This window comes from Streptomyces sp. SL06 (assembly GCF_058244745.1).
The window spans coordinates 5138997-5365682 of record NZ_JBSYOT010000002.1; the positions used below are offsets into that span (position 1 = coordinate 5138997).

Genomic DNA, 226686 nt, shown 5'->3' on the forward strand with positions numbered 1-226686 from the left:
CCTGGGCGTGGCCCTGGTTGAGTTGCAGGCCGGTCGCTGGAGAACGGCACGGCAACTGCTGCGGGCCACGGCCACGCATTGGGCACTGCGAACGTCACGCACCCAGCTGCTGGCGGTGGCAGCCGCCCGGTCGGATGTGGTGGGCGTGTGGCTCGACGAAGATCGCGTCCCTTGAAGTGGTGTAGCCGGGCGTGGTCCCGGAACGCGCGGGTGTCTGCCCGGGGCGTACATCCGCTGGCGGTGCGTGCTCCCTGAGCAAGGGCAGGTCATCGCGCAAGTCTCCTTGGTGAACGGGCAGTTCGACCGAAGGAGCACGCGATGGCCTTGTCCCAGTCTGAGCTGATGCGGCTGCTGGAGTCACTACGTCGGGCCGATGGAGTTGAAGCAGTCAGGGTGGTGTGCCGGCGCATCCTGCAAGAACTGCAAGAACTGCAAGAACTGATCGAGGCCGAGGCCACCGAGGTGATCGGTGCCGCACCGCGCGAGCACTCCGAGACGCGCACCACCTGGCGCAACGGCCACCGCGAACGCCTGCTGACCACGCAGGCCGGCGACCTGGACCTGAAGATCCCGAAGGTGCGCAGCGGATCATTCTTCCCGTCGCTGCCGGAACGCCGGCGACGGATCGACCGGGCGCTGTTCGCCGTGGTGATGGAGGCATACGTGCACGGTGTCTCGACCCGCTCGGTCGACGACCTGGTCAAAGCACTCGGCGCGGACAGCGGCATCTCCGAGTCCGAGGTCTCCCGCATCTGCGGCGAACTGGACGAGGAACTGACTGCGTTCAAGGAACGGCCGCTGGACCACACCGTCTTCCCCTGCGTCTTCCTCGGCGCGGCCTGGCAAAGGTGCCGGGTTCACTTCGTCCGGGACGTGTTCTCGGTGACCGAGAGGGGATCCGGGGAGATGGTCGCCGCCACCATCCGCACCATCTTCGCGCAGACCACCGGCGAGCAGGTGCGCACCCAGCCGAACGTGGTCGCCGACATGCTCGGACGACAGTTCCCAAAGGTCAAGACGATGCTGCTGGACGCGGCAACAGACATCACCGCGTTCGCCGACTTCCCGACCGCGCACTGGAAGAAGATCTGGTCGGCCAACCCGCTGGAACGGCTGAACCGGGAGATCAAACGGCGGGCCAACGTCGTCCAGGTCTTTCCCAACTCCGCCGCCCTGGACCGGCTCGCCGCCGCGGTCCTGGCTGAACTCCACGACGAGTGGCAGGTCTTCGACCGCCGCTACCTCTCCGAAGCCTCCATGGCCGAACTCTTCACCACCAAGCCAACCGAACCCGAACCGCAGATCACCCCACAACCGGAATCGAAACAGCTGCCGTGACTACACCACCCCGCGGGACATGACCTGGGTATCTCGGTGAACACCCTCTACGTCTGGCGCCACCGTCGGCAAGGGCCGCCCAGCTTCAGGACGGGGCCTGGCGGAAGGGCCATGTACCGCCGGGATCTGCTCGATGCGTGGCTCAGTGAACAGCAGCAGGCGGACTCGCGTTCGAACCCGGCCCTCAACCCGCTGAACAAGGCCCCGCGGCAGCGTGAGCGTCGCCGGGCTGCCTGACCTGGGAAAACGGGTCTGAGGAGTTCAGTAGCACTCGGAATTTCATGCACGCGGAGATCGTCTGTGTGTCTGATCGCGACGCAGATCGCGCCGAGAAAAGCAAGGCGAGGCCGAGAGTAAGACGATTATGGCGGGTTACATCGAGGACCGGTGGCTCAAGAAGCGACCGAACAAGGAGACGGGCAAGCGCGAACGCACAGCGCTGTGGGGCAAGTGCACGCGCTACCGCGTGAAGAATATACCGGGCGTCCGTGACCGTTCATTCGACACGGTCGCGGACGCCAAGGCGTGGCTGGCCGAGGCACAGACCGGCACACGTCGAGGGGATTTCGTCGACGCGCGAGACGGTGCGATCAGCCTTCGTGAATATGTCGAGAAGCACTGGTGGCCGTCCAAGGTGCATCCGGCTCAGACGCTGGAAAGCATGAGGCACCGGATCTGGGGGCAGGTGCTGCCGCAGCTCGGAGATCTGGTGCTCAGGGACATCGGCGTCGCGGAGCTGCGAAAGTGGTCGGCCGACGTGCAGAGGGCGCTGGCGTCGAGCACGGCCTATGTCGCCTGGGTTGTACCTCAAGGCGATCATGCAGGCCGCGGTCGAGGACAAGCGGTTGTACCGCAACCCGTGCAAGGGCAACAGCTCGATCAAGCCGCCGAAGAAGCCGGAGCGTAAGGCTCGCGCCTGGGAGCAGGATCGTGTCGACGCTGTACGGGAGGCACTGGCCGACCGCTATCGGATCATGCTCGACCTCGGCGTCGGGTGCGGACTTCGACAGGGTGAGGTGTTCGGCTTCAGCCCGGGTGATATCCATGGGGACTTCGTGCGCATAGAGCGGCAGATCCTCACGTACAAGTCGCAGCTGTACTTCGGCCCGCCCAAAGGCGGCAAAGAGCGGGACGTGCCTCTGCCGAAAGTGCTCGCGAAGCGGCTCCTCACCCACCAGGAACGCTTCGAACCGATCGAACGTCACCCTCCCGTGGCTGGATCCCGAGGAGCCCGACCTCGCCCGAGAGGACAGGCGTAAGGTGACTGCCCCGCTGCTCGTGTATACCGGGTGGCGCGGCGCGATCAACCGCACCACCTGGAACACCAAGGCATGGAAGCCCGCGCTCGCCGAAGCGGGCGTCATCCCGCCGCTGCCCGAGCGTCAGCCGGGCGGGAAGCCGTCGCGCGTGTGGGAGCCGAGCCGCGAGCACGGCTTCCACGTCTTGCGCCACACGTACGCTTCAGTGATGCTCGAAGCCGGTGAGTCGATCGTCTCGCTCGCCAAGTGGCCGGGGCACTCCGACCCGGCGTTCACGCTCCGGACGTACACGCACTTCATGCCGCAGGCCGGCGCGCGGGGACTGTCCGCCATCGAGGCGTGGTTCACGGGCTCGGCCGAAAGTCCCTGAGAAGTCCCAGAGGGCGAAACCAGCCGCCGGATGCCCGTAAATGTGCAGGTCAGGGCGCGATCGCTCCCTGAGCGGGACAGAACCCGGCGTACAGCCCGACTCGTCTGCCGCTCTTCGTTTCGGATCAGAACAGCTTGCGCAGGATGATCTCCAAGGAGAACTCCGTGTGTTCGCGGGCCGCCGTCCACGCGCGTTCCGCGTCACCCTCGTACACGGCGGTGATGAGGTCGCCGTGCTGTCGCGAGGAGAGGGCCAGTTCCTCGGGGCTGTAGAGGGACGCGATGCGTTTGTTGAAGTGGAAGAGGCGGTTGGCGCGGATCATCTCCAGCAGGCGGGGGTTGCCCGACGCGGAGGTGATGGCGTCGTGGAAGGCGTCGTTGGTGGAGACCCGGTCGCACAGGGCGTCCGGGGTCAGGGACGTCATCCGCGGGCGCCACTGTGCGAGCGCCTCGCGTTCCTCGGCCGAGGCGCGCAGGGCGGCCAGCCGCGCCGCCTGCGCCTCCAGACCGGCCCGCACCTCGTAGAGCTGGGCCACTTCCTCCTGTGTGTACTCGTGCACCACCCACCGGCGACGCTGCGAGCGGATCAGCCCGTCTGCCATCAGCCGCTGCATGCTCTCGCGGACCGGGGTGCGCGAGACGCCGAGGCGGGTGGCTATCTCGTCCTCCACCAGCGGGGCGTTGGGCCGCAGGACACCGTCGACGATCTCCTTGCGGAGCGTCCAGTAGACCTCTTCCGACCGGCGCCGGGCCGACGTTCCGGCCGCCCGCCGGGGGCGGGATCGCCACGTCGGGAGGGGTCTGCGGCGGCTGTTCCGTCACTCGTGTCCCATCCTGTCCCTCGGCCCGGTCCGGCTCAGTACACGGGGCGGGTGGCGTCTCCGGTGAGACCGCGGTCCCACGCGGGCACCGGCGGCGTGTAGTCGATCATGTGAGGCACCTCGACGTCCAGATACAGCGGCCGCGGGTTGTCGCGGAAGTCGGCGACGCGTTCGGCCAGTTCGGCGATCGAGGCGACCGCGTACGCCTCCACTCCGCACGCCCTCGCGACCGCGACCGCGTCGATCGTACCCGGGTCGACCCCGAAGTAGCGGCGGTCGGTGTACAGGTGCTGGAGCATCTTGATCCAGCCCAGGCTGTGGTTGGTGAACTGGACGAACAGCGCGGGCAGTCCGAGCCGGGCGACGGTCTCCAGCTCACCGCAGGCCATGGCGAAGCTGCCGTCGGCGGTGAAGGACACCAGCGGGACCCCGGGCCGGGCCAGCGCCACACCGACCGCGGCGGGGATGGCGTACCCCATGGGGCCGTGGCCCCGCGGCACCAGCACCGTGCGCCCGGCCCGGCCCTGGCGCCAGTGCACGGAGACGTTGGGCGTCGGCGTTCCCGGATCGGCGATCACGGGGGTGTTGTCGGGCAGCGCGGCGCACACGGTGCGCACGACCTCGTCCGGCAGCAGCCGGCCGGCGCCGTCCCCTTCGCGTGGGCGCGGAACGGCGGGCGGCGGCGTGCCGAGCACGGTGCGCACGCTCTCCAGGCGGCGGGCACGTTCCGCCGTGTCCACGGGGGACACTGCGGCCAGCAGCTGGCGCAGGACGGTGTCCGCGTCGCCGGGCAGCGCGACGGCGCCGGGGTAGTTGCGCCCCGCGCGGGCGGGGTCGATGTCGATCTGCGCCACCGGGACGCCCTCGCGGGCGGGGCCGGTCCAGCTGTTGGTGTCGGTGGCGTTGGCCCGGGTGCCGACCAGGAGCACCGCGTCCGCCTCCCGCAGCACCGCGTTGGCGCCGGGCAGCGCGCCGTTGTTCCCGACCACGCCCACCGACCAGACGCAGTCGTCGTCGACCGCGCCCTTGCCGTGGATGGAGGTGGCCACCGCAGCGCCCACCGCGTCCGCCAGCCGCCCCAGGCTCTCCCACGCCCCGGACAGGTGCACGCCCGACCCCGCGAGTACGGCCGGCCGCCGCGCCCGGGACAGCAGCGCCGCGGCCTGCTCCACGGCCTCGGCGGGCGCCGCCGGCCGCGCCGCGGGCAGCGCGGGAGCGGTCGTACCCGGCTCGGGCCGGGCCTGCGTCGGCTCGTCAAGGACGTTCTCCGGCACGATCAGCGCGACCGGCGCCGGGCGCCCCGACACCGCCTCCCGCAACGCCTGCGCCACCAGACCCGGCAAATCCTCGGCGCGCTCGGCCACCCGCGTCCACTTGGTCACCGCCGAGAACAGCGCCACCTGGTCGATCTCGGTCAGCGCACCCGTGCCCCGGCTGCCCGTGTGGATGTCGGACGTGATCAGCAGGACGGGCACCCCCGCCGCGTACGCCTCCCCGAGACCGCCCACCACATACGTGGTGCCACCCCCGCTGGACACCTCCACCACGCCCACCCGGTTGGCGCTGCGCGCATAGGCGTCGGCCATGGCCGCCGCGTGCCGTTCGTCGCGGGCCAGGACGTGCCGGATGTCCTCGGTGCGGTCGTAGAGGGCGTCGTACAGGGCCACGCCGGTGTCGCCTGGCACGCCGAAGAGCGTGCTGACACCGCCGGCGACGAGCGCCTCGACGAGGGCGTCGCAGCCCCGGCGCGGCCGGGCGGAGGCGAGGGGGGCGGACTTGGGCTGGACGTTGTACACGGCAACTCCTGGAAGAGGGGTGGGCGGACCGGCGGGTCAGGACGAGGGGCCGATGTGCTGCCGGGCGAGGGAGGCCAGCAGCAGGGCCGCGTCGGGCAGTACCGACTCCTCGAAAACGGCGGTGGGGGAGTGATTGCCCGAGGGGCGGTCCGGGCCGGGCGGCGCGGCGCCCAGATAGCCGTAGGCACCCGGTACCCGCTCCAGGACACGGGAGAAGTCCTCGGAGCCGACGCGCGGGCGGGCCAGCTCTTCGTAGCGTGCGGCGCCGAAGAGTTCGGTCGCGGTGCGGGCGAACACCTCCGCGTGGAAGGGGTCGTTGACCGTCGTGGGCAGCACGGTGGTGAACGACGCGTCCGCGTCCAGGCCGTGCGCACGGGCGATGTCCCGTACGAGCGGCGGCAGTTCGGCGGCCAGCCGCGCGGTGGCCTCGGCCGAGAAGGACCGCACCCCGGCCCGGAAGCGGGCGTTGGCCGGGATGACGTTGGGCGCCGTCCCGGCGTGGAACTCGCCGACGGTGACCACCACGGGATCGAACGCGTCGAACCGGCGCCCGGCGTAGGTCTGCACGGCGGTCGCGGCCTCCATGGCGACGGGCACCGGATCCAGCGCCTCGTGCGGCCGGCCGCCGTGCCCGCCGCGGCCCCGCACGGTGGCGTCGAGGATGCCGTACGAGGCCATCACAGGACCGGGGCGCGTGTAGCAGCGGCCGGCCGGCAGATCGGCCACGACATGCAGCGCGTACGCGGCCGACACGGGCCGGCCGGCGGCGTCGAGGACGCCCTCGGCGAGCATGGCGCCCGCGCCGTCGTAGCCCTCCTCGCCGGGCTGGAACATGAAGACGACACTGCCGGCCAACCGGGCGCGCTCCTCGGCGAGCAGGCGTGCCGCGCCCACCAGGGCGGCGGTGTGCAGGTCGTGGCCGCACGCGTGCATGCGGTCCGCGTCGGCCGCGAAGGGCAGCCCGGTGGCCTCCCGCAGCGGCAGGGCGTCCATGTCGCCGCGCAGCAGTACGACCGGCCCCGGCCGGTCACCGTGCAGCACGGCCACGACCGAGTCGACGCTCGTGCCCTCGGTCAGCGTCAGGGCGGGGTGCGCTCCGGTGGCGAGCGGCGCCAGCGCCTCCAGCACCGTCGCACGGGTCCGGGGCAGCTTCAGGCCCAGCTCAGGTACGGCGTGCAACCGGCGGCGCAGGGCGACGAGTTCGTCGCCGATCTCCCGGGCCCGAGCCCGCAGCACCTCCGCGTCCCCGCTCACGGCCGCTCTCCCGCCCGGAGCCGGGGCAGTACGTCGGCCACGACCTCCTCGAAGACGCCCTCGCGGTGCGGTCCCTGGAGCGGGAAGGGGAACATGAACTCGGTGATGCCGATCTCGGTGAAGCGGCCGACGAAGTCCAGGAAGTGCTCCTTGGACTGCCACGGGGCGTCCTCGGTGAACCCCGCCATGAACGACTTGCGGATCGCCGCCGGGTCGCGGCCGGCCCGTTCGGCGTGGGCGTCCAGGAGGGCGCCGCGCTCCCGGGTCAGCCGCAGGCTCTCCTTCTCGTCCAGCTTGACGCCGCGCCGGAGTTGGGAGAAGAGACTGCCGTAGCTGCTCCAGAACGTCGGCGTGCCGGGCGGCCACCGCAAGGGTCTGCTCGACGTGCGCGGCGACCAGGAGCGGCGGCCGGTGCGCGCCGACGGGTCCGGGGGCCCGTACCGCGCCCTCCACCGCGTAGTGGGTGCCCGCGTGGTCGAAGCGGTCCTGCTCCAGGAGGCCGCGGACCACGCTCAGATACTCCTCCAGGAGCACCCCGCGCTCCGCCTGCGGCCAGGGCTCGACGCCCGCGTACGCCAGGTCCTTGGGGTTGCCGCCGGCCCCGACCCCGGTCACCGCCCGGCCGCCGGAGATGTGCTCCAGCGTCATGGCCTGCTTGGCGAGCATCGCCGGGTTTCGCAGCGGGGCCGCGCTGACCAGGGTGCCGACGCTCACCCGGGAGGTGGCCGCGGCGATCCCGCCGGCCAGCAGCCAGGCGTCGAACCGGCCGCGCACCGGCCGCCCCTCGGCGTCCAGGGCGCTCCACAGGTGGTCGCCCGCCCACAGGCTGTCCCAGCCCTGCTCCTCGAACCGGCGCCAGCGCTCGGTGAGTTCGGGCCACGGCGCGGCCTCGTACGTCATCAGGCCGAACCTGAGCGGTGTACCGGTCATCGCGGACTTGCTCCTGTCGTGTGCTCGCGGGTGGGTTCCGGCGCGGTCCGCCGGGAGGCGCGGCGGACGGCCTCGCGTGCGGCGGCCGGGGTGACCGGGCCGTCGCCGGCCTGTCGGTCCGCCGCCAGGTAGGCGCCGCGGTAGGCGGCGGGCCGCTCGGCGGGCGGCAGCGCCTCCACGGCGTCCACCAGGTCCCGCTGCGCCTCCTGCGGCCAGCGCCGCTCGTAGGCATCCCGGGCCGTGCCCAGCGTGAACGGGGCCTCGATCCGCGGCAGCCGGGAGCGGGCCGCGGCCGTGGCCGTCTCGTCGGCCGTGCCGTCCGGCCGCAGAACGACGCCGTAGGCGTCCCGTGCCCGGCCGGCGCCGAGCAGCCCGCGGGCCACGTCCTCGGCCACCGCCGCGGCCGGCCGGTCCCCGGGATGGCCGAGACCGCCGCCGCCGGCGGTCTCCACCAGCAGTACGTCACCGGCGGCCAGCGTGACGACGTTGACCCGCCCCAGGTCCTTTTCGGCGGCCGTGCCCGGGTTGAGCAGGGCCCGGCCCGCGGCGCCGGTACCGCCTCCGTGCACGCCCCACGGCTCGAAGCCGAGCCGTTCCATGCCGCGCACGGCGAGCGTCACGCCGTCGGCCAGGGCCCGCAGCCGCAGCACGATGCCGGTGCCGCCCGGACGCCGGCCCGCGCCGCCGGAGTCGGTCCGGTAGCGGTACTCCTCCACCAGTACCGGGGCGTCCTGCTCCAGCAGTTCGTTGGGCACGTTGCGCAGCCAGCCGCCGGTGAAGCTGGTGCCGTGCAGCCCGTCCCGGCCGGGACGGCCGCCCGAACCGCCGGTCAGCGGCTGGCCCACGGCGACGCGGCGCCGGCCGGTGAGCGGATCGGTGTGCGCAACCGTCGCGATCGCGATGGCACCGGAGCCGGTGGCCAGGGCGTCGGCGGGCGCGGCCTGCGCGAGGCAGCCGAGGACGCAGTCCATGACGCGGATGAACACCGCCGCCCGTACTCCGCAGGTGGCGCCGGGCGCGGGGTTCAGGACGGAGCCGGGCGGCAGGTTCGCCGTCACGGCCCGCACCAGACCGGAGTTGTAGGGGATGGTGGGGTCCTTGGAGACCAGGTAGTTCACCAGGACGAAGACCAGCATGTAGTGGCCCGGGTCGCCGCCGGTGGGCAGGTTGATCGCCTCGGCGACCTGCGGCGAGGTGCCCCCGAAGTCCAGGTGCGGGCGCCCCTTGGACAGCGTCAGTTCCAGTTCGAGCCGGGTGGGCGGCACGGTGACCGTCTCCCGGCCGTCCGCGCCGCGCTCGGTGAGCCCCTCCACGTAGTCGACGAACCGGTAGGTGCCGTCGCCCAGTTCGGCCAGCATGCCGGTGGCGCGCGCGGCGGCCTCGTCCAGCAGGTCCTCGACGGCGTCCACGAGCGCCTGGGCGCCGTGCGTGGCGACGATCTCGTCGAACCGGCGCTGTGCGGCCACCAGACCGGTGATCTGCGCGTCGATGTCGCCCCGGTTCTCCTCCGGCACCCGGGTGTTGGACAGCACCGTGGTCAGCAGCGCCGTGTTCTCCCGGCCCTCCTCGCGCAGCTTGGCCGGCGGGATGAGGACGCCCTCCTGGAAGCGGTCGGTGTGCGCCCAGGAGATCGACCCGGGCGCCGCGCCGCCGATGTCGGAGGTGTGCACGAAGCTGAACGCGTACGCCACGACGCGGCCCTCGGCGAACAGCGGCGCCCACAGCCAGAACGTCCGGCAGATGCGTCGCCAGGCCGCCGGTGCCCTCCGGGTCGTTGCTGATGCCGATGTCGCCGGGCCGGTAGGGCGCCAGGGACTCGATCGCCGTCCGCGCCGGGGAACCGATCATCATGTTGCCGGAGATCGACCGGGGCGCGGCGAACACCTCGCCCTCCGGGGTCACCAGACAGGTGCCGAAGTCGGCGGTCTGCTTGACGAAGACGCTGAAGCTGGTGCGCCGGATGGTCTCCGCCATCTCCTCCACCACGGCGGTCAGCCGGCGCGAGAGGATCTCCAGTGTCACCGGTGAGCTGCGCATCAGGCGGCCTTCCCCCGGGCGTCCCCGGTGTCGATCAGCAGGTTCCCCGCCCGGTCGACGCGCACGGCGGCGTCGGTGGGGACGTACACGGTGGTGTCGGGCGCGGAGATGACCAGCGGGCCCTCCAGGCGGGTGCCCGCGGGCAGTTCCGCCCGGCCTATCCGGCCCGCCGCCACCGGCCGGCCGTTCTCCAGGACCGTGTGCGGCCTGGGCCGGGGCACGGTCGCGGCGCCGGCCCGCGGCAGCACCTGGTCGGCCTCCGCGGTGAGCGTGACGCGCAGATTGCGCACGTCCAGCTCGCGGCCGGCGGCGTCCACGCCGTAGGCGGCGCGGTAGTGGTCGGTGAACGCCCGCCGCAGCGCCGCGACCGTGGGGCGCTCGTCGGCGGGCAGGGTCACGGGCAGGGTGAAGGACTGCCCGGCCATCTGGACGTCGGCCCAGCGGATCAGCCGCACGCGCCGGTGGTGCGCCGCGTTCTGCCGCTCGTACCAGGCGTGCGCCCGCTCCTGGAGGTCCTTCCACGCCGTCTCCAGCCGGGCGTCGTCCAAGGTGGCCGTGGTCGCGCCGACCGGGGCGACCAAATCGTGGCGCAGGTCGGTGACGAGCGCGCCGAACGCGCACAGGGTGCCCGGGGACCAGGGCACGAGCAGGCGCCGGATGCCCAGGTCACGGGCGAGCGCGACCGCCTGCACCGGGCCCGCGCCGCCGTAGGGCACCAGGTGCGCGCGGGCGGGGTCGACGCCCCGGCGGGCCAGCAGCGGCACCAACTGGGCGTGCATCATGGCGGTCGCCACGTCGACGGCGGCCGCCGCGGCGTGCTCGAACGTCCGTGCCGAGCGCCTCGGCCAGGGGCTCGAACGCGGCGCGCGCGGCGGCGGGGTCGAGCGCGACCGCGCCGCCGGCGAAGTCGTCCGGGTCGAGGTAGCCGCACACCACATAGGCGTCGGTCAGGGTCGGCTGCGTGCCGCCGCGCCCGTAGCAGGCCGGGCCCGGCTGGGCGCCCGCGCTGCGCGGCCCGACCTTCAGCACCCCGGAGGGGTCGAGCCACGCCACCGAGCCGCCGCCCGCGCCGATCGAGGAGACCTCCACGGACGGGGTGATGAGCGGGAAGTCACCCAGTTCGGCGTCGGTGGAGTAGGGGATCTCCCCGCCCTCCACGATGGCGCTGTCCACGCTGGTGCCGCCCATGTCCATGGTGACCAGGTCCGCCACCCCGGCCGCGGACGCCAGCCGCACCGCCCCCGCGACCCCCGCGGCCGGGCCCGACAGCAGTGTCTCCACGGCGGCCCGCAGCAGCGCGGACTCGTGCCCGGCGGCGGTCTCGCTCCCCGGGCGGGGCAGGACGCTCTCCACGGACATCACCCCGCCGTTGGACTTGGTGATGTGCAGGGGGCAGCGCAGTCCCGCCGCCCGCAGCCGCCGCGACAGGTCGCTCAGATAGCCGCGCAGCATCCCGGCGACGTGCGAGGCCAGCACCGCGACGGTGGCCCGCTCGTACTCCTTCTCCTCCGGCCACAGCTCCGCCGAGCCCGCCACCACCAGGCCCGGGTGGGCGCGGCGCAGCAGTTCCACGGCGCGCGCCTCGTGCCCGGGGTGGGCGTGCGCGTGCAGGAAGACGACGGCCAGCGCCTCGACGCCGTCCGCGACCAGGGACGCGGCGGCGGTCAGCAGGGCGGGCTCGTCCAGCGGCCGGTCCACGGTGCCGTCGGCGCGTATCCGCTCGGGCACCTCGCGCACGTCACGGCGTTCGACCAGGGGGCGGCGCGGGTCGGCGAAGAAGTCGATCGGGTCGCGCAGCCGCAGCCGGCCGATCTCCAGCAGGTCGGGGAACCCGGCCGTCACCAGCAGCCCGGTCCGCGACCCCGACCGCTGGAGCACCGTGTTGAGCGCGAAGGTCTGACCGTGCGCGAAGTACTCCACCTCCCGCGGGTCGACCCCGTGCCGGGTGAGGACCCCGGTGACGGCGCGGACCACGGCGGCGGCCGGGTGCCGGGCGTCGGAGGGCACCTTGGCGGTGTGCAGAAAGGTGCCGTCGGCGGCGGCGAGCACCACGTCGGTGAAGGTGCCGCCGACATCCACCCCGATGCGGTAACGGCCGGCGGAGACGGTGGGGGAGTCGTCGGTCACGGTGCGGTGTCTCCTTGCGGTGCGGGGCCGGTCACCAGGGCGCCGGCCACCCGGCGCGCGGCCAGCGCGGCGACGGCGGCCAGCGCGAGGGAACCGGCGATCAGCAGAGTGGACATGGCCGTCACGGTGGGGTCCTGCTGCTGTTCGAGGCGCAGGAACATGGCCACCGGCAGCGTGGTGGTGTCGGCGGGCATCAGGAACACCGACGTGTCCACCTCGTCGAAGGACGTCAGGAACGCGAACACCCCGGCGGCCAGCCAGCGCCGCCCGGATCTGCGGCAGGGTCACCCGGGCGAACGCGGCGGCCGGCGAGGCGCCCAGGTCACGGGCGGCCTCCTCAAGCGCCGGGTCCAGACCGGCCAGCGCCGCACCGACCACGGCGACGACGAACGGGAGCAGCAGCAGGCAGTGCGCGAAGGCGATCCCGCCGACCGTTCCGTAGGCGGCCGGGAAGAGCGACGCGTACAGCACGAACAGGCAGAATCCGGCCACCACCCGGGGCAGGCTCAGCGGCATCACGAACAGCGACCGCAGCAGCTCCCGGCCCGGGAAGCGCAGGCGCGCGATGGCGTAGGCGGCCATGGTGCCCACCACCAGCGAGACCGCGGTGGCCAGTACGGCGACCTCGGCGGAGTACAGCAGGCCCACGGTGAACGGCTCGTACGCCAGGGCCTCGGAGAACCAGTGCAGGCTGAAGGAGTCCGGCCAGCCGTGCGGCACCGCCTCGGCGCTGAAGGAGTTCAGCACCACCACGGCAAGCGGCAGCAGGACGAAGGCGACCGTCGCGGTCAGGAACAGCGCGCGGACGGCGGACAGCACACGAAGGGAGCGGGTCACGAGGCCATCTCCTCACCACCGGCCGCCGGGGTGCGGTGGCGCACGTCCACCAGCCGGCCGAGCCGGTTGAACAGCACCAGCACCACCAGGGCCACGGCGAGCAGGATCAACGCCTGCGCGGCGGCCATCGGCCACTGCAACTGCTGGATGTTCTGGTAGACCGACTGCGCCAGCACCGACACCCGCCCGCCGCCCAGCAGCGAGGGAGTCGCGAAGGCGCTGACGGTCAGCGCGAAGACCAGCTGGAGGGAGGCGACGATGCCCGGCGCGGTCAGCGGCAGCAGCACCGACCGCAGCCGCCGCCAGGGGGAGGCGCCCAGGTCGGCCGCGGCCTCCAGCACCCCGGTGGGCAGGGAGCGCAGCGAGCCCAGCAACGGGACGATCGCGAAGGGCAGTTCCACGTGGACGAGGGCGAGGACGACGCCCGGCTCGTGGTAGAGCCAGTCGCCCAGGAGGCCGTGCAGCAGCCCGCCCGGGGACAGCAGCAGCATCCAGCCGTAGGAGCGCACCACGACGCTGACGAGGATGGGCGAGAACACCACGAACATCAGCAGGCCCGACACCCACCAGCGGCGTACGCGCAGCAGGCACCAGGCGATCGGATAGGCGACCAGCACGGTGAGCACGGCCACCGTCGCACCCACCCGCAGCGTCGTCCACAGCACGTCCCGGGTGTAGGCGTCGCCGAGGATCCGGCTCCAGGTGCCCAGGTCGAACGGGGCGAAGAGGGTGCTGGTGCGTTCGGTGCGGAAGCTGTACGACACCAGCAGCAGGATCACCGAGCAGAAGACCAGCAGCAGGTAGGCGGCGCCGGGGGCGACGAGCGCGTAGCCCAGCCGCCGGCCGCTCGCGGGCCGGGTGCGGGGCGCGCTCATGCCGCCGCCCCGCCGGCGGTGCCGCTGTCGGTGTTGTCGGCGTTGTCAGTGTTATCGGTGTTATCGGTGTTGTCGGCGTCGGGCGGCAGGACGACCACGTCCGAGGCGTCCACCGCCAGCCCCACGTGCTCGCCCACGGCCGCCGACGCCGCCGAGGTGGGGGAGTCCACCAGGACCTCGCGTCCGGTGGCCGTCTCCAGCACCACCCGCACCCGCGCCCCGAGGAATCCGGCCGAGCGGACCACCGCCCGCCCGGCGGCGGCCTTGTCGTCGGGCGCCGTCAGCCGGAACGACTCCGGGCGTACGGCGAGCAGGGCGCCGGCGGGCGTGGCAGGGCCGGGCGGCAGCGGCAGGTCCAGGCCGTCCGCGCCGGCCCGCCCCGCACCCGCGGCGGCGCCGCCGGCGACCCGGAACAGGTTGTTCTCGCCGATGAACTCCGCGACGAAACGGCCGGCCGGACGGTGGTACAACTCCTCGGCCGTACCCACCTGTTCGATCCGGCCGTGCGACATCACCGCGATGCGGTCGGACATCTCCATCGCCTCGGCCTGGTTGTGCGTCACGCACACGAAGGTGGTGCCGGTACGCTGCTGGAGCGCGCGCAGCTCGCGCCGCATGCGCAGTTGCAGACCGAGGTCCAGGGCGCTCAGCGGCTCGTCGAGGAGCAGTACGTCCGGCCGCTTGACCAGGGCGCGGGCGATGGCCACCCGCTGCCGCTGACCGCCGGAGAGGGTGCTCGGGGCCCGGTCGGCGAAGTCCGCCATGCCGACCACGCCGAGTGCCTCGGACACCCGGCGGGCCGTCTCCACGCGGCCCGTCCGCTCGCTGCGCAGCCCGAAGCCGACGTTGGCCGCCACGCTCATGTGCGGGAAGAGGGCGCCCTGCTGGAACACCAGGTTGGTGGGGCGCCGGTGGGCGTGGGTGCGGGTGACGTCCGTGCCGCCGATGAGTATCCGGCCCTCGTCGGCGTGGTCCAGGCCGGCGACGATGCGCAGCGCGGTGGTCTTCCCGCAGCCGGACGGGCCGAGCAGGGAGAAGAACTCGCCCTTGCGCACGCGCAGGTCGACGCCGTCCAGGACGCGTCGGGAGCCGAAGCTGCGGGTGAGGCCCGCGGCGTGTACGGCGAGGTCGGCGGCGGCGCCGCTCACAGGTGTGCCTTCACGTCGCTGTTCCAGGCGTCCGTGGCCTTGTCCAGGCCGGACACCAGCGCGGACCAGTCCAGCTTGACGGCGTTCTGCACGGTGTCGAGCTGGTAGCTCTCCAGGTGCGCGTACTTCGCGGGCAGTTCGGCGCCCTCGACCAGGGGGATGGTGGCGGTGGCCGAGCAGTAGTCGCTGACCGCCGCCGGGTCGAAGATGGCGTTCATCAGTTCGGCGGCGGCGTCGAGCTGGTCGTCGCTGGAGCCCTTGACGAGCTGGAAGCCCTCGGGGAAGGCCATCACGCCCTGGCTGGGGACGGCGAACCCGATCGGGTCGCCCTCGTCGATCCAGGGCTGCGCCACTCCCTGGAAGCCCGGGGCGATGACCACCTGGCCGCTGTTGAGCTGCTGCCGCAACTGGTCGATGGAGCTGATCAGCCCCCGGAACTGGCCCTTCTCGGCGGCCTTGGCGAACACCTCGATGCCCTTGGAGAGGTCGCCTTCCTCGCCGCCCTGGATCTGGTTGATCACGGGGACCGCGTTGACGCTGAACGACGGGGCGTCCCACGTGGTGACCCTGCCGCGGTAGGCGGTGTCGAAGAGGTCCATCCAGGAGGTGGGCGGGGTGCGTATGACGTCGGTGTTGTAGAGGATGCCCATCGCGTCCATCACCATGTAGGCGCCCAGGCCGTCCGAGGTGCGGTAGCCCGAGAGCACCTTGCCGGTGTTGGGCACCGACTTCGTGCTCACCGGCGCCCACAGACCGGCCTGCGCGCCCTGCGCGAAGCTCTGCGCGTTGAAGAAGCCCAGGTTCAGCAGCGGCTTGTTCCGGTTGACCTGCACGGAGGAGACCAGCTTCGGGAACGTGTCCGCGTTGGTGCCCTCGATGTAGCGCATCGTCACGTCGTGCTCCGCGCCGAACTTCTTCGCCACCCGGCGCGGCACCGTGCCCTGGGCGCCGGCCCAGTGGAACAGCGTCAGGGACGTCCCGCCGCCGGAGGACGAGCTGCCGGGAGTACCGCAGGCGGACAGCAGGCCACCGCCCAGCAGTGCCGCTCCCGCCACACCGGCGGAGCGCAAGAGATCGCGACGGTTGAGATGTGTCATGGCGAGTCCTTGGAGGCTGAGGTCCTAACGGCCGGGCGGTCTGCGGGGCCGTGCTCCTGAACCGGCCACACCGCCGACGGAGCGAATACGCATGCAGCTTCGCATGCGAAGCTGCATGCCAGAAGAGGGGGCCGCATGTGTTCATGGAGATGAAACAAAAGGAACCGGACGGACGCGGTTCCGGCCCGCCGGTGCCGTGATCGGGTGAAGGACGTTCACGGTCAAGCACCGGCAAAGAGACCTGGTCCACGCGGCGACGGGCTTGTACCGTGAGCCTTCGTCCAGCCGTCGCGCCGTACCGAAAGGTGTCCCCCGATGCACAGATCCCGTGTCCTGACCCTGCCCCTCGTCGCCCTGGCCGCCGCCGCGTTGACCCTGACCGGCTGCTCGTCGGACGGCGACTCCGGGAAGGACACGGCGTCCGACGGCGCGGGGACGGACGCGGGCGGGTCCGTCGCGAGCGTCCCGGCCGACGCGGAGCCCGCGGGTTCCGGCAAGGGCTCGGCGCATCTGACGTACAGCGGCGGTGAAAGCGGGGAGTTCACCATCGAGAGCGTGGGATGCGCCGTGATCAAGGGGAAGCTCGTCGCAGTCAACGCGCCGGACAGCACCGACGGCGACGCCGGCGACGGGCCGCCCGCCTTCAACGCCTCCATGAGCGACGGCAACGCGACGGCCACACTCACCACGAAGGACGACAACAACTACCTCCAGACCGTCATCGGGTCCGGCATCACCAGCAGCAAGGACGGCGACACCTGGACCCTCACCGTGACCGGGGTGAAGCTGGTGGCGGCCAACGTGACGGATGAACCGGTCGTCCTCGACGCCACCGTCACCTGCGGGAACGTGGCCGAGATCTAGTACTCCGGTCCGCCTTCGCGCTCAGTCCGCCTTCGCCGTCAGCTCCCGTGCCCGGCGTACGAACGCCCCGTGCAGGTCGTTCGCCGCCTGTGGCACGGAGTCGGCCCGGCGGCGCTGGAGCATGAGGAGGACCCTCGTCGTGTCTCCGGTGATCGGCCGGTGGGTGATCGTGCCCAGCCGTTCCAGCGGGTCGCCGACGACGCTGAAGTCCGGCAGGACCGTCGCCCCCAGGCCCTCGGCGACCATCAGCTTGCCCATCTCGGCGCCGTCGGTGGAGTAGGAGAAGGACGGGCGGCGCCCGCCCAGGAGCCGGTGGACGTAGCGGTGCATGACATACCCGGTGCGCATCGCGATCAGCGGCTGGGCGAGCAGATCGGCCGCCGAGACCGCCGGCAGGGCCGCGAGCGGGCTGTCGGGGCGTACGCACACCACCGGGCGGCCCCGCAGCAGTTCGGTGGAGTCCAGGCCCGCCGGCACGTCGTCGCCCTCCAGGTGATTCACCAGGCCGAGGTCGAAACCGCCCTCGGACAGGGCCCGGTGGATGTCGCTCTGCTGCGCCCCGACCACCTCGACCTGGGTCAGGGGATGCGTGGCCCGGAACTCGCGCACCACCGGGACGAGCAGCGGTACGGTCGCGGCGTTGACCGTACCCACCCGCACCATCCGGCTGACGCGGTGCTGTTCCCCGGCCGCGGTGCGCAACCGGTCCACCGCCTCCAGCACATTGACGATGTGCGGCAGCAGTTCCCGGCCCTCCGCGCTCATCGTGGCCCCGGACCGTTTGCGCTCCAGGAGATCGACCCCCAGCTCCCGTTCCAGGTTCCGGACCGTCTCGCTCAACGCGGGCTGGGAAAGGCGCAGTTCCTCGGCGGCCCGCCGCAGGGAGCCGAGGCGGGTGACCGCCGCGATGTACTCCAGCTGTTCCGTACGCACCGCCCCAGAATTCTGCCGGGCCACCCCTTGTTCAAGGGTTTGCCTGTCACACCTTCGTTAAATTCAATGGTCCGCGATGCGAGACCTATCGGGTTTACCTTGACTGCCGCGAACGAACGCTGCCACGATCGGAACATGCAGATGCGACTGGAACTCACGCGGCGACGCCATGTCGACCTCGCACGCGTCGCCAGCGCCTCCTGTTGCTCCGCGGCCTGATCCCTCTTCGATCCGCCGCCCCGCACCACCGCGCCGCGCTCCCGCGGCACACGCATCCGTCACCCCCTTCCGTCGTCGGAGGGGTGTCGCACGGCCGTGTGCCGTCGTGACCGTGTGTGCCGTCGCATGTCGCGGGGTGCGCCGTGTTCCGCCCCGGTCGAATTCCGTGAATCCGCACGCCTCCTGAATTCGGCCGTCCGCAAGGACACCAGCAAGGACATTCCCAAGGACATCACCGCAACAGGAGTTCCGTATGTCCGCAGCGCCCGCGAAATTCGCCTACTGGGTCCCCAATGTCAGCGGTGGCCTGGTCACCAGCAAGATCGAGCAGCGCACCGACTGGCAGTACGAGTACAACCGCGAACTCGCCGTCCTCGCCGAGAACAACGGCTTCGAATACGCCCTCAGCCAGGTCCGCTACATGGCCAGCTACGGCGCCGAGTTCCAGCACGAGTCGACCTCCTTCAGCCTCGCCCTGCTGCTCGCCACCCAGCGCCTCAAGGTCATCGCCGCGGTCCACCCCGGTCTGTGGCATCCCGGTGTCCTCGCCAAGTTCGGCGCCACCGCCGACCACATCTCGGGCGGACGCTTCGCCGTCAACGTCGTGTCCGGCTGGTTCAAGGGCGAGTTCACCGCCCTCGGAGAGCCCTGGCTTGAGCACGACGAGCGCTACCGCCGCTCCGAGGAGTTCATCCGCGCCCTGCGCCAGATCTGGACCGAGGACCACACCGAACTCGCCGGTGACTTCTACCGGCTGCGGGACTTCTCCCTCAAGCCCAAGCCGCTGAACACCCCCGAACGCCCGCACCCGGAGATCTTCCAGGGCGGCAACTCCACCGCCGCGCGCGCCATGGCCGGCCGCGTCTCCGACTGGTACTTCTCCAACGGCAAGGACTACGCCGGAGTCGTCGAGCAACTCGCCGACGTCCGCGCCTCGGCCGCCCAGGCGGGCCGCCCCGCACCGAAGTTCGGCCTCAACGGCTTCCTGATCGCCCGCGACACCGAGGCCGAGGCCCGCGAGACCCTCCGCGAGATCGTCGCGAAGGCCGACACCGAGGCCGTCGAGGGCTTCGGCGCCGCCGTCAAGCAGGCCGGCCGGTCCACCGCCGACCAGAAGGGCATGTGGCAGGACTCCACGTTCGAGGACCTGGTCCAGTACAACGACGGTTTCCGCACCGGCCTCATCGGCACCCCCGAGCAGATCGCCGAACGCGTCGTCGCCTACCGGCGGCTCGGCGTCGACCTCTTCCTGCTCGGCTTCCTGCACTACCACGAGGAGGTCGAGTACTTCGGCCGGCGCGTACTGCCCCTCGTACGCGAACTGGAGGCCCAACTCCCCGACCTCGAAACGCAGGCTCACTCCCTCGCCCTCCAGGACTGAACCCCCACGCAGCGAAAGAGGCCATCGAGCATGAGCACCGCCACGCCCATCGACTGGACCACCCGCCCCGCCCCCGGCACCGCGCGGGACTGGATCGCCCGCGCCGCCGAGGTCGCCGCCGTCCTCGCCACCGACGCCGTCGAACGCGACCGCGCCGGAGCCACCCCGCACGTCGAGGTGCGACTCCTCAAGGACGCCGGCCTCGTCACCCTCCTCGGCCCCACGGAACACGGCGGCGCGGGCCAGGACTGGCCCACCGCCTACCGCGTCGTGCGCGAGGTCGCCAGGGCCGACGGCTCCATCGGCCAGCTCCTCGGCTACCACTACCTCTGGTTCTGGGCCGCCCGGCTGGTCGGCACCCGCGAGCAGTGGCAGCACGTGGAGGCCGAGGCGAGCCGCAACCGCTGGTTCTTCGGCGGCGCAGTCAACCCCCGGGACAAGGACGTCGTCGTCACCGAGGACGGCGACGCCCTCGTCTTCACCGGCCGGAAGACCTTCTCCACCGGCAGCAAGGTCTCCGACGTGACCGTACTCGAAGGCATCCTGGACGGCACCGACCGGCACGTCTTCGCGATCGTGCCCTCCGACAGCGAGGGACTGACCTTCCACGACGACTGGGACAACATCGGCCAACGGCTCACCGAGAGCGGCAGCGTGACCATCGACGGGGTGCGCACCCCGTGGTCCTCGGCGGCCGGCTACGTCGACAAGGTCTTCCGGCCGCGCGTCTACAACACCCTCAACGTCCCCACCATCCAACTGGTCTTCGTCAACTTCTACCTGGGCATCGCGGGCGGCGCCCTGGAGACGGCGGCCACCTACACCCGTACGAAGACGCGGCCCTGGCTCCACGGGGGACACGAGCGGGCGACCGACGAGCCCTACGTCATCGACGTCTACGGGGATCTGACCGCCAAGCTCTGGGCGGTCGAGGCACTCGCCGACGCCGTCGCCGCCGAGGGGCAGCGGCTGCACGACGACCCCGACGCGGTCACCCCCGAGACGCGCGGCGCCTTCGAGGTCCGCGTCGCGGCGCTCAAGGCCCGCGCCACCGAGGTGGCCCTGGAGACCGCCACCCGCATCTTCGAAGTGACCGGCGCGCGCTCCACCGCCACCGCCGAGGGCCTCGACCGGTTCTGGCGCAACATCCGCACCCACACCCTGCACGACCCCGTCGCCTACAAGCGACGCGAGGTCGGACGCTGGGTCCTCGACGGCGAACTGCCCGAACCCACCTGGTACTCCTGACCGCCCCGGGGCGCCCGTCACGAGCGGGCGCCCCGCGCCTCCTCCGCCCCGAGTCCGCCGCCTCTCCGAAGGGGAGTCCCAATGGCCAGCATCCTTTCCCTCTCCGGCAGTCCCTCCGCCTCCTCCCGCACCAACCGCCTGCTGCGCCACCTCGACCGGCGGCTGACAGCGCAGGGCCATCAGGTGACCCCCCTCGACGTGCGCACCATCCCCGCCGAGGCGCTGCTCGGCGCCGACTTCAGGCACCCCGCGATCGTCGAGGTCACCGAGCTGGTCGCGCGGGCCGACGGCGTCGTCGTCGCCACCCCCGTCTACAAGGCCTCCTACTCCGGAGTCCTCAAGGCCCTGCTCGACCTGCTGCCCCAGTACGCGCTGACCGGCAAGACCGTGCTGCCGCTCGCCACCGGCGGCTCCGTCGCCCACGTCCTGGCCATCGACTACGCGCTGCGCCCGGTGCTCACCTCGATGGGCGCGGCCCACGTCGTACCGGGCTGGTTCACGCTCGACAAGGACATCACCGCGCACGAGGACGGCTCCCTGACCGTGGCCCCGGGTGCCACCGAGGCGCTGGCCCAGGTGGTCGACCAGTTCTCCACGGCCCTGGGCCGCACCCCGGTCCTGAGCGCGGCGAGCTGATCACCGTGCCCGCACACGTCATCGCCGACGACGCGGAGGCCCTGGCCGTCGCCGCCGCCCTGGCCGCGGAGTTCCGCGCGGGCGCCTCCGCACGCGACGCCGAACGCAGGCTTCCGCGCGAGGAGTTGGACCGGCTCTCGGCCTCGGGTCTGCTCGCCGTCACCGTCCCCGCCGAACACGGGGGAGCGGACGTCACCGCGCTCACCCTCGCCGAGGTCTTCCGGCTGCTCGCCACGGCCGACGCCAGCCTCGCCCAGATACCGCAGAGCCACTTCGCCTACGTCAACGTGATCCGCCGCCAAGGCACTCCGGAACAGCGGAAGTTCTTCTTCGCCGAACTGCTCGCCGGGCGCAGGCTCGGCAACGCCCAGTCGGAGGCCGGCACCAAGCACGTCCAGGACATCCGCACCCGCCTGGAACGCCGGCCGGACGGCTCGTACACCCTCGACGGCGTCAAGCACTACTCCACCGGCGCGCTGTTCGCCGACTGGATCCCGGTGCTCGCCCGCGCCGAGGACGACAATCTGCACGTCGCCTATGTGCCGCGGGACGCCCCCGGGCTCACCGTGATCGACGACTGGGAGGGCCTGGGGCAGCGCACGACGGCCAGCGGGACCGTCCGCCTGGAATCCGTCGCCGTACCCGCCGACCGGGTCCTGCCGCACCACCTCACTTTCCGGGGACCCCAACTGCACGGTGCCGTGGCGCAGTTGCTGCACGCCGCGATCGATGCCGGCATCGCCGCGGGGGCGCTGGCGGAGGCGGCCGAGTTTGTGCGGACGAAGAGCCGGCCGTGGTTCGAGGCCGATGTCGACACGGCCGTGGAGGACCCCCTGCTCGTCCAGCGCTTCGGTGAACTCGCCCTCCAGGTACGGGCTTCCGACGCCCTTCTGCGCGAGGCCGCCCGCACGGTGGACGCGGCCCGCGCCGACCTCACCGACGACTCGGCCGCCGAGGCGTCGATCGCGGTGGCCGCCGCCAAGGTGCAGGCGGCCCAGAGCGCGGTCGAGGTGACGAGCGCCCTGTTCGAGGTCTCCGGCACCCGCGCCGCCCGCGACTCCCTCAACCTGCACCGCTACTGGCGCGACGCCCGCACCCACACCCTGCACGACCCGCCCCGCTGGAAGATCCAGCACATCGGAAGACACGTGCTCACCGGCACCCGGCCGCCCCGCCACGGCCTGCTCTGAAGGACGCCAACGATGGCCAGTCCGCCCACCCCCGTCCGATCGGAGACCCCCGTGTCGCCCCTGACCTTCCACTGGTTCCTCCCCACCAACGGCGACAGCCGGCACGTCGTCGGCGGCGGCCACGGCACCCCGGCCACGGCCTTCGGCAGAAACCGGCCGCCGACGGTGGCGTATCTGAGCCAGATCGCACGCGCCGCCGAGGAGTTGGGCTTCGTGGGCGCGCTCACCCCCACCGGTGCCTGGTGCGAGGACGCGTGGCTGACCACGGCCATGGTCAGCCAGAACACCGAGCGCCTGAAGTTCCTGGTCGCCTTCCGCCCCGGCTTCGTCTCACCCACCCTCGCCGCCCAGATGGCGTCCACCTTCCAGCGGCAGAGCGGCGGACGGCTCCTGCTCAATGTCGTCACCGGCGGCGAGAGCCACGAGCAGCGGGCCTACGGCGACTTCCTCGACAAGGCGGCCCGCTACCGCCGTACCGGCGAATTCCTGCAAATCGTGCGGGAGTTGTGGCAGGGCAAGACCGTCGACCTGGACGGCGAACACCTGCGGGTCGAGGACGCCAGGCTGGCGCGCGTGCCCGACCCGGTGCCCGAGGTGTACTTCGGCGGTTCCTCGCCGATCGCCGGAGAGGTCGCGGCCAGGCATGTCGACGTGTACCTCACCTGGGGCGAGCCGCCCGCGCAGGTCGCCGAGAAGATCGCCTGGATCCGCTCGCTGGCCGCCCGGGAGGGCCGCACACTGCGGTTCGGCATCCGGCTGCACGTCATCACCCGCGACACCGCCGAGCAGGCGTGGGCGGAGGCCGGCCGGCTCCTGGAGGGGTTCGACCCGCAGACCGTGGCATCGATCCAGGCCGGGCTGGCCCGCAGCGAGTCCGAGGGGCAGCAGCGCATGCTCGCGCTGCACGGCGGCGGCAACCGGGACGGACTGGAGATCCACCCCAACCTGTGGGCCGGCATCGGCCTGGTGCGCGGCGGCGCGGGCACCGCCCTGGTCGGCGGCCACGACGAGGTCGCCGACCGGATCGCCGAGTACCACGCCCTGGGCATCGACGAGTTCGTGCTCTCCGGCTATCCGCACCTGGAGGAGGCGTACTGGTTCGGCGAGGGCGTGCTGCCGCGCCTGGCCGCCCGGGGACTGTGGCGCCACCCCGACGGAGACCGGGAAGTGCCCTCGGCGCAGGTGCCGTTCGCGGGCTGACGCCCGCCCCGCGTGGTGACCCACCGGGGCGGGCGGATCGCTGTCCGTTCCAACTCCCTTGTCTCGTCGAATGATTGGGACTCGGGCGCGGAAAGTGTCGGTATTGTTGCCACCGTCTTTTCTTTCGGCCCGGATGCGTACCGGGTCTGCCTGTCTGCGCCGCGGTGGGGGCCGCGATGGTTGCGGGTGCCGGGCGTGGTAGCGAGAGGGATGTGAGAGACCGGTGCTGACCGGCGTTCCTGATCAGCGGGCGGACGGGGGCTCGGGGCGCCTCATCGCCGGCCGCTATCTGCTGTCCGAGGTACTCGGCAGAGGCGGCATGGGCGTCGTCTGGCGGGCCCACGATCAACTCCTGGACCGGCAGGTCGCCGCCAAGGAACTGCACATCGCCACCGAGGGCGACGAGGAGCACCGGGTACGGATGCGCCGGGCCGTCCGTGAGGCGCGGGCGGTCGCCCGGGTGCCGCATCCCCACGTGGTCGGGGTGCACGACCTGGTCGAGTACGAGGGCCGGCTCTGGATCGTCATGGAGCTGGTGCCGGGACCCTCGCTCGCCGGGCACGTGAGCCGGTCGGGCCCGCTCACCCCGGTGCACGCCGCCCACCTCGGCCTCCAACTCCTCGACGCCCTCAAGGCCGTACACCTCGCGGGCACCCTGCACCGCGACGTCAAACCGGCCAACGTGCTGCTGCGTCCCGACGGCAGCGCCGTGCTCACCGACTTCGGCATCGCGGCCCTCGACGACGGCGAGTTGCTCACCTCGACCGGTCAACTCGTGGGCTCCATCGAGTACATGGCGCCCGAGCGGGCCATGGCGCAGGAGTCGGGACCGGCGTCCGACCTGTGGTCGCTCGGCGCGACCCTGGTCACCGTCTGCGGAGGGGACTCGCCCTTCCGCCGGCCCGCGTACGCCGCGACGCTGCACGCCGTCGTGTACGAGGAGCCGACGCTCCCGGACCGGCTCGGACCGCTCCGCCCCGTCGTCGAGGCCCTGTTGCGCAAGGTGCCGGGCCGGCGCCCCGCCGCCGAGGACGTGGCGGCGGCGCTGCGGGCAGTCGCGGCGGGGGAGACGGACATCGCCCCGCTTCCGGCGGCCGACCCCCACGCCCCGGGACCCACGGCCACCATGCCCGCGATCGCGCCCGCGGACGACCGGGTGCACCAGGCGGACACCGTGACCAGTGTCCAACTGCCGTCCGCACGGGGCGGTGACACCCTGTTCGCACCGGTGCCCGAAGCCGGGACCGGGCCCGGGTCCGGGGGTACGGCGGTGCACACGGCCGTGCTGCCGCCCGGACCTCCGGCCTCGCGCCGCCGGGGCGGCGACCGGAGGCGGGCCGGCTGGTGGATCGCCGGTGCCGCCGTGCTCGTCGCGGCGGCGGGCGGCGGTCTGTTCCTCGCGAACGCGTTCGGGGGCGAGGAGAAGGAGCGGTCGGCCCCGGACCGGTCGGGCGCCCCCGAGCGGTCGGTGGCCCCCGAGCGGCCAGGGACGACCGCACCCGTCACCCCGAGTGCCACGGCCGAGCCAACTCCGGTGGTGACAACCGTCGTGCGGACCGTCAGCTCCCAGGAGCGCTGGCAGACGGTGCAGGACGCGGTGGTCCGCGCGGGCGACACCGTCACGCTGCGGTCCGAGGGGGGCGCGTGGTCGGTCGACCGGCAGAGCATGCCCGCGACCGGCCCCGCGGGCTACGACGAGGTCACCGACCGGCGGCTGGACTTCGCGACCAGCTGCAAGGTCGCCCCCGACGAACCGTTCGGCACACTGCTGGCCCGCCTCTCGGAGGCGGACGACGCCCCGGTCCTCACCGTCGGCGAGGCTCTGAGCTTCGAGGCGGCGCAGGACGGCGTCGTCCAACTCCGCATCAACGACAGCTGCCTTGACGACAACGTGGGCGAGGTGCGCGTCTCCGCGGAGATCACCCACCAGCCCTGACCGGGCCGGGTCCGCAGGTCAGACGCGCCGCGCGGAGGAGGCCAGGGCGAGGAGTCCGGTCCATGCGTGGTGGGACAGGGTGACGACGGGTCCGGCGGTGGCCTTGGAGTCGCGGATGTGGACGGTGGCCTGACCGGTGGCGACCTCTACGCAGTCGCCGCCCTCTGTTCCGCTGTGGCTGCTCTTGATCCAGGCGAGGCCGGAGGCGACGATCGAGAACTCAGCGTTGTTCATGGCGATCCCAACAACCCTTCGATGAGTTCCGGTGACTCTCCTGGCGTGAGAGCCTGCGATCGGAGACCGGCCCGGCCCGTTGGTCAGACGCGCTGTTCCGAGGAGGCCAGCTCGAGAAGTCCCGTCCACGCGTCAAGCGACATGGTGACGACGGGTCCGGCGGTGGCCTTGGAGTCCCGGACGTGGACAGTGGCCTGACCGGTGGCGACCTCTACGCACTGGCCGCCCTCGGCTCCGCTGTAGCTGCTCTTGAACCAGGTGAGGCCGGAGGCGACGGTCGAGAACTCAGCGTTGTTCATGGCGATCCCAACAACCCTTCGATGAACTCCAACGACTCTCGCGGACTGAGAGCCTGTGATCGAATGATCCCATAGCGCGCGGCAGCGAGAACTGTCTCTTCGGGCTCGGTTTGCAGAGCGCTGGTTCCCTGAGCCTCACTGTACACAAACCTCTTCGCGTCCTTGCGCGTGATCACTGTGAACGCCCCGTCCACGCCTGCGTTGTCCTCGTGGTTGAGCGGCATGACCTGAATCCCGACGTTCCGTCTCTCGCTGGTCAGCATCAGGTGTTCCAACTGACCGCGGTTGACCGTCTTCCCTCCCCACGGGTGCCGCAGCGTCGCCTCTTCGAGTACGAAGCTCAGGAGTGGGAGCGGCCTGCGGCTGAAGATGTCCTGCCTGGCCAGACGTGCCGCCACACGTTGCTCGATGGTTTCCTGATCCAGGGGCGGGCATCGCATGGCGAGCACAGCCCTCATGCAATCCTCGGTCTGGAGCAGCCCGTTGATTACATGTGTGTCGTAGGCGAGCAGCTCAACGGCCTCCTTCTCCAAGGACGCCATCCCCTGGAAGAACGCCGGGTACTGGGCCCGCTCCACCTCCTCCTTCCACAGACACAGCAGGCCGCCCGCGCCCAGTACCTCGTCCGCCTGGTCGATCGTCCTCGGCGACGGGATCCTCCGCCCCTGCTCGAACGAGGCGACCGTCGCCGCCGAGTAGCCGATCCGGCTGCCGAACTCCGCCCGGTCCAGCCCTTCCCGAAGCCGCAGCGTCTTCATGGTCTGCCCGAACGCGGCGACCACGCCCTTCCCGGGGCAGTCCTCCGGCCGCCGCCCGCCACCGTCTCCGCCGCCCACCAGGGCGTCCGCCCCCGTACGCTCAGTCATCGAACACCGCCTCCTCGGCCCAACGCCCTCGCGAGGGACGCCGTCACGCCGCGCGCTTCGTACCCGTGGAGACACCGCGCGTACAGCCGGTCCGCGTCGGTGCGTCACCACTGGTCACGCTACGCCACCAACGGCATCGTGTTCGGCATGACGAACAATCCCGCCGATCTCACTCACGCCATCGAACGCGGCTCTCCCGCACCGTACTTGGCCCCCACCTCGCCGGACAGGCCATCGGCGGACCACACGTTCGAGATGCGCTTCACCTCCACGCCTCGCGGAGCCCGCCTCGCCCGCCGTCTCGTGGCCCACCGCCTCGACACCTGGGGCATCCCCTACGCCACCGGCGCCCACGACGTGATCGTGCTGATCGCCGCCGAACTGTCCGCGAACGCGGTGCTGCACGGCCATGTACCCGGTCGGGACTTCCACCTCCGCCTCCAGGTGAGGGCCGATTCCCGTACCACGACCGCACGTGTCGAGGTCACCGACACTCGCGCGGAGCGCGTCCCGCTGCGGCCGAAAGCGGCCGACCGGGTAGCCGACATCACCGAGTCGGGCCGGGGCCTGCTCCTGGTCGAGGGACTCGCCACCCGCTGGGACTGGCGCCCACGGGACGAGGGGCCGGGCAAGACGGTCTGGGCGGAGTACGAGTTCCCGGCGCTGACCGTACGTGGACGCTGAGCCGACTTGTGCAGCCGCCTGGTTCCCTGACGCGTCAACAGGCCGGAGCGCACCGGACGGGGTACGTACTCGTACTCGGTCGGCTCGGAACGACGAGGCGTCGCGTCCGGCAAGGGCGACGTACTTGACCCTGACTCACCCGAAAGTTTCGTACGTAGGTATCTCCCTTTCCCTTGCTAGTGGCGAGCACCCCTTGCTTGGTATTTGCTGATCTCGGCAACATAACCCCTGAGCTGCAACGACCTTCCCCACGCCAAACCTCCGGCGGAACCGAAGCTTTCGAAATATCTACCGAAAGTATTGACGCTCGACGCGTGCAGGCCAACACTCCGTGTCGAACCTCCCAGGTACTTCAGGGACCCCAGGAGAGGAAGCACCCGCATGAACGCACTCGTGCATCCCGGGAGCCGCAGACGCGGACTCGTCACGCTGCTCGTCAGGAGCGCGTGGGCCGTCGCGCTCGCCGCGCTGGCCGCGCTGATGCTGCCGGGCACCGCGCAGGCCGACACGGTCGTCACGACCAACCAGGAGGGCACCGACAACGGCTACTACTACTCGTTCTGGACCGACAGCCAGGGCACCGTCTCCATGAGCATGGGCTCCGGCGGCCAGTACAGCACCTCGTGGAGCAACACCGGCAACTTCGTGGCAGGCAAGGGCTGGAGCAACGGCGGGCGTCGGAGCGTGACGTACTCAGGCACCTTCAACCCGTCCGGCAACGCGTACCTGGCCCTCTACGGGTGGACGTTCGAACCCGCTCGTCGAGTACTACATCGTCGACAACTGGGGCACCTACCGGCCCACCGGCGACTTCAAGGGCACGGTGACCAGCGACGGCGGCACCTACGACATCTACAAGACGACCCGGTACAACGCCCCCTCCGTCGAGGGCACCCGCACCTTCGACCAGTACTGGAGCGTCCGGCAGTCGAAGCGGACCGGCGGCACCATCACCACCGGCAACCACTTCGACGCGTGGAGCCGCGCCGGAATGCCGCTGGGCAACTTCAGCTACTACATGATCCTGGCCACCGAGGGCTACCAGAGCAGCGGCAACTCCAACATCAACGTCGGCGGCACGGGCGGCGGCGACAGCGGCGGGGGAGGCGGTGGCGGCGGTTCCTGTGCCGCGACGCTGTCCGCCGGGCAGAGGTGGGACGACCGGTACAACCTCAACGTCTCGGTGAGCGGTTCGAGCAGTTGGACCGTGACGATGAACGTGCCGTCCCCGGCGAAGGTCCTTTCCACCTGGAACGTCAGCGCGAGTTATCCCAACGCGCAGACACTGACCGCCAAGCCGAACGGCAGCGGCAACAACTGGGGCGCCACCATCCAGGCCAACGGCAACTGGAACTGGCCCTCCGTCTCCTGCAGCGCGAGCTGACCCGGAACACCCCTGTGGCACGGCGGGTTCGGTCGCCGTGCCACAGGGGCAGGCGGCACGGCGCACAGCAACCCGGAGCGGGCTCTCTCAGGTGCTCAACGACCTCTCCGCCACCCGCGCCAGATGCCGCCCGAACACCTCCCGCGCCTCGGGCGTCAGCGTCCGCAGGGCGATCAGGGCCGTGATCACGACATCGCACAGTTCCGCCTCGACGTCGTCCCATGTGTGGCTGACGCCCTTGCGCGGGTTCTGGCCGGTCGCGCCGATCACCGCCTCGGCGACCTCGCCGACCTCCTCGGACAGCTTCAGCACGCGCAGCAGGAGGCCCTCCCTGCCGCCGAACGGCTGGTCCGCCTCCAGCCACTTCCACAGGTCGTCGATCGTGTTCCAGAGGCCGGCGGGTACGCCGTCGCGGTTGTCGCTCATGCCGAGCAGCGTGCCATGCCGGGCGAAGACGAGGTCAGTCGAACAGGGGTTCCTGGCGGTCCTCCGTCGCCCTCCGTACCCGCTTGTTGCGCGCGCCGACGATCACCGTCGTGGCCGCGGCCGTCACCGCGAGGGCGGCCGGGACCATCCAGGTCCGGTTGACCGCGTGGCCCAGCGCGTGGTCCAGGGAGAGGCGGCCGGGGCCCGAGACCGCGAGGCCGGCGGCCGTCAGACCGAGGGCCGCCGCGTACTCGTAGCCGCCGGACTGGGCGAAGAAGCCGTTCGGGGTGTGCACCGCCGCGGCGCCCGCCATCGCGCCGGCCGCTGCCGCCCCCGCGGCCGGGGTGGCCAGGCCCACGGCCAGCAGCACACCGCCGCCGGCCTCCGCGAGACCCGCCGCCGCGGCGCTGGTCCTGCCCGGCACATAGCCCATGGACTCCATGGCCTGGCCGGTCCCCTCGATCCCGCCGCCGCCGAACCAGCCGAGCAGTTTCTGCGCGCCGTGCGCGGCCAGCACGCCGCCGGTACCCAGTCGGAGCAGCAGCAGTCCCAGGTCACGCCGGTCATAACAGTTCACGTCGACTCCTCGCGGGCGGTGGCGGCTCATCTCCCCACCGTCGCCCTCCCGCGCCGCGCGGGCCCGTCACGGGCGCCGTTCGGGTGGCGGGAGCGCGGGGGCGGTGTGACGCTGGCCGGCATGACCATTCAGACCACGCGGCTGAGCGACCCGGCCGTCCGCAACTTCGTCGCCGCCGTCAACGCCCACGACCGCGAGGCCCTCCTCGCCCTGCTCGCGCCGGACGCCACCATGTCCGACGACGGCAACGACCGGGACCTCGCTCAGTGGATCGACCAGGAGATCTTCTCCTCCCACGGTCACATGGAGGTCGACAACGAGTCGAACGCCGGTCGCACCCTCATCGCCCGCTACCGCAACGACACCTGGGGCGAGATGCGCACCCGGTGGAGCTTCACCGTGGACGGGGAGGGGCGGATCGCGCGGTTCGAGACCGGGCAGGCCTAGCAGGCGGTACGGAGAGCGGACACACGGCAGCCGTCCAGCCCCACCGGCGTGCATCCCGCGATCCCACGCGGAATCCACCCCCTGCCGGCGCGGCGGAACGGCTGCCGCCTCCCCCCTCGGTGTGGCCCGCGGGTCGTTGCGGAAGACCAACGCCCCAAGTGTGAAGCTCTGGTGAAGGAGAGTTGAGCACATCTCCGCCGTCGGCCGCAACATCGTGGAACACCCGGGGGGAAACCGGCGGTGCCCGCGCGACCCCCTCAGCCGCGCCCCACGTACGGCATCGCCGTCGCCATGACCGTCACGAACTGCACGTTCGCCGCAAGCGGCAGCTCCGCCATGTGCCGCACCGTGCGCGCCACGTCGGCAACGTCCATCACCGGCTCGGGCGCCGTCTCCCCGTTGGCCTGGAGCGCGCCGGTCCTGATGCCCGCCGTCATGTCGGTCGCCGCGTTGCCGATGTCGATCTGGCCGACCGCGATGCCGTGGGGACGGCCGTCCAGCGACAGTGACTTGGTCAGGCCCGTCAGCGCGTGCTTGGTCGCCGTGTACGCCACCGAGTGCGGGCGCGGCGCGTGCGCCGCGATCGAGCCGTTGTTGATGATCCGGCCGCCCCGCGGGGCCTGTTCCTTCATCTGCCGGTACGCCGCCTGCGCGCACAGGAACGCCCCGTTGAGGTTGGTGTCCACCACGTGCCGCCAGGCGTCGTAGGGCAGTTCCTCCACCGGCACGCCGCCGGGGCCGAACGTCCCGGCGTTGTTGAACAGCAGGTCCAGCCGCCCGAAGTGCTCGCGCACGGCGGTGAACAGGGCTGCCACGTCCCCGGGTTGGGACACGTCGGCGCGGACGGGAAGCGCCGCGCCGTCCGCGCCGGCCAGTGCGGCCGTCTCCGCCAGGGGCTCGGGGCGCCGGCCGGCCAGGGCCACCGACCAGCCCGCGCCCAGCAGTTCCCGTGCGACCGCCCGACCGATGCCGGAACCGGCGCCCGTGACGAGGGCGATCCGCCGCGTGCCCTCCCCGCCGGTCCGTGCCGTGCCGGGCTGTTCCTCGTCGGCAGTTCTCTCGGTGTTCATGGGTCGGCAGCGTACGGGTCGCGGATCCTGCGGAACTCATCATTCCGACATGGTGTCGCCATGTCCGCGACAAGAGGCGGTCGTTCCCCGCCGGTCGAATGCCCCTTGCAGCCACCGCAAGGGGAGGAACGGATGACACCCGCGAACCACCAGGACCGGCCCCGGTCCCGGCCCGCGCACGCCCGCGAACTCCGCGCCGCCGCCCGGCATCCGGGCCGCCGTCGCTTCCTGACCGTCACCGGCGCCGCCGCCGCGCTCGCCTTCTCCGTGAACCTGCCGGCCGCCGGCACCGCGAGCGCCGCCGAACTGGACGCCGCTCAGCTCACCGAGGACCCCTTCACGCTCGGCATCGCCTCCGGCGACCCGCGGCCCGACTCCGTCCTGCTGTGGACGCGCCTGGCCCCCGCCCCGTACCAGGCCGACAGCGGACTGCCCGACCGGCGCGTCACCGTCGGCTGGGAACTGGCCCTCGACGAACGCTTCCGCCGCGTCGTCGGACGGGGCGAGGCCACCGCCCACCCCGAGTTCCACCACACCGTGCACGTCGAGGTCGGCCACCTCGAACCCGGCCGCGTCTACCACTACCGCTTCCGCGCCGGCCGCTGGATCAGCCCCGCAGGGCGCACCCGCACCGCGCCCGCCGAGCACAGCCAGGTCTCCGGCCTCACCTTCGGGCTGGTCTCCTGCCAGCGGTACGACCAGGGGTACTACACCGCGTACCGGCACCTGGCCCAGGAGGACGTGGACGTCGTCTTCCACCTCGGGGACTATCTGTACGAGTACGCCGTCAACAGCGTCGGCGGCGCCCGCGCCCACCCGGCGGGCACCCTGCCCGGCCTCTTCGACCACGAGACGGAGACCCTGGAGGACTACCGCCTGCGGTACGCCCTCTACAAGTCCGACCCCGACCTGCGGGCCGCGCACGCCGCGCACCCCTTCGTCGTCACCTGGGACGACCACGAGACCGAGAACAACTACGCCGACGACATCCCCGAGAACAACGTCCCGCCCGAGGAGTTCCTCATCCGCCGGGCCGCCGCCTACCGGGCCTACTGGGAGAACATGCCGCTGCGCAGGCCCCAGCTCCCCGACGGCCCGGATCTGCGCCTGTACCGGCGGCTGCACTGGGGGCGGCTGGCCCGGTTCGACGTGCTGGACACCCGCCAGTACCGCTCCGACCAGGCCTACGGCGACGGCTGGCAGTTCCCGGGACCGGAGTCCGAGGACCCCTCGCGCACGCTGACCGGGGACGCCCAGGAACGCTGGCTGATCAACGGCTGGCACCGCTCGGCCGCCCTGTGGAACGTGGTGCCCCAGCAGGTCACCTTCGCCCAGCGGTACAACTCCACCGACGTGCCGTCCCAGGTCTCCATGGACTCCTGGGACGGCTACCCGGCCTCCCGGGAACGCGTGCTGGCCGGCGCGCAGGCCGCCGGGGTCGAGAACCTGATGATCCTCACCGGCGACGTGCACGTGCACTACGGCTTCGACATCAAGCGCGACTTCTCCGACCCGGACTCCAGGACCCTGGGCACGGAGATCGTCACCAGCTCCATCAGCAGCGGCGGCAACGGTTCGGCGAAGCCGTCCAACTGGGACACCCTGATGGCCGCCAACCCGCACCTGCGGTTCTTCAACGGGCTGCGCGGCTACGTGACCGTCTCGCTCGGCCGCGAGCTGGCCCGCGCCGACTTCAAGACGGTGTCCCAGGTGACCACGCCGGGCGCGCCGCTCACGACCGCCGCGTCCTTCGTCACCGAGGTGGGGGAGCCGGGGCTCAAGCCGGTGTGACCACCGGCTCCCCGGGCCGGCCCGTGCCGCCGGTCCGGCCGGCTTCGCCGGTCTCGCCCGGGTAGCGGACGCCGACGCGGTCCCGGATCGCGTCGAGCGTCCGCATCACGGCGAGCGTGCCGTCGAGCGGGAGCAGCGGGGACTCGGTCTCCCCGGCGCGCAGCGCGCGCATCACCTCCCGGGCCTCGTGCTTGAGGCTGGCCCGGGGCCCGTCGGCCGGATCGGCCCGGAACTCCTCCGGGTCCCGGCCGTCCCGGTGCAGTACGAAGTGGTCCGGGAAGAAGAAGCCGTGCGGCACGTCGACGCGGCCCTCGGAGCCGGTGACGGAGGCGGAGTTGGGGGTGCCGCCGACGATGGAGCAGTGCACCGAAGCGAGAGCGCCGCTCTCGTAGGAGAGCAGTGCACCCGTCTGGAGATCGACGCCCTCGTCCGAGAGCACTGCTCGCGCCACGATGTCCGACGGCTCACCGAGCAGCAGTTGCGCGAACGACACCGGGTACACCCCCAGGTCGAGCAGGGCGCCGCCGCCCTGCGCCGGGTCCCGCAGCCGGTGCGCGGGCGGGAAGGGGCCCGCCAGCCCGAAGTCGGCCTGCACACTGCGCACCTCGCCGACCGCCCCGTCCGCCACCAGCGACTTCAGACGCCGCACCAGCGGATTGCAGTACATCCACATCGCTTCCATCAGGAAGCCGCCGCGCTCCCGGGCGAGCGCCACCAGCTCCGCCGCCTCGCGGGCGTTCAGCGTGAACGGCTTCTCGCACAGCACGTTCCGCCCCGCCTCCAGGCACAGTCCGGCGGCGGCCCGGTGCGCCGAGTGCGGGGTCGCGACGTACACCACGTCAACGTCCTCGTCCCGCGCCAGGCCCTCCCAGTCGCCGTACGCGCGGGGTATGCCGAACCGCTCCGCGAACGCCTTCGCCGACGCCTGCGTCCGCGAGGCCACCGCCACGACCTCCGCGTCCGGGAGATCGACCAGATCCGCCGTGAACGTGGCCGCCATCCCGCCGGTCGCCAGAATCCCCCAGCGCACCTTCCGTCCGGTCACCGCCGACACCCCGCCCCCACCCTCGCTCAGGTTCGTTCAAGTCCGTACGAGCTGAGAGCATAGGTGCCGGATCCGTCGAAGAGGGAGGGGCACATGCCCGAGCGCGGGCCGTCCATACCGCACGAGTCACCGGACATGAACACCGCACCGGACATCACACTGAAGACCTCGCAGTCGAAGGCATTGCAGTCGAAGGCCTCGCAGCCGGACATTCCCCGGCCGGACATCCCCCAGCCGAACATCCCGGAGTCGGACATCCCGCAGCCGAGAGCCCCGCGGCCGAGGGCCCCGCAACCGAAGACGCCGACGCCCGCGCGGGCGGCCGGACCGGAGACGGGAACGGCCGTCCGCGCGCCGCGCGCCACCCGCCGCACCGGCCTGCTCGTCACCCTCATCCTCGGCGGCCTGACCGCCACCCCGCCGCTGGCCATGGACATGTACCTCCCCTCGCTCCCGGAGGTCACCCGGTCCCTGAACGCGCCCGCCGCGACCGTCCAGCTCACCCTCACCGCGTGCCTCGCCGGCATGGCCCTCGGCCAGCTCGTGGTCGGACCGATGAGCGACAAGTGGGGCCGCCGCCGCCCGCTGCTGAGCGGCCTCGCCGTCTACGTCGTCGCCACCGCCCTGTGCGCGCTCGCCCCCAACGTCGAGACCCTCGTCGCCTTCCGGCTGGCCCAGGGACTCGCGGGCGCCGCCGCGATCGTCATCGCCCGTGCCGTCGTCCGCGACCTGTACGACGGTGTGGCCATGGCCCGCTTCTTCTCCACCCTCATGCTGATCTCCGGGGTCGCCCCGATCGTCGCGCCGCTCATCGGCGGGCAGGTCCTGCGCGTGACGGACTGGCGGGGCGTGTTCGTCGTACTCGCCGTGGTCGGGACGGTGCTGGGCGGCATCGTCTGGGCCAGGCTGCCCGAGACGCTGCCGGCCGCGGAACGGCACGCGGGGGGCGTCGGCGACACCCTGCGCGCCATGCGCGGCCTGCTCGCCGACCGCGCCTTCACCGGGTACATGCTCGCGGGCGGCTTCACCTTCGCCGCGCTGTTCGCCTACATCTCGGCGTCCCCGTTCGTCGTCCAGGAGATCTACGGCGCCTCCCCGCAGACGTTCAGCCTGCTGTTCGGCCTCAACTCGATCGGGCTGATCATCGTCGGGCAGGTCAACGGCAAGATCCTGGTCGGACGGGTCCGCCTTGACCGGGTGCTGGGGCTCGGCCTCCTCATCGTCATCGCCGCCGCGACCGCCCTGCTGCTGATGACCCTGGGCGTCTTCGGCGAGGTCGGACTGGTGCCGGTCGCCGCCGGGCTGTTCGTGCTGATGTCCGCGATGGGTATCAGCATGCCCAACACCCAGGCCCTCGCCCTGATGCGGGTCACCAAGTCCGCCGGCTCCGCCTCCGCGCTGCTCGGCACGTCCTCCTTCCTCATCGGCGCCGTCGCCTCCCCGCTGGTCGGGATCGCGGGGGAGGACACCGCCCTGCCGATGGCCGTCGTCCAACTGGTCGCGGCGCTGGTGGCGCTCGCCTGCCTCGTGGGGCTGTGCCGCCCGTCGGGCGGACCCACGGCACAGCGGGCCGCCGGGCCCGCGGCCGCGGAAGGAGAAGGGAACTGAGCACCCCGAGACTGCGCAGCGACACCCCGGAGCGCGCCGGACTCGACCCCGAGCAGCTCCGCCGTGTCGTCGCGGAGGTGCACGACCTCACCACCGGCGAGCGGCCCTGGGCGGCCGGCGCCGTCGTGGCCGTCGGGCGCGGACCCGTGCTCGCCGTCGAGGAGGCGGCGGGCTGGGCCGTGCGCTACTCCTCCTACGACCCGCGCGCCGACCGGGGCGTGGAACTGCCGCCGGGCTCCCGGGTGCCGATGACCGTGCAGACGCCCTTCGACCTGGCGTCCCTGACCAAGCTGTTCACGTCGGTCGCCGCCGTGCAGCAGATCGAGCGGGGCACGCTCGGCATCGACGCACAGGTCGGCGCCTACCTGCCGGACTTCCGGGCCGCCGCCGCGCATCGCGTCACCGTGCGGCAACTGCTCACCCACACCTCCGGGCTGCGGCCCGAACTCCCGCTGTACGACTGCGCCGACGACGAGGAACGGCTGCGGCGGCTGCGCGCGGAGCCGCCCGTGGGAGTGCCGGGCACCTACTGCTACTCCGACCTGAACATGCTGCTCCTCCAGCAGGTCCTTGAGCGCATCACCGGGCGCGGGCTCGATGTCCTCGTGCACGACGGGATCACCCGGCCGCTGGGCATGACCGCGACGCGCTTCGGGCCCTGCCCTGGCGCGGCGGCCACGGAGGACCAGCGGCGGCCCTGGGCCAGGGCGGACCGGGGGATGCTGCGGGGGGTCGTCCACGACGAGAACGCCTGGGCGCTGGGCGGGGTGGCCGGTCACGCGGGGCTGTTCTCCACGGCGCGGGACCTCGCGGTCTTCTGCCGCGCGCTGCTCGCGGGCGGCTCGTACGGGCCGGCCCGCATCCTCGGGCCCGACTTCGTGGAACTGCTGCTGGCCGAGCCGGGGCTCGGGTTCGCCCTCGACCAGCCCTGGTTCATGGGCGAGCTGGCGGGGCGGGGGGCGGCGGGGCACACGGGCTTCACCGGCACGATGCTCGTCCTCGACCGGGTGACGGACACGTTCGTGGTCCTCCTCGCCAACACGGTCCACCCGCGCCGCCGCGCCCCGACCAACGGGCCGCGGGCGGCGCTGGGGACGTGGGTGGCGCGGGCCGTACGGGGGGCCTCCGGCGGTTGAGGGGTTGGGCGCGGGGTGCCCGCGCGGCGCCGGGCCGGGGCGGTCCGCCCCGGACGGCGCCCCTACAATCGGTGGGTGAACGTCGCCGCCGACCCCCTGCGTGCCGCCCTTGCCGGGCTTGTGGACGGGCTGCCCGCGCGGCAGGCCGCGCAGGCCGTGGAGCGGCTGATCGCGAACTACCGGGGGGACACCCCGACCGCCGCCCCCATCCTCCGGGACCGCGCCGAACGTCGTGGCCTACGCCGCCTACCGCATGCCCGCGACCTTCGCGGCGGTGCGTTCGGCGCTGGCCGCGTTCGCGCAGGCCGTGCCGGGGTGGGTGCCCGGGAGCCATGTCGACGTGGGCGGCGGGACCGGCGCCGCGACCTGGGCCGTCAGCGACACCTGGGACGGCGGCCGTCCGGTGACCGTGCTCGACTGGGCCGAGCCCGCGCTCGCCCTCGGCCGGGAGATCGCCGCCTCGAATCCCGCCCTGCGCGATGTCCGCTGGCAGCGCTCTCGGATCGGAGCGGCGCTCACAGTGGAGAGCACTGATCTCGTGACCGTCTCCTACGTGCTCAACGAGCTGACCGGTTCCGACCGCGCCGCCCTCGTCGACACCGTGGCCGGCGCCGCGCGGGCCGTCGTGATCGTGGAGGCCGGCACCCCCGCCGGCCACGCCCGCGTCATCGAGGCCCGCGACCGGCTGACCGCCGCCGGGTTCCGGGTGGCCGCCCCCTGTCCGCACAGTGCCGCCTGCCCCATCGTCCCCGGCACGGACTGGTGCCACTTCGCGGCCCGGGTCAGCCGTTCCTCCCTGCACCGCCAGGTCAAGAGCGGGTCCCTCGCCTACGAGGACGAGAAGTTCAGCTACGTCGCCGCCACCCGGCTCCCGGTCTCCCCGGCCCCCTCCCGGGTCGTCAGGCGTCCGCAGATCCGCAAGGGCCAGGTCCTGCTCGACCTGTGCGAACCGGACGAACGGCTCGACCGCCGCACGGTCACCAAGCGCCACGGCGACCTGTACCGGACGGCCCGCGACACGGCCTGGGGCGACGCGTGGCCCCCGGGCGGCACCGCCTGACGGCCGGTCCGCCGGCCGAGTAGGGTCGTCGGCGGCCCGACAACCCCGAAAGTGGACCTCCCCCGTGGACCGTGAAGTACACCGCGACCTGCGGATCGTGATCGCCGAGGACGACCCGCTGCTGCGCGAGGGACTCGCCCTGCTGCTGCGCGCGGAGGGCCTGGAGGTGGTGGCCACCGCGGACTGCGCCGAAGGCGTGCTGCGGGCCGTCGAGGAGCACGAGCCCGACGTGGCCGTCCTGGACGTACGGATGCCGCCCACCCACACCGACGAGGGCGTCCGCGCGGCCGTCGAGGCCCGGCTGCGCCGCCCCGGCCTCGCCGTCCTGGTGCTGTCCGCGTATGTCGAGCAGTCCTTCGCCACCGACCTGCTGACCGGCGGGGTGAGCGGCCTCGGCTATCTGCTCAAGGAACGCGTCGGCCGGGTCGAGGAGTTCATGGACGCGCTGCGCCGGGTCGCGGCCGGGGGCACCGCCATCGACCCGGAGGTCGTGGCGCAGTTGTTCACCCGGACCCGGAAGGACACCCGCCTGGAACGCCTCAGCCCCCGCGAGCGCGAGGTGCTCGCCCTGATGGCCGAGGGCCTGGGCAACGGCGCCATCGCCGAACGGCTCGTCGTCACCGACGGCGCGGTCCACAAGCACATCCGCAGCATCTTCGCCAAGCTCGACCTGTCCCCGGCCGACCAGGCCGACCGGCGGGTGGCGGCCGTCCTGCGCTATCTGGAGAACGTGCGGGCGCGGCACCGCTGACCGGCGCCGTACGGCCCGCCGCCCTCCCGGCGAGACGTGGCGTCTTGTCAACCTGGTAGATTCGAGGCATGGCCGCTCAGAGATCCACCCCCGCCGCCGAGAGGCCGCAGCCCGACGCCAACCGTCGCAGCCAGCGGTCCCGCCAGGCCATCTACGACGCCGCACTCGCCCTGGTCGGCGAGGTCGGCTACCCCAGGACCACCATCGAGGGCATCGCCGCCCGCGCGGGCGTCGGCAAGCAGACGATCTACCGCTGGTGGTCCTCGAAGGCGGAGGTCCTGCTGGAGGCCTTCCTCGACCTCGGCGACCGGGCCACCCGCGCCCAGGGGCAGCGGGTGCCGTACGCCGTCCCGGACACCGGCGACCTCGCCGCCGACCTCAAGGCCGTACTGCGCGCCACCGTCGACCAGCTCTACGACCCGAGCTTCGAGGTGCCCTCCCGGGCCCTGGCCGCCGAGGGCCTCGTCAACGAGCAGCTCGGCCGCGAGGTCGTCGCCAGGCTCCTGGAGCCCTCGCTCCAGCTCCACGCCGACCGGCTGCGCGCCGCCCAGGAGGCCGGCCAGGTGCGGCCGGAGATCGACCCGCGCATCGCGCTGGAACTCTTCGTCTCGCCGCTCGCCCAGCGCTGGCTCCAGCACACGGGCCCGGTCTCCTACGCGTACACGGACACGCTCGTCGAATACGCGCTGTACGGCCTCGCTCCCCGATGACCAGGGGAGTTTGTCCCTTCGCGACCCCGAAGCGCGAAATGGTGCGACCATAGGGCATGCTGGTGCGCAGGACGGCGAGGCGAGGGGATAGATGAGCGCGGAGTTCGGCGGTCGCGGTGGACTGCAGGTCAAACTCTCCTCGTGGCTGCGCGGACGCCGCCCCAAAGAGGCCGCCGGTGACGGGGGCCGGGAGGATCTGCTGCTCGCCGCCGCCGGTGCCGGACTGCCCCTGGCGCCCGCCGCGCACCCGGCCGGATACCGCTGCTCCTGCGACCGCGTCGGCTGTCCCACCCCCGCCCGGCATCCGGTGTCCTTCGCCTGGCAGACGCAGTCCACCACCGACCGCGCGCAGATCGAGCGCTGGGCCCGGCACCAGCCCGAGGCCAACTTCATCACCGCGACCGGCATGGTGCACGACGTGCTCGACGTGCCCCTCCAGGCCGGTCGCGAGGCGCTTGAGCGGCTGCTCGGCGCCGGTGTCGAGGTCGGCCCGGTCGCCGAGAGCGACGACGGCCGCATGCTGCTGTTCACCCTCACCCGCGGCACCCCCGAGGACGAGGACGAGTGGTGGCCCTGCGAGCTGGACTGCCATCCCGAGACGATGGACGAGCACCCCGGCCTGCGCTGGCACTGCCGCGGCTCCTACGTCCTCGTACCCCCCGCCCGCCTGCCCGGCGAGCACCGGACGGTGTACTGGGTACGCGGCCCCGAGCATCCGCTGCCCGACCCGCTGACGCTGCTGGAGACCCTCACCGACGCCTGCGCCCGGCACACCGGCGAGGAGAGCGACCAGGAGGGCGCGGCCTGGCCCTCGCGCCGCTGAACGGACGTGGCGCCGAAGGCCGTTACTCGCCCTTGCCCGAGGTCAGACCCTGGACCCGCCCCAGGATCGACACCTGCCCGCTGCCCGGACCTTCCGCCGGGTCGAGCGCGATCTCGTTGGAGACGAACTCCATCGTCAGCGACTGCTTGATCTCGCCGTCCGTCAGCGCCAGCACGTCCCGGTTCGGCGTCGGCACGGAAGCGCCCCGCGCGGCGGTCTGCTTCTCGTAGTGCCGCGTGGTGAAGAACACCATCGCCCCGCCGTCCTTCGTGCGCAGCGCCAGCGGCGCGTAGTCGCCGTTCGTCAGCGGCTCGTCGACGTACTGGGTGACCAGACCCGGGCGGATCGCCCGCTTCTCGCGCGACTGGCGCCACGAGCTGGTGTGGACGCCGTCCGCGAAGGTCTTCCCGCCGCCGCGCAGATACGCCGTGTAGTCCTTGCTCAGATCGGCGGGCGGGACGGCCAGGCCGGCGGAGTTGGCGGGAACGGCCTCGGCCCAGCCGTCCGCGTCGGTCTTGAACTCGGGCACCTTGCCGGGCGCGACCAGCGTCAGATACGCCACCTGCCAGGTCTCATCGAGGCCGTCCCGGGTGAAGGCCAGCAACCAGCGTGCGTCGCCGCCCTTGTTGGCCCTGGTGTCCGCGACGAACCAGCGCGGCCAGCCGGCCTTCTTCGGGATGGTGAACTTCGCGTCCGTCAGCTCCAGCGGCGTGTGCGTCGGGTTGCCGTCCGGGTTGTTGGCCCGGCCCGCCTTCAGCCGCGCCGAGTCGATGGCGGCCAGGGCGCCGGTGGTGTGGTCGGCGTCCAGGGAGGGGTCGTACGCCTTGTCGGCCGCGTTGTAGGCGGAGGTGAAACGTTCGAGCGCCTTCGCGGCCTCGGCCCGGTCGGTCGCGGGGAGCACCTCGCGCTCGCCGTGCACCACCACGCATCCACCCGCCGTCAGCGACAAGGCGGTCGCCGAGGCCGCCAGCAGCGCGCTCCGGCCGAGCCCGCGGGGCCTTCGAGTGCCGCGATCCCTGCTCATCAGGTTCCTTCACCTTCCCCTTCCCGGAGGCGAACCCTACCGGGACGGGGCGCCGTTCGAACGCCTGGACCGGGTACAGCGGCCACACCGTGACCTCACCCGCCGCGGCCCGGCCGGCGGGGTGTCAGGGTTCGCGGTGCGGGACGACCAGTATCGCGCCCGTGCGCGGGTGCGGGAGCACCTCCACCGGCTGGTCGTAGACCTCGGACAGCAGCTCCTCCGAGAAGACCTCCGCCGGTGGTCCGTCGGCAGCGATCCGGCCGCCTCGCAGGATCGCGACCCGGTCCGCGTACGCCGCCGCCAGCGCCAGGTCGTGCAGGACGACGACCACCGCGTCCCCGGCCCGCGCCCGCTCCCGGCACAGCCGCAGCACCAGTTCCTGGTGCCGCAGGTCCAGCGCCGCGGTCGGCTCGTCGAGCAGCAGCAGCGGGACGCGCTGGGCGAGTACCCGGGCCAGCGCGACCCGGGCCCGCTCGCCGCCGCTGAGCGCGGAGAACGGCCGCCCGGTGAAACCCGTCACCTCCGTGCGCGCCATCGCGTCGGCCACGGCGGCGTCGTCCTCGTCCTCCAGGTCGCTGCCCGCCCACGGCGCCCGGCCCATCCGGACGACCTCCTCCACCGGGAACGGGAAGGACAGCGACGCCGACTGGGGCAGCACGGCCCGGCGCAGCGAGAGTTCGGGCGCGGACCACTCACCGACCGGGCGGCCGTGGACGCGTACCACCCCCTCCGCGGCCGGGACATCGGCCGCCAGGGCGCCCAACAGGGTGGACTTGCCCGCACCGTTGGGGCCGACCAGGGCGAGCACCTCGCCCGCGCGGACACTGACGCGGACGCCGTCGAGGACCGGCCGCGCGCCCAGGTGCACCCGCAGCCCGTCGGTCTCGGCGAGGACCTCACCGGGTGCGGGCGGGGGCGGCGGCACCGGACGGGGCGGCACCAGCCGCAGCAGCCCCAGCCCCCGGCCGGCCTTCGCGGCCGTCGTACTCCTCATGCCCAACCCCCTTGCCTGCGCCGGGTGCGGCGCAGCAGCCAGAAGAAGAACGGGCTGCCCAGCAGCGCCGTCAGCACCCCGAGCGGCAGCTCGGCGGGTTCCGCGACCGTGCGCGCCGCCAGGTCGGCGGCGAGCAGCACGAGCGCGCCGAGCAGCGCGCTGCCCGGGATCAGGAAGCGGTGCCCGGGACCCGCCAGCATCCGCAGCAGATGCGGGACGACGAGCCCCACGAAGCTGATGACACCGGCCACGCTCACGGCCGCCGCGGTCAGCAGCGCGATCACCAGCACCAGCACGACCCGCAGCCGCTCCACGTCCACGCCCAGATGCCGGGCCGGGCGTTCGCCGAGCGCGAGCAGGTCGAGACGGCGGGCGTACAGCGGGGCCACGCCCAGACCGATCGCCGCGCAGGGCAGCACCGCGAGCACCTTCGGCCAGGTCGCCTGGGCGAGCGAGCCCAACTGCCAGAAGGTGATCTGGTTGACCGCCGCCGTGTCCGCGAAGAACAGGAACAGCCCGATCAGCGCGCCCGCGAAGGCGTTCACCGCGATGCCCGTGAGGATCAGCGTGACGACCTCGGTCCGGCCGCCCGAGCGGGACATCGCGTACACCACCAGGACCGTGATCAGGCCGGAGACGAACGCGAAGACGGACACCGTCCAGTTGCCGAGGAAGTTCAGGCCGAAGGCGATGGCGGCGACCGCGCCGACCGCCGCGCCCGAGGAGACGCCGATGACGCCGGGCTCGGCGAGCGGGTTGCCGAACACACCCTGCATCAGCGCGCCCGCGCAGCCCAGCGAGGCGCCGACGAGCAGGGCGAGGACGATCCGCGGGAACCGCACGTTCCACAGCACCGAGTCGGCCACCCGGTCCAGCTCCGTGCCGCCGAGCCCCACCCGGTGCAGCAGCGAGCCGAGCACGTCGCCGACCGGGATCGGGTAGGCGCCGGTGCCGGCCGCGACCGGGATCAGCACCAGCAGGCCGGCGACGAGGGCGGCGGTCAGCAGCCAGGCGGTGCTGCGCCGCACACGCGGCGGCGCCGCCTCGGCCGGCTCCCGCCGCACGGGCTTGTCCAGTACGGTCACCGCGCGCCGTCCGAGCCGTACAGCTGCGCCACGACCGACTTGAGCACCTGGTCGGTGCGCGGGCCGTAGTTGAGGAGCACGCCGTCCTCGACGGAGACGATCCGGCGGTCCATGCCGGCCGGGGTCTGGGCGACGCCGGGGATCTTCACCAGCCCGTCGACGCCGCCGACGGACTCAAGTCCCTTGCTCATGACGAGGATCGCGTCGGGCGCCGCCTTGACGAGCGCCTCGCTGGTGATGGGCGTGAAGTCCTTGTTCAGCCCCGAGGCGGCCCCGGCGTCCACCGCCCCGGCCGCCTCGATCAGCGAACCGGCGCCCGAGTTCTTGCCGCCGATCAGATAGACGGAGGCGGAGCCGCGCAGGTAGAGGAAGGCCACCCGCGGCTTCTCGTCGTGCGGAACGTCCTTGCGGGCGGCGGCGATCCGCTCCTCGGAGCGCTTCGTGAGTTCCTTCCCGGCCGCCGGTACGCCGAGCGCGTCGGAGACCGCCCGGATGCGCGGGCCCACGTCGTCCAGGCCCGCCGCCGCCTTGACGAACAGCACCGGCACCCCGGCGGCGCGGATCTGGTCCATGGCCTCCTTCGGGCCTGTGGTCGTCTCGGCGATCACCAGGTCGGGCTTGAGCGACAGCACGCTCTCCGCGGAGACGTCGTGGCCCCGGGTGACGGTGGGGAGCTTCGCCGCCTGCTCGAAGGTGGCGGTGACGTCCCGGGCGACCACCCGGTCGCCGAGCCCGAGCGTGAAGACGATCTCGCTGAGGCTGCCGGACAACGGGACGATGCGCTCGGCCTGTTCGATCGTCACCCGCTTCCCGTCGGCGGAGGGGACGGTCACGGGAAGCCTGGGCTCGGGTCTCTTCGCGAGTGGTTCGACGCGGTTGTCGATCTGCTGTTCCGCGGTGGCCCCCGGGTCGGCTCCGGCGTCGGACGCGGCCTCGGAGGAGCCTCCGCATCCGGTGGCGGTCGCGGTGAGGGCGAGCACGGACAACAGTGCTCCCGCCAGTCGGTTTCGCAAGCGTTGCACGGTTGTGTCCGTTCCTTTCCGTCGACTGCCATTATCAGCCGACTAAAGCTTAGGTTAGCCTTACCTCCAATTGCTACCGGCCCCCGATCCGGAGGACTTCGCATGCCCGCCCGTCTTCGCACCCTGGTCACCGTGCTGTGCGCGGCGGTCCTCGGGGCCCTCCTCCCCGTGACCGCCGCCCATGCCGAGAGCCGGACCGTGCAGGGTGGTCGGCTCGACTGGGGCATCAAGTCGTCGTTCCAGAGCTATGTCACCGGCCCTATCGCGAACGGGAGTTACTCGCTTACCGGAGGAGCGGCCACCGTCGGCGGCAGCGCATTCCGCTTCCACTCGGCGACCGGCGCCTACGACGGCGACACGGGTGCCTTCCGGGCCGCCTTCTCGGGCGGCGTGCACTTCCTCGGCCACCGATCGAGCGCCGGCGCCTACCAGCTCGACCTCACCATCAGCCGTCCCACCGTGAGCATCTCCGGTTCCACCGGCACGCTCTTCGTGGACATCGTCAGCAAGGCGAAGGACAGCGGGGCGGTCACGACGTCCAGTCAGGTGCCCTTCGCCTCCCTCTCCCTCGGCGGGATCGACATGAGGGGCGCCGGCAACTCGGTGGCCCTCAACAACCTTCCCGCCACCCTCACCGCCCAGGGCGCCCAGTCCTTCGCCGGGTACTACACCGCCGGTACCGCGCTCGACCCGGTGAGCCTGTCCGCGGACATCCAGGCCGCGGCGCCCCCGCAGCAGAAGCAGCCGTCGAGCACGCCCACCACGGCCGACAAGTCGCCGAAGCCCGGGAAGACCTCGAACGGCGCGATCAAGGACGGCGCCGTCGACTGGGGCGTGCGCCGCACCTTCCGCGAGTACGTCACCGGCGACATCGCCAACGGCAAGTGGACCCTGACCGCCGGTGCCCAGGACGGCGGCGCCCTCTTCCGCTTCCCCGGCGGCGAGGGCACCTACGAGGGGGGCGACCTCACCGCCGCCTTCGAGGGCGCCGTACGCTTCACCGGCGCCCACGGTCTCGACCTGAGCCTCAGCGGGGTCCGGGCCACCGTCAAGGACGGCAGGGGCACGCTGTACGCCGATGTGACGAGCCCGGACCTCAAGGACAAGAGGGTGCCCCTGATCACCTTCACCGCCAAGAACCTGAAGCCGGCCGCCGGTCTGGTGAAGGTGACCGAGGCGCCCGCCAAGCTCACCGCGCGCGGCGCCAAGGCCTTCGGCGACATGTACCAGCCGGGCACCGAGATGGACCCGGTGTCGCTGGCCGTCGCCCTCACCGCCGACGCCAAGCTGCCCGCCCTGCCCGACCTGGGCAGCGAGCCCACGGCGAGCGCGAGCCCGCAGCCGACGCAGTCGGCGCGGGCGAAGGCCGAGACCTCGGCCGAACCCGTCGCGAGCAGCAGCGACGACGACTTCCCCGTCCTTCCCGTCTCTCTCGGAGCCGGCGCCCTGGTGCTGGCGGCGGCGGCCTTCACGGCCGTCGCCGTCCGCAGGCGCCGCTCCCGGCCCGCCACGTCCTCCTCGGACGAGGGCTGAACCCACGACAACGGGCCGCCCACGGCGGCCCATCACCCAAGGAGAACCGAGCCATGCCCGTCAGACGACGCCGCTCCACCGCCTTCGCCGCCGCCGTGGCCACGGCCGCCGCGCTCGGCGCGACCGCCCTCGCCACGGTCGGCGCCAGCACCGCCTCGGCGGCCGACATCCCGCTCAAGGACTACGAGCTGACGTGGGGCATCAAGCAGTCGTACCGCACCTACGTCGGCATGTTCGGCGGCTTCACCGCGTCGGACGGCGCCACGCAGGCCGCCGGCAACGGCGTCTTCACCTTCGGCAACGGCACCGGCACCTACGACAGCACGGGACACACCGTCGCCCTCGCCTTCCAGGGCCAACTGGTGAGCGCGTCCGCGGCGCACGGCTTCGAGATCACGTTCACCGACGTGCGGTTCGACAGCAAGGCCGGCGAGATCACCGCCGACGTGAAGAAGGTCGACACCTCCGGGGGCACCCCCAAGACCACGGAGGGCGACAACGTCACGCTCGCCACGGTCGACGTGACCCGTGAGATGACGGACATGCCGACCACCCTCACCGCGGAGGCGGGGGAGTACCTCGGCAGCGCCTCCTACGCGGGCGCCGCGGGCGACCCGCTGACGGTGGTGCAGAAGACGCCGCCGACCACCGAGCCCACCTCGGAGCCGACCTCCGAGCCGACGTCGGAGCCCACCTCCGAGCCGTCCACCGGCACGTCCACCGAGCCGGGTTCGCCGGAGCCGACCGGCACGCAGACCACTCCCGGCACGCCGGGCACCAAGGACCCGAGCCCCACCGCGAGCACGAGCGCCTCGCCGTCCGGCCCCGCCACCCCGGCCCCCGCCAAGGGCGAGATCGCCGACGGCACCCTCGGCTGGGGCGTGAAGGAGTCCTTCCGCTCGTACGTCGTCGGCCCGATAGCCAACGGCAAGATCAGTGTCTCGGGCGGGGCCACCCAGGCCGCCGCCAACGGCGCGTTCACCTTCAAGGGCGCCACCGGCACCTACGACACGGACGCCGACAAGCTCACCGCCTCCTTCCAGGGTGCCGTGAACTTCAAGGGCCACGAGGAGAACGGCGAGTACGGCCTCGACCTGACCCTGAGCAACTTCAAGGCGACCCTCGACGGCGGCGCGGGCAAGCTGACCGCGGACGTGGACAGCCTCGGCGAGCAGACCAAGGGCGTGGCCCTGGCCGACCTGAAGGCCAAGTCCGCCGACCTGACCGCCGAGAAGAACGTCATCACGGTCGACGGCGTCGCCGCCACGCTCACCGAGGCCGGCGCGAAGGCCTTCGGCGGCTTCTACCAGGCCGGCACGGCACTCGACACCGTCGACCTGGCGGTGGCGCTGAGCGACGACGCGCAGCTGCCCGGCGGCGGCACGGGCACGTCCGGCGGCACGGGCGGCACCGGCGGCTCGGGCACCACGGGCGGCACCGGCGGCATCTCCGGTTCGACGATCGGCGGCGCCGGTTCGACCACGGGCGGCGGGATCGGCGGCGGCAGCCTCGCCTCCACCGGTGCGGGCATCCCGGGCCCGGCCCTGGGCGCGGCGGCCGGTGTCGCCGTCGCGATCGGCGCGGGCGCGGTCTACGCGGCCCGCAAGCGGCGCACCCAGGCGTAGTCCGGCACGGGCCGGGGCGGCCCACCCCGACCGTCCGTGCGAACGGACGGTCGGGGTACGGGCATTCGGAGACCGCTCCCGGCTGCCCGTGGCCGCCCCGGCACAGGCGTGCACGGACGCGCGCGCCGCCCTCGCGGTGCTTGAATGCCCCGGTGACTGACTACGACGTACTGCGTGTCTTCTGCGCGCCGAACGGCGGATACGGCAACGAACTGGGCGTCGTCCGGGACGGTTCCGTACTGCCGGACCCCGCCCGGCGGCAGGAGTTCGCCGCGAAACTCGGCTTCAGCGAGACCGTGTTCGTCGACGACCCCGAGCGCGGCGTCGTCGACATCTACACACCCACCCTGCGGCTGCCCTTCGCCGGGCACCCCTGCGTCGGCACGGCCTGGCTGCTCGACGTGCCCGAACTCGTCGTCCCGGCCGGGGTGATGGGCGCCCGGCTGGACGGGGAGTTCAGCTGGATCGAGGCCCGCCCCGAGTGGGCCCCGCCGCGCACCCTGCGCCAGTACGCCTGCGTCGCCGAGGTCGACGACCTGGCGGTGCCGCCCAAGGGGGAGTGGATCTACGCGTGGGCGTGGGAGGACGAGGCCGCGGGGCGGGTGCGGGCGCGTGCCTTCCCCGGCCGCGACGACGGCATCGACGAGGACGAGGCGACGGGGGCCGCGGCGCTGCTGCTGACCGGGCTGCTGGGCCGCGCCCTCAACATCGCGCAGGGGACCGGCTCACAGATCCTCACGGCCCCGCAGCCCGAGGGCTGGATCGAGATCGGCGGGCGGGTACGCCTGGAGCGGTGACGGCGACCGCCACCGCTCCTCGGACCGACCCGCCGCGCGGGCCGGTTCAGGCCGACAGCGGGAACTCCTCGCCCAGGCCCCGGAAGATCGCCGTGTTCAGGGCGAAGGCACGCTTGCACTCGGCGACGATCCGCTGCTTCTCCAGGTCGTCCGCGCGGATGCCGTCCAGCAGTTCGCGGTACTCGCGCTTGAACGCGGCCGGGTTGGTGATCCCCTCGAAGACGTAGAAGCGGACGCCGTCGCCCTTCTTGGCGAAGCCCCACGTCCGCTCCGCCTTGTCGCGGATGATCTGACCGCCCGACAGGTCGCCGAGGTAGCGCGTGTAGTGGTGGGCGACATACCCGGCGGGCCACTCGTCGGCGCACTCGCGCACCCGGGCGGCGTACTCCTCGGTCGCGGGCAGGGCGGTCAGCCCGGTGCGCCAGCCGGGGCCGCGCAGATGCGCCAGGTCCCGCTCCAGCGAGGCCAGCCGGAGCAGTTCGGGCCGGATGAAGGGGCCGGCCACCGGATCCGACGCCAGGTGTTCGGTGCCGGCCTCCAGTGCCTCGTAGACGAACCACAGCTGCTCGGTGTAGCGCGCGTACGCGTCGACGCCGAGCCGGCCGCCGAGCAGGTCGCTCATGAAGGTGGAGGTCTCCGCCTCCACGTGCTGCTCGTGGGAGGCCGTGCGGATGAGGGTCGAGAAGGAGTCCATGGGGCCGATTTTCTATGGTTAGGCTTGCCTAAGTCAATGCTTTTCCCGACTGGTCGTCGGTAAAGTTTCCGACACTCTGTCGGCAAGACAATACCCCGGCCGGACCCCGGGCGCGCCCCCATGGCGCCGAGAGCGCACGCGAAAGCCCGCCCTCCGAGGAGAGCGGGCTCGGGGCGGGGGGCGGTCTCAGGGCAGCGTCAGGATCTCCGCCCCCGAGTCCGTCACCACCAGGGTGTGCTCGAACTGCGCGGTCCGCCTGCGGTCCTTCGTCACGACCGTCCAGCCGTCGTCCCACATGTCGTACTCGTGCGTGCCCAGCGTCAGCATCGGCTCGATCGTGAAGGTCATCCCGGGCTGGATGACGGTCGTCGCGTGCGGGCTGTCGTAGTGCGGGACGATGAGGCCCGAGTGGAACGACGAGTTGATCCCGTGGCCGGTGAAGTCCCGCACCACCCCGTACCCGAACCGCTTCGCGTACGACTCGATGACCCGGCCGATGATGTTGATCTGCCGGCCCGGCCTGACCGCCTTGATCGCGCGGGCCAGCGCCTCGCGGGTCCGCTCGACCAGCAGCCGGCTCTCCTCGTCCACGTCGCCGACCAGGTAGGTCGCGTTGTTGTCGCCGTGCACGCCGCCGATGTACGCCGTCACGTCGAGATTGACGATGTCGCCGTCGCGCAGCACGGTGGAGTCGGGAATGCCGTGGCAGATGACCTCGTTGACCGAGCTGCACAGGGACTTGGGGAAACCGCGGTAGCCGAGGGTGGAGGGGTAGGCGCCGTGGTCGCACATGTACGCGTGCGCCACCCGGTCCAGCTCGTCCGTGGTCACGCCGGGCGCGATGAGCTTCGCGGCCTCCTCCATCGCCCGCGCCGCGATCCGCCCGGCCACGCGCATCGCCTCGATCGTCTCGGGCGTCTGCACCTCCGGTCCGGTGTAGGGCGTCGGCGCGGGTTTGCCGACGTACTCGGGTCGGCGGATGTTTCCGGGCACGGAGCGGGTGGGAGACAGCTCCCCTGGTACGAGCAGCGACTGGCCAGACATGTCAGCGAGTCTAACCAGCGGGCATACGAGATCATGTCCCTGGCGAAAGGAGCCGGTCATGGCCCTGTTCAAGAAGCGCACGGTGGGAAAGCCGGGCGAGTGGTACTACTGCCTGGAGCACCAGAAGGTCGAGGAGGGGCCGGAGTGCCCGGCCAAGGACCGCTTCGGTCCGTACGCCACCCGCGCGGAGGCCGAGCACGCGATGCAGACCGCCCGCGAGCGCAACCTCCGGTGGGAGAACGACCCCAAGTGGCACGACGCCCCGGCGGACCGCCCCGACGAGGACTGAGGCCGGCCCCGGAGGCCGGCTCCGGGCGGGCGCCCGGTGTCCGGGTCACCAGCCCGACGGAGGCGGGGCCGTCAGGTGGTCGGCCAGGCGGGAGAGGCGGGCGCGCAGGCGGTGGCGGCCCCGGGGCGGCGGCACCGCGTTCTCCCCGGCCGCCGCGCCGACCAGGTGCTGCACCGTGTCCAGGTCCAGCTCCGCGCCGTCCGGCACGGTCAGCGTCTCGTGCGCCATCGCCGCCAACTCCCGCTCGCCCGGCGCCCGGTCGGTGCCCAGCGACAGCACCGTCGCACCGGCCCGGCGGGCGTCGTGCACCCGCTCAAGGAGCGGGGCGCCGGGGTCGTCCGGCGTCACCACGAGCAGCGTCTCGCCGCGCCGGGCCGCCGCCAGCCGACCGAGCCCCACCGCCAGATGCGCCGGGTCCGAGGGACGCGCGCCGTGCCGTACCAGCGTCGGGGCCAGCTCCGGCGTCCCCGACCAGGCCGCCTCGTCCACCAGGTGCGCCGCCAGATGCCAGGGCTCGTGCTCGGCGGTGCCCACCAGCAGCAGACCGCCCCCGTGCCCGACCACCGACCCCCGCAGCGCCCCCGCGAACCTCCGGGTGGCCCCCAGCCACTCGGTCCCGGCGAGCACTTCCCGCAGCAGCGCGACCCGTACGGCGTCCATACGACCGCATCCTGCCGCAATCCGGGCCCCGGGGTCCGGCGTTCGCGCCCGGTTCACCCGCCCCGGCGATGCCCCTCCCACCGGGTGGGACCCGTGCTGCCGCGGTGACCGGGGCGGACGTATGGTCTGCCCATGACCTCTACCGACAGTGCTGCGCAGAAGGCCCCCGCCAAGGACCCCTGGGACCTGCCCGACGTGTCCGGGCTCGTCGTCGGCGTGCTCGGCGGCACCGGCCCCCAGGGCAAGGGCCTCGCCTACCGCCTCGCCAGGGCCGGCCAGAAGGTGATCATCGGCTCGCGCGCCGCCGAGCGCGCCGGGGCCGCCGCCGAGGAGCTGGGCCACGGTGTCGAGGGCGCCGACAACGCCGAGACCGCCCGCCGCAGCGACGTCGTGATCGTCGCCGTACCGTGGGAGGGCCACGGCAAGACCCTGGAGTCGCTGCGCGAGGAACTGGCCGGCAAGCTCGTCGTCGACTGCGTCAACCCGCTCGGCTTCGACAAGAAGGGCGCCTACGCCCTCAAGCCCGAGGAGGGCAGCGCCGCCGAGCAGGCCGCCGCGCTGCTGCCGGACAGCCGGGTCGCCGCCGCCTTCCACCACCTCTCGGCGGTGCTGCTCCAGGACCCGGAGATCGACGAGATCGACACCGATGTGATGGTGCTGGGCGAGGAGCGCGCCGACGTGGAGATCGTGCAGGCCCTCGCCGGCCGCATCGCCGGCATGCGCGGCGTCTTCGCCGGACGGCTGCGCAACGCGCACCAGGTCGAGTCGCTGGTCGCCAACCTGATCTCCGTCAACCGCCGCTACAAGGCACACGCCGGGCTCCGCGTCACGGACGTATGAGGCGATGGGGGACACTGGTGCCCACCAGTGTCCCCCCGACAGGAGCCCGCATCATGCCCCGCCTCGCCCGCTACGCCCTGGCCGTCTGCCTCCTCGCCGTGGCCGCCGCCGTCGTCTCCTTCGTGCGGGGCAGCGTGCTGATCGGCGTCGTGTGGGTGCTGCTGGCGGGGCTGTCGTCCAACATGTGCTGGTACTACGTCAAGCGCGGCCGGGACGCCCGGCGGGAGTCCGTCGCGGGCTGAGCGGTCTAGCCGCCGACCGAGCACCAGTCGTCGGTCTGCCAGAAGCGGTACAGCTCGAAGCCGCAGTACGTCTCGGGCTCGCCGATCCCCAGCCCGCGCAGGATGGCGTGGATGGCGTCGAAGAACACGCCGTTGAGGGCCGGGATCCACAGCAGCGCGAACACGATCAGCAGGCCGAACGGCGCGAGCGGCTCCACCTGCCGGCGCACGTTGTACGACAGCCAGGGCTCGATCACCCCGTAGCCGTCCAGGCCCGGCACCGGCAGGAAGTTCAGGATCGCGGCCGTGACCTGGAGCAGCGCGAGGAAGGCCAGCGCGAGCCGGAAGTCGCGCGGCACGCCGTCCAGCGCGTCCAGCCAGAACGGCGCCGTGCACACGGCGGCGAACAGGACGTTGGTCAGCGGACCTGCGGCCGAGATCAGACTGTGCCGCCACCGCCCCCGGATCCGCCCGCGCTCGATGAAGACGGCACCGCCCGGCAGACCGATCCCGCCCATGATCACGAACAGCACCGGGAGCACGATGCTCAGCATCGCGTGCGTGTACTTCACCGGGTTCAGCGTGAGGTAGCCTTTCGCGCCCACCGAGATGTCGCCGCTGTGCAGCGCGGTACGGGCGTGCGCGTACTCGTGCAGGCACAGCGACACGACCCACGCGGCCGTCACGAACAGGAACAGCGCCAGGCCCGGCTGGTCGGCGAACCCGGTCCAGGTGGCCCAGCCCGTGACCGCGGCCACGGCGACGATCCCGAGGAACACGGGACTGATCCGCCGGTCACTGGGCCGGGCGGTGGCGGTGGTCATGGAACTCCCTGGCTGTCGGACACAAGGCCCCTGCGGACCTGCCCGACCGTACCGGGCCCACCCCGGAAACGTCCCACGGGCGTATCCCGGTTCCGGGGGCGGCCGGATCCCGGGGCTCCCGTGCGGGGGAGGAGGGCGCGGGGAGGCCGGGTGCGATGCCGCGCGCTGTCGGGGCGCCGCGCGGGCGGGCGCGGGGGCGCTCGGACCGGGGCTCTCGTGCAGGGGGGGCGGGGTCTTGTCGGGACGGGGGCTGCGCTGGGGTCGTGGGCTGTGCCGGGGAGCCGGGCCCTGCCGGGATCGAGGGCTGTGCCGGGAACCGAGGGGCCCTGGCCGGGATCAGGAGCCGTGCCAGGACCGGAGGCGAGGTCGGGCCCGGGTCCGTGCCGGGGCCCGGTGCGGGGCCGTGGGCGTCGGGCCTGCGGGGCTTTGCCGCAGCTTGTGGCGCCGCGCCGTCGAAACCGCGTGACCGGTCGCGAGCGCAGCGGGGACAATGGACCCCGTGCGCTATCGCATCCTCGGCACCACACAGGTACTCCGCCCCGACGGCACGCCCGTCCCGCTCGGCGGGGCGCGGCTGCGCGCGCTGCTGACCGTGCTCGCCCTCCGGCCCGGCCGCACCGTTCCCGCGGGGCTGCTGGTGGAGGAGGTGTGGGGCGACGACCCGCCCGCCGACGCGCCGGGCGCCCTGCAAGCACTGGTCGGACGGCTGCGCCGGACGGTCGGCGCCGACGAGATCGCCTCGGCCGGCGGCGGCTACCGGCTCACCGCGTCCCCGGACGACATCGACCTGCACCGCTTCGAGCGGCTGGCCGGCGAGGGCACCCGCGCCCTCGCCGACGGCGACCCCGCCAAGGCGGCCGTCGTGCTCGACGACGCCCTCGCCCTGTGGGCCGGCCCCGCCCTCGCCGACCTGCCCGACCGCACCGCCGAGGCGGCCCGCTGGCAGACCCGGCACCTGGACGTGCTGCGCGCCCGCCACAGCGCCGCCCTGGACCTCGGGGAGGCCGAGCGCTCCCTGCCCGAGCTGACCGCCCTGTGCGACGGCCACCCCCTGGACGAGCCCCTCCAGGCGCTTCGGCTGCGCGCCCTGCGCGACACCGGCCGCACCGCCGAGGCGCTGGCCGCCTACGAGACCGTACGACGGCTGCTCGCGGACCGGCTCGGCACCGATCCGGGCCCCGAACTGCGAGCCCTGCACCGGGAACTGCTCCAGCCCGCGACGGCGACGGCAACGCCCGTGGCACCCGCGGGGCCCGAGACCCCCGCGCCCTCCGGGGCGCCCCTCGCGGTGGCCTCCCGCCCCCGGGGCAACCTGCGGGCCCGGCTCACCTCCTTCGTCGGCCGGGACGCCGACATCGAGGCCCTGCGCGCCGACCTCGCCACCACACGCCTGGTCACCCTGCTCGGGCCCGGCGGCGCCGGCAAGACCCGGCTGTCGCAGGAGGTCGCCGAGGGCGCGGGGGACACGGCACGCGACGGGGTGTGGCTGGCCGAACTCGCCCCCGTCGACGACCCCGGCGCCGTACCCGAGGCCGTGCTGACCGCCGTCGGCGCCCGCGAGACCGTGCTGTACCGCGCGGGCGCCGAGGAGATGCGGGCCGCCACCGAGCGGCAGGCCACCGCCGTGGAGCGCCTCGTCGAGCACTGCGGGCGGCGCCGCCTGCTGATCGTCCTCGACAACTGCGAGCACGTCGTCGACGCCGCCGCCCGCCTCACCGAGGAACTCCTCGCCCGCTGCCCCCGCCTGACCGTCCTCGCCACCAGCCGCGAACCCCTCGGCGTACCGGGGGAGGTGCTGCGCCCGGTGGAGCCGCTGCCCGAGCCCGCCGCGCTCCGGCTGCTCGCCGACCGGGGAGCAGCCGCCCGCCCCGGCTTCCGCACCGACGCCGACGAGGAGACCGCCACCGCCTGCGCCGAGATCTGCCGCCGCCTGGACGGCCTGCCGCTCGCCATCGAACTGGCCGCCGCCCGGCTCCGCATGCTCACCCCCCGCCAGATCGCCGACCGCCTCGACGACCGCTTCCGCCTGCTCACCTCCGGCAGCCGCACCGTCCTGCCCCGCCAGCAGACGCTGCGCGCGGTCGTCGACTGGTCCTGGGACCTGCTGGACGAGGACGAACGGGACGTACTGGGACGGCTGTCCGTCTTCGCGGGCGGCTGCGACCTCGCCGCCGCCGAGGCCGTGTGCGGGCCCGCCGCCCTGGACGCCCTCGGCTCCCTCGTCGACAAGTCCCTCGTCGTGGCCGCGCCCGTCACCGACCGGCTGCTGGGCGGCGGCATGCGCTACCGGCTCCTGGAGACCGTCGCCGAGTACGCCGGCGAGCGCCTCGACGAGTCCGGCGGCCGCGCCGCCGCCGAGCGCGCCCATCTGACGTACTACCGCGAACTCGCCCGCACCACCGACCCGTTGCTGCGCGGCCCGCGGCAACTCGCCGCCATCGAGCGGCTGGAGCGCGAGTACGAGAACCTGCGCAGCGCCCTGCGGCAGGCCATCGCCGAACGCGACGAGCAGGAAGCGCTGAGCCTGTCCCTCTCGCTGGTCTGGTACTGGCAGATGCGCGACCTGCGGGTGGAGGCCCGGGGCTGGCTCGTCGAGGTCATGGCACTGGGCCCGGACCCCTTCGCCGAACCGGTCCGACCCGCCCGCCCGGTCTGGGAACGCTGCATCGACGCCCCGCCCCCGATGACCGGCGAGATCCTCGCCGAGGCCCGGCGCGGGGCCCACCTGGCCCACATGGCCTGCATGGACACGGAGTTGGACGCCTGGCAGACCCCGCGGGCCCAGCGCAAGCTGCGCGCCATAGCCGCGACCTACGAACCCGGGCTGCCGCAGACCTGCGCAAGTCCCGGCCTGTTCTGGTTCGTCGCCGTGATGCTCATCGGCGACGTACAGCGGATGCGGGAGATCATGGACGCCACCGTGGGCACCTGCCGGGAGACCCCGGGGTACGAGTGGGAGCTGGCCGGCGCCCTCCAGACGCGCGCCAACATGCTCGCCAACCGCGTCGACTGGGCGGGCGACGCGATCCGCGACGCCGACGAGTCGTTGGAGATCTACCGCCGCCTCGGCGACGCCTGGGGCACGGCGGAGGCCCTCTCCGGGCGCGCCGAGGCCCGGGAGCGCAAGGGCGAGTACCGGCTCGCGGCGGCCGACTACCGGGCCGCCGCGGAACACGCCGAACGGATCGGCGCGCACGCCCAGGTGGACATACTCGGTGCCCGACTCGGCAGCGTGCTGCTGGAGGCGGGCGACGCCGCGCAGGGCGAGCGCATCCTGCGCGAGGTGATCGACCGGACATCGGGGAAGGGGCACAACGGCGCGATGCCGGCGGCCCGGCTGTACCTCGCCGGCCGGCTCGGCATGACGGGGCGGACCGCCGAGGCCCACGAGCAACTGCGGCATCTGCGCGAGGACTTCGGCATCGCCCACTTCGTCGTCTTCGACGCCTTCATCATCGCCTCGGAGGCGTGGATCGCCACCCTGGAGGACCGGCACGAGGAGTGCCTGACCAAGATCCGGCGGTCGCTGGAACAGGCCGGCGACCCGCTGTCGGTGGCCATCGCCCCCCACATGAGTTCCTCCTACCTGACCGTCGCCGCGATGGCGCTGGCCCGGGTGGACGGCGGGCGGCGGGCCGCGGACGGCGCCCGGTGCCTGGGCGCCGCCGACGCGATGCTGCCCACCGGCCATGTGCCGACCGTCCTGGAGCGGGACACGCGCGAGCGGGCCGTCGAGCGGACCCGCGAGGCACTCGGCACCGAGGCGTACGAGGCCGCGTACGCCGAGGGCGCCGGCCTCTCCGCCGCGGAGGCCGCCGCCCTCGTGTGACCCGTACGCTGCTCAGCTCTTGGTACGGAACTTGTGGATGGCGACCGGCGCCATCACCGCCGTCAGGGCGGCCGACCAGGCGAGCGTCACCCACAGGTCGTGCGTGACCGGGCCGCCCACCATCAGCCCGCGCGCGGTGTCGGCGAGGGAGGAGAGCGGGTTGTAGGCGGTGAACGACCGCAGCCAGCCCGGCATCGACTCGGTCGGCGCGAAGATCGACGAGCCGAACTGGAGCGGCATCAGCACCAGGAAGCCCATCGCCTGCACGGACTGCGCGTTCTTCATGACCACGCCGAGGGTGAGGAACACCCACATCAGCGCCGACCCGAACACCACGGACAGTCCCACCGAGGCCAGCAGACCGGCCCAGTTGGTGATGTCGAAGCCCACGAGAAGGGCGACGATCATCAGGATCACGGTCGCGAACAGCATCCGCAGCAGCTCCACGGCGATCTTCGCGAACAGCACCGAACCGCGGCCGATCGGCAGCGACCGGAAGCGGTCCATGACACCGGAGTTGAAGTCCTGGTTGAAGCCGGTGCCGACCCCCTGGGCCATGTTCATGCCCATCATGGCCATCAGGCCGGGGATGACGTACTGCACGTACGCCTGCTGACCGCCGCCGAGCGACTGCCCGATGGAGCCGCCGAAGACGTACACGAACAGCAGGGTGAAGACGACCGGGAAGAGGATGGCGTCGAACATCGACTCCGGGTCCTGCCGGATCCACAGCAGGTTGCGGCGGACCAGCGCACCGGTGTGCCGCAGGTGTGCGCGCGGGGTGATGCGGGCGTCGGGAGCGGTCCGGGCCCCGGGGGTGAAAGTGGCGCTGCTCATACGGCGACCTCCTCGCGGGCCTCGGTGGGCGCGGGGTCCTGCGGGGCACTGGCGCGGTGGCCGGTGAGGGACAGGAAGACCTCGTCCAGGCTGGGCAGTTCGGTGGTGATGGAGGCGATCGTGATGCCGCGCGCGGTGATCGCGCCGACCACGGCCGTCAGTTGCTCGTCGCTGAGGATCGGCACCAGGACCGAGCCGCGCTGCGCGTCCACCGTGGAGTTGGCGAGCCCGGTGATGCCCATGTCGTCCAGGAAGGCGGTGAGCGGGCGCAGTTGCAGCGGGTCGACCGGGCGCACGCGCAGGGTGCGGCCGCCGACCTTGGCCTTCAGCTCCTCGATGCCGCCGCCCGCGATGACCTTGCCGCGGTCCACGACGGTCAGCTCGGAGGCGAGCTGCTCGGCCTCCTCCATGTACTGGGTGGTGAGCAGCACGGTGACGCCGTCGCCGACCATGCGCTTGACCTCGTCCCACACCTCGTTGCGGGTGCGCGGGTCCAGGCCGGTGGTGGGCTCGTCCAGGAAGAGGACCGCGGGGCGCCCGATCATGGACGCCGCCAGGTCCAGCCGCCGCCGCATGCCGCCCGAGTAGGTGGCCGCTGGCCGCTTGCCCGCCTCGGTGAGCGAGAACCGCTCCAGCAGCTCGCCGGCGCGGGTGCGCGCCTCCTTGCGGGGCAGGTCGAGCAGGCGGCCGATCAGATAGAGGTTCTCCCAGCCGGAGAGCTTCTCGTCCACGGACGCGTACTGCCCGGTGAGCCCGATCACCCGCCGCAGCTGCCGCGGCTGGCGCAGCACGTCGTAGCCGACGACGCGAGCCTGGCCGGAGTCGGGGACGACGAGGGTGGACAGAATGCGGACGAGGGTGGTCTTGCCGGCGCCGTTCGGTCCGAGCACACCCATCACGGTGCCCTCGCGCACATCCAGGTCGACACCGTCCAGCGCCTTGGTCTCGCCGTAGTGCTTGACCAGCCCCCGCACGGTGACCGCGCTGTCCGCGGTCGGGGGGATGTCGTCGATTCGCTTCATGCCGACGACGGTGCCAGCCCGCACCGACAAACCACCGACATCCCGCCGACAGCCGGCGCACCCCGCCGACATCGCGCCGACATCGTGCCGAAGGGGCACGGCGGCGGGGTGCCGGTTCGACTTCGGTCGAGGGCGTATCAGCCCTGGGTCCGACCCGTCGCCCGTGCGGCTTCGCGACAATGGGCCGGTGGACATCAACGTCGCACCACGACTCGGGTGGTGGCAGCAGACCTGGCGGCTGACCGCGGCCGCGGCGGCGGGCACGGTGGTCTGGCTCGCCACCGGCGTGGTCCTCTCGCGGGTGCACGCGGACGGACCCGGCTCCTGGTTCCTCGTCGGGGATCCGCTGGTGGCCCTCGGCTGTCTGACCGCACTGCCGTGGCGGCGCAGGTTCCCGCTCGCGGTGGCCACGGCGGTCGCGGTCGCCTCGGCCGTGTCGGCGCTCGCCAGCGGCGCCGCGCTGGTGGCACTGGGTTCGGTCGCCGCCCGGCGCCGCCCGGCGCCGCCCGGTGGAGATCGGCGTCGTCGTGTCGGCCTACGTGATCGCGGCGCAGTTCGGCGAAGGGCTCTACCCCGTGCAGAGCCCGCCCGGCTCGTTCTGGTTGAAGCTCGCCCCGTCCGCCCTGGCCGCGGGCGTCGCGGTGGCCGTGGGCACGGCCGTCGGCGCGCGGCGGGTCGAGGTGCGGTCCCTGCGGGAGAGGGCGGAAAGCGCGGAACGGGAGCAGAACGCGGCGCAGGCACGGGCCCTGGAACGCAACCGGATCGCCCGCGAGATGCACGACGTGCTCGCGCACCGGATCTCGCTCGTCGCCATGCAGGCCGGAGCGAAAGCCGCCGGCCCCGCCGACGGGGGAAGATCGGCGGGGCCGGGGGTCGTACCGCGATGGCTCAGTGGACGGAGTGCTCCTCCTGCGGGAACGTTCCTCCGACAACGTCCTCGGCATACGCCCTCGCCGCGTCGCCCATGACCTTGCGCAGGTCGGCGTACTGCTTGACGAACTTCGGCATCCGCCCCCCGGTCAGCCCGAGCATGTCGGTCCACACCAGCACCTGGGCGTCCGTCCCGGCGCCCGCGCCGATGCCGACGGTCGGGATGTGCAGCGTCCGCGTGACCTCCTCGGCCAGCTCGGCCGGCACCAGCTCCAGGACGACCGCGAAGGCGCCCGCGTCCTGCACTGCCTTGGCGTCGCGCAGCAACTGCTGGGCCGCCTCCTCGCCGCGGCCCTGCACCCGGTAGCCCATGGTGTTGACGGACTGCGGGGTGAGGCCGATGTGCGCCATCACGGGGATGCCGGACTCCACCAGCAGCTCGATCTGCCGGTGCGAGCGCTCCCCGCCCTCCAGCTTGACCGCCCCGACGCCGGCCTCCTTGACCAGCCGGGTCGCCGAGCGCAGCGCCTGCACCGGACCCTCCTGGTACCAGCCGAAGGGCAGGTCGGCGACGATCAGGGCGCGAGCGGTGCCCCGTACGACGGCGGCCGAGAGCATCGTCATCTCGTCCAGGGTGACCGGCACGGTGCTCTCGTAGCCGAGGTGGCAGTTGCCCGCGGAGTCGCCGACCAGCATGACCGGGATGCCGGCCTCGTCGAAGACGGACGCGGTCATCGCGTCGTACGCGGTGAGCATGGGCCACTTCTCGCCGCGCTCCTTGGCGGCGGTGATGTCCCGGACGGTGACACGGCGGTTGCTCTTGCCCCCGTACAGCGCCCTGCTCGCGTCCGCGGGCTTGCGCTGAGGCGTCTGGGCAGCCGAAAGCTGCGTCATGGCAACGGCTCCTTCTGTCATCTCGAGGCGCCCTGACGGCGTCCCCGGATCCCCTCCATGGTGGCACCTCGTGCGTCCCGGCGGCTAGGGGACCCTCGTCACGTGTCACCGCTGTGCACTCACGGGGCGAATGCGAAGGTTCTGTCACAGAGCGGTCCCTCCCGTGGGTGTCCGGAACTCCGCGCGCCGACTCGTACGTCCTCGTGCCAGTACGGCCGTCACGGGACGGCAGGATGGGAACGGATCATCGCCTATGGTGCTGAGTCACGGGGCGACGGTGGTGTGCACGGCAGTCAGTGAGGCGACGGTATGGCGCAGCAGGCGTACATGACGGAGACGGACGGCGGCGGCTCGGGTCCCGAGCGCCGGGAATCCCGGCTTCGGCGCCTGTTCCACCGGCTGGTCACCGGCTGGCGGGGCGACCGGCGGATCTGGCTGCGGGGCCTCGTCACCGCCGTGGTCGCGCTCCTGCTGGCCGCGGTCATGGCGGCCCACTCGCGCATCCCGAACGCCATCGGCAACCTCGGCAGCCTCACGGAGACCTTCCTGCCGTGGTTCGGCCTGCTGATCCCGGTCCTGCTGGTGATCGCCTTCGTGCGCAGGTCGGCCACCGCGCTGATCGCGCTGGTGGTGCCGGTGAGCGTGTGGCTCAACCTCTTCGGCGGGCTGCTCTTCGACAAGACCGGCTCCGGCGGCGACCTCACGGTGGCCACGCACAACGTCAACGCCGACAACGCCGATCCCGCCGGCACCGCCCGCGCCGTGGCCGCCTCCGGCGCGGACGTGCTCGCCCTGGAGGAGCTGAAGTCGGCGGCGGTCCCGACGTACGAGAAGGCGCTGGCGGCGAAGTACGGCCACCACCAGGTGGTCGGCACCGTCGGGCTGTGGAGCAGGTACGAGATCAGCGACGTGAAGGCCGTCGACATCAAGCTGGGCTGGAAGCGGGCGATGCGCGCCACCGTCACCACGCCCTCCGGGCCGGTCGCGGTGTTCGTCGCCCACCTGCCCTCCGTACGGGTGAAGCTGGAGGCCGGGTTCACGGCCCGGCAGCGGGACAAGAGCGCCGAGGCCCTGGGTGAGGCCATCGGCAAGGAGAAGCTGCCCCGCAAGATCCTGCTCGGCGACCTCAACGGCACCATGAACGACCGCGCGCTCACCGCGATCACCTCCCAGATGCGCTCCTCGCAGGGCGCCGTGGGCAGCGGCTTCGGCTTCAGCTGGCCGGCCTCGTTCCCGATGGCCCGCATCGACCAGATCCTGGTCACCGGCGTCGAACCGATGACCAGTTGGACCCTCCCGGCGACCGGGAGCGACCATCTGCCGATCGCCGCGCGTGTGAAGGTCGACACAACGGCTTCCTGAAAGTCCCTGCTCGGCCCCATATGGGCGCCTGCCCGAAACCCGTGTGTCACCTCGCGGAACACTCGCCCTGAGAGACTTTGTTCCGTACGGGAACATAGAAGTGGCCTCCCGTGCGCACCCCCGCTCTCGAAAGGCGAGATCCCTCATGCCCCTGGCCCTGCTCGCCCTTGCCGTGGGCGCCTTCGGCATCGGTACGACCGAGTTCGTGATGATGGGCCTGCTGCCCGAGGTCGCGGACGACCTGGACATCTCGATCCCCACCGCGGGACACCTCGTCTCGGCCTACGCGCTCGGCGTCGTCATCGGCGCCCCGCTGCTCGCGGCGGCGACCACGCGGATGTCCCGCCGGGCCGTCCTCGTCGCGTTGATGGCGCTCTTCGTGCTCGGCAACACCCTGTCCGCCCTCGCGCCCGGCGAGATCTCCCTGCTCGCCGCCCGCTTCGTCAGCGGCCTGCCGCACGGCGCCTTCTTCGGCGTCGGCGCGGTCGTCGCCACCGGCATGGTGGCACCGGAACGCAGGGCCCGCTCGGTCTCCCTGATGTTCCTGGGCCTCACCGTCGCCAACGTCGTGGGCGTGCCCGCGGCCACGGCCATGGGCCAGCAGCTCGGCTGGCGGGCCACCTTCCTCGGCGTGAGCGCGATCGGCGTCGCGGCGATAGCGGCCCTGATGGTGCTGATCCCGCGCGAGAGCGCCCCCGCGCCCGCCGCGGGCCTGCGCGGCGAGCTGGCCGCCCTGCGCTCGCTGCCCGTCTGGCTGGCGCTCGGCACGACGGTCGCGGGCTTCGGCGCGCTCTTCGCGGCGTACAGCTACATCACGCCGATGCTCACGGAGGCCGCCGGGTTCGCCGAGTCCGGCGTGACGCTGCTGCTCGCCCTGTTCGGCGTCGGCGCCACGGCGGGCAACCTGCTGGGCGGGCGGCTGGCCGACCGCTCGCTGCGCGGCACGCTCTTCGGCGGGCTGGCCTCCCTGGTCCTGGTCCTCGCCCTCTTCCCGCTCCTGATGCGCACGGAGGTCACGGCGGCCGTGTCGGTGGCCCTGCTCGGCATGGCCGCCTTCGCCACCGGCTCCCCCCTCCAGCTGATGGTCATGGAGAAGGCCTCCGCGGCCCCCTCCCTGGCCTCCTCGGCCAACCAGGCCGCCTTCAACCTCGCCAACGCCGGCGGCGCCTGGATCGGCGGCCTCGCCCTCGCGGCGGGCTTCGGCGCCACGTCCCCGGCGACGGCGGGCGCGGCCCTGGCGGTCCTCGGTCTCGCTGTCGCGGGCACGGCCTACGCGGTCGACCGCCGCCGCCTCGCCGCCGCTCCGGTCGCCGGACGCGAGCGGGTGGTCGCGGGCCATGTGCCGGAGGCGGCGGAGGCGGAGGCGGTTGCCCGGCGGTGACGGGTCCTTGCGGGGGCGTCCGTCCACCGTGGCGCCCGTCGCGATACGACGCGTACGGCGCAGGGTGCGGATGCCGGTGAACGGCGAGACGGACGACCCGGGTTGGGAAGTGGACCCCGACGACGAGCGGGGCGTGGCCGTCATCATCACGGCGGGCCGCCAACCGAAGCTCCGCCGCGAGACGGTGGGCATGCGCGCCGCCGGAGCTGCCGAGCATCAGCGCGCCCGCAACGCACCCGTGTTGACCGTGACCGGCCCCTGTGTCCGGCACGGTTGTGGCACGCGGCGGTCCAACTCCGCGGCTGTAGGCCGCCCCTCTGATCCGTCATGATCAGCCGCAGGATGCTTGGACTTGGCGAAGGAAGTGCGGCCACTGGCTGACGCCGCTGCTGTGCCGCACGCCTCGGAGGCTGACCTGAAGGGTCCGCTTCAGCGGGTGAGGCGACTGCATGATTGCCTCATTTCGTTGAGAGAGGCGGTGCAGTTCCGCGGAGGTGGGGAGTCGGTCACTCTTGGTGCCGTTGCATGGCCTGTGTGCCGGGGCGAGGTTCCAGATGGCATCCAGGTCCGGCCCCTGCCAGCCGGACAGACTGGCGAAACGTGTCATAAGGGAAAACGGGAAGACGTGGTCGACGGCAGTATCGTCGCCGGGGCCGATCGGCTGGGTGCAGATGAGGCAGCGGCCGTACTGGAAGCCGATCAAGGCTTCGGTGACACCGGTAACCGGGCGCCGGCGTCGCTTGTCCGTGATCTTCAGCGTCTCCAAGTCCACCGCCACTCCCTCTTCGACGAGGCTGCGGCCGATCCCTGCGGCGAAGGAGTTCTCGACGATGTTCCACCGTGCGTCCAACTCGCCACGCAGCCCGGATGCCTGCTCACTTTGGGCGATCCTGCGCAGGTCGGCGGTCAGGTGCACTGTGCGCTTGCCCGATCTGCCGGTCAGCTCGTAGAAGTGGTGCGCCGTCTGGGTGCCGCCTCCCAGATTGTGGAACTTCTGCATCACCATCGCCGGCATGGACTTCACCGCGGCGAGCAAGAGCCGCTCGGTGGGGTGGCCAAGCCCGGTGGATTCCTCGGCCTCCTGCTTGGCCACGGCCAGGAAGTCGGAGTCCCTCAGCGACTGGCCTGACGGTGCTTGAGGTGCCTCCGCCAGGTGCTCCAGCAAACGCTTTGCGTAGGACGCGGCGAGTTCCTCCAACGTCACCTCTGTTCTGTCCTGCGCCGCGTACTGCAGGAGCGCGGCCCCCAGGGCGAACTTGTAGGTACGGGAGTTGGCGCCCATCAGGACGGCCAGCCGCCAGGAAGTGCGGGCGTTCGGTTCCGTCCGGTAGAAATCCACGGTCATCGAGTCTCGCCAGAATTGGTGTGGTGCTGCGCGCGGAAGACCAGGGTGCTCCAGCTGACGCCCGCTCGGCCGGAGACATCCAGTTCCTCATCGTGGTGCACAGTGGATAGGCCGAACCGGTCGGCCAGCGCCATTGTCTCGGCGGCCGGTACCTCGAACATGCGCCGCCCGGTGGGGACGGGGCCATGGCGCAGTGACATGGCCACACAGCCTCCAGGCGACACCAGCTCAGCCAACCGCCGCATGCCATCCGTGCGTTCCTGCTCGTCCAGATGCATCCACACCGCGGAAAGCAGGATCAGATCGAAAGCCCCGTGCAGGCTGCCAAGAGACGGAAGAGCGTCGTCGACCCACCCGATCGCCATGTCTGCGTGCAGGCGCTGTGCGACTTCCCTCAGCTCCGGCGTGGGTTCGACGGCCACGACCTGGTGCCCGCGGGCCGACAGTGCGGCGGCATCCCGGCCGCTGCCGGCGCCAATGTCGACCACCCTGCTCGGAGCAGTCGGCAGCCAGGGCAGAAAGTCGTCGTGTACCACCTCGAAGGCCACAGCTTCGTAGCGGCGAGCCGTTTCCTCGGCGTCGTCCCCGTAGCCCACGGCACTGGCCGGTCGCGATCCCATGTCCGTCCTCCCTCTTGTCCCGTCCCAGTTGGTGCCAACGTGCTTTCGGCGTGGTCACTCGAGAGGCGACCGGTGACTCCCTCGCTCGCCGGAGTGCCTTGCCCCGGAGTTCCTTCAGGCGTGACTGGAAAGCGCTGTGCTGGTTCTGGCCGGGTCGAGTGGCACATCGGGCGGCGCTGCCAGCTCGGACTCCGCGGTCCGTGGCTGCGGGTGCTCCACCCGGCGCACCCGGGTGTGCTTTGCCGTCCACTGGCTGAGAGCGGCTTCCCCGGCCTTGCCGAAAGTCATCATGCGCTTCCCGCTGCCCACACCGGAACTCCGGCCCGAGCAGGCGGCCGAGCGTGAGCCGCAGCGTCGAGCCGGTCGCGTTGCCCCACCTGGAACCGGCGGGACAGGACCGGGACGTCCCCAAAACCTCGTTTGCGGACCACGGACGGTCCGGACTGGCAAGCACGGCAGTGTCCAAAGCAACCTCCCACAACCCGTCCAGCGCGGCGCACCGCACCCTACGGGCAAGCACTGACAGAGGAGGGGCGCCAGCATGGGCACCATGGCAGGCTCCGAGCTGACCTGCGACTGAGTGGCGTTGTCGCTTGGCGGTCGGTCGACCAGTTCCCCGGTGCTCCCCCTGGTTCCCGTTCCGGCGGGCGACCGTGACGACGGAAGACCAGAACTGTGATCTTCGTGGCAGACTTCGAGGGCTCGATGAGCAGGGGGAGATATGCAACCACCGTCCACGACGAGTCAGTTGCTGGCCCTCGTGGTGCTCGTTCTGCCTGGGCTGGCCTATCAGTTTCTGCGTGAGCGCTGGCGGGGTCCGGTCGCCGGCGAAGCGCAGCTCGGCGAGCGGATGCTTCGTGCCATCACCGCCAGCGTCGTGCTGAACGGCGTGTATGCGGTCATCGCCGGGCCGGCGCTGGTCCGGGCGTGGCGTCGGGCCGAGCGGTCCGGCTTGAGCGCGCTGGCCGCGCAGAGCCCACGGTCGGTCGGCGTGTGGGCTCTGGTGCTCTTCCTCGGCGTACCGGCTGCCGCCGCTGCGGCGGTCTCGTACCGGGAGCGGTGGCGGGCCCGTTCCGTGTACAGGTCAGTGCCGACAGCGTGGGACTACGTCTTCGGCGCGAGTGCCAACAGCGGGCCTCGCTTCGTCCGGGCGCGGCTGAAGGACGGCACCTGGGTGGGTGGTTGGTTCGGCACGGGATCGTACGCTTCGAGCCATTCCCAGGAGGCCGACCTGTATCTTCAGGCGTCGTACCGGATGGCCGCGGACGGCTCCTTCGTCTCCAGAGTGGAACATACCGGCGGGATCTATCTGCGCATGGCCGACGTTGACGTGGTGGAAATGGTGAAGGTCCCAGAACACCGTTCCGCGGGAGGGCGAGATGACAGCACCGGATGAGGAACTGACCCCGTGGGAACGGATGTTCCTGACTGATCCGGGTGAACCGCGCGGGTACCAGCCGCAGAAGGGTGCCGATGTCCCCGAGGAGCCGCCGGAGCCACCGCCGGGGCCCGCGGGTGCGTCGCCGTCCAGTTCTGCGGACCAGCTGCCGCGCACCGACAACGCCTAGGACGGGTGTCAGCGCGTGACCATGTCGAATTCGTACCCCGCCTTCTGAAGCTTGATCGCCGTTTCCTGGATGTCCTCGTGTCGGAACTCCCGCCATACCTCCAGGAGTTCCGCGACCGGTGCCAGTAGCTGCACGTTCTCGTAGCGGGCGGGGGTGCCCCAGCGCGGGATGACCGTGGGTACACCGTGCGGGCTGTTGCCGGAGACCTCGATGTCGAAGGGGTGCCAGTTCAGGGTGTGCTGATCGAGGCCGGCGTCGAGGACGACCACGCCGGTCGGGAAGGACTCTCCTGGTAGCTCCAACGCCGTACGCAGGTCGCAGTCCTCCCACGCGACGAGGAGCCGCGTCGCCATGAGGACCGAAGGGAAAAGCCCCAGGCCCGCGAGTGCGGACGCCGCGTCCGCGCCACGGTAGAAGAGTCGGCACGTGACGAAGCCGATGTAAGGCTGGTCCATGTCCTCGGCCAGGATGTGGACTTGAGGTCGAGAGCAGGCACCGTGCGCTCGAAGCACTGCCTCGCTGGACTCCAGAATGACTTGGGACAGGGTCTCGACCAGATCTGTCATGTGGTCACGTTACGTGCCGGGTCATATGGCTCACGCGAGAATGCGATGTTGAGGGGCGCGCACCGTGAAGTCAGGGGCGCGACCGTCGTTTGGGGGAGCACGTGCGGAAGCGGTGGACGGCGGCGGTTCGCCGCAGGCTCGATGGCGCGGCCGGTCCGTATGGCCTGCTCGACCACGCTGCCCTGACCGAGGCGGTGGAGCTATTCGCCTGTACGACGCGAACGCGGGACATCGTGGAGACCTGCCACCTCGTCGGGATGCTGCACTGGCAGCGAGGGCTGGCTCTCGCCGACGAACGCGCCCTGCCGGAGGTACGGACGGCCACAGCACTGCTCGTCGTCGTGAGCTTGTTGAAGCCCGATCTGCCCTTGCCCGAACCGCTGCCACGACCGCCCGAGGCACCCTTGAGACCGGACGGCGAGGCGACGTGGGAGGACCTGCTTCAGGTGCTGACCCGGCACCTCGACGATGGCGCCGATGCGCACACCGCGCGGCTGACCATCCATGCCGCGCGCAACGCTGTGGCCCACGCTGATGAGGATTCCGCCCTGCTCGTCGGTCGACTGAGGGTCTTGGGGATGGCTTGGCAGCGGCTGTACGAGCACACGGGGGAACTCGCCGACATCCAGCAGGCTGTCGCGGTCGCCCAGCGCGCGACGGAAGAGTCCGTCATCGGAGGCGCGGACCGGACGATGTCCTTGCACAACCTGGCTGAGTCCCTCCATGCGCTGTTCAATCGCACAGGTGAAGTCCGACACCTCCGGGAGGCGGCCGGCATCGGCCGTGCGGCGGTGCGCGAGGTGCCGCAGACGGACGACAAGCGGTATGTGCCCCTGGGCGGGTTGGCCGACTCCCTGCGGATGCTGTACGAGCGCACGGACGACGCCGCCGTGCTGGAGGAGGCTCTGCTGCTGAGCGCCTCCGCGCTGGAGGCCCTGCCGGAATCCGACAGGGCTCAGCCGGCGGCGCTCATGAACGCCGCCATCCTGCTGCGCCACCAGTTCGAGCGCACCGGGGACCAGTCCGTCCTGCACGAGGCCATCGCCATGTCGCGCAGCGCGGTCAGGACGGCGCCACGGGGTACGCCAACCCAGCAGACCTCACTCCACAACCTCGGCAACCTGCTTCACACACTCTCTGAACGCACTGGGGACATGGCGGCGCTTGACGAGGCCATTGAGTCCGCGAGCGCCGCGGTCGACGCCTTGCCCGCCGAGCACCCCGACGGCGCGCTCTATCGGTCGACCCTCGTGGCGATGCTGAACCACAGGTTCAACCAGGCGGGAGACGCTCACGACTTGAACCGCGCGATCACGCTGGGCAGTGAAGCGGTGGCGTCGACACCCGAGGGCCACCCGAATCGATGGATGTATCTGGCGAACCTCGCCGTCGTGCTGAAGGCCAAGGCCCACCGCGCCAAGGACCTTGACAGCCTGCGGCACGCCATCGCGTTCGAGCGCGAGATGACGGATCTCGCCTCCAGTGCGGGCGGCCGTCACCAAGCCGCCGCACAGACGAATCTCGGCAACTCCCTACGACTGTACTTCGAGCACTCCGGGGACATGTCCTCGTTGAGGGAGGCGATCTCGGTGGGCCGCGTCGCCGTTGTCGGGACCGCCGAGGACCATCCCTTCCGGGCACAGTGCGAAGTGAATCTGGCGCTGTCGCTGAGCATCCACGGTGTGACGGCGAAGGACGCACGGCACGTTCACGAGGCACTCGGCCTCCTGGAGACAGCGGCCTCCAGGGTCAGCGCGCCGACGACGGTCCGGCTGTCCGCCGCTCGGGAATGGGGCGAGCTCGCGATGGAGGTCGGCCGGCCCGAGCAGGCGGCGCGTGGATTCGCGCTCGGCGTGGAGCTGCTGCCCCGCCTGGCGGCACGTGGTCTCCTGCGGTCCGACGCGACGCGATGGATGGCCGAGTACTCGCGTCTGGCGAGCGACGCGGCAGCATGCGCGCTTGCCACCGGGCAGCCGGACCGCGCCGTCGAAGTACTCGAAATGGGAAGGGGCGTGCTCCTGGCGCAGGCCCTGGAGTCCCGCACGGATCTCACCGAGCTGCGGGAACGAGTGCCGGAACTGGCGGATCGGTTCGACCACCTGTGCGCTCGGCTGGACGACTCCACCACCGACGGTACCGACCTGGTCAGCGGCACCGAGGGCCCTGGCGGTGAGGAGGATCCGGATCTCCGCCGCAAGCTGGCGCAGGAGTTGGACGATCTGATCGTACGGATCCGGACACTGCCGGGGCTGGAGCGCTTCCTCTTGCCCCCACACGCCGACGGGCTGGCCTCCGAAGCGCACGACGGGCCCATAGTCATGCTCAATGTCAGCCGGTACCGGTGCGACGCCCTCGTTCTGACCACCGACGGCATCCAGGTGTGCGAACTGCCCGACGTCGACTACGACGATGTCCACGACCGCCTCAGTGACATGCGCTACCTCCTGGCGCGGAGCGGCGGCTCCCGTGAGGCACGCATCGAGGCCGAACGTGTCATGGCGCAGGACACGTTGCCCTGGCTCTGGGACGAGGTGACGGAGCCGGTCCTCGACCTGCTCGGCCTCACTCAGCCCTTGGGGGAATCCGACACGCGTCGCATGTGGTGGATTCCCTGCGGTCCACTGGCGCACTTCCCGCTGCATGCCGCCGGCCACCATTTTGAGGCGCCCTCCGAGGGCGAGACCCGTCGAACGGTCATGGACAGAGTCGTGTCCTCGTACATGCCCACCGTGCGAGCCCTGTCCTACACCCGGGTCCAGCACGCCCGGCGGAAGGCGCCGTCCGGGGAGTCCGGCCCACCCCGCGTGCTGGCGGTCGTCATGCCCCACACTCCGGGCGCACGAGACCTGCCGGGCGCGCGGGCCGAGTACCAGCAGCTGGCTCGGCTCTTTCCCGAGGTGGAGGGCTTGGTCGGGGAGGGGGCAACATGCCAGGCCGTGCTCTCCCGCCTCGCCACCCACCCCTGGGCGCATTTCGCCTGCCACACCGGTGCGGATCCCGACGACCCCTATCGGAGCCACTTGCTGGTCCACGACCATGCCGTCAACCCGCTCAACGTGCTGGAAATCTCGCGGTTGCGCCTGGAGAGAAGCGAGTTCGCCTATCTCTCCGCCTGCAGCACCGCCGTGACCCGGGGCGACCTGGCCGACGAGGCCCTCCACGTCGTCACCGCGTTCCAACTCGCCGGATTCTCGCAGGTTGTCGGGACGCTGTGGCAGATCAACGACACCATCGCCGTCGAGGTCGCTGAACGCGTCTACGCGCAGCTCGCCGCAGGCGGCTTCGATCCCGCCCTCACCGGCGCCTCCGTACACACCGCGATCCGACTGATCCGAGACCGCTGCCCAAGGTTTCCGACTCTCTGGGCCGCCCACGTCCACATGGGTCCGTGACCCGGGTGGACGAAGGCCGGCCCCGTGGCACGAACCCTGAAGCGACGGTCGGCGAACCGTGCGGTGGCCGACCGGCGACCCACCTCCCCGCGGAGCGCTACAGCACCGGCAGATTCTTCCGCAGTTCGAACGCCGTCACCTGGGACCGGTACTCCTCCCACTCCTGCCGCTTGTTCCGCAGGAAGAAGTCGAAGACGTGTTCGCCGAGGGTCTCGGCGACCAGGTCGCTGCGTTCCATCAGGGCGAGGGCCTCGCCGAGGTTCTGGGGGAGGGGCTCGATGCCCAGGGCGCGGCGTTCCGCGTCGGAGAGGGCCCAGACGTCGTCCTCGGCGCCCGGCGGGAGTTCGTAGCCCTCCTCGATGCCCTTGAGGCCGGCGGCCAGCAGGACGGCGTAGGTCAGGTACGGGTTGGCGCCGGAGTCGATGGAGCGGACCTCGACGCGGGCCGAGCCGGTCTTGCCGGGCTTGTACATCGGGACGCGGACCAGGGCCGAGCGGTTGTTGTGGCCCCAGCAGATGTAGGACGGGGCCTCGCCGCCCGCGCCGGCGGTGCGCTCGGAGCCGCCCCAGATGCGCTTGTAGGAGTTCACCCACTGGTTGGTGACGGCGCCGATCTCCGCCGCGTGCCGCAGCAGGCCCGCGATGAAGGAGCGGCCGACCTTGGAGAGCTGGTACTCGGCGCCGGACTCGTAGAAGGCGTTGCGGTCGCCCTCGAAGAGGGAGAGGTGCGAGTGCATGCCCGAGCCGGGGTACTCCGAGAACGGCTTCGGCATGAAGGTGGCCTGGAGGCCCTGCTCCAGCGCGACCTGCTTCATGACCAGGCGGAAGGTCATGATGTTGTCGGCGGTGGAGAGCGCGTCCGCGTAGCGCAGGTCGATCTCCTGCTGGCCGGGGGCGCCCTCGTGGTGGGAGAACTCCACCGAGATGCCCATCGACTCCAGCATGGTGATGGCCTGGCGGCGGAAGTCCATGCCGATGTTCTGCGGGGTGTGGTCGAAGTACCCGGAGTTGTCGGCGGGCGTCGGGACCGAGCCGTCGACCGGCTTGTCCTTCAGCAGGAAGAACTCGATCTCCGGGTGGGTGTAGAAGGTGAAGCCCAGGTCGGAGGTGCGGGCCAGGGCGCGCTTGAGGACATAGCGCGGATCGGCGAAGGACGGCGAGCCGTCCGGCATGAGGATGTCGCAGAACATACGGGCCGTGCCGGGGGCCTCCGCGCGCCACGGCAGGACCTGGAACGTCGACGGGTCCGGCTTGGCGATCATGTCGGACTCGTAGACCCGGGCGAACCCCTCGATGGCGGAGCCGTCGAAGCCGATGCCCTCGTCGAAGGCCTGCTCCAGCTCGGCCGGGGCCACGGCGACGGACTTGAGGAAGCCCAGTACGTCCGTGAACCACAGGCGTACGAACCGGATGTCGCGCTCCTCCAGCGTCCGGATCACGAACTCCTGCTGCTTGTCCATCTTCCGCTTCCCCATCCTTGCTGGTCAGGCCGCCTGTCTCCGGTACGGCGGGAGGCGGTCGGGCACCTGAGCATCACACCACAGGACCGTTTCGTACGCGTTGCGGACCCGGTCGGCCGGCCCACCCCGTGACCGCAGCGTAGAGGCCATCTGTTCGATCGGGCCATTCCGGGGATCCGGCGGGCGCGGATCCTGTGACCTCCCTACGAAGGACGGGCCCCGCGCGATTACGATCAGCGGGCCCCACCGCTCCCTTTTCCACCCGTCTCACCCGTCTCCCCAGAAGTCTTCCCAGAAGGGCAACACCCCATGGGTTCCGCCAAGAAGACCGGCAACACGGCGCGACAGGCACGCATAGCCGAGATGCGGCGCGTCGAGGAGGCCCGCGACCGCCGCAACCGGATCCTGACGATCGCGGTCGCCGCCGTGGTCGTCGCCGGTCTCGTGGCCGGCGGGGTCGTCCTCGTCCGCTCGCAGTCCGACGACTCCGCCGACACGGCGGCCGACGGCAAGACCTCCGGCGAATTCGTCACCGGTGAGGACGGGGTGCGCGCCTGGAAGGGGGACCTGGGCCGCGACCACGTCGCCGGGAAGGTGACGTACCCCGTCGAGCCCCCGGTCGGCGGCAACCACAACCAGGTCTGGATGAATTGCAACGGCGACGTCTACGCCAAGCCGCTGGACAACGAGAACGCCGTGCACTCGCTGGAGCACGGCGCGGTGTGGGTGACGTACACCGACGCCGCGCCGAAGGCCGACGTCGACAAGCTGGCCGCCAAGGTCAGGAAGACGCCGTACTCGCTGATGAGCCCGGACGCCGGACAGCAGGACCCGATCATGCTCACCGCCTGGGGCCACCAGCGCACGGTGACGGGCGCGGACGACCCGGACGTGGACAAGTTCTTCGAGAAGTTCGTCCAGGGCGAGCAGACCCCCGAGCCCGGGGCCGCGTGCACCAACGGGCTCTCCCAGTGACCCCGGTGGCCCCGGTGACAACGGCCACCCCGGTGGCCCCGAAACGCGCCGGCTGGATCGCCGCGGGCGCCGTCGCGGTGCTCGTCGCGGCCGGCGCGATCACCTGCGCGGTGGCCGGGGACGACGGCGGGGACCGCGCCCCCTCCGCCGGCTCCGCGGACGCCGGCTTCGCGCGGGACATGGCCGTGCACCACCAGCAGGCCGTGGAGATGTCGTACATCGTGCGCGACCGCACCGAGGACGAGGAGGTGCGGCGGCTCGCGTACGACATCGCGCAGACCCAGGCCAACCAGCGCGGCATGCTGATCGGCTGGCTGGACCTGTGGGGGCTGCCGAAGGTGTCGTCCGACCCGCCGATGGCCTGGATGGGCATGGGCGGCGCGCCCACCGCGGGCGAGGGCTCGCTGATGCCCGGGATGGCCACCGACGCCGAGCTTGCGGAGCTGGGCACGCTAGACGGCAGACGGGCCGAGGTCTCCTACCTCCGGCTGATGACCGAGCACCACAGGGGCGGTGTCCACATGGCCGAGGCGTGCGTCGAGAAGTGCTCGGTCGGCGTGGAGAAACGGCTGGCCCGGGGCATGGCCGAGTCGCAGGAGTCGGAGATCCGGCTGATGGCGGACCTGCTGGCCGAGCGGGGCGCGAAGCCGCGGACATGAGGCGGACACCCGCCCGTCGCCCGATTGCGTCGTTCTGACGATTACACTGGGCGTGTGCCTCAACTACGACTCGCCCTGAACCAGATCGACTCGTGCGTCGGCGACATCGCCGCGAACGCGGAGTCGGTCGTCCGCTGGACCCGGCACTCGGCCGAACGCGGAGCGCACCTGGTGGCGTTCCCCGAGATGGTGCTGACCGGGTATCCCGTCGAGGACCTCGCTCTCAGGTCGTCCTTCGTGGAAGCCTCCCGCGCGGCCCTGCGCTCCCTCGCGGCGCGCCTCGCCGACGAGGGCTTCGGCGAGCTGCCGGTGGTCGTCGGCTACCTCGACCGCTCGGCGAGCGCCCAGCCGAAGTACGGCCAGCCGGCCGGCGCCCCGCAGAACGCGGCGGCCGTGCTGTACGGCGGCGAGGTGGTGCTCCGCTTCGCCAAGCACCACCTGCCGAACTACGGCGTCTTCGACGAGTTCCGCTACTTCGTGCCCGGCCACACCATGCCGGTGGTGCGGGTGCGCGGCGTCGACGTGGCCCTCGCCATCTGCGAGGACCTGTGGCAGGACGGCGGCCGGGTGCCGGCCGCCCGCTCGGCACGGGCCGGGCTGCTGCTCTCCGTCAACGCCTCCCCCTACGAGCGCGACAAGGACGACACCCGGCTGGAGCTGGTGCGCAGACGCGCCCAGGAGGCCGGGTGCACCACCGCCTACCTCGCGACGACCGGCGGGCAGGACGAACTCGTCTTCGACGGCGACTCCATCGTGGTCGACCCGGACGGAAAGGTCCTGGCGCGGGCGCCGCAGTTCTCCGAGGGCTGCGTGGTGCTCGACCTCGACCTGCCGGCCGCGCGGGCGGACGCGCCGACGGGCGTGGTGGACGACGGGCTGCGCGTCGACCGGGTGGTCCTGTCCGAGGAGCCGGTGCCCGCCTACGCGCCGCAGGCGTCCGGCGGGCACGCGGAGCGGCTCGACGACGACGAGGAGGTCTACTCGGCGCTCGTCGTCGGCCTGCGCGCCTACGTCGCGAAGAACGGCTTCCGCTCGGTGCTGATCGGGCTGTCCGGCGGCATCGACTCCTCCCTGGTCGCGGCGATCGCCTGCGACGCGGTCGGCCCGGAGAACGTGTACGGCGTCTCCATGCCGTCCCGGTACTCCTCCGAGCACTCCAAGGACGACGCGGCGGAACTGGCCCGGCGCACCGGCCTGAACTACCGCACCGTGGCCATCGAGCCGATGTTCGACGCGTACATGGGCGCGCTGGGCCTGACCGGGCTCGCGGAGGAGAACCTCCAGTCCCGGCTGCGCGGCACGCTGCTGATGGCGATCTCCAACCAGGAGGGCCACCTCGTACTGGCGCCGGGCAACAAGTCGGAGCTTGCGGTGGGGTACTCGACGCTGTACGGCGACTCGGTGGGCGCCTACGGGCCCATCAAGGACGTGTACAAGACATCGGTCTTCCGCCTGGCCGAGTGGCGCAACCGCGCGGCCGGGGCCCGCGGCCAGACCCCGCCCATCCCCGAGAACTCGATCACCAAGCCGCCGAGCGCCGAGCTGCGCCCGGGGCAGGTCGACACCGACTCCCTGCCCGACTACCCGGTGCTGGACGCCATCCTGGAGCTGTACGTCGACCGGGACCGGGGCGCGGACGAGATCGTGGCCGCCGGGTACGACCGGGGGCTGGTGGTGAAGACGCTGCGCATGGTCGACACCGCGGAGTACAAGCGGCGCCAGTACCCGCCGGGCACCAAGATCTCGCCGAAGGGCTTCGGCAAGGACCGCCGCCTCCCGATCACCAACCGGTGGCGGGAGACGGGCTGACCGGGCGGCCCGCGGGCGGCGCGCCGCCGTTCAGTCCCGCGGGTCGAGTCCCGCCACCGCCAGCCGGAACAGCCGGCCGGCGGTGGCGGCAGGGTCCGGGTGGTGCTCCGTGGCCAGGACGATGCCGACGATCAGGGTGACCAGGTCGGTGACCGTGATGCCCCTGGCCACCAGCCCGTCCGCCACGGCGCGGCGCAGCAGCGGGTCCCCCGCCTCCGCGATCGCCGCCGAGCAGCTGTTCTCGTGGAGCGAGTCGGGCTCCGCCCCCTCGTAGGACAGCGCGGCCGCCAGCCCGCGGGCGGAGACCGAGTAGCTGAGGACGGCGTCGAGCCATTCCAGCAGCGCGCCGCGGCTGTCGCCGCCGTTGTCGTCGATCAGGCCCTGGGCGTGCGCGCTCAGGGCCTCGATCTGTCTGCCGCACACGGCTTCCAGCAGGGCGTAACGGGTGGGGAAGTGCCGGCGCACGGTCGCCGAGCCCACTCCCGCGGTGCGGGCGATCTGCTCCAGGGAGGCGGCCGAGCCGTGCGCGGCGACCTCCTCCTCGGCCACGGCGAGGATCCGGGCGTAGTTGCGCCGGGCGTCCGCGCGCTGGTGCTCGGGCATGGCGTTGTCCTCTCCGGCTTGCCCACGCTTGCTAAGTGGCGGGGTCCTCCGTATCGTAACCCGGACTAAACGGCGGGCCCCGCCGTTTATTGGGTGAGCACCCCGAGGAGCAGCATGTCCACTGATTCCGCACCCGTTCTGGTCACCGGCGCCACCGGCAGGCAGGGCGGGTCCACCGCCCGCGCCCTGCTCGCCGCCGGCGTGCCCGTCCGCGCCCTGGTGCGCGACCCGTCCACCGACGGCGCCAAGGCCGTCGAGGCGCTCGGCGCCGAACTGGTCACCGGCGACTTCGACGACCGCGACTCCCTGACCCGGGCCGCCGAGGGCGCCCGCGCCGTCTTCTCCGTGCAGATGCCGGCCGTCACCGCGGACGGCCTCGACTTCGCCGGGGAGCGGGCCCGGGGCATCAACGTCGTCGAGGGCGCGCGGGCCGCCGGGGTGGCGCACTTCGTGCAGACGACCGTCAGCGGCGCCGGACAGCACGTCGAGGCCCCCGGCTGGGCCGAGGGCCGCTGGGCCTCGATGGAGCCCTACTACGCCACCAAGTGCGCGATCCAGGACCGGGTCCGCGAGGCCGGCTTCCCGCACTGGACCATCATCAAGCCGGGCTTCTTCATGGAGAACTTCCTTCCCTCCATGAAGTTCCTCTTCCCCCGCGGCGTCGAGGGCGGCCTGGTGACCATCCTGCGGCCGGAGACCGGCCTGTCCCTCGTCGCGCTCAAGGACATCGGCGTGGCCGCCGCCGCGGCCGTCGCCGCGCCGGAGCGCTTCGACCGGGTCGAACTGGAGCTGGCGAGCGACTACCTCACGATGACCCGGATCGCCGAGACCCTCTCCCGCGCCACGGGCGTGGAACTGTCCGCGCCGCGCATGACCATGGAGGAGGCCGTGGCCGCCGGAATGCACCCGATGAGCGCCTCGCACAAGCTGCTCGACCTGATCGGCCAGCCGGCCCGCCCGCAGTACGCGAAGGACCTCGGCATCCCGCTCACCACCTTCGAGGAGTGGGCCCGGGAACACCTGCGCCCCACGGCGTGACTCGGGCGGCGGGCGCGGCACGGTTCGAGCGGTGCCGGGCGGGGCTGCCGCTTCGGGGTCCGTCAGTACTCGGCGCGGTGGCCCGGTCTCGCGGTGGGGGCCGGGAGCACCTGCGGCCCCCACCGCGTGCCCCCGGCCGACGGGTGCGGGCGGGACCCGGACCCGCGCGGGGTGCCGTGCGGGCGACCTGCGCGGGGCGCGGGGAGCCGGCGGGTGACGCCCACGCCGCGTCCCGGCGTCCCCGCGTGCCGGGTCCCGCGTTCGCGGCACGGTTCGAGCGCCGGCGACGGGTGCGGCGAGTGCCGGGGAGGCGGTGGGTGGTGACAGCGCCGCGTCCGCGCGTGCCGGGCCCGCGATCGCCGCGTGGTCCGGGCGGTGTCCGGTCAGCGTTGCCGCTTCAGGTCGGCCAGTACCTTGTGGAGCGGCTCGGTCTCGCGGCGGCGGTACTCCTGGATCGCCCAGCCGTTGCCGTCCGGGTCCGAGAAGTACAGGAACGTCGCGCCGTCGTCCGGCGCGTACCGCACCGGCTCGGAGACCTCGAGACCGCGCCCGACCAGCTCCGCGCGGGCCGCCTCGATGTCGGCGACGCACAGTTGCAGGGCCTGGTACGAGCCCGGCTCGGGCCTGGCCCGGCCCTGGGCCATGTCCCAGATGGCGTCGCCGAGGGCGATCGAACAGCCGGAGCCCGGGGGCGTCAGCTGGACGATCCGCAACCCCGGCATAACCTCCTGGTCGATGTCGACGTGGAAGCCGACCTTGTCCCGGTAGAAGTCCCGGGCCCGGTCGATGTCGGTCACGGGCAGCGGGATCACTTCGAGGGTGAAGTCCATGGCACGGCTCCTTCGGCAACCTTGTCGGCACTCGGCAGTGCCGGCGCCCAGGTATGGATACCGCGCCCGCACGCGATCGTCACGCCCGCTCCGCCGCCAGGGGGCGGGCCGTCGCGCAACGGTAACGGGTACGCCCCGGCGCCCGCGCGCCGTTCCCCGGTTACGCTCGGGCCGTACGACCTTGATCCGCAGGGTCCGCAGTCCGACAGGAGGCCGGGATGACGGCGCCGGGGCGCAGGAGCAGTACCTTCACGCGACTGCTGCGGCACGGCTTCACCGACCCCTCGGCCGCCGAGCGGCTGCTGGACGTCGTGGAACTGGCGGCGGTCCGCGACGACCCGGTCCTGCTGGAGGCGCTGGGCGCCACCGCCGACCCCGACCTCGCCCTGCACGGCCTGGTACGGCTGCTTGAGGCGCAGCCCGACCCCACCGCCCGCCGGGAACTGCTGGACACCCTGATAGCGGCCAAGCCGCTGCGCGACCGGCTGCTCGGCGTGCTCGGCGCCTCCGAGGCGCTCGCCGACCACCTCGCCCGGCACCCCGGCGACTGGCAGACCCTCGTCACCTACGAACCGCGCGACCTGCACCGCGGCGTCGAGGAGTTCGAGCGGGGCCTGGCCGAGGCCACCGACCCCGTCTCGCTGCGCGTCGCCTACCGGCGCTGCCTGCTGTCCATCGCCGCCCGCGACGTCTGCGGCACCATCAACGTCGCCGAGACCGCCGCCGAGCTGGCCGATCTCGCCACCGCCACGCTGCGCGCCGCGCTCGCCCTCGCCGAGGCCGCCGCGCCCGAGGACGCCGCGCTGGGCCGGCTGGCGGTGATCGCGATGGGCAAGTGCGGCGGACACGAGCTGAACTACGTCTCCGACGTAAACGTCATCTTCGTGGGCGAGCCCGCGCCGGGCGCCGAGGAGGCCGACGAGGCCAAGGTGCTGCGGGCCGCGACCTCGCTCGCCGCGCACATGATGCGGATCTGCTCCGAGACCACCGTCGAGGGCTCCATCTGGCCCGTCGACGCCAACCTGCGCCCCGAGGGCCGCAACGGCCCGCTGGTGCGCACCCTCAGCAGCCATCTCGCCTACTACCAGCGCTGGGCGAAGACCTGGGAGTTCCAGGCGCTGCTCAAGGCCCGCCCGGTGGCCGGCGACCTCGGCCTCGGCGCCGAGTACGTCGCCGCCCTCCAGCCCCTGGTCTGGCAGGCCGCCGAGCGCGAGAACTTCGTCGCCGAGGTGCAGAAGATGCGCCGCCGGGTGGTGGAGGCCATCCCCGTCGCCGAGGTCGACCGGCAGCTCAAGCTGGGTCCCGGGGGTCTCAGGGACGTCGAGTTCGCCGTGCAGCTGCTCCAGCTGGTGCACGGCCGGTCCGACACCTCCCTGCGCAGCGGCACGACACTGGACGCGCTGGAGGCCCTCGCCGCGGGCGGGTACGTCGGCCGGGCGGACGCCGCCCAGCTCGACGAGGCGTACCGCTTCCTGCGCTCCATGGAGCACCGCATCCAGCTGTACCGGCTGCGGCGCACCCACCTGGTGCCCGAGGACGAGGCCGACCTGCGCCGCATGGGCCGCTCCCTGGGCCTGCGCACCGACCCGGTCACCGGGCTGCTGCGCGTGTGGCGGCGGCACGCGGCCGTCGTACGCCGGCTGCACGAGAAGCTGTTCTACCGGCCGCTGCTCGACGCCGTCGCCCAGCTGGGCCCCGGCGAGGCCCGGCTGAGCCCCGAGGCCGCGCGGGAGCGCCTGGTCGCCCTCGGGTACGCCGACCCGGCCGCCGCGCTCAGACACCTGGAGGCGCTGGCGTCCGGCGTCACCCGCAAGGCGGCCATCCAGCGCACCCTGCTGCCGGTGCTGCTCGGCTGGTTCGCCGACTCGGCCGACCCGGACGCCGGCCTGCTCAACTTCCGCAAGGTCTCCGACGCGCTCGGCAGGACACCCTGGTACCTGCGGCTGCTGCGGGACGAGGGCGCCGCCGCCGAGAACCTGGCCCGTGTGCTGTCCGCCGGGCGGCTCGCCCCCGACCTGCTGATGCGGGCGCCCGAGGCCGTCGCCCTGCTCGGGGACGGCGCCGCCGGGGGACTGGCGCCGCGCGGGCGGGCCCAGCTGGAGCAGGAGACACTCGCCGCCGTCCGCCGCGCCGACGGCGCCGTCCCGGCGGTCACCGCGGCGCGCGGCGTCAGACGCCGGGAGCTGTTCCGTACGGCCGCCGCGGACATCATCCGCTCCTACGGCACCGAGGCGCAGCCCGTCGCGGCCGACCAGGGCGCGCTGGTGGACCTGGTCGGCGGCGCGGTGTCCGACCTGACGGCGGCGACCCTGGCGGGGACACTGCGGGCGGTCGTGCGGGACGGGTGGGGCGACACCCTGCCGACCCGGTTCGCGATCATCGGCATGGGCCGCTTCGGCGGACACGAGCTGGGCTACGGCTCGGACGCCGACGTGCTGTTCGTGCACGAGCCCCGCGACGGGGTGGACGAGCGGGAGGCGGGGGACGCCGCCAACAGGGTCGTCGCCGAGATGCGGCGCCTGCTCCAGGTGCCGAGCGCCGACCCGCCGCTGCTGATCGACGCCGGCCTGCGGCCCGAGGGCAAGTCCGGGCCGCTGGTGCGGTCGCTGAAGTCGTACGAGGTCTACTACCGGCGCTGGTCGCTGGTGTGGGAGCGGCACGCGCTGCTGCGGGCCGAGTTCGTGGCCGGCGACGAGGAGCTGGGGCGGCGGTTCACCGAGCTGGTCGATCCGCTGCGGTACCCGGCGGCCGGGCTCCCGGAGGACGCCGCACGGGAGATCCGGCGGCTCAAGGCCCGGATGGAGTCCGAGCGGCTGCCCCGGGGCACCGACCCCAAGCTGCACGCCAAACTGGGGCCGGGCGGCCTCACCGACGTGGAGTGGACCGTGCAGCTGTGCCAGTTGCGGCACGCGCACGAGATCGCCGGGCTGCGGACCACGAGGACGCGCGCCGCCCTGGCCGCCGCACGCGACGCGGGGCTCTTCTCGGCCGAGAACGCCACGACCCTCGACGAGGCGTGGGTCCTGGCGACGCGCGTGCGCAACGCGGTGATGCTGGTGCGCGGCCGGGCCGGCGACACCTTCCCGACCGACCCGCGCGAGCTGGCCGCGGTGGGCCGCTACCTGGGCCACGCCTCCGGCCACGCGGGCGACATGCTCGACGAGTACCGGCGCACCGCCCGAAGGGCCCGGACGGTGATGGAGGAGCACTTCTACGCGTAGGACACCCCGGCGTCACCCGGCGTCACCGGGCCGCGCTCACGCCCCGCCGGGCGACCACGCCCTCCGCCGCCGCCGGACCTCCGGCACCAGCCTGGGCAGCGTGTACGGCAGGCTGCCGTAGCAGACCGACACCACCGCGTACCCGAACGCCAGACACAGCACGCCCCCCACCGCGTCCAGCCAGAAGTGGTTGGCGGTGGCCATGATCACCACCAGGGTCAGCGCCGGATACACCAGCCCCAGCACCCGCACCCACGGCACCGAAGCCAGCGCGAAGATCGTCAGCCCGCACCACAGCGACCACCCGATGTGCATGGACGGCATCGCCGCGTACTGGTTGGACATGTGCTTCAGATCGCCGGACGCCATCGAACCCCACGTCTGGTGGACCATGACGGTGTCGATGAAGTTCCCGCCGTTCATCAGGCGGGGCGGGGCGAGCGGATACAGGTAGTAGCCGGCCAGGGCGACGACGGTGGTGGCGAAGAGGACCAGGCGGGTCGCCGCGTACCGCCCGGGATGACGACGGTACAGCCACACCAGGACACCCAGAGTCACCACGAAGTGCAGTGTGGCGTAGTAGTAGTTCATGCCGACGACGAGCCAAGTCACCGAGTTCACCGCGTGGTTGATCGACTCCTCGACGGCGACGCCGAGTTGCCGCTCGACGCCCCAGATCCAGTCGGCGTTGCGCAGCGCCTGGGTCCGCTGTTCCGGTACGGCGTTGCGGACGAGGGAGTACGTCCAGTAACTGAGCCCGATCAGCAGGATCTCGAACCACAGACGGGGCCGGCGGGGTGCGCGGAACCGGTGCAGGAGGCCCCGCCCCGTCCGCTCTGCGGCGGGGTGCGGAACGCCGTCCTCCGGGCGTTCCGGGGTCCTCACGGTCGCATCACCCATAGGTATGAAGTCTGCCAGAAAAGCCCTCTCCCACCGATCATCCCCCAGTCGTACCCGGCCCGCATCCGGCGCCCGACGGAAAGGCGTCAGGAGCGGTTGCGCCCGCCCGGTCCCGAGGCCGTCGAGCCGCGGACCACCAGCTCCGGCATGAACACGAACTCGCTGTGCGGCGCGGGAGTCCCGCCGATCTCCTCAAGCAGTGTGCGCACCGCCGCCTGGCCCATCGCGGGGACCGGCTTGCGCACGGTCGTCAGCGGCGGGTCGGTGAAGGCGATCAGCGGTGAGTCGTCGAAGCCGACGACCGAGACGTCCCTCGGCACGTCGAGACCGCGCTGCCGGGCCGCCCGGATCGCGCCCAGCGCCATCATGTCGCTGGCGCAGACCACCGCGGTGCAGTCGCGCCCGATGAGCGCGTCGGCCGCCGCCTGGCCGCCCTCCAGGGTGTAGAGCGAGTGCTGGACGAGTTCCCTCTCCACGGTCTCCGCGCCGAGGCCCAGTTGCTCCTGGACCGCGCGGACGAAACCCTCGATCTTGCGCTGCACCGGCACGAACCGCTTGGGACCGAGGGCCAGCCCGATCCGGGTGTGGCCGAGCGAGACGAGGTGGGTGACCGCGAGGCTCATCGCGGCGCGGTCGTCGGGGGAGATGAACGGCGCCTGCACCTTCGGGGAGAAGCCGTCGACGAGGACGAACGGCACCCCCCGGGCACGCAGCCGCTCGTAGCGCTGCGGGTCGGCGGTGGTGTCGGCGTGCAGTCCCGAGACGTAGATGATGCCGGCCACCCCGCGGTCGACCAGCATCTCGGTCAGCTCGTCCTCCGTGGAACCGCCCGGTGTCTGGGTGGCGAGGACCGGTGTGTAGCCCTGGCGGGTCAGCGCCTGGCCGATGACCTGGGCCAGCGCGGGGAATATCGGGTTCTCCAGCTCCGGGGTGATCAGACCCACCAGGCCCTCGCTGCGCTGGCGCAGCCGCACCGGGCGCTCGTAACCCAGCACGTCGAGGGCGGCGAGCACGGACTGACGGGTGGTGGCGGCGACGCCCGGCTTGCCGTTGAGGACGCGGCTGACGGTCGCCTCGCTCACCCCCGCCTGGGCGGCGATGTCGGCAAGCCGTGTGGTCACAGGGGTGGACTGTACCTGTCGGCCGCCGCCTTGCACACCGATCGGGCGCCGCGGGCGGCCTGGTGGACGGCCCGGCGCGGGCTGCTGCGTCATCGCGCTCCCTCAAGAATGTGGCGGCAAGAGCTTGCAGAGTCTTGCACAACCGGCCGGATACCGCTCGACCCCCGTAAACAAGCGTCTCATGGCGGTCGCCAAGAGGTCACGCGCGAATAACTTCAGCGATCCCTTGCACTTTTTTGCTGCAAGGCCTTTCCGTCGCGGTTGCCACGCTGTTACGTTCACGTCGCCCGGCGGCAGCGACGGCGCGGCCGGCGGTCGGCAGGAGCGGCGGACGGGCCCGCACCCTGCCCCACACGGGCTTTCACCTCAAGGAGAACTCATGCGGCGTGGCATAGTGGCCACCGCGCTGGCGGCGTCCCTCGCCCTGGCGGCGACGGCGTGCGGCGGGGACGGCGACAGCGACAGCGGGTCGGGCGGTCCGGTCACCATCACCTGGTGGGACACCTCCAACGCGACCAACGAGGCGCCGACGTACAAGGCCCTGGTCAAGGAGTTCGAGGCCGCCAACAAGGACGTCAAGGTCGACTACGTCAACGTCCCCTTCGACCAGGCGCAGAACAAGTTCGACACCGCCGCCGGCTCCAAGGGCGCCCCCGACGTGCTGCGCTCCGAGGTCGGCTGGACCCCCGCCTTCGCCAAGAAGGGCTTCTTCCTGCCGCTGGACGGCACCGAGGCCCTGGCCGACAAGGCCGAGTTCCAGCCCAACCTGATCGAGCAGGCCCAGTACGAGGGCAAGACCTACGGCGTGCCGCTGGTCACCGACACCCTCGCCTTCGTCTACAACAAGGAACTGTTCGAGAAGGCCGGCGTCGAGGCCCCCAAGAGCTGGGACGACCTGAAGAAGGCCGCCGCCGCCATCAAGGACAGGACCGGCGTCGACGGCTTCTGGGGCTCCACCGCCGGCTACTACGCCCAGCCGTTCCTCTACGGCGAGGGCACCGACACGGTCGACGCCGACGCCGAGAAGATCACCGTCAGGTCGCCCGCGGCCGAGAAGGCCTACGGCACCTGGCTGAGCCTGTTCACCGGCAAGGGCCTGCACAAGGCCGACACCACCGCCGACGCCTACGCCCACATCCAGGACGCGTTCGTGAACGGCAAGGTCGCCTCGACGATCCAGGGCCCGTGGGAGATCACCAACTTCTACCAGGGCCCGGCCTTCGAGGACCGGGACAACCTCGGCATCGCCACCGTCCCGGCCGGCGGCACCGGCAGGGCGGGCGCCCCGACCGGCGGCCACAACCTGTCGGTCTACGCCGGTTCGGACCGCGCGCACCAGGAGGCGGCGCTGAAGTTCGTGAACTTCATGACCTCGGCGAAGTCCCAGGAGAGCGTCGCCCTGAAGAACTCCACGCTGCCGACCCGCGACGACGCCTACACCGCCGAGGTCACGGCCGACCCGGGCATCGCCGGCTACCAGACGGTCCTGCCCGCGGCCCAGCCCCGCCCGGCCCTGCCGGAGTACAGCTCGCTGTGGGGCCCGCTCGACGACGAACTGCCCCAGATCGCCGGCGGCAAGAAGTCGCTGGACAAGGGGCTGAGCGACGCCGAGACCGCCATCGCCAAGCTGGTGCCGGACTTCGGCAAGTGAGCCCGCGCGACCGCCGGGTCCCCCGCACCCGGGGACCGGGCCCGGCGGTCACCGGCCGTGCGTCGCACCCCCGATCCGCCCGACGCTCCCGTCGGTCTTCCCGATGTCCAGAAGGTGTCGAACCATGACAGTCGCCATCGACCGCGCCACCGGAGAGCGCCGCGGTGACCGCACCCCGCGGCCCGGCCTCGGCCGGCGTCTGAAAGACGGATACCACAAGCACTGGTACGCCTACGCGATGATCGCGCCGGTGGCCGTCGTGCTCGGCGTCCTCGTGCTGTACCCGCTGGGTTACGGCCTCTACCTCACCCTCACCGACGCCAACAGCCTCAACACGGCACGCACCATCGGCGCCAACGAGATCGCGGCCACCTACAAGTTCGTCGGCCTGGACAACTACGCCGACATCCTGTGGGGCCCCACCGCGTACGACCGCTTCTGGTCGCACTTCATCTGGACCATCGTGTGGACGGCGCTCTGCGTCGCCCTGCACTACTTCATCGGGCTCGGCCTCGCCCTGCTGCTCAACCAGAAGCTGCGCGGCCGCACCCTCTACCGGCTGATCCTGGTGCTGCCGTGGGCCGTGCCCACCTTCGTCACCGTCTTCGGCTGGCGCTTCATGCTCGCCGACGGCGGCGTCGTCAACGCCGGCCTCGGCTGGCTGCACCTGCCGACGCCGCTGTGGCTGGAGGACGTCTTCTGGCAGCGGTTCGCCGCCGTCATGGTCAACACCTGGTGCGGTGTGCCGTTCATGATGGTCTCGCTCCTCGGCGGCCTGCAGTCCATCGACGCGACCCTGTACGAGGCCTCCGAGATGGACGGCGCGAACGCCTGGCAGCGCTTCCGCCACGTCACCCTGCCGGGGCTCAGGTCCGTCAGCTCCACCGTCGTCCTGCTCGGCATCATCTGGACCTTCAACCAGTTCGCCGTGATCTTCCTGCTGTTCGGCAACACCGCCCCCGAGGCGCAGATCCTCGTCACCTGGGCCTACCAGCTGGGCTTCGGACAGCAGCCGCGCGACTTCGCGCAGTCCGCGGCCTACGGCATCCTGCTGCTGGCCATCCTGATCGTCTTCACCTCCTTCTACCGCCGCTGGCTGAACCGCAATGACCAGCAGCTCGCGATCTGAGGCGGGAGCCCCCATGAGCACCACCACCGTGCCGACCGCCGCCGAGGCGGAACAGGTCACCGAGCCCGCGGCGAAGCGGCCCCGGATGCGCGGGCGCGGCGAACGCGGCCGCGCCGCCTCCCTCGCCTCCCACGGCATCCTGACCGTCGCGAGCCTCGTCGCGCTCTTCCCCATCGCCTGGCTGGTCTTCCTGTCGCTGGGCCCCGACAAGAACGACTACCTGCACCCCGGGGCCATCTGGTCGAAGATGACCCTCGACAACTACGTCTTCGTGCTCCGGGACACCAACTTCTTCGCGTGGCTGAAGAGTTCGCTGATCGTCTCGCTGGGCACCACCGTCATCGGCGTCATGGTCGCCGCCACCACCGGCTACGCGGTCTCGCGGATGCGCTTCCCGGGCTACCGCAAGCTCATGTGGGTGCTGCTGGTCACCCAGATGTTCCCCATCGCGGTGCTGATCGTGCCGATGTACCAGATCCTTTCCGAACTCCAGCTCATCGACAGCTACTTCGGCCTGATCCTCGTCTACTGCTCGACCGCCGTGCCGTACTGCGCCTGGCTGCTCAAGGGCTACTTCGACACCATCCCGTTCGAGATCGACGAGGCCGGGCGGGTGGACGGGCTGAGCCCGTTCGGCACCTTCTTCCGGCTGATCCTGCCGCTGGCCAGGCCGGGTCTCGCGGTCGCCGGCTTCTACAGCTTCATCACGGCCTTCGGCGAGGTCGCCTTCGCCTCGACCTTCCTGCTGAGCGACACGAAGTACACCTTCGCCGTCGGACTGCAGAGCTTCGTCAGCGAGCACGACGCGCAGCGCAACCTGATGGCGGCCACCGCCGTGCTCGTCGCGATACCCGTCTCCGGGTTCTTCTACCTCGTGCAGAAGAACCTGGTGACCGGCCTCACCGCCGGCGGCACGAAGGGCTGACGCCCGCCCCCCACTCCGTTACGCACCGAGCACCAAGGACGCCATGAGCCAGCAGCACTCCGCCGCACCGGCCCCCACCACCCCCACCTCCGCCGCCGTCGCGGGGCGCCGCCACTGGTGGCGGGACGCGGTCATCTACCAGGTGTACCCGCGCAGCTTCGCCGACAGCAACGGCGACGGCATGGGCGACCTGGAGGGTGTCCGCACCCGCCTGCCGTACCTGCGCGACCTGGGCGTGGACGCCGTGTGGCTCAGCCCCTTCTACGCCTCCCCGCAGGCCGACGCCGGCTACGACGTCGCCGACTACCGCGCCGTCGACCCCATGTTCGGCACCCTCCTGGACGCCGACGCGCTGATCCGCGACGCCCACGCGCTGGGCCTGCGCATCATCGTCGACCTGGTCCCCAACCACTCCTCCGACCAGTACGAGTGGTTCAGGCGCGCCCTCGCCGAGGGCCCCGGCTCCCCGTCCCGGGACCGCTACCACTTCCGTCCCGGCAAGGGCGAGAACGGCGAACTGCCCCCCAACGACTGGGAGTCCATCTTCGGCGGCCCCGCCTGGACCCGGGTCACCGAGCCCGACGGCACGCCGGGGGAGTGGTACCTGCACCTGTTCGCCCCCGAGCAGCCCGACTTCAACTGGGAACACCCGGCCGTCGGCGACGAGTTCCGCTCGATCCTGCGGTTCTGGCTGGACATGGGCGTCGACGGCTTCCGCATCAACGTCGCCCACGGCATGGTGAAGGCCCCCGGCCTGCCCGACCTGGGCGACCACGAGCAACTGAAGCTGCTGGGCAACGATGTCGTGCCGTTCTTCGACCAGGACGGCGTCCACGACATCTACCGGCAGTGGCGGACCGTCCTCGACGAGTACAGCGGCGAGCGGATCTTCGTCGCCGAGGCATGGACCCCGACCGTCGAACGCACCGCGAACTACGTCCGCCCCGACGAACTGCACCAGGCCTTCAACTTCCAGTACCTGAGCACCCACTGGGACGCCGAGGAACTGCGCACCGTCATCGACCGCACCCTGGACGCCATGCGCCCGGTCGGCGCCCCCGCCACCTGGGTGCTCTCCAACCACAACGTCACCCGGCACGCCACCCGCTTCGCCAACCCGGCCGGCCTCGGCACCCAGATCCGGCTGGCCGGCGACCGCGAACTGGGCCTGCGCCGGGCGCGCGCCGCGACCCTGCTGATGCTGGCACTGCCCGGTTCGGCCTACCTCTACCAGGGCGAGGAGCTGGGCCTGCCGGACGTCGTCGACCTGTCCGACGAGGTGCGCCAGGACCCGGCGTACTTCCGGGGCGCCGGCCAGGACGGCTTCCGCGACGGCTGCCGGGTGCCGATCCCCTGGACGCGCACCGGTTCGTCGTACGGCTTCGGCGGCGGCGGGAGCTGGCTGCCGCAGCCGGCGGGCTGGGGCGAGCTGAGCGTGCAGGCGCAGACCGGCGAGCCCGGATCGACGCTGGAGCTGTACCGGGCCGCCCTCGCGGCGCGCCGTGCGCAGGCCGACCTGGGTGCGGGCGACGCCGTCGAGTGGCTGCGCGCCCCCGAGGGCGTGCTCGCGTTCCGGCGCGGGGAGTTCGTGTGCGTGGCCAACACCGGCGGCGAGTCGGTGGCGGTGCCCGCGCGCGGGCGGGTGCTGCTGGCCAGCGGCGAGATCACCGAGGCGGACGGCGAGGCGAAGGTGCCCGCGGACACGACGGTGTGGTGGACCCGGGCCTGAAGGACCGGGACCCTCGCCCGAGCGGCCGGCATGCGGCCGGCACCTTCTAGGGTGAGCCCTGCTGGTCACGCAAACAGGAGGGCTCATGCCGCAGATCACCGTCGACTACTCCGCCGGCCTGGCGCACGACTTCGACCGGCCCGCCTTCGCGCGGGCGCTGCACACCGCCGTCGTCGAGATCGCGGCGGCCAGGCCGCAGGCGTGCAAGACGCAGTTCCGCAGGACCGAGGACACCGTGGTCGGCCCCGACACCGAGGGGCACGCCGTCGTGCACGTCACCCTCGGGCTGCTCGCCGGCCGCACCGACGCGACCAAGGCGCGGCTGACCGAGGCCGCCCTGGAACTGCTGCGCCGGCACACGGAACCGGCCGACGGCCGCACCCTGCACGTCTCCGCCGAGGTCCGCGACCTGGACCCGTCGTACCGGAAGTTCGAGAGCCCGGAGCCGGCCTAGGAGGCGAGCGCGACGAGCCGGCCGAGCAGGTCGCTGAAGGGGCCCTCGGCCGGCTCGTCCCGCATGGCGTGGCGCAGCAGCGCGCGCAGCTCCTCGTCGTGGGCGGCGCTCACCGCCGCCAGCGCGGCGAAGTCGTGCACGAGCTGCACCTCCAGCTCGGCCCGCGGGATGCGCCGCCCGTCCAGCCAGATCAGGGCAGTCGACTCGGCGAGCGAGATCCAGGAGCGGACGACCAGTTCCAGACGCGCGGGCGCGTCGGTGACGCCCAGGTGCGAAAGGATCTGGACATACGCGGCCTGCCGTACGGAGTCCACGAGCGCGTTCGTCGTGGAGGAGCCGACGGCCGGGCCGCCGCGCATCAGGGCCGAGAAACCGGGGCCGTGCTCGTCGACGAAGTCGAAGTAGCGGCGCATCACCCGCAGCAGCCGCGCGCCGAGCGGGCCCGTGCGGGGTTCCACGAACCGGGCCGCCAGATCGTCCGAGGCCCGCTTCAACGCGGCCTCGTACAGGCTGAGTTTGCCGGGGAAGTAGTGGTAGACCAGCGGGCGCGAGATGCCCGCGGCCGACGCTATCTCGTCGATGGAGACCTCGTCGGGCGAGCGGCGGCTGAACAGTTCGAGCGCGACGCCGATCAACTGCCGCCGCCGCTCCTCGACGCCCATCCTGCGGCGTACCCCGGTAGTCATACGAACACCTTACCGATCGAATCCGGCCTTGAACGGGCCGGACCGGGCATCGGTGTTCACAGGTCGAGCGGCGCGCGCGGCGTCAGCGCAGACCGCCGATCGTCCGCCCGCTCTTGAGCGTGCCCGTCAGCTCGGCCTGCGCGCCCTGCTCGGCCGCGGCCGTCAGCAGATTCCCGTCGGCGGAGCCGCTGATGCCGCCCGTCGCCCGGAGCGACCTCACGCCGCTGCTGCCCGCCGCGAGCAGATACCAGTGCCCGCCCTCCGACTTCCACAGCACCCCCGCCAGCACGTGCGGGTCGCGCTCGCCGCACGCCGGCACGTCCTGCGCCTTGGCCGCCACCGCGCCCTGCGCCCCGCCCGGCGTGCGGAACTGGGCCAGCACCCGGGCCCCGTCGCCGCGCCAGGTCTCGGCCCGGGTGCACACCCACGCGCCCGACCCCGTCGAGTCCGGAAGCGGCTGCGCCGCGAACTCCCAGGCGTTCACCGACCGCACGCCCTGCCCGCGCACCGAGCCCAGCGAGCAGGCGTACGGCGCCCAGGTGCGCAGCGCCTCGGCGCTCGACGCGTCCTTGACCGCGCCGGGGCGCCCCGTGGTCAGCCGGGCCGGCACCAGCTCGCCGAGGTCGGTCATCACGCGGGTGCCCGAACCGTCGGTCAGCTGGAGCACGTTCCAGGACGCGCAGGTGCCGGACTGCTGCGCGGGCGTGGCCAGGGGCGCGGTCACGCCGTCGGTGAGCGTCAGCTCCCTTGGGCCGGAGTCCGGGCTGCCGAGGTCCCGCCCGGCCGCGTCCGTCACCCAGGGCGCCGTCAGATAGCGGACATTGCCGTCGGCCCGGCCGAGGACCACCGCGTTCGCCTCGGCCCGTCCCGCGCCGTCGGTCCGCGCGAAGTCCAGGGCGGCGCCCGCCGTGCCGTCCTCCGGCTCGGCGTAGCGGACGATGCGCAGACCGTCGTGCAGGATCACCACCCGCGCGTTGTCGACGTCCCCCGCGTACAGCAGTTGCGGCGGGCCGGCCGGGCCACCGGTGGGGGTGCCCGGCGTCGCCGAGACCCCGACATCCTCACCCGGCCGGGCCCAGACGGCCAGGGCGCGGCGCAGCAGTTCCCGGTCGCCGGTGAGGTCGCCGCGGGCCGGCCACACCGAGAAGTCCGTGCGCGCGGAGGTCTGCCAGGCGGCGGGGGCGGCCTTCGTGAGCTTGCCGGGATCGAGCGCGGCCTCGGCCGCCGGATTCTGCGCGTACGGCGGGGCGGCGGCGCCGTCCGGACCCCAGCCGTCACCGGGCAGGCCGAGCAGCGCCCCGCACACCACCAGGGCCGCCCCGGCGACCAGCGCGGCCCTCGTGTGCTGCCGGCGCCGCATCAGGTCGGTCGGCCGGACCTGCAACGAGCAGGGGTCGAACTCGGGGGAGCCCAGCAGCGCGTACGGGCCGGGCACCGTGTCGGCCTCCCGCAGGGCGGCGTCCACGTCGGCGACCCCGGACGCCTTGAGCAACTGCCGTACGCCGTCGTCCGGGAGCCGTTCGAGGCCGCGCAGCACATATGCCGCCCGGCCCGGCCCGGTAAGCGCGGACAGCCGCTGCTCCAGGGCGAGTTCGTCGGCGCCGCCGGAGCGCGGGAAGAGCTTGAGCCCCCGCACCTGGGGCAGCAGCGGCGGAAACTGGGACAGCCTGGGCCACGCCCGCCGCCTGAGCGGGAGGCCCGCCTCCAGCGCCGTACGCAGGACCCGCAGCCGGACCAGGGCGTAGCCGGGGTCGATCCCGCGGCCGGTCGACTGGGCCGGGATCACCGGTGTCGCCGTCCGGTTCCTGGGCAGCGCGCGCTGGGTGAGGGCGTGCGCGGTCAGAAGGCGGCGGCTGCGGCCGAGACCCGGCGGCAGCACCAGATAGGCCAGCCGGGCCAGCCGCGGATAGTGCTCGACGAGCGCGGCCTCGGCCTGCTCGACGTCGACGACCGGGTCGGCCGAGGCGGAGGACGGTGCGGGGCGCGGGGCGACATCCTGTGGCTGCACGTTCAGCAGAACGAGCGAACGGGTGAATGGTCACCGTGGGACGCTCACCGGACGGCGGTCCCGGCTACTCCTCGGGTTCCACCAGCAGCCGCGCGTAGGCGGCCATCGACCGCTGGTAGCGCGGCAGATGGGGCGCCAGCGCGCCGAGCGCCAGCGCCAGCCCCTCGCGGTCGCGGCCCATGCCGGACAGGCAGAGCGCGAGCGTGGCGCGCACGGCGTCGTCCAGCTCGTCGGACGGCGCCACCAGCTCGGGCGACAGCAGCTTCACGCCCTCCTCCGGGTGCCCGGTGTTGCGCAGGGAACCGGCGAGCTGGATCTTGGCCCGGCGGCCCTTGTAGGCGCTGACCTCGCCGAGACCGCGCTCCAGCGCCTCGCGGTACAGGGGCACGGCCCGGTCGCTGTAACCCGTGGAGTCCCAGGCGCAGGCCCGCTCGAACAGGCCGAGGGGGCTGTCCGCGGGCAACTCGTCGGCGAGGGCGTCGATCACCGCGCGGAAGTCGGCGGCCTCGCCCTCGGCGTAGTCGTCGACCGCCGCCCACGCGGCGGCGACGTGGTCTTCCCAGTCCTGGTCCACGAGGCCACTCTCGCACGGGTGTCCTCGAAACGGCAGCGGGATTCCTGAGTACTTCGCCTCCCGCGCCCGTACCGATGACCAGAGCCCCTCGCCGGGGCTCCGTGCGGCATGTCGCCGGAACGGACCGGAGGAACACATGAGGCTGACCCGACCGATGCTCGCGCTGAGCGCCGCGGCGGCGGCGGTACTGGCGCTGACGGGCTGCGGATCCGACGACGACGGCGAGGCCGCCGTGCCACGGACGGCGACGGGCAGCCTCGAACACCTGGCCGCCGAGGCGAAGTGCGCGCCGAACATGCAGACCGACGCCGACACCATCCGGCAGGCCATCTGCAAGCAGGGCGACGAGAAGTACATCCTCGCCACCTTCTCCACCGACCGCGGCCAGCGCGAGTGGATCGACACGGCCAAGGACTACGGCGGTTACTACCTCGTCGGCCGCAAGTGGGTCGCCGTCGGCCACGAGGAGGTCGTGGCCGCCCTGCGCGGCCGGCTCGGCGGGACCCTGGAACAGGGCACGGTGCACGGCGGCGACGGGCACTCGGCCGGGCACGGCGGCCACGGCGGCTGACCGCCGCGGGACACGCGAAAGGGGCCGGTGGCGGAATCTCCGCCACCGGCCCCCCCTTTCCCGGGTTTCCGGGTTTCCGGGTAGGACCCCGGTGGGACTGCGGAACTACTGGCAGTCCTCACCGCGGTTGATGCAGTCGACCACCTCGTTCATCAGGTTCTCGTCCATGACGTTGATGAAGTCGTTGTGGTCGGTGATCGGCTTGTGCAGCTGCTCGGGGAAGCCGTCCACGGCGTACGGGTTCTGGACCTGGCCGTTCTCGATGACCGGGGCCGGCACGTCGTAGACCAGGCGGACCTGCAGCTGGGGGATGGCCCGGAAGCCGTTCGGGCAGCCGCCGTCCTCCTGCACGAAGGCCACGTGGTCGCGGTGGTTGGCGCTGTCGATGTTCTGGCCGTCCCAGCAGCTCTGGAAGTTGGAGGTGCGCACGACCTGACTGCCCTCGGGGCAGATCACGTACTTGTCGGTCACCTGCCTGTCCTCGAAGCCGGTGCAGCTGAACGAGCTGTTGGCGTTGTCGAGGCCGTTGGTGAAGGCCTTGGCGTCACCGGTGATGACGCGCAGGAACTTCGGCATCGCGACGACGTCGCCCTGCTTGTTGCCCGCGAACCTGATCTCCGCCTGGCTGGCCTTGAGGATCTTGCCGACGTTGCCCTCGGCGCCACCGCCCAGGTCGCCCGCGTCGAACTCCTCGGTGCCGTCCTGGAGACGGAGCACCGGCCAGTAGTAGGTGGACTTGTCACCCTGGTTCTGGCACGAGGTCTCGGCGCTCTCGAGATCGTCGTCGCTGGAGAAGGCGGTGTTGTTCTGGTTGCCGACGTAGTCGTGCGTGTGGTGCGCGCCGTTGTCGACACCCGGGGCCACGACCAGGTTGTCGCTGTTGAAGAGGTTGTTCTCGTTCACGCCGCAGACGGTGGTGAAGGAGCCCGTGGAGCCCCCGTCCCCGTTGGCGGCGAACCCGTTCTCCAGGTCCCGGGAGCCCGGCTGCACGTCGTTGATGTCGACGAAGTCGTCGGCGAACGGACCCGCGGCGCCATTGCCGTTGTCGCCCTGGCCGTTGTCGCCCTGACCGTCGCCGTTCTGGTCGTCCTGGCCGTTGTCGCCGTTGTTTCCGTCGTTCGGCCGGTCGGCCACCATCCCCTTGCACTTGGCGAAGCGGTCGAGCCCGCTCGGCGCGTCTCCGCCCACCCGCCGGATGTTGATCCCGATCCGGTCGAGGACGGCGCTGCGCTTGGACTGGAGCGGTCCGAGGATCGCGTTCTGGACGTAGCCCGCGTCACCGGACTGCGCCTGGCGGGTCGACGCGAGGCGCGCGTACGCCTCGGTGATCTGCTTGTCGAGGTTCGCCAACTCCTTGTCGACACCGGCGCGTGCCCCTCTGGGCACGTGCCGCAGTTTCTGGCCGACGTCCGGGCACTTGATCGTGGCGACCTGTGCGGCCGCGGACCTGGTCCGGTTGTGCGACGAGTCCGACTCGTGCGCCGAGGCGTAGAAGTTGGCCCACACCAGGCCGCCCCCGCCGACCGCCAGGGCCGCCGCCCCGGCTACGACCTTGGTGGCCAGCGGCGAACGTCGTTTTCTTGTGTTGCGTCCCATGGAACTCCTCTGACTTCCTTGCGGGGCATCGAGGGCGCCCGACAGGAGTGAAGCGGCTCCCATCCATACGGAGGCGGTCCCTGGGGTGTTCAGCCGCCGCGGAGATTCTTGGGTCCCGTGGGACGCGGGAGACCCCTCGACGGGTCAGTGGCCGTGGTCCAGATATGCCAGAACCGCCAGTACACGGCGGTTGTCGTCGTCCGAAACCTCAAGGCTCAACTTCGCGAAGATATTTGCCGTGTGTTTGGCGATCGCCCGCTCCGTGACGACGAGTCTGCCCGCGATGGCCGCGTTGGTGCGGCCCTGCGCCATCAGTTCCAGTACCTCCAGTTCGCGGGGGGTCAGCCGCTCCAGCGGACGGTCCTCCGCCGCCCGCCGGCTGAGCAGTTGCTGGATCACCTGGGGGTCCATCGCCGTACCGCCGGCCGCCACCCGCCGTACCGCGTCCACGAACTGCTCCGCGTCGAACACCCGGTCCTTGAGCAGATACCCCACCCCGCCGCTGCCGTCGGCCAGCAACTCGCGTGCGTACAACTGCTCCACGTGCTGGGACAGGACCAGGACCGGCAGTCCGGGCCGGTCGCGGCGGGCCGCCAGCGCGCACTGCAGGCCCTCGTCGGTGAGGGTGGGCGGCAGCCGTACGTCGACCACGGCGACGTTGGGCTCCAGTTCGGCCAGCGCCCGGGACAGCTCGGGACCGGTCTCGACGGCCGCGGCGATCTCGAAGTCGTGCGCTTCGAGGAGCCGGACCAGCCCGTCGCGCAGCAGGAACAGGTCTTCGGCTAGGACAACGCGCAAGGGATCTCCACGGTGACCACGGTGGGGCCGCCCGCGGGCGAGCCGACGGCCAGGACACCGTCGAATGTACCGAGCCGGCGTTCCACCCCGGCCAGGCCCGACCCCGCGCCGATCACCGCACCGCCCCTGCCGTCGTCGGTGACCCGCACGCGCAGTCTCCCGTCGTCGTGGTGCATGCCGACGCGGATCCGGTCGGCCCCGGAGTGCTTCACGGCGTTGGTGAGGATCTCGGCGACCGCGAAGTAGGCGGCCGACTCCACGGGCGCCTCGGCCCGGCCGGGCAGGTCCACGTCGACCTCGACGGGCACGGGCAGCCGCAGCGCCAGCGCCCGTACGGCGTCGCCCAGACCGCGTTCGGCGAGCACCGGCGGGTGGATGCCGCGCACCAGCTCGCGCAGCTCGGTCAGGGCCTCGGCGGAGGACCTGCGGGTCTGCGCGAGCAGTTCCCGGGCCTTGCGCGGGTCCTTCTCCAGCAGCGCCTCGATGGTGCCGAGGTCCATGCCCATGGCGACCAGCCGGGCCTGTGCCCCGTCGTGCAGGTCCCGCTCGATGCGGCGCAGCTCGGCGGCGGAGGTGTCGACGGCGTCCCGGCGGGTCTCGGTCAGGACGCGCACCCGCTCGGCGAGGACGCCCCGGTCGGAGCCGAGGACCGCGGCGGTGAGCCGGAAGTGGGCGCGCAGCAGCAGCGGGGAGAGCCAGAATGCGGCGAGCAGGAGCACGGCGCCCAGGCCGGCGGCGAAGAGGGCGGAGGTCTGGCCGGTGACCCTGACGAAGCCGTACCAGTACCCGTCGGGCAGCACCCGCCACAGTCCGGCCCCGATCGCGAAGCCCTCCAGCGGGTACAGCGGCAGGACGAAGGCCAGCAGCCCGGTGACGAAGCCCGCCGTCATGTCGACCGGCAGCCACAGGAAGTCCCGCCAGGTGGCCGGGTCGCCGAGCATGCCGAAGGCGCGCGCCCACGGACCGGCGCCCGGCGGCAGCGGCCGGTAGGTCCGCCGGACGCGCACCCCGCACCACTCGGCGGCCAGCAGCCGCCGCCAGTCCGCGAACGCCCGCACGCCCGTCAGCACCCACGGCGTGGTGACGATGCCGACCCCGACCGGGACGAGGGCGACCGAGACCAGGGTCAGGCAGAACCACAGGACCGAGCCGGGCAGGGAGATCAGGGCCAGCGCGATTCCCCGTAGGGCCGACAGCGCCACGCCTCGCGTCCGCGCGGTCCGGTCCTCGTTCTTCGCCCCGATGGTCATGCCGCCAGTCTCGCCGAGACCGGCGGCACCGGTCACGGGGCCGAGCCCCCGGCCGGGGGTGGTGTCGGATACACCCTCGCCCCGGCCCCGGGGCCCCGCCCCTGCGAGCGTCGGACGCTGCTCCGCCGGCGGCGGAGGTTCAGCGTCCCGTGGGCGGCGTGTACTTGTAGCCGACGCGCCGCACGGTCTGGATCGTCTGCCGGTGCTCCGCGCCGAGCTTGCGGCGCAGCCGGGCGACGTGCACGTCGACGGTGCGGCCGTCGCCCACATGGCCGTAGCCCCACACCGTGGTGACCAGCTGGTCGCGGGTGTGCACCCGGTGGGGGTGGGTGACGAGGTGGGCGAGCAGCTCGAACTCCAGGTAGGTCAGGTCGAGTTCGCGGCCGTCGACGGCGGCGGTGCGCCGCGCGGTGTCGATCCGGACGAGCGGGTTCTCGCCCTGGGCGCCGGCCGCGTCCCCGGCGTGCCGGGTGTCGTCGGCATCCTCGCGCGCCGGGTCGGGCACGCCCACCGGCGGGAACAGCGGCTGCTGGTCGGCCGGGACCAGCACCAGATAGCCGACCATCGGAGGCCGGCCGGGCAGCGCGGGCAGGGCGTGGGCGGGCGCGGGCAGCCAGGTGGCGCCCGGCGGCAGCAGGTCCGTGACATCCACCACCTCGTCCCGGTCGACGGCGCGCAGCCGGTGCCGGGGGCCGCCGGGTACGGGGAGGGCGGCGGGGGCGGGGGAGTCGAGGGGGACGGTGGACAGGGAACGGGTGGTCGCCATGAGACGTTAGCTCTTTCGCGCGAGAGGTTCGTCGGAAGGGGCGACGAGCGCGAGTTCGTGGTCGGGCGCGTCGCGGGACGTACGTCGTGCGCGCCGGCAGAAGGCCCGGGGTGGACGGCTTTCTAGCGGGCCGGCGCGGTCGTCGCGCGGCAACACACCCGGTCGAAGTCGTCGTGCTGACGGGAAGGCCAGAAGGGCTCAAGGTCACGGCGACCCGTCGCTGCGTACTTCCGGAAGCTGGCCATGGGCCCATTGAAGCAGACAGTCGCCCGGGACAGGAGACTCCTCTCACTGCGTGGACGCCGACTGGCGTGAAGTAGCCCTCGGCGGCGCCGCGGCGCGTGCCCCGCGGCGGCAGCGCGAAGGGGCGCCCACCGTCGTGGTGGGCGCCCCTTCGCGCGGGCCTCGGGCCGGAATCAGACCTGGCCGGCCTTCTCCAGCGCCGTGCAGCAGGTGTCGACGATCAGGCGGGTGACCACGTACGGGTCGACGTTGGCGTTCGGGCGGCGGTCCTCGATGTAGCCCTTGCCGTCCTTCTCGACCTGCCACGGGATGCGCACCGAGGCGCCGCGGTCGGAGACGCCGTAGGAGTACTCGTTCCACGGGGCGGTCTCGTGCAGGCCGGTGAGGCGGTCGTCGATGCCGGCGCCGTAGTTCTTGACGTGGTCGAGCGGCTTGGAGCCCTCGCCGAGCGACTCGGCCGCGGTGGTGATCGCGTCGTAGCCCTCGCGCATGGCCTTGGTGGAGAAGTTGGTGTGCGCGCCCGCGCCGTTCCAGTCGCCCTTGACCGGCTTGGGGTCGAGGGTGGCGGAGACCCCGAAGTCCTCGGCGGTGCGGTAGAGCAGCCAGCGGGCCACCCACAGCTGGTCGGAGACCTCCAGCGGCGACAGCGGGCCGACCTGGAACTCCCACTGGCCGGGCATGACCTCGGCGTTGATGCCGGAGATGCCCAGGCCCGCCGTCAGGCAGTTCTCCAGGTGCGCCTCGACGATCTCGCGGCCGAAGATCTCGTCCGAGCCGACCCCGCAGTAGTAGCCGCCCTGCGCGGCCGGGAAGCCGCCCTCGGGGAAGCCGAGCGGGCGGGTGCCCTTGAAGAAGGTGTACTCCTGCTCGATGCCGAAGAGCGGCTCCTGCGCGGCGAACCGCTCCACCAGGTCGGCCAGCGCGGCGCGCGTGTTGGAGGGGTGCGGGGCCATGTCCGTGTCCAGGACCTCGCACAGCACCAGGACGTCGTCGCCGCCGCGCAGCGGGTCGGGACAGGAGAAGACCGGCCTGAGCACGCAGTCCGAGGAGCTGCCCTCGGCCTGGTTGGTGGAGGAGCCGTCGAAGCCCCAGATCGGCAGGGCGTCCAGACCGGCGGGGGCAGCCGTGATGATCTTCGTCTTGGAACGGAGCTTGGCCGTCGGCTCGGTTCCGTCGATCCAGATGTACTCAGCCTTGAAGGTCACGGGGCCACATCCTTCGGGTGGGTCTGGGCGCACTTGCGGGTGCTGCGGCGTTGCGGCAGGGGAGTGCCGCGTCTACTGCCGTGCAGGGTGCCAACAGGCGATTTCCCGTCCATTGCCCATCTGTGAACCACGTGTTACCGGGACGCGGGTGACCCCCGTCCCCCCTTGGCGGGGACGGGGGTCACCTCGGCGACCTCCTCGACGGGTCGGGTGACTGAGCCTCACCCGACCTTCTCGATGACCGCCCGCCGGATCAGGAACTTGCCGGGCTCCCGGACCTGTTCGAACGCCTCGTTGTTGAGCAGGACACAGCTGCCCGAGACCGAGGTGACCTCGACCGTCGTGGACTGGTTGTTGTCGAGGTTGGTCACCTTGAGCCTGGTGCCCGCCGGGAACTGGTTGCTGGAGGCGGCGGGCGCTCCGGCCTCGCCGGAGAGGGTGACGGTGGAGCCGTTGCACACCTGCTCACCGGCCTGCGCGCCACCCCCGGCCTGGTCACCCGCCTGGTCACCGGCCTGCTGGCCGGCGTCCTGCCCCGCACCCTGGCCCGCTTCCCGACCGGCCTGCGCGCCGTCCTGCGGCGGCTGCGCGGCTGGAGAGTCCTGAGCCGACTCCCCGACCGTGCACCCGGACGCCTCCTGCTGGACCCCGATCTGCGCGATGACCGCCTCGCGGTTGGCGATCCTGGCCTCCGACTGAGCGTCGGGACTGGCCCGCTGCTCCTCGATGAACCGCTGGTTGTTGCCGAGCGCGGTGGCCAGCCCCTGGCAGACGGTCGAGTCCTGCGCGGACTTGGTCTGCGCGTTCTGGGTGCTCTGCGCGGCGTTCGAGGCGTTGGCCATCACGAAGGCCCCGCCGCCGGCCACCGTCGCGGCGGCGGCCAGCAGCGCGATCTTCTTCTTCGTGCCGAGCGTTCTCCTGCGCGACATGCGCGTCTCCTGAAGGGGTGGGGGGTACGTACGCCGCTCAGTACGGGAGGCCGAACGAAGTTGCTCAGCGGTCACGCCGATTCACGGAAGTAACCTGCGCCCCGGCACCCCCGGAACCTCTGTGGCCAGGGGCTTTTGTCAGTGGTGGGCGGTAAAATAGAAGCAGTGTTCGAGGGTGTCGCCGGGTGGTCCGGACGGCGCCCTGACCGCGACAGGAGGATGCCCGTGCCCGCTGCCGCACTGAAGCCGAAGCCCACCCAGTCCACCGCCGAGCGGCCCGTCCTGCTCGACCTGCCGTACGAACCCGTGGCGAAGACTGCGCTGCCCGCGGGCCGCCCCCGCGAGTGGTATGTCGCGCACAACCGCCGGCTCAAGGCGATGCGGCTGGCCATCGCCCTGCTCGACTCCGGCGTATACATGCCGAACCAGGCGCGCAACGAGAGGATCCGCGGCGCCGCCGAGACGATAGGCGTCCACCCGCCGTCGGACACGACGTGCCACATGGTGCGGGCGCTGATGCGGTACTCGCGCTGAGCGGTGACGCCGGGTGCCCGTGCTCCGCCTCGGGCACCCGGCGTCGCCCGCGCGGATCACAGCCCCGGCGCGCCCCACACCGGGAACCAGCGGCCCAGGTCGCTCTCGACCGGCAGCTCGTCGGCGAGTACCGCCCGCACCCGCAGTTCCAGCGCGTTGTCCCGCTGCTGCCGGTCGCCGGGCAGGGGTGCGAACGGGTAGAAGGTGCCGCGCTTGTAGAGATAGACCAGCGCGAGCCGCCGCCCCTCGTCGTCCTGGAAGCCGGCCAGGGAGCAGAGCAGCTGTGGGCCGAAGCCGCCCGCCTCCAGGGCGCTGTTCACCGCGTGCAGGTCGTTCACCAGGAGCGGCAGTTCGTCCGGGGCGCGGCGGGAGACCAGCCAGGAGTAGCCGTAGGAGTCGCGGCTCAGCTCCACCGGGGTCCGGTCGGCGTCCGCGTCCAGCAGGTCGCGGACCTCGCGGTGCGTCTGCTCGAAGGCGGCGCCCTCGACGGTCGCGAAGCACACCGCGCCCTGTCCGGTCGGCGTGAAGGAGGCCGCCGCCTCCAGGCCCACCGCCGCCGAGGGCAGCGCGAAGAGCCGGTCGAGATCGGGCGCCACGGGCTTGGAGCGGCCCAGCAGGATGTCCAGCAGACCCATGGGCTCAGGCCTTCCCCGGGGTCGGGGCCTCACCCAGTTCGGCGGAGATCCGGGCCAGCTGGTCGAGCCGCTGTTCCAGGCTGGGGTGGGTGGCGAAGAACCGGCTGAGACCGGGTTCGGCGCCGAGGGCGGGGGTGAAGTAGAAGGCGTTGAAGGCCTGGGCCGTGCGCAGGTCCTTGGTCGGGATCCGCGCGATGTCCCCGGTCACCTTGGTGAGCGCCGCCGCCAGCGCCGAGGGGCGCCCGGTGAGCAGCGCGGCGGCCCGGTCGGCCGCCAGCTCGCGGTACCGGGACAGCGCCCGGATCAGCAGGAAACTGATCGCGTACACGGCCGCGGAGACGCCCATCACGACCGCGAGGACCGCCACCGTGTTCTGGTCCCGCCGCCCGCCGAAGAGCTGCGAGTAGAAGGCGAACCGCACGATCAGCCCCGCGATCACGCCCAGGAACGACGCGATGGTGATCACCGCGACATCCTTGTGCGCCACGTGCGACATCTCGTGCGCGAGCACACCCTCCAGCTCGGCGGGCTCCAGCCGCCGCAGCAGCCCGGTGGTGACGCAGACCACGGCGTTGTCCGGATTGCGGCCGGTCGCGAACGCGTTCGGCATCTCCAGGTCCGACACCGCGACCACCGGCTTCGGCATGTCGGCCATCGCGGCCAGCCGGTCGACGACCCCGTGCAGCTCCGGGTACTCGTCGCGCTCCACGACCCGGCCGCGCATCGCGAACAGCGCGATCCGGTCGGAGAACCAGTACTGCGCACCGAGCACCAGCGCCACGATCACCACGACCAGCACCCAGGACTTCATCAGGGCGATCAGCGCGGCGATGAATCCCACGTACAGCAGGCCCAGCAGGAACAGCGTGATCCCCATGCGTACGGTCAACCGCCGGTCGCTCCGGAAGCGGCTCTGCATCTGCATCACCTCTCAGTCGGGGCACTCGCCCCGCTGTCCAGTGTGCACCCGGAGCCTGTGTGTCCGGGCGGGTCCGGGCGGTCTAGGCGGGTGCGCGGAAGTTGAGGTAACCGAGCAGGAGGATCACCGCGGCCATGCCGCCGAGCACCACGGCCGTGGACACCCACGACGACCTGCGGCGCCCGGAGCGCACGTGCTCGGGGTCGGGCCGGAAGGGAACCGGCCCGGGTGGGTTCTCCTTCCAGCGTGCGGCGAGCATGCGGGCGCGGGCGGAGGGTTCCTTGTGCTCGGCCCCGTCCGCCCACCGGATGTCGAACTCGCGCTCCTCGTCGTCACGCTCCGGCATCTTCGGCACTCTCCCTCCTGTCTCGGACACTCGAACAACCGTGTTTGTCCCCTTCCCTTTCCCTATGATCCCGGCCCGGATTCGTCCTGTGAAGTGTCCTCGGCCACACGACGGCGCCCCCGCCCCCTGACAGCGGGGACGGGGGCGCCGGACGGCTCGGGCGTCGATCACACGTCGAAGTACATCTCGAACTCGTGCGGGTGCGGACGCAGCTGGAGCGGCGCGATCTCGTTGGCGCGCTTGAAGTCGATCCACGTCTCGATCAGGTCCGGCGTGAAGACGTCGCCCTGGAGGAGGAACTCGTGGTCGGACTCCAGGCGGTCGAGGACGGCGCCGAGCGAGGTCGGGACCTGCGCCACGTTCGCGTGCTCCTCGGGAGCCAGCTCGTAGAGGTCCTTGTCGATCGGCTCGGCCGGCTCGATCTTGTTCTTGATGCCGTCCAGACCCGCGAGCAGCAGCGCGGAGAACGCCAGGTACGGGTTGCCGGAGGAGTCCGGGGCGCGGAACTCGACGCGCTTGGCCTTCGGGTTCGAGCCGGTGATCGGGATACGCATCGCGGCGGAGCGGTTGCGCTGCGAGTACACCAGGTTGATCGGCGCCTCGAAGCCCGGCACCAGGCGGTGGTAGGAGTTCACCGTCGGGTTGGTGAAGGCCAGCAGCGACGGGGCGTGCCGCAGCACGCCGCCGATGTAGTAGCGGGCGGTGTCCGACAGGCCCGCGTAGCCCTGCTCGTCGTAGAAGAGCGGCTCGCCGCCCGCCCACAGCGACTGGTGGACGTGCATGCCCGAGCCGTTGTCACCGAAGATCGGCTTCGGCATGAAGGTGGCCGTCTTGCCGTTCTTCCACGCCACGTTCTTCACGATGTACTTGAAGAGCTGGAGGTCGTCGGCGGCGGCGAGCAGCGTGTTGAACTTGTAGTTGATCTCCGCCTGGCCCGCGGTGCCCACCTCGTGGTGCTGGCGCTCGACCTTCAGGCCGGACCGCTCCAGTTCGAGGGAGATCTCGGCGCGCAGGTCGGCGAAGTGGTCGACCGGCGGGACCGGGAAGTAGCCGCCCTTGTAGCGGACCTTGTAGCCGCGGTTGTCCTCCAGGGCGCCGGTGTTCCAGGCGCCGGCCTCGGAGTCGATGTGGTAGAAGGACTCGTTCGCGCTGGTGGCGAAGCGGACGGAGTCGAAGACGTAGAACTCCGCCTCCGGACCGAAGTACGCGGTGTCGGCGACCCCGGTGGACGCCAGGTAGGCCTCGGCCTTCTTCGCCACGTTCCGCGGGTCGCGGGAGTACTGCTCGCCCGTGATCGGGTCGTGGATGAAGAAGTTGATGTTGACGGTCTTGTCCCGGCGGAACGGGTCGAGGCGCGCGGTGGACAGGTCGGGGCGCAGGGCCATGTCCGACTCGTGGATGGCCTGGAAGCCGCGGATCGAGGATCCGTCGAAGGCCTGCTCGTCGTCGGGGTCGAACGCCTCGGCGGGCAACGTGAAGTGCTGCATGACGCCCGGCAGGTCGCAGAACCGGACGTCGACGAACTTGACGTCCTCGTCCGCGATGAACTTCTTGGCCTCGTCGGCGTTCTGGAACATCAAGCTCCTCCTACTCCCGACCGTCGTGCCGGGGTGGTTATCGTTCGTGCGGCCAGTGCGGGTGGCACACGCTTCGTCGACCCTAGGGACGGGTGATTTCTCGGGCGTGACCCGTTTGTTTCACAGAAGTTAACCGGCTTCATTCCAGCCTAGGCCTCATCCGGGCCCGCCACACCCGGCCGTACGCCGCCGCGGCCACCCTCCGTCCGCCGGTCAGGTACGGGCGCAGTACCGTGGTCGGGTGGACAACAGGCAAGCAATCGGATCGTGGCTCTCCGGGCCGCGCGCGGCCATCGAGGAGGCCGGCGCCGATCTCGGACACCGGGGCGAGCAGCTCGGTCTGCCCGCCCGGGGACCGGGTTCGATCGCCCGTCCGGGCCGGCGGATCGCCGCCCTGGCCGTCGACTGGGCCCTGTGCCTCTTGATCGCATACGGCCTGCTCACGGACGGCTACGGCCAGGCGACCGGCAACTGGGCCCTGCTGATCTTCCTCGTGCTGAGCGTACTGACCGTCGGCACGGTCGGCTTCACCCCGGGCAAGCGCCTGCTCGGCCTGCGGGTGGTGGACCTGGCCACCGGCCGCCCCAGCCCGTCCCGCGCCCTGTTGCGCTCGGTCCTGCTGTGCCTCGCCCTCCCGGCGCTGATCTGGGACCGCGACGGCCGGGGCCTGCACGACCGGGTGGCGCGCACCGTCGAAGTACGGGTCTGACGCGGCGGCGCGCACGGCGCGGCGCACGGCGAAGAAAGTACGGCATACGGCGAACGGCGCCCGGAGTGATCCGGGCGCCCTTCGCCGTACCGCTGCCGGAGTCCGGTCAGCGCTGTCTGGGGTTGCCGCCCCTGGGCATCCGCATGCCCTTCGGCATCGGGCCCTTGGGCAGCGGCATGTTGCTCATCAGGTCGCCCAGGGCGCGCAGCCGGTCGTTGGTCACGGTGACCTGCGGGCCGCTCAGGACGCGGGGGAGCTTGAGCATGGTCGTGCGCAGCTTCTTCAGCTCGACCCGGCCCTCGCCGGTGCCCACGATCAGATCGTGGACGGGCACGTCGGCGACGATGCGGTTCATCTTCCGCTTCTCGGCCGCGAGCAGGGACTTCACCCGGTTCGGGTTGCCCTCCGCGACCAGCACGATGCCGGCCTTGCCGACCGCGCGGTGCACCACGTCCTGGCTGCGGTTCATCGCCACCGCCGGGGTCGTCGACCAGCCGCGGCCGATGTTGTCCAGCACGGCCGCCGCCGCGCCCGGCTGGCCCTCCATCTGCCCGAAGGCCGCCCGCTCGGCCCGGCGCCCGAAGACGATCGCCGTCGCGAGGAAGGCGAGCAGCAGGCCCAGGATGCCGAGATAGATGGGGTGACCGACCAAGAAACCGATCGCGAGGAGGACACCGAAGACGACGATGCCGACACCCGCGAGTACAAGACCGATCTTCTTGTCGGCCTTGCGGGTCATCTTGTAGGTCAGAGCGATCTGCTTCAGTCGCCCGGGATTCGCAGCGTCCGCTGCAGGTTCCTTCCTCGCCATGGCACGAAGTCTACGTGCCCCCGAAAGCGCCGACGACGGCAGTGTCCGGCGCGGGCGGGCGCGGGGGAGAACAGGGTGGGCGGGCGCGGGGGAGAACGGGGTGGGTCAGGGGCGGCCGGCGACGGACTGCCGCAGCACGCGCTCCGTCTCGATCCGGTCCCTGGCGCGGCGGCGGTCCTCCAGCACGGAGTTCCAGGCGTTGCGCCGGGCGGTGCGCTGGCCGCTGCTCATCAGCAGTGACTCGACGGCCCGCAGCGCGGTGGTGAACGAGGGAATGGCGGTGGCGCGGACGGGCGCTGCCTGCATCGTGGAGGTCCCCCCTCGGTACGGCTCCGGGTACGGAGACGGGTGTACGTGGCGTGATTCCAGGGTCACTGTTCGGTGTTACCAGGGCGTGACCCGCCGGTCAAACGGACATGAAGCCGCGATGCCGGCGCCCGGAACGGCGTCGCGACCCCGACCGGTGTCCTCATCTGCGAGGACGGTCGGGGCCGCGGCGCACCGGCCACTACTGGCCAGTAGGTTCTTGTGCGTGAATTCACACGGTGGTGGGAGCGGCCGGGGTGCGGCGCTGTTCCATCGCCATCCCGTAGAGCCGTCCGGCGCGGTAGGAGGACCGCACCAGCGGGCCCGACATCACACCGGAGAAGCCGATCCGCTCGGCCTCCTCCTTCAGCTCCACGAACTCCTGCGGCTTGACCCAGCGCTCCACGGGGTGGTGGCGCACGGAGGGGCGCAGGTACTGCGTGATGGTGATCAGCTCGCAGCCGGCCTCGTGCAGCTGCCGCAGCGCCTCGCTGATCTCCTCGCGGGTCTCGCCCATGCCGAGGATCAGGTTGGACTTGGTGACCAGGCCGTAGTCGCGGGCCTCGGTGATGACCTTGAGGGAACGGTCGTAGCGGAAGCCGGGGCGGATGCGCTTGAAGATCCGGGGGACGGTCTCGACATTGTGCGCGAAGACCTCGGGGCGGGAGGCGAAGACCTCCTGGAGGAGTTCGGGCACCGCGTTGAAGTCCGGGGCGAGCAGCTCGACCTTGGTGCGGCCGGCCTCGCGCTCCGCGGTCTGCTGGTGGATCTGGCGCACCGTCTCGGCGTACAGCCAGGCACCGCCGTCCGGCAGGTCGTCGCGGGCGACGCCGGTGATGGTGGCGTAGTTCAGGTCCATGGTGACCACGGACTCGCCGACGCGGCGCGGCTCGTCGCGGTCGAGCGCCTCGGGCCTGCCGGTGTCGATCTGGCAGAAGTCGCAGCGCCGGGTGCACTGGTCGCCGCCGATGAGGAAGGTCGCCTCGCGGTCCTCCCAGCATTCGTAGATGTTGGGGCAGCCGGCTTCCTGGCAGACCGTGTGCAGGCCCTCGCTCTTCACGAGGTTCTGCATCTTGGTGTATTCGGGGCCCATTTTCGCCCGGGTCTTGATCCACTCGGGCTTGCGCTCGATGGGGGTCTGGCTGTTGCGGACCTCCAGGCGCAGCATCTTGCGTCCGTCGGGTGCGACTGCGGACACGACCGGCTCCCTAGCGTTTGATTCTTCGGCGTTGTTCAGGGTACGCCCGTTGATTTGTCGGTCGGCGTCGGCGCTGGCCTTGCTGAGGGGCCCCAGGAGAACGGCCTCGGTGAACGGCCTCGTCCTCAGACGCCGGACGGGCTGAGGGGGGCCGGCGATTTCTCGATCGGCCTCGGCTTCGGCTCCGCGTTCTCCAGGACCTCGCGCAGATGGCGTTCCGCCACCGGGAGCACCTCCTCGATGCTCACGTCGCGGCCGAGTTCGTTCGCCAGGGAGGCGACGCCCGCGTCGCGGATGCCGCACGGGATGATCCTGTCGAACCACTTGTTGTCGGGGTTCACGTTCAGCGCGAAGCCGTGCATGGTGACGCCCTTGGCGACGCGGATGCCGATCGCGGCGATCTTGCGGTCCTCGCGGCGCTGGCCCGCGTTGGAGGGCGCGTACTCGGGGCCGTTCAGCCGGGGGTCGAACTCGGGGTCGGCCGACCGGGGGTCGAAGTCCAGGGAGAGGCCGCCGAGGTCCGGGGTGCGCGCCGCCCGCTGCCTGGGCTCACCGAGGACCCAGACGCCGCTGCGGCCCTCCACCCGGCTGGTGGCGAGGCCGAACTCCGCGCAGGTGCGGATCAGGGCCTCCTCCAGCCGCCGTACGTGCGCCACCACGTCCACGGGGCGCGGGAGCTTCTGGATCGGGTAGCCCACGAGCTGCCCCGGTCCGTGCCAGGTGATCTTGCCGCCGCGGTCCACGTCGACGACCGGCGTGCCGTCCAGCGGCCGCTCGCTGTCCTCGGTGCGCCGGCCGGCGGTGTAGACCGGCGGGTGTTCGAGGAGCAGCACGGTGTCGGGGACCTCGTCGGCGAACCGCGCGGCGTGCACCCGGCGCTGCTCGTCCCACGCCTCCTGGTACTCGACGCGTTCGGCACCGAACCCCATCCGGACGAACCGCAGCTCACTCACGGCAAGTGCCTCCCTGGAAGGTCGTCGGGCACGAACCGTGCCCCCGCCACTGTACGACCGCCCCCTCGCCGTCAGCCGGGCGGGCAATCCTCACACGATCGGATGAATGCCGGTCGAAGTGTGCGACCCGCCGTTTACTCTCCGCTACATTCGCGCCGTTCACGAGGCCATAAGGACTGCTCACAGGGCTCCGGGCACATTCGAACGGCCCGGAAGGCAGGAGACCGCACCGCACCATGACGGAACGACCCGCGCAGCGCACCCCCAACCGCCAGCTCGCCGCGCTCATCGCCGAAGCGGGGTTCTCCAACGCGGGTCTCGCTCGTCGCGTCGACCAGCTCGGACTCGAACACGGCCTGGACCTGAGATACGACAAGACCTCCGTCACCCGGTGGCTGCGCGGCCAGCAGCCCCGCGGCACCACCCCGGCCCTGATCGCCGAGGTCTTCACCCGGCGCCTGGGCCGCCGGCTCACCGCGCAGGACCTCGGCCTGGACGCCTGCGCGCCCGTCTACGCGGGGCTGGAGTTCGCCGCCAGCCCGGACGAGGCCGTCGACATCGTCGGCGGGCTGTGGCGCAAGGACTCCGGCAGCCACGCCGAACTGCGGAAGATCGCCTTCACCCCGGCGGGGCTCGTCGTCCCCAGCCGGGACTGGCTGATCGGCCGCGCCGACGAGCGGGTGGCCCGCGCCGAGGTGCCCGTCCGCATCCCCGCACAGGGACGCCCGGCCGGCCCGCGGGGCCCCGTCCCGCTCGACCCCTCGCGGCGCCGGGCCCCGGCCGAGCGCGCCCTCGGCCAGAAGGTGACCGGCGGCGACCTCGCCGCCCTGCGCTCGGTCGGCGAACTCTTCCGCGGCCTGGACGACCGCTACGGCGGCGGGCACGCGCGCCAGGCCCTCGTGCGCTACCTGGAGCACGAGCTGGAGCCGATGCTGCGCGGCACCTACGGCGAGCAGGCCGGCCGCCGGCTGTTCGGCGCCGCCGCCGACCTCACCCGGCTCGCGGGCTGGACCTCGTACGACATCGCCGCGCACGGCCTCGCCCAGCGCTACTTCGTCCAGGCGTTGCGCCTGTCGCAGGCGGCGGGGGACCGGACGTACGGCTCGTACGTGCTGGTCACCATGAGCCGCCAGGCCGTCTACCTGGGCCACGGACGCGAGGCCGTACAGCTCGCGCGGGTGGCCCAGCAGGGCGTGGGCACCTCGGCGCCGCCGGTCGTGCAGGCGCTGCTGCACGCGGCCGAGGCGCGGGCGCACGGCGTCCTCGGCGAGGTGCGGGCGTGCACCGCGGCGCTGGTACGGTCCGAACGCGCGCTGGAGACCGCCCGGCCGGGCGACGAGGTGCCGCACTGGGCGCGCTTCTTCGACGAGGCGCAGCTCGCCGACGAGTTCGGCCACTGCCACCGCGACCTCCAGCAGTTCCGCGCCGCCGCCCAGCACGCGGAACGCTCGCTGCAACTGCGCGCCCCCGTCTACGCCCGCAGCCGCCTCTTCTGCCGGGTGGTCCTCGCCACCGCCCGCCTCGGCCTCGGCGAACTCGACCAGGCCTGCCAACTGGCCGCCGAGGCGGCCGCCCAGGCGGCGGAGATGCGCTCGGTGCGCGCGGCGGAGTATGTCCGCGAATTCGAACGCCGCCTGGAGCCGTACAAGGACGCGGCTCCCGTACGGGGGTACCGGGACAAGGTGGCGGCGCTGGGGTAGCGGCCGGGTGCTAGGCCGCCCGAGCTGTCGCCACCGGCTCCGCCTCGTGCATCGGGCGTCCCGCCCCCAGGTCCCGCAGGATCGCCGCCGAGGCCCGGTGGCCCGAGTGCAGGGCGCCCTGGGCGGTGCTGGTGTCGCGGTGGTCGCCGCACACGTACAGGCCGGCCAGGAGGCGTACCGGGCGGCGCAGGTCGTGCGGGGGGCGCATGGCCGGGACCGCTTCGGGGGTGTGGTGCACGGCCAGGGTCTCCCAGCGGGTGGTCGGGGTGCCGTAGAGGCGGGTCAGATGGATGCGTACGGCGGTGTCGACATCGGGCGGGGGAGGGCCGAGGACCGTCGAGGAAACGAGGGCGCGGCCGGCCGGGGCGCGGGAGGGGTCCACGTGGCTGACCACCGCCGTGTGGGCGACCGGGCCGCCGCGGTCCGCGTCGAGCAGCAGGGCCGCGCCGGTCGTCGGCGGTTCGTCGGTCGTGTGGTGCACCACCGTCACCGGGTGGAACTCCGGCACCCTGAGCCCCGGCAGCAGCTCGGCCGCCGCGCGGGCGCCGGTCGCCACCAGGACCGCGCGGCAGCGGATGACACCGTGCTCCGCGGTGGTCACCGAGTTGGTGGCGACCGAGGTGACCCGGACCCCGGTGTGCACCGTGCCCGGCGGCAGCGCACGCGCCAGTCGCTCGGGCAGGGCCCCCGCACCGCCCTCCGGCAGCGCCAGCCGCCCCGCCGCGAACGCCCGCAGCGCGAGGTCCGCGCACCGGCTGGAGGTCGTGAGGTCCGGGTCGCACAGCAGGGCGGCGAGCAGCGGACGCAGGAAGCCGTCGATCGTGCGGGCCGGCAGCCCGCGGGCCGCGAGCGCCTGGGCGGCCGGCAACTCGGGCCGGGCCAGCCAGCCGTTCGGCCGAGGCGCCGGCGAGCCGGGTCAGCGCCGCGCCGAGCCTGGCCTGGTCCACGGCGGTGCCGAGCGGGGCCCCCGCGCGAGGGCGCGGCACGGCGCCGGGCCGCCCAAAGACGCCGGGGGCGCTCGTCGAGCGCCGGGGCACGGGCATCGAGCGGGGGGCGTTCGCGAGGGCGCGTACCGCATGGAGTGCGCCCCTCGCGCCCCGCATGCCCGCCGGGGTGCCCGCCCGGTGGTGACGGCCCTCGCTGTGCAGCAGTACCCCGGGTGCGAACGGCAGCAGCGCGAGGCCGTCGAGCCCGGGGGTGCGGCGCAGTTCGGGATACGCCGTGGACAGCAGCTGTCCGATCCTGTCGAGCCGGAAGCCGCCGGCCTTCTCCGTCGCCATCCTGCCGCCCACCGCGTGGGCGGCCTCCAGGACCGTGGTCGTCACTCCTGCGCCGGTCAGCCGGTGCGCCGCCGCGAGTCCGGCGATCCCGGCCCCCACGACGACGACATCCGCGTGGTACGCGGGCTCAAGCACGTGCCCCTCCTCGAGGTTGCGCGGCCGCTGGGGACGTCCTGCCCCCAACCCGCTTGAGGGATACCCGAGTTCGAGACGAGGCTAGGGTCCGCGGCGGTCGCTGGGAGTCGCGCGGAGACAGGGCACGGTCGCACGGCGGTCGCATACGGGAGCAGGGCGGTCGCCAGGCGGCAGGAGGGCGGCCGGGAAGCGCCGGAAAGAGCGTGAACCGATCAGCGGGCTCCCGCCGTCCGCCCCCGTCTCACAGCGCCGCCCGGATCGCCCCGTCGATCTCCGGGAACGCGAAGCGGAAACCCGACTCCAGCAGACGGGCCGGGAGGACGCGGGCGCTGCCCAGGACGTCACCGGCCATCTCGCCCAGCACGGCGCGCAGGACCGGCGCCGGCACCGCGAACGGCGTGGGGCGGTGCAGCACCCGGCCCATGGCCGTGGTGACCTCGCGGTTGGTCGCCGGGCGCGGGGCGGTCAGGTTGAACGGGCCGGACAGGTCCGCGCGGTCCAGGAGGTGCCGGATCGCCGCCACCTCGTCGTGCAGCGCCACGAAGGACCAGTACTGCGACCCGTCGCCCAGCCGTCCGCCGAGCCCCGCCCGGAAGAGCGGGAAGAGCCGGCCCCAGGCCCCGCCCCGGCGCGCCACGACCAGCCCGGTGCGCACGAACACCGTCCGTACGCCCGCCTCCCGCGCGGGGGCCGCGGCGGCCTCCCACTCCACGCACAGGGACGGCAGGAAGCCCTCTCCCGCGGGCGCGCTCTCGTCCACGGCCCGGTCGCCGGTCTCCCCGTAGAAGCCGATCGCGCTGCCGTTCACGAACACCCGCGGCGGCCGTTCCAGCGAGGCGGCGGCCCGTGCGAGCGCCGTCGTGCCGCGCACCCGGCTGTCGCGCACGCGCGCCTTGTACGCGTCGCTCCAGCGGCGGTCGCCCACCCCGGCGCCGGCCAGGTTGACCACGGCGTCGCACCCGGTGAGCCCGGCCGCGTCCACCCGCCCGTTCTCCGGATCCCAGCGGACCTCGTCCGCGCCCCCGGGCGCGTGCCGCACCAGGCGCACCACCTCGTGTCCGTCCGCGGTCAGGGACCGCACCAGTGCGCTGCCGATGACACCCGACGCGCCGGCCACCGCGATGCGGGAACGTTCCAAGTCCATGCGCCCATCCTGCCGGGTGGCCCCGGGAAAACCCCGGACCCGCCGGCGCGCCCGCGCCGTACAGTGATCGCCATGTCAGTTCCGCACATACGCCGCGCCAGGTCCGAGGACGAGGTACCGCTGCGCCGGATCGACCGGGACGCCTGGTCCCATCTGCACGCCGTCTCGCCCCCGCCGGGACCGGACGAGCCCTTCTTCCGCGAACACTCGGGCCCCGCCGACCACTTCGTCGCCGAACTCGACGGCGCCGTCGTCGGCTACGTCCGCCTCGGCTTCCCCACGGAACTGGCCTCCAACGCCCATGTGCGCCAGATCCGCGGCCTCGCCGTCGCCGAAGCGGCCCGCGGGCACGGAGCGGGCCGCGCCCTGGTCCGCGCCGCCGTCGCCGAGGCCCGCCGCCTGGGCGCCCGGCGCATCACCCTGCGGGTCCTCGGCCACAACACCGCGGCGCGCAAGCTCTACGAGGCCGAGGGCTTCGTCGTCGAGGGCGTGCAGCCGGAGGAGTTCCTGCTCGGCGACGAGTATGCCGACGACGTGCTGATGGGACTGCCGCTGACCGCGCCGGGGGCCCCCGCCGGGCCGGTCCTCACGCCGTGACCGGCCTGCCCGTGTCCACCGCCTGCGTCGCGTTCGCGGCGCGCCGCGCGTCGGGGGCCACCTCGGCCGCCGTCAGCACGTAGCCGGTCTCGGCGTCGGAGGTGGAACGGGCGAACACCACGCCGTACACCCGGCCGTCGGTGGTCAGCAGCGGTCCGCCCGAGTTGCCGGGGCGGACCGTGGAGCGGATCGAGTAGATCTCCCGGGTGACATTGGCGTCGCCGTAGATGTTCTGCCCGGTCGCCCGGACCCGGTCCGCAACCGTCGCCGCCCGCAGGTCCAGGTCGCCGTCCTGCGGATAGCCCGCGACCACCGCCGCGTCGCCGCGCCCGGCGTCCTCGTCGAACTCCAGGACCGGTGCGCGGAGGTCCGGGACGTACAGCACGGCCACGTCCTTGCCCGGGTCGAACAGCACCACCCGCGCCCGGTACGCCGGTCCCACCCCGCCGACCCGCACGCTTGGCTCGTCGATGCCGGCCACCACGTGGGCGTTGGTCATCACGTGCTCCCGCGCGTACACGAAGCCGCTGCCCTCGCGGCCCTGGGCGCCGGCGACGCCCTCCACCTTCACCGTGCTGAGCTTGGCCGCCCTGGTGGCCGCCGCCGTGACGCTGTCCCCGGCGGGCTCCGCGACCTTCGCCGTCGACTCGTTCTCGAACGGGTTGAAGACCTGCGGGAAGCCGGCCTCGGTCAGCGCGGAGGTGGCCCGCGAGAACCACGCCGGGGTGGTGTCCGGCATCGCCCGCTGCACCGCGCCCAGCACCGTCGAGTCCCGGATCGCCGTGGTGAGCAGCGTGGACGAGGACGCCGCCAGGACGCTCGCGGCGACCCACGCCACGATCAGCGCCGCCGCCGCGTTGGCCGCCGCACCGCCGGCCCCGTCGGCCACCCTGAGCGGTCCGGAGTCCAGCTCCCGGCGCAGCCGCAGCGCGGGCCGGCCCGCCAGCTCGTGGCCCACGACCGCGGGCAGCAGCACCGTGACCACCGCGGTCACCGTCGCCGTCGTCGAGCCCGGCGTCACCAGATCCATCACCCACGGCAGGACCCACACGCCGAGCGCCGCGCCGCCCACGAAACCGGCCAGCGAGACACAGCCGGCCACCAGCCCGCGCCGGTAGCCGGACGCCGCGTAGGCCAGGGCCACCAGCACCAGCAGGATGTCGAGCAGGTCCACGCGAGCCGCCTTCCCAGTACGTGCCGGACCGACCTGGTGATCGGTCCGGGGCGCGCGGCTGTCCGAAAAGCGGCCACCCGTGCGAGCGAGCGAGTGTGTGCGGTCATACCGGAAACGTCGTGGACCGGGGGGATGGTTCCACCGGCTGGCACAGCACACCTCGCGGACGGACCGGATCCACCGGACAGTGGAACCATGCGTGTCTTCCGAAGACCGCGCGGAGCCCGCAAACGGCACGCGATCTCCACCCCGGACACCCCCACCTCCCCGGCCACCGCCCGGGACCCTGATGACGCCGGGGATCCCGGTGACGCCGGGGAGCCTGGTGACGCCGGGGAGCCTGGTGACGCCGGGGATTCCGGTGCTGCTCGAAAGCCCGGGGACGCGCGCACATCCGGGGGCGCCCGGGAAGCTGGTGACGCGCGGGACCCTGGTGCTGCTCGGCAGCCCGGTGACGCGCGGGAAGCCGATGCTGCCCCGGAGCCCGGCGGCGTCCGGGACCGTGGTGCCGCCCGCCCACCCGGCACCGCCCGGGAGCCCGGTGCTGCCCAGGTACCTGGGGACGCCAGTGCATCCGGGAACGCGCAGGAGCCCCGTGACGCCCGGGGGCCCGATGATGCCCGTACGGCCGGTGGCTCCCAGGGGCCTGGTGATGCCCGTACGTCCGGTGGTGCCCGGGAAGCTGGTGACCCGCGGCGCGCGGCCCCGGAGGCGGACGACGCTCGTACGTCCGGTGGTGGTCGGGCATCTGGTGGCGTCCGGGAGTCTGGTGAGGCCCGCGCGCTTGGTGCTGCCGGGGAGGCCGGTGGTGCTCAGGCATCTGGTGGCGCCCGCACGTCCGGCGACTCCCCGGTAGCTGGTGGCGCCCGCGCATCCGGTGGCGCCCGGGACCCTGGTGGCGTCCGGGACCCTGGTGAGGCCCGCGCACCCGGTGCCGCCCGGGAGGCCGGTGGCGCCCAGGCCCCTGGTGGCGCCCGCACGGCCGGTGCCACCGGGGAACCCGGTGGTGCCCGCACGGCCGGATCCGGTGGCGGGCGGATGGTGGGGGCGGTGCGGGGTTTGCTCGGGGTGTTTCCCGGGCTGGCCGCCGTCGCCGCGCTCGTTCTGTGCGCGAACGGTGTCGAGCGGGCAGCGGCCTCGCACGCGGACCCGGTCGCCGCCGCCGACCGGCACGCCGCGCCGCGGCCGGCCATCGTGCCCCGGTCGGCCTGGCTGGGCGACGCCGCCCGCGCCCAGCCGTCCCCGCGCTACGACGACGAGGTCCGCGCGGTCTTCGTCCACCACACCGACACCCCGAACGGCTACGACTGCGCCGACGTGCCGGACATCCTGCGCGGCGTGTACTCCGGCCAGACCGGCGCCCGGGACTGGGACGACATCGGCTACAACTTCGTCGTCGACCGCTGCGGCACCATCTACGAGGGCCGGGCCGGCGGCATCGACCGCCCCGTCACCGGCGCCCACACCCAGGGCTTCAACCACCGCACCACCGGCATCGCCGCCCTCGGCACCTTCACCGAGGGAGTACCCGTGCCCGACGCGCTGACCGACGCGATCGCCGCGCTGGCCGCCTGGAAACTCGGCCCGACCGACACCGACCCGCGCGCGAAGGTCGGCCTGGTCTCCAGCAACGGCCTCAGCCGGTACGCGGCCGGCGCCACCGTGGCCCTGCCCGCCGTCGCGGGCCACAACGACGGCTACCAGACCAGTTGCCCGGGTGAGGCCCTCACCGCCCGCCTCGCGGACATCCGACAGACGGCGGCCCGACTCCAGGGCCGAACCGACTGACGCACGGAAACGGGCCGGACACGCCGGTCCCGGCTCGGCCCAGGCCGCTGCGAGATCGTGGTGCAGGCGGTGCAACCGCGGCGCCGACGGCCGCCATGGTGTCGCGCACGTTGCCCATCTTCCCGAAGGCCCTGGCCCGGGACGGGCCTACGCCGCCCCGCGCTGCTCCAGCAGCAGCTCGTCCCCGGCGCGGAAGCGGTCGGTGCCGCCCTCCTCCCAGGCGACGACCACGAACAGGCCGCCCATCGCGCCGATGTCGGTCTTCACCGCCCTCACGGTGCGCCACTGCCCCTCGTAGCCGACCCGGTCTCCCGGGCCGACGAGCGCGGCCACCCTGGTCGGCGTCACCGCGCTGTCTCCTCGGCCCGGGTGATGCGCTCCAGCGGTACGTCCCACTCGATGCCGCCGCCCGGCGGGCGCATGAACGCCCGACTCTCGACCAGCCTGTTCTTCTCCTTGGTGCGCTCCTCCAGGACCCACATCAGGCAACCCGTGCGCTCCGAGACCGTGTCCACCACCAGCGTTCCGGCGGGGTACGGGAGCTTGCCCACGCACAGCGTCGTCTCAACTCTTCCGCTCACTCCCGACCGCCTCTCCGCAACGCGTCGGCCAGCCGTACGGCCACGTCGGCGCGCACTCGTCCCAACTCCACGAGCTTCAACTCGGGGGACGCCGCATCGACCGTGAGCGGGTCGATTTTCTGCTGTTCCTTGGTCACCATGAACGGGACGCTAGAACTGGCCACTTGGAGTCCGGTACGTGCTTTTCTCGATTTTTCTCGCGTGCTGCCTTGCTTAGCTCGTTTTTTCGCATGCCGATGGTCGCAACCCGTGGTGCAACGACCTCCGGCGGGCAATGCTGGGGTGATCAGCCCTCGGCGGAAGGATCTGGCCATGACCCGACGACTGCGCTTCAACGGGACGGGCAGCGGTATCTGCTCGCGCACGCCGAGCGCGTCAACCTCCCGAACGAGGACTTCTGGATCTTCGACTCACACATCGTCGTCCTGTGCATCTTCGAAGACGACCAGTACAACCGGCTGCGGGACGTGGCCCAGCACCACGCCACCCCATTCCGGAAGTTCGCGGCGGAGCTGGCCGCGAAGGAGGAGTAAAAGGGGTGACGCCGATATCCGCCCAGGATTGCGCGCTAAGGGTCGCTGCATGGTCTGACCAGCAGTAAGAGGGCCTGTTCGCATCTCGGTTCGGTCACTCGTGGGAGGGATGGGGCGGCCGGGACTTAGCGTGTTGAATTGTGACTGCTGAGTACCTTTCAAGTAATCAGATCGCTCGCTACGGGCGATTCGCGCAGGAGCCCTCGCCGCAGGAGCTGGAGGCGTTTTTCCGGCTGGACGAGGCGGCGCTGGAAGCGGCGGGGACGAAACGGCGTCCGCACAACCGGCTCGGGTGGGCGGTGCAGTGGGGCACGGTGCGGATGCTCGGCACGTTCGTGTCCCAGCCGTCCAGGGTGCCGAAGGGGGTAGCTGCGTTCGTCGCGGATCAGTTGGGGATCGAGGACCCGTCGTTGCTGGAGGGGTATCCGGAGCGGCAGACGACCCAGTACGAGCACGCCAAGGAGATCCGGGCTCTGCTTGGGGTCCGGGATTTCGAAGACGGCGAGTTGGACTTGCGGCAGTACATCGCGGGCCGGGTGTGGGTGTCCAACGAGGGGCCGCGGGCGCTGTTCGACCGGGCGGTGACGTGGCTGCGGCGCAACCGGTGCCTGCTGCCGGGAATCACTCCGCTGGCCTACCTGGTGACCGAGGTCCGCACGGCCGAGCAGGTCCTGATCTACTCGGTGGTCGACGCCCCGGTCACCCCGGAGTTGCGGCGTGACCTGCTGGGATTGCTGGTGGTGCCGGAGGGGGACGCTGTGTCGGTGCTGGAGCGGTGGAGTACGGTGCCGCGCGAGGTCAGCGGACGGGGGCAGAAGGGCGCGTTGGAGCGGGCGCGGGATGTGCGGGGGCTGGGGGTCGGCGGGTTGACCTGTGGCGGGTGCCGCCGGTGAAGCTCGCGGAGCTGGCCCGTTTCGGCGTCGGCACCCACGCCCCTCGGCTGCGGCGGCCGGCCGCGCCGCACCGCCACCGGGCCGGTGTTCCGCCGTCCTGCGTGGAGCAGAGGGCGGTCAGACGGCGTGGGGCAGGTCGGCGAGCAGGCTCCGGACGCCGGGGTGGGTGCCGTGCTGCTGGCGGAGGGTGGCGGTCACGCATTCCAGGTGGTGGCGGACGCGGTGGGAGCCGACCTGCTCGGCCAGGGTCAGGGCCTGCCGGGCGGCGTTGACGGCTCCGGCGATGTCGCCGGTCTGGGCGCGGGCGTCGGCCAGTTCGCTGGCGAAGAGCATTCTGTCGCGGGGGTAGCCCTCGGCGTCGTCGACCGTGCGGCCGCCGAGGTAGGGCTCGGCGAGGTCGGGGTGGTGAGCTGCGAGCAGTGCCCGGCCGGTCTGGGCGTCCACGGCCGAGGAGCCGAGCCACAGGGTCCACCAGGGTTCTTCACTGTCGCGGGCGGAGGCCAGGTGAGTACGGGCCTGGCCGTCGGCGCGGTGCACCGCTTCGGTGTCGCCCATCTGGCCAGCCAGGGCGATGCGGCGCATCTGCAGCACCGCTCGCAGGCGCGGAGTCAGGGCCTGGGGCCTGCGGTTCTCCGCGACCTCCAGGAGGGTCGAGGCTTCGTGGTACTGGCCGAGCCAGGACTCCTGATAGGCGGCCGAGGCAAGGAGATTGACCGTGGCGTGGTGGACGCCGGGGGCGTCAGCGGCCTCGCGGGCGAGTCGCAGACCGGTCTGGTAAACGCGCTGGGCCTGCGGGTGGTGGCCGGCGTCGAACAGCATCCACCCGTAGGTCTCCGACATCTCGACGTACGCGGTGTGCAGGCGCACGCCTTCTGCCCCGCCGTAGCGGCACTCCGTGATCAGCTTGCCGAGGTTCTGCCAGATCCCGCCGGCCCACAGCAGAGTGGAGGCGCTGCCCTCGCTGTCGTCCAGCTCCCGGGCCTGCTGCACTGCACGCTCTACCGTTGCCGTCAGCTGCGGGGAGACCCGGTCGCCATTCTGGGCCGCGCGCAGTTCAGGTGCTCCCCCCATCAGCAGATCCAGTGCCGGCGCGGTCGAGACGGCCCCGGACAGCAGGATGAACGAGCGTCGCTGCATGGGGACATCTCCCTGGGTCTCGCGGAGCAGTTCGGTGGCGGTGGCGTCATAGGGCCGGTCCAGTGCGCGGTGGCGGCGGCGCGGCCGGTGGCGGTCCCAGCCCAGGCCGGTAGCCGTCAGCGGGCGCCCGGTGTAGTGCGAAAGCACGGCCAGCACGTCGACCGCCACCTCGGCCGACGGCCGGTCCCCGCGCATCCACGGGTAGCCCGTCTTGAGGTGCAGGGGCAGCGAGCCGCGCTGAGCGCGGTGCTGGTTCACCCGGGCGATCAGCTGTTCCGGACTCCACCCGAGCCCGGCCAGCTGTTCGCGAAGCGGACTCGGCTCTGGCTTACGGTCCACCGGCTTCCCCCTGCTACGGGACGGCACCTGATGGGACGTTAGCACTCGCCCGCGGCCCCATGACAGGGGTGATCACGCGCCTCAGGTGTAGTTACACCCAGCGGTGTGGACACGGTGAGCGCGTGTGCTGCACCAGGTCCACCGCGCCCACCGCCCGGTCCTCTGTCCAGGCGCCGACCGGGGCGCTGTCCTTGAGAGTGCCCCGGCCGTTCCTCCGCTCGTACAGGTGCACAGTGCCCATGCCGAAGCGGTCCGCCGTGGCTGTCCCCGCCATGACGCATTTTCCGGCCGCGCCTGCGCGGCCTCGACGAGAAGGGTCGACCGCCGTGAACACCATGGACCGCCTCGCGGAACTGTCCGGCGCCACTGTCACCGTGACCGGGGGGTTCGGGCTGGTCGGAAGCCGTATCGTGCACAGGCTCCGGGCTGTTGGAGCCAAGCCGCTGGCCGTGGGCCGGCTGGACGCCTACGGCTCAAAGGTCTACTCGACCGTGTTCGGAATCTCCCCAGCCGACCCGGACGTGGTCGCGGGCGACATCACCGACTCCGCGCTGATGGACGATCTCATCTCGCGCAGCGACTACGTCGTCCACGCCGCGGCGCTGGCCGACGTCGCCGAATGCACCCGCAACCCGATGGCCGCGGTCGAAGCGAACATCTCCGGCACCCAGACCGTGCTGGGCGCCGCGGCCCGGCACAGCGGCACGCTCAGGCGTCTGGTCTTCGTCTCGTCGGCCAGCGTCTACGGCCTGGGGTCCGGATCATCCAGCCAGACCGCGCGGTTCAGCGAGGACGACCCGCTGACCCCTGTTTCCGTCTACGCCAACACCAAGGTCTGGGGCGAGCACCAGACCGCCCTGGCACTGGCCGGTCAGAACGACTCGCACGCGATCGTGCGGTACTTCTCCGTGTACGGCGAACCGCAGGTGGTCAAGGAGAACAGCCACTCGTGGGTGGTCGCCTGGTACGGCATGCGGGCAGCGCTCGGCCTGCCTCTGCAGCTCAACGGCGGCGGCTCCCAGGTCCGCGACTTCGTGCACGTGGACGACATCGCCGACGCCTCGCTGCTGGCCGCGCTCGCCCCACGTGCCCACCGGGCGACGCTCAACGTCGGCACCGGGCGGGCCACCTCCATCCGGAAGATCGCCGACCTCGTGCGCCGTCACCGCCCCGACAGCCCGCTCGTCGAAACGCCGATGCCGCAGGGCGACCCGCTCGGCGCCTGCGCCACGACCACCCGTATGAAGGACGCCCTGGCCTGGGAACCCTCCGTCAGTATCGAGGACGGCGTCCAGCGGTACATGGAGTGGGTGGAGCGCACCCCCGAGGCGATCCCGGAATGGCTGCGGGCCGAGTGCGCCTGACCGCCCTCACAACACCGGGGGGCGTCCCAGGCGGGTCATGTTCCACACCGTGGACCACCGCATCGGCCGACGCGCCCCGCAGGGCGTGCGCCAGCCTTCCGCGAAGCCGCCGAACCATGCCCGCAGCCCGGCCGCGTCCCGGGTACGGGCCACGGTCAGCACCGTCCACACCCCCAGGTAGACCGGCACGAGCACGGCCGGCAGATGGCGCCGGGCCAGGTAGACCCGGTTGCGGGCGTTGGTCCGGTAGAAGACGGCGTGCCGGGCCGGTGACGTCCGGGGGTGCTGGAGAAGCAGGTGCGGCTCGTAGGCGATCTTCCATCCGGCGTCCAGCGCACGCCACGCCATGTCCGTCTCCTCATGCGAGAAGAAGAACGAAGCCGGCCAGTCCCCGACCTGCGCCAGCATCTTCCCCGACAGCACGTGCGCACCGCCCAGGAACGTCGTCACCGTTCCACCGCGCATCGGGTCACCGGCTCGCAGCCGGGGAACGTGGCGGCGCTGGGTGAACCCGGTCTCGTCCGCGATCCGGAAACCGACGATCCCCAGACCCGGGTCCGCCTCGTACATCTGCGTGATCCGCTCGAAGTCGGTGTCCGCGACCAGCAGCCCGTCGTCGTCCAGGTCCAGCACCAGATCCATGTCCCGCAGGCGCTCCAGGGCAACGTTCCGCCCGCCCGTCACGCCCAGATTCTCCGCGAGCTCCACCGCCTCCACCCACGACGGCAGGTCCAGATCCGCCAGCAAGCACCCGTTGCCGACCACCACAGTGCGCGTCGCCGGCGCCGTCTGCGACCTGACCGAGGCCAGCAGCGCGGACAGCTCCTTCGGCCGCGTCCCCATCGTGAGGATCGCGACACCCAGCGTCATGCCCACCCGAACCGTCCTTCCGAGGAACCAGAGATGAACTCCAGAAGGCCGAAGCCTAACGCCATCGCACTGCACGAACTCGCCACCAACGGGGCCCTGCCCGACCGACAGGCCATGGACCCGGACACGCTCGGCTGGATCACCCGCAACCGGCCACCGTTCACCAGCATCCCGCCCCGCCTGCCACGCCAGGTCACGATGCTGATCCCGGACCCCGCATGGTTCACGGACGCCCATCTGGCCGACTCCCTTCACGGCATCCGCCACAACGCCCGGGTCAGCCTGATCGCGTCGATACTCGCCGCCGGGCACGGTCTTGACCGGGACCACACCCTGGCCCTGTGCGCCGCCGCAGCCGTCCACGACTGCCGCAGGCGCAACGACCGGGACGACCCCGGCCACGGGCAGCGCGCCGCGACCTGGTTCACCACCAACGCGGGCATCGTCACCGCCGCACTGGGCCACCGCGTCCCGCCGACCCCACTCGCGCAGGCGACGCTGGCCGTCGGCCTGCACGACGTACCGTACGAGGCATTCACCGCGGCGCAGAACAACGCCTACCGGCAGGCCCCGCACCTTGTCGACCTGCTGAAGGCCGCGGACGCCATGGACCGCTACCGCCTGCCGCTCACCCGCTGGTGGCCAGATCCCTCCCGGCTGCGCATCGCTGTGCCCGACTGGCTCCACCCGCTCGCCTTCGACCTGGTCGTGCGAAGCGAAAAGGCCCGGCTCGACGGTGCCACCCAGGACCAAGCACTCGACCACGCCCGCCAGATCCTCACCCGCGGACAGTAGGGAGACCCGCCCGTGCACACAGACTGGGACGACGCCCACACCGACTACACCAGTCCTCCCACCCGCCCGATCGCCGCCGGACTCGCCGAGTGCGAAGCCGACTGGCGCAGGCGCCTGCAGCGGGAGACGCCCGGCGGCTGGCTGCTGACGGGAAACGCCATGACCCGCACCCTGACCAACGGCCACCCGATCCACCTGATGCACACCACGACCGCACTCGACGCCATCCGCGCCAGCGGCCAGCTCTACGCAAGCTCCGGCTGCCTGGTCGCCGCGCTCTACTGCGCGCCACTCACCCCGGAGCGAGCCGGCCTACGTCCGCACAATCTGGGCGCGTACCTGCTGGAGACCAAACCGCACACCCGGACCCTGGTCTTCGAGATCACCCCGCACACCCCCGCACCGGCCAAAGGCGTCGACTACCTTCGGCTGGGCCGGATCCACCTGCGAACCTACCTTGAGCACCAGAGCTTCCTCACCGGGGCCGAGGACGCCCGGCTCCGCCGGACCGCCCTGGGAAGGATCCGGGCCGCGGCCCCGTTCATGGACGTGCTTCTGGCCAACGCCACCGGGAAGCGGACGCCGTGCACCACGTTCACCGACCAGCTCTCCGCCGCAGTCCAGAACTTCCCCTTCCTGGGCTACCTCTACTTCGAGGTGCTGTCCGAGTACCTGATGCTCCACTCCACCACGGCGGAGACAAAGACGTACGCGCAGGCCGGCGAGCTGAACAACCGCCTGTACAAGCGTCTGGCGCACACGGCGGTGAAGGGTATGGAGCAGTTATTCGACCTCTCCCGATTCCACCCCGGACACGACCGCCTGGTGGAGCTGGTCGCAGGGATAGAGCCGGGGCTGGCGCCCGGGGCGGCCGAGTACACCAGGGACCGTCTGTCGCACCTGTTCGCCGCCGTGTCACTTGCCCCGTCCCAGGACGCGGACGCCTTCACTTTCCAGGGCGCGGACTTCGACGCACTCGCCGTTGCCGCGCCGTCCCTGCTGGGGGAGGCCGTCTTCCGCGAGATGCGGATCTTCGAGCGGTACCCCGAGCTCTACCTCGCCTTCGAGCAGGCGAAGGCCCTTGAAGCGTGGGGCTACTGGAACAGCGAGGGGATCCCGACGCCGTTCAACGGCTTCCTGCCGAAGGGGGAGATCGGCGTCAATCCGGCCTACCCCGGTTCCACATGCAGGGTGTGGGTGGCGGAGACCTGTGAGCGGGGACTGCTCCACCCGGTCGACGAGCTCAACGTGACCCCTGTCCCCCGCCTGGCCGAGCTGAGCATGACCGCCATGCGCAGGGACGAGACGGGGAGAGCAGCCGGGCACGTCCGCTCGGCGAGGTCCAGATCCCTTTCGCCGTGACACGCCACACCCCTCATGTACGGAAACGATCGTTCGCGAAACACGAAGATCGACATAACGTTCCAGCAGGTCGCGACTGTAACGATTCCCGTGTACGCACCTATGTTCCGCACACCCCCGTTTGCGATGCGATCGGGCATGAAAATCGGCGTGGCAAGGGTCAGCACTCGCGATCAACACCCCGAAGCCCAGCAGGACGCCCTGTACGCGGCCGGCTGCGAGAAGGCGTCCGGCAAGCTCGCCGGGCGCCCCGAACTCGACAAGGCCCTCCTTGTCGCCCGTGACGGTGACCAACTCGTCGTCACCAAGCTCGACCGACTCGGCCGGTCGTTGGAGAACCTCATCGAGCTTGCCAGGGAGCTACAGGAGCGCGGGGTGGGCCTCGTCGTCCTGGACCAGGGCATCGATACCTCCACCGCCGTCGGCAGGATGTTCTTCCAGATCCTCGGCGCGATCGCCGAGTTCGAGCACGCCCTGATGTCGGAACGGACGATGGACGGCCTGGAGGCCGCACACACTCGGGGCCGCACCGGCGGCCAGAAGCCCAAACTCGGCCCCCGCCAGGTCCAGCTGGCCCGGGAGATGTACGACTCCGGCGACTGTACTGTCCAGCAGATCGCCGACGAGTTCGGCGTCACCCGCCCCACCATCTACCGCCACCTCGGCAAGACCTCCACAGCATGATCAACCCTTAGCGCGCAATCCTGGACGGATATCGGCGTGACCCCTAGGGGGTGTCTGACAAATGGTCTTGGCGCGGTTCGCGGAGCCAGAGGATGAGTGCTGCGAGGTGGAGTCCGGCCCGGTAGCGGGCGGCGAGTTTGTCGAAGCGGGTCGCGATGGCCCGGAACTGCTTGAGCCGGTTGAAGCAGCGTTCGACGACGTTGCGAGCTTTGTAGAGACCACGGTCGAAGGCCGGTGGCCTGCCGCCGGCCCGGCCGCGCCGCATCCGGTTGGCCTTCTGGTCAGCCCTTTCCGGGATCACCGCCCGGATGCCCCGGCGACGCAGCGTCCGGCGGATCGCCCGTGACGAATACGCCTTGTCGGCGATGACCGCGTCGGGTCTGCGACGCGGCCGCCCGACGCCGGTCCGGGGCACTCTCACCGCGTCCAGGACCGCCTCGAAGGCTGTCGAGTCGTTGACGTTGCCGGGTGTGACGAGGACGGCCAGAGGCAGGCCCCGGCCGTCGCAGGCGAGGTGAACCTTGGTGGTCAGCCCACCGCGGGACCGACCGAGCGCCTGACGATCCGCCTCGCGTTCCGGATCTTCCAGTTCGTCCCCCGCCGACGCCCCTTTTTGCGGGCGCCGGCTGCATGCTGGTGGGCCCGACTGATCGTGGAGTCGACCGAGACCGTCCATTCCACGGCCCCGACCGAGTCGTCGCGGACCTGGACCTCTTCGAGCAGGCGCGCCCAGGTCCCGTCCGCCTCCCAGCGGGCGAACCGTTCATAGACCGTCTGCCACGGCCCGAAGCGCTCTGGCAGGTCACGCCACGGACCACCCGTCCGCAACCGCCACAACACCCCGTTGATCACCTGCCGATGATCCCGCCACGGACGCCCCCGCCCGTCAACACCCGGCAACAGCGGCGCTATCCGCTCCCACGCCACATCCGTCAGCTCACCACGACCCACCACAAGACCAATTATCAGACACGACCTAAAGCAGGCGTGAACCGGTGAGCACCGACTATCAGCAGGCCCGCGAAACGCTCGGGATCCGTCCCCGGGAGCTTCGGTTGTCCTGCCCTGACGGTCGGCTCACCGGTACCGCCCTGGCGCGCAAGCTCGGGTGGCCCAACTCAAAGGTCTCGAAGCTGGAGTTGGGCAAACAGACGGCCACACCCGAGGACCTGCGACAGTGGGCCGCCGCGTGTGGCCAGGTCGCGTCCTACGACGAGCTTCGGGCCAGGCTGGCGGGGTTCGAGTCGCACATCCGCTCGTGGCGGCGTCAACTCACCGCAGGGCACAAGTCCGTCCAGGATGCCGCCGCAAGGGAACACGAGCGGACGCAGGTCCTCACCATCTGGGAAAACTGCCTGATCCCCGGCATGTTGCAGATCCCGGACTACGCCCGGCACGTCTTCGTCCGGCACGCCGAACTGATGCGCTCGCCACGGGACACCGAGGACGCCGTACGCGCCCGAATTCAGCGGCAGGAGATGCTGTACCAGCGAGGGCGCAAGTACCGGATCATGATGTGGGAAGGCGGGTTGCGCACCTTGGTCTGCCCGCCCTCGGTCCTCGCGACGCAGCTTCACCACCTCGCCGGTGCCATCGGGCTGGACACCGTCGAACTGGGCATCATCCCGTTCGACGCCTCGCTGAAGATCTGGCCCGGCAACAGCTTTTGGATCTACGACGAACGCCTTGTGATCGTTGAGGACTGGCACGCCGAACTGTGGCTGGACGACTCGGACAGCGTGGCCACCTACCTCCGCACCTGGCGCACCCTTTGCGAGTCGGCCGTCTACGGAGCCGACGCCCACAACGTCATCAGCTCTGCCCGCCGTGCTCTGAACGCCCGTTAGGCAGACCTCCGACGGGACCTGCCATGTCCGCACGCGCATTCAGCCGTGACGTCACCCGGGTCGGTTCTTGGCCTCAGCCCCCTCCGAAGCGCTCCCACAGGCGGGGCAGGCGTTCGGCCAGGGCCTGGGGGTTCTCCAGGTCGATCACGGTGCCCAGGGGCTCCGCCGGTGCCGGGGCGATGCCGAGGGCGGGGGCGACGGTACCGGTGAGCTGTTCGTAGGCCTCGTCGGCCGCGTAGCCCAGCTCCTCGCCGTCGCCGTCCAGCTCCTCGTCGAAGTCGTCCAGCAGCTCGGCGAGCGAGTCGGGCTCGTGCACCGCCCCCTCGTACACCTCGCGGCCCTGGCCGATCAGCCAGCACCGGAAGAAGTCGAAGGCGTCGTCGCTCGCCCCGCCCAGCAGCACCCACGCGGCACCCCACAGATCCCAGGCGCAGGCGCGGTTGTAACGGGCCTCGAAATGGCGGGCGAAGTCGAGCACCCGGTCCGGGTCCATCCCGAGGAGCCGCTCCACGAGCAGGTCGGCCTGGTCCTCGGGATCACCGTCGGCGCCCCGCCGGGTGGCGTCGATCAGCTCCCAGAACTCCGTCTCGTCCATCACCGGTCCAGCATCGGCCCTGGAGGGGTGGGACGCACCCGGAGTACGGCGGATCGTTATGTGCGGGCCGGCCCCGCGCCGGCGTACAACCCCGCAAGCCGCCGCGCGTCCCGGGCGAACCGTTCTCGCAGACTCGCGGGCGCCAGCACCTCCACCTCCGGCCCCAGCCCCGTCAGCTGCGCGTGCGCGACCTCCTCGGACTCCACGGGCAGCGTCACCGTCACCCACCCCTCCGCGTCCGGCGCGTCCGCGGCCGCCAGCGCCTCCCGGGCGGCCGGAGGGTCGACGGCGTGCGGGAGCCCGCGTACGCCCGCCGCCGACAGCCGTACCACCACCCGCGCCCGCAGGATCGACCGCGCGAACTGCTCGGCCCGCTCCGCCCAGAACGCGGGCAGGTCGAAGCCGTCGTCCCGTGCGAAACGCTCCTCGCCCGCCTCCACCGCCGCGAACCGGTCGATCCGGTACACCCGGTACGGCCCGCCGTCCGCCGCCCCCGCGACCCGCGCGCACAGATACCAGACCCCCGCCTTCAGCACGAGCCCGTACGGCTCCAGCTCCCGTACCACCGCCTCCTCCCCGCGCCGGTAGCGCGCGGTGATCCGGCGGTCGTCCCAGACCGCGTCCGCCACCGCAGGCAGCAGCTCGGGCGTCCCGGGCTCCCGGAACCAGCTCGGCGCGTCCAGATGGAACCGCTGGGCGGCCGTGCGGGAGGCGTCCCGGAGAGAGGGGAGCAGCGCGGCCGACACCTTCAGCCGGGCCGCCGAGGCCGCGTCCTGCAGACCCATCTCGCGCAGCGCCCCCGGCACCCCGGACAGGAACAGCGCCTCGGCCTCACCCCGGGCCAGCCCGGTCAGCCGGGTCCGGTACCCGCCGACCAGCCGGTAGCCCCCGGCCCGGCCCCGCTCCGCGTACACCGGCACACCCGCCTCCGAGAGCGCCTGCGCGTCCCGCGTCACCGTCCGCTCCGACACCTCCAGCTCGCGGGCCAGCTCGGCGGCGGTCATCGTCGGCCGGGACTGCAGGAGCAGCACCATCTTGATGAGGCGGGCAGCACGCATGCCCCACATCATGCAGGAGGCCCCCGCCGAAGCGAGGGCCCCCGAACACCGGCCGGACCTTACAGGCCGTAGCGCTCGCGCGCCTCCTTCACGGCCGTCGCCCTGACCTCGCCGCGCCGGGCGAGCTGGGCCAGGGCCGCGACCACGATGGACTCGGCGTCCACACCGAAGTGGCGGCGGGCGGCGTCACGGGTGTCCGACAGACCGAAGCCGTCGGCGCCCAGCGAGGACCAGTCCTGCTCGACCCACTGCGCGATCTGGTCCGGGACCTGGCGCATGTAGTCGGAGACCGCCAGCACCGGGCCCTCGGCGCCCTGGAGCGCCCGGCGGACGTACGGCACCCGGTCCTCGCCGCGCAGCAGCGCCGCGTCGGCGTCCATCGCGTCCCGGCGCAGCTCCGTCCAGGAGGTCGCGGACCACACGTCGGCGGCCACGCCCCACTGCTCGGCCAGCAGCCTCTGCGCCTTGAGCGTCCAGTGGATCGCCGTACCGGAGCCCAGCAGCTGGATCCGCGGGGCGTTCGCGACCGGGGTCAGACCGGCCGACTCCGCCGTGTTGAAGCGGTACAGGCCCTTGACGATGCCCTCGTCCACGCCGGGCGCGGACGGCTTGGCCGGCTGCGGCACCGGCTCGTTGTAGACCGTCAGATAGTAGAAGACGTTCGGGTCCTCGCCCGGAGCCGTCGCGCCGTACATCCGGCGCAGACCGTCCTTGACGATGGTCGCGATCTCGTACGCGAACGCCGGGTCGTACGACAGCGCGGCCGGGTTGGTCGCCGCGATGGCCGGGGAGTGGCCGTCCGCGTGCTGGAGACCCTCGCCGGTCAGCGTGGTCCGGCCGGCCGTGGCGCCGACCAGGAAGCCGCGGCCGAGCTGGTCGCCGAGCTGCCACATCTGGTCGGCCGTGCGCTGCCAGCCGAACATCGAGTAGAAGATGTAGAACGGGATCATCGCCTCGCCGTGCGTCGCGTACGACGTGGCGGCGGCGACGAAGTCGGCCATCGAACCGGCCTCGGTGATCCCCTCGTTGAGGATCTGGCCGTTCTTGGCCTCCTTGTAGTACATCAACTGGTCGCGGTCGACCGGCTCGTACGTCTGGCCCTTGGGCGAGTAGATGCCCAGGGACGGGAAGAGGCTCTCCATGCCGAAGGTGCGCGCCTCGTCGGGGACGATCGGCACCCAGCGCCTGCCGGTCTCCTTGTCGCGGACCAGGTCCTTGACCAGGCGGACGAACGCCATGGTGGTGGCGACGCTCTGCGAGCCGGAGCCCTTGTCGAACGCGGCGAAGGCCTTGTCCGCCGGGGCCGGCAGCGGCGCAATCGGGTGCACGCGGCGGGCCGGGGCCGGACCGCCGAGGGCGGCGCGGCGCTCCTGGAGGTAGCGCACCTCGGGGGAGTCGGCGCCCGGGTGGCCGTAGGGGACCACGCCGTCGACGAAGTCACTGTCCTTGATCGGCAGGCCGAGCCGGTCGCGCATGTCCTTGAACTCGTCCACCGAGAGCTTCTTCATCTGGTGGTTGGCGTTCTTGGACGCGAAGCCCGAGCCGAGGGTGTGGCCCTTGACCGTCTGGGCCAGGATCACGGTCGGCGCGCCCTTGTGCGAGAGCGCGGCCCGGTACGCGGCGTAGACCTTGCGGGACTCGTGGCCGCCGCGCGAGAAGTGGAAACAGTCGATGATCTTGTCGTCGCTCAGCAGCTTTGCCATCTCGACGAGCGCCGGCTCCTTGCCGAAGAAGTCCTCGCGGATGTAGGCGGCGTCGCGCGTCTGGTACGTCTGCACCTGGGCGTCCGGTACCTCGCGCAGCCGGCGTACGAGCGCGCCGGTGGTGTCGAGCCGGAACAGCTCGTCCCACGCCGTGCCCCACAGCGACTTCACGACGTTCCAGCCGGCGCCGCGGAACTGGGCCTCCAGCTCCTGCACGATCTTGAAGTTGGCGCGGACCGGGCCGTCGAGGCGCTGGAGGTTGCAGTTGATGACGAAGGTCAGGTTGTCCAGGCCCTCGCGGGAGGCGAGGGTCAGCGCGGTGGTGGACTCGGGCTCGTCCATCTCGCCGTCGCCGAGGAACGCCCACACGTGGGAGTTGGTCAGGTCTTTGATGCCGCGGCTGGTCAGATAGCGGTTGAACCGCGCCTGGTAGATCGCGGAGATCGGGCCAAGGCCCATCGACACCGTCGGGAACTCCCACAGCCAGGGCAGCCGGCGCGGGTGCGGGTAGGACGGCAGGCCGTTGCCGCCGGCCTCGCGGCGGAAGTTGTCGAGGTGCGCCTCGGTGAGGCGGCCGTCGAGGAAGGCACGGGCGTAGATGCCGGGGGAGGCGTGGCCCTGGATGTAGAGCTGGTCGCCGGAGCCGTCACCCTCCTTGCCCTTGAAGAAGTGGTTGAAGCCGGTCTCGTACAGCCAGGCCGCGGAGGCGAAGGTGGCGATGTGGCCGCCGACGCCGTGCTTGCTGCCGCGGGTCACCATCGCCGCCGCGTTCCAGCGGTTCCAGGCGGTGATCCGCTGCTCCAGCGCCTCGTCGCCGTCCACGGCCGGTTCGTCGGCCGTCGGGATGGAGTTGACGTAGTCCGTCTCGAGGAGCTTCGGCAGCGCGAGGCCGGCGCCCTCGGCGCGCTCCAGTGTGCGGCGCATCAGGTACGCGGCACGGTGCGGCCCGGCCGCCTGGGTGACGGCGTCCAGGGAGGCCTGCCACTCGGCGGTCTCCTCGGGGTCGCGGTCCGGGAGCTGGTCCAGCTCGCTCGGCTGGATGGCTTTGGGGTCGGTCATGTCGCCGCCTTCCTCAGTCGAAGGGGGTTCCCTCATCGGCAAGGGGATCGGGGGTGCCCTAGGTCTTTGGCAGGACAGGGCTGGGCTCTGTGGTGGAAGCCCATCGGTGACTGTAACTCGCTGATCGATGATCGATCAAAGGGTTGAGAGGCAAAACCTCTTGATAACGAGAAAGTCGGCACGGGGTGCCTCCGGCGGTGGCACGGGGTGACCCCCCGGGTTGGGGGTTTGCGCAGGTGGGGAGGGGCGCGGGTCGGCCCGGGGGGTGCGGTGCCCGGGGTTGGTGAGGGGCTATGCCCGCGGGGCGCAGCCCAGGACGTGGGACTTCACGATTTCCGGGATGCGCGGGTCCCGGCGCCGGAAGGCCGCGACCAGGTCCTCGTGTTCCTCGGCGTACGACTGCTGCACCGTCCCCAGCCACCGTATCGACAGCGCCGTGAACACCTCGATGCCCAGCCCCTCCCAGGTGTGCAGCAGCACCGAGTTGCCCGCCGCCCGCACCAGCTCCCGGTGGAATCCCACCGTGTGCCGCACCTGGCCCGTCCCGTCGGAGACCCGGTCGGCCTCGTAGAGCGCGGCGACATGCGGTTCGAGGGCCGAGCAGTCCACGGCGAGCCGCTCCGCCGCCAGCTCCGCCGCGATGGCCTCGAGACCGGCCCGCACCGGGTAGCTCTCCTCCAGATCGGCGGCGGTCAGATTGCGCACCCGTACGCCCTTGTTCGGCGCCGACTCGATCAGCCGCAGCGACTCCAGCTCCCGCAGGGCCTCGCGCACCGGCGTCTGGCTGACCTCCAGCTCGGTGGCGATCCGTCGCTCCACGATCCGCTCGCCCGGCTGCCAGCGTCCACTGATGATCCCTTCCAGGATGTGCTCGCGGATCTGTTCGCGCAGCGAGTGGACGACGGGCGCGGTCATGTTGGCTCCTTCGGGAGAGGGCCTCGGCCCTCCGGGGCGGCTGACGTTTAGACAATACGGCCGTCGCGCCGGGCCGGGAGGGCGCATGGGGGCGCTTTGACGCAGGTGAGACGAGACTTACACGGCATGCCGCGGCCGGACGCGACGGTGCCCCCGTCCGGAGTGTTCCGGGCGGGGGCACCGTACCGACCTGCCGGCAGGGGGCGGCTACAGACCGAGTTCGACCTCGAACTCGCCCGCCTCCAGGATCGCCTTGACCGCCGTCAGGTAACGGGCCGCGTCGGCGCCGTCCACCAGGCGGTGGTCGTAGGACAGGGTCAGGTACGTCATGTCGCGGACGCCGATGACCGTGCCCTCCTCCGTCTCGATGACGGCGGGGCGCTTGACCGTGGCGCCGATGCCGAGGATGGCGACCTGGCCGGGCGGCACGATGATCGTGTCGAACAGCGCGCCGCGCGAACCGGTGTTGCTGATGGTGAAGGTCCCGCCGGACAGCTCGTCCGGAGTGATCTTGTTGGCGCGGACCTTGCCCGCCAGCTCGGCCGTGGCCTTGGCGATACCGGCGATGTTGAGGTCACCGGCGTTCTTGATGACCGGGGTCATCAGGCCCTTCTCGGAGTCCACCGCGATACCGATGTGCTCGGTGTCGAAGTAGGTGATGGTCCCCTCGGCCTCGTTGATCTTGGCGTTGACGGCCGGGTGGGCCTTGAGCGCCTGGGCCGCGGCCTTGACGAAGAACGGCATCGGCGAGAGCTTGACGCCCTCGCGGGCCGCGAACGCGTCCTTGGCCCGGCCGCGCAGCTTCATCAGGCGGGTGACGTCGACCTCGACGACCGACGACAGCTGGGCCTGCTCGTGCAGGGCCTTGACCATGTTGTCGCCGATGACCTTGCGGATCCGCGGCATCTTCACGGTCTGACCGCGCAGCGGGGAGGCCTCCAGGACGGGGGTCTTCCGCGCGGCGGCCGGAGCGGCGGCGGCCGGCGCCGGGGCGGCGGCCTTCGCGGCCTCGGCTGCGGCGATGACGTCCTGCTTGCGGATACGACCGCCGACGCCGGTGCCCTTGACGGTGGACAGGTCGACGCCGTTCTCGGCGGCGAGCTTGCGCACCAGCGGGGTGACGTAGGCACCCTCGTCCACCGGCTGGGTGGCGGCCGGGGCAGCCGGCGCGGGCGCCGGGGTGGCCTGCGGAGCCGGAGCCGGAGGAGCCTGCGGGGCCGGAGCCGGAGGAGCCTGCGGGGCCGGAGCCGGAGCCGGGGGAGCCTGCGGGGCCGGAGCCGCGGGCGCGACCGGAGCCGGGGCCGGGGCGGCCGGCGCGGGGGCCGGGGCCGGAGTCGGCGCGGGCGCCGGGGTGGGCTGGGGCTGGGCCGGGGCGGCCGGGGCCGCGGGGGCGGCGGCCGGGGCGGCACCCGCCGCACCGATGACGGCGAGCTTGGCGCCGACCTCGGCGGTCTCGTCCTCGCCGACCACGATCTCCAGCAGGGTGCCCGAGGCGGGCGCCGGGATCTCGGTGTCGACCTTGTCCGTGGACACCTCAAGCAGCGGCTCGTCGGCCTCGACGCTGTCGCCGACCGACTTCAGCCAGCGGGTGACGGTGCCCTCGGTGACGGACTCGCCGAGCGCGGGCAGGACCACGTCCGTGCCCTCGGCGGAGCCGCCGGCGGCGGCAGCGGCGGTGGGAGCGGGCGCCGGGGCGGCCTGCTCGGTGGACGGCGCGGCCGGGGCGGGCTCGGGGGCCGGCTCGGCGACCTGCTCGGCCTGCGGGGCCTGCTCGGCGGCCGGGGCGCCGGTGCCGTCGTCGATCAGCGCCAGCTCGGCGCCGACCTCGACCGTCTCGTCCTCGGCGACCTTGATGGAGGACAGTACGCCGGAGGCGGGCGCGGGAATCTCGGTGTCGACCTTGTCGGTCGAGACCTCGAGCAACGGCTCGTCGGCCTCGACGCGCTCACCCTCGGCCTTCAGCCAACGGGTGACGGTGCCCTCGGTGACGCTCTCGCCGAGCGCCGGAAGGGTTACGGAAACCGCCATGGTTTCGGTTGCTCCTTACGAATTGCGGAAGTCTGTGTCGTCGCGCCCAGTGACCGGGGGAGGTCAGTCGTGGGAGTGCAGGGGCTTGCCGGCCAGCGCCAGGTGGGCCTCACCCATCGCCTCGTTCTGCGTCGGGTGGGCGTGGATGAGCTGGGCCACCTCGGCCGGCAGCGCCTCCCAGTTGTAGATCAGCTGGGCCTCGCCGACCTGCTCGCCCATGCGGTCGCCGACCATGTGGACGCCGACCACGGCACCGTCCTTGACCTGGACGAGCTTGATCTCGCCCGCGGTCTTCAGGATCTTGCTCTTGCCGTTGCCCGCGAGGTTGTACTTCAGGGCGACGACCTTGTCCGCACCGTAGATCTCCTTGGCCCTGGCCTCGGTGATGCCGACGGAGGCGACCTCCGGGTGGCAGTACGTCACCCGCGGCACACCGTCGTAGTCGACCGGGACGGTCTTCAGGCCGGCGAGCCGCTCCGCCACCAGGATGCCCTCGGCGAAGCCGACGTGGGCGAGCTGGAGGGTGGGAACGAGGTCACCGACGGCGGAGACGGTCGGGACGTTGGTCCGCATGTACTCGTCGACGAGGACGAAACCGCGGTCCATGGCGACCCCGGCCTCCTCGTAGCCCAGACCCTGCGAGACCGGGCCGCGGCCGATGGCGACGAGCAGGACCTCCGCCTCGAACTCCTTGCCGTCGGCGAGGGTGACCTTGACGCCGTCCTGGGTGTACTCGGCCTTCTGGAAGAAGGTGCCCAGGTTGAACTTGATGCCCCGCTTGCGGAAGGCGCGCTCCAGCAGCTTGGAGCTGTTCTCGTCCTCGACCGGCACGAGGTGCTTGAGGCCCTCGATGATGGTCACGTCGGTGCCGAAGGACTTCCACGCGGAGGCGAACTCGACGCCGATGACGCCGCCGCCCAGCACGATCGCGGACTTGGGCACGCGGTCCAGGACGAGGGCGTGGTCGGAGGAGATGATCCGGTTGCCGTCGATCTCCAGGCCCGGCAGCGTCTTCGGCACGGAGCCGGTCGCCAGCAGGACGTGGCGGCCCTGGATCCGCTGACCGCCCACATCGACGGAGGTCGGCGAGGACAGCCGGCCCTCACCCTCGATGTAGGTCACCTTGCGCGAGGCGATGAGACCTTGCAGGCCCTTGTACAGGCCCGAGATCACCTCGTCCTTGTACTTGTGCACGGCGGCCACGTCGATGCCCTCGAACGTGGCCTTCACACCGAACTGCTCGCTCTCGCGGGCCTGGTCGGCGATCTCCCCCGCGTGCAGCAGGGCTTTGGTGGGGATGCACCCCTTGTGCAGGCAGGTACCGCCGACCTTGTCCTTCTCGATCAGGGCGACGTCCAGGCCCAGCTGAGCCCCGCGCAGCGCCGCGGCGTAACCACCGCTGCCACCGCCGAGGATCACTAGGTCGAAAACGGTGCTGGCGTCGTTCGCCACGTCACGTCCTCCATGCATGTGCGCCACGCCGGTCTCCAGTGACCGGTCGGCGGCTGGTGTCCGGCCGCTCATTGTTCTCGGCCCTTGGGTGGGCCCTGTCCTGCCGAGCCCCATCTTCGCACTTGTCGACCCCGTACGAGACGCCGGGCCGGGGTGTGAGACGTCCCACGTCCACTCGTCACCGGCGGTGGACACCGCCGCGAGAGATGCGGGGCCGTGTCCGGTCCGCGGCTGCGCCGCGTGGGCGCGACCGGCCACGACGGGCCCGCGGTCGCGCAACCACCCGCACCTCCCGGGTCCCCGGGCGAACCTCAGCCCAATTCCCCCGCGGCCGTCAGCTCGGCGACCCGCACCAGCGTCCGCACCGCCGTACCGGTCCCGCCCTTCGGCGTGTACCCGAACGGGCCGCCCTCGTTGAAGGCCGGACCCGCGATGTCCAGGTGCGCCCAGGTGATGCCCTCGCCCACGAACTCGCGCAGGAACAGGCCGGCCACCAGACCGCCGCCCATCCGCTCGCCCATGTTCGCGATGTCCGCGGTCGACGAGTCCATGCCCTTGCGCAGGTGCTCCGGCAGCGGCATCGGCCAGGCCGGCTCGCCGGCCTCCTGCGCCGCCTCGTGCACCGCGGAGCGGAACGCGTCGTCGTTCGCCATGATCCCGTACGTCCGGTTGCCGAGCGCCAGCATCATCGCGCCGGTCAGCGTCGCCACGTCGATGATCGCGTCCGGCTTCTCCTGCGAGGCCGCCCACAGCGCGTCGGCGAGCACGAGCCGGCCCTCGGCGTCGGTGTTGAGCACCTCGACGGTCTTGCCGCTGTACATGCGCAGCACGTCACCCGGGCGCGTCGCCGAGCCCGACGGCATGTTCTCGGCCAGCGCCAGCCAGCCGGTCACGTTGACCTCGAGACCGAGGCGCGCGGCGGCGACGACGGCCGCGAACACGGCGGCGGCACCGGCCATGTCGCACTTCATCGTCTCGTTGTGCCCGGCCGGCTTCAGCGAGATGCCGCCCGAGTCGTAGGTGATGCCCTTGCCGACGAACGCCAGCGACTTCTTCGCCCTGGACGACGTGTACGACAGCTTCACCAGGCGCGGACCCGACGCCGAACCGGCGCCGACGCCGAGAATGCCGCCGTAGCCGCCCTTGGTGAGCGCCTTCTCGTCGAGCACCTGCACCTTGATGCCGTGCTCCTTGGCGGCGGTCTGCGCGAGGGCCGCGAACGCCTCCGGGTCGAGGTCGTTCGGCGGGGTGTTGATCAGGTCGCGGGCGCGGTTCAGCTCCTCGGAGACGGCCGCGGCACGTTCGAGCGCCGCCTTGTACGCCTTGTCGCGGGGCTTGCCGCCCAGCAGCGTGGCCTCGGCCAGCGGGGCCTTGCCCTTCTTCGCCTTCGCGTCCTTGCCGCTGTCCTTGTAGACGTCGAAGGAGTACGCGCCGAGCAGCACGCCCTCACCGACGGCACCCGCGTCACCGGCCCCGGCGAGCGGCAGCGCGAAGACGGCCTTCCTGGAGCCGGCCAGCGCGCGGGCGGCGGCTCCCGCGGCCCGGCGCAGCGCCTCGGCCTCGAAACCGGCGTCCTTCCCGGGCTCCGCGCCCAGGCCCACCGCCAGCACGACGGGTGCCTTGAAGCCGGACGGCGCGGGCAGCTTCGTCACCTCGCCCTCGGTGCCGGAGGCTCCGAGGGTCTCCAGGACGTCGGCGAGCCGGCCGTCGTACGCCTTGTCCACGGCCTCGGCGCCCGGTGCGACGACCAGGTCCCCGGACCCGGACGCTGTGCCCTTGGCGACACCGATCACGATCGCGTCGGCCCGCAGGCCGGACGCCGCGGCGGTGCTGAGAGTGAGAGCAGTCACGGTGGTGAATTCTCGCTTCCGTAAGAAGTCTGGTGTGATCGAATGCGGGTGGGCCGGCCGGGTCCGACAGACGACCCTGGATCCCTCCTGCGATGCGGTGCTCACCTGGGCAGGTGAGCACCTTGCACGAGCCTACGCTCGCGCCCGCCGCCGCTCCCTGCGCGGTACCGCGGTTTGCCGCACGCCACCCGGGATGCGAGATCATTCCGGGGTACGACGACCTTCCCCCCTCCCACACCGTGGAGCACGCCCCGTGAGACGCCCGGCCGCCCTGTCGACAGCCCTCCTCCTGCTGCTGACGGGCTGCCAGTCGGCCGCGGCCCCCGACGACCGGCCGCCGGCCGCGGGCCGCTGGCAGCCCCGGCCCGGCACCGCCTGGCAGTGGCAGCTCAGCGGCGCCCTCGACACCTCCGTCGACGTTCCGGTCTACGACATCGACGGCTTCGACCACACCGGGGCCACGGTCGCCTCTCTGCACGACGACGGCCGCAAGGTCGTCTGCTACCTGTCCACCGGCGCCTGGGAGGAGTTCCGCCCCGACGCGGACGCGTTCCCGCGGTCCGTGCTGGGCCGGGGCAACGGCTGGGAGGGCGAACGCTGGCTGGACATCCGTGCCACGGAGGTCCTGGAGCCGCTGATGGCCGAGCGCCTCGACATGTGCCGGGAGAAGGGCTTCGACGCGGTCGAGCCGGACAACATGGACGGCTACCGCAACGAGACCGGCTTCCCGCTCACCGCCGGCGACCAGCTCCGCTACAACCGGCTGATCGCGGAACTCGCCCACGACCGGGGCATGGCCGTCGGCCTCAAGAACGACCTGGACCAGATCCCGGAGCTGGTGGACGACTTCGACTTCGCGGTCAACGAGCAGTGCGCCCAGTACGGCGAGTGCGCCGACAACAAACCGTTCATCGACGCGGACAAGGCGGTCTTCCACGTCGAGTACGAGCTGCCGGCCGCGCGCTTTTGCGCCGACTCCCGTGCGCTGGGCCTGAGTTCGATGCGGAAGAAGTACGAACTGGGGGCGTGGCGGGAGGCCTGCTGAGCGCCGTGAGTGTGCCGGGTGCGCCTTGCGCCCCCTTGCGTTCGGGTCAGCCGAGGGTCAGTACCACCAGTGTCGTCGTGGCCGCCGTCTCCGCCACCCCGCCGAAGACATCGCCCGTGACCCCGCCGAAGCGGCGGACGCAGTGCCGCAGCAGCAGTTCGGCGACGGCGAGGGCGCCCAGCACGGCGACCGTCGTGCGGAGTACGTCGTACGGCCCCAGGAACGCGCCCGCCACCGCGCCGGACGCCACCGTGACGGCGGCGGCCACGGCCGACGCCCCGCCCGCCGGGACCACCCCGGCGACCGCCGCGCCCAGGCCCTCCGGGCGGGCCGCGGGGACCCCCGACCGGGCCGCGAGCGTGAGTGCGAGGCGGGCGGCCGTCGCCGAGACCACGGCGGCGATCGCGCCCCGCGCCCAGGAGCCGTCGTAGGCCTGCGCCAGCGCGGCCACCTGGGCGAACAGCGCGAACACCAGGGCCAGTACACCGAACGGGCCGATGTCCGACTGCTTCATGATCCGCAGCGCGTCCTCGGCGGGCCTGCCGCTGCCGAGCCCGTCCGCGGTGTCGGCCAGCCCGTCCAGGTGCAGGCCCCTGGTCAGTACGGCCGGTACGGCGGCGGTGGCGACCGCGGCGAGCAGGGCGCCCGCGCCCAGGAACAGCAGCAGGAGCCCGGCGCCCGCGGCGGCGGCCCCGACCGCCAGCCCGGCCAGCGGGGCGCACAGCATGCCGCGGCGCGCGGCCTCCCGGTCCCAGCGGGTCACCTCGACCGGGAACACGGTGAGGGTGCCGAAGGCGAAGCGGAGGCCGTCGTCGGGGAAGGGGATCCTGGGCACCGGCGCAGACTACCCGGGGTCGCCGGGGCAGCCTGGGGATAAAGTGCGCATATGGGAGATTGGTGGCAGCGCAACATCATGGAGCCGGGCAAGCTGCCGCTGCTCCTCGCGCTGACGGCCTTCGTGCTGACGTTCGTGGTCACGCGGATCATCACGCGGCTGATCCGGGTGGGCAAGGGGCCCTTCGGCAACGTCAGGACGGGCGGGCTGCACATCCACCACGTGGTTCCCGGGGTCGTCCTCACCGTCATCGGCGGGTTCGGCGCGGTGGCGGTGGACCGGGACGGGTGGGGCTCCGCGGTGGTGGCGGTGGTCTTCGGGGCCGGGGCGGGGCTCGTCCTGGACGAGTTCGCGCTGATCCTGCATCTCGACAACGTCTACTGGACCCAGGCGGGCCGCAAGAGCGTGGAGGTCGTGGTGGTCACCGCGGCCCTGGTCGGGCTGGTGCTCGCCGGGTTCACGCCGTTCGGCGTCGACGACGTGTCGCGGGACGAGTTGCAGGACCGGGCCAATGTCATCGCGACCGTCGCGGGGAACTTCCTCTTCTCCCTGCTCGCCCTGGCCAAGGGCAAGGCGCGCCTCGCGATCTTCGGCGTCATCGTCCCGCTCGTCGCCCTGGTCGGCGCGGTGCGGCTGGCCCGGCCGGGCTCGCCCTGGGCCCGCCGCTTCTACGGCGACCGGCCGCGCGCCCGTGCCCGGTCCCGCCTGCGCGCCTACCGCCACGACCGCCGCTGGTCGGGGCCCCGCCGCGCCGTCCAGGACTGGATCGGTGGGCGCCCGGATCCGGTTGCGGGGCGCGACGCGTGATGCCAGGTGCCTGTGGCGGCCTGTGCGGATTCGGTGGGGGTGCGGGCAGCGCGTTCGGTTCGGTGGGGTTCGGGGGCGTGCCGGAGGGTGTCCGTCCCAGGAACGGCGCGGAATCGGTCACTTGCAGGGGTGCGGGGCGTTGACGCGCCAACCGCTGCGGGCGGACACCCCCCCCGACCCACCCCTTCCTCGCCGTAGGCGGCTTTCCGTCCGCCCCACGTGGTTCCCCGCTCCCGCCGTGGGCGGCTACCGGTCCGTCGTCCCCCAGCTGCGGGCAGCCGTCCCCCCGGTCCGCATCCACGCCGGGTGTCTCCGCGACGCCGGGTCAGGGAACCCACCCCCGGCTGACCCGGAACCCGTTCACTCGTCGTCGGACTTCTCCGGGAGGTCCGCCGCCAGGGCTGCCGCGGCCTGCACCAGGGGGAGTGCCAGCAGACCGCCGGCTCCCTCGCCCACCGTCACACCCTGGGACAGCACCGGCTCCAGGGCCATCCGGTCCAGCGCCTTCGCCTGGCCCGGCTCCCCGCTGTCGTGCGCCGCCAGCCACCAGTCCGGCGCCCGGAAGGCGACCCGCTGTCCGACCAGCGCGCACGCGGCCGCCACCACGCCGTCCAGGAGCACCGGCGTCTTCCGCACCGCGCTCTGCAACAGGAAGCCCGTCATGGCGGTGAGGTCCGCGCCGCCCACCGTGGCGAGCAACTGCAATTGGTCACCGAGCACCGGCCTGGCACGGCGCAGCGCGTCGCGGATCGCCGCGCACTTGCGCATCCAGGCCAGGTCGTCGATGGGCAGCCCGCCCCGCCCGGTGACGACGGACGCGTCCGTCCCGCACAGCGCGGCGACCAGCACGCCCGCCGCGGTCGTACCGCCCACGCTCACATCGCCCAGCACCACCAGATCCGTACCGGAGTCGGCCTCCTCGTCGGCCACCGCCATCCCGGCCCGGAAGGCGGCCTCCGCCTCCTCAAGGGTCAGCGCGTCCTCGATGTCGATACGCCCGCCGCCCCGCCGCACCCGGTGCCCCGCGACCTCGGCGGGCAGCGCCTCCGGGTCGCAGTCCAGGGACATGTCGACGACGCGCACGGGCACGCCGAGCCGCCGGGCCAGCACGGACACGGGCCGGCCGCCCTCCAGAACCTCGCGCACCAGCTCCCCGGCGCCACCCGCGGCCCGCGCCGAGACGCCCAGCTCGGCGACCTTGTGGTCACCGGCGAAGAGCACCACCCGGGGCTGTTCGACGGGCCGTACCGGTACGGCCGACTGCGCCGCGGCCAGCCACTCGCCCAGCTCGTCCAGACGGCCCAGCGCTCCGGGCGGAACGACCTGGCGCTCCCGGCGCGCCTCGGCGTCGCGGCGCACCCCGCCGTCGGGGCGCTCGATCAGGTCGGTGAAGTCGTCGAGATTCAGCGAACTCATTCGCCGAACAGTACCGGCCCCGGTCGAACACCACGGCGGGCCCTTCCGCGGCATGCCCGGGGCGGCGCGTCGCGCCCCGGATCACGATCCCCTACGTAACGTTTTGCCTGGATTGTCGTATGCATCCCTCGTCTCGCGTCGGGAGCCGCCCATGTCCGGATCCTCCGCCCCCTCGGTGCCCCCCGTTCCCCGCTACGGGCCGCACCGCGAGGACTGCCCCTGGTGCGGCTCGCGGCGGCTGCGTGCCCGGCTGCGCCGCGAGCCGCACCAGGGGCGGACCGGGCCGGGGCGGGCCGTCCTCGAACGCTGCCTGGACTGCCGGCACGCCTTCCGCAACCCCCCGCTCGCGCCCGGCCCGCACCACCCCGTCGTCCGGGCCGGCGCCCGGCTGAGGCACGCCCTGGCCGCCCGCGCGATGCTCCGCCGCTGTCCCGAGCCCGAGAGCTGGCTGGACGTCGGCACCGGCGACGCCGACTTCCCCCGCACCGCCCGTACGTACTTCCCCTACACCTCCTTCGACGGCCTGGACGCCACCCACCGCGTCCTGCGGGCCCGCGCCGTCGAGCGCGTCGAGGAGGCGTACGTCGGCCGGCTGACGGACCCGCACATCGCGGCCCGGCTGCGGGGCCGCTACGACGTCGTCAGCCTCTTCCACCACCTCGAACGCGTGCCGGACCCGCGTGCCGAACTCCACGCCGCGGTGTCCGTACTGCGGCCCGGCGGTCATCTCCTCGTCGACGTGGCCGACCCGCGCCGTCTGCTCGCCCTGCCGCCCGGCGCCTCCTACCCGGCGGGCCTGGGCGTCGAACTGGCGGACCAGGGCTGCACGGTGCTCACCGGCGCGCGGTCCCGCCGCGTCATCGCGCGCAAGGCCGCGTCAGCCACGTAGCACCAGCGCCTGCCCCGCCACCACCAGCAGCACCTGCTCGCACTCGTCCGCGAACGCCGCGTTCAGGCGCCCGAGTTCGTCCCGGTAGCGGCGGCCCGACGCCGTGGCCGGGACGATGCCCGAGCCCACCTCGTTCGACACCGCGACGACCGTGCGCCGGGTCGCGCGGACCGCCTCCGTCAGCTCCCGCACCCGGTCCCTGAGAGCCCGCTCCCCGCCGTCGGCCCACTCCGCGTCGTCCCACGCGCCGACGGCGTCCATCGCGTCCGTCAGCCACAGGGACAGACAGTCGACGAGCAGGGCCGGTCCGTCGTCCTTCAGCAGCGGGACCAGGTCGCAGGTCTCGGTGGTGCGCCACGACCCCGGGCGCCGCTCCCGGTGCGAGCAGACCCGGGCCGCCCACTCGGTGTCCCCGTTGCGGGAGCCTCCGGTCGCGACGTACAGCACGTCGGGGAAGGTCTCCAGTCGCCGCTCGGCCTCCACCGACTTCCCCGACCGGGCGCCGCCCAGCACCAGGGTGCGCCGCGGCAGGTCGGGTACGTCCTCGTAGGCGCCCACCACCAGCGTCGTCCCGTCCGGCACCGCACGCGTGCCGGCCGCCGCGAGCCGCCGCGCCAGTTCCGGGCCCGGCGGCACGTCGTGGTCCAGATGGACGGCGACGACATCGGTCGTGGGGCCCGCCGCGCCCACCGCCCGCAGCCTCGCCAGCGCGTCCGGCCGCCCCACGATGTCCGCGAGGACCAGGTCGTACTGCTCCGCGGGCTCCTCAAGACCGGCCGGCGCGCCGCCCGGCGGCAGATACAGCAACCGCTGCCCGTCCGGGCCGGTCACCGCGTACCCGGTGCCCGGCGCGTCCATCGCCACCGCCCGCACCCGGTGCCCGGTCAGCAGCGCCAGCTCCCGGCCGTCCGGCACCCGCCCCGGCTGCGGCAGCCCGGCCGGCACCTCCACGGCGGGGCCGTCGTGCGGATGGGAGAGCAGCACTTGCCGTACGCCGGTCAGGGAGTGCCCGGCCCGAGCCGCGGCGAAGGCGGCGCCGGGCGTCAGGTCGAGCAGCAGCGCACCGTCCACCAGCAGCGCGGTCGCCGCGCGCGCGTTCGCGCCCTGCGCGGCGGCACAGGCCGCGCAGGGACAGTCGGGGCGGGGGAGTCCCGCCGGGGCACCGGTGCCGAGCAGAGTCACGTCCACGTACCGATTTTCTCCGCTCACCCGGCGACGTGCGCGTCCGAGTCACCCGAGGAGCGGGCCGGTTCCGTCTCCGGGCCTTCTACGGCGCACCCGGCTCAGCGCATAGGCTGCGGGCGGAGGCCGGACCAAGATCCGGCTTCCGCTCTGCATGTGCTCACATCTTGGAGGCGTACATGGCGGCATGGACGTGGCGGTTCGAGACGGCCGGCGGGACGGAGGTCCAGCCCGCGGTGCAGCCCGAGGAGTTCACCACGCAAGGGGACGCCGAGTCCTGGATCGGGGAGTACTGGAAGGACCTCAAGGAGGGCGGCGCCGACCAGGTGCGGCTCTTCGAGGACGCCACCGAGATCTACGGTCCGATGAGCCTGCACGCCGAGGGGGCCGAAGAGACCGAAGGGGCCGAAGAGGGCGGGGATGGCGGGGAGGCGAAGGGCTGAGGGTCGGGCGGGGCGCCGGACAACGGTGGGCCGCCCCGCCCGGTCACTGCTCGCCGAGGGTCACCTCTGCGGTGTGCTCGTCGCCGTCGCGGACGTAGGTGACCCTGGCCCGGTCGCCGGGGCGTTTCGACGCCAGCGCCTCGGCCAGTGAGGTGATGGTGGTGATGTCCGTGCCGTCCACCTTGACGACGACATCCCCCGAACGCAGTCCCGCCTTGTCGGCGGCCCCGCCGTTGCGCACCTCGACGACGGCCACCCCCGCGGGCCGGTAGCCGTCGTCGACGACCGTGCGGGCGGTGATGTCCAGTGCCGCCCGGCCCGAGTCGGTGACCTTGCCGTTCTTGACGATCTGGTCGGCGACCGTCTTCACCATCGAGGCCGGGATCGCGAACCCGATGCCGGGCGCCGCGCTGTCGCCGAGCCCCGGGTCGGTCGCCGCCAGCGTCGGGATGCCGATGACCTGCCCTTCGAGGTTGACCAGGGCGCCACCGCTGTTGCCGGGGTTGATGGCGGCGGAGGTCTGCACCATGTTGGCGATGGTCGCGCCCGTGCCGCCCCCGCTGCTGCCCTCGGTCACGGTCCGTCCGGTCGCCGAGACGATGCCCTGCGTCACGCTGGAGGACAGGCCGAGCGGCGAGCCCATCGCCAGCACGATCTGCCCGACGTTGACCTTCGAGGAGTCGCCGAAGCGGGCCGCCTTCATACCGTCGGGCACCTTGTCCAGCTTGACGACGGCGAGATCCTGCTCGGGGTAGGAGGAGACGATCTCGGCGGCGAGTGACCCCTCGTTGCGGGCGGTCGTCACCCGGAAGGACTTGCTGTTCCCGACCACGTGCGCGTTGGTGACGACGTGCCCCTTGTCGTCGTACACGACCCCCGACCCCAGCGAGTCGCCCGCCTGGATCTGCACGACCGACGGCAGTACGTCCTTGATCACCCGCTGGTAGTCGTCCTGAAGATCGCTCGCCGCCCGCGGAACCGCGGCCTGCGCCGTGTCGCCCTCCCGCGCGCTCCCGGCGCCCGCCCCCGAACCGGTGCCGGAGCAGCCGGCCACGAGCAGCAGGGAGCAGACCAGCACGGCGACCGGGCCGAGCGGCCCCGGCCCACGGGTACGGGAGGCGTCCATGCCCCGAGTCTCACCGCGCGGCAGCACTCCGGCTCCCGGTGGACACCCGAATGGATGCCGGGCAGGGGCCGAGGCCCGACGCCCACCGGGCGGAACCTGGCCCCGCACCCCGCACAGGTGTGGCAGCGCCGCGATCCGAGGCCCGGCGCCGACCGGGCGGAACCTGGCCCCGGACCCCGCACAGGTGTGGCAGCGCCGCGATCCGAGGCCCGGCGCCGACCGGGCGGAACCTGGCCCCGGACCCCGCACAGGTGTGGCAGCGCCGCGATCCGAGGCCCGGCGCCGACCGGGCGGAACCTGGCCCCGGACCCCGCACAGGTGTGGCAGCGCCGCGATCCGAGGCCCGGCGCCGACCGGGCGGAACCTGGCCCCGGACCCCGCACAGGTGTGGCAGCGCCGCGATCCGAGGCCCGGCGCCGACCGGGCGGAACCTGGCCCCGCACCCCGCACAGGTGTGGCAGCGCCGCGATCCGAGGCCCGGCGCCGACCGGGCGGAACCTAGCCCCGCACCCCGCACAGGTGCAGCAGCGCCGCGACCCCGCGGTACGGGTCCGTCCGGCCGGCCCGTTCCTCGGTGGCCAGCAGGGTTTCCAGGTCGTCGGGGAGCGGGGCGCCGTCGGGCGCGGTGTCCGTGAAGACGCGGACGCCGTACCAGGTGTGCAGCGGCGCGCCGATGCCCGCGAGCTTCGAGGTCAGCGTCGTCAGCCGGTCCGCGCGCAGGGGCGGTCCGGTGCGGGAGGGGGCCTCACCGCCCGCCTCGGTCCGGGCGCGGGGGAGGTGGGCCGCGGTGTCGAAGGCGGCCAGTGCGTCGGCCCACTCGCCGTGCAGGCCGGGACGCATGGCGAGCGCGTCGCCGTTGCGCACGAGGAGCGACAGCAGTCCGCCCGGCGCGAGCATCCGGGCCAGCCCCGCGAGCAGCGGGTCGGGCTCCTCGACGTACATGAGCACGCCGTGGCACAGCACCACGTCGAAGCTGCCGGGCAGGAAGTGCACGCCGGTGTCCCGGCCGTCGCCCTCGATGATCCGCATCCGGTCCCGGATGCCCTCCGGCTGGCCGGCCAGGGCGTCGCGGGCCGCGGCGATCATCGCGGTGTCCTGCTCCAGGCCGGTCACCTGATGGCCGCCCCGGGCCAGCCGCAGCGCCTGGGCGCCACGGCCCATGCCCACGTCGAGCACCCGCAGCCGCTTGCCCACCGGGAAGCGCCCGGCCATCTGCTCGTCGAGCTGCCGGGCCACCATCTCCTGCCGTACGACGTCCCGCAGACCGTCCCGGCCGCCCGGCCGGGTGTCCGCCGCGCCCTCGGTGAACGGCGTCGTGCTCAGGGCCGTTCCCCGCGCTTGACCTGGGGCTTGGGCAGCCGCAGCCGACGCATCTGGAGGGAACGCATCAGCGCGTAGGCGACCGCGCCGCGCCTGCGCTCGTCCGGGAAGCGCTCGGCGAGACGCCGCTTCAGCCGGAAGCCGGTGACGATCGAGTCCAGCACGATCATCACGATCACGACCAGCCACAGCAGCAGCGCGATGTTCTGCAGCGCGGCCACCCGGACCATGCTCAGCACCAGGATGACCACGGCCATCGGCAGGAAGTACTCCGCGATGTTGAACCGGGAGTCGATGAAGTCGCGCGCGAACCTGCGCACCGGTCCCTTGTCGCGGGCCGGCAGGGCACGCTCGTCGCCCTTCGCCAGCGCCTCGCGCTGACGCGCCATCGCGACACGGCGCTCCTCGCGCTGCCGCTTGGCGGCGTCCTTGCGCGTCATCGAAGTGTTGGCGACGCTGCGGCGCTGGGACTGGGCCGCACTGCGCTTGGGCGTCGGCCTTCCCTTGGGGGCCTGCGGGTCACGGGGCTGCTTGGAGTCGGTCACCGGCGCCTTGACGACGCTCTGGGCCTTCTCATCCTTGGCACGGCTACGGAACACAAAACCCAAGGGTACGGGGTGCCGGGGTGTGGACCACAGTCCGGTGGGGAACGATCCGGCAACGCCGGTCGTCTGTAGAAGGACAGAGGGGATGTTGCGCACGGCCTCGGACCGGGATCAATTCCGGACAACCCGGGGAGCACCTACTCCTCGCGCCGGACCGGGAGCATACGCAGTCGTCCTTGGGGATGAGCGATCCGTCCCCGAACAGTGCGGTAATGGATGCAGGGCCCGTACTGTGGGTTCTGTTGCAGTCGCTGGAGCTGGAGTCGGTCAGAAGGGGGCGCGCGAAGCCCATGAGCGGTGTCATGAAGCGTATGGGGATGATCTTCCGCGCGAAGGCCAACAAGGCCCTGGACCGGGCCGAGGACCCGCGCGAGACCCTCGATTACTCGTACCAGAAACAGCTGGAGCTGCTGCAGAAGGTGCGCCGCGGCGTCGCCGACGTGGCGACCAGCCGCAAGCGCCTGGAACTCCAGCTCAACCAGCTGCAGTCCCAGTCGTCCAAGCTGGAGGACCAGGGCCGCAAGGCGCTGGCGCTGGGCCGCGAGGACCTGGCCCGTGAGGCGCTGTCCCGGCGCGCCGCGCTCCAGCAGCAGGTCACCGACCTGGAGACGCAGCACGCCACGCTCCAGGGCGAGGAGGAGAAGCTCACCCTGGCGGCCCAACGCCTCCAGGCCAAGGTGGACGCCTTCCGCACGAAGAAGGAGACCATCAAGGCCACCTACACGGCCGCCCAGGCGCAGACCCGTATCGGGGAGGCGTTCTCCGGCATCTCCGAGGAGATGGGCGACGTCGGCATGGCCATCCAGCGGGCCGAGGACAAGACCGCCCAGCTCCAGGCGCGGGCCGGCGCCATCGACGAACTGCTCGCCTCGGGCGCCCTCGACGACCAGTCCGGCATGCAGAAGGACGACATCCAGGCCGAGCTGGACCGGCTCTCCGGTGGTACGGATGTAGAGCTGGAGCTGCAGCGGATGAAGGCCGAGCTGGCCGGCGGCGGCACCTCGGACCGGCAGGCCATCGAGGGCGGCCAGGACCAGGGCGAGCCGCAGTCCCAGCAGCAGCCGCAGGACACCCCGCGCTTCGACAAGCAGTAGGTCACGCCTAGGAGGGCCGACATGATCGTACGGATCATGGGGGAGGGACAGCTGACGCTGGCCGACGGCCGGCTCGCCGAGCTGGACGCACTGGACGACGAACTTCAGGCCGAGGTGGAGAACGGCGACGGGCCCGGTTTCCGCGCGACCCTCCAGGCCCTCCTGGCCAAGGTCCGCGAACTGGGCGAGCCCCTCCCTGACGACTCCCTGGAGCCGTCCGACCTCATCCTCCCGTCCCCGGAGGCCACCCTGGAGGAGGTCCAGGAGCTGCTGAGCGACGACGGCCTGATCCCGGGCGGTGCGTGAGTCCCTCGGCCCGTCCGGGGGCGCGGCCCCCGGCCGACGCCCACCGCTCGCGGGCCCGGTGACCAGCGCCGCCCGCTCCGGCCGCCGCGAAGCCCCGTGAGCACCCTCGCCCGCGCCCGCTGCCGGATCGGCGCCCACCCCTGCGCCCTGGACACGGCCCTCGCGGCGGTCCTCCTGGTCTGCATGCTCGCCGGTTCGTTCGTGGACCCGCACGGGTCGGACGGCGCCGACTGGAGGCTGCGCACCCCCGACCCGCTCAGCCTGGTCCTCATGGTCGTCGGCGCCACCGCGCTCGCCTTCCGCCGCCGTGCCCCGCTGACGGTCCTCGCGGTCACCGGCGGGGCCACCGTCGTCGAGAGCGTCACCGGCGACCCCCGCGCCCCCGTAGTCGTGTCCGCGGTCGTCGCGCTGTTCACCGTCGCCGCCTCCACCGACCGCCCCACCACCTGGCGGGTGGGCCTGCTCACCACGACCGTGCTGACCGGCGCCGCCATGCTGGCCGGCCGGCTGCCCTGGTACGCGCAGGAGAACCTCGGCGTCTTCGCCTGGACCGGCATCGGCGCCACCGCCGGGGACGCCGTCCGCAGCCGCCGGGCCTTCGTGCAGGCCATCCGGGACCGGGCCGAGAAGGCCGAGCGCACCCGTGAGGAGGAGGCCCGCCGCCGGGTCGCCGAGGAGCGGCTGCGCATCGCCCGCGACCTGCACGACGTGGTCGCCCACCACATCGCCCTGGTCAACGTCCAGGCCGGGGTCGCCTCGCACGTCATGGACCGGCGGCCCGACCAGGCCAAGGAGGCCCTCGCCCACGTACGGCAGGCCAGCCGCTCGGCGCTGGACGAACTGCGGGCCACCGTCGGCCTGCTCCGCCAGTCCGGCGACCCGGAGGCACCGACCGAGCCCGCGCCCGGCCTCAAGCGCCTCGACGAACTCGTGGGCACCTTCCACCACGCCGGGCTGCACGTCGAGGTGGCCCGCTCCGACCAGGGCGGTGAGCTGCCCGCCGCCGTCGACCTGGCCGCGTACCGCATCGTCCAGGAGGCCCTGACCAATGTGCGCAAGCACGCGGGACCGCGGGCGAAGGCCGAGGTCAGCGTGGTGCGGGTGGGGCCCAACATGGAGATCACCGTGCTCGACGACGGCGCCGGCGGGGCCGGGGCCGGGGCCTTCGCCTACGGCGGCGGGCACGGGCTGCTGGGCATGCGCGAGCGCGTCACCGCCGTGCGCGGCACCCTCACCACCGGTCCCCGCTACGGCGGCGGGTTCCGGGTGCATGCGATCCTTCCGGTCGGAAGCCGCACCGATGCCGTGGAGGACCCCGTATGACGATCCGTGTCCTGCTCGCCGACGACCAGGCGCTGCTGCGCAGCGCCTTCCGGGTACTGGTCGACTCCGAGCCCGACATGGAGGTGGTGGGGGAGGCGTCCGACGGCGCGGAGGCGGCCCGGCTGGCCGCCGAACGACGGGCCGACGTGGTGCTGATGGACATCCGGATGCCCGGCACGGACGGTCTCGCCGCCACCCGCGTGATCAGCGCCGACCCGGCCCTCGTCCATGTCCGCGTGGTCATACTGACCACCTTCGAGGTCGACGACTACGTGGTGCGGGCGCTGCGCGCGGGCGCCTCCGGCTTCCTCGGCAAGGGCTCCGAGCCCGAGGAACTGCTCAGCGCGATCCGCGTCGCGGCCGGCGGCGACGCGCTGCTGTCCCCGACCGCCACCAAAGGGCTGATCGCCCGCTTCCTCGCCCAGTCCGGCACGGACGACGAGGACCGCGACCCGGCCCGCGCCGAGCGGCTGGAGTCGCTGACCGTGCGCGAGCGCGAGGTGCTGGTCCAGGTCGCCGGCGGGCACTCCAACGACGAGATCGCCGAGCGCCTCGAGGTCAGCCCGCTGACCGTGAAGACCCACGTCAACCGGGCCATGGCCAAGCTGGGCGCCCGCGACCGGGCCCAACTGGTCGTCATCGCCTACGAGTCCGGGCTGGTCCGTCCAAGGGTGGAGTGACCCCCACCCGCGTGTACTGCGGCGGGAGTATGCGCCGGATAAGGAAATGGACCTGGGGCCTAGGGAACCGGGGTCCGCCATGGCCCAGGGTGTTGGGGTGGGCGTACAGACGTGCCCCGTCCCCTCCGCTCGGCCACAGAAGAGAGACCCTGACCCATGTCCTGGCTGTCGAGATTCAGCCTCGCGCAACGGGCCCTGATCGGCCTGATGTCGATCGTCGCACTTGTCTTCGGCGCGATCGCCATCCCCCAGCTCAAGCAGCAGTTGCTGCCCACCATCGAACTGCCCATGGTGTCCGTGCTGGCGCCGTACCAGGGCGCCTCGCCGGACGTGGTCGAGAAGCAGGTCGTCGAACCGATCGAGGCCAACATCGAGGCCGTCGACGGGATTTCGGGCGTCACCTCCACGGCCAGTGAGGGCAACGCCGTCATCATGGCGTCCTTCGACTACGGCCCGAACACCCAGCAGCTCGTCGCCGATGTCCAGCAGGCCGTCAACCGGGCCCGCGCCCAGCTCCCGGACGGCGTGGACCCGCAGGTCGTCTCCGGGTCGACGGACGACATCCCGACCGTCGTCCTCGCGGTCACCTCGGACAAGGACCAGCAGGCGCTCGCCGACCAGCTCGACCGGACGGTCGTCTCCGAGCTGAAGGGCATCGACGGCGTCGCCCAGGTCGTGGTCGACGGCGTCCGCGACCTCCAGGTCACCGTCACGCCCGACGACGCGAAGCTGGCGAGGGCCGGCGTGAGCCCGCCGGCCCTCGCCCAGTCCTTGCAGGCCGGCGGCGCGACCGTCCCCGCGGGCTCCTTCGACGAGGACGGCGCCAACCGCACCGTCCAGGTCGGCGGCGGGTTCACCTCGCTGAAGCAGATCCAGGACCTCATGGTCACCGGCGAGGGCGTCGACAAGCCGGTCCGCCTCGGTGACGTGGCGACCGTCCGGCAGGAGGAGGCCAGGGCCGACTCCCTCACCCGCACCGACGGCAAGCCCTCCCTCGCGGTCGCCGTGACGATGGACCACGACGGCAGCGCGGTCGCCATCTCCAAGGCCGTCGAGGACAAGCTTCCCGGCCTGCGCGAGCAGCTCGGCTCCGGCGCGACGCTGACCGTCGTCAGCGACCAGGGCCCGGCGGTCTCCAAGGCCATCGAGGGCCTGACCACGGAGGGCGCGCTCGGTCTGCTCTTCGCCGTCCTGGTCATCCTGGTCTTCCTGGCGTCGATCCGCTCCACCCTGGTCACCGCGGTCTCCATCCCGCTGTCGGTGGTGCTGGCGCTGATCGTGCTGTGGACGCGCGACCTGTCGCTGAACATGCTGACGCTGGGCGCCCTGACCATCGCCATCGGCCGGGTCGTCGACGACTCGATCGTGGTCCTGGAGAACATCAAGCGGCACCTCGGCTACGGCGAGGAGCGCCACGAGGCGATCCTGAAGGCCGTCCGCGAGGTCGCCGGGGCGGTCACCTCCTCGACGCTCACCACGGTCGCGGTGTTCCTGCCGATCGGTCTGGTCGGCGGCATGGTCGGCGAGCTGTTCGGCTCCTTCAGCCTCACCGTGACCGCCGCGCTGCTGGCGTCCCTGCTGGTGTCGCTGACGGTCGTCCCGGTGCTGTCGTACTGGTTCCTGCGGCCTCCGAAGGGCACCCCCGAGGACGCGGCCGAGGCCCGCCGGCTGGCCGAGGAGAGGGAGGAGAAGAGCCGCCTCCAGCGCTTCTACATCCCGGTCCTGCGCTTCGCCACCCGCCGCCGCCTCACCAGCGTCGCCATCGCGGTCGTCGTGCTGCTCGGCACCTTCGGCATGGCGCCGCTGCTGAAGACGAACTTCTTCGACCAGGGCGAGCAGAAGGTCCTCAGCATCAAGCAGGAGTTGAGGCCCGGCGCCAGCCTGGCCGCGACCGACGCCCAGGCCGAGAAGGTCGAGAAGCTGCTCGGCGACACCGAGGGCGTCAAGGACTACCAGGTCACCGTCGGCTCCTCCGGCTTCATGGCCGCCTTCGGCGGCGGCACGGACACCAACCAGGCCTCGTACCAGATCATGCTGGAGGACTCGGCGTCCTACGAGGAGGTCCAGGACCACATCGAGGACGGGCTGAAGAAGCTCGACGGCATCGGCACCACCACGGTCGCCGCCGGTGACGGCTTCGGCAGCCAGGATTTGAGCGTCGTCGTCAAGGCGTCCGACGCGCAGGTGCTCCGCGAGGCCGCCGAGAAGGTCCGCGAGACGGTCGCCGGGCTCGACAACGTCACCGATGTCACCAGCGACCTGGCGCAGAGCGTGCCGCGCATCTCGGTCCAGGCCAACTCCCGTGCCGCGCAGGCCGGTTTCAACGACCAGACGCTCGGCGCCGCCGTGGGCCAGGCCGTGCGCGGCACCCCGGTGGCCAAGGCGGTCCTCGGCGACACCGAGCGGGACGTCGTCATCGGGTCGGCCCGGCCCGCCGAGACGATGGCGCAGCTGAGGGCACTGGACCTGGGTCCGGTCAAGCTCGGTGACATCGCCACCGTGCGGCTGGAGGACGGCCCGGTCTCGATGACCCGCATCGACGGCCGGCGCGCGGCGACCGTCACCGCCAAGCCGACCGGCGACAACACCGGCGCGGTGAGCACGGCACTCCAGTCGAAGATCAACGCCCTTGACCTGCCGGCCGGTGCCACGGCCGAGATCGGCGGCGTCACCGCCGACCAGGACGAGGCGTTCGGCAAGCTGGGCCTGGCCATGCTCGCGGCGGTCGCCATCGTGTTCATGCTGCTGGTCGGCACCTTCCGGTCGCTGGCCCAGCCGTTGATCCTGCTGGTGTCGATCCCGTTCGCGGCGACCGGCGCGATCGGCCTGCTGCTCGTCACGGGCACCCCCTTGGGCGTCCCGGCGATGATCGGCATGCTGATGCTGATCGGCATCGTGGTCACCAACGCCATCGTGCTGATCGACCTCATCAACCAGTACCGCAGGCAGGGCTACGGCGTCGTCGAGGCGGTGATCGAGGGCGGCCGGCACCGGCTGCGGCCCATCCTGATGACCGCCCTGGCGACGATCTTCGCCCTGCTTCCGATGGCCCTGGGCGTCACCGGCGAGGGCGGCTTCATCGCCCAGCCGCTCGCCGTGGTCGTGATCGGCGGCCTGATCACCTCGACCCTGCTGACCCTCCTGCTGGTCCCGACGCTCTACGCGATGCTCGAACTCCGCAAGGAGCGCCGCGCGAAGAAGCGCGCCGAGAAGAAGGGCGAGGTCCCACCCCAGGCGGCCTCCTCCGACGAGCCGGAGCCGGCGAAGGTCTGAGCGGGCGAACCACGGCGAAGGGGTGCCGCCCACCGATCAACCGATCGGTGGGCGGCACCCCTTCGCCGTGGCGACCCTGTCCGGATGCCCCCTTCGCAGGCCCCTACGGCAGCGCGAGCATCCGTTCCAGTGCCAGTTTCGCGAAGGCCTCCGTCTCCTTGTCGACCTCGATGCGGTTGACGAGGGTGCCCTCGGCGAGGGACTCCAGGGTCCACACCAGGTGGGGGAGGTCGATGCGGTTCATGGTCGAGCAGAAGCAGACCGTCTTGTCGAGGAAGACGATCTCCTTGTCCTCCGCGGCGAAACGGTTCGCCAGCCGGCGGACCAGGTTCAGCTCGGTGCCGATGGCCCACTTGGAGCCGGCCGGGGCCGCCTCCAGGGCCTTGATGATGTACTCGGTCGAGCCGACGTGGTCCGCCGCCGCAACCACCTCGTGCCGGCACTCGGGGTGCACCAGGACGTTCACGCCCGGTATGCGCTCGCGCACGTCCTCGACCGAGTCCAGGCTGAAGCGGCCGTGCACCGAGCAGTGGCCCCGCCACAGGATCATCTTCGCGGCGCGCAGTTCCTCCGCGGTCAGCCCGCCGTCGGGCCGGTGCGGGTTGTAGACGACGCAGTCCTCCAGGGACATGCCCAGGTCCCGCACCGCGGTGTTGCGGCCCAAGTGCTGGTCGGGCAGGAAGAGCACCTTCTCGCCCTGCTCGAAGGCCCAGTTCAGGGCGCGCTCGGCGTTGGAGGAGGTGCAGATGGTGCCGCCGTGCTTGCCGGTGAACGCCTTGATGTCCGCGGAGGAGTTCATGTACGACACGGGCACGGTCTGCTCGGCGATCCCGGCGTCGGTCAGCACGTCCCAGCACTCGGCGACCTGCTCGGCGGTGGCCATGTCCGCCATGGAGCAGCCGGCGGCCAGGTCGGGCAGGACCACCTTCTGCTCGTCGGAGGTCAGGATGTCGGCCGACTCCGCCATGAAGTGGACGCCGCAGAAGACGATGTACTCGGCCTCGGGGCGCGCGGCCGCGTCCCGGGCCAGCTTGAAGGAGTCGCCCGTGACGTCCGCGAACTGGATGACCTCGTCACGCTGGTAGTGGTGACCGAGCACGAAGACCTTGTCCCCGAGCTTCTCCTTGGCCGCGCGGGCGCGCGCGACCAGGTCCGGGTCGGAGGGTGCGGGCAGGTCGCCGGGGCACTCCACGCCACGCTCGCTCCTCGGGTCGGCCTCGCGGCCGAGCAGCAGCAGGGCGAGGGGCGTCGGCTGTACGTCGAGCTGCTGGATTTGGGCGGTGGTCACGACACGCACCCTTTCTGGTTTCGTCGACCCTTTTCGTCGAACTGACGCTATATATCATAACCGGTTCACGTCAGTTTGACGATGCCGATAGTGTCGGTGTGACGTGAATCCCGGTGCCCGGGACACTGTCCGCTCCCCGGGGCGTGTGCGAGCATGAGGGGAAGGCCGAGCCACAGGAAACGGCCCCGCCCCGGAATGAATCCGCGGCCCCGCCGGTTGGAACCGTCGGCAAGCAGTCTCCGTACAACCCGGGAGAGATGTAGATGTCCGTATCGGACGAGACCACCACCGTCACCGACGGCATCATCCTGACCGACGCCGCTGCGGCCAAGGTCAAGGCCCTGCTCGACCAGGAAGGCCGCGACGACCTGGCGCTGCGCGTCGCCGTCCAGCCCGGCGGCTGCTCCGGTCTGCGTTACCAGCTCTTCTTCGACGAGCGCTCGCTCGACGGTGACGTGGTGAAGGACTTCGGCGGCGTCAAGGTCACCACCGACCGCATGAGCGCCCCCTACCTGGGCGGCGCCACCGTCGACTTCGTCGACACGATCGAGAAGCAGGGCTTCACGATCGACAACCCGAACGCGACGGGTTCCTGCGCCTGCGGCGACTCCTTCAGCTGAGCCGCGCGGCACCGGAGCACCACGAAGGGCGGCGGCCCGGGGACAACCCCGGGCCGCCGCCCTTCCCGCGTGCGCGGTGTCACCGGCCCCCGGACAGCTCCGGCAGCCGGGCGCCCGGCTTGTGCACCGGGACCTTCTCGCCGTCCGAGCCCACGACCGCGCGGTCGCCGAGCGGTCCGTCCAGCTTCACCGTCCGCTCGTACTCCCTGGCGATCAGGATGCAGACCTTGCCCGGCCGCGGAGTCTCGGTCACCGTGACGGTCACCTTCCGCGCCTCCTCCTTCGCCGTCGCGTCGTAGTCGGAGCAGACCCCGCCCGTGAAGCGCACCGTCAGCTCTCCGTCCGCGGCCGTGTAGCCGCTCACCCGTACGTCCCGCGGGTCGGCAGGCGCCGAGGACGGCTGGTCGGACGGCGGGGCGGAGGCCGTCGTGGAGGTCAGGTACGCCGGGTCGACCGCCGGATACGTGAGCGTGCGGGCCTCCTTCGCGCCCGGCGCCCGCACCTCGAACAGCCAGGACGGCACCAGCGTCTGCCGCCCCCGCACCGGATGCGCGGCCAGCCCGAACACCGCGTCCTCGACCGTGGCGGTGCGCTTCTTCCCCGCGTCCCCCGGCACTCCCGTCGCCGTCCCGCAGGGCGCCTGGGCCTCGTCGTCCAGCGGTACGGGACGCGCGCAGCCGCCGATGGCCGGGCCCGGGTCGCCGCCCGGCGTGTTCAGCAGCGCCAGCGTCTTCTTCGCGTCCAGGACGGGATACGTGTCGCCCTCGACCGGCGTCTTCACCCGGCCGCTGCCGCCGGTCACCTCGCCCCGCGCGCCGACGACGACCCCGGTCGTCCAGCCGTGGGTGGGCAGCCCGCCGACCTCCGGCTGCGCGTTCACGGCCCGCCCGGCGCCCATGACCTGGCTCGCGTCCAGCTTGGCTGCGTCCTGGCCCAGCGCCTTCAGCACCGGCGCCGCCGCCTTCTTCGCGGCCGCCTCGCCCAGCGGCTCCCCGTCGGCGGACGGGGCCCGGCACGCGGGGCCCTTCCCGCAGTTGTCGGTGCCGGGTGTGTAGCGGTGGAAGGTCCAGGTGCCCGGCGCCTGCCGGTCCACGGTGAGCAGCGGCCCGGAACCGTCCTTGGCGTTGCCCGCCTTCCACGCCCCGCCCTGGACGCGGGGCTTCCCCTCGATCCCGAGCGCCTCGGCGAGCCGGGCCACCTCCGCCTCGGTGACCTCGCCCTTGGCCCGGTACACGGGCGCCGAGCCGGGTCCCTCGGGGAGCGGGCCGTCGGCGCGGTAGACGACGCCGTACGGGTCGGGCTCGCCGGGCGCGATGCCGTGCGTACCGCCCTGCGGGCCGGTGTCGTGGTCGTCGAGGGCGAGCGGCGGGGGAGTGCCGTCGCCCGACGCCCCGGACGCCGTACCGCCCCGGGTGCCGTCGGCGGAGGCGGACGTGGCCAGATACGCCCCGCCGGTGCCCACGAGCAGCACCGCGGCGGCGACGGACGCGACGACGACCGCCGGGGGACGCCGCCGCGCGGGACGCCCGGGGCCGGCCTCTTCGGCCGCGCGGGCGTCGTTGTCGGGTCGCTCGGTGTTCACCGCATCGCTCCTTCGGCTGTTACTGCGGACAGCGATGGGACGCGGTGGACGGGGATACGGTTCCCGGCGGGGGCGCGTGTCGCCCGAACGGCCTCACGGCCGCCGGGGGGCGCTCAGTCGCCGTACTCCGACATCGCGTCCAGCAGACGGGCCGATGTCTGCGGCACCCGCACGCCGTGGATGAGCGGGACGGGCACCGGGTGCGCCGAGTCGTGCGCCGGGGCCGACCAGCGCGGGCTCATCCGGGCGCAGTCCCCGCGCAGCGACGCCAGGTCGCCGTCCAGGTCGGCCGGGGCGGGGTCGGCGGTCCTGAGATTCGTCATGAGCCACCGTAGGCACGATCCGGACCGCGAAGAAAGTTCTACTACCGGGTAGTTTTGCCTGCTTCGGCCGGGCGGCCCCGCCGGGTAGCGTGAACTGTCAGCCCGCCCTCCCCTCAAGGAGAGAGTCCACCCCGTGCGCATCGCAGTCACCGGCTCCATCGCCACCGACCATCTCATGACCTTCCCCGGCCGCTTCTCCGACCAGCTCGTCGCGGACCAACTGCACACGGTCTCGCTCTCCTTCCTCGTCGACCAGCTGGACGTCCGCCGGGGCGGCGTCGCCGCGAACATCGCCTTCGGCATGGGCCAGCTCGGCACCAGGCCGATCCTGGTCGGCGCCGCGGGTTCGGACTTCGACGAGTACCGCGCCTGGCTGGACCGGCACGGCGTCGACACCGGCTCGGTGCGCATCTCCGAGACCCTGCACACCGCCCGCTTCGTCTGCACCACCGACGCCGACCACAATCAGATCGGCTCCTTCTACACGGGCGCGATGAGCGAGGCCCGCCTCATCGAACTCAAGACCGTCGCCGACCGGGTGGGCGGCCTCGACCTCGTCTCCATCGGCGCCGACGACCCGGAGGCGATGCTCCGGCACACCGAGGAGTGCCGGACGCGGTCCATCCCCTTCGCCGCCGACTTCTCCCAGCAGATCGCCCGGATGAACGGCGAGGAGATCCGGATCCTGCTCGACGGGGCGACCTACCTCTTCTCCAACGCGTACGAGAAGGGGCTCATCGAGACCAAGACCGGCTGGACGGACGCGGAGATCCTCGACCGCGTCGGCCACCGCGTCACCACCCTCGGCGCGCGCGGCGTGCGCATCGAACGGGCCGGCGAGGAGGCCGTCGAGGTCGGCGTCCCCGACGAGGAGCGCAAGGCCGACCCGACCGGCGTCGGCGACGCCTTCCGCGCGGGGTTCCTGTCGGGACTGGCCTGGGGGGTGTCGTTCGAGCGGGCGGCGCAGATCGGGTGCATGCTGGCCACGCTCGTCATCGAGACGGTGGGGACGCAGGAGTACGAGTTGCAGCGGGTGCACTTCATGGAGCGGTTCACGAAGGCGTACGGGGACGAGGCCGCGTCGGAGGTCCGGGCCCACCTGGGTTGATCCCGGCCCCGCGCCCCTCGGGCGTCAGCTCACCCGGCGGACCGAGTAGGCGGTCCCTCCTTCCGCCGCCTCCTCTCCCACGTACTCCTGGCCCCGCATCTCGCACCACGCCGGGATGTCCAGGCGGGCCGCCTCGTCGTCGGACAGGACCCGGACCGTGCCGCCCACGGGTACGTCGCCGATGACCTTGGCGAGTTCGATCACCGGAATGGGGCAGCGCCGGCCCAGGGCGTCCACGACGAGGTCGGGGCCGGCGGCGCGGACGGTGTCCGTGGCCGCCGGCGCCCCGAGCTTCTCGCGCACCGCCGCCACCGTGCCCGGCAGCACCTCCAGGAACCGCTCGACCTCCTCGGCCGGTGTCCCCGGCGGCAGCGACACCCGGACGTTGCCCTCGCTGAGCACCCCCATCGCTGCGAGGACGTGGCTCGGCGTCAGGGTGCTGCTCGTGCAGGAGGAGCCGGAGGAGACGGAGAAGCCCGCGCGGTCCAGCTCGTGCAGCAGGCTCTCCCCGTCGACATAGAGACACGAGAAGGTGACGACACCGGGCAGCCGGCGCACCGGGTCGCCGACCACCTCCACGTCCGGCACCAGGGCCGGCACCCGTGCCCGGATCCGTTCCGTCAGCTCCCGCAGCCGGGCCGCCTCCGTGACCGCTTCCGCCCGCACCGCCCGCAGGGACGCCGCCGCGGCCACGATCGCCGGAAGGTTCTCGAACCCGGGCGCCCGGCCCGACTCCCGCTCGTCGCCCGGCCCCTGGGGAGCGAACCGCACGCCCTTGCGCACGACGAGCAGCCCGACCCCCGAGGGCCCGCCCCACTTGTGGGCACTCGCCGCGAGCAGCGACCAGCCGCCCTCGACGCGCCCCCACCCCACCGACTGCGCCGCGTCCACCAGCAGCGGCACCCCCGCCGCCCGGCAGACCTCGGCCGCCTCCGCCACCGGCTGCTCGGTGCCCACCTCGTGATTGGCCGACTGGAGACAGGCCAGCGCCGTGTCCTCGCGCAGGGCCGCGGCCCAGGCCCCCGGATCCACCGCGCCGGTCCGGTCCACCGGGACCTGGGTGAGGGTGCCGCCACCGGCCTCGTGCGTCTCGGCCGCGTGCAGCACGGAGGAGTGTTCGACGGCAGACACGATCAGGTGGCGTCCCGCGCGCCGCCGCCCGGCCAGCGCCCCCGCCACTCCCGTGTGCACCGCCCGCGTCCCCGAAGAGGTGAACACCAGCTCGTCCGCCCGGCACCCCACCGCCTCGGCGGTCGTCTCCCGGGCCGCGTCGAGCAGCAACCGGGCCCGCCGCCCCTCCCGGTAGAGCCGGGCGGGATCGGCCCACCCCTCGTCGAGGGAGGCCAGCAGGGCCTGCCGGGCGACGGGATGAAGAGGAACGGCGGAAGCAGCATCGAAGTAGGCCACACGGCAACGCTAAGACGTCCGCCAGGCGATGTCGGCAGGAGGCCCGGGGAACCGCGCGACAGGCCACGACGCACCGTCAGCCGCCCAACCACCGGCACGTCCCACCCCCGTGGACGCCCCGTCCCACCCTTTCAGGGTGAGCCCCGGCGCGTATGCCACCCTCCCCGCGACCCCCCGAAGGGCGTCGGCTAGGGTTTGGTCCGCATAAACATCAAACCCCTGCCCGACGCAGGGCGGCGACCGACCACCGAGAAGGCCGCAGCCGAACAGCGCGGGCGAGACTCTCGGGAAGGCGCTACGTGAGTCCCAACGGCTCCGACCTCCCCCACGCCGCGGGCGGCGCGGGCGGTACCCCCACGCCCCGGCGCCCGATGCGGCGGAAGCTGCTGCAGGCACTGACCGCGGGCCTGGTCCTGGCGACCGCCACCGGTTGCACATACGAGGACTTCCCCCGCCTCGGCATGCCCACCCCGACCACGGAAGAGGCTCCGCGGATCCTCTCCCTGTGGCAGGGGTCCTGGGCCGCCGCGCTGGCCACCGGCGTGCTGGTGTGGGGTCTGATCCTGTGGAGTGTCTTCTTCCACCGGCGCAGCCGCACCAAGGTCGAGGTCCCTCCGCAGACCAGGTACAACCTGCCCATCGAGGCGCTGTACACCATGGTTCCGCTCATCATCGTCTCGGTGTTGTTCTACTTCACCGCCCGTGACGAGTCCGATCTCATGAGCCTCAAGCAGAAGCCGGACGTCACGGTCAACGTGGTCGGCTTCCAGTGGAGCTGGTGCTTCAACTACGTCGAGAACGTCGACGGTTCCACCGGCGACGCGAAGACCTCCAAGGAACTGTCCGCGATCCCGGACCGGTTCACGAAGGACTTCCCTGCGGACGCCGGCGGCACCTACGACTGCGGCACCCCGGGCACGCGGAACCCGCAGACCGACAACCCGGGCCCGACCCTCTGGCTCCCCAAGGGCAAGACGGTCCGCTTCGTCCTGACCTCGCGTGATGTCATCCACTCCTTCTGGGTGGTGCCGTTCCTCATGAAGCAGGACGTCATTCCGGGCCACACCAACGCCTTCGAGGTGACCCCCAACAAGGAGGGCACCTTCCTCGGCAAGTGCGCCGAGCTGTGCGGCGTGGACCACTCCCGGATGCTGTTCAACGTGAAGGTCGTCTCCCAGGAGCGCTACGAGCAGCACCTCCAGGACCTCGTGAAGAAGGGGCAGACCGGTTACGTTCCCGCGGGCATCGCACAGACGAGCCACGAGAAGAACCGGGAGACGAACAACCTGTGAGCATCCTCAACGAACCCCAGGGTGCCTCGGCAGCAGAGGACTCGTACGAGAACGAGCTGCCGGTACGGCGCAAGCAGCCCGGCAACGTCGTGATCAAGTGGTTGACGACCACGGACCACAAGACGATCGGCACGCTGTATCTGGTGACGTCGTTCGCCTTCTTCTGCATCGGTGGCGTCATGGCTCTCGTCATGCGCGCCGAGCTGGCCCGGCCGGGTCTGCAGATCATGTCGAACGAGCAGTTCAACCAGGCGTTCACGATGCACGGCACGATCATGCTGCTGATGTTCGCGACGCCGCTGTTTGCCGGCTTCGCGAACTGGATCATGCCGCTGCAGATCGGCGCGCCGGACGTGGCCTTCCCCCGGCTGAACATGTTCGCCTACTGGCTGTACTCGTTCGGCTCGCTGATCGCGGTGGGCGGCTTCCTGACCCCGCAGGGCGCGGCCGACTTCGGCTGGTTCGCCTACTCGCCGCTGTCCGACGCGGTGCACTCGCCGGGCATCGGCGGTGACCTGTGGATCATGGGCCTGGCCTTCTCCGGCTTCGGCACCATCCTCGGCTCGGTCAACTTCATCACCACGATCATCTGCATGCGCGCGCCGGGCATGACCATGTTCCGCATGCCGATCTTCACCTGGAACGTGCTGCTGACCGGTGTGCTGGTCCTGCTGGCCTTCCCGGTGCTGGCCGCGGCCCTGTTCGCGCTGGAGGCGGACCGCAAGTTCGGTGCGCACATCTTCGACTCGTCCAACGGCGGGGCACTGCTCTGGCAGCATCTCTTCTGGTTCTTCGGGCATCCAGAGGTGTACATCATCGCGTTGCCGTTCTTCGGCATCGTCAGTGAGATCATCCCGGTCTTCTCCCGCAAGCCGATCTTCGGTTACATGGGCCTGATCGGCGCCACGATCGCGATCGCCGGTCTGTCGGTGACGGTGTGGGCCCACCACATGTATGTCACGGGCGGCGTGCTGTTGCCGTTCTTCTCCTTCATGACCTTCCTCATCGCGGTCCCGACCGGAGTGAAGTTCTTCAACTGGATCGGCACCATGTGGAAGGGCTCACTGTCCTTCGAGACACCGATGCTGTGGGTCACCGGCTTCCTGGTCACCTTCCTCTTCGGCGGTCTGACCGGTGTCATCCTGGCCGCGCCGCCGCTGGACTTCCACGTCTCGGACTCCTACTTCGTGGTGGCGCACTTCCACTACGTGGTGTTCGGCACGGTGGTGTTCGCGATGTTCGCCGGCTTCCACTTCTGGTGGCCGAAGTTCACCGGCAAGCTGCTGGACGAGCGGCTGGGCAAGATCACCTTCTGGACGCTGTTCATCGGCTTCCACGGCACGTTCCTGGTCCAGCACTGGCTGGGCGCCGAGGGCATGCCGCGCCGGTACGCCGACTACCTGGCGGCGGACGGCTTCACCGCCCTGAACACCATCTCGACGATCTCCTCGTTCCTGCTCGGCATGTCGATCCTGCCGTTCTTCTACAACGTGTGGAAGACGGCCAAGTACGGCAAGCCGGTCGGCGTGGACGACCCGTGGGGCTACGGCCGTTCGCTGGAGTGGGCGACCTCCTGCCCGCCGCCGCGGCACAACTTCCTCACGCTGCCGCGCATCCGCAGTGAATCCCCCGCCTTCGACCTGCACCACCCCGAGATCTCCGCGCTCGACCAGCTGGAGAACGTCGGCCACGGTGAGAAGGCCCTCGCCGGTGGCAAGGAGGCCGGGAAGTGAAGATCCAGGGCAAGATTTTCATCTGGCTGAGCGTCTTCCTGCTCGCCGTCGCGATCGTCTACGGCTACTGGTCCAAGGAGCCGGCCGGCACCACGGCCCTCTTCCTGGCCTTCGGCCTGGCCATCATGGTCGGCTTCTACCTGGCCTTCACGGCCCGGCGGGTCGACGTGGGCGCGCAGGACAACATGGAGGCGGACGTCGCGGACGACGCCGGCGAGGTCGGGTTCTTCAGCCCGCACAGCTGGCAGCCGCTGTCGCTCGGCATCGGCGGCGCGCTCGCCTTCCTGGGCGTGGCCGTCGGCTGGTGGATCATGTACTTCTCGGCACCGATCATCCTGGTCGGCCTCTTCGGCTGGGTCTTCGAGTACTACCGCGGTGAGAGCCGCACGCAGTAGCACGCGCCGCGTACCCAGGGGCCCGGACACTCCGTCAGGAGCGTCCGGGCCCCTTCGGCTGCCGTACTCCACTCACTCGTCCGGGTTACCCACCGTGCCGCCATTGACCTCGCTCTCTAGCGTGAAGTCATGAGGAACACGGCACACTTCCAGGCGCGGGGGCGTACGGTCGTCGGCTGCACCCTGCTGGTGATGGCCCTCGGCGCGAGCGTCACCGCCTGCCTCGGCGACGACGGCAACCCGCTGTCCGCCGCGCCCTACGACGCGGCGGGCCAGATCTCCTTCAACGGCCCCAAGGACGCCGGAAAGAAGGCCGACCCGGACAAGCCCCTGGAGGTCGTCGCCGAAGGCTCCGACGGGCGCATCACGGACGTCACGGCCATGGACGCCAAGGGCCGCTACGTCGCGGGCGAACTGTCCGCCGACGGCGCCCGCTGGCACAGCACCTCACCGCTCGCGGCCAACGCCAGCTACACGGTGCGGGTCAGCACCGAGGCCGGCGACGGGTCGCCCGGCCGCAAGATCCTCACCTTCGAGACGGGCAGGCCGAGCGCCAAGAAGACCCTGGACGTCGCCTTCGGGCCGAAGGCGGGCTCGTACGGCGTCGGGCAGCCGGTCACCGCGGAGCTGAGCCAGCCGGTCCGGGACAGCGCCCAGCGGGCCATAGTGGAGCGCGCCCTGAAGGTGGAGTCCAAGCCCTCGGTGGAGGGCGCCTGGCACTGGGTGGACGACAAGAAGCTCCACTACCGGCCCAAGGAGTACTGGCCCGCCCACGCCACCATCCAGGTCCGCAGCGGCCTCGACGGCATCAAGATCGGCGACCGGATGTGGGGCGGCGCCACCAAGCCCCTGAAGATCTCCACGGACGACCGCGTCGTGGCGGTCACCGACGCCGCCGCGCACACGCTGACGGTCTACCGGGACGGCGAGGAGGTCCGCCAACTCCCCGTCACCACCGGCAAGCCGGGCTTCGAGACCCGCAACGGCGTCAAGGTGATCCTCGGCAAGGAACCCTTCGTACGCATGCGCAGCACCAGCGTCGGCATCGCCGAGGGCTCCTCGGAGTCGTACGACCTGCCGGTGCACTGGGCCACCCGTGTGACCTGGAGCGGCGAGTACGTCCACGCCGCCCCCTGGTCCGTCGGCTCCCAGGGCATGGCCAACGTCAGCCACGGCTGCGTCGGCATGAGCACCGCCAACGCCGAGTGGTTCTTCGACACCGTCCAGGAGGGCGACCTCGTCGAGGTCGTCAACTCCGACGGCGAGACGATGGAACCCTTCGGCAACGGCTTCGGCGACTGGAACCTGGACTGGGCGAAGTGGCGCACGGGCAGCGCCCTGACGGGCGGTGCGGCAGGCGCCGCGAACACGCAGGAGGCGGCAAGGCTACGACCGACGGTGGCCTGACCCGCCGGGCGCGGTGCTGTACCGGGGTACGGCCCTCAGACGCCCTCCAGCCGCTTCTCCCGCAGCAGCGCGGCCAGCGCGTCCGCGAACTCCACCGGGTCCACCGGCAGCGTCACCGCCGCCTCCGCACGGCTCCAGGTCGCCAGCCACGCGTCCTGCGGCCGCGCGATGAGCAGCAGCACCGGCGGGGCCTGGAAGATCTCGTCCTTGAGCTGGCGGCACACGCCCATGCCGCCCATGGGCACGGCCTCGCCGTCCAGTACGCAGACGTCGATGCCGCCCCGGTCCAGCTCCTTGAACACGGCGGCCGGAGTGGCGCATTCCACGAACTCGACGACGGGCACGTCCGGGGCCGGCCGGCGGCCGGTCGCGAGCCGCACCTGTTCGCGGGTGTTGGAGTCGTCGCTGTAGACCAGCACCGTGGCGGTCGCCTGCATGCTTCCTCCGATACGCGGTGAAGACTGTCGTAGCCCGTTGGGCCGGATGCTACTCCCTCGGCCACCTCGTCAACACTGGTTCGCACATGGCTTCGAGGGTCCGTTCCCTGAGCCATACGGGCAGTACAGACGGGTCGGACACTCCGAACGGCACCCCCCGGGGTGAGGGCGGGATAAGCGACCGACATAATGTCGGTCGTGGCGACAGCAACGACAGTAGAAACCGGGCACGCGCACCCGTCGGTCAATCGGCCGAACCTCACCAGCGTCGGAACCATCATCTGGTTGAGTTCCGAGCTGATGTTCTTCGCGGCCCTCTTCGCGATGTACTTCACCCTGCGATCGGTGACCGGCCCGGACTTCTGGTCCGAGAAGGCCGACGCGTTGAACCTCCCGTTCTCCGCGACGAACACCACGGTCCTGGTGCTCTCCTCCCTGACCTGCCAGCTCGGCGTGTTCGCGGCCGAGCGCGGGGACGTCAAGAAGCTCAGGATGTGGTTCATCGTCACCTTCGTGATGGGTGCGATCTTCATCGGCGGTCAGGTGTTCGAGTACACCGAGCTGGTCAAGCACGAGGGCCTCTCGCTCTCGTCCGACGCGTACGGCTCGGCGTTCTACCTGACCACCGGCTTCCACGGACTGCACGTGACGGGCGGTCTCATCGCCTTCCTGCTGGTCCTCGGCCGCACCTACGCGGCCCGGAGGTTCACCCACGAGCAGGCGACCGCCGCCATCGTCGTGTCGTACTACTGGCACTTCGTCGATGTCGTCTGGATCGGCCTGTTCGCCACGATCTACCTGATCAAGTAGTCGCGGCACGCACCCGCGCAATACCAGAAGCATCGACGCAGAAGATCCTGACACCGGGGTAATCCGTGAAAAAGCTCTCCGCACGACGACGCCATCCGCTGGCGGCGCTCGTCGTCCTACTCCTCGCGCTGGCATGCACAGGGGGGCTGTACGCCGCGTTCGCACCCGCGAGCAAGGCGCAGGCCGATGAAACCGCCCAGTCCCTCACCATCGACGAGGGCAAGAAGCTCTACGCCGTCGGCTGTGCCAGTTGCCACGGCACCGGAGGTCAGGGCACCAGCGACGGTCCGAGCCTGGTCGGCGTGGGCGCCGCGGCCGTCGACTTCCAGGTGGGCACCGGCCGTATGCCCGCCCAGCAGCCCGGCGCGCAGGTCCCGAAGAAGAAGGTCATCTACTCCCAGGCGGAGATCGACCAGCTGGCGGCCTTCATCGCCTCGCTGGGCGCCGGTCCGGCCGTCCCGTCGGAGGAGAAGTACGGCCCGGAGGGCGCGGACATCGCCAAGGGCGGTGAGCTGTTCCGCAACAACTGCGCGCAGTGCCACAACTTCACCGGCAAGGGCGGCGCCCTGACGCACGGCAAGTTCGCGCCGAGCCTTGAGGACGTTCGACCCGAAGCACATCTACGAGGCCATGCAGACCGGCCCGCAGAACATGCCCTCCTTCCCCGACAGCACGCTGTCGGAGCAGAACAAGAAGGACATCATCGCCTACCTGGACGCGGTCAACAGCGACGACACCGAGAGCCCCGGCGGCCTCAGTCTCGGCGGACTGGGCCCGGTCAGCGAAGGGCTGTTCGCCTGGGTGTTCGGACTGGGCGCGCTGATCGCCGTCGCCGTCTGGGTCGCCGCTCGGACCGCAAAGGCCAGGAAGTCATGAGTAGCCAAGACATTCCAGAAGAGAACCTGCCCGCTGAGCAGGACACCCCGCACGGTGCGGTGAAGGTCGCCGACGAGAAGAACCCGTTCGCCGACCCCGGTCTGCCTCCCCACGAGCACCGGGTCCAGGACATCGACGAGCAGGCCGCCAGGCGGTCCGAGCGCACGGTCGCCCTGCTGTTCACGCTGTCGATGCTGGCCACCGTCGGCTTCATCGCCTCGTTCGTGACGATCCCGGTCGACAAGTCGGTCTACATCTTCCCGATCGGGCACATCAGCGCGCTGAACTTCGCGCTCGGCATGACGCTCGGCGTCGCGCTGTTCGCCATCGGCGCGGGCGCGGTCCACTGGGCCCGCACCCTGATGTCCGACGAGGAGGTCGCCGACGAGCGCCACCCGATCGAGGCGTCCCCCGAGGTCCGTGCCAAGGTCCACGCGGACTTCAAGCAGGGTGCCAAGGAGTCCGCGATCGGGCGCCGCAAGCTGATCCGCAACACGATGCTCGGCGCGCTCACCCTGGTGCCGCTCTCCGGCGTCGTCCTGCTGCGCGACCTCGGCCCGCTGCCCGGGACCAAGCTCCGCCACACCCTGTGGTCCAAGGGCAAGCTGCTCGTCAACATGAACACCGACGAGCCGCTGCGGCCCTCCGACGTCGCGGTGGGCTCGCTCACCTTCGCCAAGCCCGAGGGCCTGGAGGAGCACGACGAGGAGTTCCAGAACGAGATCGCCAAGTCGGCCCTGATGATCATTCGGCTGGAGCCGAACTCCATCAAGGACAAGCGCGAACTCGAGTGGTCGCACGAGGGCATCGTGGCGTACTCGAAGATCTGCACCCATGTCGGTTGCCCGATCTCCCTGTACGAGCAGCAGACGCACCACGCGCTCTGCCCCTGCCACCAGTCCACCTTCGACCTTGCCGACGGCGCCCGGGTGATCTTCGGTCCCGCCGGTCACGCCCTGCCGCAGTTGCGCATCGGCGTGAACGACGAGGGTTACCTCGAAGCGCTCGGCGACTTCGATGAGCCCGTCGGTCCTGCCTTCTGGGAGCGCGGATGAGCACTTCAGCCAACGACGACGCCCGCTCTCGCGGGAAGGGACCGGCCGGCGAGCGCGTAGCCGACTGGGCCGACGGCCGACTGGGGATCTACTCCCTGGCCAAGGCCAACATGCGCAAGATCTTCCCCGACCACTGGTCGTTCATGCTGGGTGAGGTCTGCCTCTACAGCTTCATCATCATCATCCTCACGGGTGTGTACCTGACGCTGTTCTTCCACCCGTCGATGAACGAGGTCACGTACCACGGCTCGTACGTGCCGTTGCAGGGCCAGCTGATGAGTGAGGCCTACGCCTCCACTCTGAACATCAGCTTCGACGTCCGCGGCGGTCTGCTGATCCGGCAGATCCACCACTGGGCGGCGCTGATCTTCCTGGCCGGCATGTTCGTGCACATGATGCGCGTCTTCTTCACCGGCGCGTTCCGCAAGCCGCGTGAGATCAACTGGCTGTTCGGCTTCCTGCTGCTCGTCCTCGGCATGTTCACCGGCTTCACCGGTTACTCGCTCCCGGACGACCTGCTCTCCGGCACCGGCATCCGCTTCATGGAGGGCGCGATCCTGTCCGTGCCGATCGTGGGCACGTACATCTCGTTCTTCCTGTTCGGCGGGGAGTTCCCCGGCCACGACTTCGTGGCCCGGTTCTACTCGATCCACATCCTGCTGCTGCCGGGCATCATGCTCGGGCTGGTGGTCGGCCACCTGATCCTGGTCTTCTACCACAAGCACACGCAGTTCGCGGGCCCCGGCAAGACCAACAAGAACGTCGTCGGCATGCCGCTGCTGCCGGTGTACATGGCGAAGGCCGGAGGCTTCTTCTTCCTGGTCTTCGGTGTGATCGCCGCCGTCTCGGCCATCGCCACGATCAACCCGATCTGGGCCATCGGCCCCTATCGGCCGGACATGGTCTCCACCGGCGCCCAGCCCGACTGGTACATGGGCTTCTCCGAGGGCCTGATCCGGGTGATGCCCGGCTGGGAGATCAACTTCTGGGGTCACACGCTCGTCCTGGGCGTGTTCGTCCCGCTGCTGATCTTCCCGCTGGTCCTGGCGGCGATCGCGGTCTACCCGTTCATCGAGTCCTGGGTCACCGGCGACAAGCGCGAGCACCACATCCTGGACCGCCCGCGCAACGCCCCGACCCGCACGGCCTTCGGTGTCGCCTGGCTGACCGTCTACTTCGTGCTGCTGATCGGTGGCGGCAACGACCTGTGGGCCACCCACTTCCACCTGTCGATCAACGCGATCACCTGGTTCGTCCGCATCGCGTTCTTCGTCGGCCCGGTCCTCGCGTTCATCGCCACCAAGCGGATCTGCCTCGGCCTCCAGCGCCGGGACAGGGAGAAGGTGCTGCACGGCCGCGAGTCGGGCATCATCAAGCGCCTGCCGCACGGTGAGTTCATCGAGGTGCACGAGCCGCTCAGCCAGGAGCAGCTGCACACCCTCACGGCGCACGAGCAGTACAAGCCGGCCGAGATCGGCCCCTCGGTCGACGAGAACGGTGTCGAGCGCAAGACGAAGAGCACCGAGAAGCTGCGCGCCAAGCTCAGCAACGCCTACTACGGCGAGGACGCGCAGATTCCGAAGCCGACCGTCGAGGAGTACAAGGAGATCACGAGCGGCCACGGCCACCACTGACCCTCCCGCGTCGCCACACCACGGTCGAAGGGCCCCGTCCGGTCTGCGGACGGGGCCCTTCGCCGTGCCCGGGGCCTGGATAGGGTGGGACCCGCACCCACCTTCCGCCACTTCCACGACACACACGATTCAGGAGCGGCTCATGAGCGCTGTGACCCCCGCTGGAGGCGACACCGCGGCGGGCCGCTCCTGGCCCGCCCTGCTGAACGGACTGCTGGACGGCCGGGACCTGTCCGCGGACGACACCGCCTGGGCGCTGGACGTGATCATGCGCGGCGAGGCGACGGACGCCCAGATCGCCGGGTTCGCGGTGGCGCTCAGAGCCAAGGGGGAGACCGTCGAGGAACTCTCCGGTCTCGTCCGCACGATGTACGAGCACGCCCATGTGATCGAGGTGCCGGGGGAGACGGTCGACATCGTCGGCACCGGCGGCGACGGGGCCAGGACGGTCAACATCTCCACCATGTCCGCGATCGTCGTGGCCGGCACCGGCGCGAAGGTCGTCAAGCACGGCAACCGGGCCGCCTCCTCCGCGTCCGGCGCCTCCGACGTGCTGGAGAAGCTCGGGGTCAACCTGGAGCTGACGCCGAAGCGGGTGGCCGAGGTCGCCGAGGAGGCCGGCATCACCTTCTGCTTCGCCGTGAAGTTCCACCCGGCGCTGCGCCATGTGGCGGCGGCGCGCGGCCAGTTGGGCATCCGCACGGTGTTCAACTTCCTGGGCCCGCTGACCAACCCGGCCCGGGTCAAGGCGCAGGCGATCGGGGTCGCGCACGCCCGGATGGCGCCGATCATCGCCGGTGTCTTCGCGGAGCGCGGCCACTCCTCCCTGGTCTTCCGCGGCGACGACGGCCTCGACGAGCTGACCACGACGTCCACCTCCCGGGTCTGGGTCGTGCGGGACGGCGCGGTGAGCGAGGAGGTCTTCGACCCCCGGGACGTCGGCCTCGACCTGGTGCCGGTGGAGGCGCTGCGCGGCGCCGACGCCTCCTACAACGCCGATGTCGCCCGCCGCCTGCTGGCCGGCGAGACCGGCCCCGTACGGGACGCGGTGCTGCTGAACTCGGCGGCGGCCCTGGCGGCCCTGGAGCCCGGCGACGGACCCCTGGCCGCGCGGATCCGGGCCGGCATGGACCGGGCCGCCGAGTCGATCGACTCGGGGGCCGCCGCGCGCGTCCTGGACCGCTGGGTGGCCGCGAGCCACGCGTAGGGCCTCCGGGATCCCCGTCCCGCGATCCGGACTCGGGTTGCGGGACGGCGATCCCCTGACGTACTTTCCTTTCCAGGTCATGAGTGACAGTCATTCGGCCCCGGCCGACTGTCCGGCAACCCTCCGTCCGTGGCGGGGTGCCCCGGGTGAAGACCAGGTCGTGGACAGCAAGGTTCACGACAAGCGCGGACCCCTCGCGAAACCAGGGGTCCTGGGTCGTTCGAGGGAGTCTCCCGTGAACCAGCGAATGCGATAGGGCCGCAGAGCCCCGCCTCCGCATCCTTCTCTGCTCACCTTCTCCGCCCTCCTCCGCGCTTGAGCCGTCCCGGTTCGCGCGGCGATGGCGGCCGCCTTCACGGGAGTACACCCATGTCCGTCTCCACGCACGCCGCCGACCAGACCGTCTGTGCCCCGCTGCCCGTTCTGGGCCGGGACGTGACCGTGCCGCTCGTCACCGGCGGAGAGGTCACCTACGCCGCGCTCGACTACGCCGCCAGCGCCCCCGCGCTCCAGCGGGTCTGGGACGACGTGGCGGCCTACGCCCCGTACTACGGCAGTGTCCACCGCGGCGCCGGGTATCTGTCGCAGCTGTCCACCGACCTGTTCGAGAACGCCCGCAGGACCGTCGCGGAGTTCCTCGGCTGCCGGGAGGACGACCAGGTCGTCTTCACCCGGTCCACCACCGACTCCCTGAACCTGCTCGCCGCCGCGCTGCCGGCCGGCTGCCGGGTCTACGTCTTCGAGACCGAGCACCACGCCTCGCTGCTGCCCTGGCGGGACGCGGACGTGACCTACCTGGACGCCCCGCGCACCCCGGCCCAGGCCGTCGAGACCCTCGAACGCGCCCTCACCGCCCGCGAGCCCCACGGACCCGCCCTGGTCTGCGTCACCGGCGCCTCCAACGTCACCGGCGAGCTGTGGCCGGTGCGCGAGCTGGCCGCCGCCGCGCACGCGCACGGCGCCCGGATCGTCCTCGACGCCGCCCAGCTCGCCCCGCACCACGCCGTCTCGGTGGCCGGCCTCGACGTGGACTGGGTCGCCTTCTCCGGGCACAAGCTGTACGCGCCCTTCGGCTCCGGTGTGCTGGCCGGCCGCGCCGACTGGCTGCGCGAGGCCGAGCCGTACCTCGCCGGCGGCGGCGCCAGCCGCAGGGTCGCCCGGCGTCCCGACGGCGGCGTGGACGTCCAGTGGCACGACAGCGCCGCCCGCCACGAGGCCGGCTCGCCCAACGTCATCGGCGCCTACGCCATCGCCTCCGCCTGCAAGGCGCTCACCGAGGCCGGCTTCGACACGCTGGTCGCCCGCGAGGAGTACCTGATCCGGAAGGTGCGGGAGGGACTCGCGCAGGTGCCGCAGGTGCGCGTGCTCTCCCTCTTCGGCGACGACGCGCCCCGTGTCGGCGTGCTCTCCTTCGTCGTCGAGGGCTGGAACAGCTCCCACTTCGCCGCCGCGCTCTCCGCCGAGTACGGCATCGGCGTGCGCGACGGACTGTTCTGCGCCCACCCGCTGGTGCGCACCCTGCTCGGCAGCGAACCGCAGACGCAGGGCGAGTGCGGCGCCCCCGAGGCGGCACCCGGCGAGAAGTCCCTCAACGCCATCCGGGTGAGCTTCGGCGCGGGCACCCCGGACGAGCACGTCGAGCGGTTCGTGACCGCGGTCAAGGAGCTGGTGAGCGACGGCGCGCGGTGGAACTACCGCACCGAGGACGGCCGTTGCGTGCCCGACAGGTCGGGCGCCGAAGCCTCCGCCGCCTGACCCGGCGGCCGGGACCCCGGCCGGGCGTCAGTTGTCGAGCCCGATGGCGAACGCGGCCTCCAGGTCGTGCTGCGAGTAGGTACGGAACGCCACGTGCGTGTCCGTGCCCTCCACGCCCGGGATCTTGCTGATCCGGCCGGGGATCACCTCCGCGAGGTCCTCGTGCCGGCTCACCCGGACCATGGCGATCAGGTCGTAGGTGCCCGTGACGGAGAAGACCTCGCTGACGCTGTCCAGCGCGGCGATCTGCTCCGCGATCTCGGGGATCCGGTCCACGCTGGTCTTGATGAGGACGATCGCGCTGATCACGGCTGGTTCTCTCCCTCGGGCGCCGCCACTGGAACGTCCTTCACTCTAGTCGTACGCCCGAACCGCACCCAGGCGAAGACGAAGCCCAGCCCGAAGCCCACCAGGTGCGCGAGGTACGCCACTCCCGGGCCGTCCCCGGCCCGCCCGGCCGCCATCCACTGCAGGCCCGCCCAGAACGGCAGCACGATCCACGCGGGAAAGCGCAGCGGCAGGAAGAAGAGGAAGGGCAGCAGGCTGGTGACACGGGCGCTCGGGAACAGGAACAGGAACGCGCCGAGGACGGCGGAGATCGCCCCCGAGGCGCCGACCAGGGGCTGCTGGGAGTGGGCGTTGGCCCCGGCGTAGCCGAGCAGGGCCAGACAGCCGCAGCCGAGGTAGAACAGGGCGAACTGGAGCCGGCCCATCCGTTCCTCGGTCATCACGCCGAAGACGTAGAGGAAGAGCATGTTGCCCAGCAGGTGCACCCAGCTGCCGTGGACGAACAGCGCCGTGGCCGGGGTGAGGGCGGACCCGGGGGAGTCCTCGAACAATTCTGCGGGGATCACGCCCCAGCGCCGGAAGTAGGCGCGCTGCGCGGCGATCAGCCCGTCCCCCGTGCCGTACCCCGGGTTCAGCCCCGCCGCCGGGCTGACCAGGAACAGCAGACAGCACACGGTGATCAGCCCGTACGTCACCGGCGCCGTGCGGCCCCGCGGCCTGCGGGCCGCGCCGAGTGTCCTGACCTTTCCGAGGGCCGTCGTGCGCCAGTTGCGGATCATGTACACAGAGCATGACGCAACGGGACGCAACCGCCCGGACCGCCTCGCCGCCGTGGACGCGCGGGCGTCGGGTACCCGCCAGGCCGTAGGGTTACGAGCCACACGCACCGGGGCGGTCCGGCGCGTCGCCGACACTGGAAGAGAGTGACCAGCCACGATGACGGTTCCCCTGCCGACCGACACGACGCGGTGGCGCTGCACCCTGTGCGGCAACCTCACCCGCTTCGACGTGACCCGGGCCTCGAAGGCCGTCGAGTACGTGCACCTCGATCTGGCCGGCGAGCCGAAGATCGAGGAGCGCGAGGTGCTCAGTGAGACCATCGAGTCGGTGCGGTGTCGCTGGTGCAACGCCGTGGACCAGGTGGAACTCGTGGACAGGCCGGGTGCCGCCTCCTGAGCGGAGCGGCCCCGCACGAGGCGGTCCCGCAGTGGGGTCGTCCTGAGACATTTGGGGTGACGGATGGTGGAGACACATGGCGGGGAGCCGGGCGACGGCGCCGCTGAGGTGCTCGACCGCCCGCTGCCCGACGGCGTGCGCCGCAGGGTCGTGCAGATCGTGTCCGACGGCTTCGGCGGGCTCACCCTCGGCGAGCTGCCCGCGCAGCTGAGGCAGTACGCCAGGTTCACCCCGACCCGCAGGGCCAAGTTCGCCGGCAACGCCATGGCCGCGGCCGTGGAGAGCGACCCGCTGTTCCGCCAGCGCATCGGCGAGAAGTTCCGGGACGCCCAGCCGGAGCTGTCCGGCGCCCTGGACGCCGGCTCCCCGCCCCCCGCCGCCGACCCGCTCGACGTGGCCGCCGCGGCCTATGTGCTGCGGCCGCACGGCTGGGTGAAGCTGGTGACCGCGGCCGGCGAGGAGGCGCAGCGCGCGGACGCCGAGCGCGCCGACGAGGAGAGCCGCGCCGAGCTGGGGCGGCTGCACGAGGAGCTGGAGCGGGCCCGGGAGCACACCAGGAGCGAGACCGAGCGGCTGCGCGTCGAGCTGGAGTCGGCGAAGAAGGAGGCCGAGTCGCTGCACCGCAAGCTGCGCTCCGCCCTCAGCGATGTCAGACGCGGCGAGGCGGCGCTGCGCAAGGTCCAGGCCGAGATGGACGCCGTCCGTGCCGAGGGGCAGGCCCAGGTGTCCGCCGCCGAGAGCGAGTCCCGGCGGCTCAAGGCCAGACTCGGGGAGGCGGAGGCCGCCCTGGAGGCCACCCGCAGGGCGGCCCGCGAAGGACGCAGCGTCGAGGACATGCGGGTGCGGCTGCTCCTGGACACCCTGCTGGACGCCACCCAGGGGCTGCGCAGGGAGCTGGCGCTGCCCCCGGTGTCCGTGCGGCCCGCGGAGACCGTGGACGCGGTCGAGCCGGGCCGGATGACGCCGAAGGACATCGCCGCGCGCGCCCTGTCCGAGAACGACCCCGCCATCCTCGACCAGTTGCTCGCGCTGCCGCAGGCCCACCTGGTCGTCGACGGCTACAACGTCACCAAGACCGGCTATCCGCAGATGCCGCTGGAGAAGCAGCGGCTGCGGCTGCTGGGTCAGCTCTCCCAGCTCGCCGCGCAGACCGGGGCCGAGATGACCTGCGTCTTCGACGGCGCCGAGCTGGTCGCGCCGGTGCTCCTTGCGCCGCCGCGCGGGGTGCGGGTGCTGTTCTCCAAGCCCGGCGTCACCGCCGACGAGCTGATCCGCCAGCTGGTGCGGGCCGAGCCGCCGGGCCGGCCGGTCATCGTCGTCTCCACCGACCGCGAGGTCGCCGACGGAGTGGCGCGCGCCGGCGCGCGCCCGGTGGCATCCGCGGTGCTTCTCAAGCGGCTTTCCTGACTGCTGATTCACTTCCGTCCCATCCGCAACGTAGGGGCTCTATGCCCCAATTGACGGAACCGTCACGCGACGTAGTGTCAGTCCGGCGTCACAGCAGGTGAGTTGTGGCAAAGAATGCGGTGCGTAACCGGGTTTTTTGGGCGGAGGATTTGAACTGATCACGAGTAGGTCACTAGGGTCAGCGATCGAACCCTCGAACGGGTGATCCCTCTCAAGAAGGAGCTCGTCTCCGTGGCGTCCCACCGTCGTCCCAAGCAGCCGAGCCGCACGCGCGTGACCGTGCTCACCACCGCTGCTGCCGCCGCCGTCGCTCTCAGCTCGCAGGCCGCCAACGCCGCTCCGAGTGAGAAGCCGAGCAAGGACGAGGTCAAGGCCAAGGTCGACAAGCTCTACGAAGAGGCCGAGCAGGCCACCGAGAAGTACAACGGCGCCAAGGAGAAGCAGGAGAAGCTCCAGAAGGAGATCTCCACCATCCAGGACAACGTCGCCCGCGGCCAGGAGGAACTCAACGCCCTGCGCGACGGCCTCGGTTCGATGGCCAGCGCCCAGTACCGCTCCGGCGGCATCGACCCCTCCCTCCAGCTCTTCCTGTCGGCCGACCCGGACGACTACCTGGACAAGGCCTCCACGCTCGACCAGCTGAGCGGTCAGCAGGTCGAGGCGCTGAAGAAGATCCAGGAGAAGCAGCGCGACCTCGCCCAGCAGCGCTCCGAGGCCTCCGAGAAGCTCAAGGACCTCTCCGCCACCCGCACCGAACTGGGCAGCAAGAAGAAGGAAGTCCAGGGCAAGCTCTCCTCCGCGCAGAAGCTGCTCAACACGCTCACCGCGCAGGAGAAGGCCGCCCTCGCCGAGGAGGAGCAGCGCGCCACCCGCAGCAGCGAGCGCGAGGTCCTCAACAGTGACACCGGCACCCCCGGCACCGGCACCCCCGCCTCCGGCCGGGCCGCCGCCGCCTTCGCCGCCGCGCAGAGCAAGATAGGCACGCCCTACGTCTACGGCGCCACCGGCCCGTCCTCCTTCGACTGCTCGGGCCTGACCTCCTGGGCCTACGCCCAGGCCGGCGTCGGCATCCCGCGCACCTCCGAGGCGCAGACCGGCGCGGGCACCCGCATCTCCTCGATGAGCGACCTCCAGGTCGGTGACCTGGTCTTCTTCTTCAACGACCTGCACCACGTCGGCCTGTATGCCGGCAACGGCCAGGTCCTGCACGCGCCGCGCACCGGCACCGTCGTCCGCTACGAGTCGATGGGCACCATCGGCGGCCCGTTCATGTTCGGCGTGCGGGTCTGACCCCAGGCGTCACGCCACCCGAAGTCGCCCCTCCCGTACCGCCCGTTCGGGCGAATCACGGTACGGCCCTGTGACCCCCCGCCCCGCCGGTGACCTGCGTCAGCGTCGGGGCGTCGCCGTGCGCGCCCCGCGCAGGTCGTTGGCCGGTGCCCCGCCGTGGGGTTACTGTCTGCCGCGTTTCCCTGTCCGCCAGCGGAAGGAGTGCGGCTTCCCGTGGGGTCCCATCGCCGCCTTGCACCAACCGGGTTCGACCGCGGCGCCACCGCCGCCGTGGGCCTGCTCTCCGTCGCCGCCGCGGTCCTTGGCGCCGTACCGGCCACGGCCACCCCGCACGAGGACCGGCGGGCGGAGGTGGACCGCCTCTACACGGAGGCGGAGAAGGCGACCGAGGCCTACAACAAGGCCGACGCGCGCACCGACGCCCTGCGCGAGGAGGTCGGCACCGCGCAGGACGAGATCGCCCGGAAGCAGGAGCGGATCAACACCATGCGCGACTCCCTGGGCTCGCTGGCCGGCGCCCAGTACCGCTCGGGCGGCGTCGACCCGTCGCTGGCGCTGCTGCTCTCCGCCGACCCGGACGAGTACCTGGAGCGGGCCTCCGTGCTCGACCGGATCACCACGCACCGGGCGGGCGAGCTGAGGGAACTCCAGAAGGCCATGCGCGACCTCGCCCAGGACCGGGCCGAGGCGGCCCGCAAACTCACCGAGCTGGAGAAGGGCCGCAAGGCCGTCGCCGCCCACAAGAAGACCGTGGAGCGCAAACTCGCCAAGGCCCGCGAGCTGCTCGACTCCCTCCCGGACGGGCAGCGCGACGCCTTCGGCCGGGGTTCGCGCTCCGGCCGCGCCGACCTCGTCGCCCTCGACGGCGCAGGGCCCGTCTCCGGCCGCGCGGCGGCCGCCTTCGCCGCCGCCCGCTCCGCCCTCGGCAAGCCCTACGTCTGGGGCGCCAACGGCCCCTCCGCCTTCGACTGCTCGGGCCTGACCCAGTGGGCCTACGCACAGGCCGGGGTCGGTCTGCCGCGCACCTCGCAGGCGCAGTCCGGCGCCGGGCGGCGGGTGTCCCTGGCCGAGGCGCGGCCCGGCGACCTGGTCGCGTACCGGGACGACGCCAGCCACATCGGCATGTACGCCGGCAACGGCCAGGTGATCCACGCGCCCCACCCCGGGGCGCCGGTGCGCTACGACCCGGTCGGCATGATGCCGATCTCCTCCATCACCCGGGTCTGACCCCGCCGGCCGCCGGGGTCCGGCCCGACGCCCCCTGACCCGCGCGGCCCCGCGCCCGTACGATCGGGAAGGTGGCCGGTCGAAGGCGGGTGTCGGGTTCCTCGGTGGTGGCGCTGTGCCTGCTGCTCGTCTCCCTCGTGGCCTGCGGCGGCCGGACCGCCGACCCCGTGCGGGCCGAGGTGCAGCGGGTGCTGGACCGCCGCGCGGCGGCCGTCCTCGCCCACGACCGGGCCGCCTACGCGGGCACCGGCACCGGGACCGGCTTCGACAACGTGCGCGATCTGCCGCTGGCCGCCTGGTCGTACCGCGTGCGCGAGCTGCGCCGCACCGGCGACACCGCCACCGCCGACGTGGAGCTGCGCTACCGGGTCGAGGGCTACGACCGGGGCCCCGTCACCGCCGGGCGCACCGTGCGGCTGAGCCGGGACGGGCCGGACGGGCGGTGGTCCGTCGCGTCCGAGCGGCCCGCGAAGGAGTCCGGCCAGCAGCCGTGGGACCAGGGCGCGGTCCGGGTCGTACGGGGGACGCACAGCCTCGTGCTCGGCGTCGGCCAGTCCACCGCGGCCCTGCGCGGCTACGCGGGCCTCGCCGACCGCGCGGTGCCCGCCGCGTCGGACGCCTGGGACGGCGACTGGGCCCGCCGGGTGCTCGTGGTGGTCCCACGGTCGCTTGAGGGCATGGCGGGCCTGCTCGGCTCGCCCGCCTCCTCCTACCGGGGCATCGCCGCGGTCACCACCGGGGAGACCGGCGCCCGGGAGCACGCGCCGGCGGACCGGATCATCGTCAACCCCGACGCGTACGGGTTGCTCGGCGGCTTCGGCAAGCAGGTCGTGCTCACCCACGAGACCACCCACGTCGCCACCCGCGCCGACACCACCGGGGCCACCCCGATGTGGCTCTCCGAGGGCTACGCCGACTGGGCCGGCTACCGCGACAGCGGACGCGCCCCGGCGCAGGCCGCCCCCGAACTGGCCCGCGCGGTCTCCGAGGGCCGGACACCCGCGAGGCTCCCGACGGACGAGGACTTCGGCTTCACCGGCGACGGCGACGAGCTGGCCCGAGCCTACGAGGGCGGCTGGCTGGCCTGCCGGATGATCGCCGACCAGTGGGGCGAGGACCGGCTGAACGAGTTCTACCGCGCCGTCGGCGCCCACGAGGCCGGCACGGACGCCGTCGAGTCCGCCCTGGACGAGGTCCTCACCACCACCCCGGACGCCTTCACGGCCCACTGGCGCGAGTATCTGCGGGCGCAACTGGGGTGAGAGCGGGCGGTGCCCCGGTGACGGGAGGCGGGGTCAGGAGGATGTCGCCCGGGACTCGCTCGGGTGCGTCGTGGGGGAGGGCGACGTTGGGGCGGGGGCCTCGCGGCGTACCGTGTCGCGCCACAGGGCGCGGGCCGCGAGCAGGGCGGCGGTCACCAGGAGGGCGTTGCGCAGGGCCAGCAGGGTGATGCCGAGGGGGTCGCTGTCGACGACGTTCGCGAAGAAGACCGGGAACTCCAGCGTTGTCACCGGCGCCGCCGCCAGCACCAGCGCGACCGGCAGCCGCATCCGGCTCGCCCGGAAGCACCGGCACACCGCCGCGAGGCCGACCAGCCACACCAGGTACTGCGGGCTGATCACCCGGCTCGTGACCGTGAACACCAGCACCGCCGCGAAGGCCGCGTCCGCCGCCGTGTGCGCCGTGAACCGCGAGGCCGTCAGCCGCCACAGCAGCAGCCAGCCGAACGCCAGCACGCTCAGCGCCAGCGCGACCCTGCTCACCGCGCCCACGTACGGGCCGAGGAACTCCACCGAGCCGTAGTTGAGCAGCATCCCGCCCTCCCAGCCGAAGTGCCGGGCGACATGGAAGACCAGCGAGCCCAGCGACTCCACCTCCGTGCCCCGCTCCCGCTGGAACGTCAGGAACGCGAACGCCCCCGGCATCGTCACGGCGAACAGCCCCGCCAGCCCGGCACCGCTCAGCACCGCGGCCACCCAGGGCGCCCGCCCGCGCATCCCGAGGAGCACCAGCGCCGGCCACACCTTCAGCAGCGCCCCGACGGCCGCCAGCGCCCCCGCCACCCGCGGATGCCGCCCGGCGGACAGCAGCGCGGCCACCGCGACGGCGGTGACCATCACGTCGTAGCGGGCGTACACCGTCGGACCGAGCAGCGGCACGCCCACCACCCACACCCACGCGCCGCGCGCCGAGCGCCCGGACCCCCGGCCCCCGTGCCGCAGCAGCGCCAGGACGGCCAGGTCCACCGCACAGGCCAGCACGAAGAAGGCCGTGGCGTACTCCAGGAAGGGCAGCAGCCCGGGGAGAGGATCGCGAAGGCCGCGGCGGGCGGGTACTGCCAGGTGACGTCGTCCAGCGGAAACGTTCCGGTGCGCAGGACGTTGTACCAGTCGCGGTAGATCACGGACACGTCGCTCGTGACGTTCCGGCCCCGGGAAGACCAGCACCTTCAGCACGAACAGCAGCAGCACCAGCCGCGTCGCCCCCCAGGCCGTCAGCAGCCACACCGGTGACCGCCCCGCGTCCGTCGTCTTCACGTGCTCCCTGCCCGTCCGCGTCCGCCGTGCTGGTGCGGCCATGATGACCCGGACACCCGGGTGCGTGCCACAGGACGCGGCCGGGCCCGGCCGCCCCGCGGCCCGTTCGGTAGGGTCGGCGGCGTGCGCAAGACCTTGATCGTGACGAACGACTTCCCGCCCCGCCCGGGGGGCATCCAGGCCTTCCTGCACAACATGGCGCTGCGCCTGGACCCCGAACTGCTCGTCGTCCACGCCTCCACCTGGAAACGGGGCCGGGAGGGCGCCGAGGCCACCGCCGCCTTCGACGCCGAGCAGCCCTTCACCGTCGTACGGTCCCGTACGACGATGCTGCTGCCGACGCCGGCCGCGACCCGGCGGGCGGTCGGGCTGCTGCGCGAGCACGGGTGCGCTTCGGTGTGGTTCGGGGCGGCGGCACCCCTCGGCCTGATGGCCCCCGCGCTGCGCAGGGCCGGGGCGCGGCGGCTCGTCGCCACCACCCACGGCCACGAGGCGGGGTGGGCCCAACTGCCCGCCGCCCGGCAACTGCTGCGCCGGATCGGGGAGTCGACGGACACGATCACCTACCTCGGCGAGTACACGCGCTCCCGGATCGCGGGCGCGCTCACCCCCCAGGCCGCCGCGCGGATGACCCGGCTGCCGCCCGGCGTCGACGAGAAGACCTTCCACCCGGGCAGCGGCGGCGACGAGGTGCGGGCGCGGCTCGGGCTGAGCGAGCGGCCGGTGGTGGTGTGCGTCTCGCGGCTGGTGCCGCGCAAGGGCCAGGACACGCTGATCCGCGCGCTGCCGCGGATCCTGGCCGCCGAGCCGGACACCGTCCTGCTGATCGTCGGCGGCGGACCCTACGAGAAGGACCTGCGCCGCCTCGCCGCGGAGAGCGGCGTCGCCGGCTCCGTCCACTTCACCGGCGCCGTGCCCTGGTCGGAGCTGCCCGCGCACTACGGCGCCGGGGACGTCTTCGCCATGCCCTGCCGCACCCGCCGGGGCGGGCTGGACGTGGAGGGCCTCGGCATCGTCTACCTGGAGGCCTCGGCGACCGGCCTGCCCGTCGTCGCGGGCGACTCCGGCGGCGCGCCGGACGCCGTACTCGACGGCGAGACCGGCTGGGTGGTCCGGGGCGGCGACGAGAACCAGACCGCCGACCGCGTCATCACCCTCCTCGCCGACCCGGAACTGCGCCGCAGGATGGGGGAGCGGGGCAGGGCCTGGGTGGAGGAGAAATGGCGCTGGGACCTACTGGCGGAACACCTGAAGACCCTGCTGTGACGCGGGCGAGAGTATGCCGAAAGGGGCGCGGGGAACCGCGCGGACGACCACGACGGCCCCGCACTCGCCCACGGCGAACAGGAGGCACCCCCACAGGCGCCCCTACTTCGCGTAAATCGCCTCGATCTCGTCCGCGTAGTCCCGGGCCACGACACTCCGCCGCAGCTTCAGCGACGGAGTCAAGTGCCCCGACTCCTCCGTGAACTGAGCCTCCAGCACCCGGAACTTCCGCACCGACTCCGCCTTGGACACCGCCGCGTTCCCGTCGTCCACCGCGTCCTGCACCGCGGCCAGCAGATCCGCGTCCTCGCGCAGCGACGCCGCCGTCGACCCCGCCGGCTTCCCGTGCTCCGCGCACCAGCGCGCGAGGAACTCCTCGTCGATCGTGACCAGCGCGCCCACGAAGGGCCGACCGTCGCCGACCACCATGCACTCCGCGACCAGCGCGTGCGCGCGGATACGGTCCTCGATCACGGCCGGGGCGACGTTCTTGCCGCCCGCGGTGACGATGATCTCCTTCTTGCGGCCGGTGATCCGCAGATAGCCGTCCTCGTCGAGAGTGCCGATGTCGCCGGTGTGGAACCAGCCGTCGGCCAGCGCCTCGGCGGTCGCGCCGGGGTTGTTCCAGTACTCCTTGAACAGGTGCTCGCCGTGCAGCAGCACCTCCCCGTCGTCCGCGATGCGCACCACGGAGCCGGGCAGCGGCTGGCCGACCGTGCCGATCTTCTGCCGGTCCCAGGGGTTGAAGGCGGTGGCCGCGCAGGACTCGGTGAGGCCGTAGCCCTCCAGGACGGTGAAGCCGATGCCGCGGAAGAAGTGGCCGAGCCGCTCACCGAGGGGGGCGCCGCCGGAGATGGCGTACTCGCCGCGCCCGCCGAGGACCGCGCGGAGCTTGCTGTAGACGAGCCGGTCGAAGACCTTGTGCTTGATCCTCAGCCCCACGGACGGGCCCGCCGGGGTGTCCAGCGCCTTGCTGTACGCGATCGCCGCGTCGGCGGCCCGGTCGAAGATCCTGCCCTTGCCGTCGGCCTGCGCCTTGGCGCGCGCCGAGTTGTACACCTTCTCGAAGACACGCGGCACGCCGAGGATCAGCGTGGGCCGGAACGCGGCCAGCTCGTCGGTGAGGTTCTTGATGTCGGGGACGCAGCCCAGCTTGATCGGCGCCATCATCGGCGCGATCTGCACCAGGCGCCCGAAGACGTGCGCGAGGGGAAGGAAGAGGAGGACGGAGCACTCGCCGGTGCGGAACAGCGGGCGCAGCCGCTCGACGACGTTGCCGCACTCCGCGAAGAAGCTGCGGTGGGTGAGCACACAGCCCTTGGGGCGGCCGGTGGTGCCGGAGGTGTAGACGATGGTCGCGGGGTCGTCGGCCTTCGCGATCGAGCCGCGCTCCTCGACGGTGCGGTCCGTGACGTCCTGGCCCAGGCGCCCCAGTTCCTCCACGGCCCCGGAGTCGATCTGCCAGACGTGCTTGAGGGCGGGCAGCCGCTCGCGCACCGACTCGACGGCGGCGGCGTGCCCGGCCGACTCCACGACGCACGCCGTGGCACCCGAGTCGCTGAGGATCCACTGCACCTGCTCGGGCGAGCTGGTCTCGTACACCGGCACGGTGATCGCGCCCGCGCTCCAGATCGCGAAGTCCAGCAGGGTCCACTCGTAGCGGGTACGGGACATCAGAGCGACCCGGTCGCCCGGCTGGACACCGGAGGCGATGAGGCCCTTGGCGGCGGAGTGCACCTCGGCGAGGAAGGCGCGGGCGGTCACGTCCTGCCAGGCGCCGGCCACCTTGCGGGCGATGACGGCGACGTCCGGGTGCTGCGCGGCGTTTCTGCGGACGATGTCGGTCAGATTTCCGTCAGCGGGGACCTCGTACAAAGCCGGAAGGCTGAACTCGCGCAAGACTGCTGCTCCTCATAGGGCGCCGGCGCCACGACGTTGTGTGATGCGACGGTGCGGTCCAAGGCTTGGGCAAGTGCTCGGAAGGCCACACGCTGAATCGCACGCCGATTCACATGTCGAAATTCTGAGCACGACTGGACTGCCCGGACGTTACCCGCCGGTATGCCTTCTCCGACAGGGGGTCCCCGCGAGATGTTCGCTGCGTCACACGGTCGGGGTTTCCTCTGTGCACATTAGTCGACGGATCAACCGACCAGCCAGTAACCGCAGGTCCGACCGCCACTGTTTACAAGTAGCGTGTTCTGCCATGCCACCCACACCGCCTCGCAACACGAGCACGCGCGTCCACGTGGTCAGCGACGTCCACGGCAACGCCCGCGACCTGGCCCGCGCCGGCGAGGGCGCCGACGCCCTGGTCTGCCTCGGGGACCTGGTCCTCTTCCTCGACTACCGCGACCACTCGCGCGGCATCTTCCCCGACCTGTTCGGCGTCGAGAACGCCGACCGCATCGTCGAGCTGCGCACCGCCCGCCGCTTCGCCGAGGCACGGGAGTTCGGGGCCCGGCTGTGGGCGGGGGCCGGCGGGGACCGCGTGAAGCTGATCGAGGGGGCGGTGCGCAAGCAGTACGCCGAGCTGTTCGCCGCGTTCCCCACCCCGACGTACGCCACCTACGGCAACGTCGACATGCCGCCCCTGTGGCCCGAGTACGCCCGCCCCGGCACGACCGTGCTCGACGGGGAGCGGGTGGAGATCGGCGGCCGGGTCTTCGGCTTCGTCGGCGGCGGCCTGCGCACCCCGATGCACTCGCCGTACGAGATCGGTGACGAGGAGTACGCCGCGAAGATCGAGGCCGTCGGCGAGGTGGACGTGCTGTGCACGCACATCCCGCCCCAGGTGCCGGAGCTGGTCTACGACACGGTGGCGCGGCGCTTCGAGCGGGGCAGCCCGGCCCTCCTTGACGCGATCCGGCGGACCCGGCCGCGGTACGCGCTGTTCGGGCACGTGCACCAGCCGCTCGCGCGGCGGATGCGGGTCGGGGCGACCGAGTGCGTGAACGTCGGCCACTTCGCGTCGACGGGACGGCCATGGGTGCTGGAGTGGTGAACGGGGGCGCGGCCCCGGCGGCCGGACCTGCGCAGGTGGGTGGTGACCTTCGCCCTGCCCGCGCGCGGTAGCCTGCACGCGGCACACGTGCGTGAACGACGGCGTGCGACGACCTCAGTACCGGCCCGCATCCGGAGGAGCCACGGCGATGGCGGAACACACCAGCTCGAGCATCACGATCGAGGCGGCACCGGCCGATGTCATGGAGGTGATCGCCGACTTCGCCCGCTACCCGGACTGGACCGGCGAGGTGAAGGAGGCCGAGGTCCTCGCGACCGACGGCCAGGGGCGTGCCGAGCAGGTCCGACTCGTCATGGACGCCGGGGCGATCAAGGACGACCAGACGCTGGCCTACACCTGGACCGGCGCGCACGAGGTGTCCTGGACGCTGGTGAAGTCCCAGATGCTGCGCTCCCTCGACGGCTCCTACCTGCTCAAGCCGGCCGGCACCGGCACGGAGGTCACCTACCGGCTCACGGTCGACGTCAAGATCCCGATGCTCGGCATGATCAAGCGCAAGGCCGAGAAGGTCATCATCGACCGCGCGCTGGCGGGCCTGAAGAAGCGAGTGGAGTCGCACCCGGAGTAGCCGCACCCGGCAGCCGCGGGCGGTCGTGCCGCCGGGGGCGTGAGGGCTGGGCACTGCGGCATCCCTCGCAGCGCCGGGCCGCGCGTCCCCGGCTCCCCGGTGCCCCGCACAAGCCCGGCCGGCGGCGCCCCCGGGTACCGTTCACACCCATGCGCACCCTCCTGATCACGGGCCCCGGCGGCAGTGGCCGTACCACCGTCGCGGCCGCCACCGCGCTCTCCGCCGCCCGGCAGGGCACCCGCACCCTGCTTCTCGGCGCCGATCCCGACGACACCCTCGGCGCCGCGCTCGGGGTGCCCACCGGCCCGGTGCCCGCCTCCGTCGAACCCGGCCTCACCGTCTGGCGGCCCGACGCCGCCCAGGGGTTCCGGGACGGGCTCGCCGCGCTCCAGGACCGCGCCTCCTTCGCCCTCGACCTCTTCGGCGCCCTGCGCCTCGAACCCGAGGAACTCACCCCGCTGCCCGGCGCCGACGAGTTCGTCCTGCTGCGCGCCCTGCGCGAGGCCGCCCTCGCCGAGGCGCACGACCTCCTCGTCGTCGACCTCCCGCCCGCGCCGCGCGCCCTCGCCCTGCTCGCCGCACCCGAGGAACTGCGCCGCTACCTGCGCCGCCTGCTGCCGCCCGAGCGGCAGGCGGCCCGCGCCCTGCGTCCCGTCCTCGGCCGGCTCGCGGGCGTCCCCATGCCCGCCGGGGCGCTCTACGAGACCGCCGCCCGCTGGGACCTGGAACTCGCCGCCGCCGAAGCCGTCCTCGCCGACCGCGACACCGTCGTACGGCTGGTCGCCGAACCCGGCCAGGCCGGGGCCGACGCGGTCCGCGCCACCACCCTCGGGCTCGCCCTGCGCGGCCTGCGCACCGACCTGCTGGTCGCCAACCGCGTCCTGCCCGAGGACACCCCGGCGGACAGCTGGCTCACCGGCCCGCTCACCCAGCAGCGCAAGGCACTGGAGGAGTGGCAGGAGACGTACGACGTCCACGCCGTCGCCCACCTCGGCCGGGACCCGCGCGGCACGGACGACCTCGCCGCGCTCGCGGCGCCCGGCGTCAGCCCGGATGTCGCCCCCGTCGAGTGGCCCGTCACCGACCGGCTGGCCTCGGACGGAGTGCTGGTCTGGCACATCCCGCTGCCGGGCGCCGCGCGCGAGACACTCGACCTGGTCCGCCGCGGTGACGAACTGGTCGTCGCCGCCGGTCCGTTCAGCCGGATCGTGCCGCTGCCCTCGGCCCTGCGCCGCTGCACCGTCGACGGCGCGGCACTGCGCGAGGGCACGCTCGCCGTCCGCTTCACACCGGACCCCCACCTGTGGCCCCAGGGCCGCTGACCGTGCCCGGGTCCATCGGGGTCCCGCTGGGCCCCCGGGGCCTGGGCGGTCCGCGGCCTTTCGGGTCCTGCGTGCCCTGACCCTGGGACCCTGCGTGTCCGAGTCCCGCCGGGCCTTGCGTGTCCGGGTCTCTCCGGTCCCGCGCGCCCGGGGCCCTGGTCCCGTGCGTCCGGGTTTCTTCGGCTCCGCGGGTTCGGGTCTCCCGGGTTCTGTGCGTCCGGGGCCCGAGCCCCGCGCCCCGAGCCTCGCGCCCCGAGCCCCGCGCCCCGGGCCGTGGCCCGATCCGGCGGACGGGGGCGGGGTGCGTTCGGGTAACGTCGTAGGGACGAACCGTAGTCAGGAGTCCGTCATGAGCGAAGACCTCCCCCCGTCCGAGGCACCTCGCCCCGACGAGGCAGACGAGGTCCGGGCGGCCGACGCCGACGCCTGGGCGACGGCGTGCGCCGAGGACCTGGAGGCGGAGAAGGCCCGCCGCCGTGCCGAGTACGGTCCGCCTCCCGGCTCGGCCGCCGAGGAGCTGCGCCGGCTCGTCGACACCGTCGCGGACAAGCTGTCCGGCCTCCAGTCCCCCCTGCTCGGGCAGGTCGCCGGACCGGCCGCCCAGCAGGTGGTCCGGCAGGTCGTCCAACAGGCCAGGGCCGCCGTCGAACCGGTCATCGAGCGCAACCCGGACGTCTTCGACCACCTCGCGGCCGCCGGCGGCGAACTCCTCGCCGCCTACCGATCCGCCGTCCAGAACCAGGAGCGCCGCTGGACCGCGGGGGACACCGCCCCGAAGGACGCACGCGACCCCCGCGACCTGGACGAACCCCGCGAGGACGGCCGCGACGAGGGCGACGAGGGCACCGGCGGGGGCCGGCGCATCGACCTGGACTGAGCCCTGCCTCGGGTACGGTTGGCCCCAGCGGGGCTCGACCGAACTGAGGGATTCATGGGACTCACCATCGGCGTCGACATCGGCGGCACGAAGATCGCGGCCGGCGTGGTCGACGAGGAAGGCAACATCCTCTCGACCCACAAGGTGCCGACCCCGGGCACACCCGAGGCCATCGTGGACGCCATCGCCTCCGCGGTGGAGGGAGCGCGCGCGGGACACGAGATCGTCGGCGTCGGCATCGGCGCCGCCGGATACGTCAACCGCCAGCGCTCCACGGTCTACTTCGCGCCCAACATCGACTGGCGCCAGGAGCCGCTCAAGGCCGAGGTCGAGGCCCGCGTCGGCCTCCCCGTCGTCGTGGAGAACGACGCCAACGCCGCCGCCTGGGGCGAGTACAGGTTCGGCGCGGGCAAGGGCCACCGCAACGTCATCTGCATCACCCTGGGCACCGGCCTCGGCGGCGGCATCATCATCGGCAACAAGCTGCGCCGCGGCCACTTCGGCGTGGCCGCCGAGTTCGGCCACATCCGCATGGTGCCGGACGGCCTGCTGTGCGGCTGCGGCTCGCAGGGCTGCTGGGAGCAGTACGCCTCCGGCCGCGCCCTCGTCCGCTACGCCAGGCAGCGTGCCAACGCCACCCCCGAGCGCGCCGAGATACTGCTCGCACTCGGCGACGGCACCCCCGACGGCATCGAGGGCAAGCACATCTCCGTGGCCGCCCGGCAGGGCTGCCCGGTCGCGGTCGACTCCTACCGGGAGCTGGCCCGCTGGGCCGGGGCCGGCCTCGCCGACCTGGCCTCCCTCTTCGACCCCTCCGCCTTCATCGTCGGCGGCGGCCTCTCCGACGAGGGCGACCTGGTCCTCGACCCGATCCGCAAGTCGTACAAGCGGTGGCTGGTCGGCGGCAACTGGCGCCCGGTCGCCGACGTGATCGCCGCCCAACTGGGCAACAAGGCCGGCCTGGTGGGCGCGGCCGACCTGGCGAGGGAACCCGACCCGATCATGTGAGAGACGGTCACCGCACGCCCCAGGGGCGCGGGGAACCGGGCGGGCGCCCGCCAACCCCGCGCCCCGAGCCGTCGAACGCCCCCTCCCCGGCCCGGCGTAGATTGATCCACATGGCAACGTCGCTCCCCCCGCTCCCCAACTCCCGTACCGAGCCCGACGGTTCCGCCGTCGTCCGGGTCCTCAGCTACAACATCCGCTCGATGCGCGACGACACCGACGCCCTCGCCCGGGTGATCACCGCCTGCGCCCCCGACCTCGTCCTCCTCCAGGAGGCCCCTCGCTTCTTCCGCTGGCGCAAGAAGCTCACCCGGCTCGCCGCCGCCTCGGGGCTGGTGCTGCTCTCCGGCGGCGGTACGGCCGCGGGAGAGGCGCTGCTGTGCTCCCTGCGGGCCACCGTGGAGCGCACCGAGGACGTGCTGCTGCCACTCGTCCCCGGCCGGCACCGGCGCGGTCTCGCCACCGCCGTGGTCCGTATCGGCGGGGCCCGGCTCGGCGTCCTGAGCTGTCATCTGTCGCTGCACCGGGACGAACGGTACGAGCAGGCGGGACTGGTGCTGGACCGGCTGGCCGGCCTGGGCGTGGCGCACGCGGTGGTGGGCGGCGACCTGAACGAACGCCCCGGCGGCCGCACCTTCCGGCGGCTCGGCGACGGGCTGCGGGACTGCTGGACCGCCGCGCCCTGGGGCGGCGAGTACACCTTCACCCCCGCGGCCCCGGACCGGCGCGTCGACGCGGTCTTCGTCACGGAGGGCATCGAAGTACTGGGCTGCGGCGTGCCGCTGGGACTGCCGGGAGTCGCCGAGGACGACCTGAGAACGGCCACGGACCACCTCCCGGTCCTGACCGCGCTCCGCATCCCCCCACCCCCCACCACCCGCCGAGCACCCGGCCACGCGAAGCACGGATCACTGGCCTGAGCGAGGCCCCCGGCCCTGGGTCCGGCCCCTGACCGAGCACGCTTGCGGCCTTGGCGTGACCACCGGCGCGAGCCCGCCCGGTCGAGCAGGGCTCCCCGGCCCCGGTCCGAGCCCAGCCCGTCACGGCCGCGCGCCGAGCGCCCCGCGGACGGGGCCGGTCCGGTCAGACCACCGCGCCCCGTCCCGGGTCGTCGTCGTCCTCGTCGCCCGTGCGCATCCGCATGACCAGGGTGGCGAAGCCGCCGAGGAAGCCGCCGATGCTCAGGGTCGTCAGCCACCAGGTCATCTCCCAGCCGAGCACCACCGCGAGCACCAGCAGCACGGGGCCGCCGAGCACGCCCAGCCAGGCGAACTTCGACGTGGCGTCGCCGTCGGGCAGTGGCGGCGGCTCCGGCGGCACGAAGTGGCCCTCGTCGGACTCGTCCAGGTCGTCGTCGGACGGCTCGGCCGGCGTGTGGTCGCGCGGGCCCACCCCGGGCGCGAACGCGACGGAGCTGCCCAGCGGCCGGGTCGAGGCGGGCCGGTCCGCCTCGGGCTTGTCGTCGTTCGTCTCGGGCTCAAGCAACGCCAGGTCCTCCACCGACTTGAAGGGCTTCGCACCCGGCGGGTCCGGCGGCTCGTCCCCGTACCCGGCGACGATCGCGGCCCACGCGGCATCCTCGTCGAAGGGCACGCCCTCTTCCTCGGGCCCGCGGTCCGCCGCGCGCTCCCGGCCCTCGCGATGCTCCCGCTCCCGCTCCTCGCGGTCCTCGCGGTCGGAGTCGTGCTCAGCCACCTGCGGTCGTCCCTTCCTTGCCGAGACCGGGCTCCGGCTCCCCGACGGAACCGGGCGCGAGCCGGGCGATGAACGCGACGCTCTCCGCGAAGATCCGGTCCGCATCGTGGTCCAACGTCGCCACGTGGTAGCTCTGTTCCAGCAGGATCTCCGTCACGTCCGTCGACGACACCCGGCCGAGGATCCGGGCCGAGTCGGCCGGCGGCACCACATGGTCCTGCGGGCTGCGCAGCAACAGCAGCGGCTGGGTCACCTGCGGCAGGTCGCCGTCGGTGAGGCGGAAGAACCTGCGCAGCGAGTGCGCCGCGTGCAGCGGCACCCTGTCGTACCCCAGCTCGGCACCGAGCGGCTCGGCGATGTCACTGGCGATGCCCTTCGTCGAGGGCACCAGATGGCGCAGGACCGGCAGGGCGTGCTGGGCCACACCGTGCATCCGGTTGGCCGGGTTGACGACCACGACGCCCGAGACCGCGTCCCCGTGCTTCGCGGCCAGCCGCAGCGCCAGCGCGCCGCCCATGGACAGACCGGCCACGAAGACCCGCGCGCAGTGCTCGCGCAGGGCGCGCAGCTCGCGGTCCACCTCCGCGTACCAGTCCTGCCAGCCGGTGACCTGCATGTCCTGCCAGCGCGTGCCGTGTCCGGGCAGCAGCGGCAGCGCGACGGTCAGACCGCGCGCGGCCAGATACCGGGCCCAGGGGCGCAGCGACTGCGGGGTGCCCGTGAAGCCGTGGCAGAGGAGGACGCCGGTCTCGCCGCCCTCGTGGCGGTACGGCTCGGCGCCGGGCAGGACCGGCACGTCTCGGTCTCCTGTCGTCAGGGGGCCGGCACAGCCGGCACGTCGTGTGCGGTGCTCGTGGGTAACTTGCGGCTACTTCACCGTACGCGACCGCACTGACACCGACCAGGGCCGTCGGGGCCATTGACGGTGCCCCGGGTTAAGGTCTGACCCACAGACACAGGAGGCACTCGCTTGTTGTACGGCGCGATGAAGGTCACCATCGGGGGTTCGCTGAAGCTCGCCTTCCGGCCCTGGGTGGAGGGCCTGGAGCACATCCCGGCCGACGGCCCCGCCATTTTGGCGAGCAACCACCTGTCGTTCTGCGACTCGTTCTTCCTGCCGGCCGTCCTGGACCGCAAGGTCACCTTCATCGCCAAGGCCGAGTACTTCAACACGCCCGGGATCAAGGGCCGGCTGACCGCCGCCTTCTTCAAGGGCGTCGGCCAGCTCCCCGTGGACCGCTCCGGCGCGCGCGGCGCGGGCGAGGCCGCCGTCAAGAGCGGCACAGAGGTCCTGGAGCGCGGCGAGCTGTTCGGCATCTACCCCGAGGGCACGCGCTCCCCGGACGGCCGGCTCTACCGCGGCAAGCCCGGCGGCCTCGCGCGCGTGGCGCTCGCGACCGGCGCCCCCGTGATACCGGTCGCCATGATCGACACCGAGAAGATCCAGCCCCCCGGGCAGGTGATGCCGAAGCTGATGCGGCCCGGCATCCGGATCGGGAAGCCGCTGGACTTCGCCCGCTACCAGGGCATGGAGCACGACCGCTTCGTGCTCCGCGCGGTGACCGACGAGGTCATGTACGAGATCATGAAGCTCTCCGGCCAGGAGTATGTCGACATGTACGCGACCGCCATGAAGCGGAAGCTCGCGGAGGCGGCCAAGGCCGAGAAGGAGGCGGGCAAGGCGGCAAGGGCCGCGCTCGCCCAGGCGGAGAAGGAGCAGACCGACAAGGAGAAGGCGGCCGAGCGGGAACGCCCCGAGGAGCGGTAGGGGCCGCACCCGGGCACCGGGGGCCGAGGACGGGGGGACATGGCCAGGCGCGAGAGAGTCATGAGGATGTCGGTCGAGCAGCCGCTGTGGCGCGCGCTCGCCGGCTACCGCGTGCTCACCATGCTGTACGCGATCGGCTTCTTCGTCACCGCCCACTCCGGCTTCGCCCGCCCCTGGCTGGCCGTCGCCTACTACGCCGTCCTCTTCGTGTGGACCCTGGCCACCCTCCCCAAGGTCGCGAGCGCGGCGAGCTGCACCAAGCGCTTCCTCGCCGCCGACCTCACCGTCGCGCTGGCCGGCATCCTGCTCACGCCGTTCGCCGACGCCCACCAGCGGGTCATGGACGGCGGCCCCACCCTGCCCTCGATATGGACCGCCGGCTCCGTCCTGGCCTTCGCCCTCAAGGGCGGCTGGCGCTGGGCCGCCGCCGCCTCCACCCTCGTCGCCGCCGCCAACCTGCTCGAACGCGGCACCCCGGCCCGCGACACCGTCCACAACGTCATCCTGGTCTGGGTCGCCTCCATCGCGATCGGCTACGTCGTCGAGGTCGCCCGCGCCTCCGAGCGCACCCTCGCGCGCGCCCTGGAGATCGAGGCGGCGACCAGGGAGCGGGAGCGGCTCGCCCGGGACATCCACGACAGCGTGCTCCAGGTGCTGGCGATGGTGCAGCGGCGCGGCGCCGTCATCGGCGGCGAGGCGGCCGAGCTGGGCCGGATGGCCGGTGAGCAGGAGGTCGCGCTGCGCACCCTGGTCTCCGGCGGCCTGGTGCCCGTATCCCGCGTGTCGGAGGACACCGCCGAGGGCGCGGTCGTACGGGCGGTGGACGAGCCCGAGCGGCAGGATCCGGACGGCCCCGTCGACCTGCGGGCCCTGCTCGCCCCGTACGCCGGCTCCCTGGTGAACCTCGCCGAGCCGGGCGCGCCGGTCCCGATGGCCCCGGACGCCGCCCGGGAGCTGGCGGCCGCCGTGGGGGCCGCGCTGGACAACGTCCGCAAGCACGTCGGTGAGCACGCGCGCGCGTGGATCCTGGTCGAGGACGAGCCGGACGAGGTGATCGTCACCGTCCGCGACGAGGGGCCCGGCATCGCGGACGGGCGGCTCGCCGAGGCCGAGGGCGAGGGGCGGCTCGGCGTGGCCCTGTCGATCCGGGGCCGGCTGCGCGACCTGGGCGGCACGGCCGAACTGATCTCGGTGCCCGGCCAGGGCACGGAGGTCGAACTGAGGGCACCGAAGGAAACCGGCGGCGCCGCCGCGCGGGGGAAGGCAGCGGACCATGAGTGAACGACAGGGACCGATCAGGGTCATGGTGGTCGACGACCACCCGATGTGGCGCGACGCCGTCGCCAGGGACCTGGCCGAGTCCGGGTTCGACGTGGTCGCCACCGCGGGCGACGGCGACCAGGCGGTGCGCCGCGCCCGAGCGGCCGGACCCGAGGTCCTCGTGCTCGACCTCAATCTGCCCGGCAAGCCCGGCGTCCAGGTCTGCAAGGAGGTCGTGGGCGCCGATCCGAAGCTGCGCGTCCTCGTGCTCTCCGCGAGCGGGGAGCACGCCGACGTGCTGGAGGCGGTGAAGTCCGGCGCGACCGGATATCTGCTGAAGTCCGCCTCCACCGAGGAGTTGCGGGACGCGGTGCGCCGCACGGCCGCCGGCGACCCGGTCTTCACCCCGGGGCTGGCCGGCCTGGTCCTCGGCGAGTACCGCCGGCTCGCCTCCGAGCCCGCGCCCGCCGCGGGGGCCGACGACCCCGGGGCGCCCCGGCTGACCGACCGGGAGACCGAGGTCCTGCGCCTGGTCGCCAAGGGGCTGAGCTACAAGCAGATCGCCGAACGCCTTGTCATCTCCCACCGCACCGTGCAGAACCACGTCCAGAACACCCTCGGCAAGCTCCAGCTGCACAACCGCGTGGAGCTGGTGCGGTACGCGATAGAGCGAGGTCTGGACGACGCGTGACGCGTGCCCTCTCCGGATGATCGTCGGTTGACCGGCGGAGGCGGGCGCGGGGTCGTATATTCGGCCCGGAGTCCACCAAGAACGGGAGCGGTCATGGAAATCCTGGCCTTCGGCGTCCAGGCCGACGAGAAGCCTCTGATCGAACAGGCCTTCCGCGACCAGGAAGAGGTGCGCTGCCTGGACGTCTTCCTGAACGAGGACACCGCGCCCATCGCGGCGGGACACGAGATCATCTCCACGTCCGTCAATGCCGACCTCGGGGCGAACGTCCTGGAGATCCTCGCGGCCGGCGGCACCCGGTTGGTGGCCCAGCGTTCCACCGGCTTCAACAACATCGACCTCGACACGGCCGAGCGGCTCGGCATGACCGTCGCCCGGGTGTCGCACTACTCGCCGTACTCGGTCGCCGAGTTCGCCTGGGCCCTCGCCATGGCCGTCAACCGCCGGATCGTGCGCGCCTCCACCCGCACCCGCGACTTCGACTTCCGCCTGCACGGACTGATGGGCCGGGACATGCACGGCCGCACCGCCGGCGTCATCGGCACTGGAAAGATCGGCGAGGCCTTCGCCCGGATCGCGCACGGCTTCGGCATGCGGCTGCTCGGCTGGGACGTCGCCGAGAACCCCGCCTGCGCGGAACTCGGCATGCGCTACGTCCCGAAGGACGAGCTGCTCGCCCGGTCCGACGTGATCACCCTGCACGTCCCGCTGATGCCCGAGACCCGGCACCTGATCGACGCGACCGCCCTGAAGGCGATGCGGGACGACGCCATCCTCGTCAACACCAGCCGCGGCGGCCTCGTCGACACCGCCGCGCTCGTCGGCGAACTGCGCGCGGGCCGCTTCGCCGGCGTGGGCCTGGACGTGTACGAGGCGGAGGCGGGCCTGTTCTTCCTCGACAAGTCGCTGGAGGCCATCGAGGACGACACCCTGGCCCGCCTGGTCACCTTCCCGAACGTCCTGGTCACCTCGCACCAGGCGTACTACACCGGGGACGCCGTCGCCCAGATCGTCGAGGCGACGGCACGCAATGTCCTCGACTACCGGGAGGGCCGCCGCTCGGAGAACGTGCTGGTGCCGCGCGGCTGACGAAGGGGTCCGGCCATCAGCGCCGCGACGATCGCCGGACCGTTCAGCGTCAACACGGACTCGGGATGGAACTGCACCGAGGCGAACCCCGCGGCGCGCAGCGCGTGCACGTCGCCGTCGGCCGCGCGGCTCACCTCCACGCCGTGCGCGGCCAGCTCGGCGGCCGCCTCGTCGTCGCAGCGCGCGGTGCAGCTGTTGTAGAAGCCCACGGTCTCGCGCCGCCCGAACAGCTCGATCTCCGTCTGCGCTCCCTGGTACGGGATCTCCTTGCGGACGATGTCGAGGCCCAGCTCCGCCGCGATCAGCTCGTGCCCGAGGCAGACGCCGAGGACGCCGTGCCGGTTCTCCCGCAGGCTGTCGGCGGCCAGGGCGCGCAGGAAGCGCATCTTCGGGTCGGCGGTGTCGGAGGGGTCACCGGGGCCCGGCCCCAGCACCACCGGACCCGCGTGCCCGAGCACCGCCGCGCGCAGCCCCGGTTCGTCGTAGCGGCGCACGCTCACGGCGAGCCCCGAGGAGCGCAGCACGTGCGCGAGCATCGCCGTGAAGGTGTCCTCCCCGTCGACCACCAGGGCGTGCCCCGTGAGCGCGTGCGAGGGCTCCTGCATCCGCAGCCAGAACGGGGAGAGCGAGGCGCGGCGCCCGTCCAGCGCGGCCCGCACCCGGGGGTCGTCGGCCAGCCTCGGCGGCTCGGCCCCGGTACGCGGGCGGGACGGCCGTACGCCCAGCGCGGCCAGCACCCCGGCCGCCTTGGCGTGGGTCTCCGCGACCTCGCCCGCCGGGTCCGAGCCGCGCACCAGCGTCGCGCCGACCGGCACCCCCAGCCGTCCGTCCGCGTCGATGTCGGCGGTACGGATGAGGATGGGCGAGTCGAGGGTCTGGGCGCCGGCCGGGTCCTGCCCGAGCAGGGCCAGCGCGCCCGCGTAGTAGCCGCGCCCGCCGACCTCGTGCCGCTGGACGACCCGGCAGGCGTTCTGCACCGGTGAGCCGGTGACCGTCGCCGCGAACATCGTCTCCCTGAGCACCTCCCGCACGTCCAGCGAGGAACGGCCGCGCAGTTCGTACTCGGTGTGCGCGAGGTGCGCCATCTCCTTGAGCCGCGGCCCGACGACCACGCCGCCCATGTCGCCGACGGTGCACATCATCTTGAGTTCCTCGTCGACCACCATCGACAGCTCCTCGATCTCCTTGCCGTCGGCGAGGAAACGCAGCAGGTGCTCGGGGGTGGGCCCCTCGGCGGGGTAGCGGTAGGTCCCGCTGATCGGGTTCATGACGACCGTGCCGCCGGACATCCGCACGTGCACCTCGGGGCTGGCCCCCACCAGGGTCCGGTCCCCCGTGTGCACGACGAACGTCCAGTACGCGCCCCGCTCGCCCTCCAGCAGCCGCCGGAACAGCGCCAGCGCGTCGGCCCGCCCGAACCCCGGGATCCGGCCCCGGTACGTCCGCCGGATCACGAAGTTGGCGCCCTCGCCGGCGCCGATCTCCTCGTCCAGCACCCGCCCGACGATCCGCGCGTACTCGTCGTCGTCGACGTCGAAGCCGCCGCCCCCGACCCGGACCTCGTGCGCGGGGAGCCGGTCGAGGGCCTCGGCGAGCGGGATGTCGTACCGCTCCTCGGGGGTCAGCGCCAGCAGGGGCGTGCCGTCGTCGCGGACGTCGAAGCCGCGCTCGCGGATCTGCCGGAAGGGGATGAGCGCCAGTCCCTCGGCGGGCAGTTCGGCGAGTCTGTCGTGCCGTGTCACCGGGCCGAGCAGCAGCTCCACGGTGTCGTGGTCGTGGCCGGGGGTGCGGCGGCGCAGCAGGGCGAACGGGCGGGGGTCGGCCAGCAGGCCGTCGAGCGGTGTCATGGGCGGTGTCCCTCTCGGTCTCTCGTCGAGACCCTCGGCGGGAGGGGCGGCCCGGTCGCGAAAACGCCGAAGGCCGCCCCCTCGGGCGGCCTTCGCGAAGTCTTTCGGTACGCGCAGTCAGTGGGCCGCCGGACGAGCGGTCCACCACCAGGTCTGGGTCGAGTGCGCGAACATGGGCGGAAGAGTACCCCATGGCCCGCTGTCCGCGGAGCGTACGGCGTGTCTCATTCCCTGGGCATGGGGCCGGGGGCCCGATCCGACCCCGTAGTGTTGAGGCCGTGACCGTGAACGCTGATTCTCAAAGCGTCGCCGCTCAGGCGACATGGCGAAACCTGCCGGCGGCGCAGCAGCCCGAGTACCCGGATGCCGAGGCTCTGCGCGATGTGATCGCCGAGCTTGAAACGTATCCCCCGCTGGTGTTCGCCGGCGAGTGCGACCAGCTGCGTGAGCGCATGGCCGCGGTCGCCCGAGGAGAGGCGTTTCTGCTCCAGGGCGGTGACTGCGCGGAGTCCTTCGACGCGGTGTCGGCCGAGCACATCCGGGCGAAGCTCAAGACCCTGCTCCAGATGGGCGCCGTCCTCACCTACGCCGCGTCCGTGCCCGTGGTGAAGGTCGGCAGGATCGCCGGGCAGTACTCCAAGCCGCGCTCCAAGCCGACCGAGACCCGTGACGGCGTGACGCTGCCGACCTACCGCGGCGACTCCGTCAACGGCTTCGACTTCACCGAGGCGGCCCGGATCCCGGACCCCGAGCGGCTCAAGCGGATGTACCACGCCTCCGCGTCCACGCTGAACCTGGTGCGCGCCTTCACCACCGGCGGCTACGCCGACCTGCGCCAGGTGCACGCCTGGAACCAGGACTTCGTGAAGTCGTCCCCGTCCGGCCAGCGCTACGAGCAGCTCGCCCGGGAGATCGACAACGCGCTGAACTTCATGCGGGCCTGCGGCACCGACCCGGAGGAGTTCAAGACCGTCGAGTTCTTCTCCTCGCACGAGGCGCTGCTGATGGACTACGAGTCGGCGCTCACCCGCGTCGACTCGCGCACCGGGCAGCTGTACGACGTCTCCGGGCACATGGTGTGGATCGGTGAGCGCACCCGGCAGATGGACCACGCGCACATCGAGTTCGCCTCCAGGATCCGCAATCCGATCGGCGTCAAGCTGGGCCCGTCCACCACGGCCGAGGAGGCGCTGCAGTACATCGAGCGGCTGGACCCCGACCGCGAGCCGGGCCGGCTGACCTTCATCGTGCGCATGGGCGCGGACAAGATCCGCGACAGGCTTCCCGAGCTGGTGGAGAAGGTCACCGCGTCCGGCGCCGCCGTCGTCTGGATCACCGACCCGATGCACGGCAACACCTACGAGGCGGCCTCCGGGCACAAGACCCGCCGCTTCGACGACGTGCTCGACGAGGTCAAGGGCTTCTTCGAGGTCCACAAGTCGCTCGGCACCCACCCGGGCGGCATCCATGTGGAGCTGACCGGCGACGATGTCACCGAGTGCGTGGGCGGCGGCGACGAGATCTTCGTCGACGACCTGCACCAGCGCTACGAGACGGCGTGCGACCCGCGGCTGAACCGCAGCCAGTCGCTCGACCTGGCGTTCCTGGTGGCGGAGATGTACCGGGACCAGTGACACGCGGCCCGCCCCCTCGCACGGGTGCGGGGGCGCGGAAGGCTGAGAAGCGGAATGGGGCGCGGGTCACACACGATCCGCGCCCCGTCCACTTTTGTCGACCTTGCGTCGTGGGTAAGGTTAGGTTTGCCTCACCGACCAGTCGGGCCTCCGGTCGTCGTCGGTACGGCACGACCATGTACCCCGCTCGGGAGGTGAACCGCGTGTTCGTCTGCAGCTGTTTCGGTGTCACCGAGGAACAGGTGAAGAGTCACGCGGACGCCGGTGCGTGCACGCCCCGGCAGATCGCCTCGGCCTGCAAGGCGGGCACCGACTGCGGCGGCTGCGTACGGCGCATCCAGGCGCTGCTCGGCCGTGGCGCCTGCCCCCGCCGGCGCCTGGCCGACCAGGGCGAACCGGTCCTCACGGAGCTTCCGGAAGCCGCCTAGCGCGTCCTCAGTGGGTGGAGAACCCGCTGGTGCCCGGCCCGGACGCGTCCGGCTGGGTCTGCTCGATCACCGTCGACAGGTAGAGCGACTCGCCCAGCTTCTCGATCAGGTCCAGCTGGGTGTCCAGATAGTCGATGTGGTGCTCCTCGTCGGCGAGGATCGCCTCGAAGACGTTGGCCGACGTGATGTCGTGCTTGGCCCGCATCACCTCGACGCCCCGGCGCAGCCGGTCGATGGCCTCGACCTCGATCTCCCGGTCGGCCTGGAACATCTCGGTCACGCTCTGGCCGACTCGCACATGGAAGAGCCGCTGGTAGTTCGGCAGGCCGTCCAGAAGCAGGATGCGGTCGGTGAGCACCTCGGCGTGGCGCATCTCGTCGAAGGACTCCGCACGCGTGTACTTCGCGAGTTTGGTCCAGCCCTTGTGGTCCTGCAGCTTCGCGTGCAGGAAGTACTGGTTGATCGCCGTCAGCTCGGCGGTCAGCTGCTCATTGAGGAACTCGATGACCTCGGGGTCGCCCTGCATCGATTGAGGCTCCTTCGAACGGGAACTGGCGTGTTGCGCCGCATGATTGCATCGGCGTCGAAGATCGTCCAGTAAGTCTTGACTTAGTAAGTAAGTACAGGCTTAGTCCGGCTTGTTCGTGTTTGTCCGAGTGTAAGGGGGCGGGTCGGGGGCATCGGTCCGGGTCTGTCAGGATGGAGGCATGGGTCAGCCGGCGGGGAACGAATCGGGACAAGGCGGTCCGGAAGGAGCGCCGGGGCCCGGACTCCCACCGGGACAGCGACTACAGCGCGGCTGGCCGGTCACGCACTACGGACCGGTCCCCAGGTTCCGCCCCGAGCGCTGGGAATTCCGGGTCTTCGGCGCCACCGCCGACGGTGACAAGCACGGCTGGACCCACGAGGAGTTCACCGCCCTGCCGTACACCACGGTCGTCGCCGACCTGCACTGCGTGACGAAGTTCAGCATGCTCGGCGCCGAGTGGGGCGGCGTGCCGGCCACCACGATCCTGGACCTCGCCCCGCCCGCGCCCGCCGTCACCCACGTGATGGTGTGGGCGGAGTACGGGTTCAGCTCCAACCTGCGGCTCGCCGACTTCGCCGCCGAAGGCACCCTCTTCGCCACCCACAAGGACGGCGAGCTGCTCACCGCCGAGCACGGCTTCCCGCTGCGGCTGGTCGTCCCGCACCTGTACGCCTGGAAGGGCCCCAAGTGGGTCCGCGGCGTCGAGTACATGACGGCCGACCGCCGGGGCTTCTGGGAGGAACGCGGCTACCACAACATCGGCGACCCGTGGCGGGAGCAGCGCTACTCCTACCAGGAGGAACCCGGCGACGGCCCCGAGCCCTGAGCCGCTTCCCGCCGGGTCAGCCGTCCCGCAGCTTCTTCAGCCGCTCCACGTCCGCCGCGTGCCCCTGCCTGCCGCCGGGCGTCTCGATGACCAGCGGCACGCCCTCGGTCGCGGGGTGGGCCATCAGCGCCCGGAACGGGTCCTCGCCGATGTGACCCGCGCCGATGTTCTCGTGCCTGTCCTTGTGCGCGCCGGCCACGTCCTTGGAGTCGTTGGCGTGGATCAGCCTCAGCCGGCCCTCGCCGACCGTGTCCACCAGCAGATCCAGCGTCTGCCGCATGCCCGACGGCCCGGTCAGGTCGTGGCCCGCCGCGAAGACGTGGCAGGTGTCCAGGCACACGCCCAGCCTCGGGTGGGCGTCCAGGGCCTCGAAGTACGGGCCGAAGTCCCAGGTGCGCGAGCACAGGGAGGCGCCCTGGCCGGCCGTCGACTCCAGCAGCAGATACGGGTCGTCGTCGTGGGTCAGCTCGTCGAGCAGCGGGAGCATGCGCTCCCGTACCTGGTTCAGCGCCACCGACCGGTCCCGGCCGCCGGTCGCGCTTCCGGTGTGCACGACCACGCCGAGCGCCCCGATCGCCCGCCCGCGCCGCAGCGAGTGCCGCAGCGACTCCACCGACCGCTCCACCGTCGCCTCCGTGTGCGAGCCGAAGTTGATCAGGTACGGGGCGTGCACGTACGCCGGGACGGACCCGCTCGCGCAGGCCTCCCGGAACGCCTCGTCCTGCTTCGGGTTGCCGGCCGGGGTGGCCCAGCCGCGCGGGTTGGCGACGAAGACCTGCACGGCCTCCGCCTTCAGCTCACGGGCGTAGGACAGGCCCACGGAGTGCAGGCCGCCGGCCACGGGGACATGAGCGCCGACGGGATTGCGGGGGAGCGCGGGGGTGCGGGAGCGGGCGGAGTGCTGACTGTTCACCCGTTCAGGGTGTCATGCGCCGTCACCCGTCCGGACCGTGTCTCCGGTCACTCCGGTCACCTGATGGTGATCTTGATGGTGGATCCCTTGGGCGCCGTCCGACCGCCGTCCACGGACTGGTCCTTCACGGTGTCGCCGAACAGCCCCAGCAGCCCGCGGTTCTCGTCCACCTCGAAGCCGGCGTCCTTGAGCCTCCGCTTGGCGTCGGCCACGCTGTCGCCGACCACGTCGGGGACCTCGATCATCTCGGGGCCCTTGGAGACCGTGAGCGTCACCGTGTCGCCCTCGGCGGCCCGGCTGCCCGGGTCCGGCGTCTGCCGGGCGACCCGGCCGCTGTCGTACTCGGAGTTGACCCGCTCGGTGGCGACCTCCACCTTCAGACCGGCCTCCGTCAGCTCGGACCTGGCGTCCTCCAGGTCGTCGCCGGTGACGTCCGGGACGTCGATCGGGCTGCCCTTGCTGACGACCAGCGCGACCGCCGAGCCCCCGCGCACGGTGGTGCCCGCCCCGGGCTTCGTGGAGATCACGAAGCCCTTGGGCACCTCGTCGCTGAACTCCGTGGTCACCATCCCCGGCTCCAGCCCTTCGTCCTTGAGCAGCGTCCGGGCCCGGTCCAGCCGGTAGCCCGCCGCGTCCGGCAGCTTCACCGTGTCGGGGCCCCTGGAGACCGTGAACGACACGGAGGCGTTCTTGCGGATGCGGGTGCCCACGCCGGGGTCGGTGCTGATGACCTGGCCGCGGTCCACGGTGTCGCTGTAGGCCCGCCGCACCGTGCCGACGCCCAGCCCGGCGTCCGCCAGCCGGTCCCTGGCCTGTGCCTCGGTCTTGGACAGCAGCGCCGGCACCCTGGTGAACTGGCCGGAGTTGATGTACCAGACGCCCGTGCCGACGCCGAGCACCAGCAGCACGGCCAGGACGATCACCAGCGGACCGCGCCGCAGCTCGGGGCGGCGGCGCCTGGGCGGGAGCGGCGGGGCGGTCGCCAGCCGGCTGGTGTGCTGGACGCCGTCGGCGGCGCCGTCGTCGTCCTCGTTCACCGGGAGCGGCCGGGGCATGGCCGGCGCGCGCGGGATCACGCTCGTACGGTCGTCGGCGTTGTCGTGCTCCGCGGTGAGCGCCTGCGGCGGCATCGCGTCCAGCTGGTCCGTGCTCAGCGCCTCGCGCGCCCGGCGGGCCCGCGCGAGCAGGGCCACCGCGTCGTGCGGCCGGACCTCGGGGTTGCGCGCGGTCGCCGCGGCCACCAGGTCGTCCAGCTCGTACGCCATCCCCGGTACGGCGGCCGACGGCGGCGGCACGTCCTCGTGGAGGTGCTTGTAGAGCACCTGGGCGGGGGAGTCGCCCTCGTGCGGCTTGGCGCCGGTCAGCATCTCGTACAGCAGGACACCGCACGCGTACACGTCGACCCGGGGATCGGCGGTGCCCTGCTCGATCTGCTCGGGGGCCAGGTAGGAGACCGTGCCGAGGACGGCGCCGGTGGTGCTGGTGACGGTGTTCACGGCCCGGACCAGCCCGAAGTCGGCGACCTTGACCCGGCCGTCGTCCCCGATCAGGACGTTCTCCGGCTTCATGTCCCGGTGCACGAACCCGGCCCGGTGCGCGGCGCCGAGCGCGGCCAGCACCGGCTCCAGGATGTCCAGCGCGGCCCTCGGCCGCAGCGCCCCGCGCTCGCGCAGCACGTCGCGCAGGGTGCAGCCGGAGACGTACTCCATGGCCAGATAGACGTACGCCCCCTCGGCCCCCTGGTCGAAGACCTGGACGACATTGGGGTGGTCGAGCCGGGCCACCGACCTGGCCTCGCGGATGAACCGCTCGACGAAGGCGGCGTCGGTCGCGAGCGCCGGGTGCATCACCTTCAGCGCGAGCACGCGGTCCAGGCGGGTGTCCACGGCCCGGTAGACCGTGGCCATGCCGCCGACCGCGATCCGCGCCTCGACGCGGTACCGGCCGTCGAGCACCTGCCCGACGAGAGGGTCCTGAAGGGTCGTGTCCACGCAGGTGAGTGTACGAGCCGGCACCGACACCCCACGGCGCCGCCCGAAATCGGAGCGGTACTGCAGCGCACCTGTGACGCTTCCCACGACGGGCGAGGCCCGCCTCCCGCCGGGCCGGAAACGGGTGCCGCGCGGGCGGGAGAACAGACGCCGGGACGGCGCGGGCTCACCCGAAAGCGGGCCGCTCCAGATCCGCCAGGCCCTCCGCGGGGGAGGACGCCTCGGCGAAGTACCGCCGCGGAATCCGTCCCGCCAGCCGCGCCAACCGCCCCGCCTCCACGGCGTGCCGCATCCCCTCCGCCATGAGCACCGGCTCCCGCGCCCGCGTCACCGCCGAGGCCAGCATCACGCCCGCGCACCCCAGCTCCATGGCCAGCGCCACGTCCGACGCCGTACCCGCCCCCGCGTCCAGGATCACCGGCACGCGCGCGTGCTCCACGATCAGCCGGAAGTTGTGCGGGTTGCGGATCCCGAGCCCGGACCCGATCGGCGAACCCAGCGGCATGATCGCCGCACACCCGGCGTCCTCCAGCTTCCGCGCGAGCACCGGGTCGTCGTTCGTGTACGGCAGCACCGTGAACCCGTCGTCGACCAGCGTCTCCGCCGCGTCCAGCAGCTCGATCGGATCCGGCAGCAGGGTCCGCTCGTCGGCGATGACCTCCAGCTTGACCAGGTCCGTGCCGAGCGCCTCGCGCGCGAGCCGGGCGGTGAGGACCGCCTCCCCGGCGGTGAAGCAGCCGGCCGTGTTCGGCAGCACCCGGATGCCGAGCCGGTCCAGTACGGACAGCACGGACCCGTGCACCGAGGCGTTCACGCGCCGCATCGCGACGGTCGTCAGCTCCGTGCCGGAGGCCACCAGCGCGCGCTCCAGCACATCCGGGCTGGGCGCCCCGCCGGTACCCATGATCAGGCGGGACGCGTACGGCGTGCCGCCGAGGACGAAGGGATCGTCGGCCATGGTCAGCCTCCTTGGACGGCGGTGAGGACCTCGACGCGGTCGCCCTCGGCCAGGGCGGTGGCGGGCCACTGCGCGCGCGGGACGACGGTTTCGTTCAGGGCGGCGGCCACGCCGGACGGCGCCGCGGTGAGCGTGCCCACCAGCGCGTCCAGGACCGTGCCGGGAGCCACCTCGCGCGGCTCGCCGTTGACGGAGATGTTCATGCGGGCCGCTCCGAGAGTGCGGGGGCGGCGCTGAAGCGCCGCGGGGTGAAGGGGCGTGCCTCGTCCGGCAGCTCCCCGGTGGTCAGGGTGTGCGCCATGGCGTCGCCGGTGACCGGGGTGAGCAGGACGCCGTTGCGGTAGTGCCCGGTGGCCAGCAGCAGACCGTCCAGCTCCGTCGGGCCGAGCAGCGGGGCGTTGTCGGGGGAGCCGGGGCGCAGGCCCGCCCGGGTCTCCGTCAGGGGCAGCTCGGTGATGCCGGGTACCAGCTCATGGGCGTCGCGCAGCAGCTCGTAGACGCCGCCGGCGGTGACCGTCGTGTCCCAGCCCAGTTCCTCGCTGGTGGCCCCGACGACGAGTTCGCCGCTCTCCCGGGGCACCAGGTAGACGTGGTTGCCGCGCACCACGGCGCGCACCGTCCGGTTCAGCAGCGGCCCGTGCGTGCGCGGCATCGTCAGCCGCAGCACCTGCCCCTTCACGGGCCGCACCGGCGGCAGCACCGCCTCCGGCACCCCCGCAAGCCGCCCGCTCAGGCTCCCCGCGGCCAGCACCACCTGCCCGGCCTCCAGCGCCGTGCCGTCGGCGGTGACGATCCCCGTGGCCCGCTCGCCGCGCCCGACGGCGAGCCGGTCGGCCCACACCCGGTGGAAGACCACGCCCGCGTGCGCGCAGGCCGACACGAGCGCGTGGGCGAGGCGCCGGGGGTCGATCTGGTGGTCGCCGTCCACCCGCAGCCCGCCGCGCACACCCGGCGCGAGCATCGGCTCCAGACGCCGGCACTCACGCCCCGACAGCCACTCCGACTCCAGGCCGGAACGCCGCTGGAGCGCGTGCAGTTCGCGCAGATGGGCGCGGTCGTCGGCGTCCAGCGCGACGGCGAGGGTGCCGCAGCGTCGGTAGCCGAGGTCCTGGCCGGTGAGATCGCTCAGCTCGGCCGCGAACTCCGGGTAGCGGCGGGCCGAGGCGAGGTTCAGCGCGAGCAGCGTCTGCTCGCCGTGGTGCAGCTCGGTGACGGCGGCCAGCATCCCCGCCGCCACCTGGGCGGCCCCGCCGCCCGGCTCGGGGTCCACGAGAGCCGTGACCAGCCCGCGCTGCGCGGCCCGCCAGGCAGTGACCAGCCCGACGATCCCGCCGCCGACCACGAGGACATCGGGCGCCCCGGGCGCACGCGACGTGCGCGGGGACGTGTGCGGTGCGGACGACGTGTGCGGTGGAGACGACGTGTGCGGTGGAGACGACGTGTGCGGTGGAGACGACATGGGTGTCCAGCCCCTCCCTTCGCCGGCATGACCCGGATCAGGTTCGTACGGTCGGAGGCCGCCAGCCTCCCTCTCAGCCCGGTGCGTCCGGGCTCCCGCGCATGCTCTGTCCCAGCCAGCCTAGCCTCCGGCGCGCCGCGCTCGCAGGGGCCCCCGCCCGGCCGGGACGTGGCTCGGTCACCGCCCGCGCCCCCACCGACGCGATGTCAGGTGTCTAAGGTGATCGGGTGAGCGAGCAGACGCGGGAACGGGGACGGGAAGCGGGCACGGACGCGGAGCGGCGCGTGGTCGTCGTCGGCGCCGGCATGGCGGGCGTGCAGACCGCGGTCGCCCTGCGGGAGCGGGGCTTCAAGGGCACCGTGACACTGATCGGGGCCGAGCCGCACCAGCCCTACGACCGGCCCCCGCTGTCCAAGGCCGTCCTGCTCGGCACGGCCGAGGGCTCCGCCTTCGAACGTCGACTTCAAGTCGCTCGGCATCACCCTGCGGCTCGGCTGCGAGGCCCTGGGCCTCCGCCCCGGCGAGCACCTCCTCGACACCTCGCAGGGCCCCGTGCCCTACAACGTCCTGGTCCTCGCGACCGGCGCCGAACCGGTCCGGCTGCCCGGCGCCGGGAGCGTGCCCGGCGTGCACCTGCTGCGCACCCTGGACGACGCCGAACGACTGCGCCCGGTGCTCGCCCGGCAGCACGACATCGTGGTCGTCGGCGCCGGCTGGATCGGCGCCGAGTTCGCCACCGCCGCGCGCGAGGCGGGCTGCGCGGTGACCGTCGTGGAGGCCGCCGACCGGCCCCTCGCCGACGCGCTGCCCGCCGAGGTGGCCGCGCCGATGACCGCCTGGTACGCCGACGCGGGCGCCGTGCTGCGCACCCACGCGCGCGTGGAGCACATCGAGCCCGGCGGCCCCGGGCAGCCCGCACGGGTCGTCCTCGACGACGGCTCGCGGCTGCCCGCCGGCGCGGTCGTCGTCGGGATCGGCGCCCGCCCTGCCACCGGCTGGCTCACCGGCTCCGGGATCCCCCTCGGCGCGCACGGCGACATCCTGGCCGACGACCGGCTGCGCACCGGCGTGCCGGACGTGTACGCGGTCGGCGACTGCGCCTCCTTCCCCTCCGGCCGCTACGGCGAGCGGCTGCTGGTGCACCACTGGGACAACGCCCTCCAGGGCCCGCGCACGGTCGCCGCCGACATCGTCGGGGGCCCCGCCGGGGAGACCGCGGGGGCCTACGACCCGGTGCCGTACTTCTGGTCCGAGCAGTTCGGCCGCTTCGTCCAGTACGCCGGTCACCACACGGCCGCCGACACCACCCTGTGGCGCGGCGACCCCACGGGCCCGGCCTGGACGGTCTGCTGGCTGCGCGGGGACCGCCTGGTCGCGCTGCTGGCGGTGGGCCGCCCCCGCGACCTGGCCCAGGGCAGACGCCTGATCCAGGCGGGCACGGCGATGGACCCGGCACTGCTGGCCGACCCGGCGAGACCGCTGAAGGCGGCGACCGCCTAGGTGCCGCCCAGCTGTGTCGTCCCGGCCCGCGGGCGGGCCGGACGGGCCCGGCTTCCGACTGTCGGTGCCAGATGGCAGGCTGGAGACGTGACCGAGATTGACGCAAAGATCGATGCTCTCGTGCCTGCCTGGCTCACCGTCCCCGACATCGCCGAGCTGCTCGGCGTCGAGGTGACCCGGGTGCGCCAGCTGATCAGGGAAGGCCAGCTCATCGCCGTACGCCGCGGCGAGAACCGCGCGCTGCACGTCCCCGCGGCCTTCATCGACGAGGACAAGGTCGTCAAGGGCCTGGCCGGGACCCTGACGCTGCTGCGGGACGACGGCTTCACGGCCGAGGAGATGCTGGAGTGGCTCTTCACGCCCGACCCGTCGCTGCCCGGCAGCCCCGCGCAGGCGCTGAGCGAGAACCGCGGCACGGAGGTGAAGCGCCGCGCCCAGGCGCTCGCCGTCTGACCCGACACGCGGTCTGACCCGACACGCCGTCCGGCGCGCGGGCCCCCGACCACGGCCCAGGAGTCGTGTTCCGGCGGGCCCGCGCGCCGTGCGGTGCCCGTAAGCCAAGGCCGCGCGGCCCACCGCGGGCCCGCGCCACCGACCCCGGGGGACACACCCGTATGCCCGACACCGCCGCGACCGCCCGCGCCCGGCTCGCCGACGCCCGGCTCTACCTGTGCACGGACGCCCGCCGCAGCCAGGGCGACCTGCCCGAGTTCCTCGACGCCGTGCTCGCCGGCGGCGTCGACATCGTGCAGCTCCGCGACAAGGGAATGGAGGCGGCCGAGGAACTGGAGCACCTGAAGGTCTTCGCCGACGCCTGCGCCCGCCACGGCAGGCTCCTCGCGGTCAACGACCGGGCGGATGTCGCGCACGCCGCGCGGGCCGACGTGCTGCACCTCGGGCAGGGCGACCTCCCGGTGCCGGCCGCCCGCGCGATCCTCGGCGACGGCGTCCTCGTCGGCCGCTCCACGCACGCCGAGTCCGAGGCCGCCGCTGCCGCCGTCCAGGACGGTGTGGACTACTTCTGCACCGGTCCGTGCTGGCCGACCCCCACCAAGCCCGGCCGCCACGCGCCCGGCCTCGGCCTGGTCCGGTACACCGCGTCGCTGGGCACCGACCGGCCCTGGTTCGCCATCGGCGGCATCGACCTCGGCAACCTCGACGAGGTGCTGGAGGCGGGCGCCCGGCGGGTCGTCGTCGTCCGCGCGATCACCGCGGCGGGCGACCCCGGCGCGGCGGCGGCCGAGTTCACGAAGCGGCTGCGACAGGCGTAGCCGGACTGGTGGGGGACGCACCGGCGGGGGCGGACCGCCGGTACCGGGCGCGCGCGGGCGGGTGCCGGAGGCATGTGTCCAAAGAGTGGACAACAAATCGACAATGCAGACAAATATCCCGCATCCGGTTGGGTGGCCGCCGTCCCCCTGGCTAACCTGCAGATATGGCCCTCGGAACCGCAAGCACGAGGACGGATCGCGCCCGCACGGTGCGTGACATCCTCGCCACCGGCAAGACGACGTACTCGTTCGAGTTCTCGGCGCCGAAGACGCCCAAGGGCGAGAAGAACCTCTGGAGCGCGCTGAGGCGGGTCGAGGCCGTCGCGCCCGACTTCGTCTCCGTGACCTACGGCGCCGGCGGCTCCACCCGCGCGGGCACGGTCCGGGAGACCGAGCAGATCGCCGCCGACACCACCCTGACCCCCGTGGCCCACCTCACCGCCGTCGACCACTCCGTGGCCGAGCTGCGCAACACCATCGGCCAGTACGCCGACGCCGGGATCCGCAACATCCTGGCCGTGCGCGGCGACCCGCCAGGCGACCCGACGGCCGACTGGGTCCCGCACCCTCGGGGCCTGACCTACGCCGCCGAACTGGTCCGCCTCATCAAGGAGTCCGGCGACTTCTGCGTCGGCGTCGCCGCCTTCCCCGAGATGCACCCGCGCTCCGCCGACTGGGACGCGGACGTGACGCACTTCGTCGACAAGTGCCGGGCCGGCGCCGACTACGCGATCACACAGATGTTCTTCCAGCCCGACTCCTACCTGCGCCTGCGCGACAGAGTCGCCGCGGCCGGCTGCCGGACCCCCGTCATCCCCGAGGTCATGCCGGTCACCAGTGTGAAGATGCTGGAGAGGTTGCCAAAGCTCAGCAACGCCTCGTTCCCGGACGAGCTGAAGGAGCGGATCCTCGCAGCGAAGGACGATCCGACGGCTGTACGCTCGATCGGCATCGAGTTCGCCACGGAGTTCTGCGCGCGACTGCTGGCCGAGGGGGTGCCCGGACTGCACTTCATCACGCTCAACAACTCCACGGCGACGCTGGAAATCTACGAGAACCTGGGCCTGCACCACCCACCGCGGGCCTAGACCGGCCGCACGTATTTGCGACACACTGCGTAACGGCCACTGGGAGAGGGGCGTACATGGGCTGGACGGTCCTCTACATCGCGTTCGGCGGCGTCGCGCTGTGGCTGCTCGGCGAGGTGCTGCTGCAGTACAAGGCGCGGCTGCGCTGGCGGCTGCTCGCCTTCGGCGGCTTCCTCGGCGTCGTGGCCGGCGTGCTCCTGTCGAACGTGCTCGTCATCGGTCTTGGCGCGGTGGCCTTCGCGATCGGCCAGACCTACGTCACGCTGTCGTTCCGCCGCGGCTTCGAGGCCGGCTGGGCGGTCAACGCCCCGGCGGGCCTCAAGCGCGGCCGTCCCGAACGGGGGCGCCGGGAACCGACGTTGGAGGTCTCCGGCCTCGAAGCGGCCGAGGCGGGCCAGGACCACCGCGACGACTACGACCCGCACGCGCAGGGCCACACCCCGGGCCACGGCTTCCCGGCCTACGGCCACGACGAGTACGAGCGCGACAACGTCTTCACCCCGTCCCGCCCCGCAGACCCCATGGCCGCGGAGACCACCGCCGTCTACGAGCCGCAGCCCATGCCGGACGACACCGGCTCGTACGGCGTGTACGCCGACACCGGCTACGCCCAGGGCCAGCAGGCGGCTCCCACCGCGCCGGGCGCCGACCAGGCCTACGCCTACGACTACTCGGGCTACGGGCAGCAGCAGGGGTACGGCTACGACACCGCCGGCCAGCAGCAGTACGCCGCCTACTCCGACCCGTACATCGGCACCCACACCTACGACGGCTACGACGGCGCGACGTACGACACCGGCGGCTACGACACGACCGGCGGCCAGCAGCAGTACGCCCAGCAGGGCTACGGGCAGGACCAGTACGCCACCGGCACCCCCGGCGGCTACGGCGGCGAGACCCCGGCCGGCGGCGTGTGGGTGCCGCAGCAGCGCAGCACCGACGACCCCTACGGCGGCGAACTCCCGCCGGAGCAGACGTACCCGTACCAGGGCGACGGCCGGACACAGGGGCAGGGGCAGGGCCAGGGATACGACGAGCAGTACCGGTTCTGACGGCACCGTCACCGCCGGTTTCCGGCGACCGGGCCCCGCAGGCTCACTGGGAGCCGCGGAACTCCGGTCCCTCCACGACGATTCCGGCGACCAGCGCGCCCGACATGCCCACGTGCGGGAGCCCTCCGCCGGGGTGCGACCAGCCGCCCACCGTGAACAGCCCGCCCGTGCGCGTGGTGTTCGCCGGGTGCAGCAGCCGTCCGCCGGCACCCGCCAGCGCCGGCACCGCGACCGCGCCGCCCGGCACACCGGTGGCCGCCGCGACATCGGCCGGGGTGCGCACCTCGTGCCACAGGAGCCGGTCGCGCAGACCGGGCAGCGCCCGCTCGGCGGCCGTGAGCAGAGGCTCGGCGCATTCCCCGGCGTCCGCCCCGTCGCCCGCGGGCACCACCGAGGTCAGGGTGACCGCCTCGTGGTCCGCGTCCGGCACCAGCGCCGGGTCGTCGGGCCGCAGCACGGTGACGGTCGGACGCGCGGGCACCCGGGGCGCCGGTCCGAACAGGGCGTCCAACTCGGCCTCACGGTCCGGCGCGTGCACCACCGTCCGGTGCGCCGTGCCCCCGGGACGGCCGCCCCGCAGCGCCAGCAGCACCGTCAGCCGGCTCGCCCCGCCGCGGCGCGGCGCCACCTCGCCCCCGCCCCGCGGCGGCGCACCACCGCAGAGGCGGTCCAGCACGTCCGGCGCCACCCCGGCGACCACGAACTCGGCCTCATCCAGGGCCCCTTCGGCCGACTCCACGCCCGCCACCCGGCCGTCCTTCTCGACGATCCCCGTGACCTCGGCCCCGAAGCGGAACTCGACCCGGCGGGCCAGACACCGCTCGTACACCGCCCGCGCCAGCGCGCGCAGGCCGCCACCGCGCACGTACCACATGCCGAAGGCGTACTCCATGTACGGCAGCACGGCGGTGTTCGCCGGGGCGGTGCGGGGATCGAGGCCGTACGCGAGCGCGTGGCTCTCCAGAAGGGCGGCGAGCCGCGCGTCCCGCAGCTCCCAGGCACCGACCTCGGCGAGCGTGCCGGCCCGGCGGGTGCGCAGCAGCCGCCTGTGCGGGACCGCCGGGTAGGGCTCGCGCTCGGCCAGCACCTCCCAGTTCGGCCACAGCGGCTCCTCCAGGAGCGGGCGGCGCGTGCGGTCCCAGGTCTCCCGGGCCCGCACCAGGAAGTCGCCCCAGCGCTGCCCGGCGGCCGGGCCGAGCGCCGCGTCCAGGGAGGCGACCACACCCGCCCGCGAGGCGTTCGGCAGCGCGACCTCCGTGCCGTCCGCGAACACGTGCCGTGACGAGGGGTCGACCTGGACCAGGTCGACACAGGACTCCAGCGGCTCCCTGCCGGTCTTGACGAACAGATCGCGCCAGACCGCGGGCAGGGGCAGCAGACCGGGCCCGGTGTCGAAGGAGAACCCGTCCCGCTCGAAGCGGCCGAGCGCCCCGCCGTACGTCTCCGTCCGCTCGTACACCACCACCCGGTGGCCCGCGACGGCCAGCCGGGCCGCCGCCGCCATCGCGCCCATCCCGGCGCCGATCACCGCAATCCGTGCCATGCCAGGGACCCTATCCGCCGCCGGCGGGCCGTCCGGTCCCAGGGGCGCCGGCCCCCGCACCTGCGGGAACGGGCCCCGGCGGGGTCCGCCTGAGTACCGTGACGGGCGCGTGCGTGACCGGTCGGCGGCGGCTCGCGGTGGGCCGGGGTGCGCAGGGCTGAGTACGCGTACCTAGCCCAGGAGATGAGTACGCGCGCGGATGGGCCCCGACCTGCGGGAACGAGAGAGTGGAGACACGGAGAGGGGCCCGGTTGCGGGGCCGGCGACACGGGGCGCCGGAACGGAGCCGGGTCCGCGATCCGCTCCTTCCGCCGGCCACGGTCGGCGGGAGCGAGGACGGGGGAACCCGGGGGAACGACCGGCCACGGGGGTTCCGACGGGGGGACGTACGGGGGAGCAGGAGAAGGCGCCGGTCCGACGGCGGCCCGCGGGGGACGCGGCCACCACGGACCGGCGTTCTTCGTGCGGCCTGCGCCCAGGGGGCTACTGGGGCTGAGCGGCGGCCGGGACTCGGCGGCGGCCGGGGTCCAGGGGCGGCCGGGGTTCAGGGGCGGCCGGACACCCGCCCCTGGAGCAGCCGCGACAGCGCGGCGTGCACGTCGTCGAGGGAGCGCTCCGGCTGGAACGACTTCCAGTCCAGCGCCGCCACCAGGACCATGCCGACCAGCGCGGCGGCGGTCAGCGGCACGTCGATCTCCTCGCTGAACTCACCGTCGGCCATGCCCTCGCGCAGCACGTCCTCCACCACCGCCACGGCCTGCCTGCGGACCACCAGCAGCGTGGACTGCCAGGCCCGGTTGGTGCGCCACAGCTCGGCCACGTACAGCTGGGTGAAGGCCGGGTAGCGGTCGATGAAGACCAGCCCGGCGCGGATCATCGCGTCCAGGGCGTCGACCCGGCCGCGGCCCTGCCGCGCCGTCCGCTGCGCGGCCTCCCGCAACGAGGCGGTGAGGAGCCCGACACCGTGCCGCAGCAGCTCCTCGAAGAGGACGGACTTGCTGGCGAAGTTGTAGTAGACCGTGCCCTTCGCGACCCCGGCCCGCTCGGCGATCTCGTCCACGGTGGTGGCGGAGAAGCCCTGCTCGGCGATGAGCGTGACGGCCGCCTCGTAGAGCTTTTGCCGGGTGGCCTCACGACGGCTGCCGCCCTGCGAGGCGATGCTGCTGCTTTCCATGGTCCCGATTGTCACAGCACCCCGCGCGCCCGGACGACCGCAGACGCCGCGCCCGCCTTCGAACCGAACGCCCGCTCGAAGTGAAAGCCCAGGTCGGAACGGATTGTCAGTGCCATACCTCACGATGGGCACATACGGCACCTCCTGCCAGGGCGTGCCGTCACGCAGACGACAGGAGGATCGTCATGGCCCACTCGTCCGCAGCCGCCGCCCGGCGGCGCCGCGCGGCCGGCCCTGCACCCTCACTGACCGGCCCGGCGAGCGACGTGCACCCCGTGCTCCGCCGGACAACCGCCCCGCCCGCCGCCCTCGACCTGCTCGCCCAGGCCCGAGCCGGACTGGAGGAGGCCGCCCTCCTCGAGACACCGAACGAGCGCTATGCAACGGCCCATCTCGCCGCCCTGCGCACCGCCGCCGCGGTGCTCGCCGCGCGAGGCCGCCCGGAGGCCACCCCGCGGGCCCGCGCCCGCATCCGCAGCGCCTGGGAGGTGCTCCCCGAGATCGCGCCCGAGCTGTCCGACTGGAGCGCGCTGTTCGCCTCCGGCGCCCGGCGCCGGGCGCGCGCCGAGGCGGGCATCCGGGGCGCGGCGGGCCGCCGGGACGCCGACGACCTGATACGCGACGTGGCGATGTTCCTGCGCCTGGTGGAGCGGATGCTGGTGCTCCAGCCCGTCCTGCCCCAGCCCCGCCCCGACCCGGACCTCCCGGCGCCGGAAGACCCCGGCGCCGGCCACCCCCGGACCGGCCAGGCCGACCGACCCGCACCCGCACCCGCCGGGCGGCGACCGCACGGGCACGGGGTGACCGGCGGGGGCGCCGGAGGCCATAGGGTGGGAGGCGCCTGAAGCCTCCCCCTTCCCGCCGTGGACGGGGGCGGCAGCCCGTTCGCTCCGCCCGTGCCAGGGGCGGTGCCGCGCCGAGGAGTCAACTGCCGTGTCGGACCCGATGCGCCCGCCCGTGTCCCAGCCCCGCCCGCACACGGCGTCACCGCGCTCCGAGACCTCCCGTTCCCGCGCCGCCCTGCGTACCGCCGTGGTCTGGGACGTGCTCCAGGACGCCCTGGACCGCCGCGTCAAGGCCACGGGCCGCGAGGCGCTGGACGTCCTCGACACCGGCGGCGGCAGCGGCAACTTCGCGGTGCCCGTGGCCCGCCTCGGGCACCGCGTCACCGTCGTCGACCCCAGCCCCGACGCCCTGTTCGCGCTGGAGCGCCGCGCCGCCGAGGCCGCTGTCGCCGACCGGGTACGTGGCGTCCAGGGGGATGTCCGCGGCCTCTTCGACGTGGTCGAGCGCGGCGGCCACGACGTGGTGCTGTGCCACGGCGTCCTGGAGTATGTGGACGACCCCGCGGAGGGCGTGCGCAATGTGGTGGCCGCGCTGCGCGCCGAGGGCGTCCTCAGCCTGCTCGCCGCGGGCCTCGGCGGCGCCGTGCTCGCGCGCGCCCTCGCCGGTCACTTCACGGAGGCCCGGCAGGCCCTCGACGACCCGGACGGCCGCTGGGGCGCGGGTGACCCCGTGCCGCGCCGGTTCACCGCCGAACAGCTCACCTCACTGGTCGAGGCCGCGGGGCTCCGGATCAACGCCGTGCACGGCGTACGGGTCTTCGCCGATCTGGTCCCCGGCGTGCTGGTGGACACCGAGCCCGGTGCCATGGAGGCCCTGCTGAAACTGGAGGCCGCGGCGGCCGAACTCGCCGCGTTCCGCTCCGTGGCCACACAACTTCACGTGCTCGGTGAGACGCGAGGGGCCGACGAGGCCTGAGTCGCCCGGTGATGTACGGCGCTGATCAGGGGCGCGACTGCAGATGGAGTACGCCACAGGCCCCCCGAACGAGGGCCGCTCGCCGTATGATCGAGGGAGACCGCCCGGCATGACGGGTCGGCCGCTGGGGAATGGGAACTTCAGCGAGCCGGCACGGCCATGACGGAGTCCGGTTGGCCAATTGGCGCAGAGGGGCGGGTTTCACGGGGGCGATTCCCTGCCTATCCTGAAGGGACCCCCCCCGGGTCGCCCCGGCGACTGCACGATGAGGAGGACTCCGTGCCGCTCTCGGAGCACGAGCAGCGCATGCTCGAGCAGATGGAGCGAGCGCTGTACGCCGAAGATCCCAAGTTCGCGACAGCGCTCGAGGGAAGCGGGCTGCGTACGTACACCCGGCGACGGGTCTACCAGGCGGTCGCGGGCTTCCTTGTAGGTATTGCGCTCCTCATGGCCGGTATGGTCGCCCAGCAGGTGTGGCTCAGTGTGGTGGGCTTCCTCGTCATGCTGGGCTGCGCGGTGCTCGCCGTGACCGGCTGGCGCAAGGCCCCCAAACCCGGCGAGCAGCCCGCCGCCGGGGCCACCGGACCACAGGCGGGCCGTCAGGGACGGCAGAAGCGCTCCATGATGGACCGCATCGACGAACGCTGGCAGCGCCGCAGGGACGAGCGGGGCGGCCAGTAGCACCCGCACGGCCGCTCACGAGGACATGCGCGTGAGGGGGTGACCACCACCGGGTGGTGGTCACCCCCTCACGCGTACCTCTGTGCGGTCGAGCGCTGTCGGCCACGTCGAGTCGTTCTCGGCCAAGGCCGGGGTGGGGTCCGGACCCGGGCCCCACCCCGACCGGCTCAGCCCTGCTGCCCCGATGTCTTCCGCCACGTCGGCCGGGCCGCCGCGGCCCGCCGCTTCAGGGCCGTCCAGCGGGCCGAGACCGCCCAGACCACCCGAATGGCCGAACGCGGGGCGAACAGTGCGCGCAGCCGTGTGCCGCGGCCGGCCGTGGCCCGCAGACCGGCACTCGCCCGCCGGACATCCTCCGTGAGCCCTGCCGCCAGGCGCGGGCGGGGCGCGTAGAGCACCTGCTCCACGGCGCCCGCCACCCGGTGGACCGCCGCCTCGGCCGTCGGGTCGAGCCGCCCGAGCCGGACGATCCGGGCCGCCGCCCTGCGCGGGGTCTGCGACTCCTCCGGCAGGATGCCGAAGTCCCACGCCGTGTCGGTCAGCTCCCGCCAGACCGCCAGGGTGTGCGGTGCCGCGTCCGCCTCGGCGCGCCCGTGCGCCCCCAGCCGGACCGTCCGGACCCGCAGCCGCCACAGCATCGGTGCGAACAGGATCAGCAGCACCGCGAGTCCGGCCAGGGTCCAGGCCGCAGCCGTGTACCACTTCGGACCGTCGCCGCCCGTGACGGGCACGGCCTGCGCGGACTCGTCGTCGCAGGCCTCTAGCTTCTTGTCCTGCGCCGAGCAGCTCTCACTCGACGAGGGCGCCGCCGACGGGTCCGCCTCCGTGTCGTGGGACGGCAGCGCGGGGTCCGGGTCCGTGCTGCCCGGCGTGTCCGTCACGGTGTACGACGGCGTCGAGCCACGCGTCGGCGTCGGCTCGAAGCGGGTCCAGCCCACGCCCTCGAAGTACACCTCGGGCCAGGCGTGCGCGTCCCGCAGGCCCACCGACACCGAGCCGTCCGCCTGCGGGGCGCCCGGCGCGAAGCCGACCGCGACCCTGGCCGGTATGCCCAGGGAGCGGGCCATCGCCGCCATGGCGAAGGAGAAGTGGACGCAGAAGCCCTCCTTGTCCTTCAGGAAGCGGGCTATCGCCTCCGCGCCGCTGCCCACCCTGACCTCGGTGTTGTACTCGAAACCGCCGTCGATCGCGAAGTACTCCTGGAGCTTGACCGCCTGTTCGTAGGCGTTCGCCGCGCCGGCGGTGACCTCGCGGGCGGTCTCGGAGACCACCTCGGGCAGCGAGTTCGGCAGCTGGGTGTACTCGCGCTTCAGCGCCGCCGAGGGCTGCGGCGCCGCGGCGAGCTGGTCCGCCGTCGGCTGCACGTCCAGGCTCCGCACCTCGTACGTCAGCCCGCTCGTGTTCTGGCCGTGGTCGCCGACCAGCGTCATGCCGACGGGTTCGTAGCGCCAGTTGCCCGCGACCCGCACGCCGCTGGGCGGGTACGGCATCGGCAGCCAGTCCTGGGCGTACCAGTCCGCGGCCGTGACGGTGGTCAGCGTCTCCGTGCGCTTGATGTCGGGGCCGAGACCGGCCGGGGTGGGGAAGGTGTCGTTCGGCACGGCGGTGATGTGCCGCTTGGACGGCTTCCAGGTGGTGCCGTCGAAATCGTCCAGGGAGACGATGCGCAGATACATGCTCGACAGGTTGTTCGATTCGGTCTCGACGGAGAGGACCTGCCGGTCCTCGTCGACGTTGAGACTGTCGCGCAGCGACACCAGGGGGTTCACGGCGGAGATCGTGCCGCCGCCTCCGGTCCCGGAACCGACGCCCTTCCTCGCGCCGTCCAGCAGCCCGCCGTTCATCGCGGGCAGGGCCAGCGGCACCACCAGGGCGATGCCCAGCGCGAACACGCCGATGCGCCGTCCGGTGCGGACCGGGGCGACCGCGCCGCTCGGCTCCCCGCCCTTGATGCGCGGCGCGCCGCCGAAGACCCGGCCCCACTGCGCGAGCCGGTCGCGCCCCTCGGCCAGCAGCAGCATCAGATAGCCGACCGCCGCGACCAGGAACCACAGCCAGTCGGTGCCCCCCTCGGACAGCCCGGCGGCCACCGAGTAGAGCGCGAGCAGGGGAAGGCCGGCCGGCGCGGCGCTGCGGAAGGTCACCGCGAGGGTGTCCACGAGCAGCCCGATCACCAGGACACCGCCGACCAGCATCAGCCGGATGCCGTCGGACTCCAGCGGCGCCGGGATCGCGTAGCGGGCGATGTCGTCGCCGCCCTGCCGCAGCAGTTCGGCGAAGTGCTGGAAGGACGCCGGGCCCGGGATCAGGCCGAGGAGTGCCTGCTGCCGGGCGAAGACCAGGGTCAGGAGCAGCAGCGCGGTCAGGGCCTGCGCGGCGACGGTCAGCGGCCGGGCCGGCGGCACCCGGCGCACGGCCGCGCCCACCCCGGACTGGACCGCCAGCAGGAACGCGGCTTGCAGGATCCAGTTCGCCGGCTCGACCAGCGGCAGCAAGGCGCACGCCGCCATCAGTGTGGCCGCCCACGCGCACAGCTCCAGCCGCGCCCGCCCGCTCATCGCGTCCCCTCCCCGCCGCCTGCCGTCGCGAGGCCGGTGCGCTCGTGGTCCGCCAGACGCCACAGCTCCTCCAGGGTGGCGCCCCGGGGTACGGTCACCGCGGTCCAGCCGGCCTCGCGCAGCATGCGCAGCCGTTCCTCGTTCCCTTCCAACGGGCCGGGCACGTCGGCCGGTTCCCGGGCCCAGGCCGCGCCGTCCAGGACGAACGCGAGGGCGCCGCCGCTGCGTTGCCGCATCTTGGCGGCCACCGTGGCCTGTTCCTCGTCCAGGTCGCCGAAGAACGCCACCAGCAGCCCCTCGTTCCCGCGGCGCAGCACTTCGTAGGCCCGGGACAGGTCCGTGCCGTCGGAGTGGTCGATCACGGCGAGGGTGTCCATCATCAGCCCCGCCGCGTCGGCCGTGCCCTGGCTCGCCCCCGCGAAGCCCTCGGCGCCCTCGCCCGGCACCGAGTCGCCGGTGTCCGTGAGCAGCCGCACGGAGAAGCCCCGCTCCAGCATGTGCACCAGCACGGACGCGGCGCCCGACACCGCCCACTCGAAGGCCGAGTCCGGCCCCGCGCCCTCGAAGGCCGGGCCCCGGGTGTCCAGGAGCACCGTGCAGCGGGCGCGCTGCGGCTGCTCCTCGCGGCGCACCATCAGCTCTCCGTAGCGCGCGGTGGAGCGCCAGTGCACCCGGCGCAGATCGTCGCCGTGGCGGTATCCCCGCGGGATCACGTCGTCGTCGCCCGCCAGCGCGAGCGAACGCTGCCGGCCCTCGCCGTACCCCGTCGCCTCGCCGCCCAGCCGCACCGGCGGCAGGGCCTCCACGCGCGGGATCACGGTCAGGGTGTCGTACGTCGAGAAGGACCGGGTCAGCTCGCACAGCCCGAACGGGTCGGTCAGCCGCAGTTGGAGCGGGCCAAGCGGGTAGCGGCCGCGCAGGTCGGAACGGACCCGGTAGGACACCTCGCGCCGCCCGCCCGGCTCCACCCGGTCGAGTACGAAACGGGGCCGCGGCCCGAGCACGTAGGGCACCCGGTCCTGGAGCATCAGCAGCCCCGTGGACAGCCGCGAGACGTTGTCGACGCGCAGGTGCACCCGGGCCTCGCCGCCCGCGGGCACCCGCGCGGGGGAGAGCCGGCGGCTGCCCGCGACCCGGTAGCGGGTGCGGTGGAGCACGATCGCGCAGATCAGCGGCAGCACACCCAGCAGCAGCCCGACCCGGAGCAGGTCGCTCTGCCCGAGCACGTAGGCGCAGACGGCGGCGGCGATGCCGGCGGCCAGGAAGGAGCGCCCGCGGGTGGTCAGACCGGCCAGGGCGGTGCGGATGCCGCCCTCGCCCGCGTCGTCCTGCGACCGGTCCGTCCCCCCGGCGTCCATCACAGCCTCCGCGGCGGTTGCTGACCGTACGCCGAGGTGCCGTGACCCGCCCCGAAGCCCGTCTGCTCCTGGCGGTCCGCGGGCACCGGGGTGCGTTGCAGGATCTCCTGGACGACCTGCTCGGCGGTGCGGCGGTTCAGCTGGGCCTGCGCGGTCGGCAGCAGGCGGTGGGCCAGGACGGGGACCGCGAGGGCCTGCACGTCGTCCGGCAGCGCGTAGTCCCGGCCGCTCAGGGCGGCGGACGCCTTCGCCGCGCGCAGCAGGTGCAGCGTCGCGCGCGGGGAGGCGCCGAGTCTGAGGTCCGGGTGCGTGCGGGTGGCGGCGACCAGGTCCACGGCATACCGCCGGATCGGGTCCGCCACGTGGACGTCCCGGACCGCCTCGATCAGCTTCAGGATCTCGTGCGCGTGCGCCACCGGCTGGAGGTCGTCCAGCGGATTCACCCCGCCGTGCACGTCGAGCATCTGGAACTCGGCGTCCGGACTGGGATAGCCGATGGAGACCCGGGCCATGAACCGGTCGCGCTGGGCCTCCGGCAGCGGGTAGGTGCCCTCCATCTCGACCGGGTTCTGCGTCGCCACCACCATGAAGGGGCTGGGCAGCTCGTAGGTCTGCCCGTCGATGGTGACCTGGCGCTCCTCCATCGACTCGAGCAGCGCGGACTGCGTCTTCGGCGAGGCGCGGTTGATCTCGTCGCCGATCACCACCTGCGCGAAGATCGCGCCGGGCTTGAACTCGAAGTCCCGCCGCTGCTGGTCCCAGATGGACACCCCGGTGATGTCCGAGGGCAGCAGGTCCGGCGTGAACTGGATCCGGCGCACGGAACAGTCGATGGACCGCGCCAGCGCCTTGGCCAGCATGGTCTTGCCGACTCCCGGGACGTCCTCGATCAGCAGGTGTCCCTCGGCGAGCAGCACCGTCAGCGAGAGACGTACGACCTCGGGTTTGCCCTCGATCACGCCCTCCACCGAACCGCGTACCCGCTCGACCACAGCGGTCAGATCGGCCCCCACGTCAGGCTGCGCCCGCGTGGGGTGACCCCCATGGCTCGCCCGATCGTCATAGGTCGTCACCCGGCCCTCCTCGGCCTTTCCCGCGTTTCCTGGAAGCGGGGTACCCAACTTGCCGGGCCGGTCCCGCACCGCGGACCGGCCCACCCGAATCACGGTCGCCGCGTGGAAAAAGTTCCGCGCGACGCCACTTCACGCATTCTTGCCGCCGTTACCGATTCGTGTCACTCGCCTGTGGACAACTGGCCGCGATACGTCATGCCTTACGGTCTTTGCGGTACTTCTCCGGCGGAATCCGCCGGGGTGGCCGCCCCGGTCAGGCGGGGGCGACCTCGCGCAGCAGACCCGTCTTCACATCGAAGACGAAACCGCGTACGTCCTTGGTGTGCGGCAGGAACGGCGAGGTGCGCACCCGCTCGATCGACTGCCGCACGTCCTGGTCGGCGTCCCGGAAGGACTCCACCGCCCACGCCGGACGCTGCCCGACCTCCAGCTCCAGATCGTGCCGGAAGTCCTCGGTGATGGACTCCATGCCGCAGTTGGTGTGGTGGATGAGGACCACGCTACGGGTACCGAGCGCCCGCTGGCTGATGGTCAGGGACCGGATCACGTCATCGGTGACGACTCCGCCCGCGTTGCGGATGGTGTGGCAGTCGCCGAGCTTCAGGCCGAGCGCGGCGTGCAGGTCGAGACGTGCGTCCATGCAGGCCACGACGGCGACGCGCTGCACGGGACGGGCATCCATCCCTGGGTCGGCGAACGCGGCCGCGTACTGCTCGTTCGCCTCGACGAGCCGGTCGGTGACGGTGGGGTCGCCGGCCGCGCCGGACTCGGAGCCGGCGGGGACCGATGCAGAAGTCGTCATATCCATGACGTTACTGGCCGCCCCGGTCCGCGGCCCGCTGCGAAGCGGGACAAAGAACGTCATCGGACCTTGTTGTGAGCCACCCCACAGGGCGGTCCGGACGCGCCCGTACGAGTGAAAAGCCGCGGGAGACCGGTTTGCGAACGCCGGCGTCCGCGACGCGCAGGCCGGTTGATTGACCGGGCGACAGGGTGGACTAAAGTGACGCGAAGCGGGAGGCGAGGCTCTCCCTGCTGGACTGAATTCCCCGGAGACCTGGGCGACGTCCCGCCAGATCTCCCCGCGTGCGCGGCGCGTACGTACGGCTCGGCCTCCTCCCGCTCCCGGCCGGCCGACGCTTTTGGCGCCGGCAGGCCTCCCCTTCACGAGCGAGCGGGAGGGGACCCGGCGGTGCGTGACGCCGTGCCGGACCTGAGAGGCCGCCCCACTTGAGCCAGAGTCGACACGTCCCGGTGATGCTCCAGCGGTGCCTGGACCTGCTGGCACCCGCCCTCCAGGAGCCGGGTGCCGTGGTCGTCGACTGCACGCTGGGACTCGGCGGGCACAGCGAGGCGCTGCTCGAACGCTTCCCCGCGGCCCGGCTCGTCGCCCTCGACCGGGACAAGGAGGCCCTGCGCCTGTCCGGCGAGCGGCTCGCCCCGTACGGGGAGCGCGCCACGCTCGTGCACGCCGTCTACGACGAACTGCCCGACGTGCTCGACCGGCTCGGCGTCCGGCGCGTGCGCGGCGTGCTGTTCGACCTCGGCGTCTCCTCCATGCAGCTCGACGAGGCGGACCGCGGCTTCGCCTACGCCCAGGACGCCCCGCTCGACATGCGGATGGACCAGACGACCGGCATGAGCGCGGCCGAGGTCCTCAACACCTACCCGCCCGGCGAACTCGTCCGCATTCTGCGGGCGTACGGCGAGGAGAAGCAGGCCAAGCGGATCGTGTCCGCGATCGTGCGCGAACGCGAGAAGGAGCCGTTCGGCAACAGCGCGCGGCTCGTGGAGCTGATCCGGGCGGCGCTGCCGCAGGCCGCCAAGCGCACCGGCGGCAACCCGGCCAAGCGCACCTTCCAGGCCCTGCGCATCGAGGTCAACGGCGAACTGTCCGTCCTGGAGCGGGCGGTCCCGGCCGCCGTCGAGACGCTCGCGGTCGGCGGACGGATCGCGGTGCTGTCGTACCACTCGCTGGAGGACCGGCTGGTCAAGCGGGTGTTCGCGGCCGGCGCAGCCAACACCGCGCCGCCCGGTCTGCCGGTCGTCCCCGAACGTTACGCGCCGCGGCTCAAGCTGCTCACGCGCGGTGCCGAACTTCCCACCGAGGAGGAGATCGCCGAGAACCGGCGGGCGGCACCGGCACGGCTGCGCGGCGCCGAACGCATCAGGGAGTCCACCGGGTGAAGCACGTGAGGCAGGCCAGGCACGGGTGCGGGCGGCCCACCCGGGCCGAGGGGAGGGCGAGTGGGTAGGAAACCCGAACTGAGGGGGAGGGCGGCCCGGCTCGCCCGGCTCCTCCCGCCGGGCGGCGCCCGCGGCCGGGCGGCCCGAGCCCCCTTCGTCCTCCTGGTCGTCGCCCTGCTCGGCGGCGGCCTCATCGGGCTCCTGGTGCTGAACTCCGCCCTGAGCGAGGGCTCCTTCCAGCTCGCCGACCTGAAGCAGGAGACGAAGACCCTCACCGACGAGGAGCAGGCGCTCCAGCGGGACATCGACGCCTACTCCGCGCCCCAGGCCCTCCAGCGCCGCGCCCGCGAGCTGGGCATGGTGCCCGGCGGCGACCCCGCCTTCCTCGCCCCCGACGGCACCGTCAAGGGTTCGCCCGGCCCCGCGCCCGCCGCGGCCACCCCGCTGGTCCTCGCCCCCGAGGCGCTGACCGCCGAGCCCGGCGGCGCGACCGCGGCGACGCCGTCCCCGTACACGGAGCCGTCCGAGCCGTCCGAGCCGGCCGGTGCGGCCCCCGCCCCCACCACGGAGGCCACGCCCGGCACGGCCGCCACCCCCACCACCGCGGCGACGCCCACCCCGACCCCGACTCCCGGCAGGTGACGGAAGTGTCCGACAGGGAACCGCCGCGCCGCCGCGTGCCCGGCCCCGCCAGGCCCGTCCGCCCCGGCGGACGGCGGCAGCCCGGCCCCGGCGCCCGCCCGGCCCGCCGCCCAGGCCCGCCCCGGCCGGCCGCGCCCCGCGCCGTCCGGCTGGGCAGCCCGCGCCCGCGCCTGCGCATGATCGGCCTCGCGCTGACCCTGGTGCTGTCCGCCTTCGTCGTACGGCTCCTCCAGGTGCAGGCCGTCGACGCCGGTACGTACTCCGCCAAGGCCGAGCAGAACCGCTACGTCGTCCACACCCTGCCCGCCGAGCGCGGCGGGATCACCGACCGCAACGGCGTGGCCCTCGCGACCACCGTGGACTCCTACGACATCACCGCCGACCCCACGATGTTCACCCGCAAGCAGTTGAAGGTGGACGACGGACCCGAACAGGCGGCGGCGCTCCTCGCGCCGATCCTCGGCGAGGACCAGGAGGACCTCGCCGGCCGGCTCCGCCCGAACAACAGGGAACTGCGCTACGTCCGCCTCGCCCAGCGGCAGACCCCGCAGGTCTGGAACCAGATCAAGGACCTGAAGACCACGCTCACCACGAAGGCGGAGACGGACAAGTCGGTCGTCAACGTCCTCGCGGGCGTCTTCGCCGACCCCAGCAGCAAGCGCGTGTACCCGGGCGGCGACCTCGCCGCAGGCCTCCTGGGCTGGGTCGGCGCCGACGGCAAGGGCGGCGGCGGTCTGGAACGGCAACTGGACGAGACGCTGGCCGGCGAGGACGGCAAGATCCGCTACGCGCAGTCCGGCGGCCGTCAGGTGCCCACCGCGGGTTCCACCGAGACGCCCGCCGTGTCCGGCAGCGACGTCGAGCTGACCATCGACCGCGACATCCAGTGGGCCGCGCAGAACGCCATCAGCGAGCAGGTGGAGAAGTCCAAGGCGGACGGCGGCTACGTCATCGTCCAGGACACGGCCACCGGCGAGATCCTCGCCATGGCCAACTCGCCCGGCTTCGACCCGGGCGACCTCGCCCACGCCGACTCCGCCGCGCTGGGCAACGGCGCCCTCCAGGACGCCTTCGAGCCGGGCTCCACCGCCAAGGTGCTCTCGATGGCCGCCGTACTGGAGGAGAACGCCGCCACACCGGCCACCCACATCACCGTCCCCAACCGGCTCAAGCGCGGCGACCGGCTCTTCAAGGACGACGTCGACCACCCGACCTGGTACCTCACGCTCAACGGCGTGCTCGCCAAGTCCAGCAACATCGGCACGATCATGGCCACCGGCGAGCTGGGCAAGTCGCAGCAGGAGGCCAACCGGGTCCTCTACTCCTACCTGCGCAAGTTCGGCCTCGGCGGCTACAGCGGGCTCGGCTTCCCGGGCGAGACCAAGGGCATCCTCGCGCCGCCCGACCAGTGGTCCACCTCCCAGCAGTACACGATCCCTTTCGGCCAGGGCGTCTCCGTGAACGCGCTCCAGGCGGCCTCCGTGTACTCGACCATCGCCAACGGCGGCGTCCGCGTCGAACCCACGCTGGTGCGCGGCACGAAGGGCGACGACGGACGCTTCACACCGTCCCCCGAGCCCAAGAAGACCCGCGTGGTCAGCGAGAAGACCGCGAAGACCCTCTCGCAGATGCTGGAGTCCGTCGTCGACGACGAGGAGGGCACCGGCACCAAGGCCCGCATCCCCGGCTACCGGGTGGCGGGCAAGACCGGCACGGCCAACCGGGTGGATCCGGCCACCGGCAAGTACCACGGCTACACCTCGTCGTTCGCCGGGTTCGCCCCCGCCGACAAGCCCCGCGTCACCGTCTACTGCGCCATCCAGAACGCCACCGAGGGCAGTTACTTCGGCGGCCAGATCTGCGGCCCCATCTACAAGCAGGTCATGGAGTTCGCCCTGAAGACCCTTCAGGTCCCGCCGACCGGGGCAGCCCCCGCGAGACTCCCGGTTGCCTTCAAACCCTGACCCTCACCGAGCCACCAGGAACCACCCGTGACAACGATCACCCCCGATCCCGGGAACCAGAGCGGCCCCCGCACCTCGCTTCGCCCGCAGGCGGGTGGGCCCGGTACGCTCACCGCCGTGCGACACCCCGATCACTCCCAAACCACCCAGAAGGGCCACCCCGTGACATACCCGGGACCGCCCCGGCCGGTGCGGATCTCCGCCACACCCCTCGCGGAACTCGCCGATCAGCTGGGTGTCACCGCCCCGGACAACACCGCCGAGGTCACGGGCATCACCCATGACTCGCGCGCCGTCCGCCCCGGTGACCTGTACGCCGCCCTCCCCGGAGCCCGCGCCCACGGCGCCGACTTCGTCACGCAGGCGGCGGGCCTCGGCGCCACCGCCGTGCTGACCGACCCGGCCGGCGCGGAACGCGTCGCCGCCACCGGGCTGCCGGCGCTCGTCGTCGACGACCCGCGCGCGCGGATGGGCGAGCTGGCGGCCACCATCTACGGCCACCCCGGCCGCGACCTCCTCCAGATCGGCATCACCGGCACCTCCGGCAAGACCACCACCGCCTACCTCGTCGAGGGCGGCCTGCGCACGGTGAAGTCCACCGGACTCATCGGCACGGTGGAGATGCGCATCGGCGACGAGCGCATCAAGTCCGAGCGCACCACGCCCGAGGCCACCGACCTCCAGGCCCTGTTCGCGGTGATGCGCGAGCGGGGCACCGAGGCGGTCGCCATGGAGGTCTCCAGCCACGCCCTCGTGCTCGGCCGGGTCGACGCATGCGTCTTCGACATCGCGGTCTTCACCAACCTCAGCCCGGAGCACATGGAGTTCCACTCCGGCATGGAGGACTACTTCCAGGCCAAGGCGCAGCTCTTCACGCCGCGGCGCAGCAGGCTCGGCGTCGTCAACGTCGACGACGAGTACGGGCGCCGCCTCGCGGGCGAGGCCACCGTGCCGGTCGTCACCTACTCCGCCGAGGGCCACCCGGACGCCGACTGGCGCGCCGACGAGGTCGTGGTCGGCCCGCTGGACTCGACGTTCACCGTGCTCGGGCCGAAGGGCGAGCGGATCACCGCCAAGTCGCCGCTGGCCGGTCCCTTCAACGTGGCGAACAGCCTCGCCGCGATCGTCTCCCTGGCCGCCGCCGGCCTCGACCCGCAGACCGCCGCCGACGGCGTCGCGGCCGTGCCGGGCGTGCCGGGCCGCCTGGAGCGGGTGGACGAGGGGCAGCCCTATCTCGCGGTCGTCGACTACGCCCACAAGACGGACGCCGTCGAGTCGGTGCTGCGCGCCCTGCGCAAGGTGACCGAGGGCAAGGTGCACGCCGTGCTCGGCTGCGGCGGGGACCGGGACACCACCAAGCGGCAGCCGATGGGCGCCGCCGTGGCCCGGTTCGCCGACACCGCCGTACTGACCTCCGACAACCCCCGCTCCGAGGACCCGCTGGCGATCCTCGCCACCATGCTCCAGGGCGCGGCCTCGGTGCCCGCGCACGAGCGCGGCGAGGTGCAGGTCTTCGAGGACCGGGCCGCCGCCGTCGCCGCCGCCGTCGCACGGGCCGAGCCCGGCGACACCGTGCTGGTGGCCGGCAAGGGCCACGAGCAGGGCCAGGACATCGCCGGGGTCGTCCGTCCCTTCGACGACCGCCAGGTGTTGCGCGAAGCCATCCGGAAGACCCACGGCCGGAAGGCCCAGGGATGAAAATCCAGAAGACCCAGGGGATGAACTTGTGATCACCCTCTCT

205 protein-coding genes, 13 pseudogenes and 2 riboswitches (1 of these 220 cut by a window edge) are annotated in these 226686 nt (G+C 72.4%); of the genes and pseudogenes, 113 read left to right on the forward strand and 105 right to left on the reverse strand.

Going from position 1 to position 226686, the window contains the following annotated elements; all coding sequences use genetic code 11:
* Positions 1-318 precede the first annotated feature (318 nt).
* The 5 genes from AC4IHM_RS23495 to AC4IHM_RS23515 all read left to right on the forward strand — a co-directional run bounded on the left by AC4IHM_RS23495 (position 319) and on the right by AC4IHM_RS23515 (position 2967).
* Complete coding sequence (locus AC4IHM_RS23495) at positions 319-1338, forward strand: transposase (protein ID WP_490868986.1); 1020 nt, start codon at positions 319-321, stop codon at positions 1336-1338.
* A 36-nt stretch (positions 1339-1374) separates the two neighbouring features.
* Entirely contained in the window at positions 1375-1575 is a 201-nt protein-coding gene (locus tag AC4IHM_RS23500; protein WP_490868987.1) for a helix-turn-helix transcriptional regulator, read from the forward strand.
* A 127-nt stretch (positions 1576-1702) separates the two neighbouring features.
* Positions 1703-2245, forward strand: a complete 543-nt coding sequence (locus AC4IHM_RS23505) for a hypothetical protein (RefSeq protein WP_490868988.1) — start codon at positions 1703-1705, stop codon at positions 2243-2245.
* A complete protein-coding gene (locus tag AC4IHM_RS23510; protein ID WP_490868989.1) occupies positions 2184-2597 on the forward strand; it encodes a hypothetical protein in 414 nt (137 codons plus the stop codon). Before AC4IHM_RS23505 ends, AC4IHM_RS23510 begins: the two co-directional genes overlap by 62 nt.
* Before the next feature lies 1 nt (position 2598).
* Positions 2599-2967 carry a tyrosine-type recombinase/integrase gene (locus AC4IHM_RS23515; protein ID WP_490868990.1) on the forward strand — a complete coding sequence of 123 codons (369 nt, stop codon included), beginning with the start codon at positions 2599-2601 and terminating at the stop codon, positions 2965-2967.
* A 124-nt stretch (positions 2968-3091) separates the two neighbouring features.
* Here the strand turns inward: AC4IHM_RS23515 and AC4IHM_RS23520 are convergent, their stop codons facing one another.
* The 13 genes and pseudogenes from AC4IHM_RS23520 to AC4IHM_RS23580 form a co-directional block, all read right to left on the reverse strand.
* Positions 3092-3568 carry an FCD domain-containing protein gene (locus AC4IHM_RS23520; protein WP_490870911.1) on the reverse strand — a complete coding sequence of 159 codons (477 nt, stop codon included), beginning with the start codon at positions 3566-3568 and terminating at the stop codon, positions 3092-3094.
* A pseudogene (locus AC4IHM_RS23525) lies at positions 3545-3694 on the reverse strand (GntR family transcriptional regulator); the annotation flags it as partial. The pseudogene AC4IHM_RS23525 and the gene AC4IHM_RS23520, both read right to left, overlap by 24 nt.
* 128 nt (positions 3695-3822) lie before the next feature.
* Positions 3823-5583: a thiamine pyrophosphate-binding protein gene (locus AC4IHM_RS23530; RefSeq protein WP_490868991.1), complete on the reverse strand. Its 1761-nt coding sequence runs from the start codon at positions 5581-5583 to the stop codon at positions 3823-3825.
* 36 nt (positions 5584-5619) lie between these two features.
* Positions 5620-6837 carry a M20 metallopeptidase family protein gene (locus AC4IHM_RS23535; RefSeq protein WP_490870912.1) on the reverse strand — a complete coding sequence of 406 codons (1218 nt, stop codon included), beginning with the start codon at positions 6835-6837 and terminating at the stop codon, positions 5620-5622.
* Positions 6834-7208, reverse strand: a complete 375-nt coding sequence (locus tag AC4IHM_RS23540; RefSeq protein ID WP_490871021.1) for a hypothetical protein — start codon at positions 7206-7208, stop codon at positions 6834-6836. The genes AC4IHM_RS23535 and AC4IHM_RS23540 overlap by 4 nt, the downstream gene beginning before the upstream one ends.
* A 28-nt stretch (positions 7209-7236) precedes the next feature.
* Positions 7237-7767 (reverse strand): annotated as a pseudogene (locus AC4IHM_RS23545) (LLM class flavin-dependent oxidoreductase); the annotation flags it as partial.
* Positions 7764-9458, reverse strand: coding sequence for a hydantoinase B/oxoprolinase family protein (locus AC4IHM_RS23550; protein ID WP_490868992.1), 1695 nt, complete (start codon positions 9456-9458; stop codon positions 7764-7766). The gene AC4IHM_RS23550 and the pseudogene AC4IHM_RS23545, both read right to left, overlap by 4 nt.
* A gap of 31 nt (positions 9459-9489) precedes the next feature.
* Positions 9490-9804 (reverse strand): annotated as a pseudogene (locus AC4IHM_RS23555) (hydantoinase B/oxoprolinase family protein); the annotation flags it as partial.
* On the reverse strand, positions 9804-10586 hold the full coding sequence (locus AC4IHM_RS23560; protein ID WP_490868993.1) for a hydantoinase/oxoprolinase family protein: 783 nt from the start codon (positions 10584-10586) through the stop codon (positions 9804-9806). The gene AC4IHM_RS23560 and the pseudogene AC4IHM_RS23555, both read right to left, overlap by 1 nt.
* Positions 10471-12768, reverse strand: a complete 2298-nt coding sequence (locus tag AC4IHM_RS23565) for a hydantoinase/oxoprolinase family protein (RefSeq protein WP_490868994.1) — start codon at positions 12766-12768, stop codon at positions 10471-10473. The genes AC4IHM_RS23560 and AC4IHM_RS23565 overlap by 116 nt, the downstream gene beginning before the upstream one ends.
* The gene (locus AC4IHM_RS23570) at positions 12765-13643 is read right to left on the reverse strand and encodes an ABC transporter permease (protein WP_490868995.1); all 879 of its coding nucleotides are present in this window, start codon (positions 13641-13643) and stop codon (positions 12765-12767) included. The genes AC4IHM_RS23565 and AC4IHM_RS23570 overlap by 4 nt, the downstream gene beginning before the upstream one ends.
* Complete coding sequence (locus AC4IHM_RS23575) at positions 13640-14791, reverse strand: ABC transporter ATP-binding protein (protein ID WP_490868996.1); 1152 nt, start codon at positions 14789-14791, stop codon at positions 13640-13642. Before AC4IHM_RS23575 ends, AC4IHM_RS23570 begins: the two co-directional genes overlap by 4 nt.
* Positions 14788-15888 carry an ABC transporter substrate-binding protein gene (locus AC4IHM_RS23580; protein WP_490868997.1) on the reverse strand — a complete coding sequence of 367 codons (1101 nt, stop codon included), beginning with the start codon at positions 15886-15888 and terminating at the stop codon, positions 14788-14790. The genes AC4IHM_RS23575 and AC4IHM_RS23580 overlap by 4 nt, the downstream gene beginning before the upstream one ends.
* A 315-nt stretch (positions 15889-16203) precedes the next feature.
* Here AC4IHM_RS23580 and AC4IHM_RS23585 point away from each other — a divergent pair, with 315 nt between their 5' ends.
* The gene (locus tag AC4IHM_RS23585; RefSeq protein ID WP_490868998.1) at positions 16204-16752 is read left to right on the forward strand and encodes a hypothetical protein; all 549 of its coding nucleotides are present in this window, start codon (positions 16204-16206) and stop codon (positions 16750-16752) included.
* A gap of 21 nt (positions 16753-16773) precedes the next feature.
* Here AC4IHM_RS23585 and AC4IHM_RS23590 read toward each other — a convergent pair whose 3' ends face one another.
* Entirely contained in the window at positions 16774-17685 is a 912-nt protein-coding gene (locus AC4IHM_RS23590; protein WP_490868999.1) for a LysR family transcriptional regulator, read from the reverse strand.
* Positions 17686-17826: 141 nt separating this feature from the next.
* On the opposite strand from AC4IHM_RS23590, the gene AC4IHM_RS23595 reads away from it, so the two are divergent.
* The 7 genes from AC4IHM_RS23595 (at position 17827) to AC4IHM_RS23625 (ending at position 25495) form a co-directional block, all read left to right on the forward strand.
* Positions 17827-17904: a putative leader peptide gene (locus tag AC4IHM_RS23595; protein WP_490870913.1), complete on the forward strand. Its 78-nt coding sequence runs from the start codon at positions 17827-17829 to the stop codon at positions 17902-17904.
* Between the two features lie 253 nt (positions 17905-18157).
* The gene (sfnG, locus tag AC4IHM_RS23600) at positions 18158-19285 is read left to right on the forward strand and encodes a dimethylsulfone monooxygenase SfnG (RefSeq protein WP_490869000.1); all 1128 of its coding nucleotides are present in this window, start codon (positions 18158-18160) and stop codon (positions 19283-19285) included.
* Positions 19286-19315: 30 nt separating this feature from the next.
* A complete protein-coding gene (locus AC4IHM_RS23605; RefSeq protein ID WP_490869001.1) occupies positions 19316-20533 on the forward strand; it encodes an acyl-CoA dehydrogenase family protein in 1218 nt (405 codons plus the stop codon).
* An 81-nt stretch (positions 20534-20614) separates the two neighbouring features.
* Complete coding sequence (ssuE, locus tag AC4IHM_RS23610) at positions 20615-21169, forward strand: NADPH-dependent FMN reductase (RefSeq protein ID WP_490869002.1); 555 nt, start codon at positions 20615-20617, stop codon at positions 21167-21169.
* A gap of 5 nt (positions 21170-21174) precedes the next feature.
* Entirely contained in the window at positions 21175-22359 is a 1185-nt protein-coding gene (locus AC4IHM_RS23615) for an SfnB family sulfur acquisition oxidoreductase (protein ID WP_490869003.1), read from the forward strand.
* A gap of 51 nt (positions 22360-22410) precedes the next feature.
* Positions 22411-23559 (forward strand): LLM class flavin-dependent oxidoreductase, encoded by a 1149-nt coding sequence (locus AC4IHM_RS23620; protein WP_490869004.1) that lies wholly within the window; start codon positions 22411-22413, stop codon positions 23557-23559.
* A 223-nt stretch (positions 23560-23782) separates the two neighbouring features.
* Complete coding sequence (locus AC4IHM_RS23625; RefSeq protein ID WP_490869005.1) at positions 23783-25495, forward strand: serine/threonine-protein kinase; 1713 nt, start codon at positions 23783-23785, stop codon at positions 25493-25495.
* Positions 25496-25513: 18 nt separating this feature from the next.
* Here the strand turns inward: AC4IHM_RS23625 and AC4IHM_RS23630 are convergent, their stop codons facing one another.
* The 3 genes from AC4IHM_RS23630 to AC4IHM_RS23640 all read right to left on the reverse strand — a co-directional run bounded on the left by AC4IHM_RS23630 (position 25514) and on the right by AC4IHM_RS23640 (position 26894).
* A complete protein-coding gene (locus AC4IHM_RS23630) occupies positions 25514-25729 on the reverse strand; it encodes a DUF397 domain-containing protein (RefSeq protein ID WP_490869006.1) in 216 nt (71 codons plus the stop codon).
* Between the two features lie 83 nt (positions 25730-25812).
* On the reverse strand, positions 25813-26028 hold the full coding sequence (locus AC4IHM_RS23635) for a DUF397 domain-containing protein (RefSeq protein WP_490869007.1): 216 nt from the start codon (positions 26026-26028) through the stop codon (positions 25813-25815).
* The gene (locus AC4IHM_RS23640) at positions 26025-26894 is read right to left on the reverse strand and encodes a helix-turn-helix domain-containing protein (RefSeq protein WP_490869008.1); all 870 of its coding nucleotides are present in this window, start codon (positions 26892-26894) and stop codon (positions 26025-26027) included. Before AC4IHM_RS23640 ends, AC4IHM_RS23635 begins: the two co-directional genes overlap by 4 nt.
* A gap of 147 nt (positions 26895-27041) precedes the next feature.
* Here AC4IHM_RS23640 and AC4IHM_RS23645 point away from each other — a divergent pair, with 147 nt between their 5' ends.
* Both AC4IHM_RS23645 and AC4IHM_RS23650 read left to right on the forward strand, forming a co-directional pair.
* The gene (locus AC4IHM_RS23645; protein WP_490869009.1) at positions 27042-27578 is read left to right on the forward strand and encodes an ATP-binding protein; all 537 of its coding nucleotides are present in this window, start codon (positions 27042-27044) and stop codon (positions 27576-27578) included.
* Positions 27579-27959: 381 nt separating this feature from the next.
* Positions 27960-28962, forward strand: a pseudogene (locus tag AC4IHM_RS23650) (glycoside hydrolase family 11 protein).
* Between the two features lie 87 nt (positions 28963-29049).
* Here AC4IHM_RS23650 and AC4IHM_RS23655 read toward each other — a convergent pair.
* Positions 29050-29388, reverse strand: a complete 339-nt coding sequence (locus AC4IHM_RS23655; protein ID WP_490869010.1) for a MazG-like family protein — start codon at positions 29386-29388, stop codon at positions 29050-29052.
* A gap of 34 nt (positions 29389-29422) precedes the next feature.
* Complete coding sequence (locus tag AC4IHM_RS23660; protein WP_490869011.1) at positions 29423-29965, reverse strand: DoxX family membrane protein; 543 nt, start codon at positions 29963-29965, stop codon at positions 29423-29425.
* A 120-nt stretch (positions 29966-30085) separates the two neighbouring features.
* Here AC4IHM_RS23660 and AC4IHM_RS23665 point away from each other — a divergent pair, with 120 nt between their 5' ends.
* Positions 30086-30412 carry a nuclear transport factor 2 family protein gene (locus AC4IHM_RS23665; RefSeq protein ID WP_490869012.1) on the forward strand — a complete coding sequence of 109 codons (327 nt, stop codon included), beginning with the start codon at positions 30086-30088 and terminating at the stop codon, positions 30410-30412.
* Positions 30413-30669: 257 nt separating this feature from the next.
* Here the strand turns inward: AC4IHM_RS23665 and AC4IHM_RS23670 are convergent, their stop codons facing one another.
* Entirely contained in the window at positions 30670-31482 is an 813-nt protein-coding gene (locus AC4IHM_RS23670) for an SDR family oxidoreductase (protein ID WP_490869013.1), read from the reverse strand.
* Positions 31483-31614: 132 nt separating this feature from the next.
* Between AC4IHM_RS23670 and AC4IHM_RS23675 the strand changes: the two genes are divergently transcribed.
* Positions 31615-33273 (forward strand): alkaline phosphatase D family protein, encoded by a 1659-nt coding sequence (locus AC4IHM_RS23675; protein ID WP_490869014.1) that lies wholly within the window; start codon positions 31615-31617, stop codon positions 33271-33273.
* Here the strand turns inward: AC4IHM_RS23675 and AC4IHM_RS23680 are convergent.
* On the reverse strand, positions 33260-34318 hold the full coding sequence (locus tag AC4IHM_RS23680; RefSeq protein WP_490869015.1) for a Gfo/Idh/MocA family protein: 1059 nt from the start codon (positions 34316-34318) through the stop codon (positions 33260-33262). The two genes, AC4IHM_RS23675 and AC4IHM_RS23680, sit on opposite strands and share 14 nt — an antisense overlap.
* Positions 34319-34411: 93 nt before the next feature.
* On the opposite strand from AC4IHM_RS23680, the gene AC4IHM_RS23685 reads away from it, so the two are divergent.
* The 6 genes and pseudogenes from AC4IHM_RS23685 (at position 34412) to AC4IHM_RS23710 (ending at position 40406) form a co-directional block, all read left to right on the forward strand.
* Positions 34412-35926, forward strand: a complete 1515-nt coding sequence (locus tag AC4IHM_RS23685; protein ID WP_490869016.1) for a multidrug effflux MFS transporter — start codon at positions 34412-34414, stop codon at positions 35924-35926.
* Positions 35927-36003: 77 nt separating this feature from the next.
* Complete coding sequence (locus tag AC4IHM_RS23690) at positions 36004-37062, forward strand: serine hydrolase domain-containing protein (RefSeq protein ID WP_490869017.1); 1059 nt, start codon at positions 36004-36006, stop codon at positions 37060-37062.
* Between the two features lie 75 nt (positions 37063-37137).
* Positions 37138-38122, forward strand: a pseudogene (locus AC4IHM_RS23695) (small ribosomal subunit Rsm22 family protein).
* Between the two features lie 88 nt (positions 38123-38210).
* On the forward strand, positions 38211-38873 hold the full coding sequence (locus AC4IHM_RS23700) for a response regulator (protein ID WP_490870914.1): 663 nt from the start codon (positions 38211-38213) through the stop codon (positions 38871-38873).
* A gap of 68 nt (positions 38874-38941) precedes the next feature.
* Positions 38942-39583: a TetR/AcrR family transcriptional regulator gene (locus AC4IHM_RS23705; protein WP_490869018.1), complete on the forward strand. Its 642-nt coding sequence runs from the start codon at positions 38942-38944 to the stop codon at positions 39581-39583.
* Positions 39584-39674: 91 nt separating this feature from the next.
* Entirely contained in the window at positions 39675-40406 is a 732-nt protein-coding gene (locus AC4IHM_RS23710; RefSeq protein WP_490869019.1) for a bifunctional DNA primase/polymerase, read from the forward strand.
* 22 nt (positions 40407-40428) lie between these two features.
* Here the strand turns inward: AC4IHM_RS23710 and AC4IHM_RS23715 are convergent, their stop codons facing one another.
* The 5 genes and pseudogenes from AC4IHM_RS23715 to AC4IHM_RS23735 all read right to left on the reverse strand — a co-directional run bounded on the left by AC4IHM_RS23715 (position 40429) and on the right by AC4IHM_RS23735 (position 44531).
* The gene (locus tag AC4IHM_RS23715; RefSeq protein WP_490869020.1) at positions 40429-41430 is read right to left on the reverse strand and encodes an SCO2278 family lipoprotein; all 1002 of its coding nucleotides are present in this window, start codon (positions 41428-41430) and stop codon (positions 40429-40431) included.
* Positions 41393-41527: pseudogene (locus AC4IHM_RS23720) on the reverse strand (iron transporter); the annotation flags it as partial. The pseudogene AC4IHM_RS23720 and the gene AC4IHM_RS23715, both read right to left, overlap by 38 nt.
* 27 nt (positions 41528-41554) lie before the next feature.
* A complete protein-coding gene (locus AC4IHM_RS23725) occupies positions 41555-42424 on the reverse strand; it encodes a heme ABC transporter ATP-binding protein (RefSeq protein WP_490869021.1) in 870 nt (289 codons plus the stop codon).
* Complete coding sequence (locus AC4IHM_RS23730) at positions 42421-43509, reverse strand: FecCD family ABC transporter permease (protein ID WP_490869022.1); 1089 nt, start codon at positions 43507-43509, stop codon at positions 42421-42423. Before AC4IHM_RS23730 ends, AC4IHM_RS23725 begins: the two co-directional genes overlap by 4 nt.
* Positions 43506-44531: a heme/hemin ABC transporter substrate-binding protein gene (locus AC4IHM_RS23735; protein WP_490869023.1), complete on the reverse strand. Its 1026-nt coding sequence runs from the start codon at positions 44529-44531 to the stop codon at positions 43506-43508. The genes AC4IHM_RS23730 and AC4IHM_RS23735 overlap by 4 nt, the downstream gene beginning before the upstream one ends.
* Before the next feature lie 102 nt (positions 44532-44633).
* Between AC4IHM_RS23735 and AC4IHM_RS23740 the strand changes: the two genes are divergently transcribed.
* From AC4IHM_RS23740 to AC4IHM_RS23750, 3 genes are all read left to right on the forward strand, one after another.
* Positions 44634-46064: an HtaA domain-containing protein gene (locus AC4IHM_RS23740; RefSeq protein WP_490869024.1), complete on the forward strand. Its 1431-nt coding sequence runs from the start codon at positions 44634-44636 to the stop codon at positions 46062-46064.
* Between the two features lie 53 nt (positions 46065-46117).
* Positions 46118-47689, forward strand: a complete 1572-nt coding sequence (locus AC4IHM_RS23745) for an HtaA domain-containing protein (RefSeq protein WP_490869025.1) — start codon at positions 46118-46120, stop codon at positions 47687-47689.
* Between the two features lie 152 nt (positions 47690-47841).
* A complete protein-coding gene (locus AC4IHM_RS23750; RefSeq protein ID WP_490869026.1) occupies positions 47842-48486 on the forward strand; it encodes a PhzF family phenazine biosynthesis protein in 645 nt (214 codons plus the stop codon).
* 46 nt (positions 48487-48532) lie between these two features.
* Here the strand turns inward: AC4IHM_RS23750 and AC4IHM_RS23755 are convergent, their stop codons facing one another.
* Both AC4IHM_RS23755 and map read right to left on the reverse strand, forming a co-directional pair.
* Positions 48533-49180 carry a biliverdin-producing heme oxygenase gene (locus AC4IHM_RS23755; protein ID WP_490869027.1) on the reverse strand — a complete coding sequence of 216 codons (648 nt, stop codon included), beginning with the start codon at positions 49178-49180 and terminating at the stop codon, positions 48533-48535.
* A 186-nt stretch (positions 49181-49366) separates the two neighbouring features.
* Complete coding sequence (gene map, locus AC4IHM_RS23760) at positions 49367-50224, reverse strand: type I methionyl aminopeptidase (RefSeq protein WP_490869028.1); 858 nt, start codon at positions 50222-50224, stop codon at positions 49367-49369.
* Between the two features lie 58 nt (positions 50225-50282).
* Here map and AC4IHM_RS23765 point away from each other — a divergent pair, with 58 nt between their 5' ends.
* Complete coding sequence (locus tag AC4IHM_RS23765; protein ID WP_490869029.1) at positions 50283-50513, forward strand: hypothetical protein; 231 nt, start codon at positions 50283-50285, stop codon at positions 50511-50513.
* A gap of 45 nt (positions 50514-50558) precedes the next feature.
* Here the strand turns inward: AC4IHM_RS23765 and AC4IHM_RS23770 are convergent, their stop codons facing one another.
* On the reverse strand, positions 50559-51173 hold the full coding sequence (locus AC4IHM_RS23770) for a hypothetical protein (RefSeq protein WP_490869030.1): 615 nt from the start codon (positions 51171-51173) through the stop codon (positions 50559-50561).
* 132 nt (positions 51174-51305) lie between these two features.
* Here AC4IHM_RS23770 and npdG point away from each other — a divergent pair, with 132 nt between their 5' ends.
* Both npdG and AC4IHM_RS23780 read left to right on the forward strand, forming a co-directional pair.
* Entirely contained in the window at positions 51306-52013 is a 708-nt protein-coding gene (gene npdG, locus AC4IHM_RS23775) for an NADPH-dependent F420 reductase (protein WP_490869031.1), read from the forward strand.
* A gap of 53 nt (positions 52014-52066) precedes the next feature.
* Positions 52067-52255 carry a hypothetical protein gene (locus AC4IHM_RS23780; protein ID WP_490869032.1) on the forward strand — a complete coding sequence of 63 codons (189 nt, stop codon included), beginning with the start codon at positions 52067-52069 and terminating at the stop codon, positions 52253-52255.
* Positions 52256-52260: 5 nt separating this feature from the next.
* On the opposite strand, the gene AC4IHM_RS23785 is transcribed toward AC4IHM_RS23780, so the two are convergent.
* Positions 52261-53058 carry a site-2 protease family protein gene (locus tag AC4IHM_RS23785; protein WP_490869033.1) on the reverse strand — a complete coding sequence of 266 codons (798 nt, stop codon included), beginning with the start codon at positions 53056-53058 and terminating at the stop codon, positions 52261-52263.
* A gap of 490 nt (positions 53059-53548) precedes the next feature.
* Between AC4IHM_RS23785 and AC4IHM_RS23790 the strand changes: the two genes are divergently transcribed.
* Positions 53549-56887, forward strand: coding sequence for an AfsR/SARP family transcriptional regulator (locus AC4IHM_RS23790; RefSeq protein WP_490869034.1), 3339 nt, complete (start codon positions 53549-53551; stop codon positions 56885-56887).
* 12 nt (positions 56888-56899) lie between these two features.
* Here the strand turns inward: AC4IHM_RS23790 and AC4IHM_RS23795 are convergent, their stop codons facing one another.
* On the reverse strand, positions 56900-57724 hold the full coding sequence (locus AC4IHM_RS23795; protein WP_490869035.1) for an ABC transporter permease: 825 nt from the start codon (positions 57722-57724) through the stop codon (positions 56900-56902).
* On the reverse strand, positions 57721-58746 hold the full coding sequence (locus AC4IHM_RS23800; protein ID WP_490869036.1) for an ATP-binding cassette domain-containing protein: 1026 nt from the start codon (positions 58744-58746) through the stop codon (positions 57721-57723). Before AC4IHM_RS23800 ends, AC4IHM_RS23795 begins: the two co-directional genes overlap by 4 nt.
* Before the next feature lie 187 nt (positions 58747-58933).
* Between AC4IHM_RS23800 and AC4IHM_RS23805 the strand changes: the two are divergent.
* A pseudogene (locus tag AC4IHM_RS23805) lies at positions 58934-59570 on the forward strand (histidine kinase); the annotation flags it as partial.
* Between the two features lie 64 nt (positions 59571-59634).
* Here AC4IHM_RS23805 and panB read toward each other — a convergent pair.
* A complete protein-coding gene (gene panB, locus AC4IHM_RS23810) occupies positions 59635-60510 on the reverse strand; it encodes a 3-methyl-2-oxobutanoate hydroxymethyltransferase (RefSeq protein ID WP_490869037.1) in 876 nt (291 codons plus the stop codon).
* Positions 60511-60819: 309 nt separating this feature from the next.
* Here panB and AC4IHM_RS23815 point away from each other — a divergent pair, with 309 nt between their 5' ends.
* The 3 genes and pseudogenes from AC4IHM_RS23815 to AC4IHM_RS23825 form a co-directional block, all read left to right on the forward strand.
* Entirely contained in the window at positions 60820-61872 is a 1053-nt protein-coding gene (locus AC4IHM_RS23815; RefSeq protein ID WP_490869038.1) for an endonuclease/exonuclease/phosphatase family protein, read from the forward strand.
* Between the two features lie 145 nt (positions 61873-62017).
* Positions 62018-63253, forward strand: a complete 1236-nt coding sequence (locus tag AC4IHM_RS23820; protein ID WP_490869039.1) for an MFS transporter — start codon at positions 62018-62020, stop codon at positions 63251-63253.
* Positions 63254-63323: 70 nt separating this feature from the next.
* A pseudogene (locus AC4IHM_RS23825) lies at positions 63324-63455 on the forward strand (transcriptional regulator); the annotation flags it as partial.
* Between the two features lie 129 nt (positions 63456-63584).
* Here AC4IHM_RS23825 and AC4IHM_RS23830 read toward each other — a convergent pair.
* Together AC4IHM_RS23830 and AC4IHM_RS23835 are read right to left on the reverse strand one after the other, a co-directional pair.
* The gene (locus tag AC4IHM_RS23830) at positions 63585-64598 is read right to left on the reverse strand and encodes an HNH endonuclease (RefSeq protein WP_490869040.1); all 1014 of its coding nucleotides are present in this window, start codon (positions 64596-64598) and stop codon (positions 63585-63587) included.
* Positions 64595-65218 (reverse strand): class I SAM-dependent methyltransferase, encoded by a 624-nt coding sequence (locus tag AC4IHM_RS23835; protein ID WP_490869041.1) that lies wholly within the window; start codon positions 65216-65218, stop codon positions 64595-64597. The genes AC4IHM_RS23830 and AC4IHM_RS23835 overlap by 4 nt, the downstream gene beginning before the upstream one ends.
* Positions 65219-65939: 721 nt before the next feature.
* Between AC4IHM_RS23835 and AC4IHM_RS23840 the strand changes: the two genes are divergently transcribed.
* Entirely contained in the window at positions 65940-66614 is a 675-nt protein-coding gene (locus AC4IHM_RS23840) for a DUF6338 family protein (RefSeq protein WP_490869042.1), read from the forward strand.
* A 180-nt stretch (positions 66615-66794) separates the two neighbouring features.
* Here AC4IHM_RS23840 and AC4IHM_RS23845 read toward each other — a convergent pair whose 3' ends face one another.
* On the reverse strand, positions 66795-67352 hold the full coding sequence (locus tag AC4IHM_RS23845) for a hypothetical protein (RefSeq protein ID WP_490869043.1): 558 nt from the start codon (positions 67350-67352) through the stop codon (positions 66795-66797).
* 101 nt (positions 67353-67453) lie between these two features.
* On the opposite strand from AC4IHM_RS23845, the gene AC4IHM_RS23850 reads away from it, so the two are divergent.
* Positions 67454-70744 (forward strand): CHAT domain-containing protein, encoded by a 3291-nt coding sequence (locus tag AC4IHM_RS23850; RefSeq protein ID WP_490869044.1) that lies wholly within the window; start codon positions 67454-67456, stop codon positions 70742-70744.
* A 97-nt stretch (positions 70745-70841) separates the two neighbouring features.
* On the opposite strand, the gene glnA (AC4IHM_RS23855) is transcribed toward AC4IHM_RS23850, so the two are convergent.
* Positions 70842-72203, reverse strand: coding sequence for a type I glutamate--ammonia ligase (gene glnA, locus AC4IHM_RS23855; protein ID WP_490869045.1), 1362 nt, complete (start codon positions 72201-72203; stop codon positions 70842-70844).
* Positions 72204-72512: 309 nt separating this feature from the next.
* Here glnA (AC4IHM_RS23855) and AC4IHM_RS23860 point away from each other — a divergent pair, with 309 nt between their 5' ends.
* Genes AC4IHM_RS23860 through AC4IHM_RS23870 form a run of 3 tightly spaced genes read left to right on the forward strand, consistent with a single transcriptional unit; the run spans position 72513 to position 75646 of the window.
* Positions 72513-73178 (forward strand): thioredoxin-like domain-containing protein, encoded by a 666-nt coding sequence (locus AC4IHM_RS23860; protein ID WP_490869046.1) that lies wholly within the window; start codon positions 72513-72515, stop codon positions 73176-73178.
* Between the two features lie 32 nt (positions 73179-73210).
* Positions 73211-73837: a DUF305 domain-containing protein gene (locus AC4IHM_RS23865; RefSeq protein ID WP_490870915.1), complete on the forward strand. Its 627-nt coding sequence runs from the start codon at positions 73211-73213 to the stop codon at positions 73835-73837.
* A gap of 54 nt (positions 73838-73891) precedes the next feature.
* Positions 73892-75646, forward strand: a complete 1755-nt coding sequence (locus AC4IHM_RS23870) for an NAD+ synthase (protein ID WP_490869047.1) — start codon at positions 73892-73894, stop codon at positions 75644-75646.
* Between the two features lie 30 nt (positions 75647-75676).
* Here AC4IHM_RS23870 and AC4IHM_RS23875 read toward each other — a convergent pair whose 3' ends face one another.
* Positions 75677-76249 (reverse strand): TetR/AcrR family transcriptional regulator, encoded by a 573-nt coding sequence (locus AC4IHM_RS23875; protein ID WP_490869048.1) that lies wholly within the window; start codon positions 76247-76249, stop codon positions 75677-75679.
* Positions 76250-76363: 114 nt separating this feature from the next.
* On the opposite strand from AC4IHM_RS23875, the gene AC4IHM_RS23880 reads away from it, so the two are divergent.
* Positions 76364-77287, forward strand: coding sequence for an NmrA/HSCARG family protein (locus tag AC4IHM_RS23880; protein ID WP_490869049.1), 924 nt, complete (start codon positions 76364-76366; stop codon positions 77285-77287).
* A 383-nt stretch (positions 77288-77670) separates the two neighbouring features.
* On the opposite strand, the gene AC4IHM_RS23885 is transcribed toward AC4IHM_RS23880, so the two are convergent.
* The gene (locus AC4IHM_RS23885) at positions 77671-78117 is read right to left on the reverse strand and encodes a VOC family protein (protein ID WP_490869050.1); all 447 of its coding nucleotides are present in this window, start codon (positions 78115-78117) and stop codon (positions 77671-77673) included.
* 218 nt (positions 78118-78335) lie between these two features.
* Here AC4IHM_RS23885 and AC4IHM_RS23890 point away from each other — a divergent pair, with 218 nt between their 5' ends.
* On the forward strand, positions 78336-81338 hold the full coding sequence (locus tag AC4IHM_RS23890) for a bifunctional [glutamine synthetase] adenylyltransferase/[glutamine synthetase]-adenylyl-L-tyrosine phosphorylase (protein ID WP_490869051.1): 3003 nt from the start codon (positions 78336-78338) through the stop codon (positions 81336-81338).
* A gap of 36 nt (positions 81339-81374) precedes the next feature.
* On the opposite strand, the gene AC4IHM_RS23895 is transcribed toward AC4IHM_RS23890, so the two are convergent.
* Together AC4IHM_RS23895 and AC4IHM_RS23900 are read right to left on the reverse strand one after the other, a co-directional pair.
* Positions 81375-82238 (reverse strand): phosphatase PAP2 family protein, encoded by an 864-nt coding sequence (locus AC4IHM_RS23895; RefSeq protein WP_490869052.1) that lies wholly within the window; start codon positions 82236-82238, stop codon positions 81375-81377.
* A gap of 86 nt (positions 82239-82324) precedes the next feature.
* A complete protein-coding gene (locus AC4IHM_RS23900) occupies positions 82325-83359 on the reverse strand; it encodes a LacI family DNA-binding transcriptional regulator (RefSeq protein WP_490869053.1) in 1035 nt (344 codons plus the stop codon).
* Between the two features lie 379 nt (positions 83360-83738).
* Between AC4IHM_RS23900 and AC4IHM_RS23905 the strand changes: the two genes are divergently transcribed.
* From AC4IHM_RS23905 to AC4IHM_RS23925, 5 genes are all read left to right on the forward strand, one after another.
* Positions 83739-85010 (forward strand): extracellular solute-binding protein, encoded by a 1272-nt coding sequence (locus AC4IHM_RS23905; RefSeq protein ID WP_490869054.1) that lies wholly within the window; start codon positions 83739-83741, stop codon positions 85008-85010.
* 124 nt (positions 85011-85134) lie between these two features.
* The gene (locus AC4IHM_RS23910; protein WP_490869055.1) at positions 85135-86139 is read left to right on the forward strand and encodes a carbohydrate ABC transporter permease; all 1005 of its coding nucleotides are present in this window, start codon (positions 85135-85137) and stop codon (positions 86137-86139) included.
* 13 nt (positions 86140-86152) lie between these two features.
* Positions 86153-87064, forward strand: a complete 912-nt coding sequence (locus tag AC4IHM_RS23915; RefSeq protein WP_490869056.1) for a sugar ABC transporter permease — start codon at positions 86153-86155, stop codon at positions 87062-87064.
* Positions 87065-87107: 43 nt separating this feature from the next.
* Complete coding sequence (locus AC4IHM_RS23920) at positions 87108-88793, forward strand: glycoside hydrolase family 13 protein (RefSeq protein ID WP_490869057.1); 1686 nt, start codon at positions 87108-87110, stop codon at positions 88791-88793.
* Positions 88794-88878: 85 nt separating this feature from the next.
* Positions 88879-89247 (forward strand): 5-carboxymethyl-2-hydroxymuconate Delta-isomerase, encoded by a 369-nt coding sequence (locus AC4IHM_RS23925; RefSeq protein ID WP_490869058.1) that lies wholly within the window; start codon positions 88879-88881, stop codon positions 89245-89247.
* Here AC4IHM_RS23925 and AC4IHM_RS23930 read toward each other — a convergent pair.
* The 3 genes from AC4IHM_RS23930 to AC4IHM_RS23940 all read right to left on the reverse strand — a co-directional run bounded on the left by AC4IHM_RS23930 (position 89244) and on the right by AC4IHM_RS23940 (position 92515).
* Positions 89244-89933, reverse strand: a complete 690-nt coding sequence (locus AC4IHM_RS23930; protein WP_490869059.1) for a TetR/AcrR family transcriptional regulator — start codon at positions 89931-89933, stop codon at positions 89244-89246. The genes AC4IHM_RS23925 and AC4IHM_RS23930 overlap by 4 nt on opposite strands.
* 82 nt (positions 89934-90015) lie before the next feature.
* Positions 90016-91941, reverse strand: a complete 1926-nt coding sequence (locus AC4IHM_RS23935; RefSeq protein WP_490869060.1) for a hypothetical protein — start codon at positions 91939-91941, stop codon at positions 90016-90018.
* Between the two features lie 64 nt (positions 91942-92005).
* Positions 92006-92515, reverse strand: a complete 510-nt coding sequence (locus AC4IHM_RS23940) for a tetratricopeptide repeat protein (protein WP_490869061.1) — start codon at positions 92513-92515, stop codon at positions 92006-92008.
* A gap of 136 nt (positions 92516-92651) precedes the next feature.
* On the opposite strand from AC4IHM_RS23940, the gene AC4IHM_RS23945 reads away from it, so the two are divergent.
* On the forward strand, positions 92652-93086 hold the full coding sequence (locus tag AC4IHM_RS23945) for a hypothetical protein (RefSeq protein WP_490869062.1): 435 nt from the start codon (positions 92652-92654) through the stop codon (positions 93084-93086).
* A 105-nt stretch (positions 93087-93191) separates the two neighbouring features.
* Here AC4IHM_RS23945 and AC4IHM_RS23950 read toward each other — a convergent pair whose 3' ends face one another.
* From AC4IHM_RS23950 to AC4IHM_RS23975, 6 genes are all read right to left on the reverse strand, one after another.
* On the reverse strand, positions 93192-94682 hold the full coding sequence (locus AC4IHM_RS23950) for a DUF1996 domain-containing protein (RefSeq protein ID WP_490869063.1): 1491 nt from the start codon (positions 94680-94682) through the stop codon (positions 93192-93194).
* Between the two features lie 144 nt (positions 94683-94826).
* A complete protein-coding gene (locus AC4IHM_RS23955) occupies positions 94827-95480 on the reverse strand; it encodes a response regulator transcription factor (protein ID WP_490869064.1) in 654 nt (217 codons plus the stop codon).
* Entirely contained in the window at positions 95465-96730 is a 1266-nt protein-coding gene (locus tag AC4IHM_RS23960) for a sensor histidine kinase (RefSeq protein WP_490869065.1), read from the reverse strand. Before AC4IHM_RS23960 ends, AC4IHM_RS23955 begins: the two co-directional genes overlap by 16 nt.
* 139 nt (positions 96731-96869) lie before the next feature.
* Entirely contained in the window at positions 96870-97496 is a 627-nt protein-coding gene (locus tag AC4IHM_RS23965) for a winged helix-turn-helix domain-containing protein (protein ID WP_490869066.1), read from the reverse strand.
* 416 nt (positions 97497-97912) lie between these two features.
* Positions 97913-98944, reverse strand: coding sequence for a glutamine synthetase (gene glnII / locus AC4IHM_RS23970; protein ID WP_490869067.1), 1032 nt, complete (start codon positions 98942-98944; stop codon positions 97913-97915).
* A 221-nt stretch (positions 98945-99165) separates the two neighbouring features.
* Positions 99166-99873, reverse strand: a complete 708-nt coding sequence (locus AC4IHM_RS23975) for a hypothetical protein (protein WP_490869068.1) — start codon at positions 99871-99873, stop codon at positions 99166-99168.
* 225 nt (positions 99874-100098) lie between these two features.
* Between AC4IHM_RS23975 and AC4IHM_RS23980 the strand changes: the two genes are divergently transcribed.
* Positions 100099-100407: a hypothetical protein gene (locus tag AC4IHM_RS23980; protein WP_490869069.1), complete on the forward strand. Its 309-nt coding sequence runs from the start codon at positions 100099-100101 to the stop codon at positions 100405-100407.
* 56 nt (positions 100408-100463) lie between these two features.
* On the opposite strand, the gene pspAB is transcribed toward AC4IHM_RS23980, so the two are convergent.
* The 4 genes from pspAB to glnA (AC4IHM_RS24000) all read right to left on the reverse strand — a co-directional run bounded on the left by pspAB (position 100464) and on the right by glnA (AC4IHM_RS24000) (position 103884).
* Positions 100464-101042 (reverse strand): PspA-associated protein PspAB, encoded by a 579-nt coding sequence (gene pspAB / locus AC4IHM_RS23985; RefSeq protein ID WP_490869070.1) that lies wholly within the window; start codon positions 101040-101042, stop codon positions 100464-100466.
* A 4-nt stretch (positions 101043-101046) separates the two neighbouring features.
* A complete protein-coding gene (gene htpX / locus AC4IHM_RS23990; RefSeq protein ID WP_490869071.1) occupies positions 101047-101961 on the reverse strand; it encodes a zinc metalloprotease HtpX in 915 nt (304 codons plus the stop codon).
* An 82-nt stretch (positions 101962-102043) separates the two neighbouring features.
* On the reverse strand, positions 102044-102307 hold the full coding sequence (locus AC4IHM_RS23995) for an SCO2583/SCO2584 N-terminal domain-containing protein (protein ID WP_490869072.1): 264 nt from the start codon (positions 102305-102307) through the stop codon (positions 102044-102046).
* 167 nt (positions 102308-102474) lie between these two features.
* A complete protein-coding gene (gene glnA / locus AC4IHM_RS24000; protein WP_490869073.1) occupies positions 102475-103884 on the reverse strand; it encodes a type I glutamate--ammonia ligase in 1410 nt (469 codons plus the stop codon).
* Positions 103885-104125: 241 nt separating this feature from the next.
* Here glnA (AC4IHM_RS24000) and AC4IHM_RS24005 point away from each other — a divergent pair, with 241 nt between their 5' ends.
* Positions 104126-104593 (forward strand): RDD family protein, encoded by a 468-nt coding sequence (locus AC4IHM_RS24005; protein ID WP_490869074.1) that lies wholly within the window; start codon positions 104126-104128, stop codon positions 104591-104593.
* Between the two features lie 106 nt (positions 104594-104699).
* On the opposite strand, the gene AC4IHM_RS24010 is transcribed toward AC4IHM_RS24005, so the two are convergent.
* The 4 genes from AC4IHM_RS24010 to lipB form a co-directional block, all read right to left on the reverse strand.
* Entirely contained in the window at positions 104700-105404 is a 705-nt protein-coding gene (locus AC4IHM_RS24010) for a DUF4191 domain-containing protein (protein ID WP_490869075.1), read from the reverse strand.
* 105 nt (positions 105405-105509) lie between these two features.
* On the reverse strand, positions 105510-105710 hold the full coding sequence (locus AC4IHM_RS24015) for an SCO2195 family GlnR-regulated protein (RefSeq protein WP_490869076.1): 201 nt from the start codon (positions 105708-105710) through the stop codon (positions 105510-105512).
* 232 nt (positions 105711-105942) lie between these two features.
* Positions 105943-106908 carry a lipoyl synthase gene (lipA, locus tag AC4IHM_RS24020; protein ID WP_490869077.1) on the reverse strand — a complete coding sequence of 322 codons (966 nt, stop codon included), beginning with the start codon at positions 106906-106908 and terminating at the stop codon, positions 105943-105945.
* A gap of 125 nt (positions 106909-107033) precedes the next feature.
* A complete protein-coding gene (gene lipB / locus AC4IHM_RS24025) occupies positions 107034-107861 on the reverse strand; it encodes a lipoyl(octanoyl) transferase LipB (protein WP_490869078.1) in 828 nt (275 codons plus the stop codon).
* A 236-nt stretch (positions 107862-108097) separates the two neighbouring features.
* Here lipB and AC4IHM_RS24030 point away from each other — a divergent pair, with 236 nt between their 5' ends.
* Positions 108098-109561, forward strand: a complete 1464-nt coding sequence (locus AC4IHM_RS24030) for an NsdA family TPR-like regulatory protein (protein ID WP_490869079.1) — start codon at positions 108098-108100, stop codon at positions 109559-109561.
* A gap of 10 nt (positions 109562-109571) precedes the next feature.
* On the opposite strand, the pseudogene AC4IHM_RS24035 reads toward AC4IHM_RS24030, so the two are convergent.
* Positions 109572-110976 (reverse strand): annotated as a pseudogene (locus AC4IHM_RS24035) (NAD(P)/FAD-dependent oxidoreductase).
* A gap of 241 nt (positions 110977-111217) precedes the next feature.
* Positions 111218-112114 (reverse strand): TIGR01777 family oxidoreductase, encoded by an 897-nt coding sequence (locus AC4IHM_RS24040; protein WP_490870916.1) that lies wholly within the window; start codon positions 112112-112114, stop codon positions 111218-111220.
* 78 nt (positions 112115-112192) lie between these two features.
* On the opposite strand from AC4IHM_RS24040, the gene AC4IHM_RS24045 reads away from it, so the two are divergent.
* Entirely contained in the window at positions 112193-112717 is a 525-nt protein-coding gene (locus tag AC4IHM_RS24045) for a GNAT family N-acetyltransferase (RefSeq protein WP_490869080.1), read from the forward strand.
* Here AC4IHM_RS24045 and AC4IHM_RS24050 read toward each other — a convergent pair.
* A complete protein-coding gene (locus AC4IHM_RS24050) occupies positions 112707-113891 on the reverse strand; it encodes a MarP family serine protease (protein ID WP_490869081.1) in 1185 nt (394 codons plus the stop codon). The two genes, AC4IHM_RS24045 and AC4IHM_RS24050, sit on opposite strands and share 11 nt — an antisense overlap.
* 1038 nt (positions 113892-114929) lie before the next feature.
* On the opposite strand from AC4IHM_RS24050, the gene AC4IHM_RS24055 reads away from it, so the two are divergent.
* Positions 114930-115679, forward strand: coding sequence for a peptidoglycan recognition protein family protein (locus tag AC4IHM_RS24055; RefSeq protein WP_490869082.1), 750 nt, complete (start codon positions 114930-114932; stop codon positions 115677-115679).
* Between the two features lie 147 nt (positions 115680-115826).
* Here the strand turns inward: AC4IHM_RS24055 and AC4IHM_RS24060 are convergent, their stop codons facing one another.
* Genes AC4IHM_RS24060 through AC4IHM_RS24070 form a run of 3 tightly spaced genes read right to left on the reverse strand, consistent with a single transcriptional unit; the run spans position 115827 to position 116400 of the window.
* Positions 115827-116027, reverse strand: a complete 201-nt coding sequence (locus AC4IHM_RS24060) for a hypothetical protein (protein WP_490869083.1) — start codon at positions 116025-116027, stop codon at positions 115827-115829.
* Positions 116024-116260 (reverse strand): hypothetical protein, encoded by a 237-nt coding sequence (locus AC4IHM_RS24065; protein WP_490869084.1) that lies wholly within the window; start codon positions 116258-116260, stop codon positions 116024-116026. Before AC4IHM_RS24065 ends, AC4IHM_RS24060 begins: the two co-directional genes overlap by 4 nt.
* A complete protein-coding gene (locus AC4IHM_RS24070) occupies positions 116257-116400 on the reverse strand; it encodes a hypothetical protein (protein WP_490869085.1) in 144 nt (47 codons plus the stop codon). The genes AC4IHM_RS24065 and AC4IHM_RS24070 overlap by 4 nt, the downstream gene beginning before the upstream one ends.
* 96 nt (positions 116401-116496) lie before the next feature.
* Here AC4IHM_RS24070 and AC4IHM_RS24075 point away from each other — a divergent pair, with 96 nt between their 5' ends.
* Both AC4IHM_RS24075 and AC4IHM_RS24080 read left to right on the forward strand, forming a co-directional pair.
* Positions 116497-116793 carry a hypothetical protein gene (locus AC4IHM_RS24075; protein WP_490869086.1) on the forward strand — a complete coding sequence of 99 codons (297 nt, stop codon included), beginning with the start codon at positions 116497-116499 and terminating at the stop codon, positions 116791-116793.
* A 140-nt stretch (positions 116794-116933) separates the two neighbouring features.
* Positions 116934-117686 (forward strand): DUF4158 domain-containing protein, encoded by a 753-nt coding sequence (locus AC4IHM_RS24080; RefSeq protein WP_490869087.1) that lies wholly within the window; start codon positions 116934-116936, stop codon positions 117684-117686.
* 117 nt (positions 117687-117803) lie between these two features.
* Here AC4IHM_RS24080 and AC4IHM_RS24085 read toward each other — a convergent pair whose 3' ends face one another.
* Positions 117804-119162, reverse strand: coding sequence for an NsdA family TPR-like regulatory protein (locus AC4IHM_RS24085; RefSeq protein ID WP_490869088.1), 1359 nt, complete (start codon positions 119160-119162; stop codon positions 117804-117806).
* A gap of 335 nt (positions 119163-119497) precedes the next feature.
* On the opposite strand from AC4IHM_RS24085, the gene AC4IHM_RS24090 reads away from it, so the two are divergent.
* Entirely contained in the window at positions 119498-120526 is a 1029-nt protein-coding gene (locus AC4IHM_RS24090; RefSeq protein WP_490870917.1) for an NAD-dependent epimerase/dehydratase family protein, read from the forward strand.
* Positions 120527-120532: 6 nt separating this feature from the next.
* On the opposite strand, the gene AC4IHM_RS24095 is transcribed toward AC4IHM_RS24090, so the two are convergent.
* Positions 120533-121396 carry a glycosyltransferase family 2 protein gene (locus AC4IHM_RS24095; RefSeq protein WP_490869089.1) on the reverse strand — a complete coding sequence of 288 codons (864 nt, stop codon included), beginning with the start codon at positions 121394-121396 and terminating at the stop codon, positions 120533-120535.
* Between the two features lie 33 nt (positions 121397-121429).
* Between AC4IHM_RS24095 and AC4IHM_RS24100 the strand changes: the two genes are divergently transcribed.
* From AC4IHM_RS24100 to AC4IHM_RS24110, 3 genes are all read left to right on the forward strand, one after another.
* Entirely contained in the window at positions 121430-122191 is a 762-nt protein-coding gene (locus tag AC4IHM_RS24100; protein ID WP_490869090.1) for a hypothetical protein, read from the forward strand.
* Positions 122192-122203: 12 nt separating this feature from the next.
* A complete protein-coding gene (locus tag AC4IHM_RS24105; protein WP_490869091.1) occupies positions 122204-123553 on the forward strand; it encodes a hypothetical protein in 1350 nt (449 codons plus the stop codon).
* A 150-nt stretch (positions 123554-123703) separates the two neighbouring features.
* A complete protein-coding gene (locus AC4IHM_RS24110) occupies positions 123704-124237 on the forward strand; it encodes a recombinase family protein (protein WP_490869092.1) in 534 nt (177 codons plus the stop codon).
* A gap of 43 nt (positions 124238-124280) precedes the next feature.
* On the opposite strand, the gene AC4IHM_RS24115 is transcribed toward AC4IHM_RS24110, so the two are convergent.
* Positions 124281-125188 (reverse strand): IS5 family transposase gene (locus tag AC4IHM_RS24115; RefSeq protein WP_490870743.1). Its coding sequence is split into 2 segments (ribosomal slippage): positions 124281-124843 and positions 124843-125188, totalling 909 coding nucleotides; the frame shifts between segments, so codons are not numbered across the junction.
* A gap of 44 nt (positions 125189-125232) precedes the next feature.
* Between AC4IHM_RS24115 and AC4IHM_RS24120 the strand changes: the two genes are divergently transcribed.
* Positions 125233-126084 (forward strand): helix-turn-helix domain-containing protein, encoded by an 852-nt coding sequence (locus tag AC4IHM_RS24120; RefSeq protein WP_490869093.1) that lies wholly within the window; start codon positions 125233-125235, stop codon positions 126082-126084.
* A 73-nt stretch (positions 126085-126157) separates the two neighbouring features.
* Here AC4IHM_RS24120 and AC4IHM_RS24125 read toward each other — a convergent pair whose 3' ends face one another.
* The 7 genes from AC4IHM_RS24125 to AC4IHM_RS24155 form a co-directional block, all read right to left on the reverse strand.
* Complete coding sequence (locus AC4IHM_RS24125; RefSeq protein ID WP_490870918.1) at positions 126158-126679, reverse strand: DUF4240 domain-containing protein; 522 nt, start codon at positions 126677-126679, stop codon at positions 126158-126160.
* A 56-nt stretch (positions 126680-126735) separates the two neighbouring features.
* Positions 126736-127737, reverse strand: coding sequence for a helix-turn-helix transcriptional regulator (locus AC4IHM_RS24130; protein ID WP_490869094.1), 1002 nt, complete (start codon positions 127735-127737; stop codon positions 126736-126738).
* Between the two features lie 59 nt (positions 127738-127796).
* Entirely contained in the window at positions 127797-130499 is a 2703-nt protein-coding gene (aceE, locus tag AC4IHM_RS24135; RefSeq protein ID WP_490869095.1) for a pyruvate dehydrogenase (acetyl-transferring), homodimeric type, read from the reverse strand.
* Positions 130500-130790: 291 nt separating this feature from the next.
* Positions 130791-131414, reverse strand: coding sequence for a GntR family transcriptional regulator (locus AC4IHM_RS24140; protein WP_490869096.1), 624 nt, complete (start codon positions 131412-131414; stop codon positions 130791-130793).
* Positions 131415-131621: 207 nt separating this feature from the next.
* Entirely contained in the window at positions 131622-133442 is a 1821-nt protein-coding gene (gene sucB, locus AC4IHM_RS24145) for a 2-oxoglutarate dehydrogenase, E2 component, dihydrolipoamide succinyltransferase (RefSeq protein ID WP_490869097.1), read from the reverse strand.
* Positions 133443-133505: 63 nt separating this feature from the next.
* A complete protein-coding gene (gene lpdA, locus AC4IHM_RS24150) occupies positions 133506-134894 on the reverse strand; it encodes a dihydrolipoyl dehydrogenase (protein ID WP_490869098.1) in 1389 nt (462 codons plus the stop codon).
* A 311-nt stretch (positions 134895-135205) separates the two neighbouring features.
* Positions 135206-136744 carry a leucyl aminopeptidase gene (locus tag AC4IHM_RS24155; RefSeq protein WP_490869099.1) on the reverse strand — a complete coding sequence of 513 codons (1539 nt, stop codon included), beginning with the start codon at positions 136742-136744 and terminating at the stop codon, positions 135206-135208.
* Between the two features lie 193 nt (positions 136745-136937).
* On the opposite strand from AC4IHM_RS24155, the gene AC4IHM_RS24160 reads away from it, so the two are divergent.
* Positions 136938-137789 (forward strand): endo alpha-1,4 polygalactosaminidase, encoded by an 852-nt coding sequence (locus tag AC4IHM_RS24160; protein WP_490869100.1) that lies wholly within the window; start codon positions 136938-136940, stop codon positions 137787-137789.
* A 46-nt stretch (positions 137790-137835) separates the two neighbouring features.
* Here the strand turns inward: AC4IHM_RS24160 and AC4IHM_RS24165 are convergent, their stop codons facing one another.
* Positions 137836-138624 (reverse strand): adenosylcobinamide-GDP ribazoletransferase, encoded by a 789-nt coding sequence (locus AC4IHM_RS24165; protein ID WP_490869101.1) that lies wholly within the window; start codon positions 138622-138624, stop codon positions 137836-137838.
* Between the two features lie 51 nt (positions 138625-138675).
* Here AC4IHM_RS24165 and AC4IHM_RS24170 point away from each other — a divergent pair, with 51 nt between their 5' ends.
* Positions 138676-139431, forward strand: coding sequence for a hypothetical protein (locus AC4IHM_RS24170; RefSeq protein WP_490869102.1), 756 nt, complete (start codon positions 138676-138678; stop codon positions 139429-139431).
* Between the two features lie 360 nt (positions 139432-139791).
* Here the strand turns inward: AC4IHM_RS24170 and cobT are convergent, their stop codons facing one another.
* The gene (gene cobT, locus AC4IHM_RS24175) at positions 139792-140847 is read right to left on the reverse strand and encodes a nicotinate-nucleotide--dimethylbenzimidazole phosphoribosyltransferase (protein WP_490869103.1); all 1056 of its coding nucleotides are present in this window, start codon (positions 140845-140847) and stop codon (positions 139792-139794) included.
* A 151-nt stretch (positions 140848-140998) separates the two neighbouring features.
* On the opposite strand from cobT, the gene AC4IHM_RS24180 reads away from it, so the two are divergent.
* On the forward strand, positions 140999-141736 hold the full coding sequence (locus AC4IHM_RS24180; protein WP_490869104.1) for a class I SAM-dependent methyltransferase: 738 nt from the start codon (positions 140999-141001) through the stop codon (positions 141734-141736).
* Here AC4IHM_RS24180 and AC4IHM_RS24185 read toward each other — a convergent pair.
* The gene (locus tag AC4IHM_RS24185; RefSeq protein ID WP_490869105.1) at positions 141725-142924 is read right to left on the reverse strand and encodes a bifunctional adenosylcobinamide kinase/adenosylcobinamide-phosphate guanylyltransferase; all 1200 of its coding nucleotides are present in this window, start codon (positions 142922-142924) and stop codon (positions 141725-141727) included. The two genes, AC4IHM_RS24180 and AC4IHM_RS24185, sit on opposite strands and share 12 nt — an antisense overlap.
* A gap of 173 nt (positions 142925-143097) precedes the next feature.
* On the opposite strand from AC4IHM_RS24185, the gene AC4IHM_RS24190 reads away from it, so the two are divergent.
* Positions 143098-143361 (forward strand): hypothetical protein, encoded by a 264-nt coding sequence (locus tag AC4IHM_RS24190; protein WP_490869106.1) that lies wholly within the window; start codon positions 143098-143100, stop codon positions 143359-143361.
* Positions 143362-143404: 43 nt separating this feature from the next.
* Here the strand turns inward: AC4IHM_RS24190 and AC4IHM_RS24195 are convergent, their stop codons facing one another.
* The 3 genes from AC4IHM_RS24195 to AC4IHM_RS24205 form a co-directional block, all read right to left on the reverse strand.
* The gene (locus tag AC4IHM_RS24195) at positions 143405-144487 is read right to left on the reverse strand and encodes a S1C family serine protease (protein ID WP_490869107.1); all 1083 of its coding nucleotides are present in this window, start codon (positions 144485-144487) and stop codon (positions 143405-143407) included.
* A gap of 498 nt (positions 144488-144985) precedes the next feature.
* Complete coding sequence (locus tag AC4IHM_RS24200; RefSeq protein WP_490870919.1) at positions 144986-145723, reverse strand: class I SAM-dependent methyltransferase; 738 nt, start codon at positions 145721-145723, stop codon at positions 144986-144988.
* A gap of 83 nt (positions 145724-145806) precedes the next feature.
* A complete protein-coding gene (locus AC4IHM_RS24205) occupies positions 145807-146445 on the reverse strand; it encodes a DUF3043 domain-containing protein (RefSeq protein WP_490870920.1) in 639 nt (212 codons plus the stop codon).
* Between the two features lie 269 nt (positions 146446-146714).
* On the opposite strand from AC4IHM_RS24205, the gene AC4IHM_RS24210 reads away from it, so the two are divergent.
* The 5 genes from AC4IHM_RS24210 (at position 146715) to AC4IHM_RS24230 (ending at position 153088) form a co-directional block, all read left to right on the forward strand.
* Positions 146715-147506 carry a PspA/IM30 family protein gene (locus AC4IHM_RS24210; protein WP_490869108.1) on the forward strand — a complete coding sequence of 264 codons (792 nt, stop codon included), beginning with the start codon at positions 146715-146717 and terminating at the stop codon, positions 147504-147506.
* Positions 147507-147527: 21 nt separating this feature from the next.
* Positions 147528-147812 carry a PspA-associated protein PspAA gene (gene pspAA / locus AC4IHM_RS24215; protein WP_490869109.1) on the forward strand — a complete coding sequence of 95 codons (285 nt, stop codon included), beginning with the start codon at positions 147528-147530 and terminating at the stop codon, positions 147810-147812.
* 96 nt (positions 147813-147908) lie between these two features.
* On the forward strand, positions 147909-149135 hold the full coding sequence (locus tag AC4IHM_RS24220) for a sensor histidine kinase (protein ID WP_490869110.1): 1227 nt from the start codon (positions 147909-147911) through the stop codon (positions 149133-149135).
* The gene (locus tag AC4IHM_RS24225) at positions 149132-149815 is read left to right on the forward strand and encodes a response regulator (protein WP_490869111.1); all 684 of its coding nucleotides are present in this window, start codon (positions 149132-149134) and stop codon (positions 149813-149815) included. The genes AC4IHM_RS24220 and AC4IHM_RS24225 overlap by 4 nt, the downstream gene beginning before the upstream one ends.
* A 156-nt stretch (positions 149816-149971) precedes the next feature.
* A complete protein-coding gene (locus tag AC4IHM_RS24230) occupies positions 149972-153088 on the forward strand; it encodes an efflux RND transporter permease subunit (RefSeq protein WP_490869112.1) in 3117 nt (1038 codons plus the stop codon).
* 103 nt (positions 153089-153191) lie between these two features.
* Here AC4IHM_RS24230 and nadA read toward each other — a convergent pair whose 3' ends face one another.
* Positions 153192-154376: a quinolinate synthase NadA gene (gene nadA, locus AC4IHM_RS24235; RefSeq protein WP_490869113.1), complete on the reverse strand. Its 1185-nt coding sequence runs from the start codon at positions 154374-154376 to the stop codon at positions 153192-153194.
* Positions 154377-154639: 263 nt separating this feature from the next.
* On the opposite strand from nadA, the gene AC4IHM_RS24240 reads away from it, so the two are divergent.
* Positions 154640-154996 (forward strand): iron-sulfur cluster assembly accessory protein, encoded by a 357-nt coding sequence (locus AC4IHM_RS24240; protein WP_003976654.1) that lies wholly within the window; start codon positions 154640-154642, stop codon positions 154994-154996.
* A gap of 79 nt (positions 154997-155075) precedes the next feature.
* On the opposite strand, the gene AC4IHM_RS24245 is transcribed toward AC4IHM_RS24240, so the two are convergent.
* Together AC4IHM_RS24245 and AC4IHM_RS24250 are read right to left on the reverse strand one after the other, a co-directional pair.
* Positions 155076-156578: a hypothetical protein gene (locus AC4IHM_RS24245; protein WP_490869114.1), complete on the reverse strand. Its 1503-nt coding sequence runs from the start codon at positions 156576-156578 to the stop codon at positions 155076-155078.
* Between the two features lie 113 nt (positions 156579-156691).
* Positions 156692-156901, reverse strand: coding sequence for a hypothetical protein (locus tag AC4IHM_RS24250; RefSeq protein ID WP_490869115.1), 210 nt, complete (start codon positions 156899-156901; stop codon positions 156692-156694).
* Between the two features lie 133 nt (positions 156902-157034).
* Between AC4IHM_RS24250 and AC4IHM_RS24255 the strand changes: the two genes are divergently transcribed.
* Entirely contained in the window at positions 157035-158009 is a 975-nt protein-coding gene (locus tag AC4IHM_RS24255; protein WP_490869116.1) for a carbohydrate kinase family protein, read from the forward strand.
* Positions 158010-158033: 24 nt separating this feature from the next.
* On the opposite strand, the gene AC4IHM_RS24260 is transcribed toward AC4IHM_RS24255, so the two are convergent.
* On the reverse strand, positions 158034-159416 hold the full coding sequence (locus AC4IHM_RS24260; RefSeq protein WP_490869117.1) for a cysteine desulfurase/sulfurtransferase TusA family protein: 1383 nt from the start codon (positions 159414-159416) through the stop codon (positions 158034-158036).
* Positions 159417-159715: 299 nt separating this feature from the next.
* Here AC4IHM_RS24260 and ctaC point away from each other — a divergent pair, with 299 nt between their 5' ends.
* From ctaC to AC4IHM_RS24280, 4 genes are all read left to right on the forward strand, one after another.
* Positions 159716-160708, forward strand: coding sequence for an aa3-type cytochrome oxidase subunit II (gene ctaC / locus AC4IHM_RS24265; RefSeq protein ID WP_490869118.1), 993 nt, complete (start codon positions 159716-159718; stop codon positions 160706-160708).
* Positions 160705-162441 (forward strand): aa3-type cytochrome oxidase subunit I, encoded by a 1737-nt coding sequence (gene ctaD, locus AC4IHM_RS24270; RefSeq protein WP_490869119.1) that lies wholly within the window; start codon positions 160705-160707, stop codon positions 162439-162441. Before ctaC ends, ctaD begins: the two co-directional genes overlap by 4 nt.
* Positions 162438-162836 carry a cytochrome c oxidase subunit 4 gene (locus AC4IHM_RS24275; protein WP_490869120.1) on the forward strand — a complete coding sequence of 133 codons (399 nt, stop codon included), beginning with the start codon at positions 162438-162440 and terminating at the stop codon, positions 162834-162836. The genes ctaD and AC4IHM_RS24275 overlap by 4 nt, the downstream gene beginning before the upstream one ends.
* A 129-nt stretch (positions 162837-162965) precedes the next feature.
* On the forward strand, positions 162966-164243 hold the full coding sequence (locus AC4IHM_RS24280) for a L,D-transpeptidase (RefSeq protein WP_490869121.1): 1278 nt from the start codon (positions 162966-162968) through the stop codon (positions 164241-164243).
* A gap of 35 nt (positions 164244-164278) precedes the next feature.
* Here the strand turns inward: AC4IHM_RS24280 and AC4IHM_RS24285 are convergent, their stop codons facing one another.
* A complete protein-coding gene (locus tag AC4IHM_RS24285; protein ID WP_490869122.1) occupies positions 164279-164680 on the reverse strand; it encodes a response regulator in 402 nt (133 codons plus the stop codon).
* Between the two features lie 189 nt (positions 164681-164869).
* Here AC4IHM_RS24285 and ctaE point away from each other — a divergent pair, with 189 nt between their 5' ends.
* The 7 genes and pseudogenes from ctaE (at position 164870) to AC4IHM_RS24320 (ending at position 172017) form a co-directional block, all read left to right on the forward strand.
* Entirely contained in the window at positions 164870-165490 is a 621-nt protein-coding gene (gene ctaE, locus AC4IHM_RS24290) for an aa3-type cytochrome oxidase subunit III (RefSeq protein WP_490869123.1), read from the forward strand.
* Between the two features lie 65 nt (positions 165491-165555).
* A pseudogene (qcrC, locus tag AC4IHM_RS24295) lies at positions 165556-166128 on the forward strand (cytochrome bc1 complex diheme cytochrome c subunit); the annotation flags it as partial.
* Positions 166085-166366, forward strand: coding sequence for a hypothetical protein (locus AC4IHM_RS24300; RefSeq protein ID WP_490871022.1), 282 nt, complete (start codon positions 166085-166087; stop codon positions 166364-166366). The pseudogene qcrC and the gene AC4IHM_RS24300, both read left to right, overlap by 44 nt.
* On the forward strand, positions 166363-167421 hold the full coding sequence (qcrA, locus tag AC4IHM_RS24305) for a cytochrome bc1 complex Rieske iron-sulfur subunit (protein WP_490870921.1): 1059 nt from the start codon (positions 166363-166365) through the stop codon (positions 167419-167421). Before AC4IHM_RS24300 ends, qcrA begins: the two co-directional genes overlap by 4 nt.
* On the forward strand, positions 167418-169055 hold the full coding sequence (gene qcrB / locus AC4IHM_RS24310) for a cytochrome bc1 complex cytochrome b subunit (protein WP_490869124.1): 1638 nt from the start codon (positions 167418-167420) through the stop codon (positions 169053-169055). Before qcrA ends, qcrB begins: the two co-directional genes overlap by 4 nt.
* Positions 169056-169197: 142 nt before the next feature.
* Positions 169198-170262: an anthranilate phosphoribosyltransferase gene (gene trpD / locus AC4IHM_RS24315; protein ID WP_490869125.1), complete on the forward strand. Its 1065-nt coding sequence runs from the start codon at positions 169198-169200 to the stop codon at positions 170260-170262.
* Between the two features lie 75 nt (positions 170263-170337).
* Positions 170338-170454: riboswitch (SAM riboswitch) on the forward strand.
* A 177-nt stretch (positions 170455-170631) separates the two neighbouring features.
* Positions 170632-172017: an aminotransferase class V-fold PLP-dependent enzyme gene (locus AC4IHM_RS24320; protein WP_490869126.1), complete on the forward strand. Its 1386-nt coding sequence runs from the start codon at positions 170632-170634 to the stop codon at positions 172015-172017.
* A gap of 27 nt (positions 172018-172044) precedes the next feature.
* On the opposite strand, the gene AC4IHM_RS24325 is transcribed toward AC4IHM_RS24320, so the two are convergent.
* Both AC4IHM_RS24325 and AC4IHM_RS24330 read right to left on the reverse strand, forming a co-directional pair.
* Entirely contained in the window at positions 172045-172326 is a 282-nt protein-coding gene (locus AC4IHM_RS24325; RefSeq protein ID WP_490869127.1) for an Lrp/AsnC family transcriptional regulator, read from the reverse strand.
* The gene (locus tag AC4IHM_RS24330) at positions 172323-173084 is read right to left on the reverse strand and encodes a rhomboid family intramembrane serine protease (RefSeq protein ID WP_490869128.1); all 762 of its coding nucleotides are present in this window, start codon (positions 173082-173084) and stop codon (positions 172323-172325) included. Before AC4IHM_RS24330 ends, AC4IHM_RS24325 begins: the two co-directional genes overlap by 4 nt.
* Before the next feature lie 157 nt (positions 173085-173241).
* On the opposite strand from AC4IHM_RS24330, the gene AC4IHM_RS24335 reads away from it, so the two are divergent.
* From AC4IHM_RS24335 to AC4IHM_RS24355, 5 genes are all read left to right on the forward strand, one after another.
* The gene (locus tag AC4IHM_RS24335) at positions 173242-173481 is read left to right on the forward strand and encodes a hypothetical protein (RefSeq protein ID WP_490869129.1); all 240 of its coding nucleotides are present in this window, start codon (positions 173242-173244) and stop codon (positions 173479-173481) included.
* Between the two features lie 63 nt (positions 173482-173544).
* Positions 173545-174888, forward strand: a complete 1344-nt coding sequence (locus tag AC4IHM_RS24340; protein ID WP_490869130.1) for an NYN domain-containing protein — start codon at positions 173545-173547, stop codon at positions 174886-174888.
* 231 nt (positions 174889-175119) lie between these two features.
* Positions 175120-176178 carry a C40 family peptidase gene (locus tag AC4IHM_RS24345; protein WP_490869131.1) on the forward strand — a complete coding sequence of 353 codons (1059 nt, stop codon included), beginning with the start codon at positions 175120-175122 and terminating at the stop codon, positions 176176-176178.
* A 213-nt stretch (positions 176179-176391) separates the two neighbouring features.
* Positions 176392-177405, forward strand: coding sequence for a C40 family peptidase (locus tag AC4IHM_RS24350; protein WP_490869132.1), 1014 nt, complete (start codon positions 176392-176394; stop codon positions 177403-177405).
* 71 nt (positions 177406-177476) lie between these two features.
* Entirely contained in the window at positions 177477-178667 is a 1191-nt protein-coding gene (locus AC4IHM_RS24355) for a hypothetical protein (protein WP_490869133.1), read from the forward strand.
* 33 nt (positions 178668-178700) lie between these two features.
* On the opposite strand, the pseudogene AC4IHM_RS24360 reads toward AC4IHM_RS24355, so the two are convergent.
* Positions 178701-179942: pseudogene (locus AC4IHM_RS24360) on the reverse strand (glycosyltransferase 87 family protein).
* A 123-nt stretch (positions 179943-180065) separates the two neighbouring features.
* On the opposite strand from AC4IHM_RS24360, the gene AC4IHM_RS24365 reads away from it, so the two are divergent.
* Positions 180066-181208 (forward strand): glycosyltransferase family 4 protein, encoded by a 1143-nt coding sequence (locus tag AC4IHM_RS24365; RefSeq protein WP_490869134.1) that lies wholly within the window; start codon positions 180066-180068, stop codon positions 181206-181208.
* Between the two features lie 102 nt (positions 181209-181310).
* Here AC4IHM_RS24365 and AC4IHM_RS24370 read toward each other — a convergent pair whose 3' ends face one another.
* A complete protein-coding gene (locus AC4IHM_RS24370) occupies positions 181311-183107 on the reverse strand; it encodes an AMP-dependent synthetase/ligase (RefSeq protein ID WP_490869135.1) in 1797 nt (598 codons plus the stop codon).
* 349 nt (positions 183108-183456) lie between these two features.
* On the opposite strand from AC4IHM_RS24370, the gene AC4IHM_RS24375 reads away from it, so the two are divergent.
* The 6 genes from AC4IHM_RS24375 to AC4IHM_RS24400 all read left to right on the forward strand — a co-directional run bounded on the left by AC4IHM_RS24375 (position 183457) and on the right by AC4IHM_RS24400 (position 188925).
* Positions 183457-184212, forward strand: coding sequence for a metallophosphoesterase family protein (locus AC4IHM_RS24375; RefSeq protein WP_490870922.1), 756 nt, complete (start codon positions 183457-183459; stop codon positions 184210-184212).
* A 148-nt stretch (positions 184213-184360) separates the two neighbouring features.
* Complete coding sequence (locus AC4IHM_RS24380) at positions 184361-184801, forward strand: SRPBCC family protein (protein ID WP_490869136.1); 441 nt, start codon at positions 184361-184363, stop codon at positions 184799-184801.
* Between the two features lie 149 nt (positions 184802-184950).
* Positions 184951-186123, forward strand: coding sequence for an ArsA family ATPase (locus AC4IHM_RS24385; RefSeq protein ID WP_490869137.1), 1173 nt, complete (start codon positions 184951-184953; stop codon positions 186121-186123).
* Positions 186124-186472: 349 nt separating this feature from the next.
* Positions 186473-187000 carry a DUF5304 family protein gene (locus AC4IHM_RS24390; protein WP_490869138.1) on the forward strand — a complete coding sequence of 176 codons (528 nt, stop codon included), beginning with the start codon at positions 186473-186475 and terminating at the stop codon, positions 186998-187000.
* Positions 187001-187054: 54 nt separating this feature from the next.
* Positions 187055-188008: an ROK family glucokinase gene (locus tag AC4IHM_RS24395; protein WP_490869139.1), complete on the forward strand. Its 954-nt coding sequence runs from the start codon at positions 187055-187057 to the stop codon at positions 188006-188008.
* Positions 188009-188118: 110 nt separating this feature from the next.
* Positions 188119-188925 carry an endonuclease/exonuclease/phosphatase family protein gene (locus AC4IHM_RS24400; RefSeq protein WP_490869140.1) on the forward strand — a complete coding sequence of 269 codons (807 nt, stop codon included), beginning with the start codon at positions 188119-188121 and terminating at the stop codon, positions 188923-188925.
* A gap of 163 nt (positions 188926-189088) precedes the next feature.
* On the opposite strand, the gene AC4IHM_RS24405 is transcribed toward AC4IHM_RS24400, so the two are convergent.
* Together AC4IHM_RS24405 and AC4IHM_RS24410 are read right to left on the reverse strand one after the other, a co-directional pair.
* Complete coding sequence (locus AC4IHM_RS24405) at positions 189089-189700, reverse strand: hypothetical protein (RefSeq protein ID WP_490869141.1); 612 nt, start codon at positions 189698-189700, stop codon at positions 189089-189091.
* Positions 189693-190496 carry an alpha/beta hydrolase gene (locus tag AC4IHM_RS24410; RefSeq protein ID WP_490869142.1) on the reverse strand — a complete coding sequence of 268 codons (804 nt, stop codon included), beginning with the start codon at positions 190494-190496 and terminating at the stop codon, positions 189693-189695. The genes AC4IHM_RS24405 and AC4IHM_RS24410 overlap by 8 nt, the downstream gene beginning before the upstream one ends.
* 189 nt (positions 190497-190685) lie before the next feature.
* Between AC4IHM_RS24410 and AC4IHM_RS24415 the strand changes: the two genes are divergently transcribed.
* The 4 genes from AC4IHM_RS24415 (at position 190686) to AC4IHM_RS24430 (ending at position 194508) form a co-directional block, all read left to right on the forward strand.
* On the forward strand, positions 190686-191468 hold the full coding sequence (locus tag AC4IHM_RS24415) for a lysophospholipid acyltransferase family protein (protein ID WP_490870923.1): 783 nt from the start codon (positions 190686-190688) through the stop codon (positions 191466-191468).
* A gap of 39 nt (positions 191469-191507) precedes the next feature.
* Complete coding sequence (gene macS / locus AC4IHM_RS24420) at positions 191508-192749, forward strand: MacS family sensor histidine kinase (protein WP_490869143.1); 1242 nt, start codon at positions 191508-191510, stop codon at positions 192747-192749.
* The gene (locus AC4IHM_RS24425) at positions 192742-193419 is read left to right on the forward strand and encodes a response regulator (protein WP_490869144.1); all 678 of its coding nucleotides are present in this window, start codon (positions 192742-192744) and stop codon (positions 193417-193419) included. The genes macS and AC4IHM_RS24425 overlap by 8 nt, the downstream gene beginning before the upstream one ends.
* Before the next feature lie 93 nt (positions 193420-193512).
* Positions 193513-194508: a 2-hydroxyacid dehydrogenase gene (locus AC4IHM_RS24430; protein ID WP_490869145.1), complete on the forward strand. Its 996-nt coding sequence runs from the start codon at positions 193513-193515 to the stop codon at positions 194506-194508.
* On the opposite strand, the gene AC4IHM_RS24435 is transcribed toward AC4IHM_RS24430, so the two are convergent.
* Positions 194460-196355, reverse strand: coding sequence for an anthranilate synthase family protein (locus tag AC4IHM_RS24435; protein ID WP_490869146.1), 1896 nt, complete (start codon positions 196353-196355; stop codon positions 194460-194462). The genes AC4IHM_RS24430 and AC4IHM_RS24435 overlap by 49 nt on opposite strands.
* 117 nt (positions 196356-196472) lie before the next feature.
* Positions 196473-196679, reverse strand: coding sequence for a trp operon leader peptide (locus AC4IHM_RS24440; RefSeq protein WP_490869147.1), 207 nt, complete (start codon positions 196677-196679; stop codon positions 196473-196475).
* Here AC4IHM_RS24440 and AC4IHM_RS24445 point away from each other — a divergent pair.
* The gene (locus AC4IHM_RS24445; protein ID WP_490869148.1) at positions 196634-197989 is read left to right on the forward strand and encodes a class II 3-deoxy-7-phosphoheptulonate synthase; all 1356 of its coding nucleotides are present in this window, start codon (positions 196634-196636) and stop codon (positions 197987-197989) included. The two genes, AC4IHM_RS24440 and AC4IHM_RS24445, sit on opposite strands and share 46 nt — an antisense overlap.
* Positions 197990-198165: 176 nt before the next feature.
* Entirely contained in the window at positions 198166-198417 is a 252-nt protein-coding gene (locus AC4IHM_RS24450; protein ID WP_490869149.1) for a (2Fe-2S)-binding protein, read from the forward strand.
* 7 nt (positions 198418-198424) lie between these two features.
* Here AC4IHM_RS24450 and bfr read toward each other — a convergent pair whose 3' ends face one another.
* A complete protein-coding gene (gene bfr / locus AC4IHM_RS24455; protein ID WP_490869150.1) occupies positions 198425-198943 on the reverse strand; it encodes a bacterioferritin in 519 nt (172 codons plus the stop codon).
* 181 nt (positions 198944-199124) lie between these two features.
* On the opposite strand from bfr, the gene AC4IHM_RS24460 reads away from it, so the two are divergent.
* Entirely contained in the window at positions 199125-199772 is a 648-nt protein-coding gene (locus tag AC4IHM_RS24460; RefSeq protein WP_490869151.1) for a sulfite oxidase-like oxidoreductase, read from the forward strand.
* 16 nt (positions 199773-199788) lie between these two features.
* On the opposite strand, the gene AC4IHM_RS24465 is transcribed toward AC4IHM_RS24460, so the two are convergent.
* The 5 genes from AC4IHM_RS24465 to thiO all read right to left on the reverse strand — a co-directional run bounded on the left by AC4IHM_RS24465 (position 199789) and on the right by thiO (position 205093).
* Positions 199789-200685, reverse strand: coding sequence for a deoxyribonuclease IV (locus AC4IHM_RS24465; protein ID WP_490869152.1), 897 nt, complete (start codon positions 200683-200685; stop codon positions 199789-199791).
* A 56-nt stretch (positions 200686-200741) separates the two neighbouring features.
* The gene (gene pknB, locus AC4IHM_RS24470; protein WP_490869153.1) at positions 200742-202676 is read right to left on the reverse strand and encodes a Stk1 family PASTA domain-containing Ser/Thr kinase; all 1935 of its coding nucleotides are present in this window, start codon (positions 202674-202676) and stop codon (positions 200742-200744) included.
* A gap of 166 nt (positions 202677-202842) precedes the next feature.
* Positions 202843-203634: a thiazole synthase gene (locus AC4IHM_RS24475; RefSeq protein ID WP_490869154.1), complete on the reverse strand. Its 792-nt coding sequence runs from the start codon at positions 203632-203634 to the stop codon at positions 202843-202845.
* Between the two features lie 2 nt (positions 203635-203636).
* On the reverse strand, positions 203637-203837 hold the full coding sequence (gene thiS / locus AC4IHM_RS24480; protein ID WP_490869155.1) for a sulfur carrier protein ThiS: 201 nt from the start codon (positions 203835-203837) through the stop codon (positions 203637-203639).
* Positions 203834-205093 (reverse strand): glycine oxidase ThiO, encoded by a 1260-nt coding sequence (gene thiO, locus AC4IHM_RS24485; protein WP_490869156.1) that lies wholly within the window; start codon positions 205091-205093, stop codon positions 203834-203836. The genes thiS and thiO overlap by 4 nt, the downstream gene beginning before the upstream one ends.
* A riboswitch (TPP riboswitch) is annotated at positions 205091-205202 on the reverse strand. It overlaps the preceding gene by 3 nt.
* A gap of 175 nt (positions 205203-205377) precedes the next feature.
* Between thiO and AC4IHM_RS24490 the strand changes: the two are divergent.
* From AC4IHM_RS24490 to AC4IHM_RS24510, 5 genes and pseudogenes are all read left to right on the forward strand, one after another.
* Positions 205378-206593: pseudogene (locus AC4IHM_RS24490) on the forward strand (NAD(P)/FAD-dependent oxidoreductase).
* Positions 206594-206680: 87 nt separating this feature from the next.
* Entirely contained in the window at positions 206681-207046 is a 366-nt protein-coding gene (locus tag AC4IHM_RS24495; protein ID WP_490869157.1) for an Rv2175c family DNA-binding protein, read from the forward strand.
* Positions 207047-207207: 161 nt separating this feature from the next.
* Positions 207208-207864, forward strand: a complete 657-nt coding sequence (gene thiE / locus AC4IHM_RS24500; protein WP_490869158.1) for a thiamine phosphate synthase — start codon at positions 207208-207210, stop codon at positions 207862-207864.
* A 164-nt stretch (positions 207865-208028) separates the two neighbouring features.
* Positions 208029-208952 (forward strand): methylenetetrahydrofolate reductase [NAD(P)H], encoded by a 924-nt coding sequence (gene metF, locus AC4IHM_RS24505; RefSeq protein WP_490869159.1) that lies wholly within the window; start codon positions 208029-208031, stop codon positions 208950-208952.
* A 56-nt stretch (positions 208953-209008) separates the two neighbouring features.
* The gene (locus AC4IHM_RS24510; RefSeq protein WP_490869160.1) at positions 209009-210004 is read left to right on the forward strand and encodes an SCO2102 family sporulation regulator; all 996 of its coding nucleotides are present in this window, start codon (positions 209009-209011) and stop codon (positions 210002-210004) included.
* 43 nt (positions 210005-210047) lie between these two features.
* Here AC4IHM_RS24510 and AC4IHM_RS24515 read toward each other — a convergent pair whose 3' ends face one another.
* Both AC4IHM_RS24515 and AC4IHM_RS24520 read right to left on the reverse strand, forming a co-directional pair.
* Positions 210048-211547, reverse strand: coding sequence for a phytoene desaturase family protein (locus AC4IHM_RS24515; RefSeq protein ID WP_490869161.1), 1500 nt, complete (start codon positions 211545-211547; stop codon positions 210048-210050).
* A 544-nt stretch (positions 211548-212091) separates the two neighbouring features.
* Complete coding sequence (locus AC4IHM_RS24520) at positions 212092-212721, reverse strand: TetR/AcrR family transcriptional regulator (RefSeq protein ID WP_490869162.1); 630 nt, start codon at positions 212719-212721, stop codon at positions 212092-212094.
* A gap of 185 nt (positions 212722-212906) precedes the next feature.
* Between AC4IHM_RS24520 and AC4IHM_RS24525 the strand changes: the two genes are divergently transcribed.
* The 3 genes from AC4IHM_RS24525 to AC4IHM_RS24535 all read left to right on the forward strand — a co-directional run bounded on the left by AC4IHM_RS24525 (position 212907) and on the right by AC4IHM_RS24535 (position 215163).
* Positions 212907-213566, forward strand: a complete 660-nt coding sequence (locus tag AC4IHM_RS24525) for an SAV_6107 family HEPN domain-containing protein (protein ID WP_490869163.1) — start codon at positions 212907-212909, stop codon at positions 213564-213566.
* A gap of 88 nt (positions 213567-213654) precedes the next feature.
* On the forward strand, positions 213655-214482 hold the full coding sequence (locus AC4IHM_RS24530; protein WP_490869164.1) for a methyltransferase: 828 nt from the start codon (positions 213655-213657) through the stop codon (positions 214480-214482).
* 279 nt (positions 214483-214761) lie between these two features.
* On the forward strand, positions 214762-215163 hold the full coding sequence (locus AC4IHM_RS24535) for an SCO2097 family morphological protein (RefSeq protein WP_490869165.1): 402 nt from the start codon (positions 214762-214764) through the stop codon (positions 215161-215163).
* Positions 215164-215330: 167 nt separating this feature from the next.
* Here AC4IHM_RS24535 and AC4IHM_RS24540 read toward each other — a convergent pair whose 3' ends face one another.
* The 4 genes from AC4IHM_RS24540 to AC4IHM_RS24555 form a co-directional block, all read right to left on the reverse strand.
* Positions 215331-217721, reverse strand: a complete 2391-nt coding sequence (locus AC4IHM_RS24540; RefSeq protein WP_490869166.1) for a transglutaminase TgpA family protein — start codon at positions 217719-217721, stop codon at positions 215331-215333.
* Positions 217718-219079, reverse strand: a complete 1362-nt coding sequence (locus AC4IHM_RS24545; RefSeq protein ID WP_490869167.1) for a DUF58 domain-containing protein — start codon at positions 219077-219079, stop codon at positions 217718-217720. Before AC4IHM_RS24545 ends, AC4IHM_RS24540 begins: the two co-directional genes overlap by 4 nt.
* Positions 219079-220152: an AAA family ATPase gene (locus tag AC4IHM_RS24550; RefSeq protein WP_490869168.1), complete on the reverse strand. Its 1074-nt coding sequence runs from the start codon at positions 220150-220152 to the stop codon at positions 219079-219081. Before AC4IHM_RS24550 ends, AC4IHM_RS24545 begins: the two co-directional genes overlap by 1 nt.
* Before the next feature lie 253 nt (positions 220153-220405).
* Entirely contained in the window at positions 220406-220960 is a 555-nt protein-coding gene (locus AC4IHM_RS24555) for a beta-class carbonic anhydrase (RefSeq protein ID WP_490869169.1), read from the reverse strand.
* Between the two features lie 422 nt (positions 220961-221382).
* On the opposite strand from AC4IHM_RS24555, the gene rsmH reads away from it, so the two are divergent.
* From rsmH to AC4IHM_RS24580, 5 genes and pseudogenes are all read left to right on the forward strand, one after another.
* Complete coding sequence (gene rsmH, locus AC4IHM_RS24560; RefSeq protein WP_490869170.1) at positions 221383-222339, forward strand: 16S rRNA (cytosine(1402)-N(4))-methyltransferase RsmH; 957 nt, start codon at positions 221383-221385, stop codon at positions 222337-222339.
* 60 nt (positions 222340-222399) lie between these two features.
* A complete protein-coding gene (ftsL, locus tag AC4IHM_RS24565; RefSeq protein WP_490869171.1) occupies positions 222400-222981 on the forward strand; it encodes a cell division protein FtsL in 582 nt (193 codons plus the stop codon).
* Positions 222978-224945 (forward strand): peptidoglycan D,D-transpeptidase FtsI family protein, encoded by a 1968-nt coding sequence (locus AC4IHM_RS24570; protein ID WP_490869172.1) that lies wholly within the window; start codon positions 222978-222980, stop codon positions 224943-224945. The genes ftsL and AC4IHM_RS24570 overlap by 4 nt, the downstream gene beginning before the upstream one ends.
* Before the next feature lie 162 nt (positions 224946-225107).
* Positions 225108-226643, forward strand: coding sequence for a UDP-N-acetylmuramoyl-L-alanyl-D-glutamate--2,6-diaminopimelate ligase (locus AC4IHM_RS24575; protein WP_490869173.1), 1536 nt, complete (start codon positions 225108-225110; stop codon positions 226641-226643).
* Positions 226644-226671: 28 nt separating this feature from the next.
* Positions 226672-226686: pseudogene (locus AC4IHM_RS24580) on the forward strand (UDP-N-acetylmuramoyl-tripeptide--D-alanyl-D-alanine ligase); it runs 1402 nt beyond the window's last position.

What these genes read in the sequence shown, in the direction of transcription:
- AC4IHM_RS23495 (WP_490868986.1), top strand. Translation starts at nt 319, where the DNA reads ATGGCCTTGTCCCAGTCTGAGCTGATGCGGCTGCTGGAGTCACTACGT.
- AC4IHM_RS23505 (WP_490868988.1), top strand. Translation starts at nt 1,703, where the DNA reads ATGGCGGGTTACATCGAGGACCGGTGGCTCAAGAAGCGACCGAACAAG.
- AC4IHM_RS23520 (WP_490870911.1), bottom strand. Translation starts at nt 3,568, where the DNA reads ATGGCAGACGGGCTGATCCGCTCGCAGCGTCGCCGGTGGGTGGTGCAC.
- AC4IHM_RS23560 (WP_490868993.1), bottom strand. Translation starts at nt 10,586, where the DNA reads ATGATGCACGCCCAGTTGGTGCCGCTGCTGGCCCGCCGGGGCGTCGAC.
- AC4IHM_RS23570 (WP_490868995.1), bottom strand. Translation starts at nt 13,643, where the DNA reads ATGAGCGCGCCCCGCACCCGGCCCGCGAGCGGCCGGCGGCTGGGCTAC.
- AC4IHM_RS23580 (WP_490868997.1), bottom strand. Translation starts at nt 15,888, where the DNA reads ATGACACATCTCAACCGTCGCGATCTCTTGCGCTCCGCCGGTGTGGCG.
- AC4IHM_RS23585 (WP_490868998.1), top strand. Translation starts at nt 16,204, where the DNA reads ATGCACAGATCCCGTGTCCTGACCCTGCCCCTCGTCGCCCTGGCCGCC.
- AC4IHM_RS23595 (WP_490870913.1), top strand. Translation starts at nt 17,827, where the DNA reads ATGCGACTGGAACTCACGCGGCGACGCCATGTCGACCTCGCACGCGTC.
- sfnG (WP_490869000.1), top strand. Translation starts at nt 18,158, where the DNA reads ATGTCCGCAGCGCCCGCGAAATTCGCCTACTGGGTCCCCAATGTCAGC.
- AC4IHM_RS23605 (WP_490869001.1), top strand. Translation starts at nt 19,316, where the DNA reads ATGAGCACCGCCACGCCCATCGACTGGACCACCCGCCCCGCCCCCGGC.
- ssuE (WP_490869002.1), top strand. Translation starts at nt 20,615, where the DNA reads ATGGCCAGCATCCTTTCCCTCTCCGGCAGTCCCTCCGCCTCCTCCCGC.
- AC4IHM_RS23630 (WP_490869006.1), bottom strand. Translation starts at nt 25,729, where the DNA reads ATGAACAACGCTGAGTTCTCGATCGTCGCCTCCGGCCTCGCCTGGATC.
- AC4IHM_RS23635 (WP_490869007.1), bottom strand. Translation starts at nt 26,028, where the DNA reads ATGAACAACGCTGAGTTCTCGACCGTCGCCTCCGGCCTCACCTGGTTC.
- AC4IHM_RS23640 (WP_490869008.1), bottom strand. Translation starts at nt 26,894, where the DNA reads ATGACTGAGCGTACGGGGGCGGACGCCCTGGTGGGCGGCGGAGACGGT.
- AC4IHM_RS23645 (WP_490869009.1), top strand. Translation starts at nt 27,042, where the DNA reads ATGACGAACAATCCCGCCGATCTCACTCACGCCATCGAACGCGGCTCT.
- AC4IHM_RS23655 (WP_490869010.1), bottom strand. Translation starts at nt 29,388, where the DNA reads ATGAGCGACAACCGCGACGGCGTACCCGCCGGCCTCTGGAACACGATC.
- AC4IHM_RS23665 (WP_490869012.1), top strand. Translation starts at nt 30,086, where the DNA reads ATGACCATTCAGACCACGCGGCTGAGCGACCCGGCCGTCCGCAACTTC.
- AC4IHM_RS23670 (WP_490869013.1), bottom strand. Translation starts at nt 31,482, where the DNA reads ATGAACACCGAGAGAACTGCCGACGAGGAACAGCCCGGCACGGCACGG.
- AC4IHM_RS23675 (WP_490869014.1), top strand. Translation starts at nt 31,615, where the DNA reads ATGACACCCGCGAACCACCAGGACCGGCCCCGGTCCCGGCCCGCGCAC.
- AC4IHM_RS23685 (WP_490869016.1), top strand. Translation starts at nt 34,412, where the DNA reads ATGCCCGAGCGCGGGCCGTCCATACCGCACGAGTCACCGGACATGAAC.
- AC4IHM_RS23705 (WP_490869018.1), top strand. Translation starts at nt 38,942, where the DNA reads ATGGCCGCTCAGAGATCCACCCCCGCCGCCGAGAGGCCGCAGCCCGAC.
- AC4IHM_RS23710 (WP_490869019.1), top strand. Translation starts at nt 39,675, where the DNA reads ATGAGCGCGGAGTTCGGCGGTCGCGGTGGACTGCAGGTCAAACTCTCC.
- AC4IHM_RS23715 (WP_490869020.1), bottom strand. Translation starts at nt 41,430, where the DNA reads ATGAGCAGGGATCGCGGCACTCGAAGGCCCCGCGGGCTCGGCCGGAGC.
- AC4IHM_RS23725 (WP_490869021.1), bottom strand. Translation starts at nt 42,424, where the DNA reads ATGAGGAGTACGACGGCCGCGAAGGCCGGCCGGGGGCTGGGGCTGCTG.
- AC4IHM_RS23740 (WP_490869024.1), top strand. Translation starts at nt 44,634, where the DNA reads ATGCCCGCCCGTCTTCGCACCCTGGTCACCGTGCTGTGCGCGGCGGTC.
- AC4IHM_RS23745 (WP_490869025.1), top strand. Translation starts at nt 46,118, where the DNA reads ATGCCCGTCAGACGACGCCGCTCCACCGCCTTCGCCGCCGCCGTGGCC.
- AC4IHM_RS23755 (WP_490869027.1), bottom strand. Translation starts at nt 49,180, where the DNA reads ATGGACTCCTTCTCGACCCTCATCCGCACGGCCTCCCACGAGCAGCAC.
- map (WP_490869028.1), bottom strand. Translation starts at nt 50,224, where the DNA reads ATGTCTGGCCAGTCGCTGCTCGTACCAGGGGAGCTGTCTCCCACCCGC.
- AC4IHM_RS23765 (WP_490869029.1), top strand. Translation starts at nt 50,283, where the DNA reads ATGGCCCTGTTCAAGAAGCGCACGGTGGGAAAGCCGGGCGAGTGGTAC.
- AC4IHM_RS23770 (WP_490869030.1), bottom strand. Translation starts at nt 51,173, where the DNA reads ATGGACGCCGTACGGGTCGCGCTGCTGCGGGAAGTGCTCGCCGGGACC.
- npdG (WP_490869031.1), top strand. Translation starts at nt 51,306, where the DNA reads ATGACCTCTACCGACAGTGCTGCGCAGAAGGCCCCCGCCAAGGACCCC.
- AC4IHM_RS23780 (WP_490869032.1), top strand. Translation starts at nt 52,067, where the DNA reads ATGCCCCGCCTCGCCCGCTACGCCCTGGCCGTCTGCCTCCTCGCCGTG.
- AC4IHM_RS23785 (WP_490869033.1), bottom strand. Translation starts at nt 53,058, where the DNA reads ATGACCACCGCCACCGCCCGGCCCAGTGACCGGCGGATCAGTCCCGTG.
- AC4IHM_RS23790 (WP_490869034.1), top strand. Translation starts at nt 53,549, where the DNA reads ATGGACCCCGTGCGCTATCGCATCCTCGGCACCACACAGGTACTCCGC.
- AC4IHM_RS23795 (WP_490869035.1), bottom strand. Translation starts at nt 57,724, where the DNA reads ATGAGCAGCGCCACTTTCACCCCCGGGGCCCGGACCGCTCCCGACGCC.
- AC4IHM_RS23800 (WP_490869036.1), bottom strand. Translation starts at nt 58,746, where the DNA reads ATGAAGCGAATCGACGACATCCCCCCGACCGCGGACAGCGCGGTCACC.
- panB (WP_490869037.1), bottom strand. Translation starts at nt 60,510, where the DNA reads ATGACGCAGCTTTCGGCTGCCCAGACGCCTCAGCGCAAGCCCGCGGAC.
- AC4IHM_RS23815 (WP_490869038.1), top strand. Translation starts at nt 60,820, where the DNA reads ATGGCGCAGCAGGCGTACATGACGGAGACGGACGGCGGCGGCTCGGGT.
- AC4IHM_RS23820 (WP_490869039.1), top strand. Translation starts at nt 62,018, where the DNA reads ATGCCCCTGGCCCTGCTCGCCCTTGCCGTGGGCGCCTTCGGCATCGGT.
- AC4IHM_RS23830 (WP_490869040.1), bottom strand. Translation starts at nt 64,598, where the DNA reads ATGACCGTGGATTTCTACCGGACGGAACCGAACGCCCGCACTTCCTGG.
- AC4IHM_RS23835 (WP_490869041.1), bottom strand. Translation starts at nt 65,218, where the DNA reads ATGGGATCGCGACCGGCCAGTGCCGTGGGCTACGGGGACGACGCCGAG.
- AC4IHM_RS23840 (WP_490869042.1), top strand. Translation starts at nt 65,940, where the DNA reads ATGCAACCACCGTCCACGACGAGTCAGTTGCTGGCCCTCGTGGTGCTC.
- AC4IHM_RS23845 (WP_490869043.1), bottom strand. Translation starts at nt 67,352, where the DNA reads ATGACAGATCTGGTCGAGACCCTGTCCCAAGTCATTCTGGAGTCCAGC.
- glnA (WP_490869045.1), bottom strand. Translation starts at nt 72,203, where the DNA reads ATGGACAAGCAGCAGGAGTTCGTGATCCGGACGCTGGAGGAGCGCGAC.
- AC4IHM_RS23860 (WP_490869046.1), top strand. Translation starts at nt 72,513, where the DNA reads ATGGGTTCCGCCAAGAAGACCGGCAACACGGCGCGACAGGCACGCATA.
- AC4IHM_RS23875 (WP_490869048.1), bottom strand. Translation starts at nt 76,249, where the DNA reads ATGCCCGAGCACCAGCGCGCGGACGCCCGGCGCAACTACGCCCGGATC.
- AC4IHM_RS23880 (WP_490869049.1), top strand. Translation starts at nt 76,364, where the DNA reads ATGTCCACTGATTCCGCACCCGTTCTGGTCACCGGCGCCACCGGCAGG.
- AC4IHM_RS23885 (WP_490869050.1), bottom strand. Translation starts at nt 78,117, where the DNA reads ATGGACTTCACCCTCGAAGTGATCCCGCTGCCCGTGACCGACATCGAC.
- AC4IHM_RS23890 (WP_490869051.1), top strand. Translation starts at nt 78,336, where the DNA reads ATGACGGCGCCGGGGCGCAGGAGCAGTACCTTCACGCGACTGCTGCGG.
- AC4IHM_RS23895 (WP_490869052.1), bottom strand. Translation starts at nt 82,238, where the DNA reads ATGGGTGATGCGACCGTGAGGACCCCGGAACGCCCGGAGGACGGCGTT.
- AC4IHM_RS23905 (WP_490869054.1), top strand. Translation starts at nt 83,739, where the DNA reads ATGCGGCGTGGCATAGTGGCCACCGCGCTGGCGGCGTCCCTCGCCCTG.
- AC4IHM_RS23910 (WP_490869055.1), top strand. Translation starts at nt 85,135, where the DNA reads ATGACAGTCGCCATCGACCGCGCCACCGGAGAGCGCCGCGGTGACCGC.
- AC4IHM_RS23915 (WP_490869056.1), top strand. Translation starts at nt 86,153, where the DNA reads ATGAGCACCACCACCGTGCCGACCGCCGCCGAGGCGGAACAGGTCACC.
- AC4IHM_RS23920 (WP_490869057.1), top strand. Translation starts at nt 87,108, where the DNA reads ATGAGCCAGCAGCACTCCGCCGCACCGGCCCCCACCACCCCCACCTCC.
- AC4IHM_RS23925 (WP_490869058.1), top strand. Translation starts at nt 88,879, where the DNA reads ATGCCGCAGATCACCGTCGACTACTCCGCCGGCCTGGCGCACGACTTC.
- AC4IHM_RS23930 (WP_490869059.1), bottom strand. Translation starts at nt 89,933, where the DNA reads ATGACTACCGGGGTACGCCGCAGGATGGGCGTCGAGGAGCGGCGGCGG.
- AC4IHM_RS23945 (WP_490869062.1), top strand. Translation starts at nt 92,652, where the DNA reads ATGAGGCTGACCCGACCGATGCTCGCGCTGAGCGCCGCGGCGGCGGCG.
- AC4IHM_RS23950 (WP_490869063.1), bottom strand. Translation starts at nt 94,682, where the DNA reads ATGGGACGCAACACAAGAAAACGACGTTCGCCGCTGGCCACCAAGGTC.
- AC4IHM_RS23960 (WP_490869065.1), bottom strand. Translation starts at nt 96,730, where the DNA reads ATGACCATCGGGGCGAAGAACGAGGACCGGACCGCGCGGACGCGAGGC.
- AC4IHM_RS23965 (WP_490869066.1), bottom strand. Translation starts at nt 97,496, where the DNA reads ATGGCGACCACCCGTTCCCTGTCCACCGTCCCCCTCGACTCCCCCGCC.
- AC4IHM_RS23975 (WP_490869068.1), bottom strand. Translation starts at nt 99,873, where the DNA reads ATGTCGCGCAGGAGAACGCTCGGCACGAAGAAGAAGATCGCGCTGCTG.
- pspAB (WP_490869070.1), bottom strand. Translation starts at nt 101,042, where the DNA reads ATGGGTCTGCTGGACATCCTGCTGGGCCGCTCCAAGCCCGTGGCGCCC.
- htpX (WP_490869071.1), bottom strand. Translation starts at nt 101,961, where the DNA reads ATGCAGAGCCGCTTCCGGAGCGACCGGCGGTTGACCGTACGCATGGGG.
- AC4IHM_RS23995 (WP_490869072.1), bottom strand. Translation starts at nt 102,307, where the DNA reads ATGCCGGAGCGTGACGACGAGGAGCGCGAGTTCGACATCCGGTGGGCG.
- glnA (WP_490869073.1), bottom strand. Translation starts at nt 103,884, where the DNA reads ATGTTCCAGAACGCCGACGAGGCCAAGAAGTTCATCGCGGACGAGGAC.
- AC4IHM_RS24010 (WP_490869075.1), bottom strand. Translation starts at nt 105,404, where the DNA reads ATGGCGAGGAAGGAACCTGCAGCGGACGCTGCGAATCCCGGGCGACTG.
- AC4IHM_RS24015 (WP_490869076.1), bottom strand. Translation starts at nt 105,710, where the DNA reads ATGCAGGCAGCGCCCGTCCGCGCCACCGCCATTCCCTCGTTCACCACC.
- AC4IHM_RS24030 (WP_490869079.1), top strand. Translation starts at nt 108,098, where the DNA reads ATGACGGAACGACCCGCGCAGCGCACCCCCAACCGCCAGCTCGCCGCG.
- AC4IHM_RS24045 (WP_490869080.1), top strand. Translation starts at nt 112,193, where the DNA reads ATGTCAGTTCCGCACATACGCCGCGCCAGGTCCGAGGACGAGGTACCG.
- AC4IHM_RS24055 (WP_490869082.1), top strand. Translation starts at nt 114,930, where the DNA reads ATGGTGGGGGCGGTGCGGGGTTTGCTCGGGGTGTTTCCCGGGCTGGCC.
- AC4IHM_RS24070 (WP_490869085.1), bottom strand. Translation starts at nt 116,400, where the DNA reads ATGGTGACCAAGGAACAGCAGAAAATCGACCCGCTCACGGTCGATGCG.
- AC4IHM_RS24075 (WP_490869086.1), top strand. Translation starts at nt 116,497, where the DNA reads ATGGTCGCAACCCGTGGTGCAACGACCTCCGGCGGGCAATGCTGGGGT.
- AC4IHM_RS24090 (WP_490870917.1), top strand. Translation starts at nt 119,498, where the DNA reads ATGGACCGCCTCGCGGAACTGTCCGGCGCCACTGTCACCGTGACCGGG.
- AC4IHM_RS24095 (WP_490869089.1), bottom strand. Translation starts at nt 121,396, where the DNA reads ATGACGCTGGGTGTCGCGATCCTCACGATGGGGACGCGGCCGAAGGAG.
- AC4IHM_RS24100 (WP_490869090.1), top strand. Translation starts at nt 121,430, where the DNA reads ATGAACTCCAGAAGGCCGAAGCCTAACGCCATCGCACTGCACGAACTC.
- AC4IHM_RS24125 (WP_490870918.1), bottom strand. Translation starts at nt 126,679, where the DNA reads ATGGACGAGACGGAGTTCTGGGAGCTGATCGACGCCACCCGGCGGGGC.
- AC4IHM_RS24130 (WP_490869094.1), bottom strand. Translation starts at nt 127,737, where the DNA reads ATGCGTGCTGCCCGCCTCATCAAGATGGTGCTGCTCCTGCAGTCCCGG.
- aceE (WP_490869095.1), bottom strand. Translation starts at nt 130,499, where the DNA reads ATGACCGACCCCAAAGCCATCCAGCCGAGCGAGCTGGACCAGCTCCCG.
- AC4IHM_RS24140 (WP_490869096.1), bottom strand. Translation starts at nt 131,414, where the DNA reads ATGACCGCGCCCGTCGTCCACTCGCTGCGCGAACAGATCCGCGAGCAC.
- sucB (WP_490869097.1), bottom strand. Translation starts at nt 133,442, where the DNA reads ATGGCGGTTTCCGTAACCCTTCCGGCGCTCGGCGAGAGCGTCACCGAG.
- AC4IHM_RS24160 (WP_490869100.1), top strand. Translation starts at nt 136,938, where the DNA reads ATGCGAGATCATTCCGGGGTACGACGACCTTCCCCCCTCCCACACCGT.
- AC4IHM_RS24170 (WP_490869102.1), top strand. Translation starts at nt 138,676, where the DNA reads ATGGGAGATTGGTGGCAGCGCAACATCATGGAGCCGGGCAAGCTGCCG.
- cobT (WP_490869103.1), bottom strand. Translation starts at nt 140,847, where the DNA reads ATGAGTTCGCTGAATCTCGACGACTTCACCGACCTGATCGAGCGCCCC.
- AC4IHM_RS24180 (WP_490869104.1), top strand. Translation starts at nt 140,999, where the DNA reads ATGTCCGGATCCTCCGCCCCCTCGGTGCCCCCCGTTCCCCGCTACGGG.
- AC4IHM_RS24190 (WP_490869106.1), top strand. Translation starts at nt 143,098, where the DNA reads ATGGCGGCATGGACGTGGCGGTTCGAGACGGCCGGCGGGACGGAGGTC.
- AC4IHM_RS24195 (WP_490869107.1), bottom strand. Translation starts at nt 144,487, where the DNA reads ATGGACGCCTCCCGTACCCGTGGGCCGGGGCCGCTCGGCCCGGTCGCC.
- AC4IHM_RS24210 (WP_490869108.1), top strand. Translation starts at nt 146,715, where the DNA reads ATGAAGCGTATGGGGATGATCTTCCGCGCGAAGGCCAACAAGGCCCTG.
- pspAA (WP_490869109.1), top strand. Translation starts at nt 147,528, where the DNA reads ATGATCGTACGGATCATGGGGGAGGGACAGCTGACGCTGGCCGACGGC.
- AC4IHM_RS24225 (WP_490869111.1), top strand. Translation starts at nt 149,132, where the DNA reads ATGACGATCCGTGTCCTGCTCGCCGACGACCAGGCGCTGCTGCGCAGC.
- AC4IHM_RS24230 (WP_490869112.1), top strand. Translation starts at nt 149,972, where the DNA reads ATGTCCTGGCTGTCGAGATTCAGCCTCGCGCAACGGGCCCTGATCGGC.
- AC4IHM_RS24240 (WP_003976654.1), top strand. Translation starts at nt 154,640, where the DNA reads ATGTCCGTATCGGACGAGACCACCACCGTCACCGACGGCATCATCCTG.
- AC4IHM_RS24250 (WP_490869115.1), bottom strand. Translation starts at nt 156,901, where the DNA reads ATGACGAATCTCAGGACCGCCGACCCCGCCCCGGCCGACCTGGACGGC.
- AC4IHM_RS24280 (WP_490869121.1), top strand. Translation starts at nt 162,966, where the DNA reads ATGAGGAACACGGCACACTTCCAGGCGCGGGGGCGTACGGTCGTCGGC.
- AC4IHM_RS24285 (WP_490869122.1), bottom strand. Translation starts at nt 164,680, where the DNA reads ATGCAGGCGACCGCCACGGTGCTGGTCTACAGCGACGACTCCAACACC.
- ctaE (WP_490869123.1), top strand. Translation starts at nt 164,870, where the DNA reads ATGTCGGTCGTGGCGACAGCAACGACAGTAGAAACCGGGCACGCGCAC.
- qcrA (WP_490870921.1), top strand. Translation starts at nt 166,363, where the DNA reads ATGAGTAGCCAAGACATTCCAGAAGAGAACCTGCCCGCTGAGCAGGAC.
- qcrB (WP_490869124.1), top strand. Translation starts at nt 167,418, where the DNA reads ATGAGCACTTCAGCCAACGACGACGCCCGCTCTCGCGGGAAGGGACCG.
- trpD (WP_490869125.1), top strand. Translation starts at nt 169,198, where the DNA reads ATGAGCGCTGTGACCCCCGCTGGAGGCGACACCGCGGCGGGCCGCTCC.
- AC4IHM_RS24320 (WP_490869126.1), top strand. Translation starts at nt 170,632, where the DNA reads ATGTCCGTCTCCACGCACGCCGCCGACCAGACCGTCTGTGCCCCGCTG.
- AC4IHM_RS24330 (WP_490869128.1), bottom strand. Translation starts at nt 173,084, where the DNA reads ATGATCCGCAACTGGCGCACGACGGCCCTCGGAAAGGTCAGGACACTC.
- AC4IHM_RS24335 (WP_490869129.1), top strand. Translation starts at nt 173,242, where the DNA reads ATGACGGTTCCCCTGCCGACCGACACGACGCGGTGGCGCTGCACCCTG.
- AC4IHM_RS24340 (WP_490869130.1), top strand. Translation starts at nt 173,545, where the DNA reads ATGGTGGAGACACATGGCGGGGAGCCGGGCGACGGCGCCGCTGAGGTG.
- AC4IHM_RS24380 (WP_490869136.1), top strand. Translation starts at nt 184,361, where the DNA reads ATGGCGGAACACACCAGCTCGAGCATCACGATCGAGGCGGCACCGGCC.
- AC4IHM_RS24385 (WP_490869137.1), top strand. Translation starts at nt 184,951, where the DNA reads ATGCGCACCCTCCTGATCACGGGCCCCGGCGGCAGTGGCCGTACCACC.
- AC4IHM_RS24390 (WP_490869138.1), top strand. Translation starts at nt 186,473, where the DNA reads ATGAGCGAAGACCTCCCCCCGTCCGAGGCACCTCGCCCCGACGAGGCA.
- AC4IHM_RS24395 (WP_490869139.1), top strand. Translation starts at nt 187,055, where the DNA reads ATGGGACTCACCATCGGCGTCGACATCGGCGGCACGAAGATCGCGGCC.
- AC4IHM_RS24400 (WP_490869140.1), top strand. Translation starts at nt 188,119, where the DNA reads ATGGCAACGTCGCTCCCCCCGCTCCCCAACTCCCGTACCGAGCCCGAC.
- AC4IHM_RS24415 (WP_490870923.1), top strand. Translation starts at nt 190,686, where the DNA reads ATGAAGGTCACCATCGGGGGTTCGCTGAAGCTCGCCTTCCGGCCCTGG.
- macS (WP_490869143.1), top strand. Translation starts at nt 191,508, where the DNA reads ATGGCCAGGCGCGAGAGAGTCATGAGGATGTCGGTCGAGCAGCCGCTG.
- AC4IHM_RS24425 (WP_490869144.1), top strand. Translation starts at nt 192,742, where the DNA reads ATGAGTGAACGACAGGGACCGATCAGGGTCATGGTGGTCGACGACCAC.
- AC4IHM_RS24430 (WP_490869145.1), top strand. Translation starts at nt 193,513, where the DNA reads ATGGAAATCCTGGCCTTCGGCGTCCAGGCCGACGAGAAGCCTCTGATC.
- AC4IHM_RS24435 (WP_490869146.1), bottom strand. Translation starts at nt 196,355, where the DNA reads ATGACACCGCTCGACGGCCTGCTGGCCGACCCCCGCCCGTTCGCCCTG.
- AC4IHM_RS24440 (WP_490869147.1), bottom strand. Translation starts at nt 196,679, where the DNA reads ATGTCGCCTGAGCGGCGACGCTTTGAGAATCAGCGTTCACGGTCACGG.
- AC4IHM_RS24450 (WP_490869149.1), top strand. Translation starts at nt 198,166, where the DNA reads ATGTACCCCGCTCGGGAGGTGAACCGCGTGTTCGTCTGCAGCTGTTTC.
- bfr (WP_490869150.1), bottom strand. Translation starts at nt 198,943, where the DNA reads ATGCAGGGCGACCCCGAGGTCATCGAGTTCCTCAATGAGCAGCTGACC.
- AC4IHM_RS24460 (WP_490869151.1), top strand. Translation starts at nt 199,125, where the DNA reads ATGGGTCAGCCGGCGGGGAACGAATCGGGACAAGGCGGTCCGGAAGGA.
- AC4IHM_RS24475 (WP_490869154.1), bottom strand. Translation starts at nt 203,634, where the DNA reads ATGGCCGACGATCCCTTCGTCCTCGGCGGCACGCCGTACGCGTCCCGC.
- thiS (WP_490869155.1), bottom strand. Translation starts at nt 203,837, where the DNA reads ATGAACATCTCCGTCAACGGCGAGCCGCGCGAGGTGGCTCCCGGCACG.
- thiO (WP_490869156.1), bottom strand. Translation starts at nt 205,093, where the DNA reads ATGTCGTCTCCACCGCACACGTCGTCTCCACCGCACACGTCGTCTCCA.
- thiE (WP_490869158.1), top strand. Translation starts at nt 207,208, where the DNA reads ATGCCCGACACCGCCGCGACCGCCCGCGCCCGGCTCGCCGACGCCCGG.
- metF (WP_490869159.1), top strand. Translation starts at nt 208,029, where the DNA reads ATGGCCCTCGGAACCGCAAGCACGAGGACGGATCGCGCCCGCACGGTG.
- AC4IHM_RS24510 (WP_490869160.1), top strand. Translation starts at nt 209,009, where the DNA reads ATGGGCTGGACGGTCCTCTACATCGCGTTCGGCGGCGTCGCGCTGTGG.
- AC4IHM_RS24515 (WP_490869161.1), bottom strand. Translation starts at nt 211,547, where the DNA reads ATGGCACGGATTGCGGTGATCGGCGCCGGGATGGGCGCGATGGCGGCG.
- AC4IHM_RS24520 (WP_490869162.1), bottom strand. Translation starts at nt 212,721, where the DNA reads ATGGAAAGCAGCAGCATCGCCTCGCAGGGCGGCAGCCGTCGTGAGGCC.
- AC4IHM_RS24525 (WP_490869163.1), top strand. Translation starts at nt 212,907, where the DNA reads ATGGCCCACTCGTCCGCAGCCGCCGCCCGGCGGCGCCGCGCGGCCGGC.
- AC4IHM_RS24540 (WP_490869166.1), bottom strand. Translation starts at nt 217,721, where the DNA reads ATGAGCGGGCGGGCGCGGCTGGAGCTGTGCGCGTGGGCGGCCACACTG.
- AC4IHM_RS24545 (WP_490869167.1), bottom strand. Translation starts at nt 219,079, where the DNA reads ATGGACGCCGGGGGGACGGACCGGTCGCAGGACGACGCGGGCGAGGGC.
- AC4IHM_RS24555 (WP_490869169.1), bottom strand. Translation starts at nt 220,960, where the DNA reads ATGGATATGACGACTTCTGCATCGGTCCCCGCCGGCTCCGAGTCCGGC.